This is a genomic window from Bradyrhizobium sp. NBAIM14 (assembly GCF_020193895.1).
Classification (GTDB): domain Bacteria; phylum Pseudomonadota; class Alphaproteobacteria; order Rhizobiales; family Xanthobacteraceae; genus Bradyrhizobium; species Bradyrhizobium yuanmingense.
In genome coordinates this window covers 112,439-335,029 of record NZ_JADYVQ010000005.1, presented here as the reverse complement: position 1 = coordinate 335,029, position 222,591 = coordinate 112,439, and the positions used below count along the sequence as shown (strand labels likewise).

The 222,591-nt window shown below is 64.4% G+C and carries 231 protein-coding genes, 1 tRNA gene and 3 pseudogenes (2 of these 235 only partly in view); 115 read left to right on the top strand and 120 right to left on the bottom strand.

What is annotated here, in order from left to right; translation table 11 throughout:
* Together I6F28_RS15975 and I6F28_RS15970 are read right to left on the bottom strand one after the other, a co-directional pair.
* A protein-coding gene (locus I6F28_RS15975; RefSeq protein WP_225140296.1) for an ATP-binding protein crosses the window boundary here: on the bottom strand, positions 1-1,151 show its beginning. 1,594 nt of this gene lie to the left of the window's left edge; the window shows 1,151 of its 2,745 coding nt (coding positions 1-1,151); the start codon lies at positions 1,149-1,151; its stop codon lies off the left edge, out of view.
* Between the two features lie 305 nt (positions 1,152-1,456).
* Positions 1,457-2,200, bottom strand: a complete 744-nt coding sequence (locus I6F28_RS15970) for a hypothetical protein (RefSeq protein ID WP_036022789.1) — start codon at positions 2,198-2,200, stop codon at positions 1,457-1,459.
* Positions 2,201-2,445: 245 nt separating this feature from the next.
* Here I6F28_RS15970 and I6F28_RS15965 point away from each other — a divergent pair, with 245 nt between their 5' ends.
* Both I6F28_RS15965 and I6F28_RS15960 read left to right on the top strand, forming a co-directional pair.
* Positions 2,446-3,534: an alpha/beta fold hydrolase gene (locus I6F28_RS15965; protein WP_225140295.1), complete on the top strand. Its 1,089-nt coding sequence runs from the start codon at positions 2,446-2,448 to the stop codon at positions 3,532-3,534.
* A gap of 126 nt (positions 3,535-3,660) precedes the next feature.
* Positions 3,661-4,557, top strand: a complete 897-nt coding sequence (locus tag I6F28_RS15960; protein ID WP_225140294.1) for an alpha/beta fold hydrolase — start codon at positions 3,661-3,663, stop codon at positions 4,555-4,557.
* Between the two features lie 97 nt (positions 4,558-4,654).
* On the opposite strand, the gene I6F28_RS15955 is transcribed toward I6F28_RS15960, so the two are convergent.
* On the bottom strand, positions 4,655-5,359 hold the full coding sequence (locus I6F28_RS15955; protein WP_225140293.1) for a hypothetical protein: 705 nt from the start codon (positions 5,357-5,359) through the stop codon (positions 4,655-4,657).
* Positions 5,360-5,662: 303 nt separating this feature from the next.
* On the opposite strand from I6F28_RS15955, the gene I6F28_RS15950 reads away from it, so the two are divergent.
* The gene (locus I6F28_RS15950; RefSeq protein ID WP_036022783.1) at positions 5,663-6,115 is read left to right on the top strand and encodes a hypothetical protein; all 453 of its coding nucleotides are present in this window, start codon (positions 5,663-5,665) and stop codon (positions 6,113-6,115) included.
* Between the two features lie 102 nt (positions 6,116-6,217).
* Here I6F28_RS15950 and I6F28_RS15945 read toward each other — a convergent pair whose 3' ends face one another.
* The 3 genes from I6F28_RS15945 to I6F28_RS15935 form a co-directional block, all read right to left on the bottom strand.
* Positions 6,218-7,039, bottom strand: coding sequence for a tetratricopeptide repeat protein (locus I6F28_RS15945; RefSeq protein ID WP_225140292.1), 822 nt, complete (start codon positions 7,037-7,039; stop codon positions 6,218-6,220).
* A gap of 69 nt (positions 7,040-7,108) precedes the next feature.
* Positions 7,109-7,810: a GrlR family regulatory protein gene (locus tag I6F28_RS15940; RefSeq protein ID WP_225140362.1), complete on the bottom strand. Its 702-nt coding sequence runs from the start codon at positions 7,808-7,810 to the stop codon at positions 7,109-7,111.
* A gap of 194 nt (positions 7,811-8,004) precedes the next feature.
* Entirely contained in the window at positions 8,005-9,039 is a 1,035-nt protein-coding gene (locus I6F28_RS15935; protein WP_036000382.1) for a glutamine synthetase beta-grasp domain-containing protein, read from the bottom strand.
* Between the two features lie 539 nt (positions 9,040-9,578).
* On the opposite strand from I6F28_RS15935, the gene I6F28_RS15930 reads away from it, so the two are divergent.
* Entirely contained in the window at positions 9,579-9,782 is a 204-nt protein-coding gene (locus I6F28_RS15930) for a DUF2735 domain-containing protein (RefSeq protein ID WP_036022780.1), read from the top strand.
* 110 nt (positions 9,783-9,892) lie between these two features.
* On the opposite strand, the gene I6F28_RS15925 is transcribed toward I6F28_RS15930, so the two are convergent.
* Positions 9,893-10,219, bottom strand: coding sequence for an MliC family protein (locus I6F28_RS15925; protein ID WP_036000389.1), 327 nt, complete (start codon positions 10,217-10,219; stop codon positions 9,893-9,895).
* An 86-nt stretch (positions 10,220-10,305) separates the two neighbouring features.
* Here I6F28_RS15925 and I6F28_RS15920 point away from each other — a divergent pair, with 86 nt between their 5' ends.
* From I6F28_RS15920 to I6F28_RS15905, 4 genes are all read left to right on the top strand, one after another.
* Positions 10,306-11,049, top strand: a complete 744-nt coding sequence (locus I6F28_RS15920; protein ID WP_036000457.1) for a tyrosine-protein phosphatase — start codon at positions 10,306-10,308, stop codon at positions 11,047-11,049.
* 24 nt (positions 11,050-11,073) lie between these two features.
* A complete protein-coding gene (locus tag I6F28_RS15915) occupies positions 11,074-11,754 on the top strand; it encodes an SDR family oxidoreductase (protein WP_036033877.1) in 681 nt (226 codons plus the stop codon).
* Positions 11,755-11,852: 98 nt separating this feature from the next.
* Positions 11,853-12,539 (top strand): DUF2161 domain-containing phosphodiesterase, encoded by a 687-nt coding sequence (locus I6F28_RS15910; RefSeq protein WP_057029000.1) that lies wholly within the window; start codon positions 11,853-11,855, stop codon positions 12,537-12,539.
* 95 nt (positions 12,540-12,634) lie between these two features.
* Positions 12,635-12,934 (top strand): hypothetical protein, encoded by a 300-nt coding sequence (locus I6F28_RS15905; RefSeq protein WP_036000395.1) that lies wholly within the window; start codon positions 12,635-12,637, stop codon positions 12,932-12,934.
* A gap of 80 nt (positions 12,935-13,014) precedes the next feature.
* Here the strand turns inward: I6F28_RS15905 and I6F28_RS15900 are convergent, their stop codons facing one another.
* The 7 genes from I6F28_RS15900 to I6F28_RS15870 form a co-directional block, all read right to left on the bottom strand.
* Positions 13,015-13,620 (bottom strand): GNAT family N-acetyltransferase, encoded by a 606-nt coding sequence (locus tag I6F28_RS15900; protein WP_109143965.1) that lies wholly within the window; start codon positions 13,618-13,620, stop codon positions 13,015-13,017.
* 151 nt (positions 13,621-13,771) lie between these two features.
* Positions 13,772-14,170, bottom strand: a complete 399-nt coding sequence (locus tag I6F28_RS15895; RefSeq protein WP_036000401.1) for a PaaI family thioesterase — start codon at positions 14,168-14,170, stop codon at positions 13,772-13,774.
* 140 nt (positions 14,171-14,310) lie between these two features.
* A complete protein-coding gene (gene kynU, locus I6F28_RS15890; protein ID WP_225133067.1) occupies positions 14,311-15,513 on the bottom strand; it encodes a kynureninase in 1,203 nt (400 codons plus the stop codon).
* 8 nt (positions 15,514-15,521) lie between these two features.
* Positions 15,522-16,361: a tryptophan 2,3-dioxygenase gene (gene kynA / locus I6F28_RS15885; RefSeq protein ID WP_225140291.1), complete on the bottom strand. Its 840-nt coding sequence runs from the start codon at positions 16,359-16,361 to the stop codon at positions 15,522-15,524.
* 32 nt (positions 16,362-16,393) lie between these two features.
* The gene (locus I6F28_RS15880; protein WP_036000407.1) at positions 16,394-17,206 is read right to left on the bottom strand and encodes a hormone-sensitive lipase; all 813 of its coding nucleotides are present in this window, start codon (positions 17,204-17,206) and stop codon (positions 16,394-16,396) included.
* Positions 17,207-17,440: 234 nt separating this feature from the next.
* A complete protein-coding gene (locus I6F28_RS15875) occupies positions 17,441-18,718 on the bottom strand; it encodes an ArgE/DapE family deacylase (RefSeq protein ID WP_036000410.1) in 1,278 nt (425 codons plus the stop codon).
* A gap of 54 nt (positions 18,719-18,772) precedes the next feature.
* Positions 18,773-19,498: a pyridoxamine 5'-phosphate oxidase family protein gene (locus I6F28_RS15870; protein ID WP_225125648.1), complete on the bottom strand. Its 726-nt coding sequence runs from the start codon at positions 19,496-19,498 to the stop codon at positions 18,773-18,775.
* Between the two features lie 74 nt (positions 19,499-19,572).
* Here I6F28_RS15870 and pdxR point away from each other — a divergent pair, with 74 nt between their 5' ends.
* Together pdxR and I6F28_RS15860 are read left to right on the top strand one after the other, a co-directional pair.
* On the top strand, positions 19,573-21,042 hold the full coding sequence (pdxR, locus tag I6F28_RS15865) for a MocR-like pyridoxine biosynthesis transcription factor PdxR (RefSeq protein ID WP_225140290.1): 1,470 nt from the start codon (positions 19,573-19,575) through the stop codon (positions 21,040-21,042).
* Positions 21,043-21,109: 67 nt separating this feature from the next.
* On the top strand, positions 21,110-21,355 hold the full coding sequence (locus I6F28_RS15860; protein ID WP_036022769.1) for a DUF6719 family protein: 246 nt from the start codon (positions 21,110-21,112) through the stop codon (positions 21,353-21,355).
* 10 nt (positions 21,356-21,365) lie between these two features.
* On the opposite strand, the gene I6F28_RS15855 is transcribed toward I6F28_RS15860, so the two are convergent.
* Both I6F28_RS15855 and I6F28_RS15850 read right to left on the bottom strand, forming a co-directional pair.
* Entirely contained in the window at positions 21,366-21,728 is a 363-nt protein-coding gene (locus I6F28_RS15855) for a hypothetical protein (RefSeq protein WP_036000421.1), read from the bottom strand.
* Positions 21,729-21,760: 32 nt separating this feature from the next.
* A complete protein-coding gene (locus I6F28_RS15850; protein ID WP_167361658.1) occupies positions 21,761-21,925 on the bottom strand; it encodes a hypothetical protein in 165 nt (54 codons plus the stop codon).
* Between the two features lie 412 nt (positions 21,926-22,337).
* Between I6F28_RS15850 and I6F28_RS15845 the strand changes: the two genes are divergently transcribed.
* Positions 22,338-22,550 (top strand): hypothetical protein, encoded by a 213-nt coding sequence (locus I6F28_RS15845; protein ID WP_036000463.1) that lies wholly within the window; start codon positions 22,338-22,340, stop codon positions 22,548-22,550.
* A 12-nt stretch (positions 22,551-22,562) separates the two neighbouring features.
* Here I6F28_RS15845 and I6F28_RS15840 read toward each other — a convergent pair whose 3' ends face one another.
* On the bottom strand, positions 22,563-23,111 hold the full coding sequence (locus tag I6F28_RS15840) for a CreA family protein (protein ID WP_036000425.1): 549 nt from the start codon (positions 23,109-23,111) through the stop codon (positions 22,563-22,565).
* Positions 23,112-23,319: 208 nt separating this feature from the next.
* Between I6F28_RS15840 and I6F28_RS15835 the strand changes: the two genes are divergently transcribed.
* From I6F28_RS15835 to I6F28_RS15815, 5 genes are all read left to right on the top strand, one after another.
* On the top strand, positions 23,320-24,843 hold the full coding sequence (locus I6F28_RS15835; RefSeq protein WP_225140289.1) for a L,D-transpeptidase family protein: 1,524 nt from the start codon (positions 23,320-23,322) through the stop codon (positions 24,841-24,843).
* 89 nt (positions 24,844-24,932) lie between these two features.
* Positions 24,933-25,502 carry a glutathione peroxidase gene (locus I6F28_RS15830; protein WP_036022762.1) on the top strand — a complete coding sequence of 190 codons (570 nt, stop codon included), beginning with the start codon at positions 24,933-24,935 and terminating at the stop codon, positions 25,500-25,502.
* A 179-nt stretch (positions 25,503-25,681) separates the two neighbouring features.
* Positions 25,682-26,704 carry a polysaccharide deacetylase family protein gene (locus tag I6F28_RS15825; RefSeq protein ID WP_036000479.1) on the top strand — a complete coding sequence of 341 codons (1,023 nt, stop codon included), beginning with the start codon at positions 25,682-25,684 and terminating at the stop codon, positions 26,702-26,704.
* Positions 26,705-26,711: 7 nt separating this feature from the next.
* The gene (locus I6F28_RS15820; RefSeq protein WP_225140288.1) at positions 26,712-27,263 is read left to right on the top strand and encodes a dihydrofolate reductase family protein; all 552 of its coding nucleotides are present in this window, start codon (positions 26,712-26,714) and stop codon (positions 27,261-27,263) included.
* 298 nt (positions 27,264-27,561) lie between these two features.
* Entirely contained in the window at positions 27,562-28,677 is a 1,116-nt protein-coding gene (locus tag I6F28_RS15815) for a helix-turn-helix domain-containing protein (protein WP_225140287.1), read from the top strand.
* Positions 28,678-28,680: 3 nt separating this feature from the next.
* Here the strand turns inward: I6F28_RS15815 and I6F28_RS15810 are convergent, their stop codons facing one another.
* Positions 28,681-29,133 (bottom strand): DoxX family membrane protein, encoded by a 453-nt coding sequence (locus tag I6F28_RS15810; RefSeq protein WP_036000486.1) that lies wholly within the window; start codon positions 29,131-29,133, stop codon positions 28,681-28,683.
* 352 nt (positions 29,134-29,485) lie between these two features.
* Complete coding sequence (locus I6F28_RS15805; protein ID WP_225140286.1) at positions 29,486-31,795, bottom strand: NADP-dependent malic enzyme; 2,310 nt, start codon at positions 31,793-31,795, stop codon at positions 29,486-29,488.
* 239 nt (positions 31,796-32,034) lie between these two features.
* Between I6F28_RS15805 and I6F28_RS15800 the strand changes: the two genes are divergently transcribed.
* The gene (locus I6F28_RS15800; protein WP_225140285.1) at positions 32,035-33,999 is read left to right on the top strand and encodes an aq_1923 C-terminal domain; all 1,965 of its coding nucleotides are present in this window, start codon (positions 32,035-32,037) and stop codon (positions 33,997-33,999) included.
* Between the two features lie 44 nt (positions 34,000-34,043).
* Here I6F28_RS15800 and I6F28_RS15795 read toward each other — a convergent pair whose 3' ends face one another.
* Positions 34,044-34,199: a hypothetical protein gene (locus tag I6F28_RS15795; protein WP_158284410.1), complete on the bottom strand. Its 156-nt coding sequence runs from the start codon at positions 34,197-34,199 to the stop codon at positions 34,044-34,046.
* 169 nt (positions 34,200-34,368) lie between these two features.
* Complete coding sequence (gene aspS / locus I6F28_RS15790; protein ID WP_225140284.1) at positions 34,369-36,141, bottom strand: aspartate--tRNA ligase; 1,773 nt, start codon at positions 36,139-36,141, stop codon at positions 34,369-34,371.
* A gap of 197 nt (positions 36,142-36,338) precedes the next feature.
* Between aspS and I6F28_RS15785 the strand changes: the two genes are divergently transcribed.
* The gene (locus tag I6F28_RS15785; RefSeq protein WP_225140361.1) at positions 36,339-37,811 is read left to right on the top strand and encodes a protein adenylyltransferase SelO; all 1,473 of its coding nucleotides are present in this window, start codon (positions 36,339-36,341) and stop codon (positions 37,809-37,811) included.
* Between the two features lie 123 nt (positions 37,812-37,934).
* Here I6F28_RS15785 and I6F28_RS15780 read toward each other — a convergent pair whose 3' ends face one another.
* Together I6F28_RS15780 and I6F28_RS15775 are read right to left on the bottom strand one after the other, a co-directional pair.
* On the bottom strand, positions 37,935-38,684 hold the full coding sequence (locus I6F28_RS15780) for a M23 family metallopeptidase (protein WP_225140283.1): 750 nt from the start codon (positions 38,682-38,684) through the stop codon (positions 37,935-37,937).
* A gap of 2 nt (positions 38,685-38,686) precedes the next feature.
* Complete coding sequence (locus I6F28_RS15775; protein ID WP_225140282.1) at positions 38,687-38,941, bottom strand: hypothetical protein; 255 nt, start codon at positions 38,939-38,941, stop codon at positions 38,687-38,689.
* Between the two features lie 253 nt (positions 38,942-39,194).
* On the opposite strand from I6F28_RS15775, the gene I6F28_RS15770 reads away from it, so the two are divergent.
* From I6F28_RS15770 to I6F28_RS15755, 4 genes are read left to right on the top strand one after another with little or no spacing between them, the layout of a single operon-like run.
* Positions 39,195-40,046 carry a phosphodiesterase gene (locus tag I6F28_RS15770; RefSeq protein ID WP_036033944.1) on the top strand — a complete coding sequence of 284 codons (852 nt, stop codon included), beginning with the start codon at positions 39,195-39,197 and terminating at the stop codon, positions 40,044-40,046.
* Between the two features lies 1 nt (position 40,047).
* Complete coding sequence (locus I6F28_RS15765) at positions 40,048-40,998, top strand: carbohydrate ABC transporter permease (protein ID WP_225140281.1); 951 nt, start codon at positions 40,048-40,050, stop codon at positions 40,996-40,998.
* Positions 40,995-41,864 carry a carbohydrate ABC transporter permease gene (locus I6F28_RS15760; protein WP_225140280.1) on the top strand — a complete coding sequence of 290 codons (870 nt, stop codon included), beginning with the start codon at positions 40,995-40,997 and terminating at the stop codon, positions 41,862-41,864. The genes I6F28_RS15765 and I6F28_RS15760 overlap by 4 nt, the downstream gene beginning before the upstream one ends.
* Before the next feature lie 11 nt (positions 41,865-41,875).
* Positions 41,876-43,207, top strand: coding sequence for an ABC transporter substrate-binding protein (locus tag I6F28_RS15755; protein WP_225140279.1), 1,332 nt, complete (start codon positions 41,876-41,878; stop codon positions 43,205-43,207).
* Positions 43,208-43,283: 76 nt separating this feature from the next.
* On the opposite strand, the gene I6F28_RS15750 is transcribed toward I6F28_RS15755, so the two are convergent.
* Complete coding sequence (locus I6F28_RS15750; RefSeq protein WP_225140278.1) at positions 43,284-44,273, bottom strand: zinc-dependent alcohol dehydrogenase family protein; 990 nt, start codon at positions 44,271-44,273, stop codon at positions 43,284-43,286.
* Between the two features lie 103 nt (positions 44,274-44,376).
* On the opposite strand from I6F28_RS15750, the gene I6F28_RS15745 reads away from it, so the two are divergent.
* Positions 44,377-45,276, top strand: coding sequence for a LysR family transcriptional regulator (locus I6F28_RS15745; protein ID WP_036000535.1), 900 nt, complete (start codon positions 44,377-44,379; stop codon positions 45,274-45,276).
* 351 nt (positions 45,277-45,627) lie between these two features.
* The gene (gene rnd / locus I6F28_RS15740) at positions 45,628-46,776 is read left to right on the top strand and encodes a ribonuclease D (protein WP_036000537.1); all 1,149 of its coding nucleotides are present in this window, start codon (positions 45,628-45,630) and stop codon (positions 46,774-46,776) included.
* A gap of 167 nt (positions 46,777-46,943) precedes the next feature.
* Here the strand turns inward: rnd and I6F28_RS15735 are convergent, their stop codons facing one another.
* The 5 genes from I6F28_RS15735 to I6F28_RS15715 all read right to left on the bottom strand — a co-directional run bounded on the left by I6F28_RS15735 (position 46,944) and on the right by I6F28_RS15715 (position 50,537).
* Positions 46,944-48,326, bottom strand: a complete 1,383-nt coding sequence (locus tag I6F28_RS15735; protein ID WP_225140277.1) for an aspartate aminotransferase family protein — start codon at positions 48,324-48,326, stop codon at positions 46,944-46,946.
* Between the two features lie 196 nt (positions 48,327-48,522).
* On the bottom strand, positions 48,523-48,693 hold the full coding sequence (locus I6F28_RS15730; RefSeq protein WP_225133048.1) for a hypothetical protein: 171 nt from the start codon (positions 48,691-48,693) through the stop codon (positions 48,523-48,525).
* A 30-nt stretch (positions 48,694-48,723) separates the two neighbouring features.
* The gene (locus tag I6F28_RS15725) at positions 48,724-49,287 is read right to left on the bottom strand and encodes an isochorismatase family protein (protein WP_225140276.1); all 564 of its coding nucleotides are present in this window, start codon (positions 49,285-49,287) and stop codon (positions 48,724-48,726) included.
* 25 nt (positions 49,288-49,312) lie between these two features.
* The gene (locus I6F28_RS15720) at positions 49,313-49,933 is read right to left on the bottom strand and encodes a GNAT family N-acetyltransferase (protein ID WP_036000546.1); all 621 of its coding nucleotides are present in this window, start codon (positions 49,931-49,933) and stop codon (positions 49,313-49,315) included.
* Positions 49,920-50,537 carry a hypothetical protein gene (locus tag I6F28_RS15715; RefSeq protein ID WP_036000548.1) on the bottom strand — a complete coding sequence of 206 codons (618 nt, stop codon included), beginning with the start codon at positions 50,535-50,537 and terminating at the stop codon, positions 49,920-49,922. The genes I6F28_RS15720 and I6F28_RS15715 overlap by 14 nt, the downstream gene beginning before the upstream one ends.
* Before the next feature lie 68 nt (positions 50,538-50,605).
* Here I6F28_RS15715 and I6F28_RS15710 point away from each other — a divergent pair, with 68 nt between their 5' ends.
* A complete protein-coding gene (locus I6F28_RS15710; protein WP_036000552.1) occupies positions 50,606-51,646 on the top strand; it encodes a LysR family transcriptional regulator in 1,041 nt (346 codons plus the stop codon).
* A gap of 17 nt (positions 51,647-51,663) precedes the next feature.
* On the opposite strand, the gene I6F28_RS15705 is transcribed toward I6F28_RS15710, so the two are convergent.
* A complete protein-coding gene (locus I6F28_RS15705) occupies positions 51,664-52,830 on the bottom strand; it encodes an autotransporter outer membrane beta-barrel domain-containing protein (protein ID WP_036000554.1) in 1,167 nt (388 codons plus the stop codon).
* Between the two features lie 379 nt (positions 52,831-53,209).
* Between I6F28_RS15705 and I6F28_RS15700 the strand changes: the two genes are divergently transcribed.
* Entirely contained in the window at positions 53,210-53,416 is a 207-nt protein-coding gene (locus tag I6F28_RS15700) for a cold-shock protein (RefSeq protein ID WP_027576280.1), read from the top strand.
* A gap of 87 nt (positions 53,417-53,503) precedes the next feature.
* On the opposite strand, the gene purN is transcribed toward I6F28_RS15700, so the two are convergent.
* Entirely contained in the window at positions 53,504-54,157 is a 654-nt protein-coding gene (purN, locus tag I6F28_RS15695) for a phosphoribosylglycinamide formyltransferase (RefSeq protein WP_036000572.1), read from the bottom strand.
* Positions 54,158-54,171: 14 nt separating this feature from the next.
* Positions 54,172-55,245: a phosphoribosylformylglycinamidine cyclo-ligase gene (purM, locus tag I6F28_RS15690; RefSeq protein ID WP_036000563.1), complete on the bottom strand. Its 1,074-nt coding sequence runs from the start codon at positions 55,243-55,245 to the stop codon at positions 54,172-54,174.
* Between the two features lie 156 nt (positions 55,246-55,401).
* On the opposite strand from purM, the gene I6F28_RS15685 reads away from it, so the two are divergent.
* The 4 genes from I6F28_RS15685 to ppx all read left to right on the top strand — a co-directional run bounded on the left by I6F28_RS15685 (position 55,402) and on the right by ppx (position 60,568).
* Complete coding sequence (locus tag I6F28_RS15685; RefSeq protein ID WP_025035876.1) at positions 55,402-55,944, top strand: CDP-alcohol phosphatidyltransferase family protein; 543 nt, start codon at positions 55,402-55,404, stop codon at positions 55,942-55,944.
* A 92-nt stretch (positions 55,945-56,036) separates the two neighbouring features.
* Positions 56,037-56,714, top strand: a complete 678-nt coding sequence (locus tag I6F28_RS15680) for a P-loop NTPase family protein (protein ID WP_036000575.1) — start codon at positions 56,037-56,039, stop codon at positions 56,712-56,714.
* 146 nt (positions 56,715-56,860) lie between these two features.
* Positions 56,861-59,050, top strand: a complete 2,190-nt coding sequence (locus I6F28_RS15675) for an RNA degradosome polyphosphate kinase (protein WP_036000566.1) — start codon at positions 56,861-56,863, stop codon at positions 59,048-59,050.
* Positions 59,051-59,065: 15 nt separating this feature from the next.
* Entirely contained in the window at positions 59,066-60,568 is a 1,503-nt protein-coding gene (ppx, locus tag I6F28_RS15670; RefSeq protein ID WP_225140275.1) for an exopolyphosphatase, read from the top strand.
* A gap of 4 nt (positions 60,569-60,572) precedes the next feature.
* On the opposite strand, the gene I6F28_RS15665 is transcribed toward ppx, so the two are convergent.
* The 4 genes from I6F28_RS15665 to ndk all read right to left on the bottom strand — a co-directional run bounded on the left by I6F28_RS15665 (position 60,573) and on the right by ndk (position 65,821).
* Positions 60,573-61,697 (bottom strand): PepSY-associated TM helix domain-containing protein, encoded by a 1,125-nt coding sequence (locus I6F28_RS15665; RefSeq protein ID WP_036000582.1) that lies wholly within the window; start codon positions 61,695-61,697, stop codon positions 60,573-60,575.
* Between the two features lie 117 nt (positions 61,698-61,814).
* Positions 61,815-64,151, bottom strand: coding sequence for a TonB-dependent receptor (locus I6F28_RS15660; RefSeq protein WP_524536104.1), 2,337 nt, complete (start codon positions 64,149-64,151; stop codon positions 61,815-61,817).
* A gap of 345 nt (positions 64,152-64,496) precedes the next feature.
* Entirely contained in the window at positions 64,497-65,357 is an 861-nt protein-coding gene (locus I6F28_RS15655; RefSeq protein ID WP_225140274.1) for a TerC family protein, read from the bottom strand.
* A gap of 41 nt (positions 65,358-65,398) precedes the next feature.
* Positions 65,399-65,821 (bottom strand): nucleoside-diphosphate kinase, encoded by a 423-nt coding sequence (gene ndk / locus I6F28_RS15650; protein WP_036000620.1) that lies wholly within the window; start codon positions 65,819-65,821, stop codon positions 65,399-65,401.
* A gap of 305 nt (positions 65,822-66,126) precedes the next feature.
* On the opposite strand from ndk, the gene I6F28_RS15645 reads away from it, so the two are divergent.
* The 3 genes from I6F28_RS15645 (at position 66,127) to I6F28_RS15635 (ending at position 68,701) form a co-directional block, all read left to right on the top strand.
* On the top strand, positions 66,127-66,408 hold the full coding sequence (locus I6F28_RS15645) for a sulfur globule protein precursor (RefSeq protein WP_225140273.1): 282 nt from the start codon (positions 66,127-66,129) through the stop codon (positions 66,406-66,408).
* A 213-nt stretch (positions 66,409-66,621) separates the two neighbouring features.
* Entirely contained in the window at positions 66,622-66,795 is a 174-nt protein-coding gene (locus I6F28_RS15640) for a hypothetical protein (protein ID WP_167361656.1), read from the top strand.
* A gap of 46 nt (positions 66,796-66,841) precedes the next feature.
* Positions 66,842-68,701, top strand: coding sequence for an ABC-F family ATP-binding cassette domain-containing protein (locus tag I6F28_RS15635; protein WP_225112272.1), 1,860 nt, complete (start codon positions 66,842-66,844; stop codon positions 68,699-68,701).
* 134 nt (positions 68,702-68,835) lie between these two features.
* On the opposite strand, the gene I6F28_RS15630 is transcribed toward I6F28_RS15635, so the two are convergent.
* On the bottom strand, positions 68,836-69,801 hold the full coding sequence (locus I6F28_RS15630) for a tripartite tricarboxylate transporter substrate-binding protein (protein WP_036000623.1): 966 nt from the start codon (positions 69,799-69,801) through the stop codon (positions 68,836-68,838).
* 412 nt (positions 69,802-70,213) lie between these two features.
* On the opposite strand from I6F28_RS15630, the gene I6F28_RS15625 reads away from it, so the two are divergent.
* The gene (locus I6F28_RS15625; RefSeq protein ID WP_225140272.1) at positions 70,214-71,104 is read left to right on the top strand and encodes a hypothetical protein; all 891 of its coding nucleotides are present in this window, start codon (positions 70,214-70,216) and stop codon (positions 71,102-71,104) included.
* Positions 71,105-71,220: 116 nt separating this feature from the next.
* Here I6F28_RS15625 and I6F28_RS15620 read toward each other — a convergent pair whose 3' ends face one another.
* Positions 71,221-71,691: a MarR family winged helix-turn-helix transcriptional regulator gene (locus I6F28_RS15620; RefSeq protein ID WP_109143994.1), complete on the bottom strand. Its 471-nt coding sequence runs from the start codon at positions 71,689-71,691 to the stop codon at positions 71,221-71,223.
* A gap of 97 nt (positions 71,692-71,788) precedes the next feature.
* Here I6F28_RS15620 and I6F28_RS15615 point away from each other — a divergent pair, with 97 nt between their 5' ends.
* Together I6F28_RS15615 and I6F28_RS15610 are read left to right on the top strand one after the other, a co-directional pair.
* Positions 71,789-72,157 (top strand): antibiotic biosynthesis monooxygenase family protein, encoded by a 369-nt coding sequence (locus I6F28_RS15615; RefSeq protein ID WP_036000602.1) that lies wholly within the window; start codon positions 71,789-71,791, stop codon positions 72,155-72,157.
* A 23-nt stretch (positions 72,158-72,180) separates the two neighbouring features.
* Positions 72,181-72,624: pseudogene (locus I6F28_RS15610) on the top strand (hypothetical protein); the annotation flags it as partial.
* 62 nt (positions 72,625-72,686) lie between these two features.
* Here the strand turns inward: I6F28_RS15610 and I6F28_RS15605 are convergent.
* The 3 genes from I6F28_RS15605 to I6F28_RS15595 form a co-directional block, all read right to left on the bottom strand.
* Positions 72,687-73,169: a hypothetical protein gene (locus tag I6F28_RS15605; protein WP_081494469.1), complete on the bottom strand. Its 483-nt coding sequence runs from the start codon at positions 73,167-73,169 to the stop codon at positions 72,687-72,689.
* 158 nt (positions 73,170-73,327) lie between these two features.
* Complete coding sequence (locus tag I6F28_RS15600) at positions 73,328-73,780, bottom strand: DNA polymerase III subunit chi (protein ID WP_057028976.1); 453 nt, start codon at positions 73,778-73,780, stop codon at positions 73,328-73,330.
* A 6-nt stretch (positions 73,781-73,786) separates the two neighbouring features.
* Complete coding sequence (locus I6F28_RS15595; protein ID WP_225140271.1) at positions 73,787-75,286, bottom strand: leucyl aminopeptidase; 1,500 nt, start codon at positions 75,284-75,286, stop codon at positions 73,787-73,789.
* 338 nt (positions 75,287-75,624) lie between these two features.
* Between I6F28_RS15595 and lptF the strand changes: the two genes are divergently transcribed.
* From lptF to I6F28_RS15550, 9 genes are all read left to right on the top strand, one after another.
* The gene (lptF, locus tag I6F28_RS15590) at positions 75,625-76,791 is read left to right on the top strand and encodes an LPS export ABC transporter permease LptF (protein ID WP_225140270.1); all 1,167 of its coding nucleotides are present in this window, start codon (positions 75,625-75,627) and stop codon (positions 76,789-76,791) included.
* The gene (gene lptG, locus I6F28_RS15585; protein WP_225140269.1) at positions 76,788-77,885 is read left to right on the top strand and encodes an LPS export ABC transporter permease LptG; all 1,098 of its coding nucleotides are present in this window, start codon (positions 76,788-76,790) and stop codon (positions 77,883-77,885) included. The genes lptF and lptG overlap by 4 nt, the downstream gene beginning before the upstream one ends.
* 50 nt (positions 77,886-77,935) lie before the next feature.
* Complete coding sequence (lptD, locus tag I6F28_RS15580) at positions 77,936-80,374, top strand: LPS assembly protein LptD (protein ID WP_524536105.1); 2,439 nt, start codon at positions 77,936-77,938, stop codon at positions 80,372-80,374.
* A gap of 61 nt (positions 80,375-80,435) precedes the next feature.
* Positions 80,436-81,371: a peptidylprolyl isomerase family protein gene (locus tag I6F28_RS15575; protein WP_036000650.1), complete on the top strand. Its 936-nt coding sequence runs from the start codon at positions 80,436-80,438 to the stop codon at positions 81,369-81,371.
* Positions 81,371-82,438, top strand: coding sequence for a 4-hydroxythreonine-4-phosphate dehydrogenase PdxA (gene pdxA, locus I6F28_RS15570; protein ID WP_225140267.1), 1,068 nt, complete (start codon positions 81,371-81,373; stop codon positions 82,436-82,438). Before I6F28_RS15575 ends, pdxA begins: the two co-directional genes overlap by 1 nt.
* The gene (gene rsmA / locus I6F28_RS15565; RefSeq protein WP_225140266.1) at positions 82,438-83,295 is read left to right on the top strand and encodes a 16S rRNA (adenine(1518)-N(6)/adenine(1519)-N(6))-dimethyltransferase RsmA; all 858 of its coding nucleotides are present in this window, start codon (positions 82,438-82,440) and stop codon (positions 83,293-83,295) included. Before pdxA ends, rsmA begins: the two co-directional genes overlap by 1 nt.
* Before the next feature lie 23 nt (positions 83,296-83,318).
* Positions 83,319-84,377: an alcohol dehydrogenase gene (locus I6F28_RS15560; protein ID WP_225140265.1), complete on the top strand. Its 1,059-nt coding sequence runs from the start codon at positions 83,319-83,321 to the stop codon at positions 84,375-84,377.
* Between the two features lie 74 nt (positions 84,378-84,451).
* Positions 84,452-84,688, top strand: a complete 237-nt coding sequence (locus I6F28_RS15555) for a hypothetical protein (protein ID WP_036022716.1) — start codon at positions 84,452-84,454, stop codon at positions 84,686-84,688.
* A gap of 159 nt (positions 84,689-84,847) precedes the next feature.
* Positions 84,848-85,567 carry a Crp/Fnr family transcriptional regulator gene (locus I6F28_RS15550; protein ID WP_225140264.1) on the top strand — a complete coding sequence of 240 codons (720 nt, stop codon included), beginning with the start codon at positions 84,848-84,850 and terminating at the stop codon, positions 85,565-85,567.
* 10 nt (positions 85,568-85,577) lie between these two features.
* Here I6F28_RS15550 and I6F28_RS15545 read toward each other — a convergent pair whose 3' ends face one another.
* On the bottom strand, positions 85,578-86,315 hold the full coding sequence (locus I6F28_RS15545; RefSeq protein ID WP_036000673.1) for a Crp/Fnr family transcriptional regulator: 738 nt from the start codon (positions 86,313-86,315) through the stop codon (positions 85,578-85,580).
* A gap of 155 nt (positions 86,316-86,470) precedes the next feature.
* Between I6F28_RS15545 and I6F28_RS15540 the strand changes: the two genes are divergently transcribed.
* Entirely contained in the window at positions 86,471-86,710 is a 240-nt protein-coding gene (locus I6F28_RS15540) for a hypothetical protein (RefSeq protein WP_036000675.1), read from the top strand.
* 17 nt (positions 86,711-86,727) lie between these two features.
* On the top strand, positions 86,728-87,429 hold the full coding sequence (locus I6F28_RS15535) for a Crp/Fnr family transcriptional regulator (RefSeq protein WP_225140263.1): 702 nt from the start codon (positions 86,728-86,730) through the stop codon (positions 87,427-87,429).
* On the opposite strand, the gene I6F28_RS15530 is transcribed toward I6F28_RS15535, so the two are convergent.
* The 3 genes from I6F28_RS15530 to I6F28_RS15520 form a co-directional block, all read right to left on the bottom strand.
* Positions 87,417-88,028 carry a cupin gene (locus tag I6F28_RS15530; protein WP_225140262.1) on the bottom strand — a complete coding sequence of 204 codons (612 nt, stop codon included), beginning with the start codon at positions 88,026-88,028 and terminating at the stop codon, positions 87,417-87,419. The genes I6F28_RS15535 and I6F28_RS15530 overlap by 13 nt on opposite strands.
* Before the next feature lie 115 nt (positions 88,029-88,143).
* Positions 88,144-88,629 carry an SRPBCC family protein gene (locus I6F28_RS15525; RefSeq protein ID WP_036000685.1) on the bottom strand — a complete coding sequence of 162 codons (486 nt, stop codon included), beginning with the start codon at positions 88,627-88,629 and terminating at the stop codon, positions 88,144-88,146.
* Positions 88,626-88,943 carry an ArsR/SmtB family transcription factor gene (locus tag I6F28_RS15520; RefSeq protein ID WP_036000689.1) on the bottom strand — a complete coding sequence of 106 codons (318 nt, stop codon included), beginning with the start codon at positions 88,941-88,943 and terminating at the stop codon, positions 88,626-88,628. Before I6F28_RS15520 ends, I6F28_RS15525 begins: the two co-directional genes overlap by 4 nt.
* A 268-nt stretch (positions 88,944-89,211) precedes the next feature.
* Here I6F28_RS15520 and I6F28_RS15515 point away from each other — a divergent pair, with 268 nt between their 5' ends.
* Positions 89,212-90,414 (top strand): hypothetical protein, encoded by a 1,203-nt coding sequence (locus I6F28_RS15515; RefSeq protein ID WP_225140261.1) that lies wholly within the window; start codon positions 89,212-89,214, stop codon positions 90,412-90,414.
* Here the strand turns inward: I6F28_RS15515 and gmk are convergent.
* The 9 genes from gmk to I6F28_RS15470 form a co-directional block, all read right to left on the bottom strand.
* Positions 90,347-91,006, bottom strand: coding sequence for a guanylate kinase (gene gmk / locus I6F28_RS15510; protein ID WP_057028965.1), 660 nt, complete (start codon positions 91,004-91,006; stop codon positions 90,347-90,349). The genes I6F28_RS15515 and gmk overlap by 68 nt on opposite strands.
* Positions 91,007-91,009: 3 nt before the next feature.
* Positions 91,010-91,897 (bottom strand): YicC/YloC family endoribonuclease, encoded by an 888-nt coding sequence (locus I6F28_RS15505; RefSeq protein WP_109144007.1) that lies wholly within the window; start codon positions 91,895-91,897, stop codon positions 91,010-91,012.
* 117 nt (positions 91,898-92,014) lie between these two features.
* Positions 92,015-93,298: an endolytic transglycosylase MltG gene (mltG, locus tag I6F28_RS15500; protein ID WP_036000702.1), complete on the bottom strand. Its 1,284-nt coding sequence runs from the start codon at positions 93,296-93,298 to the stop codon at positions 92,015-92,017.
* Positions 93,299-93,425: 127 nt separating this feature from the next.
* Positions 93,426-94,691 (bottom strand): beta-ketoacyl-ACP synthase II, encoded by a 1,266-nt coding sequence (fabF, locus tag I6F28_RS15495; RefSeq protein ID WP_109144009.1) that lies wholly within the window; start codon positions 94,689-94,691, stop codon positions 93,426-93,428.
* 108 nt (positions 94,692-94,799) lie between these two features.
* Positions 94,800-95,039 (bottom strand): acyl carrier protein, encoded by a 240-nt coding sequence (locus I6F28_RS15490; protein ID WP_008551805.1) that lies wholly within the window; start codon positions 95,037-95,039, stop codon positions 94,800-94,802.
* A 312-nt stretch (positions 95,040-95,351) separates the two neighbouring features.
* Complete coding sequence (gene fabG, locus I6F28_RS15485; protein ID WP_025035827.1) at positions 95,352-96,089, bottom strand: 3-oxoacyl-[acyl-carrier-protein] reductase; 738 nt, start codon at positions 96,087-96,089, stop codon at positions 95,352-95,354.
* Positions 96,090-96,101: 12 nt separating this feature from the next.
* Positions 96,102-97,061 (bottom strand): ACP S-malonyltransferase, encoded by a 960-nt coding sequence (gene fabD, locus I6F28_RS15480; protein WP_109144010.1) that lies wholly within the window; start codon positions 97,059-97,061, stop codon positions 96,102-96,104.
* A gap of 188 nt (positions 97,062-97,249) precedes the next feature.
* Positions 97,250-98,275: a fatty acid desaturase family protein gene (locus I6F28_RS15475; protein WP_225112262.1), complete on the bottom strand. Its 1,026-nt coding sequence runs from the start codon at positions 98,273-98,275 to the stop codon at positions 97,250-97,252.
* A gap of 3 nt (positions 98,276-98,278) precedes the next feature.
* Positions 98,279-98,983 carry a TetR/AcrR family transcriptional regulator C-terminal domain-containing protein gene (locus tag I6F28_RS15470; RefSeq protein WP_225112261.1) on the bottom strand — a complete coding sequence of 235 codons (705 nt, stop codon included), beginning with the start codon at positions 98,981-98,983 and terminating at the stop codon, positions 98,279-98,281.
* 336 nt (positions 98,984-99,319) lie between these two features.
* Between I6F28_RS15470 and rpsF the strand changes: the two genes are divergently transcribed.
* The 7 genes from rpsF to I6F28_RS15435 all read left to right on the top strand — a co-directional run bounded on the left by rpsF (position 99,320) and on the right by I6F28_RS15435 (position 109,415).
* Entirely contained in the window at positions 99,320-99,787 is a 468-nt protein-coding gene (gene rpsF / locus I6F28_RS15465; protein WP_025035823.1) for a 30S ribosomal protein S6, read from the top strand.
* A 5-nt stretch (positions 99,788-99,792) separates the two neighbouring features.
* Positions 99,793-100,032: a 30S ribosomal protein S18 gene (rpsR, locus tag I6F28_RS15460; protein ID WP_007592020.1), complete on the top strand. Its 240-nt coding sequence runs from the start codon at positions 99,793-99,795 to the stop codon at positions 100,030-100,032.
* A gap of 864 nt (positions 100,033-100,896) precedes the next feature.
* Positions 100,897-103,932 (top strand): type I restriction endonuclease subunit R, encoded by a 3,036-nt coding sequence (locus tag I6F28_RS15455; protein WP_225140260.1) that lies wholly within the window; start codon positions 100,897-100,899, stop codon positions 103,930-103,932.
* A complete protein-coding gene (locus I6F28_RS15450; protein ID WP_225140259.1) occupies positions 103,929-105,224 on the top strand; it encodes a restriction endonuclease subunit S in 1,296 nt (431 codons plus the stop codon). Before I6F28_RS15455 ends, I6F28_RS15450 begins: the two co-directional genes overlap by 4 nt.
* Before the next feature lie 3 nt (positions 105,225-105,227).
* Positions 105,228-106,361, top strand: coding sequence for an anticodon nuclease (locus tag I6F28_RS15445; RefSeq protein ID WP_225140258.1), 1,134 nt, complete (start codon positions 105,228-105,230; stop codon positions 106,359-106,361).
* 11 nt (positions 106,362-106,372) lie between these two features.
* Positions 106,373-108,001 carry a type I restriction-modification system subunit M gene (locus tag I6F28_RS15440; protein WP_225140257.1) on the top strand — a complete coding sequence of 543 codons (1,629 nt, stop codon included), beginning with the start codon at positions 106,373-106,375 and terminating at the stop codon, positions 107,999-108,001.
* 1,252 nt (positions 108,002-109,253) lie between these two features.
* Positions 109,254-109,415 (top strand): hypothetical protein, encoded by a 162-nt coding sequence (locus tag I6F28_RS15435; RefSeq protein WP_225140256.1) that lies wholly within the window; start codon positions 109,254-109,256, stop codon positions 109,413-109,415.
* Between the two features lie 625 nt (positions 109,416-110,040).
* On the opposite strand, the gene I6F28_RS15430 is transcribed toward I6F28_RS15435, so the two are convergent.
* Complete coding sequence (locus tag I6F28_RS15430; protein ID WP_225140255.1) at positions 110,041-110,295, bottom strand: hypothetical protein; 255 nt, start codon at positions 110,293-110,295, stop codon at positions 110,041-110,043.
* 96 nt (positions 110,296-110,391) lie between these two features.
* Between I6F28_RS15430 and I6F28_RS37485 the strand changes: the two genes are divergently transcribed.
* Together I6F28_RS37485 and I6F28_RS37480 are read left to right on the top strand one after the other, a co-directional pair.
* Entirely contained in the window at positions 110,392-110,514 is a 123-nt protein-coding gene (locus tag I6F28_RS37485; protein ID WP_276573428.1) for a hypothetical protein, read from the top strand.
* 44 nt (positions 110,515-110,558) lie between these two features.
* Positions 110,559-110,684: a hypothetical protein gene (locus tag I6F28_RS37480; RefSeq protein ID WP_276573427.1), complete on the top strand. Its 126-nt coding sequence runs from the start codon at positions 110,559-110,561 to the stop codon at positions 110,682-110,684.
* Between the two features lie 132 nt (positions 110,685-110,816).
* On the opposite strand, the gene I6F28_RS15425 is transcribed toward I6F28_RS37480, so the two are convergent.
* Together I6F28_RS15425 and I6F28_RS15420 are read right to left on the bottom strand one after the other, a co-directional pair.
* Positions 110,817-111,125: a hypothetical protein gene (locus I6F28_RS15425; RefSeq protein ID WP_225140254.1), complete on the bottom strand. Its 309-nt coding sequence runs from the start codon at positions 111,123-111,125 to the stop codon at positions 110,817-110,819.
* Between the two features lie 83 nt (positions 111,126-111,208).
* Complete coding sequence (locus I6F28_RS15420; protein WP_165405717.1) at positions 111,209-111,361, bottom strand: hypothetical protein; 153 nt, start codon at positions 111,359-111,361, stop codon at positions 111,209-111,211.
* 315 nt (positions 111,362-111,676) lie between these two features.
* On the opposite strand from I6F28_RS15420, the gene I6F28_RS15415 reads away from it, so the two are divergent.
* Both I6F28_RS15415 and I6F28_RS15410 read left to right on the top strand, forming a co-directional pair.
* Positions 111,677-111,865 (top strand): hypothetical protein, encoded by a 189-nt coding sequence (locus I6F28_RS15415; RefSeq protein WP_225140253.1) that lies wholly within the window; start codon positions 111,677-111,679, stop codon positions 111,863-111,865.
* A 76-nt stretch (positions 111,866-111,941) separates the two neighbouring features.
* A complete protein-coding gene (locus tag I6F28_RS15410) occupies positions 111,942-113,105 on the top strand; it encodes a helix-turn-helix domain-containing protein (protein ID WP_225140252.1) in 1,164 nt (387 codons plus the stop codon).
* 173 nt (positions 113,106-113,278) lie between these two features.
* On the opposite strand, the gene I6F28_RS15405 is transcribed toward I6F28_RS15410, so the two are convergent.
* Positions 113,279-113,506: a hypothetical protein gene (locus I6F28_RS15405; RefSeq protein ID WP_225140251.1), complete on the bottom strand. Its 228-nt coding sequence runs from the start codon at positions 113,504-113,506 to the stop codon at positions 113,279-113,281.
* A gap of 259 nt (positions 113,507-113,765) precedes the next feature.
* On the opposite strand from I6F28_RS15405, the gene I6F28_RS15400 reads away from it, so the two are divergent.
* The 3 genes from I6F28_RS15400 (at position 113,766) to I6F28_RS15390 (ending at position 114,914) form a co-directional block, all read left to right on the top strand.
* Entirely contained in the window at positions 113,766-113,951 is a 186-nt protein-coding gene (locus I6F28_RS15400; protein ID WP_225140250.1) for a hypothetical protein, read from the top strand.
* Positions 113,952-114,305 carry a hypothetical protein gene (locus I6F28_RS15395; protein ID WP_225140249.1) on the top strand — a complete coding sequence of 118 codons (354 nt, stop codon included), beginning with the start codon at positions 113,952-113,954 and terminating at the stop codon, positions 114,303-114,305.
* 342 nt (positions 114,306-114,647) lie between these two features.
* Positions 114,648-114,914, top strand: coding sequence for a hypothetical protein (locus I6F28_RS15390; protein WP_225140248.1), 267 nt, complete (start codon positions 114,648-114,650; stop codon positions 114,912-114,914).
* Positions 114,915-114,918: 4 nt separating this feature from the next.
* Here I6F28_RS15390 and I6F28_RS15385 read toward each other — a convergent pair whose 3' ends face one another.
* Positions 114,919-115,545 (bottom strand): recombinase family protein, encoded by a 627-nt coding sequence (locus I6F28_RS15385; protein ID WP_225140247.1) that lies wholly within the window; start codon positions 115,543-115,545, stop codon positions 114,919-114,921.
* Positions 115,546-115,774: 229 nt separating this feature from the next.
* The gene (locus I6F28_RS15380; RefSeq protein ID WP_225140246.1) at positions 115,775-115,921 is read right to left on the bottom strand and encodes a hypothetical protein; all 147 of its coding nucleotides are present in this window, start codon (positions 115,919-115,921) and stop codon (positions 115,775-115,777) included.
* A gap of 318 nt (positions 115,922-116,239) precedes the next feature.
* Between I6F28_RS15380 and I6F28_RS15375 the strand changes: the two genes are divergently transcribed.
* The 7 genes from I6F28_RS15375 (at position 116,240) to rplI (ending at position 124,097) form a co-directional block, all read left to right on the top strand.
* Positions 116,240-119,710 (top strand): phage tail tape measure protein, encoded by a 3,471-nt coding sequence (locus I6F28_RS15375; RefSeq protein WP_225140245.1) that lies wholly within the window; start codon positions 116,240-116,242, stop codon positions 119,708-119,710.
* A 219-nt stretch (positions 119,711-119,929) separates the two neighbouring features.
* A complete protein-coding gene (locus I6F28_RS15370; RefSeq protein WP_225140244.1) occupies positions 119,930-120,154 on the top strand; it encodes a hypothetical protein in 225 nt (74 codons plus the stop codon).
* Entirely contained in the window at positions 120,154-120,594 is a 441-nt protein-coding gene (locus I6F28_RS15365; RefSeq protein WP_225140243.1) for a helix-turn-helix domain-containing protein, read from the top strand. Before I6F28_RS15370 ends, I6F28_RS15365 begins: the two co-directional genes overlap by 1 nt.
* An 86-nt stretch (positions 120,595-120,680) precedes the next feature.
* Positions 120,681-120,857: a ribbon-helix-helix domain-containing protein gene (locus I6F28_RS15360; RefSeq protein WP_225140242.1), complete on the top strand. Its 177-nt coding sequence runs from the start codon at positions 120,681-120,683 to the stop codon at positions 120,855-120,857.
* Between the two features lie 225 nt (positions 120,858-121,082).
* A complete protein-coding gene (locus I6F28_RS15355) occupies positions 121,083-122,270 on the top strand; it encodes a site-specific integrase (RefSeq protein ID WP_225140241.1) in 1,188 nt (395 codons plus the stop codon).
* Between the two features lie 198 nt (positions 122,271-122,468).
* A complete protein-coding gene (locus tag I6F28_RS15350; RefSeq protein ID WP_225112260.1) occupies positions 122,469-123,446 on the top strand; it encodes a DUF2232 domain-containing protein in 978 nt (325 codons plus the stop codon).
* A 51-nt stretch (positions 123,447-123,497) separates the two neighbouring features.
* Positions 123,498-124,097, top strand: a complete 600-nt coding sequence (gene rplI, locus I6F28_RS15345) for a 50S ribosomal protein L9 (protein WP_036000730.1) — start codon at positions 123,498-123,500, stop codon at positions 124,095-124,097.
* A 75-nt stretch (positions 124,098-124,172) separates the two neighbouring features.
* Here the strand turns inward: rplI and I6F28_RS15340 are convergent, their stop codons facing one another.
* The 3 genes from I6F28_RS15340 to I6F28_RS15330 form a co-directional block, all read right to left on the bottom strand.
* Complete coding sequence (locus I6F28_RS15340) at positions 124,173-124,640, bottom strand: PaaI family thioesterase (protein WP_036000734.1); 468 nt, start codon at positions 124,638-124,640, stop codon at positions 124,173-124,175.
* 11 nt (positions 124,641-124,651) lie between these two features.
* Entirely contained in the window at positions 124,652-125,248 is a 597-nt protein-coding gene (locus I6F28_RS15335; protein ID WP_036000737.1) for a TetR/AcrR family transcriptional regulator, read from the bottom strand.
* 111 nt (positions 125,249-125,359) lie between these two features.
* On the bottom strand, positions 125,360-126,208 hold the full coding sequence (locus tag I6F28_RS15330) for a hypothetical protein (protein ID WP_225140240.1): 849 nt from the start codon (positions 126,206-126,208) through the stop codon (positions 125,360-125,362).
* A 275-nt stretch (positions 126,209-126,483) separates the two neighbouring features.
* Here I6F28_RS15330 and I6F28_RS15325 point away from each other — a divergent pair, with 275 nt between their 5' ends.
* Positions 126,484-127,734, top strand: coding sequence for a cyclopropane fatty acid synthase (locus I6F28_RS15325; protein ID WP_036022698.1), 1,251 nt, complete (start codon positions 126,484-126,486; stop codon positions 127,732-127,734).
* A 9-nt stretch (positions 127,735-127,743) separates the two neighbouring features.
* Here I6F28_RS15325 and I6F28_RS15320 read toward each other — a convergent pair whose 3' ends face one another.
* A complete protein-coding gene (locus I6F28_RS15320; RefSeq protein ID WP_036000858.1) occupies positions 127,744-127,950 on the bottom strand; it encodes a hypothetical protein in 207 nt (68 codons plus the stop codon).
* Positions 127,951-128,501: 551 nt separating this feature from the next.
* Here I6F28_RS15320 and I6F28_RS15315 point away from each other — a divergent pair.
* Together I6F28_RS15315 and alr are read left to right on the top strand one after the other, a co-directional pair.
* Positions 128,502-130,007 (top strand): replicative DNA helicase, encoded by a 1,506-nt coding sequence (locus I6F28_RS15315; protein ID WP_036000744.1) that lies wholly within the window; start codon positions 128,502-128,504, stop codon positions 130,005-130,007.
* A gap of 54 nt (positions 130,008-130,061) precedes the next feature.
* Entirely contained in the window at positions 130,062-131,339 is a 1,278-nt protein-coding gene (alr, locus tag I6F28_RS15310; protein ID WP_225140359.1) for an alanine racemase, read from the top strand.
* Positions 131,340-131,350: 11 nt separating this feature from the next.
* Here the strand turns inward: alr and I6F28_RS15305 are convergent, their stop codons facing one another.
* Positions 131,351-131,566, bottom strand: a complete 216-nt coding sequence (locus tag I6F28_RS15305) for a hypothetical protein (RefSeq protein ID WP_036034055.1) — start codon at positions 131,564-131,566, stop codon at positions 131,351-131,353.
* 39 nt (positions 131,567-131,605) lie between these two features.
* On the opposite strand from I6F28_RS15305, the gene I6F28_RS15300 reads away from it, so the two are divergent.
* On the top strand, positions 131,606-132,376 hold the full coding sequence (locus I6F28_RS15300; protein ID WP_036000754.1) for an exodeoxyribonuclease III: 771 nt from the start codon (positions 131,606-131,608) through the stop codon (positions 132,374-132,376).
* 158 nt (positions 132,377-132,534) lie between these two features.
* On the opposite strand, the gene I6F28_RS15295 is transcribed toward I6F28_RS15300, so the two are convergent.
* Positions 132,535-133,311: a potassium channel family protein gene (locus I6F28_RS15295; protein ID WP_036000861.1), complete on the bottom strand. Its 777-nt coding sequence runs from the start codon at positions 133,309-133,311 to the stop codon at positions 132,535-132,537.
* 138 nt (positions 133,312-133,449) lie between these two features.
* Here I6F28_RS15295 and I6F28_RS15290 point away from each other — a divergent pair, with 138 nt between their 5' ends.
* From I6F28_RS15290 to I6F28_RS15245, 10 genes and pseudogenes are all read left to right on the top strand, one after another.
* Positions 133,450-133,650, top strand: coding sequence for a hypothetical protein (locus I6F28_RS15290; protein ID WP_225140239.1), 201 nt, complete (start codon positions 133,450-133,452; stop codon positions 133,648-133,650).
* A gap of 167 nt (positions 133,651-133,817) precedes the next feature.
* Entirely contained in the window at positions 133,818-134,558 is a 741-nt protein-coding gene (locus I6F28_RS15285; protein WP_036000760.1) for a FadR/GntR family transcriptional regulator, read from the top strand.
* 48 nt (positions 134,559-134,606) lie between these two features.
* Positions 134,607-135,512 (top strand): annotated as a pseudogene (locus I6F28_RS15280) (NAD(P)-dependent oxidoreductase); the annotation flags it as partial.
* 10 nt (positions 135,513-135,522) lie between these two features.
* Entirely contained in the window at positions 135,523-136,206 is a 684-nt protein-coding gene (locus I6F28_RS15275; RefSeq protein ID WP_036034066.1) for an amino acid ABC transporter permease, read from the top strand.
* A 7-nt stretch (positions 136,207-136,213) separates the two neighbouring features.
* Positions 136,214-136,882, top strand: coding sequence for an amino acid ABC transporter permease (locus I6F28_RS15270; RefSeq protein ID WP_036034095.1), 669 nt, complete (start codon positions 136,214-136,216; stop codon positions 136,880-136,882).
* Position 136,883: 1 nt separating this feature from the next.
* The gene (locus I6F28_RS15265; protein ID WP_036000768.1) at positions 136,884-137,642 is read left to right on the top strand and encodes an amino acid ABC transporter ATP-binding protein; all 759 of its coding nucleotides are present in this window, start codon (positions 136,884-136,886) and stop codon (positions 137,640-137,642) included.
* A 21-nt stretch (positions 137,643-137,663) separates the two neighbouring features.
* Positions 137,664-138,458 carry a transporter substrate-binding domain-containing protein gene (locus I6F28_RS15260; RefSeq protein ID WP_225140237.1) on the top strand — a complete coding sequence of 265 codons (795 nt, stop codon included), beginning with the start codon at positions 137,664-137,666 and terminating at the stop codon, positions 138,456-138,458.
* A 72-nt stretch (positions 138,459-138,530) separates the two neighbouring features.
* On the top strand, positions 138,531-138,977 hold the full coding sequence (gene rpiB, locus I6F28_RS15255; protein WP_036022692.1) for a ribose 5-phosphate isomerase B: 447 nt from the start codon (positions 138,531-138,533) through the stop codon (positions 138,975-138,977).
* Positions 138,978-138,989: 12 nt separating this feature from the next.
* Positions 138,990-139,907, top strand: a complete 918-nt coding sequence (locus I6F28_RS15250) for a ribokinase (protein WP_225112251.1) — start codon at positions 138,990-138,992, stop codon at positions 139,905-139,907.
* Positions 139,908-139,964: 57 nt separating this feature from the next.
* Complete coding sequence (locus I6F28_RS15245) at positions 139,965-140,690, top strand: sulfite exporter TauE/SafE family protein (protein ID WP_109144015.1); 726 nt, start codon at positions 139,965-139,967, stop codon at positions 140,688-140,690.
* Between the two features lie 12 nt (positions 140,691-140,702).
* On the opposite strand, the gene I6F28_RS15240 is transcribed toward I6F28_RS15245, so the two are convergent.
* Together I6F28_RS15240 and I6F28_RS15235 are read right to left on the bottom strand one after the other, a co-directional pair.
* Positions 140,703-142,754, bottom strand: coding sequence for a putative bifunctional diguanylate cyclase/phosphodiesterase (locus I6F28_RS15240; RefSeq protein WP_524536103.1), 2,052 nt, complete (start codon positions 142,752-142,754; stop codon positions 140,703-140,705).
* A gap of 17 nt (positions 142,755-142,771) precedes the next feature.
* Positions 142,772-143,884 (bottom strand): ABC transporter substrate-binding protein, encoded by a 1,113-nt coding sequence (locus I6F28_RS15235; RefSeq protein WP_036000788.1) that lies wholly within the window; start codon positions 143,882-143,884, stop codon positions 142,772-142,774.
* Between the two features lie 226 nt (positions 143,885-144,110).
* Between I6F28_RS15235 and radA the strand changes: the two genes are divergently transcribed.
* The 6 genes from radA (at position 144,111) to I6F28_RS15205 (ending at position 150,371) form a co-directional block, all read left to right on the top strand.
* Positions 144,111-145,556, top strand: a complete 1,446-nt coding sequence (gene radA / locus I6F28_RS15230) for a DNA repair protein RadA (protein WP_128262018.1) — start codon at positions 144,111-144,113, stop codon at positions 145,554-145,556.
* 167 nt (positions 145,557-145,723) lie between these two features.
* On the top strand, positions 145,724-146,353 hold the full coding sequence (locus I6F28_RS15225) for a CvpA family protein (protein WP_036000794.1): 630 nt from the start codon (positions 145,724-145,726) through the stop codon (positions 146,351-146,353).
* Between the two features lie 29 nt (positions 146,354-146,382).
* Entirely contained in the window at positions 146,383-147,906 is a 1,524-nt protein-coding gene (gene purF / locus I6F28_RS15220; RefSeq protein ID WP_225112248.1) for an amidophosphoribosyltransferase, read from the top strand.
* 15 nt (positions 147,907-147,921) lie between these two features.
* Entirely contained in the window at positions 147,922-148,065 is a 144-nt protein-coding gene (locus I6F28_RS15215) for a hypothetical protein (RefSeq protein ID WP_225140235.1), read from the top strand.
* A gap of 66 nt (positions 148,066-148,131) precedes the next feature.
* A complete protein-coding gene (locus I6F28_RS15210) occupies positions 148,132-148,872 on the top strand; it encodes an SDR family NAD(P)-dependent oxidoreductase (RefSeq protein ID WP_225140234.1) in 741 nt (246 codons plus the stop codon).
* 275 nt (positions 148,873-149,147) lie between these two features.
* Positions 149,148-150,371, top strand: a complete 1,224-nt coding sequence (locus tag I6F28_RS15205) for an ABC transporter substrate-binding protein (RefSeq protein WP_036000868.1) — start codon at positions 149,148-149,150, stop codon at positions 150,369-150,371.
* A gap of 139 nt (positions 150,372-150,510) precedes the next feature.
* On the opposite strand, the pseudogene I6F28_RS15200 reads toward I6F28_RS15205, so the two are convergent.
* The 9 genes and pseudogenes from I6F28_RS15200 to I6F28_RS15160 all read right to left on the bottom strand — a co-directional run bounded on the left by I6F28_RS15200 (position 150,511) and on the right by I6F28_RS15160 (position 160,306).
* Positions 150,511-151,765, bottom strand: a pseudogene (locus tag I6F28_RS15200) (TCR/Tet family MFS transporter).
* Entirely contained in the window at positions 151,762-153,144 is a 1,383-nt protein-coding gene (gene der, locus I6F28_RS15195; protein WP_225140233.1) for a ribosome biogenesis GTPase Der, read from the bottom strand. Before der ends, I6F28_RS15200 begins: the two are co-directional and overlap by 4 nt.
* A 125-nt stretch (positions 153,145-153,269) precedes the next feature.
* Positions 153,270-153,833, bottom strand: a complete 564-nt coding sequence (locus I6F28_RS15190) for a hypothetical protein (RefSeq protein ID WP_225140232.1) — start codon at positions 153,831-153,833, stop codon at positions 153,270-153,272.
* A 31-nt stretch (positions 153,834-153,864) separates the two neighbouring features.
* Positions 153,865-154,518, bottom strand: coding sequence for a tetratricopeptide repeat protein (locus I6F28_RS15185; RefSeq protein ID WP_036022675.1), 654 nt, complete (start codon positions 154,516-154,518; stop codon positions 153,865-153,867).
* 165 nt (positions 154,519-154,683) lie between these two features.
* A complete protein-coding gene (locus tag I6F28_RS15180; protein ID WP_036022673.1) occupies positions 154,684-156,276 on the bottom strand; it encodes a class I adenylate-forming enzyme family protein in 1,593 nt (530 codons plus the stop codon).
* 72 nt (positions 156,277-156,348) lie between these two features.
* A complete protein-coding gene (locus I6F28_RS15175; RefSeq protein ID WP_036022669.1) occupies positions 156,349-156,933 on the bottom strand; it encodes an NnrU family protein in 585 nt (194 codons plus the stop codon).
* Positions 156,934-157,003: 70 nt separating this feature from the next.
* Positions 157,004-157,582 (bottom strand): UCP034077 family protein, encoded by a 579-nt coding sequence (locus I6F28_RS15170; protein WP_036022667.1) that lies wholly within the window; start codon positions 157,580-157,582, stop codon positions 157,004-157,006.
* Between the two features lie 76 nt (positions 157,583-157,658).
* A complete protein-coding gene (locus I6F28_RS15165) occupies positions 157,659-158,636 on the bottom strand; it encodes an ABC transporter substrate-binding protein (RefSeq protein ID WP_036022665.1) in 978 nt (325 codons plus the stop codon).
* A gap of 47 nt (positions 158,637-158,683) precedes the next feature.
* Positions 158,684-160,306, bottom strand: coding sequence for a peptide chain release factor 3 (locus I6F28_RS15160; protein ID WP_036022662.1), 1,623 nt, complete (start codon positions 160,304-160,306; stop codon positions 158,684-158,686).
* Positions 160,307-160,464: 158 nt separating this feature from the next.
* Here I6F28_RS15160 and sugE point away from each other — a divergent pair, with 158 nt between their 5' ends.
* Positions 160,465-160,779, top strand: a complete 315-nt coding sequence (gene sugE, locus I6F28_RS15155) for a quaternary ammonium compound efflux SMR transporter SugE (protein WP_036022660.1) — start codon at positions 160,465-160,467, stop codon at positions 160,777-160,779.
* Here the strand turns inward: sugE and I6F28_RS15150 are convergent.
* The 7 genes from I6F28_RS15150 to I6F28_RS15120 form a co-directional block, all read right to left on the bottom strand.
* Positions 160,772-161,776 carry an inorganic phosphate transporter gene (locus I6F28_RS15150; protein WP_036022657.1) on the bottom strand — a complete coding sequence of 335 codons (1,005 nt, stop codon included), beginning with the start codon at positions 161,774-161,776 and terminating at the stop codon, positions 160,772-160,774. The genes sugE and I6F28_RS15150 overlap by 8 nt on opposite strands.
* A 12-nt stretch (positions 161,777-161,788) precedes the next feature.
* Positions 161,789-162,433, bottom strand: a complete 645-nt coding sequence (locus I6F28_RS15145) for a DUF47 domain-containing protein (protein ID WP_036000836.1) — start codon at positions 162,431-162,433, stop codon at positions 161,789-161,791.
* A 157-nt stretch (positions 162,434-162,590) separates the two neighbouring features.
* A complete protein-coding gene (locus I6F28_RS15140; RefSeq protein WP_036022655.1) occupies positions 162,591-163,559 on the bottom strand; it encodes a branched-chain amino acid ABC transporter permease in 969 nt (322 codons plus the stop codon).
* Between the two features lies 1 nt (position 163,560).
* Positions 163,561-164,424 carry a branched-chain amino acid ABC transporter permease gene (locus I6F28_RS15135; RefSeq protein ID WP_036022653.1) on the bottom strand — a complete coding sequence of 288 codons (864 nt, stop codon included), beginning with the start codon at positions 164,422-164,424 and terminating at the stop codon, positions 163,561-163,563.
* Between the two features lie 75 nt (positions 164,425-164,499).
* On the bottom strand, positions 164,500-165,720 hold the full coding sequence (locus I6F28_RS15130; protein WP_036000846.1) for an ABC transporter substrate-binding protein: 1,221 nt from the start codon (positions 165,718-165,720) through the stop codon (positions 164,500-164,502).
* A 56-nt stretch (positions 165,721-165,776) separates the two neighbouring features.
* The gene (locus tag I6F28_RS15125) at positions 165,777-166,523 is read right to left on the bottom strand and encodes an ABC transporter ATP-binding protein (RefSeq protein ID WP_036022650.1); all 747 of its coding nucleotides are present in this window, start codon (positions 166,521-166,523) and stop codon (positions 165,777-165,779) included.
* Positions 166,516-167,271, bottom strand: coding sequence for an ABC transporter ATP-binding protein (locus tag I6F28_RS15120; RefSeq protein ID WP_018317619.1), 756 nt, complete (start codon positions 167,269-167,271; stop codon positions 166,516-166,518). Before I6F28_RS15120 ends, I6F28_RS15125 begins: the two co-directional genes overlap by 8 nt.
* A 340-nt stretch (positions 167,272-167,611) precedes the next feature.
* On the opposite strand from I6F28_RS15120, the gene I6F28_RS15115 reads away from it, so the two are divergent.
* Positions 167,612-168,259, top strand: a complete 648-nt coding sequence (locus tag I6F28_RS15115) for a hypothetical protein (protein WP_167361655.1) — start codon at positions 167,612-167,614, stop codon at positions 168,257-168,259.
* Between the two features lie 3 nt (positions 168,260-168,262).
* Here I6F28_RS15115 and I6F28_RS15110 read toward each other — a convergent pair whose 3' ends face one another.
* Complete coding sequence (locus I6F28_RS15110) at positions 168,263-168,622, bottom strand: ArsC family reductase (RefSeq protein ID WP_036022641.1); 360 nt, start codon at positions 168,620-168,622, stop codon at positions 168,263-168,265.
* Positions 168,623-168,727: 105 nt separating this feature from the next.
* On the opposite strand from I6F28_RS15110, the gene I6F28_RS15105 reads away from it, so the two are divergent.
* A complete protein-coding gene (locus I6F28_RS15105) occupies positions 168,728-169,099 on the top strand; it encodes a tRNA-binding protein (protein ID WP_074447872.1) in 372 nt (123 codons plus the stop codon).
* Between the two features lie 13 nt (positions 169,100-169,112).
* On the opposite strand, the gene I6F28_RS15100 is transcribed toward I6F28_RS15105, so the two are convergent.
* Both I6F28_RS15100 and I6F28_RS15095 read right to left on the bottom strand, forming a co-directional pair.
* Complete coding sequence (locus tag I6F28_RS15100; RefSeq protein ID WP_036022638.1) at positions 169,113-169,844, bottom strand: glutathione S-transferase N-terminal domain-containing protein; 732 nt, start codon at positions 169,842-169,844, stop codon at positions 169,113-169,115.
* A gap of 86 nt (positions 169,845-169,930) precedes the next feature.
* Positions 169,931-170,095, bottom strand: a complete 165-nt coding sequence (locus tag I6F28_RS15095; protein WP_167361654.1) for a hypothetical protein — start codon at positions 170,093-170,095, stop codon at positions 169,931-169,933.
* A 166-nt stretch (positions 170,096-170,261) separates the two neighbouring features.
* On the opposite strand from I6F28_RS15095, the gene I6F28_RS15090 reads away from it, so the two are divergent.
* Positions 170,262-170,474 carry a hypothetical protein gene (locus I6F28_RS15090; protein ID WP_128262035.1) on the top strand — a complete coding sequence of 71 codons (213 nt, stop codon included), beginning with the start codon at positions 170,262-170,264 and terminating at the stop codon, positions 170,472-170,474.
* A 6-nt stretch (positions 170,475-170,480) separates the two neighbouring features.
* On the opposite strand, the gene I6F28_RS15085 is transcribed toward I6F28_RS15090, so the two are convergent.
* Positions 170,481-171,152 carry a DUF429 domain-containing protein gene (locus tag I6F28_RS15085; protein WP_225140231.1) on the bottom strand — a complete coding sequence of 224 codons (672 nt, stop codon included), beginning with the start codon at positions 171,150-171,152 and terminating at the stop codon, positions 170,481-170,483.
* Positions 171,153-172,093: 941 nt separating this feature from the next.
* Here I6F28_RS15085 and I6F28_RS15080 point away from each other — a divergent pair.
* The 3 genes from I6F28_RS15080 to I6F28_RS15070 all read left to right on the top strand — a co-directional run bounded on the left by I6F28_RS15080 (position 172,094) and on the right by I6F28_RS15070 (position 175,124).
* A tRNA-Arg gene (locus I6F28_RS15080) sits at positions 172,094-172,249 on the top strand.
* 98 nt (positions 172,250-172,347) lie between these two features.
* Positions 172,348-173,673, top strand: coding sequence for a TROVE domain-containing protein (locus I6F28_RS15075; RefSeq protein WP_225140230.1), 1,326 nt, complete (start codon positions 172,348-172,350; stop codon positions 173,671-173,673).
* A 110-nt stretch (positions 173,674-173,783) separates the two neighbouring features.
* Positions 173,784-175,124 (top strand): RtcB family protein, encoded by a 1,341-nt coding sequence (locus tag I6F28_RS15070; RefSeq protein WP_036022627.1) that lies wholly within the window; start codon positions 173,784-173,786, stop codon positions 175,122-175,124.
* Between the two features lie 74 nt (positions 175,125-175,198).
* On the opposite strand, the gene I6F28_RS15065 is transcribed toward I6F28_RS15070, so the two are convergent.
* From I6F28_RS15065 to I6F28_RS15040, 6 genes are all read right to left on the bottom strand, one after another.
* Positions 175,199-175,720, bottom strand: a complete 522-nt coding sequence (locus I6F28_RS15065) for an RNA polymerase sigma factor (protein WP_036034160.1) — start codon at positions 175,718-175,720, stop codon at positions 175,199-175,201.
* Positions 175,717-175,926 carry a YgaP family membrane protein gene (locus I6F28_RS15060; protein ID WP_036022623.1) on the bottom strand — a complete coding sequence of 70 codons (210 nt, stop codon included), beginning with the start codon at positions 175,924-175,926 and terminating at the stop codon, positions 175,717-175,719. The genes I6F28_RS15065 and I6F28_RS15060 overlap by 4 nt, the downstream gene beginning before the upstream one ends.
* A gap of 95 nt (positions 175,927-176,021) precedes the next feature.
* Positions 176,022-177,206, bottom strand: a complete 1,185-nt coding sequence (locus tag I6F28_RS15055) for a serine hydrolase domain-containing protein (RefSeq protein WP_225140229.1) — start codon at positions 177,204-177,206, stop codon at positions 176,022-176,024.
* A 72-nt stretch (positions 177,207-177,278) separates the two neighbouring features.
* Complete coding sequence (locus tag I6F28_RS15050; protein ID WP_225132997.1) at positions 177,279-177,971, bottom strand: GNAT family N-acetyltransferase; 693 nt, start codon at positions 177,969-177,971, stop codon at positions 177,279-177,281.
* 4 nt (positions 177,972-177,975) lie between these two features.
* Positions 177,976-178,323, bottom strand: a complete 348-nt coding sequence (locus tag I6F28_RS15045; RefSeq protein WP_225140228.1) for a Lin0512 family protein — start codon at positions 178,321-178,323, stop codon at positions 177,976-177,978.
* Between the two features lie 213 nt (positions 178,324-178,536).
* The gene (locus I6F28_RS15040) at positions 178,537-180,192 is read right to left on the bottom strand and encodes an acetolactate synthase large subunit (RefSeq protein ID WP_225140227.1); all 1,656 of its coding nucleotides are present in this window, start codon (positions 180,190-180,192) and stop codon (positions 178,537-178,539) included.
* Positions 180,193-180,354: 162 nt separating this feature from the next.
* Between I6F28_RS15040 and I6F28_RS15035 the strand changes: the two genes are divergently transcribed.
* Complete coding sequence (locus I6F28_RS15035) at positions 180,355-181,227, top strand: bifunctional helix-turn-helix transcriptional regulator/GNAT family N-acetyltransferase (protein WP_225140226.1); 873 nt, start codon at positions 180,355-180,357, stop codon at positions 181,225-181,227.
* Between the two features lie 55 nt (positions 181,228-181,282).
* Positions 181,283-181,669 carry an ester cyclase gene (locus tag I6F28_RS15030; protein WP_109144036.1) on the top strand — a complete coding sequence of 129 codons (387 nt, stop codon included), beginning with the start codon at positions 181,283-181,285 and terminating at the stop codon, positions 181,667-181,669.
* 21 nt (positions 181,670-181,690) lie between these two features.
* Here I6F28_RS15030 and I6F28_RS15025 read toward each other — a convergent pair whose 3' ends face one another.
* Both I6F28_RS15025 and I6F28_RS15020 read right to left on the bottom strand, forming a co-directional pair.
* Positions 181,691-182,911, bottom strand: coding sequence for an MFS transporter (locus tag I6F28_RS15025; RefSeq protein ID WP_225140225.1), 1,221 nt, complete (start codon positions 182,909-182,911; stop codon positions 181,691-181,693).
* Positions 182,912-182,979: 68 nt separating this feature from the next.
* Positions 182,980-183,255, bottom strand: coding sequence for a hypothetical protein (locus I6F28_RS15020; RefSeq protein ID WP_225140224.1), 276 nt, complete (start codon positions 183,253-183,255; stop codon positions 182,980-182,982).
* Between I6F28_RS15020 and I6F28_RS15015 the strand changes: the two genes are divergently transcribed.
* Positions 183,254-183,709 (top strand): cupin domain-containing protein, encoded by a 456-nt coding sequence (locus I6F28_RS15015; protein ID WP_225140223.1) that lies wholly within the window; start codon positions 183,254-183,256, stop codon positions 183,707-183,709. The genes I6F28_RS15020 and I6F28_RS15015 overlap by 2 nt on opposite strands.
* Positions 183,710-183,722: 13 nt before the next feature.
* Here the strand turns inward: I6F28_RS15015 and I6F28_RS15010 are convergent, their stop codons facing one another.
* Both I6F28_RS15010 and I6F28_RS15005 read right to left on the bottom strand, forming a co-directional pair.
* Positions 183,723-184,298 carry a DUF308 domain-containing protein gene (locus I6F28_RS15010; RefSeq protein WP_225140222.1) on the bottom strand — a complete coding sequence of 192 codons (576 nt, stop codon included), beginning with the start codon at positions 184,296-184,298 and terminating at the stop codon, positions 183,723-183,725.
* Between the two features lie 76 nt (positions 184,299-184,374).
* Positions 184,375-184,959, bottom strand: a complete 585-nt coding sequence (locus tag I6F28_RS15005; protein ID WP_225140221.1) for a TetR/AcrR family transcriptional regulator — start codon at positions 184,957-184,959, stop codon at positions 184,375-184,377.
* A gap of 80 nt (positions 184,960-185,039) precedes the next feature.
* Here I6F28_RS15005 and I6F28_RS15000 point away from each other — a divergent pair, with 80 nt between their 5' ends.
* The gene (locus I6F28_RS15000) at positions 185,040-185,540 is read left to right on the top strand and encodes a peptide deformylase (protein ID WP_225140220.1); all 501 of its coding nucleotides are present in this window, start codon (positions 185,040-185,042) and stop codon (positions 185,538-185,540) included.
* 163 nt (positions 185,541-185,703) lie between these two features.
* Here the strand turns inward: I6F28_RS15000 and I6F28_RS14995 are convergent, their stop codons facing one another.
* The gene (locus tag I6F28_RS14995) at positions 185,704-186,066 is read right to left on the bottom strand and encodes an ArsR/SmtB family transcription factor (protein ID WP_057028929.1); all 363 of its coding nucleotides are present in this window, start codon (positions 186,064-186,066) and stop codon (positions 185,704-185,706) included.
* Positions 186,066-186,728, bottom strand: coding sequence for an SRPBCC family protein (locus I6F28_RS14990; protein ID WP_036000961.1), 663 nt, complete (start codon positions 186,726-186,728; stop codon positions 186,066-186,068). Before I6F28_RS14990 ends, I6F28_RS14995 begins: the two co-directional genes overlap by 1 nt.
* A 173-nt stretch (positions 186,729-186,901) precedes the next feature.
* On the opposite strand from I6F28_RS14990, the gene I6F28_RS14985 reads away from it, so the two are divergent.
* On the top strand, positions 186,902-187,252 hold the full coding sequence (locus I6F28_RS14985) for a EutQ-related cupin domain-containing protein (RefSeq protein WP_036022587.1): 351 nt from the start codon (positions 186,902-186,904) through the stop codon (positions 187,250-187,252).
* A 160-nt stretch (positions 187,253-187,412) separates the two neighbouring features.
* On the opposite strand, the gene I6F28_RS14980 is transcribed toward I6F28_RS14985, so the two are convergent.
* From I6F28_RS14980 to guaA, 6 genes are all read right to left on the bottom strand, one after another.
* Positions 187,413-188,669 (bottom strand): serine hydrolase domain-containing protein, encoded by a 1,257-nt coding sequence (locus I6F28_RS14980; RefSeq protein WP_225140219.1) that lies wholly within the window; start codon positions 188,667-188,669, stop codon positions 187,413-187,415.
* Positions 188,670-188,855: 186 nt separating this feature from the next.
* Positions 188,856-188,975, bottom strand: a complete 120-nt coding sequence (locus tag I6F28_RS14975; RefSeq protein WP_225140218.1) for a DUF2474 family protein — start codon at positions 188,973-188,975, stop codon at positions 188,856-188,858.
* A complete protein-coding gene (gene cydB, locus I6F28_RS14970) occupies positions 188,975-189,985 on the bottom strand; it encodes a cytochrome d ubiquinol oxidase subunit II (RefSeq protein WP_225140217.1) in 1,011 nt (336 codons plus the stop codon). Before cydB ends, I6F28_RS14975 begins: the two co-directional genes overlap by 1 nt.
* Positions 189,982-191,427: a cytochrome ubiquinol oxidase subunit I gene (locus I6F28_RS14965; RefSeq protein ID WP_225112227.1), complete on the bottom strand. Its 1,446-nt coding sequence runs from the start codon at positions 191,425-191,427 to the stop codon at positions 189,982-189,984. Before I6F28_RS14965 ends, cydB begins: the two co-directional genes overlap by 4 nt.
* 297 nt (positions 191,428-191,724) lie before the next feature.
* A complete protein-coding gene (locus tag I6F28_RS14960; RefSeq protein ID WP_225140216.1) occupies positions 191,725-192,162 on the bottom strand; it encodes a DUF6841 family protein in 438 nt (145 codons plus the stop codon).
* Positions 192,163-192,367: 205 nt separating this feature from the next.
* Positions 192,368-193,966, bottom strand: coding sequence for a glutamine-hydrolyzing GMP synthase (gene guaA / locus I6F28_RS14955; RefSeq protein WP_225140215.1), 1,599 nt, complete (start codon positions 193,964-193,966; stop codon positions 192,368-192,370).
* A gap of 253 nt (positions 193,967-194,219) precedes the next feature.
* Here guaA and I6F28_RS14950 point away from each other — a divergent pair, with 253 nt between their 5' ends.
* Both I6F28_RS14950 and I6F28_RS14945 read left to right on the top strand, forming a co-directional pair.
* Entirely contained in the window at positions 194,220-194,552 is a 333-nt protein-coding gene (locus tag I6F28_RS14950; protein ID WP_225140214.1) for a DHCW motif cupin fold protein, read from the top strand.
* 263 nt (positions 194,553-194,815) lie between these two features.
* A complete protein-coding gene (locus I6F28_RS14945) occupies positions 194,816-195,025 on the top strand; it encodes a cold-shock protein (RefSeq protein WP_008141931.1) in 210 nt (69 codons plus the stop codon).
* Positions 195,026-195,230: 205 nt separating this feature from the next.
* Here the strand turns inward: I6F28_RS14945 and I6F28_RS14940 are convergent, their stop codons facing one another.
* Positions 195,231-196,532 (bottom strand): RsmB/NOP family class I SAM-dependent RNA methyltransferase, encoded by a 1,302-nt coding sequence (locus I6F28_RS14940; protein WP_225140213.1) that lies wholly within the window; start codon positions 196,530-196,532, stop codon positions 195,231-195,233.
* A gap of 28 nt (positions 196,533-196,560) precedes the next feature.
* Positions 196,561-196,983 (bottom strand): MAPEG family protein, encoded by a 423-nt coding sequence (locus tag I6F28_RS14935; RefSeq protein WP_036000992.1) that lies wholly within the window; start codon positions 196,981-196,983, stop codon positions 196,561-196,563.
* A gap of 153 nt (positions 196,984-197,136) precedes the next feature.
* Between I6F28_RS14935 and I6F28_RS14930 the strand changes: the two genes are divergently transcribed.
* The 3 genes from I6F28_RS14930 to I6F28_RS14920 all read left to right on the top strand — a co-directional run bounded on the left by I6F28_RS14930 (position 197,137) and on the right by I6F28_RS14920 (position 199,396).
* On the top strand, positions 197,137-197,751 hold the full coding sequence (locus I6F28_RS14930) for an acriflavin resistance protein (protein ID WP_225140212.1): 615 nt from the start codon (positions 197,137-197,139) through the stop codon (positions 197,749-197,751).
* Between the two features lie 69 nt (positions 197,752-197,820).
* Positions 197,821-198,663: a metallophosphoesterase family protein gene (locus I6F28_RS14925; protein ID WP_225140211.1), complete on the top strand. Its 843-nt coding sequence runs from the start codon at positions 197,821-197,823 to the stop codon at positions 198,661-198,663.
* A gap of 202 nt (positions 198,664-198,865) precedes the next feature.
* Positions 198,866-199,396: a DUF992 domain-containing protein gene (locus tag I6F28_RS14920; RefSeq protein ID WP_050995857.1), complete on the top strand. Its 531-nt coding sequence runs from the start codon at positions 198,866-198,868 to the stop codon at positions 199,394-199,396.
* A gap of 18 nt (positions 199,397-199,414) precedes the next feature.
* On the opposite strand, the gene I6F28_RS14915 is transcribed toward I6F28_RS14920, so the two are convergent.
* Positions 199,415-200,356 carry an alpha/beta fold hydrolase gene (locus I6F28_RS14915; RefSeq protein WP_036022562.1) on the bottom strand — a complete coding sequence of 314 codons (942 nt, stop codon included), beginning with the start codon at positions 200,354-200,356 and terminating at the stop codon, positions 199,415-199,417.
* Between the two features lie 230 nt (positions 200,357-200,586).
* On the opposite strand from I6F28_RS14915, the gene I6F28_RS14910 reads away from it, so the two are divergent.
* A complete protein-coding gene (locus I6F28_RS14910; RefSeq protein WP_036001015.1) occupies positions 200,587-201,183 on the top strand; it encodes a phasin family protein in 597 nt (198 codons plus the stop codon).
* Positions 201,184-201,357: 174 nt separating this feature from the next.
* On the opposite strand, the gene I6F28_RS14905 is transcribed toward I6F28_RS14910, so the two are convergent.
* From I6F28_RS14905 to I6F28_RS14895, 3 genes are all read right to left on the bottom strand, one after another.
* Entirely contained in the window at positions 201,358-201,651 is a 294-nt protein-coding gene (locus tag I6F28_RS14905) for a hypothetical protein (protein WP_225140210.1), read from the bottom strand.
* A 257-nt stretch (positions 201,652-201,908) separates the two neighbouring features.
* Positions 201,909-202,931: an NADPH-dependent curcumin/dihydrocurcumin reductase gene (curA, locus tag I6F28_RS14900; protein ID WP_225140209.1), complete on the bottom strand. Its 1,023-nt coding sequence runs from the start codon at positions 202,929-202,931 to the stop codon at positions 201,909-201,911.
* Positions 202,932-203,118: 187 nt separating this feature from the next.
* Complete coding sequence (locus I6F28_RS14895; RefSeq protein ID WP_225140208.1) at positions 203,119-204,684, bottom strand: winged helix-turn-helix domain-containing protein; 1,566 nt, start codon at positions 204,682-204,684, stop codon at positions 203,119-203,121.
* A gap of 195 nt (positions 204,685-204,879) precedes the next feature.
* Here I6F28_RS14895 and I6F28_RS14890 point away from each other — a divergent pair, with 195 nt between their 5' ends.
* Genes I6F28_RS14890 through I6F28_RS14880 form a run of 3 tightly spaced genes read left to right on the top strand, consistent with a single transcriptional unit; the run spans position 204,880 to position 207,163 of the window.
* Positions 204,880-205,650 carry an SDR family oxidoreductase gene (locus I6F28_RS14890; protein WP_225140207.1) on the top strand — a complete coding sequence of 257 codons (771 nt, stop codon included), beginning with the start codon at positions 204,880-204,882 and terminating at the stop codon, positions 205,648-205,650.
* The gene (locus I6F28_RS14885) at positions 205,647-206,468 is read left to right on the top strand and encodes an alpha/beta fold hydrolase (RefSeq protein ID WP_225140206.1); all 822 of its coding nucleotides are present in this window, start codon (positions 205,647-205,649) and stop codon (positions 206,466-206,468) included. Before I6F28_RS14890 ends, I6F28_RS14885 begins: the two co-directional genes overlap by 4 nt.
* A 47-nt stretch (positions 206,469-206,515) precedes the next feature.
* On the top strand, positions 206,516-207,163 hold the full coding sequence (locus I6F28_RS14880; protein ID WP_225140205.1) for an HD domain-containing protein: 648 nt from the start codon (positions 206,516-206,518) through the stop codon (positions 207,161-207,163).
* Positions 207,164-207,292: 129 nt separating this feature from the next.
* Here the strand turns inward: I6F28_RS14880 and guaB are convergent, their stop codons facing one another.
* Complete coding sequence (gene guaB, locus I6F28_RS14875; RefSeq protein ID WP_225140204.1) at positions 207,293-208,786, bottom strand: IMP dehydrogenase; 1,494 nt, start codon at positions 208,784-208,786, stop codon at positions 207,293-207,295.
* Between the two features lie 453 nt (positions 208,787-209,239).
* Between guaB and I6F28_RS14870 the strand changes: the two genes are divergently transcribed.
* Positions 209,240-210,730 carry an MDR family MFS transporter gene (locus I6F28_RS14870; RefSeq protein ID WP_225140203.1) on the top strand — a complete coding sequence of 497 codons (1,491 nt, stop codon included), beginning with the start codon at positions 209,240-209,242 and terminating at the stop codon, positions 210,728-210,730.
* A gap of 105 nt (positions 210,731-210,835) precedes the next feature.
* Here I6F28_RS14870 and I6F28_RS14865 read toward each other — a convergent pair whose 3' ends face one another.
* Both I6F28_RS14865 and I6F28_RS14860 read right to left on the bottom strand, forming a co-directional pair.
* Complete coding sequence (locus I6F28_RS14865) at positions 210,836-211,522, bottom strand: RlmE family RNA methyltransferase (RefSeq protein WP_036022539.1); 687 nt, start codon at positions 211,520-211,522, stop codon at positions 210,836-210,838.
* Between the two features lie 2 nt (positions 211,523-211,524).
* Positions 211,525-212,598 (bottom strand): Ppx/GppA phosphatase family protein, encoded by a 1,074-nt coding sequence (locus I6F28_RS14860; RefSeq protein WP_036001035.1) that lies wholly within the window; start codon positions 212,596-212,598, stop codon positions 211,525-211,527.
* A 210-nt stretch (positions 212,599-212,808) separates the two neighbouring features.
* On the opposite strand from I6F28_RS14860, the gene I6F28_RS14855 reads away from it, so the two are divergent.
* On the top strand, positions 212,809-215,181 hold the full coding sequence (locus tag I6F28_RS14855; protein WP_225140202.1) for a xanthine dehydrogenase family protein molybdopterin-binding subunit: 2,373 nt from the start codon (positions 212,809-212,811) through the stop codon (positions 215,179-215,181).
* Positions 215,182-215,351: 170 nt separating this feature from the next.
* Here I6F28_RS14855 and I6F28_RS14850 read toward each other — a convergent pair whose 3' ends face one another.
* Positions 215,352-216,152, bottom strand: a complete 801-nt coding sequence (locus tag I6F28_RS14850) for a hypothetical protein (protein WP_225140201.1) — start codon at positions 216,150-216,152, stop codon at positions 215,352-215,354.
* 106 nt (positions 216,153-216,258) lie between these two features.
* Here I6F28_RS14850 and I6F28_RS14845 point away from each other — a divergent pair, with 106 nt between their 5' ends.
* From I6F28_RS14845 to I6F28_RS14835, 3 genes are read left to right on the top strand one after another with little or no spacing between them, the layout of a single operon-like run.
* Positions 216,259-216,750 carry a YaiI/YqxD family protein gene (locus tag I6F28_RS14845; protein ID WP_225140200.1) on the top strand — a complete coding sequence of 164 codons (492 nt, stop codon included), beginning with the start codon at positions 216,259-216,261 and terminating at the stop codon, positions 216,748-216,750.
* Positions 216,751-216,752: 2 nt separating this feature from the next.
* Positions 216,753-218,564, top strand: coding sequence for an ABC-F family ATP-binding cassette domain-containing protein (locus I6F28_RS14840; protein ID WP_225140199.1), 1,812 nt, complete (start codon positions 216,753-216,755; stop codon positions 218,562-218,564).
* A 3-nt stretch (positions 218,565-218,567) separates the two neighbouring features.
* The gene (locus tag I6F28_RS14835) at positions 218,568-219,647 is read left to right on the top strand and encodes a D-TA family PLP-dependent enzyme (RefSeq protein ID WP_225140198.1); all 1,080 of its coding nucleotides are present in this window, start codon (positions 218,568-218,570) and stop codon (positions 219,645-219,647) included.
* Between the two features lie 115 nt (positions 219,648-219,762).
* Here the strand turns inward: I6F28_RS14835 and I6F28_RS14830 are convergent, their stop codons facing one another.
* The 4 genes from I6F28_RS14830 to I6F28_RS14815 all read right to left on the bottom strand — a co-directional run.
* Entirely contained in the window at positions 219,763-220,980 is a 1,218-nt protein-coding gene (locus I6F28_RS14830) for a BaiN/RdsA family NAD(P)/FAD-dependent oxidoreductase (RefSeq protein ID WP_225140358.1), read from the bottom strand.
* On the bottom strand, positions 220,977-221,894 hold the full coding sequence (locus I6F28_RS14825; protein ID WP_225140197.1) for an SDR family NAD(P)-dependent oxidoreductase: 918 nt from the start codon (positions 221,892-221,894) through the stop codon (positions 220,977-220,979). Before I6F28_RS14825 ends, I6F28_RS14830 begins: the two co-directional genes overlap by 4 nt.
* A gap of 118 nt (positions 221,895-222,012) precedes the next feature.
* Entirely contained in the window at positions 222,013-222,492 is a 480-nt protein-coding gene (locus I6F28_RS14820) for a MaoC family dehydratase (protein ID WP_036001055.1), read from the bottom strand.
* Positions 222,493-222,591, bottom strand: partial view of an AMP-binding protein gene (locus tag I6F28_RS14815; RefSeq protein ID WP_225140196.1) — the final stretch only. 1,620 nt of this gene lie beyond the right edge of the window; only the last 99 of its 1,719 coding nucleotides appear in the window; its start codon lies off the right edge, out of view; the stop codon is at positions 222,493-222,495.

Sequence of the window (222,591 nt, the reverse complement as noted above, 5' to 3'; positions counted from 1 at the left end):
AACGCCCCGGCGAACACGGCAAGCCGCCGAAGCGCCAGCCGTTCGGCGTCGGTGATGAGATTGTAGCTCCAGTCCAGCATTGCGCTCAGCGTCTGGTGGCGCGGCGGTGCCGTACGACGCCCCCGCCATTCCAGTTTCAGCCGACCGTCCAGCAGCGCATCGATCTCGCGCAGGCCGTGCGCGCCGAGGCGAACGGCCGCGAGCTCGATGGCGAGCGCGATGCCGTCGAGTTTCTCGCAGATGCCGGCGAGGAGCCGCATATTGTCGGGACTCATCTCCACGCTGTATCCGGCCGCCGTCGCTCGTTCCGTAAAGAGCCGGACCGCCGGATAGGCCAGCATCTCCTCCGATGTGAGCGCCTGGTCCGCGGGGGGGGTTGCGAGCGGCGGCAACTCGACGATCTGCTCTCCCTGAACCAGCAAGGATTCTCGGCTGGTGGCAAGAATGCTGGTGCCAGGCGCCTGCAGATAGATGGCTTCGGCGAGCCGTGCGGCATGTTCGATGACGTGCTCGCAGCTGTCGAGAATGAGCACGACGCGCCGGCCGCCCAGGAATTGCACGATACTTGAGGTCGGGTCCGCGGTTTGCACGACCAGATTGAGCGCCGAAGCGACGGTGCTTGGAACAAGCTCGCCTTCCTTCAGGGGCCCAAGATCGACGAAGCGCACTTCCTGCGCGCGGCCCGACAATGCGTGGGCAACCGCAAGCGCAACCGTCGTCTTCCCGATGCCGCCAGGTCCCCGCAGCGTAATGAACTGCTCGGCGAGTAATCGCTCCGAGAGGCGCTGAACCACATCTTCCCGTCCGATCGTGCGGGTCAGCAGCAGCGGAAACGACGGTTCGCCCGAGACCATTGCCGCCGGCTTCGGGGCATCCTGCGCCGGCTGGCGCTGTTCGATGGTCGCAACGAAGCAGTATCCCCGATTGGGTACGTTGGTGATGAAGCGCGCACCGTCCTTGCCGTCGCCGAGCACCCTTCGGATCTCTGCGATGTGGACGCGGAGACTGGCCTCGTCCACCGTCAGGTTCGGCCAGGCGTGCGCCAACAACTCGTCCTTGTGAATAATGTCTCCCGCACGACCAACCAGCAGGCACAGAATGTCGAGCGCGCGGCTACCGATCTTGACGGGACCCTGATCTTTTTCGAGCAATCGGGATTTTTCGTAAAGACAAAACCGGCCGAATCTTACGCCCAGGGAATCAGGCTCGCTCGCGCGAGATGGCTGTGCGCCTCTGTGCTTTGCTGGGAGGCTGGAAGGCATCGCCCGCTACTTCGACAATCGTCGCGATGCAATCCGCGGCGCGCGCGTTGCTTCGTTGCCGTTTATTTCGCGCATTTCACAACTATTCCGGGAAAATTAGCAGTACTGCGGTCGAGGCCAATGAGGAAGCATGTCGCGGGCGGAGCTTCAAATCAATACACAGTTAGGTCATGGGAGATGCGCCCAATATAGGGTCACGATCCGGCATTCGACTCGGCCGGGCTGAAACGAACCACAGATAGATCTATGCCGACCATCAGATCTTCCGGGATCGGCTTCAAATCACGGTCGCGCAGATAGGCGCGCTGCCTGGTCGGAATCGTGATGCCGTCGATCACGACCGGCTCGGAGAAGTATTGGGCGGCAGGAAAATTGCCGGCGATCTGCACGTGATAGTCGTGGCGCCTGATCAGCATGTCGGGTCCGAAATAGAAGTCCTGCTCGAGGCTGTGGCTGGCTAGCCTCTCCGGAAACACGGCCCGCAATCCGCGCCAGATTTCCGCGCCTTCGCGCCATGGTTCGATCTCGCGCAGCGTGAAGCCGCGCATCGTGAGCAGGAATGGCACGGTCAGGCAAGTCCAGAGCGCGTAGCCGCCGAAATAGGCCCGGTGCAGTAGATCCCAGGCGGTACGCATGTCGTGGCCATCGAACGATGCGCGCGGGTTCCTGCGCTCGGCGATTGTCCTGCTGCCGCCGGACAGGATCGCGACGCGGTCGGGGGTGAAGTCACTCCGTTGTCCAGGTTTGCCGATATCGTCGACAGACGCCCATTGCCGGTGCAGATCGACATGCACCGTCCTTGGAAGGCCACTCTGGTGCACGCATTTCAGGTCCCAGAGTTCGCCCGTGATGACGAACGATGCGCTGAGACGGCCGTGCGCCCGCCAGCGGCTTTCGCCACCATGAGCTTCGATCGCTTCGGCCAGGAGCGGAATCATGTCTAATTCTCCCCGTTTCAACTAGGCCATGGTGCCGCCGCCTACGCGCGCGGCGCGAGTTCATAGATGTAAAGCGATGTTAATGGCCGCCCGCGGAAGGCTGGACCGGCATGCGAACCGCCGGAATGGCGCCGTTTCGCGCCAAATAACATCAGTTAACGGGCGGAAATCGCCGTGTCGTTGCACAGTGAGCTCGCAACCAAGCTCGACCGAAAGCTGGACGGGCCAACGACAGGAAAATTACCATGTCAGACAAGATCGACGTTCAGCGCCGCAACTTCTTCGGCACCGCCGCGATGACGCTCGCCACGGCTCAATTTGCTCTGGCCGGCACCTCGCAGGCTGGCCTTACCAAGCTGACCGCCGCAGCCGATGCGGATCTCAACCGGACGAAATCGGGCAGCCTACCAGCGATCAAGCCGGGCACGAATACGGCTTTCTCTGCCCTCAAGCAGATCGATGCTGGCCTGCTCAATGTCGGCTATGTGGAGACCGGCCCGACAAATGGACCCGCGGTCCTGCTGCTGCACGGCTGGCCCTATGACATCTACAGCTTCATCGATGTCGCGCCGCTGCTCGCCGGCTCCGGCTATCGCGTGATCATCCCGTATCTTCGCGGCTACGGATCGACGCGGTTTCTCTCCCCGACATCCTTTCGCAACGGTCAGCCTTCGGCGATTGCGCTAGACATGATCGCTTTACTCGATGCGCTTAGGATTGAGAAGGCTGTTGTCGCCGGCTTCGACTGGGGCGCGCGGACCGCCAACATCATGGCGGCGCTGTGGCCGGAACGCTGCAAGGCGATGGTATCTGTGAGCGGGTATCTGATCGGCAGCCAGCAGGCCGGCAAGATGCCGCTGCCGCCGAAAGCGGAATTGCAATGGTGGTACCAGTTCTATTTCGCCACCGAGCGCGGCCAGCTCGGCTATGACAAGTATCGCCGGGAATTCTCCAGGCTGATCTGGCAGCTGGCGTCGCCGAAGTGGAATTTCGACGATGCCACTTTCGAGCGCAGCGCGAGCGCCTTCGACAATCCGGATCATGTCGCGATTGTCATTCACAATTACCGCTGGCGGCAGGCGCTTGCCGATGGCGAGGCTAGATACGAGGACATCGAAGCGAAACTCGCGCAGGGTCCTGCCATCGCCGTGCCTACAATCACCATGGAAGGCGACGCCAACGGCGCGCCGCACCCGGAGCCGGCCGCCTACGCCAAAAAATTCTCTGGCAAGTACGAGCATCGGACCATCTCGGGCGGCATTGGGCACAATCTGCCCCAGGAGGCGCCGCGCGCATTCGCAGAGGCGATCATCGATGTCGATGGCGAAGCCTGATCCCGTCGAGCGAACGAGGAGAATGTGACCATGCGCAAGACAAGTGTTCTGGCGGCACTCGCCCTCATCGCGTTGCTCATGCTGATCCAATTCAGCCCGCCGTTTCTCTATGGTTAGGAGATCGGTATGAGCGTGCGGGCAACAAATCGCGATCTGCGTTCGACACGACAGTCGATCGCCTATCGCAGCATCGAGATCGACGGCCTCGAGATCTTCTACAGGGAGGCAGGGTCGGTCGATGCGCCGACCGTGCTGCTGCTGCACGGCTTTCCATCCTCATCGCGGATGTGGGAGCCGTTGCTGCCGCTCCTTGCCGATCGATATCACCTGATTGCGCCTGATTATCCCGGCTTCGGTCACAGCAGCGCGCCGCCGACATCCGATTTCACCTATACGTTCGACCGGCTCGCGCAGATCATGGACACGTTTGTGACGAAGCTCGGCCTCGCCAAGTATGTCCTGTTCGTTCAGGACTATGGCGGGCCCGTCGGCTTCCGCCTAGCGCTCGCTCATCCCGAACGGGTGCGCAGCATCGTTGTCCAGAACGCGGTGTCGCATGAGCAGGGTTTGAGTTCGCTGTGGGACGCCCGCCGCAGGTACTGGGCCGATCCGGCCGGCGAACTCGATAACCTCAAGGCCAATTTCACCTCGCTGGAGGCAACCCGGCTGCGGCATGTCGGGACCAGCCCGCATCCCGAGCGGTATGATCCGGATAGCTGGACCGACGAGCACGCGTTTCTCTCCCGTCCGGGTCAGGCGGATATTCAGGCGAAATTGTTCCTGGACTATCGCAGCAACGTCGCATCCTATCCGCGCTGGCAGAAATGGCTTCGCGAAGTTCAGCCACCGATGCTAGTGGTCTGGGGAAAGTACGATCCTTCGTTCACCGTGGCGGGGGCAACTGCGTACGTCGACGATGTGCCTGACGCGGAGGTCCACCTGCTTGAAGCAGGTCATTTCGCGTTGGACGAGGCGACCGATAAGGTCGCCGAACTGGTTCGGCGCTTTCTTGCTAATTGCTAGGTGTGGTTGGTTAATGGCGCCTATGGCCCAATGCGGACATCCAGATGCGCGACTTGATTGTCGCCTCCGGAGCAGACGCGACAGAACGATCGGCGCCCTACGCTCTTCGCATCAGCTTGAGCGACGCCGTCAGCCGCAGGCTCCGCTTTCCCGCGAGCGCGATGCCTTCGAGCTCGCCGCTGTCTTCCGTGCAGGTCCCGGAGAAGCCGATGCCGACCTCGAGGCCGCCGAACACCGGGTTCTCGCCTTTCGCCGGCGTGTGCTCCTGGTTCAGCATCTCGCCCTTCCAGCGGCCGTCCGCCGAGGAATAGGCGCCGAGATAGTAGAAGAACGCATCGCCGCCGAGGATGCGCCCGTCGATCAGCAGCATCACGCCGGACAGTCCAGCATCGACGCCGTCGAGAGCGCGCAAGCCCATCCCATAGAGCCCGTTGGCGATGCCGCCCGGTCCGACCGTTCCGCTCGGCGGCAAGCCTTCGTCGTCGAGGCGCGTGAGATTGGCCCAGAACCTGGCGCCGGGCATGGTGTCCGCGCCGCCCTCGAGACGGATCTGGTTGCCGTAGAGCCGGCCACGCGCTCCGATCGAGGCGACGTCGGCGCCCATCAGCGGCTTGTAGCTGGGGTCGAGGTTGTGCCGCTCGGTGATGACCTGGGCGATGATCTCGCCGTCGCGCTCGACATAGGTACCGAGATGCGCGAAGCCAGAATTGCCGCCCAGCATCCTTCCGTCGTGCAGGCACATGATGCTGCAGCCGAACCCATCGTTGACGCCGTATTCAACCTTGTAGAGCCCGTCCAGCAACGTCTTGAACCTGCAAATCGAAAATGAATTGCGGGCTACCTAGCACCGACGCCACAGCGAAGCCATCGGCTTTTGCGCGCATCGCCACCCCGGGGACCTCCGCCCGCCGTGATGCCATTATGCCCCTGTTTTGCCCGACGGGTCAAAACTTCACTTCGTAAAACCCGCAGTCAACGATTTCAGGGACTTGGCTACTGTGCATGGGGTCGTTTTGGAGGTTTGTTTGCCGGCCTCCGAAAAAAGCTCCTCGGCCGACCGGTGCCAGGCTCGAACCTGCCCCCACGGACGCACGACCAATCGCGCATGGACACGCAATCAGCCGAAGACGAGCTCAGCGCGATCATCGCCGGCGCCGCGAAGCAGCCGCTGCTCGATGCCGCCTACGCGCTCTGGCGCCAACGCTACCGTCTGGAGGCCATCGCGGGCCGCCCCACCGCCGAAGAGGTGCGGGTCAATCGCACCTTCTCGCCGGAGGAATTCATCATCCAGTACCGCCATGAACGCGCCCACGCCCATGAAGGGCCGATGTTCGGCTATGTGAAGCGCGCTCATCCGCGCGCCGACGATCAGGCGATCCGGCAAGCCATCATCACGGCGGTCAAATTCGAAGACGCCTACAACAAGCACTTCGACTGGAACGGCGATTTCGAGGATTGCGTGGCGCGCGCGGTGAAACAGGCCGCGCGGAAATATCCGCATTATCTCGAGACCACCTACCGCGATGCCCGCAACGATCTCGCCTACTACATGAAGTGAACTAGAGCATGATCCGGAAAAGTGTGAAGCGGTTTTCCGAAAAGATCATGCTCAAACAATAGGCTAAAGCGCGATGACGATTCATCCTGATCGCATCGCGCTTTAGAAGCACAGCGTGGTGACCAGCCTGCCCTGCTTGTCCTTGATCGCATAGGGACAGCGAATGCGCTCCAGCGCCTTCTTGGCATCCTCGTCGCCGAGCGCGGCGGCGCGCTCGTAGTAGGCCTTTGCGGCGTCCTTGTCCTTCGCACCGCCGCGCCCCTCCTGCGCGAAGGCGCCCATCCGCTCCAGCGCGCCGGGATGGTTTTGCGCCGCCGCCTTCTCGAACAGCGCGCGCGCCGCGACATCGTCCTTTGCGCCGCCATCGCCTTCAGACAACATCAGGCCGAGCTGGTACTGCGCTTCCGCATTGGTCTCGGCGGCTTTGCCGAGCAGCGCACGGGCTTGGGCGGGATCGGCCGGCGCGGCGCCACCTGCGCCACCGAGCGCTGCGAGATTGCTGACGCCGCGCGGGTTGCCGGCCTGCGCCGCCTTCTCGAAAAGCTTACGCGCCTGCGCCTCGTCCTTGGCGACGCCCGAGCCGGTGGCGTAGGTAACACCGAGCTCGACCATGGCCGCACTGGATCCCTTGTCGGCCGCCTTGCGCCAGGCCGCGATCGCCTCCGTGGTCTGCCGGTTCGCCGCGTAAGCGCGCCCGAGCTCGAACATCGCGCGGCGCGAGGCGTTTGCCGCCTGCTTGCAGAACTTGACCGCGGTCGCGATGTCGGCGGAAGCGATCTCCGCGACGCCCTTCACGTCGCCCGGCTTGTCGGGATCGCTGGGATCGGCGGCAAGACGGTCGCACAACACGAGATCGGCTGATTGCGCCTGTGCCGTCAGGGGCGCGGCGAGCGCAAAGAGCATGGCAAGGAGGAAAGTCCGCATGATCGTCACGTTGCGTCTGTGGCCCGGCAAATTCAAGGCTCAAGTCGGTTCGCGTCTGCGATGGGTGGCTCAGGCGCGATGCATCAGCTTGAGCGCTGCGGTCAGGCGCAAGCTCCGCTTGCCGGCCAGCGCGGTTGCCTCCAGCACCGCCTGCTCCGCGTCATAGCTGCCGGAGAAGCCGATGCCGACCTCGTGGCCGCCGAAGATCGGATCGTCCTTGGCCGGCGTGTGCTCCTGGTTGAGGATCTGGCCCTTCCAGCGTCCCTTCGCGGCGGTGTAGCTGCCAAGGTAGTAGAAAGCCGCATCGCCGCCGAGGATGCGGCCCTGGTTGAGCAGCATCACCCCGGTGAGTCCGCCGTCGAGGCCGTCGAGCATGCGCAAATGGATGGAGTAGAGACCGTCGCTGATGCCGTCTTCGCCGACGCCGCCGGCGATCGGCACCTCCTCGTCAGTGATCGGCGTCATCAGCGACTGAAACGGCACGCCCGGCAACTCCTTGAGCTCGCCCTTGAAGCGATAGAGATCGCCGTCGGCCCAGCCCTTCGCGATCAGGGTTGCATCGTCGGTGCCTGCCATGGCGCGGTAGCTCGGATCGGGATTATGGCGGACGGTCTTGATCACGATGTCGACGCCCCTGTCGGTCTTCTCATAGGTGCCGATATGGGCGAAGGCCGAATTGCCGCCGAGCATCTTGCCGTCGCCGGCATGCATCACGCTGCGGCCGACGGTATCGCCGAGCTGAAATCTGACTTTGTAGAAGCCTTCAATCACCAGCCGTGTCCCCGGCCCTGCGCGCATCCGGATGCACTCTATCCCGCTTTCGGCGGCGATGGACAAGTTTCGCGGCGCCCGGGTCGGCAGGCACAGGAACGGTTGTCATCAAAATGCAAAAATCCGCCGGAGCCTTCGCTCCGGCGGATTGAATGCCAACCCGGGCCAGCCCCCCAGCCCGGGCCGGGAGGATCTTAGGCCGCGGCCTTCTTGTCGGTCGGCACGGACGAGATCGTCTTCAGGATCTGCGAAGCGATCTGGTAGGGGTCGCCTTGCGAGTTCGGACGGCGGTCTTCCAGATAGCCCTTGTAGCCGTTGTTGACGAAGGAGTGCGGAACGCGGATCGAAGCGCCGCGGTCGGCAACGCCGTAGCTGAACTTGTTCCACGGCGCAGTCTCGTGCTTGCCGGTCAGACGCTTGTCGTTGTCCGGGCCGTAGACGGCGATGTGGTCCATCAGGTTCTTCTCGAAGGCGGCCATCAGCGCCTCGAAATACTCCTTGCCGCCGACTTCGCGCATATAGGCGGTCGAGAAGTTGGCGTGCATGCCCGAGCCGTTCCAGTCGGTGTCGCCGAGCGGCTTGCAGTGGAATTCGATGTCGATGCCGTACTTCTCGGTGAGGCGCAGCATCAGGTAGCGGGCCATCCACATCTGGTCGGCAGCGGTCTTGGAGCCCTTGCCGAAGATCTGGAATTCCCACTGGCCCTTGGCGACTTCCGCGTTGATGCCTTCATGGTTGATGCCGGCAGCCAAGCACAGGTCGAGATGCTCTTCGACGATCTTGCGGGCGACGTCGCCGACGTTCGAGTAGCCGACGCCGGTGTAGTACGGGCCTTGCGGCGCCGGATAGCCGGCGGTCGGGAAGCCGAGCGGACGGCCGTCCTTGTAGAAGAAGTATTCCTGCTCGAAGCCGAACCAGGCGCCGGAATCGTCCAGGATGGTGGCGCGCTTGTTGGACGGATGCGGGGTCTTGCCATCGGGCATCATGACTTCGCACATCACCAGCACGCCGTTGGTGCGCGCACCGTCCGGAAACACCGCGACCGGCTTCAGCACGCAATCGGAGCTGTGGCCTTCGGCCTGCTGGGTGGAGGAGCCGTCGAAGCCCCAGAGCGGAAGCTGCTCGAGCGTCGGGAACGACGCGAATTCCTTGATCTGAGTTTTGCCGCGCAAGTTCGGAGTCGGCGTATATCCGTCGAGCCAGATGTACTCGAGCTTGTACTTGGTCATTGAGCCTCTCTGTAGATGATGCGAAAGGTTGGGGGCCCGGGAGGGCCCCCGCACGTTTGTACCCGGCCATCATCGGCCAGCCTTTCCCAAGCATTTCGCGTGCCAAAAGGCCGCAGTACGGGCGGTTTTCCACCGCTTCCGGCTCCTCTTCGCCACAGACGGGCCCTCCACGGCACCGTGCGTCATAGCCGCGCACCTTGGCCCGAAGCTGCGCTGCAAAAATCCGGCGGAAAACGCCCGATTTAGAAGCAGCGGACGCCGACCGCGCATTGCCGATGAAACGCGCATCAACGTCCGGTAACTTTCGCAAACTCCCCCACCCCTCCTCAGCAACCTTCGGAATGGCCCACGCGTTGGTCAGCGGTAGCGTGCCTTGGAGGATGCAGAAGGCTTCCTGCCTACAAATTGAGCGGAAACTGATTTCCTTTTCAGCACTTTCCAATCGGGGATGAGCGGCCGATATGGGGATTCCAGTAACCACAATCGAACGAGTCGGGCGCACCATGGAGGCCAAGGCGCTTCGACCAAGGAGAATCGCAATGATGAACAATGGTCTGAGTCACGGATCTGCAAAGATCTACCAATTCCCCGTCGGCGGCCGTGCGGCCCTCGCCGGACGCCGCTATGGCGAGACCCGCCTTCCCGCCGATCAGGCTTCGCTGCCCGCGAACGTCTCGATCTGCAGCGACAGCTGGTATCACCAGGATGCGGTCGACGAAGCCAAGCCCAAATGGGAACGCTGATGCCAGCTGCTGGTCTGACAGTGCCGGGCTTTCGCAAGCGGCAGCGGCAGTTTGAAAAAGGGTCGAAACAACGGCGTTTCGGCCCTTTTTGATTCCAGGCGCGCCCGCGCCTAGATCCCGGGCTTGTCGACCACCGCGCAGGCCGTAACCGGCCGCTTCAGGTGTTTGACCGTAGCGGGCCCGGTCTTGGGAATCCTCAGCGTGACTCCCGCCCCCGAATAGCGCATCCCCGAAACCGCCAGCCGCTTGGCGAGCGTAACCGGCTGGCCATCGATCTGGACGAAGGCCCGCTTGTCGTGGTCATAAAAGCCCAGGATGAACTGCGTACCATCGGCGCAGCGGTAGGTGTGGAAGGTCTGCGCATCGGCCTGCCGCGCGCCGACCATTGCGCCCGCCAGCATGCTGACCGTCAAAACAATGGCCTTGTGCCGGCCCATGATCGCCCCCTGTAATAGACCGCAAGGACGCCAAACGTGCATCCGGTGGAACCATAACCCAAGCTGATCCCATGCAAGACTCCTCCCTGAAGGACTCCCCCGCCCGCCATCTCGCCCTTCAGGGTGCGAGCAATTTCCGCGACCTCGGCGGCTACCCGACCATTGATGGCCGCACCACACGCTGGCGGCACATCTTCCGCTCCAACCATCTCGGCCAGCTCACTGCTGCCGACATCGAGGTCGTCCGCGCGCTTGGCGTGCGCAGCGCGTTCGATTTCCGTGGCCTGGAGGAGCGCGCGGCCGGCATCTGCGTCGTGGACGAGATCACGGTGCATTCGCTGCCGATCGAACCGACCGTCGTGGCCGGGCTGCGCGCCGAGCTCGCGAAGGGCACGCTGACCGCGGCCGTGGCGCTCGAGCTCATGCGCGAGTCCTATCGCAATTATGTGCGCCACAACACGCACAGCTTCCGCGCGCTGTTCGGTCATTTGCTGGAAGATCGCGCGCCGCTCGTGATTCACTGCACCGCCGGCAAGGACCGCACCGGCTTCGCCAGCGCGCTGATCCTGCATGCGCTCGGCGTGGCGGACGAGGTCATCGCCGAGGATTATCTCTTGACCAACCGGCACTACAAGCGCGACCCGTCGAACGTCTTCGATCTGCCCGCCGACGTCCTCGACGCGATCGGCAGCGTCGAGGCCTCGTACCTTGCGGCCGCGTTCGAAGCGGTCGGCAGCGAATATGGCGATCTCGAAACCTATTTGCGCGACGGGCTCAAGCTCGGCACGGCAGAGCGAGACGCGCTGAAGACGCGCTATCTGCAAGCATAGGGCGGCTGTGCCGGGAGAACGATCATGCAAGGCAAGATCTTGATCGTGACGGGCGCACGCGGCGCGCTCGGCCAAGTAGTCGCGGAAACGGCGCTGGTACGCGGCGCGCGCGTGGCTGGCATCGATCACGCGTCTTCGCAAACCGCCGCAAGCGCTGACCACATCGACATCGCGGGCGTTGACCTGTCCGACCCAGCGCAGGCGAAAGCGGCCGTCGATGCGGCGGCAAAGCATTTCGGCCGGCTCGACGCATTGATCAACATCGCCGGCGGGTTCGCCTTCGAGACTGTGTGCGATGGCGACATCGCGACGTGGCAGCGCATGCATAAGCTGAACGTGCTGACCGCGCTCAACGCCTCGCGCGCGGCGCTGCCGCACCTTGCCAAGTCCACGGCCGGCCGCATCGTCAATATCGGCGCCATGGGCGCACTGCAGGCCGGCAACGGGATGGGCCCCTATGCCGCGTCGAAAGCCGGCGTGCATCGCCTGACCGAGGCCCTCGCAAACGAGTGGAAGGGCAAGGTTACCGTCAACGCGGTGCTGCCCTCGATCATCGACACCGCGGCCAACCGCGCCGACATGCCGAAAGCCGACTTTTCCAAATGGGTGACGCCCCAGGAGCTCGCCGAAGTCATCCTGTTCCTCGCCAGCGATGCCGCGAGCGGCGTCACGGGCGCCCTGATCCCGGTCGGTGGCCGGGTGTAGTCGCGTTCCGATCAAAACGTTAGAGGCACCGGCTCCGATTCAATCGGGGCCGAGAACGCTCTAGACTGGCTGCAACTGATTCTCTGATCGGACGTCCCTTGGAAACCGCGCTTTACCTGCCCGTCAAACGCTTCCTCGAAGAGCTCGGCTTCACGGTCAAGGGCGAGATCGGTGGTTGCGATCTCGTCGGCCTCAGCGCGGGCGATCCGCCAGTGGTGGTGATCGGCGAGCTCAAGCTTGCCTTTAATCTCGAGCTGATCCTGCAGGCGGTCGATCGCGCGCCGGCCGGTGACGAGGTCTGGATCGCAGCGAAGATGTCCGCGCGGGGCAAGGGACGCGAGAGCGACGCACGCTATCGCAATCTCTGCCGCCGCCTCGGCTTCGGCATGCTCGGCGTGACCGATCGCGGCCAGGTCGAAGTGCTGGTGAAGCCGCCGACCGCGGCGCCGCGCCGCGAGCCGAAGGTGCGCTCGCGTCTCGTCGCCGAGCATCAGCGCCGCCAGGGCGACCCCGTGCTCGGCGGCAGCACCCGCGCACCGATCATGACGGCCTATCGCCAGCAGGCGCTGGCCTGCGCGTCGGCTCTTGCCGAAGGGCCGAAGCCGGTGCGCGAGCTGCGCGAACGCTGCCCCGATGCCGGCAAGATCTTACTTAACAATGTGTATGGCTGGTTCGAACGCACGGAGCGGGGAATCTACCGGCTCACCGAAGCTGGACACGCCGCCCTGAAACGTTGGCCTCAGCAACGGGTGGAGGTCGGCGCAGGTGCTGCGTCACCGCTGTGACACCAAACCGGTGCATAGCTGAGATGCCGCACCGATTTCATATTGCAATGCAACATTGGCGGCACTAGGTATCCCGGCATCAAGATGAGGCCGTTATGAGCGCAGACTGGAATACCAAATATGGCACGCGGCGCGTCCGCCACGATCCCCCGACCCTGGACGAGGCGATCTTCGCCGCTGTCGGCATCACAGACGACCAGGCGCAGCAGGCCGAGATCGCCGCAGCCTTGATGGGGATGCCGCTCGACGTCGTCCAGGCCGAGGTGAAGAAGCAGGCCCGCTCCAACAGCCGCATCACCGCCACCCGCGTGATCGCCGGCGAACAGGGCGCGCAGCGCTCCGTCGTGGTCGAACGCCGCGTCGTCCGCCGCTTCGGCGCCGGCACGCGCAGCTGAGCATTCCTTTCATCGCACCGAACACGAAAGCGGACCGGCCTGGCCGGTCCGCTTTTTGATTCCTGTCCGCAATTTCCCGGTTATGCGGCGCGATTGCCGTACATGCTCGAGATCAGCTTCCAGCACGTGCTGTTGAAGCTGAGAAGCGCGCGCCCGGCCGTGAACGGCGAGGCCGCGAGATCGGCAAGCTCGGCCTCGGGCGTCTTGGCGAGGTCGATCGTGCCGGTCGATTCACCATGGCGGAAAGCCAGATGGGCCCCGAACTTCCTGGCGAGCGCCCGCATCGCATGATTGTCCGCGCCCGTCGTGATGCGCAGCTGCTTGTAGCCCTTCCAGCGGGCCTCTGCGATCAGGCGGCGGAACAGCACGGTCCCGACGCCCTGGCGGCGCGCGGAGGCTTCCACGCTGAAGGCGACCTCCGGCAAGGAACCGTCCTCCGGCGGGTGCAGCTCGGCCGCGCCGCGCACCACGCCTTCGACGATATAGGCAACGATGACGGTGCCGTCCTCGGCACAGCGGGCGGCGTAGCGCTCGATGAAGCTGTCGTCGAGAAAGCCGTTGAAACGGTCGTGCCGGCTGCCGGCATCAAGCCTCAGCAGGTGATCGCGCAGGAGCGGCAATTCTTCCTGCTGGATCAGGGTCCGCACATAGCCGGGAACGGTACGGACGGCGTCTTCAAGTACCACGTCAGAACTCCTCTTGGTGTTCCCTCGAGGAGGCGTTCGAATCCCTAGGCCTCCTATATTGTGCATCGCACCATGATTTTCAAGACGGAGACCTGCCCAAGTTTCGGGCACCGAAGCGACCAATTCGTTAATAAATCAAAGTCCCATGGTTTCACAGGACCAGCTGGGTCTGGGTCACCACCGCAACCAATTTGCCGTCCTCGGTTTCCAATCTGGTGGTCCAGACCTGGGTCCGCCGACCCCTGTGCACCGGGGTGGCGGTGGCGATGACCGTGGCCCCCTCCTTGGCCCCACCGATGAAATTGGTCTTGCTCTCCAGCGTGGTCGTACCCTTGGCGTCCTCGGGCAGATTGATCACGGTCGCTGCCGCGCCGACGGAATCGGCCAGCGCCATCACGGCCCCGCCGTGGATGGTGTGGTGAAGCGTGCAGAGTTCGGGCCGGACCGTCATCCGCGCCACCACGCGGTCCTTCTCCGCCTCGACAAATTCGACGCCCTTGAGTTCGGCGAACGGCATCTTCATCGCTTTAAGTTTCTCGAGCGGCGTCATCGGATCTCCTCCCAACTTCTTGTTGGCTCAACGTGAATTGCTTCAAGCCGCAAAGCAATGACGTCCGAGGTAATGGCGATGCTGACATCGGCGCGCAGAGCCGGGAAGCGCTGCACTGCGTCCGGGGCACGAGACCACCCTCACGTCACTGCATGCACGACCTGATACTCCGGCCGTCGCCACACCTCCCCTGAAATCACCTCTTCGACGATCTCCGCGGCCCGCACGATCTCGCTCTCGCCGATGTACAGCGGCGTGAGGCCGAAGCGCATGATGTCGGGCGCGCGAAAGTCGCCGACGACACCGCGGGCGATCAGGGCCTGCATCGCGGCGTAGCCGCCGGCGAAGGCGAAGGAGACTTGCGAGCCGCGCCGCTCATGGTCGCGCGGCGTCACGAGCTTGAGTTGCGGACAACGGCGCTCGACTTCACCGATCAGGAGATCGCCCAGCGCCAGCGAACGCGCACGAACCTCGGTAATATCGACCTTGTCCCAGATATCGAGCGAGGCCTCCAACGCCGCCATGGCGAGCACCGGCGGGGTGCCGACGCGCATGCGCTCGACGCCGCCCGCGGACGCATAGGCAAGCTCGAAAGCAAACGGTTTTGCGTGGCCCATCCACCCCGACAGCGCGGCGCGCGCGCCGTCGGCATGGCGCGGTGCGACATAGAGGAAGGCCGGCGCGCCGGGGCCGGCGTTGAGATATTTGTAGGTGCACCCCGCGGCGAAATCGGCGCCGCTCCCGGCGAGATCGACCGGCAGCGCGCCGGCGGAATGGGCGAGATCCCAGACCGTGACGATGCCGAGCGCATGCGCTTTCGCTGTCAACTTCGCCATGTCGTGGCGGCGGCCGGTGCGGTAGTCGACCTCGGTGATGTACAGAACGGCGATCTCCTCAGACAATGCGTCCTCGATCTCCTCCGGTGCTACCAGGCGCAATTGATGGCCCCGTCCGAGCGTCGCGATCAGGCCTTCGGCCATGTATAGGTCAGTCGGGAAGTTACCGGTATCCGACAGGATCACCTTGCGCGAGACGCTCATGTCGAGCGCGGCAGCTAGCGCCTGATAGACCTTGAGCGACAGCGTGTCGCCGACCATGACCGAGCCGGCCTCCGCGCCGATCAACCGCGCGATGCGGTCGCCGACATGGCGCGGCTGCACATACCAGCCTGCACTATTCCAGGCGCGGATCAGCTCGTTGCCCCATTCCTCGGTGATCACGCGGTTGACACGCTCGGCAACGCCCAGCGGCAGCGCACCCAGCGAGTTGCCGTCGAGATAGATCACGCCGTCAGGCAAATGGAACAAGGCTCTGGTATCGTCGTAGACGCGAAGCCGGGTCATGGACATCCCTACAGAATCGTACGCACGCGCCAGAGTTCGGGAAACAGTTCGACCTCGAGCATGCGCTTGAGATAGCTGACGCCGCCAGTGCCGCCGGTGCCACGCTTGAAGCCGATGACGCGCTCGACCGTGGTGACGTGGTTGAAGCGCCAGCGCCGGAAATAGTCCTCGAAATCGACCAGCTTCTCGGCCAGTTCGTAGAGCATCCAGTGGGTTTCCGGCGCCTCGTACACGATACGCCAGGCCTGCAGCACGCCTTCGTTGAAGCTGTGGGTTTCGCGAACGTCGCGCGCCAGCACCGCAGCAGGCATGTTGAGCCCGTTGCGGTCGGCAAGCCGCAGCACCTCGTCATAGAGGCTCGGCGTCGCGAGCTCGGCTTCGAGCAGCTTGATCGTCTCCGCATCGTGCGCGTGCGGCTTCAGCATGGCGTGGTTGCGGTTGCCGAGCAGAAATTCGATCAGCCGGTATTGCCGCGACTGGAAGCCCGAGGATTGTCCGAGTTGCGAGCGGAAGCGGGTATACTCGCTGGGCGTCATCGTGCGCAGCACGTCCCAGGCGCCGTTGAGCTGCTCGAAGATACGCGACATCCGGGCCAGCATCTTCATCGCGGGTTGCACCTCATCCCGTGAGATCGCACGGCGCGCAGCGGCGAGCTCGTGGATGGCGAGCCGCATCCACAGTTCCGTGGTCTGATGCTGGATGATGAACAGCATCTCGTCATGCGCCTCCGACAGCGGATGCTGCGCACCGAGGATCGCGTCCAGCGCGAGATAATCACCGTAGGACATGCGCCGGGTGAAATCGGTCTCGGCGCCTTCGCTTGTGGGATCGTAATCGCTGGACGTCATGGCTGGCCCCTCTCGATCGATCGTCCCTGGCCTCATTCATCGAGGCCGATCAGGCGCGCGGTGATCTGTGACGACGGATCCTTGAGCCCGTCGATCACCGTGAAATGGTTGAGGCCGGGCTCGACGACGAGGTGCGTCGGCACGTCGAAGCCGGTCCAGATGTTCGCCATCAGATCGGACTGGCGGATGAATTCGGGCCGCTCGCTGCCGCCGACCCAGGCCGTCACTGGCGAACGCCCTCGTGGCAGATGCAGCGCCGCGCTTTCCAGCGTCGCCTCCTCCATCGTCATGCGCAGCGTCTCGTTCATCCCCGTCTTCAGGAGCGGACGCAAGTCGTGCAGGCCGCTGATCGAGAGCGTACCGGCGATGCGGTTGTAGACGGCGGACTCGAGCCGGCTGTCGCCGCACAGCATGCGTGTGACGAGATGGCCGCCGGCGGAATGGCCGGCGAGCCGGATCGGCCCCGAGACGAGCGATGCCGCTTTGGCGATCGCGGCGGTGATCTCCGCAGTGATATCGGAGATGCGGGCAGCTGGTGCCAGTGTGTAGCTCGGCAGCGCCACCGTCCAGCCATGGTGCCGCGCACCTTCGGCGAGATCGGTCCAGGTCGATTTGTCGAAGCGCATCCAGTAGCCGCCATGGACGAAGACGACGAGACCCTTGCTGTCGCCGTCAGGCAGGATCAGATCGAGCCTCTGGCGCTCGCCGGCGCCGTAGGCGATGTCGGGGCGAAATTCCTTCAGCCCGGTGCGGTAGGCCGCCGCCCGCTCCGCCCACAGAGCCGGCAGCTTGTCTGAGCCCGGGATGTGGGCCGAATTGGCGTAAGCGTCATCCCAATCGCGCATCGTTGCTCCCGAGGACTAACCGAACGCCAGTCTGCCACCGGTCAGGGCGGCATCCTAGTCTTTCTTTTAAGCTTAAAGGATTGAGGGAGCCGGTGGATTGGGCAGCGACCGCTACGAGGGTACAGGGTGGGCAAAGCGGAGCGTGCCCACCATCTTGGTTCATCCGAGAGAAAGGTGGTGGGCATGGCGCAAGTGCGCCTTTGCCCACCTACCGCAGTGGCGATGGGGAGACCGCTACGCCTTCTCCACGCCGCACCATTCCGCGATGAACAGCGCCATCGCCTTGGTCGCCTTCTTCAATGACTCCAGGTCGACGAACTCGTTGAAGCCGTGCATCTCGCCTCCGCTGGCACCAAAACACAGACTCGGGATGCCGTGGTTGAGGCCGTAGAAGCGCGTGTCAGTCAGCGCCGTGAAGACGAGGTCCTCTGGCGTACCGCCATAGACCCTGTTGAAGGCCTTCCCGAACGCAGCCTCGGGCTCCGCGGCGTTGGTCAGCTCATAGCCTTCCGACAGGAAGCCGGACCATTCGACCTGCGGCGGATTGTTGGCGAGGAAGCGGTGGTTGCGCGAAGCGGCGGCGACGCAAGCCATGATCTCCTTCTGGTGATCGGCGATCGACCAGCCCGGCAACACCGCAATCCGGCAGTCGACATCGCACCAGGCCGGCACGCTCGAGGCCCAGTCGCCGCCCTTGATGATGCCGGCGTTGAAGTTGACGGGATGGTCGAGCGTCTTGAAGTGACGGTCGGCCTTGGCCCGCTCGTTCCATTCGATCTCGAGCTTTTGCAGCGCCTGGATCAGGTGATATGCCGCCATGATCGCGTTCGCGCCGGAGCCTGCGAAGGCAACGTGGGTCGGATGCCCCTTCACGCGGAGGCGGAACCAGATCACGCCGACCTGGGAGCGCACCATCTTGCCGCCGGTCGGCTCCGGAATGAAGCAGGCGTCCGCGCGATAGCCGCGTTGCAGCGTCGAGAGTGCGCCGACACCGGTGCTCTCCTCCTCGATGACCGATTGGAAATGGATCCGCGCCGTCGGCCTGAAGCCCGCGGCCTTGATCGCGTCCAGCGCATAGAGCGCACCGATCGTCCCGGACTTCATGTCGCAGGCACCGCGGCCGAACATCTTGCCGTCCTTGATGACCGGCGCGAATGGCGGCGTTTCCCACAATTCCAGCGGACCGGCCGGCACCACATCGCAGTGCCCTTGCAGGATCAGCGACTTGCCGCCATTGGTTCTCGGACGGTAAGTTCCCACCACGGATCGCGCCTTCGAGAAGTCGTGCTCGATCGGACCGAAGCCGCGCAGATCCTTCAAATCCTCGACGTCGATATGCCAGTCGTCGACCTCGTAGCCACGTTCGCGCAGGAGATCGCCGATCATGTCCTGGCATGGTCCCTCCGCCCCGCGGGTCGAAGGGATCGCGACGAAATCGCGGGTGGTTGCGAGCTGAGCCTCGAAGCCGCTGTCGACGGCGTCAAGAATCCTCTGCTGCGTTTCGGCATTCATTCGGGCGACTCCAGACATTCCAATGGTCCCAGGGAGCGCGCAAACTAGCCGATTTCAGCCGTTCGGGTACTCCAGAAAATATGCATCCCGCAATGCATCTTCGAGCAGCCGGCCTTCGGAATAGCCGTTCAGAGTCGCAGGCCGGCTGACACCATCGAGCAGGCGCGGGCACGGTTCGGGGGCGCCGAGCACGGTGCGGACCGGAATGCGCTCCGCATAGATCGGCAGCGCATAGTCCTCGTCATCGTCGGCGACGCCCTTGGCGCGGATCTTGGCCGAGGCTTCCTCGATTTCCATTGCGATGAAGGACGTCGCCTTGATTTCCTGCGTGGTGCTCTGTCGCAGGCCGGCGGTGCGATCCGGGAAGAAGCGATCGACCATCGCGATCACCGCCCGCTCCTTCTCATCGGGGTCGGTGACGAGATAGGCTATGCCGAACGCCATCACGGCGCGGTAGTCGGCGGAATGGTTGAAGCCGCAGCGTGCCAGCACGAGGCTGTCGAGATGGGCGACCGTCAGGCAGACGCGCTCGCCCTTGCTCTGGTTGCGCAGCATGCGGCTGGCGCTCGATCCGTGCCAGTAGAGCCTGGTGCCCTCGCGCCAGAAGAAGGTCGGCGTGCAATAAGGCTGGCCGTCGATTGCGTAGGAGACGTGGCACAGCATCGAGGAATCCAGGATGCGGTGAACCGTGTCGTGATCATAGAAGCCACGGTCGTGCCGGCGCTTCACCTGGTTGCGTGCCGATGTCGGATAGGAATTCGAGGTCTCGGTCTGGCTCACGGCCGCTCCTGCTCGGATGGAAGAAATCCGGAGCAGTTGTAGCGGCGCATTTGGTCTGCGATAGTTCCAATTCCATGCGAAAAATTCCGACCAATTCGTCGTCCCGAACCACGCCCGAGCTTCCGCTCGACCTCAGCGGCCCTCACGTCACGGCCGGCGCTTCCGCCGCGCACCGGCTCTATCAGGCGCTGTGCGAGATGATCGTCTCCGGCCTGGTCAGGCCGGGCGAGCCGCTGCCGCCGTCGCGGACGCTGGCCAGGCAGACCGGATTCCGCCGCAACGCCGTCGTCACCGCCTATGAGCGCCTGATCGCCGACGGCTTTGCCGACGCGACGGTCGGCTCCGGAACGTTCGTCGCGGCACGTATCCCCAAGCGCGCCGCCGAGCCGAACAAGCCGAAGGTCGTTCTCGAAGCTCCAAAGCAGGGCGCGTTTGCGCTTGGCTGCACCCATATCGACGAACGCGCCGTGCAGCGTTTTCGCGCTTTCGTCGGCCGCCGCATGCGCGCATTCGGAACTGAGCACCTGCATTACGGCGACCCTCGCGGCAGCCGCGAGCTGCGCGTTGCGATCGCCGACCATCTGTTGTCGGCGCGGGGGCTGCGTTGCGATCCCGACCAGATCATGCTGACCTCAGGCACGCTGCACGCGCTGCGCATCGTGCTGAGCGCGATCCTGAAATCCAGCGACCATGTCTGGTGCGAGGATCCGGGCTATCCCGCCGCGCGAAAAACCATCGCCCATTGCGGTTATCGCGCCGTGCCCGTCCCGGTGGACGAGCACGGGATGCGCGTCGCCAAAGGCCGCATCGCGGCGCCGTCCGCGCGCGCGGCCTACGTTACGCCGTCGCACCAGTTTCCGCTTGGCGTGCAGATGTCGATGCCGCGACGGCTCGAGCTTCTGGACTGGGCCAAACAGGCCGGCGCATTCGTGCTCGAGGACGATTACGACAGCGAGTTCCGTTATGACGGCGCGCCGCTGATGTCGCTCGCCGGCATCGATCGGCTCCAGCGCGTGATCTATCTCGGCACCTTTGCCAAGACGCTGTTTCCGGGCCTGCGCATCGGCTATTGCGCGCTGCCCGAACGCCTGATCGCGGACGTGACGACGGCGCGGGCGGCGCTCGACCGCTTTCCCGGCACGCTGATGGAGGGCGCGGTGGCGGACATGCTCAATTCCGGCGCCTTCGCCGCGAATCTGAAGCGCGTGCGGAAACTCTATCGCGAGGCGCGCGACGTGCTCGCCGAGAGGCTGGAAGTCGCATCCGGTGGCGCGCTTTCGGTGCCGGTGCCCTCACAAGGCCTGCATCTTGTCGCCCGGTTCGATCCTGCCGTCGATCCGGCGGTGGCGGCGCTGGCCAAGCAGGCGGCCGGCGCCGAAGGCTGGCTATTGGCCGACACCTATTCGCGCGGGCGTCCCCTGCCCGGCTTCGTGCTGGGATTTTCCGGACATCCCGTGCCGCAGCTCGTGGCGTCCGCGGAACGTCTCGCGAGGGAATCGCGCGCAGCCTTGGCCGCAAAAGGAAAACCGGCCCGCCGGGCCTGACGAAGCTTCACTATCAGAATCGCCCGCCGCTCCCTAGATTGCGGCATCGATTCCGGGACCTCACATCATGCTGCTGCGCCACGCGACCTGCCTCTCGCTGCTGATCTCCATCGCGCTTGTCTCGACGGCACGCGCTGCCACAGTCGGACGTGAGCAGGACATCGGCGATCTGAAGCTCGGCCAGCGCGTGCTCGTGGATGACGGAACCTGCCCCGCCGGTCAGCTCAGGGAAGTGCGCGGCGCGAAGATGACCGACAAGGGAGTCTCGCGCACGAGTTCCTGCGTGCCCCGGCACGGACCGAAAACGAAGTAAGGATCCAGGACTATTTCGCCGGATCGAACATGCACTGCAGGGTCGGTTTGGCGATCTTGGTGAAGGTCGGGCCGATCTCGCTGTGCTTGGAGGCCGGTACCCAATCTGTCTCGATGGTGGGCACGCCGGTCTCGCTGATGCCGCGCAGCAGCGCTTCGCGCAGATCGCGATCCTCGACGGCCGCGGCGGCGTGATCGTGCAGGCAGCCGCAGACCGCTTCCGGATGCTGCCAGCGCCCGAGCATGTGCGGCGCACACTGGCGCACGAATTCGCCACGCGGATCGGGTAGCCTGGAAGGTGAGCGGACCTGCGCCTGAACGGAGCTGATCGTCAGAAGGGACACGAACGCTGCGGCGCAGAGACGAAGCAACATGATAGTTTTGCCGGCTGTTTCGTTGTGTGCAGTCAGAAGCGCGCGGCGACCATGATCGGCTGAGCGGCCGGAACCGCAACGGGCGAGCCGCTGTACTGGAAGGTACCGACACCGGGGAGATTGCCGTCGGGCGCACCCGCCAACGAGGAGCCGGCGAGCACGAAACCGAAAGCAAGGATGAAGCTGAGCGCGCGCATGATCTGTGTCCCAATTCGATTGCCGGCGGTGCGCCGTCGTCGTTATCAGCCTGATAACCATGGGCGGTTTCGCGCGTGATGCGCGAAAAACTGAAAATGGTTTCGTCTTCGTGAGAATTGTTTCGTCCCGGCCACGGCGACGAAACAATTCTCGGAAAATGCCAGTTATTTCAGATAGGTCTGGCGGCAGGCCAAAGTCGCCTGCCAAGTTCCGGCGCCGGCACGGACGTGCACCCCGCCCAGGCGTTGTCACGCGGCCGCCGCGCACGCTTCACATGCATTTTACGTTTTTCTGCTGAAAGGGCGGCAAAAGAAGGCTGGATCCTGTCGAACCGGAATTGGTTCAGCAACGACCCAAGCCATCGAAACCGAGACGCCCGGATCATCGGGCGCATTCACGTGAGGGATGGCCATGATGGCGGGAAATCGCGCAACGCCGCGCGATGAAAATCCACCGACGGAGCGCGCAGATCAACCGATCATTCGCGGCAGCACCGGCGCAATGGCGCTGCAATCGAGCCGCGGCCTCGAGGCGGCGCCGCAGACGTTCGTGCGACTGACCGGATCGCGCCTTGCGACGCCGCGCGATCGCCGCCGGGTGAACGCGAGCGCGTTGCAGGAGTGAACGCGGAGCGCCTCATTGCGTGAAGAACTCGCCGCACTTCTGGACGTTTGCGTCCGCCGGTCCCCACGGCATGATCGGCACGGTCGAGGTCGAGTTCTTGGGCGAGCCTTCGATCAGCTTGTCTGAATAGACCATGTAGACCAGCACGTTGCGCTTGGCGTCGCAGCCGCGCACGATCTGCATCTTCTTGAAGAACAGCGACCGGCGCTGGCGGAACATGTCGTCGCCCTGCTCCATTTTGTGCTTGAACTTGACTGGGCCGACCTGGCGGCAGGCCAGCGAGATGTCCGAGACCTCCTCGGCAAGGCCGAGCCAGCCTTTGAAGCCGCCCTTCTCCGGCACCGTGAAATGACAGGCGACGCCTTCGACTTCGGGATCGTCGAGACCATAGGTCGCGAGCTTGTCGTTCGGGCTCATCCATTTGAACACGGTAGAGCGGCGGAAGATCAGATCAGGTTCGTCGGCCGCAGATGCCGAGGCCATTGGCGCGGTCAGAGCCAGGAGGAATAAAGCGAGGCCTTTCAGACGGATGCTCGAAAGACCGGGGAAACGAGATGACATGAAGTTCTCCGCTAACAAGTCCCCGCAATGTAGGAACGCAAGCGGCGGTCAGGAAGGCGGCAGAGGAGCGGACCCGGCCGCCGTTTACCGCTCCGTGAGGCTTTTTTGCTACGCCTTGGACAAAAGTAGCTGATGGCAGAACCGCGCTGCTGGTGAACGCGTATCCCCTTTGCGAGACTAACGTCTGATTTGGATAATGGATTCGAGGATGAACAGCGTGAACGGGTGGGGTTCGCCTGCCAAGCCGGCACGGCTGTGGCAGGTCGCCATGTTGACGGCGGCGGGTGCGATCGGCGCAACCAGCGAAGCAAACGCAGCATTTTATTACTGGACGGACTATTCCGACCGGCCCTACTACGCCCGGCCGAACCGGCTTCCCGAAATACCGCGCCAGAAGCCGCAAAAGCGCGGCGCCGCAAGCAAGAAGGACGTCGTTGTCGAGAAGGAAGCCGGCACCAAGCCGCAAGGGCCACTCGTCATTGTCGTCTCGATCGACCGGCAGAAGATGACGGTCTACGACAAAGCCGGCGTGTTCGCGGAATCACCGGTGTCGACGGGCATGAAGGGCCACTCGACGCCGATGGGCGTGTTCAGCATCATCCAGAAGCACAAATTCCACCGCTCCAACCTCTATAGCGGCGCGCCGATGCCGTACATGCAGCGGATCACCTGGTCCGGCGTCGCGATGCATGCTGGCGCGCTGCCGGGCTATCCGGCCTCGCATGGCTGCATCCGCATGCCCATGGCGTTCGCGATGAAGATGTGGAACTGGACCAGGATGGGCGCGCGCGTGATCGTGGCGCCCGGCCAGGTGTCGCCGCAAAGCTTCTCCCATCCCGTGCTCGCCTCCATGCGCGTGCCGCCGCAGCCCGCCGCGAGCCTCGCGCCGCAGACCAATGTCGCTGACAAGGCCGATAAGGGCACGACCGAAGCCAAGCCGGTCGAGACCAAGACGGCCAGCGCCGACAGCGTGGTCGAGCTGCGCACCTCGGTCGGCCACACCGTGTTGTCGGACGTGACCACCGGCCATGCGGCTGCGCGCGAGGAAGCCGCGGCGACGTCCGACGAGGTCAAGACGGCCGAAGCGGCCAAGCCTGCGTCCGAAGACACCGCCAAGCCGGCGACCGAGAACAAGCCTGCCGACAAGGTCGACCCGGTCAAAACGGAAGCCGCGAAGGCACCCGATGCGCCGGCGCTCGCCACCGCACCCGATGCAAAGAAGGACGAGGGCCGCCTCACCGATCCTGCGCCGGCGGCAAAGCCGGACACACCCAAGCGGGCCGGCCAGATTGCCGTCTTCATCAGCCGCAAGGATTCCAAGCTCTATGTGCGGCAGAATTTTGCGCCGCTGTTCGAGGTGCCTGTCACGATCGCCGCGAGCGACCGGCCGCTCGGCACGCATGTCTTCACCGCCGAGCTCGACAAGGCCGATGCCAACACGCTGCACTGGTCGGTGGTGTCGCTGCCCGTGTCCGCCCGTTCCGTGGCGCGCGAGGACGACAACCGCGTGGCGCGCCGCCAGCGCGGTGCCGCCGTGATCCCCGTCGCCGCAAAACCGGTGGTGACGCCGGACAGCCCAGCCGAAGCCCTCAACCGCATCTCGGTCCCCACTGAGACCATGGCGAAAATCAACGAGATGCTGACGTCAGGCGGCTCGATCATCGTCTCCGACCAGGGCATCAACCAGGGCGAGACCGGCGAAGGTACCGACTTCATCGTCCGCCTGTACTAGCTCTCTCGCAGGACCGATAACGCGGTGTTGACGCGCGAGGCCGCAGTGGCGGAGTAATCTGCCCTCGGATCATCTCGGGGGACGCCGTCATGATGAATCGCAGAACCGTGCTGAGCGTCACGCTTGCGGGCGCGTTCGCGCCTGTCACGCGCGCCCTCGCCGATGGCGCCATGAGCCGGATCTCGGCCTACGCCTTCTCCTTCCCCGCATTGTCAGGCGACGACATCCGCCTCGCCACGTTCACCGGCAAACCGCTGCTGGTGGTGAACACGGCCTCGCTCTGTGGCTACACGCCGCAATATGCCGGCCTGCAGGAAATCTGGAACGAGTTTCGCGGGCGCGGGCTCACCGTGATCGGCGTGCCGTCCAACGATTTCGGCGGCCAGGAGCCCGGTGGCAGCAGCGAGATCACGCAGACCGCACACCACCAATATGGCGTTACCTTCCCGATTACGGCCAAGGCTGCGGTGGTCGGTGCGCGGGCGCATCCCTTCTACAAATGGGCCGCGGAAGCCCGACCGAAGGAAGTTCCGCGCTGGAACTTCCACAAATACCTGATCGGCCGCGACGGCTATATCGCCGAGGTATTTCCATCCGCCGTCGAGCCGGCCGACACGCGGATCAAGACCGCCATTGCAAGGGCCCTGGCCGACACTTGACTCACGTGCACGACTCAAGTGCACGCCATCCGGCTGGGCACAATTGCGACGCGGCATCAAACAGCCGTTGCAATGGCGATGGCCCACCATCTAGGCTAGGATTGTTTTGGGCAGGACGGTTTTTGCCGCAGGCGAAAAGCCACGGCGGAACAACGGGATCAATCTCGAGGGACATCACCATGCGCGTGGCGGCAGGACTGATTTTAGCAGGTGCGATGTCGGTGGCGCTCTCCGGCGCCGCATGGTCGCAGACGCCGGCCGCGAAGCCCGCGGCCGCACCGCAAGCCGCGCCGGCGGCAACACCAGCGGCTGCAACATCCCCTGCAGCTCCAGCGCCCGCAGCAGCGGCTGCGGCGCCAGCGGGCTTCGTCAATCCGCCCCCGCCGAAACAGCCGCCGCAGCCGGCCCGCGCGGCCTGCAACACGCCGGGCGCCCTCGGCGTCGCCCGCACGGTCGAGATCGACACCACGGGCGGTCCCGGCTTCGGCTTCGAACACTTCAAGGAGCTCGACTTCCTGCGTGACAAGGAGGTCGTGCTGACCTTCGACGACGGCCCCTGGCCGCGCAACACGCCCGCGGTGCTGAAGGCGCTCGCGGACGAATGCACCACCGGAATCTTCTTCATCATCGGCAAGCACGCGACCTACGAGCCGGAGGTCCTCAAGCAGGTCTACGCAGCCGGCCACACCGTCGGCGCCCACACTTGGTCGCACGCCAACCTCAACAACAAGAAGCTCAACGAAGCGCAGCGCAAGGACGAGATCGAGAAGGGCTTTGCGGCGGTGAAGTGGGCGCTCGGCGGCATCTCGCCCGCGCCGTTCTTCCGCTTCCCGGCGCTGCAGCATCCGCCCGAGATGGTCACCTATCTCGGCAACCGCAATGTCGCGAGCTTCTCCTGCGACATCGACTCGTTCGACTTCAAGGCTTCCAAGCCCGAGAAGATCGTCGAGACCGTGATGAAGAAGCTCGACACCAAGGGCAAGGGCATCATCCTGATGCACGACTTCCAGAAGCACACCGCGGAGGCCCTGCCCGAGCTGCTCAAGCGGCTGAAGGCGGGCGGCTACAAGGTGGTAGCGATGCGCGCCAAGTTCCCGGCCTCGACGCTGCCGGAATACGACCAGGAGCTGCTCAAGGATCTCAAGCTGCCGACGGTGAGCCAGCGCCCGGTCAATTCGGTGGTGACCACCGTTTCCGAATAGTAGGCCATTGTCTTTCCGCTTCGAAGGCTACGTCATCGTCTCCGCGGACGGCATGCTCGCCGATCCGTCGCACATCATGCCTGAGACGTTGAAATTCGAAGGTGACAAGCGGTTCTTCGAGCAGGCGCTCGATCGCGCCGCGCTGATCGTGCACGGCCGCAACTCGCACGAGCAGCAGCCGAATTCGGCCAGCCGCAAGCGGCTGATCCTGACCCGCAAGACCAGGGACCTCACCGTCGATCCGGAGATGCCGAACGCGACGCTGTGGAATCCTGAGCATGCGAGCTTCGAGGAGGCCTGCGCCTTCGCCGACGTCGCCTCCGGCATGGTCGCCGTCATCGGCGGACCGGTCGTGTTCGACCTGTTCATGGATCGCTACGACACGTTCTGGCTGTCGGAGGCTCCGCATGTGCGGCTGCCCGGCGGCGAGGGCTGCTTCGTCGGCGTACCCCAGCGGACGCCTCACGAGGTGCTGGCTGCGCGCGGGATGAGGCCGGGTGCGCCCTACCTCCTCGACGCGGCGCATGAGGTGACCGTGACCCCGTGGCGGCGGGGGTAGCCTGCCGGCAGTGGCGGCGCTTACGCCGGCTCCGACTCCAACTGGAAAAACAACCCCATGCACAGTACCGGCAACATCATACCGCTCCACATATTGCTGGTGTGCCGTTCTAAAATTGGTCCCGCCGCCGGCCAGCGCAAAGCCGGCTAGCATATTTGCCGAGACCCGAAAATCGGCCCCGACGGCGGTCGTGGCGCTATAGCCAACGTCCGAGGCGCGGCGTCAATACGGGCCAACGGCTGCGACACACCGCATCAATAGACTGAGACAAAAGAGCAAAAACTAACCCACGGCCAGAATGAGCGACGACTGCACGACGACTAGTCCGACGGACGCTTCCGGATTGAATGACGATGTCGCCCCCATATCGTCCCTGCTGCCGGCATTCGGCTTCAGCGCCGATCAGATGGAGACGGAGGCGAACATCGCAGCGTGGCGGGAAGCCGTCGCCACGCTGTTCGAGGTGGACGAGCTCGCCGCCGGCGAACCGGGCCCGTTTCGCGCCGACCTCAGCTCCTACTCCATGGGACCGGTGCTGATCGGGCTGAGCCGTGCCAGCGGCCAGCGTTTCCGCCGGACGGCCGAAACGATCGCGCGCAGCGGCGTCGACCACATCATCCTCCAGCTCTATCTGAAGGGCGGCTATGACGGCGTTGCCAGCACACGGCCGATGCGCGTACGCGCCGGCGACATCTGCCTGTTCGATCTCGCCCAGGCGCTGGAGACCAAGGCGACGGCGTTCGAGAATGTCACGCTGGTCGTGCCGCGCCCGATGTTCGCCGCCCATCTCTTGCGGGTCGATGATTTGCATGGCCTGGTGCTGCCGGGCAGCAGCGTGATCGCGCGATTGCTGGCGGGGCATCTCACCGCCCTGTTCGAATTTGCCCCGCGCATGAGCCTCGACGAATGCCAATCCGTGGTCGAGGGCACGGTGTCGCTGCTGGCCGCGTGCCTTCGCAACGAAATCGAACGGGGCGAGGCCGATGCCGACCATGGTGTCGCGGCAAGCCCGTCCTTGATGCGGATCCGCCAATATATCGAGGCTGGCCTTGCCAGCGAGGATCTGTCGGCCAATTCGATCGCCGCCCATTTCGGCCTGTCCCGGGCCTCGCTGTACCGGCTGTTCGCCCCGGTCGGCGGCATCGCCGACTACATCCGCAGCCGCCGGCTGCACCGCGCCTTCTTCGACCTCGCCAATTCGGGCGCGCGGGGCCCCCGGATCAGCGAGGTGGCACGGCGCTGGCAGCTCGGCACCGACGCGCATTTCACGCGCTCGTTCAAGGCCGCCTACGGCATCACGCCCCGCGCCGCACGGGAGGCCGCCCTGCTCGGCCGACAGCGCGGCAGCGATGGAGCGAGCAGCGCGACGATTTCCCGCTGGATGCGCGAGATCGCGCCGCCGAGAGCGGAGTGACCGCTAGACGTCGCCGTAGGCCGCCTCGGCCGGACGCGTGGTGCGGCCATAGCCGATGATCATGCAGAGCGCGCCGATGATCGAGAGGTTCTTGAGCGCGTCGACCAGCATCTTGGCGTTGTCGGGCGCCGCCATGTTCCAGAAATCGTAGAACAGGACGGTCGCGACGGCGACGTAGACGATCAGCAGCATCGCGAAGAAACGCGCGCCGAAATTCAGCGCGATCATCAGCCCTGCAATGATCTCGAGCCCGCCGATCGCGATCGCCAAGAGCTGCGGCGTGGTCATGGCGGTCGCCGTCTCGACCTGCTGGGCATAAGGCGCGACGACATCGGGCACCACGAGCTTGGTTGCGATGACGTCGGCGGTGGCCTGGATGGCAAACAGCTTGGTCGCGCCCGTGTAGATGAACAGCACGGCGAACAGGATTCGCCCGAAAGTCACGAACGCTGGCATGATCGGCCTCTTGGCAAGCTCAGAGCGCAGAACGCTTAAGGAGATTATGGAGAGTCGTGCGCCGGTTTACAAACGGGGAAATGGCGAACTGATAGGAATTCAAAATTGCCGGTCTCTTCCCTTCTCCCCCTTGTGGGAGAAGGTGGCTCGCCGCGAAGGGCGAGACGGATGAGGGGTATCTATCGGCACGGGCAACTCGCGAGATCCCGACTCGCGGAAACGGCCCCCTCATCCGGCGCCACGGCCGAAGCTTCGCTTCGGCGTCGCTAAGAACGGCGGCCGAAGGCCGCCTATGCCACCTTCTCCCACAAGGGGAGAAGGATTGCACCTCCAGCGGCGCGACAGCGGTGCCTTACGTAAACAACGTCGGCTGCTGCCGCGAGGCGCGTTCCTGCGCTTCCACCACGGCCACGGCCGTCATGTTGAGGATGCCGCGTGCCGTCACCGAGGGGGTGAGGATATGCGCGGGGCGCGCCGGGCCGACCAGGATCGGGCCGACGGGCAGCGCGTCCGCCAGCGACTTGATCATCTGATAGGCGACGTTGGCAGTATCCAGGGTCGGCATGATCAGGATGTTGGCCTCGCCCTCCAGCTTGGAATGCGGCAGCACCATCCTTCGCGCAGCTGCGGAGAGCGCGGTGTCGCCCTGCATTTCGCCGTCGGCCTCGATCTCCGGATGCTTGTCCTTCAGAAGCTGGGTCGCCAGCCGCATCTTGCGCGAGGAATCGGTGTCGTAGCTGCCGAAATCCGAATGCGAGACGAAGGCGATCTTCGGCTTGATGTTGAAGCGCTGGACGTGGACCGCGGCGAGCGATGCGATCTCGGCAAGCTCCTCCGCGCTCGGATTGGGGCGAACTTGCGTGTCGGCGATGAAGAAGGCGCCTTTGCTGGTGATCAATAGCGCCAGCGCCGCATAGTCGCTGATTCCAGGCGAGAAGCCGACGATCTCGCGGACGTGGCGCAGATGGCTCATGTAGCGGCCCTCGACGCCGCAGAGCATGGCGTCTGCTTCCCCGCGCGTCACCGCAAGCGCGGCGATCACCGTATTGTTGGTGCGCACCACGGTGCGGGCTGCATCCGGCGTCACGCCGCGGCGACCGGCGACCTCGACATAGGACTGCACGTAGGAGCGGTAGCGCGGATCGTCCTCGGGATTGACGAGGTCGAAATCCTTGCCGGCCCGGATCGAGAGGCCGAAGCGCTTGATGCGCGCCTCCACGACCGACGGACGGCCGACCAGGATCGGCCGCGCCAGCTTTTCCTCCAGCACGACTTGCGTGGCGCGCAGCACGCGCTCGTCCTCGCCTTCGGCATAGATCACGCGCACCGGCTGGGTCTTGGCCTTGGCGAACATCGGCTTCATGACGAGGCCGGAGCGGAAGGCGAAGCGCTCGAGCAGCGCGGTGTATTCGTCGAAATTGGTGATGGGGCGCGTTGCGACGCCCGATTCCATCGCCGCCTTCGCCACGGCCGGCGCGATGCGCAAGATCAACCTGGGATCAAAGGGGCTCGGGATCAGCGAGCCGGGACCGAAGCCCTGCGTCTCGCCGGTGTCGAAACCCTGCGCGACGGCATCCGACGGCGCCTCGCGCGCGAGCTGCGCGATCGCCTCGACGGCGGCCTGCTTCATCTCCTCGTTGATCGCGGTGGCGCCGACGTCGAGCGCCCCACGGAAGATGAAGGGAAAGCAGAGGACATTGTTGACCTGGTTCGGGTAGTCGGAACGGCCGGTGCAGATCATGGCGTCGGGGCGCGCCTTGCGCGCCTCTTCCGGCATGATTTCCGGCACGGGATTGGCGAGCGCCATGATCAAAGGCTTGTCGGCCATCGCCTTGGCCATCTCCGGCTTGAGCACGCCCGGCGCCGAGAGCCCGATGAAGATGTCGGCGCCGCCGATCACGTCGGCGAGCGTGCGCTTGTCGGTCTTCTGCGCATAGACCGCCTTCCAGCGGTCCATCGAGGTGTTGCGGCCCTCGTGCACGAGGCCGTCGATGTCGCAGACCCAGATGTTCTTGCGCTGCGCGCCCATTGAGACCAGGAGATTGAGTGTCGCGATCGCCGCGGCCCCTGCCCCCGACGCGACGATCTTGACCTCGGACAGCTTCTTGCCGTTCAGCCTCAAACCATTGGTGATGGCGGCGGCGACGATGATCGCAGTGCCGTGCTGGTCGTCGTGGAAGACCGGAATCTTCATGCGCTCCTTCAAGCGCGCTTCGATCTCGAAGCATTCCGGTCCGCGGATGTCCTCCAGATTGATGCCGCCGAAGGTCGGCTCCAGCGCGGCCACGGTCTCGACCACACGGTCGATGGTGTCGGCGGCGATCTCGATGTCGAACACGTCGATGCCGGCGAATTTCTTGAACAGGACCGCCTTGCCTTCCATCACCGGCTTGGAGGCCAGCGGACCGATATTGCCGAGGCCGAGCACCGCGGTGCCGTTGGAGACCACGGCAACCAGATTGGCGCGCGTGGTGAGCGTGGCCGCCTCGGCCGGGTTCTTGGCGATCTCGGTGCAGGCCGCGGCGACGCCTGGCGAATAGGCCAGCGCAAGGTCGCGCTGGTTGGCAAGCGGCTTGCTTGCCTGGATCTCGAGCTTTCCAGGGCGCGGCAGACGGTGGTAGGCGAGCGCCGCCTGGTGGAGATCATCAGAATAGGACGACATGCGGTGTCTCGCCTCGCGTTACCGGCCTCAAAAATGCGATTCGACGGCCCAAGCGGACCGTATTTCCGGGTCATGGAAACGGGATGAAGCACGGCCGAAGGCCCGGTGGCAACATCCGATTGCATCCCCGTCAACAGGGCGCGCCGTCAAATATTTGAAAACATAGCTTTCTCTGGACCGCGCGGCGTTTCGCGAATATGGCAGGTTGCGCGATCCAAAATCGGCAATCGGAGCTGGGAATGAAGCGAATCCTGATCGGCCTCGTCGTGGCAGCGGTGCTCGCCGCGGGCGGATGGTTCGGCTTCAATCTGTATGTGCAGAACCGGGCGACCGCCGAGGTCGAGGCGGTGTTCGCGCAGATCCGCTCGGGTGGGGGCAAGGCGAGCCATGGCAAGATCGGGTTCGAGCTCGCGACCCGGACGCTGACGGTGGAGGACATCAAAGTCGAGCCTGCCCAGGCGCAGCTCGCCACCTTGAAGGTCGCCAAGATCACGGCCGTCGGTGTGCGCCAGCCGGACGAGGCTCGTTTCTCGGCCGACAGCATCGAGGCGTCGGGCGTCGAGGTCGGCTTTACATCCACCGAGCGGATCACCGTGAAGGCGAACTACAAGCTCCCGCAGATCACCGCGCGCAATTTTTCCGGCCCGACCCGCGCAGAGGGCACGCCGGTGACCGGCTCGATTATCGACATGTACCGCTTCATCCTCGCGCAATACGCGAACATCTCGGCGTCGGAGATCGCGGTGCCGACCCTCGAGGTCAACGTCGATGCGGGCGGCAATGCCGGCGGCGGTGATTATGTCTATTCGGGCGTGTCCATCCAGAACGTCAACCGGGGCAAGATCGAAACGGCGAAGATGGACCGCGTCGCCCTTACGGTCGACCTGACCCAGCCGGGCAGGCCCGCGAAGATGACCGGCGAATTGTCCGGCCTGGCCATCTACGAATTCGACCCAACCGCCGTGAGGGCTGCGCTCGATCCGCAAGGATCGAACGACGACAATTTTCACAGGATCTATCGGCGCATCTCGGTCAACTCCTATGTCGTGACGGCGGCTCCCGGCATGCGCATGCAGGTGGACGGGTTCACCTTCGACGACATTGCCATCCGGCCCTCGAAATTCCGGCCGGCCGAGATCATCGCGCTGGTGCCGGCCGACGGCTCGATCCCAACGCCGGCACAGTCGCATGACATGATCGAGAAGGTGGCCGACCTCTTCGACGGCTTCCAGATCGGCAAGGCCGAAATTGGCCGGCAAACGGCCGAGACGCCGCAAGGGACGGGACGGCTCGACGCGGTCAAATACGATCAGGACAGAATAACGCTGCAGGGCCTCGACATCCCGATGCCGCAGGGCCAGTTCAAGATGGACCGCTTCGCGTTGAAGTCCTTCAGCGTGGCAAATCTGATGCGCTGGGCGGCGAGTCTCCAAACGCCGGGACGGCCGCCCTCGCCCGATCAGATGGTCGGCCTATTCCGCGTGCTCCAAGGTGCCGAGATCAAGGGCGTGGTCTCGCCGTACAAGACGACGCGGCAGCTCTTCACCATCGATACGATCAGCCTGAACTGGGGGGAGTTCGTCGGGCCGATCCCGAGCAAGGTCAATCTGGTCGTGAAGATGGTCGCGCCGACCGATCCCGCCAATCCGGCGCTGCAGCCGCTGATCGTGGCAGGCGTGGACAAGCTGGCGATCGATCTGGATCTCGGCGCGGCCTGGACGGAATCGTCGGGCGCGTTCGCGCTCGCCCCCGCTACGCTCGATCTCGGCAACCTCGCCAGGCTGCAGACCCGCGTCGCGCTCGTCAATGTGCCGCGCGGCCTGTTCACGACCGACCCGGCGCAGGCGATGGGTCAGGCAGCGCTGGTCGAAACCGGCGCGCTTGAGGCCTCGCTGCGTGACGGCGGCGTGGTCGATCTCGTCGTGGCGCAGTTCGCACGCATGCAGAATGTCAGCCGCGATGCTGCCCGCAGCGCCATCGTCGCGATGATCAGGGCGCAAGGCGAGAAGATCGCAGGGACCAATAGCGATGCCAGGGGCGCGGTCGACGCGCTCGCCGGATTCGTGGAAGCGCCGGGGCAGACGCTGACCATTAAGCTGACGCCCCGCGCCAAGGTGCCGTTGATGCAATTGATGCAGCTCTCGCAAACCGACCCGCAGAGCGCGCTGGCGCAGTTCAGGATCGAGGCCTCGACGGGGCTGTAGTTCGATCTCCCGGATGCGGCTCGGGAGGGCTTCAACTCGTGTCGTCAGTGAAGTCCCGTCGGTCCGGGGCGACCGGGCATGCAGTCTTTCATCGTTCCCCCCTTCAGGAGGCGGCAGTCCCAGTAAAAGTCGAGCATCATGCCGGCGATAAGCAGCGCAATCACTGCCAAGACTAGGGCGGCGACGCGACTGTTGCTCATTGAGCTCTCCGTCCACGACGCGACCTTAGATCGATGTCACGATTAACGTCAACTTGAACACGACGAAGACGAAAAGAGCAAGTTCACCGGAATTCTTGGGCCCCAGCTCAGCAGCGCATCACTCGCGTGCCGCGCTGCGTCCGGGGCACCAGACTAGAAACCGTCAAATTCACTTCTGCGGCAGGTTGACCCGCACATGCAGCTCGCGGAGCTGTTTTGTGGTGGCTTCCGACGGAGCGCCCATCAGGAGGTCCATGGCCTGCTGGTTCATCGGGAACAGCGAGATCTCGCGCAGATTCGTGGTGCCACAGAGCAGCATCACGATGCGGTCGACGCCGGCGGCCATACCGCCATGCGGCGGCGCGCCGTACTGGAAGGCGCGGTACATGCCGCCGAAGCGGTCGACCACTTCCTGCTCGCCGTAACCTGCAATCTCGAACGCCTTCACCATGGCTTCCGGCACGTGGTTGCGGATGCCGCCCGAGGCGATCTCGTAGCCGTTACAGGTGATGTCGTACTGGAACGCCTTGATCGTCAGCGGATCCTGCGACTTCAGCGCCTCCAGGCCGCCCTGCGGCATCGAGAACGGGTTGTGCGAGAAGTCGACCTTCTTGTCGTCCTCGTTGTACTCGTACATCGGGAAGTCGACGATCCAGGCGAGCTCGAACCGCTCCTTGTCGGTGAGGTTCAAATCCTCGCCGACCTTGTTGCGGGCGAGACCTGAGAACTTCCAGAACTTGTCGGGATCGCCGGCGACGAAGAAGGCGGCATCGCCTTCCTTGACGCCGAGCTGCCCGCGGATCGCGGCGGTGCGCTCGGGCCCGATGTTGTTCGCGAGAGGACCTGCGCCCTCGCCGCCCTCGCGCCACATGATGTAGCCAAGGCCGGGCTGGCCCTCGCCTTGCGCCCACGAGTTCATGCGGTCACAGAAGGCGCGGCTGCCGCCGCCCGGTGCCGGGATCGCCCAGACCTGGTTCTTGGGATCTTCGAGCATGCGCGCGAACACCTTGAAGCCGGAGCCGCGGAAATGCTCGGAGACGTCCTGCATCTCGATGGGATTGCGCAGGTCCGGCTTGTCGCTGCCGTACTTGCGCAACGCCTCGGCGAACGGAATCCGGCGCCAGCCCTTGGTCACCGGCTTCCCCTTGGCAAACTCTTCAAAGACGCCCGTGATCACAGGCTCCATCGCCGCGAAGACGTCTTCCTGCGTCACAAAGCTCATCTCGACGTCGAGCTGGTAGAACTCACCGGGCAGACGGTCGGCGCGCGGGTCCTCGTCGCGGAAGCAGGGCGCGATCTGGAAGTAGCGGTCGAAGCCCGACATCATCAGCAGCTGCTTGTACTGCTGCGGCGCTTGCGGCAGCGCGTAGAACTTGCCGGGATGGATGCGCGACGGGACGAGGAAGTCGCGCGCACCTTCCGGCGAGGACGCGGTCAGGATCGGCGTGTTGAACTCGAAGAAGCCCTGCCCCTCCATGCGCCGGCGCATCGACTTGATGATCTCGACGCGCGTCATGATGTTCTGGTGCAGCTTCTCGCGACGCAGATCCAGGAAGCGATACTTGAGGCGGATGTCTTCGGGATATTCCTGGTCGCCGAACACCGGCAGCGGCAGGTCGCCGGCCGGTCCCAGCACCTCGATCTCGCTGATGTAGACCTCGACCTTGCCGGTCGGCAGGTCGTCATTGTCGGTGCCATCGGGGCGGCGGCGGACCTTGCCGTCCATCTTGACCACGAATTCCGAGCGCAGCTTTTCGGCCAGCGAGAATGCCGGCGAGTCCGGGTCGACCACGCACTGGGTCAGGCCGTAATGGTCGCGCAGGTCGATGAACAGCACGCCGCCATGGTCGCGGACGCGATGGACCCAGCCGGAGAGGCGGATGGTCTCGCCGATGTTGCTCTCGCGGAGCGCGCCGCATGTATGTGACCGGTAGCGATGCATGGTCGTCCCAAAATCAATGTCGGAAGGAAGCGAATCGAACGGCCCGTGATGGCCGGTCCGAAGTTGCGGCAGGGTTTACCCCGGCAGGACGGGGGCGGCAACCAAGGGAACGGCCGGATTTGGACCTCAGATGCCCATTTTTGGCTTATCCGGGGACGAACCTTTGCCGATTGACGTTCCAGCCCTATCTTGAGGTCATGACGGTGCATTTCCCCTTCCAGAACTCCTATTCGGCGCTGCCGGACAACTTCTTCGCTCGCGTCGCGCCGACCCCCGTCGCCGCCCCCCGGCTGATCAAGCTGAACCGGCCGCTGGCGGTCCAGCTCGGGCTTGATCCTGATGTGCTGGAGACCCCTGATGGCGCCGAGATCCTGGCCGGCAAGACGGTTCCCGCCGGAGCTGATCCCATCGCCATGGCCTATGCCGGGCACCAGTTCGGGCATTTCGTGCCGCAGCTCGGCGACGGCCGTGCCATCCTGCTCGGCGAGGTCATCGACAAAGACGGCGTCCGCCGCGACATCCAGCTCAAGGGAAGCGGCCCCACCCCATTCTCCCGCCGCGGCGACGGCCGCGCGGCGCTCGGTCCGGTCTTGCGCGAATACATTGTCAGCGAGGCCATGTACGCGCTGGGCATCCCGACCACGCGCTCGCTCGCCGCGGTCGTTACCGGCGAGCATGTCATCCGCGAGACCGCGCTGCCCGGCGCGGTGCTGACCCGCGTCGCCTCCAGCCACATTCGCGTCGGCACCTTCCAGTTCTTCGCCGTCCGGCGCGACACCGAGGCGATCCGCCGGCTCGCCGACCACGTCATCGCGCGTCACTATCCGGAGCTGCTTCAGGCGGAGCGGCCGTATCACGCGCTGCTCGCCGCCGTGGTCGCGCGCCAGGCCGAGCTGATCGCGCGCTGGCTGCTGGTCGGCTTCATTCACGGCGTGATGAACACCGACAACAGCTCGATCTCGGGCGAGACCATCGATTATGGTCCGTGCGCCTTCATGGATTCCTACAATCCTGCCCAGGTGTTCTCCTCGATCGACGAGATGGGCCGCTACGCCTATGCCAACCAGCCGCGCATCGGCTTGTGGAATCTGACGCGCCTCGCCGAATGCCTGCTGCCACTGTTTTCGGACGAGCAGGAGAAGGCGGTGGCCGAGGCGCAGGACATTCTCGGCGCGTTCTCCGATCAGTTCAGCGCCGCCTATCAGGCCGGCCTGCGGCGGAAGGTCGGCCTGTTCACCGAGCGCGACGGCGACGATGCGCTGATCCAGGACCTGCTGGATGCCATGGCCAAGAACCAGGCCGATTTCACCCTCACCTTCCGCAAGCTGGGCGACGCCGCGGCCGATGAGGGCGCCGACGTGCGCGCGCAGTTCATGGAGCCCGCAGCCTTCGACGAATGGGCCGGCCGCTGGCGCGCGCGCATCGCGCTGGAGCCACAGAGCGCAGCCGAGCGGCAGGCCGCCATGCACGCGGTCAACCCGCTCTTTATCCCGCGCAACCACCGCGTCGAGGCCGTGATCCAGGCCGCGGTGAACGACGAAAATTACGCGCCGTTCGAGGAGCTGGTGAAGGTGCTGGCGAAGCCGTTCGAGGACCAGCCGGAGTATGCAGCCTACGCCGATCCGCCGCTGCCGGATCAGCGCGTGTTGCAGACGTTCTGCGGGACGTAGCCGAAGCGAGATCGAGCCCGCTGCGTAGGGTGGATTAACCGAAGGCGTAATCCACCACTTCTCTCGACGCGCGAAGAGCGAAAAGGTGGATGACGCTTCGCTAATCCACCCTACGCACTCATTCTACTTCGTCGCCTTCTTCACCCCGCCGAACGATGCCACGTCGAACTTCTGGGGATCGACGGTCTCGTAGCGTGACCACTCCATGTCCGGCATCTTGCCGTAGCGTTCGCTCCAGGCCTTGTCCGTCGTCGTGTTGCCGGGAGCGACGGGGCGAAGCTCGAAATGCAGCACCTTGCTCGGGCCGATCTCGCCGATCGTGTCCTTCGCTTTGACGGTCGCTCCCACCCTAAGTGTCTCGCCTTTCGGACCGACCACGCGGCCGAGCTGGACGTAGCGCGTGTAGACGATGCCGCCATTGGGATAGGTGTGCTTGAGCACGACGTATCGGCCGCAGCCGCCGATCCCGGGAAAATCGGCCGGCGCCTGCTCGCCGGTCTCGATCTTGACGATAACGCCGTCCGCCATCGCTGCCACCGGAGCGCCCGGCTTGTCGGCGGTGAAATCGACACCGGGATGCTCGTCGTGGGTCCAGCATCCGCAGGATGTCATCGTCGTGTCCGCCGGCTTGTCGGCACGTGGAAAGCTGCGCGGGGTCAGGAATTCGCTGACCAGCAGTCCCGGCCCGTCGGGCGAGGCGAAGGCGTGGATCGCATAAAGCGAGAGCTTGCCGCCGACCGGCACCTCGTTCGGGAGAAACCCGTAAACCACGTCCTGCATGAAGACCTTGAGCTCGCGCCCCTTGGCGGAGCGCACCGTGATGCAGTTGGTCGCCTGCAGGCTGTCGGCATCCTGCTTGGGCATGCCGCTCATGATCAGAGACGCTTGAGCGCTCCGTTGGCACACGGCTCGCCGTGAGAGGCCAGCGTGACATCGAGCTTCAGCGGCGACATTGGGTAGATGTCCATGCCGGTGGCGGGCCGCCGGCGCGCCAGGAATTCGTCGAGATCGGTCTCCTTGTAGCGGGCGAAGTTGAACTCGGCCGCGGTCGCACGCGGACCGGTGCTCAACACGGCAAGCAGGACGGAGAGAGCAAGCAATCCCAGCTTGCGGAAGACTCGCGGCGGCATTGGGGAAACTCGTGATGCAAATGAGGCTTGGACCCAGCAAACCATGACCGCATCTTCACGGCAAGGTAGCTCCTTCACTGCAGCGCAATCGTGAGGCGCCATCCGCGTCGCATCTGCCCCCGGAGGCGTGTCCACATCTTCAGCAGGCCGCGGGAACCGCTGTCATCAAACTGAAACACACGCGCTCTAACGGGCTGACAGCGCCGTCTTGCCGGAGGCGCAGATCCTCCCACCGTCCCGATTTAGGCGCGCCATGCCCTTCAAATTCATCCACCTCACCGACACGCATCTCGCGAATCCCGGCTCGATGCTCTACGGCCTCGATCCGCGCGCCCGGCTGGATGCGGCGATCGCCGACATCAACAAGCACCAGTCCGACGCTGCGTTTGCGGTCGTGACCGGCGATCTCACCCATTGGGGCGAGCCTGAGTCCTACGCCAACTTCGCCGAGGCGATGACGGCGTTGAAGATTCCCTACATCGCGATGGTCGGCAATCACGACAAGCGCGTCACCTGCCTGGACGCGCTGAAGGCGGCGCCGCGCGATGCCAACGGCTTCGTGCAGGGCACGCGCACCACCGAGCACGGCCTATTCGTCTTCCTCGACACGCTGGACGAGACCAGCCATGCCGGCGAGATGTGCGCAAAGCGCCTCGGCTGGCTGGCGAATACGCTCGCCGCCGCATCCGCCGACCAGGAATTCGTCGTGTTCATGCACCATCCGCCTTTCCCGGTCGGCGTCCACGCCATGGACGAGATCGCGCTGAAGCAGAGCGCCGAATTCGCGGAAGTCATCGCGCCCTATCGCGCGCGGATCCGCCACCTCTTCTTCGGCCATGTGCACCGGCCGATCTTCGGCAGCTACGGCAAGATCCCGTTCTCGACGCTGCGCGGCACCAACCACCAGGTCTGGTTCGAGCTCGACGTCGCGGCCAGCGAGCATCTCGCCAGCCACGAGCCGCCGGCCTATGGCGTCGTGCTGATCGACGACGAGAACCTCGTCGTGCACAGCCACGATTTCCTCGACCAGAGTCTGCGCTTCCCCTTCGAGCCACCGGCGGGAGTGGACGGCCGCGACTACGCGCTCAATTTCCGGGCGCGATGAGATGAGCCTCGCTGAACCCGCGGCTCTCCCGGTCGCGACGTCGGCGGCACCGCGTCTACACGTCCTGAAACGGTTCACGAGCCGCTTCAAGGCCTCGCTGCCGGCCTATCTGCTGCTCCTGCCCTCGCTGGTCTTCCTCGCGCTGTTCACCTATGGCGCGATGGGGCGCGTGCTGATCGATGCGCTCTATCAGCGCGCGACGCCGAAGGCGCCGGTGCGTTTCGTCGGCTTTGAGAACATCAGCGCGGTGCTCGCCGACCCCGCCTTCGCAGGCGCCGTCGTCAACAATTTGATCTACGCCGTCGGCACGGCGGTGCCGAGCATTGCGCTTGCGCTGTTGTTCGCGCTGGCGCTGTCGCGCACCAACGCGGTGACCAGCGCGCTGCGCGCCGCGCTGTTCCTGCCGGTGCTGATCCCGATGGTCGCGGCCTCGGCGCTGTTCCTGTTCATCTTCCTGCCGAATGTCGGCCTGCTCGACTATTACATCGGCCGGCTGCTGCCGGTGCTGCCGAACTGGCTCGGCGATCCCGACATCGCGCTCTATGCGATCATGGTCATCACGATCTGGAAGAATGCCGGCTATTACATGCTGTTCTTCCTCGCCGGCCTCCAGGCCGTGCCCGAGGACGTGATGGAGGCCGCGCATCTCGACGGCGCCGGACCGTATCGGCGGCTGCGCCACATCATCCTGCCGGAGCTCAAGCCCACCTTCCTGTTCGTCACCGTCATCGCCACGCTGAATGCGGTGACGCAGGTCGACCACGTCTTCGTCATGACCCAGGGCGGGCCGTCCAACGCGACCAATCTCGTGCTGTTCTACATCTACCAGCAGGCGGTCGAGCACTACGACATCGGCAAGGCCTCGGCCGCGACGCTGCTGACGCTGGCCGCGCTGATGGCCCTCACCGCGCTGTCCTTCCGCACCATGGCGAACCGCGAGGGCGGGCCATGAAGCTGATCGATACACTGTGGAAGGACGCCCCGCTCGCCACCCGCGGCGAGATCACGCCCAAGCTCGGCTTCGCCCTGACCGTGCTGCTCGCAATGGTCTGGCTGATCCCCTTCCTGTGGATGGTCGTTGCGACGCTGCGGCCGGCCTCCGACGGCATCAACGCCATGGCCGAGCTGATGCCGAGCCTCAAGCCCACGCTCGACAATGTCAGAGACGCCTGGGAGATCGGCGATTTCCCGCGCTACACGCTCAACACCACGATCATCTGCACCGGCATTTTGCTGGTGCAATTCGTCACGATCACGCTGGCGGGCTTTGCCTTCGCGCGCCTGGATTTCGCCGGCAAGACGCCGATCTTCTACCTGTTCCTGATGCAGCTGATGCTGGTGCCGGTGCTGCTGATCGTGCCGAACCTGTCGCTGGTGGCGCAGCTCGGTCTCTACGACACGCTCACCGGGGTGATGATGCCGTTCTTCGCCTCGGCCTTCGGCACCTTCCTGATGCGCCAGGCGTTCGAGGCCATTCCGACCGAGCTGGAAGACGCCGCGCTGATCGATGGCGCCGGTCTGTTCCAGCGCATCCGCCACATCTACGTGCCGCTGTCGATGCCGAGCTTCTCGGCCTTCGCCATCATCTCCGTGACCAGCCACTGGAACGACTTCCTGTGGCCGCTGATGGTGATCAATTCGCCGGACAAGCGCCCGCTCACGATCGGCCTCTCCGTCTTCACCAAGACCGCCGAAGGCACGCAGGCCTGGGGCACCATCGCCGCCGGCACGCTCATGGTGATCGCGCCTCTGCTCGTCGCCTTCCTGATCTTCCAGAAACGCTTCATCAGCTCTTTCGTCACCTCAGGCATCAAATAGGAGACTTTCCGATGCTGTTCTCCCGCAGGCTCATGCTCGGCCTTGCCATGGTAGGTACCATGGCAGGCGTCCTCGCCATTCCGGCCAAGGCCGAAGGTCCGACCGAGGTCGACCTGTTCTTTCCCGTCCCCGTCGACGGCAAGCTCGCCCGCGACATGGGCACCCTGATCAAGGAGTTCAACGAGACTCATCCCAGCGTCAAGGCGACTGCGGTCTACACCGGCTCCTATGACGACACGCTGATCAAGACCCGCGCCGCGATCAAGGCCGGCAAGCCGCCGGCCGCCGTGATCATGTCAGCGAACTTCCTGCTCGACATGCAGATCGAGAACGAGCTCACCAATCTCGATGCGCTGATCAAGGCCGACGGCACCACCAAGGACCAGTTCCTCGGCCAGTTCTTCCCGGCGCTGCACGGCAATGCCGTGATCAACCGCTCGGTCTACGGCGTGCCGTTCCACAATTCGACGCCGCTGCTCTACATCAACGCCGACAAGGCCAAGGAAGCGGGCCTTGATCCGAGCAAGCCGCCGCAGACCTGGGCCGAGCTCACCGACTGGGCCAAGAAGCTGACCAAGCGCGAGGGCGATAAGGTGACCCAATGGGGCATCGCAATCCCCTGCGCCTACGATTACTGCGGCTGGATGATGGAAACGCTCACGATGAGCAATGGCGGCCGCTACTACAACGAGGAGTTCGGCGGCGAGGTCTATTACGACACGCCCTCGATGCTCGGCGCGCTCACCTGGTGGAATGACCTCATTTACAAGCACAAGGTCCACACGCCCGGCGCCACGCCCGGCCCTGCCGTCAGCACCTCCTTCATCTCGGGCAATGCCGCGATGATGATGCTGTCGACAGGCTCGCTCACCTATGTGCGCGACAACGCCAAGTTCCCCTACAAGGTCGCCTTCATCCCGCGCAACGTCCGCAACGCGGTGCCGATCGGCGGCGCCTCGCTGATCATGCCGGCCGGGCTTGAGGCCGACAAGCAGAAGGCCGCCTGGACGCTGATCAAGTGGATGACCTCGCCGGAGAAGAGCGGCTGGTGGAGCCGCGCCACCGGCTATTTCGCGCCGAACATGGCCGCCTACAAGACGCCGGAGATGGTCGAATTCCTGGCCAAGAACCCGGACGCCAAGACCGCCGTCGAGCAGCTCGACGTCGCAAAGCCGTGGTTCGCGACCTACAAGACCGTGCCGGTGCGCAAGAACCTCGAGGACGAGGTGATGCTGGTCCTCAACGGCAAGAAGCAGCCGAAGGAAGCTCTCGCCGCCGCCCAGAAAGCCGCCGACGAGACGCTGAAGCCATACAACGCGGAGACGTCGCTGAAGCTGCCGTAAAATCGGCTGTCCATCGCACGAACAAGCTTCGGCGCCCCGTCATGCGGGGCGCCGAATGCGTTGGGAATGCGCTCGATCAGATCGTCACCACGATCTTGCCGAACTGATCGTTCGACTCCAGAAACCGATGCGCTTCGACGATGTCCTCGAAGCGGAACGTCCTGGCGATGACCGGCTGCAAGGTGCGATCCGACAGCCCGTCGAGAATGAACGCCTTGGCCTGCGCAAGGCGCGCGGGATCGCGGATGATCTCGTGCACGAGGTAGCCGCGCAGCACCAGGCTCTTGGTCAACACGTTGAAGAGCGGAAACGGGGTCGGCTCAGGACTCAATCCACCATATTCGATCAGGATCCCGCCCGGCGACATGGCCGCGGTCAGCGGCTCGAACGCGGGACCACCGACGGCGTCGAAGACGACGCGGACCCCGTTAGATCCGGCGATCGCCTCCAGCCGCGCCCGAATGTCGTCTTCGTCCGAGGCGACGACATGAGGCGCGCCGGCATCGCGCAAGGCCCCAAGCTTGGCCGAGGTCCTGGTCAGCGCGACCGCCGTCGCGCCGACCCGGTTCGCAATCTGAATCGCCGCAATCCCGACGCTGCTGGATGCAGCGGTGATGGCGACGATGTCCCCTCGGCCAAGTCGGGCGATGTCGACCAAAGCGCCGTAGGCCGTCAGATACTGCATCCACACGGCCGCCGCCTTCTTGAAGCCGAGCTCCGGCGGATGTTTCACGATGAGTTCGGCCGGAAACGTCGCGAGCTCGGCATAGGCCGGCCATCGCACCATCGACAGCGGCGGCACGATGCTCACGACATCGCCCGGCACAAAGCTCGTCACATCATCCCCGACCGCATCGACGATGCCGGCCGCCTCCACCCCCAGCCCCGACGGAAATGTCGCGCGCTCGATATAGGTCCCCCTTCGCAACAGGGCCTCGGCGCGATTGAGGCCGAGTGCCTTGACCCGGATCTGCACCTCGCCCGTCGCCGGTGGCGGAACATCGATGGTTTCGATGCGCAGCACGTCGGGACCACCATGGCGATAAAAGCGAACGACGCGGGCCATGGATGCACTCCAAAACAGTTGAACTGAATAGAGCTATGCCGATCCATGCGAAGGGGATAAATCGCCCAAGCAAGCCAACAGTCGAAACCAGGAGTTTTCAATCATGGACCGCCTGACCAGCATGGCCGTGTTCGTCAGGGCCGTCGATCTCGGCTCGTTTGCGGCTGCGGCCGATGCCCTGGAGATGTCGGGGCCGATGGTTGGCAAGCACGTCCGTTTCCTCGAAGAGCGCCTCGGGGCACGGCTCCTCAACCGCACCACGCGGCGCCAGAGCCTGACCGACGCCGGCCAGGCCTACTACGAACGCTGCCGCGCGGTGCTGAGCGAGGCCGAAGCCGCAGATAGCGTCGTTGCCGACCAGCTGTCGGAGCCGCGCGGCAGGCTGCGCGTCACCATGCCGGCCCTGCTGGGACGGCACTGCATTGCGCCGTTGCTGATGAAGCTCGCGCGGAAATATCCGCATCTCGAACTCGACCTCTCGTTCGGCGATCCGATTGCCGACATCGTCGAGGCCGGCTACGATCTGGCAATCCGAACCGGCGATCTCGACGACCAGTCCGGCCTGATCGCACGGCGCATCGCAAGCCAGCGCATGGTGGTATGTGGCGCCCGGTCGTATTTGCGCACGAGCGGCAAACCGAAATCGCTCGACGATCTCGCCGCCCATCAAGCGATCATCTATCGCGGCTCAGGGCGTGTCCGGCCGTGGCTCTTTCCGCAGGAGGGCGCGCCTCCGCGCGAGATCATGCCATCGGGCCGGCTCCGACTTGACGACCTGGAGGCGATTGCCGATGCCGCGGCACAAGGCATGGGTCTCGCCTGGCTACCCTATTGGCTGGTCCGCGAGCGCCTCGACACGGGTGCGCTGGTCAATCTCTTCAGCAGTCAGCCCCAATTCCTCTACGAGTGCCACGCTCTCTGGCCGCGCTCACCCCGGCTGCCGCCGAAGGTGCGCGCTGCCGTGGACATCCTCGCGACCGGCTTGCCGAAGCTGATGGCGTGACCATGGCTGCGCCCAATTAACTTCTCGTCCACCATCCGCCCCGGCCCGCCGCCGGTAACCATCGCAATTAACAGACCCTCAACGCACCCCCGACAAATCTATCAATGTTTCTGGAGATTTCGCCGTGGATCTGTTGGTTTTCGAGTTCCTGGGATTGGCCTTGGTCGCCATGTGCGTGATCGTGGTGGCGCTGCCCTGCGCCCGCAAATCCTCGCACCGGATCCGTTACGAATAGGAATTTCGTCGGAAAGGGACGATTCCGGCCCGATGCAAGGCTCGAATTCGCTTAGAGCCCCTTGACATCACAGCACTTTCGGCGGAACGGCTGATACCAAGTGTCATGGGCCGTTCATGGATTTAATTACCACCACCGCTGACCTCGCGGCTGCCTGCAGCCGGCTGGCCAAGCACCCCGTCATAACAGTCGATACCGAATTCCTGCGCGAGACCACTTACTACCCGCTGCTGTGCGTGGTGCAGATGGCCAGCGCCGAGGAAGCCGTGGTCATCGACACCCTGGCCGAGGGGATCGATCTCAAGCCGTTCTTCGAGCTGATGGGCAACGAGGGCGTGCTCAAGGTGTTTCACGCCGCCCGCCAGGACATTGAGATCATCTGGCACCAGGCGGGCATCATCCCGCACCCGGTGTTCGACACCCAGGTGGCTGCGATGGTGCTCGGTTACGGCGACAGCATCGCCTATGACGCGCTGGTCGAGAAGGTCACCGGCCACCGTCCGGACAAGACCCACCGCTTCACCGACTGGTCGCGCCGGCCGCTGACCAAGGAGCAGATGCATTACGCGGTCTCCGACGTCACCCATCTGCGCGACGTGTTCGCCGCGCTCGACGCCGACCTGAAGAAGCGCCGCCGCAGCGAATGGGTCTCCATCGAGATGGAGGTCCTGACCTCCCCCCGCACCTATGATTTCCATCCCGAGCGCGCCTGGGAGCGCCTGAAGACGCGGGTCCGCAAGCCCAAAGACCTCGCGGTGCTGATGGAGGTCGCGGCCTGGCGCGAACAGGAGGCGCAGAGCCGCGACGTGCCGCGCGGCCGCGTGCTGCGCGACGAAGCCGTCACCGATATCGCGACCCACGCGCCGACCACGCTGGAGAAGCTCGCCCATCTGCGCTCGGTGCCGAAGGGGTTCGAGAAATCCAAATGGGGCGCGGACATCATCGCCGCGGTCGAGCGGGGGCTGGCGCGGGACTTCTCGAAGCTGCCCAAGCTGGAGAAACCGCGCAACAATTCCAACGGCGCCGCCATCGTCGAGCTGTTGAAGGTGCTGTTGCGGATGACCGCCGAGCGCCACGCAGTCGCAAGCAAGGTGATCGCGACCGTCGACGACTTAGAGGAGATCGCGGCGGACGATGAGGCCGACGTGCCCGCCTTGCGCGGTTGGCGCCGCGAGCTGTTCGGCGACGCCGCGCTGAAGCTCAAGCGCGGCGAGCTCGCGCTCGCGATCGAGAAAGGCCGCGTGATCGGGGTGCAGCGGGCGTAGGGGCACGCTGTCGCGCCGATTTCCCGTCATTGCGAGCCAACGGGTCCGCGCGAAGCGCGGCCCGATGACAGGTTCAGGGAAGCAATCCAGAATCCCTCGTCGGAAACAGTCTGGATTGCTTCGTCGCAAGAGCTCCTCGCAATGACGACGGAGAGAGCGACGAAGCCTTACGCCGGCGTCAGCTTCGCCACTTCGCTCTTCATGTCGTTCAGCACGCCGGAGATCGCGTCCACCAGTTCGTCGATCTGGATCTTGGTCGTGATCAGCGGCGGGCAGATCGCGATGGCATCGAGCATGTTGCGCGAGATCACGCCGCGCTCCTGGAGCATGCGGCTGGCGATGCCGCCGACGGCGCCCGGCGTTGCCGCCGCGGTCTTGCGCGCCTTGTCGAGCACGAGCTCGAGCGCGGCGATCATGCCGACGCCGCGGACCTCGCCGACCAGCGGGTGGCTGGCGAGTTCACGCAAGCGGCCCTGCATGTAGCCACCGAGCTCGGCCGCGTGTGCGACGAGGCCGCGCTCCTCGATGATCTTGAGGTTCTCCAGCGCAATCGCCGAGCCGACCGGATGGCCGCCCGCGGTGAAGCCGTGGCCGAGCACGCCGATCTTGTTGCTCTCGTCCGCGATCGGCTCGAACATGCGGTCGTTCAGGATGATCGCCGAGAGCGGGAAATAGCTCGATGTGATCTGCTTGGAGACGACGATCGCATCGGGCTTAATGCCGTAGGTCTCGCAGCCGAACATCTTGCCAGTGCGGCCGAAACCGCAGATCACCTCGTCGGCGACCAGGAGAATGTCGTACTTCTTCAGGACCTTCTGGATCTTGTCCCAATAGGTCGCCGGCGGCACCACGACACCGCCCGCCCCCATCACCGGCTCGCCGAAGAACGCCGCGATCGTATCCGGCCCTTCCTTCTGGATCAGGGCGTCGAGCTCCTCGGCCCGGCGCGTGGCGAAGGCTTCCTCGCTCTCGCCGGGGGCGCCGTCCTTGTAGAAGTGCGGCGAGCCCGTATGCAGGATGTTCGGCAGCGGCAGGTCGAACGAGCGGTGGTTGTTCGGCAGGCCCGTGAGGCTGGCGGATGCGATGGTGACGCCGTGATAGGCACGCAGGCGGCTGATCACCTTCTTGCGCTGCGGTTGGCCGAGCGCGTTGGAGCGATAGGCGATCAGCTTCAACACGGTGTCGTTCGCTTCCGAGCCGGAATTGGTGAAGAACACCTTGCTCATGGGCACCGGCGCGAGCGCGACCAGTTTCTCGGCGAGGTCGATCGAGGGACCGTGCGATTTGGCGGAGAACGTATGGTAGAACGGCAGCGCCTGCATCTGCTTGTGCGCCGCCTCGACCAGTCGCTTCTCGTTGAAGCCGAGCCCGACGCTCCACAGGCCCGCCATGGCTTCGAAATAGCGCTTGCCCGACGCGTCGAAGACGTAAGGCCCCTCGCCGCGCTCGATCACCAGCGGACCGGCCTGCTGATGCGTGCGCGCATTGGTGTAGGGATGGAGCTGATAGGCCACATCCCGGGCCTCTTGCGAATTGGGCAGCATGGACATTTGCGATGATCCCTAAAAGCGTCACGCCGCCGGCGGGCCGGCGTCATCACTCGATGGCGAGTACTTGTCTCAAGTACTTGGCTATTGCCACGACGCAAAACTTGCAATGCCAATTCGTCGGCGGCAAGCGCTCAGCAGCGATGCACAAAGCCGCACATGATAGGACCGCGGATCGCAGAATCGGGCTGGGCAGCTCTCACGCCGCGCCGTCGTCGTCCACTTCGTCGGTGGCGGAAACGGCTTCCCTCACCTCCACCAGCGCCATCGAGAGCAAGTAGACCGTGGTAGGCAGCCCAAGTCTGCGCGCCTTCTCGGCGGCATGCGACAGATCGCTCGCCAGCTCCTTGAGCTCGTCTCCCCGCGACAATTCTCAACCCCATCGACCGGCCGCGGCCGCCTACACCGCAACGGCGCCGCTGGTTCTGATCAGTTCGGCGCTGGACTGGATTGTAGCAAAATTCGCAATGACATCCACTACCGCATGCCGGTAGGCCGCGGCATCGTCCGTGCCCGGCTGCCGGCAAGCCACCGCGTCGGTGATCACATGGTAGCGATGACTGCGGTGAAACCCCTCGACGGCAGTGGCCAGGATGGTCTCGTCCAGGGAAAAGCCGATCAGGATGCAGCGTGTGGTGCGGATAGCGGACATGTGGCCGCCAAACCGCGACGAGCTGTAGGCGGACGGCAGTGGGTGCTCGAACGTCATCTCGCCCGGTTGTGGCCTGGTCTCCGCGATCCAATCGGTCAGCCTGGATGACGGATTGAACCAAGCCGCCTGCGCGATGCGCTTCAGATGCATCACCGGCCATAGATTGCTGCGCCACAGCGTCAGGAGTTCCAGGCAGCGCGCTGTCGTCGCATCGCCCTCGCGGATAACGTGACGGCGGCCGGGGGTCAGGTACTCGACCTGAAGATCCGCACAGACCAGGATCGGCGGATCATCGTGCATTGAAACCAGCATCGAGTTGCGCGCAGCTGCACCTGTTTCAGCGGTCGGCGAGCGCGAGGTCCCGCAGCGGCGAGGTCACCGCCCGCCCGGCCGAGGCATCGAGCACGCCAGGACGGTCCCAATCGCCCTCGGGACGAATAATCACATAGGGATCGCTATCCAGCGTGATGGCGTCCGGGCCCGGCTCGATCTCCAGCAGCATCTCCGTGTAGGAGAAATCCGAGAACGTGATCTTGCGGTTGTGACCGAGCGGCTTGGCACCGAAATGGGCCCAGAAATCGACCAGCCGGTCCTGCGCCTGGCCGTAGATCTTGCGAAAGCCCTTGCGCTTCACATAATCGACACTGGCCTGCACCAGCTTGAACGAGACGCGCGAGCGCCGATATTGGTGACGCACCGCAAGCCGCTCCACCTTGGCGAAATCGCCGAAGAAGCGCACCCGCAGGCAGCCCGCAGGCTCGTTGCCGACGAAGCCGATGAAATGCGCCGCGACCATGTCGTTGCCGTCGAACTCCTCCTCGAACGGACAATCCTGCTCGGCGAGGTAGACCGCCGAGCGGATGGCGGTCACCAGCATGAGATCGCTTGGGTCGCGCGCGAGGCGGATGGTGATAGCGCGGGAACAGGGCTTGGCGACTGGAATCCTAGTACCGTGCATCTGCAAAGCTCCTTGATTGGATGATCGCTCCCGGCATGCGCATCGGCTGTCGATGCCAGGGCCGCTCGTAGCACCAAAGGTCGGGTTGGAAGCTCGGGACGGGCGCAAAGCCTGTCGCCTTCATGATGTCGCGTCCGGCCACCGTTGACGGCTGCGCATAGCAATCCGCATCGCGAAACCTTATCTGCCGCAGATGAGCCGCGGCCTTACCGAGACCGGCGATGCCGCGGCCCGTCGCCGCGATCGCCCAGATGTAGATGGCAGCGACGTCTTCGTCTGCCGATGCGAGATAACGCGTCTCGGGCGCGGTGAGGCAAATCTCGTCGAGCAGCAGCGCGTCATGTCCGCGGTCATTGAGAAACAGGAAGGCCATGCCGCCGACGAGCTTGCCTTTGCGGCTGAATGTCAGGATGCTCTGGGGATCGAAGACGTAATATTTGGCAAGCTCCGCCGTCCCGATCTGCACGCCCGGCACCAGCCGGTGCGCCATCTCCGAAAGCGCTCCAATTTCGGAAAATTGCGCACAGCGGACGTCGACGTCCGGGCTCAGCGGCAAGGCATCGAAATCATGCCTTGCGGCAAACGTGCCCCTTTCCATACTCATGTCGCGCCTCTATCGTTCGAGGCTTTCATGCCCCGCTACGACGAGCTTAGCGGTTGGGGATCAGGAGTATGCAGCAGTTATTGCACCGGGGTGCTGCGATGATGCAGCACCGTGAAGAAGCCCTGGGCGCGTCCTGGGATGATTTGAAGCTGTTTTTAGCGTGCGCAAAATTTAAAAGTTTTCGGAATGCCGCCGAAGAGCTCGGCCTCACCTCCACCACGCTGATGCGCCGCATCGACCGGCTCGAGGAGAGCATTGGGTGCAAGCTGTTCCTGCGCGACCAGAGCGGGCTGACGCTCAGCGATGAAGGCGCCGCGATGATCGCCGACGTCACGCATATGGAGCGTCATGCCTTCAACGTCTTCCGCCGCGCCGCGCGGTCCTCGAACGACACCTCGGGCACCGTTCGCGTCGCGGTGACGGAAGGCCCCGGCAATTTCTGGATCCTGCCGCGGTTGATCGACTTCCAGAAGACGTACCGCAAGATCACGGTCGATCTGCGCTGCGCGATGGAGCAGGCCGACGTCGCGCGGCTCGAATCCGATATCGCGATCCAGCTCGAGCCGCCGACCAATCCCGATCTGATCGTCGCCAAGCTCGGCCGCCTCCACATCTATCCCTTCGTCTCCAAGGAGTATGAAAGCCTCTACGGCGTGCCGGCAACGCTCGCCGAACTGAACAATCACCGCATCATCAAGCAGAGCGCGCCGCAGGTCGACGACGGCGCCTATGCCCGCGTGCTCGGGCTGAAGTCGCTCGAAGGCATCGTCGGGATCAAGACCAATTCGTCGGTGGGCGTGCTCTACGCGGTGGAGCGCGGCGCCGGCATCGGCTTCCTGCCGACGGTATCGATCGCGCTCGGTGCGCCGCTCGTTGCGGTCGATCTCGGCGTCAGCCATCACGCCGATCTCTGGCTCACCTATCACAAGGAGTTCCGCAGCTCCGAGCGGCACAAGATCGTGGTCGACTGGCTGAAGAAGATCTTCGATGCCAGGACCTATCCCTGCTTCCGCGACGAGTTCATCCATCCGAACGCGCTGGTGCCGATGATGACGGCGGCGCGCGAGGGCTTTGGCCTGGCGGGATACGTGGCGACGGCGCCGACTTAACGCAGGCGAGCGTCAGCTCACCATTTGTATTCGAAGCCGAGCGTGCCCTGGTGCGAGGTGAGCTCGTTGCGAAATTTGCCGTCGTAATTGACGTAGAGCCTCGCCACGTTGGTCAGGCTGAGCGAAGCCGAGGCGCCGGCATCCGCGCCGTAACGGCTCTCGCCGATGCCGGGGACGATGACGTTCTGGGCGCCCAGACTGACCTGGATGGATCCGAGGTCCTGGTGGAAATTGTCGACGAACTTGCCGTAGGCCGAGAGGTCCAGGATCTTCTGGTCGATGATGAAATAGCGGCCGACCTCGGCCCCGAGCATGATGCGCGCGCGCGAGAGCGCCGACGAGCCGACGTTGAGCGGATCGAGCCCGCCGGTCTCCTGGAACGCGGCGCTGGTGGCACGCACATATTCCAGCGCGCCCTTGGGCACGATGCGCATCTCGTCCTTGGTCCAGTAATAGCTGATCTCGGTCAGCGCGCCGTCCACGGCGGCGCGATAGCGCGCGGTCGCAAGGCCAAGGCCGGTATCGCGGCTGGAATGGACCTTGCCGAAGCCGTGCACCATGGCAAAGGCCCAGGTCCACGGGCCCTTGTCGATTGAGCCGCTGAAGCCGAGCTGGGTGAGATCGAGGGTTGCGGATTGCAGCGCCAGCGGCACGTCGATGTCGGTGTGGCTGTGGTCGACGGAGAATCCGATGTTGACGCCGGGTGCGAGCCGCGCGCCAAAGCCGGCAACGCCGCCGAAGGTCTTGCGCTTGTCGCCGACGAAGTCGCCTTGCGCTTCGGTGCGGACCGACAGGCCATAGCCCTCGAACCAGGTGCGGTAGCGCGGATCTTCCGCAGCCACCGAGGCGCCGCCGCCGCCCGGATTGGTGCGGAACGCCCGGCTGACGCCGCTCGAGGCCTGATTGCCGAGCCGCTCCAGAAAGCCTGAGCCGAAATTGAGCATGCTGTTGCCGGCTGACTGATTTTGATTGGTCGAGGTCGGCGACGGAATCGGGGTCGGTGACGGCGTGGGTGTCGGCGTGGGCGTCGGGGTCGGCGTGGGCGTGCTTTGCGCGAAGCCGGGCGTTACGGCCGCCATCGTCACGACCAGGGCAAACGCCATCGCGAGCGCAGCCACGATCCGGCGGACGCGGTCCAGCCCGATCGTCTGCCGTGTCCCGAAGAGCTGCGCGGCGCAGCGCATGCGATGAATCCCGAAAGCGAAGTGGCGGGCGCGCAAAAATGCAACACGGTCTGCGGCGCTTGCGGCGATTTGGGCCGAACTGCCACGAGGGGTCAACCGGTTGGCGCATAACGGCCGAGGCTATTGCACCGATTGTGGTTCTGCTGCCACAGGTCGCAAATTGCGCTTGAAGGCACCTGGCTTGCTCTTGAAATCCGCGCGCGGCTTGCTAGCCGGCGAATTTCATGTTGCAATAACGTTCACAATCGGAATTGGCCGTTTGCTGTGCGTTTCGCGACATTGCGCCTCAAGACTCGAACAGACTTCCGGGAGCCCGTTTGTGGCGTGGCACGCGAAAAAGCGGCCGCGTCGTTTTTATATCTAGTGGAGGAGACGAGCGATGCCGCAAAAGGGCACCGTCAAATGGTTCAACCCGACAAAGGGCTATGGGTTCATCAAGCCGAATGGCAGCGACAAGGACGTGTTCGTCCACATCTCCGCCGTCGAGCGTGCGGGACTCTCTACCCTCAACGAGAACCAGGTGGTTGAATTCGACCTCGTGGAGAACCGCGGCAAATCATCCGCGGAGAACCTCAAGGTTTCCTGATGTCTCTCGCGGCATGCGAGCGATCATGACGTTGCCCCCGGCTCTGCCGGGGGATTTTGTTTGTGGCGCCGAAACGGCGACGACTCTTCAGCGCGCCACCGGCGCAACCAGAAAATTCTCCGACGCTGCGCTTCCCGCCGTCCTGCAGACATCGCCCTCGATGCGGACCTTACCGGCCGCGAGCAGCCGCAGCGCCTCGGGATAGATGCGGTGCTCGACTTCGAGGATGCGCTCGGACAGCGTCTCCGCGGTATCGTGGTCGCTGACGGGAACCGCGCCCTGCATCACGATCGGGCCGGCATCGGTCTCGGGAATGACGAAGTGGACCGTCGCGCCGGAGAGCTTGACGCCGGCGCGCAGGGCCTGGCCGTGCGGGTCGAGGCCGGGGAACGATGGCAGCAGCGAGGGATGGATGTTGAGCATCCGCCCGTACCAGGCCTTGGTGAACTCGGCCGTGAACAGGCGCATGAAGCCGCCGAGACAAATCAGCTCGATGCCGTGCTTGTCGAGCGCGGCCTGCAGCACCGTCTCGAAGCCGGCGCGGTCCCTGCCGAACGGCTTGCTTTCGATCACCTCGGTGGTCACGCCGCTCGCTCTGGCACGTTCGAGCCCGGGCGCATCCGCCTTGTTCGAGATGACGAGCGATATCTCCGCCGGGAAATCCGCGGCGGCGGCTGCCCTGATCAGCGCAGCCATGTTGGAGCCGCGCCCGGAAATCAGGATGGCGACGCGGCGCTTCATCACGGCGCCAGTCATTAAAGCGCCATGTCGAGGTGGCCGTTATAGACGACGCGGTGCTCGCCCTCGGCCGGAATCACGGTGCCGAGCTGCGCCACGGTCTCGCCTGCGTCGGTGAAGACTTCGACGACCTTGTCGACCTTGTCGGGCTCGACGATCGCGATCATGCCGATGCCGCAATTGAAGGTGCGCAGCATTTCCAGCTCGGCGATGCCGGCTTGGGCCGCCAGCCATTTGAACACCGGCAGCACCGGCAGGCGTGCCAGGTCGATGCCGACACCGAGATGCTTCGGCAGCACGCGCGGGATGTTGTCGGTGAAGCCGCCGCCGGTGATGTGGGCGAGCCCCTTCACCGCCCCGGTCTCGCGGATCGCGCGCAGGCACGATTTCACGTACAGCCTGGTCGGCGTCAGCAGCGCGCCGCCGAGCGTCATCACCGGCGCGAACGGCGCCTGCGCCTCGAAGCCGAGGCCCGACTGCTCGACGATCTTGCGGACCAGCGAGAAGCCGTTGGAATGCACGCCGGACGAAGCGAGACCGATCACGGCATCGCCCGCGGCGATGTCCTTGCGCGGCAACAACGTACCGCGCTCGGCGGCGCCGACGGCAAAGCCGCCGAGATCGTAGTCGCCGTCCTTGTAGAGGCCGGGCATTTCGGCAGTCTCCCCGCCGATCAAAGCGCAGCCGGATTCGCGGCATCCCTCCGCAACGCCCGCGACGATGGCGGCCGTGGCCTCCGGATCGAGCTTGCCGCAGGCGAAATAGTCCAGGAAAAACAGCGGCTCGGCGCCCTGGACCACGAGGTCGTTGACGCTCATGGCGACGAGGTCGATGCCGATGCCGCCATGCAGGCCGGTCTCGATCGCGATCTTGACCTTGGTGCCGACACCGTCGGTCGCGGCCACGAGGACCGGATCCTTGAAGCCGGCCGCCTTGAGGTCGAACAGGCCGCCGAAGCCGCCGATCTCGGCATCGGCGCCCGGCCGCGCGGTGGCGCGCACCATCGGCTTGATCAGGTCGACCAGGCGGTTGCCCGCGTCGATATCGACGCCTGAATCGGCGTAAGTGAGGCCGTTTTTGCGGTCGGTCATGCCCGATTTCCAGTGGGTTTGCGGCTGGTTACGTTGAATTCCGGGGACGCGCAATGGCTCGCATGGCGCTCCCCGCTATACTATGTAGACATATCAACCGGTTCAGCCTGCAACGGGCCGGATTTGAGGTCAGAACCGGTGCCGGGAAGCGCTTTCGTGAGTATTCCGAATATCATTACCTTGGGCCGCATCATGCTGGTCCCGATCATCGTCTGGGCCATCGTGTCGAGCCAAATGGAGGTGGCGTTCGCCGTCTTCCTGATCGCCGGCATCAGCGATGCCGTGGACGGCTTTTTGGCCAAGCGCTTCAACATGACGAGCGAGCTCGGCGCCCTGCTCGATCCGCTCGCCGACAAGGCGCTGCTGGTCTCGATCTACATGGCGCTCGGCATCTGGGGTGCGATCCCGCGCTGGATCGTGATCCTGGTGGTCTCGCGCGACATCATGATTGTCGCCGCCGTGATCGTGTCCTGGTTGTTCGACCGGCCGGTCGAGATGAAGCCGTCGAAAGTGTCCAAGCTCAACACGGTGGCACAAGTGGCATTCGCAGCTTTGGTGCTGGCGGCGCTTGCCTTCGGCTTCAAGCCCGCGCCTTATGATATCATCCTGATGGGTCTCGTCACGGTCTTCACGCTCTCCTCCGTGTCGCTCTATCTCGTCGAGTGGCTGCGGCACATGAGCACGATCGAGGCCAAATGAGCGAGGAAGCAGCCCAGCAAAAGGCCAAGTCCCGCACCATCAAGTCGAATCTCTACAAGCGGGCCGGCGCGCCGGCATGGAGCAGAGCAAGCGTGGCAGGCCGCGTTCATCCCCGACAATTGGCGTTTGCGCTTCCGCATGCGGAGAGCCTCAGCCGGGACAACTTCCTCGAAGGCCCCGCCAATGCGGCCGGTCTAGGCCTCATCGACGGCTGGCCGGAATGGCCGAACCGGATCATGTGGCTGGCGGGCCCGGAAGGAAGCGGCAAGAGCCATCTCGCCGCGATCTGGGCCGAGGAAGCCGGCGCCCGCTCGACCACCGCCAATGCGCTGACCGCGACGGACGTGCCCGGCGCGCTCGCCACCGGCGCGCTGGTGGTCGAGGATCTCAAGGCTGGGGACTTCGACGAGCGTGCCCTGTTTCACCTGATGAACCTCGCCCGCGAGGACGGCGCCTACGTCCTGTTCACCGGCCGCGAGGCGCCGGCCGCGCTTCCGATCGAGCTTCGCGACCTGCGCTCGCGCCTGCGCGCCGTTCCGGCGGTCACGCTGCTGCCGCCCGACGACCAGCTGTTCCGCGGCCTCATCGTCAAGTTCTGCGCCGACCGCCAGCTCAATGTGGACGAGAGCGTGGTCGGCTACCTCGCGACGCGCCTGGAACGGTCCTCGGCCGCCGCCCGGCGGGCCGTCGAGCTGCTCGACAGCGAAGCCCTGCGGCTCGGCCGTCCCGTCACCCGGGCGCTGGCCGCCGAGCTGCTCCGGGACGCCTGACAGGCTCGCAGGCCTCCCCGAAGTCCGCTTGACGCGGTGCAGGGGCGGAACATCAATGTCATCGAAACGTCATCGCTCTAACACATGCTCCCGCCGATTTTTGCGCTTGAGTCGCAATTGGGGTGAACTGGATGGACCGACTTCTGATGGACTCTGCGCAAGCTGTTGAAACGAAAGAGAAAGCCCCGGAAACCGAGAGCCTTCCGGCGATCGCGTCCAGTCCCGAGCGGTTCATCAACCGCGAGCTGTCCTGGCTGCATTTCAACCGCCGCGTCCTGGAGGAATCGGTCAACCCGAGCCACCCCGTGCTGGAGCGGGTGCGATTCCTGTCGATTTCGGCCAATAACCTCGACGAGTTCTTCATGGTTCGCGTCGCCGGCATCAAGGCCCAAGTCCGCGAGGGCATCGCCGAGCGCAGCCCCGACGGCCTGACGCCGTCCGAGCAGCTGGCGCTGATCAACCGCACCGTCTCCCAGCTCGCCTCCGACCAGCAGGCGATCTGGCGCGACCTGCGCGCCACGTTGGCCGAGGTCGGCATCGTGCTGGTCGACGGCAAGGACGTCACAAAGGCGGAACGAACCTGGATCGAGGACTACTTCCTCCACAACGTGTTCCCTCTCCTGACCCCGCTGGCGATCGATCCGGCCCACCCCTTCCCGTTCATTCCGAGCCTCGGCTTCACCATCGCGCTGCAGCTCACGCGCGCCGCCGACGGCAAGCAGATGAACGCGCTGATCCGCATGCCCGGCAAGATCGACCGCTTCATCCGCCTGCCGGCGGATGGCACGGTGCGCCTGATCTCGCTGGAGCAGGCCACCGCCCTGTTCATCAACCGCCTGTTCCCCGGCTACAATCTGCACGGCCAAGGCGCCTTCCGGATCATCCGCGACTCCGAGCTCGAAATCGAGGAGGAGGCCGAAGATCTCGTCCGCCTGTTCGAGACCGCGCTGAAGCGCCGCCGCCGCGGATCGGTGATCCGGCTCGAGATCGACGCCAAGATGCCGGAGCAGCTGCGCAGCTTCGTGCAGCACGCGCTCTCCGCCGCCGACGACGAGATCTTCCTGGTCGACGGCGTGCAGGCGATGAACGAGCTCTCGCAGCTCACCCGCCTCGACCGGCCCGACCTCGAATTCACCCCTTACGTGCCGCGCCACCCCGAACGCGTGCGCGAGCATGGCGGCGACATCTTCGCCGCGATCCGGCAGAAGGACCTGATCGTCCACCATCCCTACGAGTCGTTCGACGTGGTGGTGCAATTCCTGCAGCAGGCCACGCGCGACCCCGACGTCGTTGCGATCAAGCAGACGCTCTACCGCACCTCCAACAATTCACCGATCGTGCGCGCCCTGGCCGAAGCGGCCGAAGCCGGCAAATCAGTCACCGCGCTGATCGAGCTGAAAGCGCGGTTCGACGAAGAAGCCAACATCCGCTGGGCACGCGATCTCGAACGCGCCGGCGTGCAGGTCGTCTACGGCTTCCTCGAATTGAAGACGCACGCGAAGCTCTCGATGGTGGTGCGCCGCGAGGGCGGCAGCCTGACGACCTACGTCCATACCGGCACCGGCAATTATCACCCGGTCACCGCGCGCATCTACACCGATCTCTCCTACTTCACCTCGGACCCGACGATCGGCCGCGATGCCGCGCGCGTGTTCAATTTCATCACCGGCTATGCCGCGCCGAGCGATCTGGAAAAAATGGCGGTGTCGCCGCTGACCTTGCGCAAGCGCATCATCGAGCACATCCAGGGCGAGACCGCACATGCGCGGCATGGCCGTCCCGGCGCGGTCTGGATGAAGATGAACGCGCTGGTCGATCCCGACATCATCGACGCGCTCTACGAGGCCTCGCAGGCCGGTGTCCAGGTCGAGCTCGTGGTGCGCGGCATCTGCTGCCTCAGGCCCGGCATTCCCGGTCTGTCGGAGAACATCCGCGTCAAGTCGATCATCGGCCGCTTCCTGGAACATGGCCGAATCTACTGCTTCGGCATGGGCCAGGGACTGCCGAGCGCGAAAGCGGCTGTGTATATCTCGTCCGCCGACATGATGCCGCGCAACCTCGACCGCCGCGTCGAGGTGCTGTGTCCGCTGCAAAATCCGACGGTGCATCAGCAGGTTCTCGAACAGATCATGGTCGCGAACCTGAAGGACAATGAGCAGAGCTGGCAGTTGTTGCCGGATGGGTCTTCAACGCGTATGAAGACCGCGAAGGGCGAGGAGCCTTTCAACGTCCACAACTACTTCATGACGAATCCGAGTCTGTCTGGCCGTGGAAAGTCGCTCAAGGAATCCTCGCCGCGTCGTCTCACGCGCCGGAACGAACGTCATCAATCCTGATCGGGGATTTGCGACGTGAAGCGGCCGCGCAAGCGCGGCTCGAGCGTCGCGGTTATCGACATAGGCTCCAACTCGGTCCGCCTCGTCGTCTACGAGGCGCTGGCGCGCAGCCTGATCCCGATCTTCAACGAGAAGACGCTGTGCGGCCTCGGGCGCGAGGTGCAGAGCACGGGCCTGCTCGCGCCCGACGCCATCGACAAGGCGCTGACCTCGCTGAAACGGTTTCGCGCGCTGTGCCGGGTGATGAAGGTCGGACGCGTGTTCGCGATCGCGACCGCCGCATGCCGCGACGCCTCCAACGGCCCCGATTTCATCGCCAGGGCCGAGCGGATCTGCGCGGTGAAGATCGAGATCCTGTCGGGCTCGCGCGAAGCACGACTGTCCGCGCTCGGCGTGATCTCCGGCATCCACCATCCAGACGGCATCGTCGGCGACCTCGGCGGCGGCTCGCTCGAGCTGATCGACGTGCGCAGGAACGCCGTACGCAGCGGCGTGACGCTGCCGCTCGGCGGCCTCGCACTGCAGGACCTCGCCCACAAATCGCTCAAGCGCGCCGACCGCATCGTGCGCGACGAGATCGACGGGGTCCACTTACTCACTGCCGGCCGCGGTCGCACCTTCTATGCCGTCGGCGGCACCTGGCGCGCGCTCGCGCGCATCCACATCATCCAGAGCGGCTATCCGCTTCAGGTGATGCACGGCTATTCCATTCCGGCTGCCGAGGCGCTCGACTTCTCGCGCCGCCTGCGGCGCCTCGCCGCCGCCGACATGCTTGCCGACATCGAGATCGTCGCCGATGCGCGGCGCCCTCTCCTCACCTATGCGGCGCTGGTGCTCGAGCACATCATCCGCGTCGCGAAGCCAAAGAACATCGTGTTCTCCACCTTCGGCGTGCGCGAGGGCCTGCTGCACGAGAAGCTGCCCGAGACCGAACGCAACAAGGACGGGCTGATCTGCGCGGCGGAGGAGCTGAACCAGCTGCTGTCGCGTTCGGCCAGGCACGCGCGCGAGCTGATTGCCTGGACCGACCGCCTGGTGCGCGTCGTCAAGCTGCGCGAGACGGAAGTGGACCGCCGCCTCCGCCACACCGCGTGCCTGCTCTCCGACATCGGCTGGCGCGTGCATCCCGATCATCGCGGCGAGCAGACGCTCAGCCTCGTCGTCAACGGCAATTTCGGCGCGATCACCCACACCGAACGCGCCTTCGTCGGCCTGTCGGTGTTCTATCGCTATGCCGGCCTCAGCGAGGAAAACCAGCCGCCGGTCACCATGCAGGAGCTGCTGACGCCGGCCCAGCTCGAACGCGCGCGCCTCCTGGGCGCTGCGTTCCGCGTCGCGCATCTGATCTCGGCCGCACGTCCCGGCGTCCTGCCAGCCACGCATTTCCGCAGCCAGGGCCGCAAATTGATGCTGGTGTTCGAGCACCGGCTCGGCGACCTCGTCGCCGACCGCGTCGGCAGCCGCTTCCGTCAGCTCGCCCGCCTGGTTGGCCGCGCCGGTTCAATCGTCAGGCGCTGACCTCTCAGCCGGGCCTCATCCTCCCGGGCCGTCTCTTGAGCCACATCATCGCGCCGCTGACGAAGAGGACGAGCGGTGCGAAGCCGGCCGCGAACACCAGCAGGCGTCCTGCGAATCCGAACGACGCGCCATTGTGGAGCCAGAGCTGCTCGGCGAGATAGCGGTCCCCCATCGACATGGTGCCCGGCGTGCGGTCGTGCACCACAGCGCCGCTCCACGGATCGAGCCAGATCGCTCCACGCGACCGCACCGCGGGATCAGCTCCATCAGGACGGAATTGCACCCGCCAGGTGTTGCGCGTTGCGGTCGGCGGATTGAGCATGGCGACCGTCGCACCGGGCTTGACCTCTTGCGCGCGTCGCATGATCGCGTCAGGTGAGAGCACCGGCGTCCCTGCCGGAGGCGGCATTTCGACTCGCGGCGAGCGATCAGGCGTCGGCTGCGACACGAGGCCGACGATGGGCCGCACCAGGTCGGGAAAAACGATGCCGACGCCGGTGATCGAGATCAACAAGAGCACGGACAGCGCCCAAAAGCCTGCCGCACCGTGAAGGTCCAGAACAAATCGAAGCAGCGAGACGTTCTTGCGCACCGAGATCGATCGCCAAAATCGCCCCGGCTTCGGCCACCAAAGGAAGAGACCCGAGACCGCCAAGCCGAGCAGCACGAACCCGGCCACGCCGACCAGTTCCTTGCCCCAGAACTCGTAGAGCAGCAGCGTGAAATGGAGACGGTAAACCTTGAGCGCGAACGCGTTGGCGTAGTCACGCCGCCCGAGCACCTTGCCGTTGGAAGGATCGACCATAGTCGTCCACCGGTTCGGGTAGCTGCCTGGCGTGGTCTCGTGCGAATGGATCACGATCCAGACTGGCCAGGTCCGGTCTGGCGCCAGGATCGTCGCGATCGGCGCGGGATCCGCTGCCGCGGCGGCGTGCATCACCTCCGCTAACGTGACGCTCTGCTCCGGACCGGCGGGCGCATAGAGCGCCGGATTCAGGGCGACATCGATCTCCCGGTAGAAGACGATGAAGCTTCCAGTCAGGCCGATCAGCACCACGACGATGCCGCCGATCAATCCGAACCAACGGTGCGCCCACAGCAGCGCGTGCTGCACGCGTCCGGGCATCATCCTGGATCGGGCGGGCGCCGAGCCGCCTCGACGTGGTGCCCTGATTGTTTGGTCCATTCAGAGCACCCGTCGTCTGCGCCCGATCCAGCTCCGCAGCCGGCCCGAGGAGGCCAAAGCTCAGAAGTCGGTCGACATCGACAAGAGCAGGGTTCGGGGCGAGCCTTGCGCTAGCGCAGAGAAGCTCGCGACGCCAGCCCAGTAGTTGGTGTCGAACACATTCTGGACCAGGGCCCGAACCGTCACTGGCCGGTTGTTGATGCGCGTGGTGTAGCGCGCGCCCAGATCGAGCCTCGTCCAGGCCGGAACAACCTGCGTGTTTGCCCCATTCAGATATTGGTGCCCGGTATAGATGGTGTTGGCGACCAATGTCAGCCCCGGTGCGAACGGGGTGTCCCATTCGGCGGACAGATTGGCCTGCACCTCGGGCACTCCGATCGGCGTCTTGCCGAGATTGGCCAGCGTGTTCGTCTTCGTCAGCTCCGCGTCGATCAACGTCACGCCGCCAAGAACGCGAATGCCCGGTTGCACTTCTCCGAACACCGTGAATTCCACGCCGCGATTGCGCTGCTCCTGATCAGCCCGGAAGACGTCGCCGGCACCCGTCTGCCCCGACGGCTTGGTGATCTCGAACAGGCTGATCGTGGTCGCGAGCGTGCCGAAATCGACCTTGACGCCTGCTTCCTTCTGCTTGCTCAGATACGGCGCAAGGACCTCGCCTTGATTCGCCGCCGTCGTCGGTGCGGTATCGCCCTTGCTGAGCCCTTCGATATAGTTGGCGTAGAGCGAAACGTTGCTCCAGGGCTTGACGACCACGCCGACCATCGGTGTGAACGCCGTCTGGTCATAGGCCGAGCTCACGGCGCCCGTGGTGGTGTTGTAGTTGTTCGACCTAACGCCCTGCTGCCTGACGCCGACCGTCAGCTGAAGCCGCTCCTGGAGAACCGACATGGTGTCCGCCAGCGCAATGCCGGTCAGCTCGGTGTCCGACAGCCGCGGCACGGTCGCGGGAGCCGCAACGAACTGCTGGGGACGGGCGATCGGCGCATAGATGTTGGACGACACCGCCGTGCCGTTCACCGAGCCCCGCGAGATCTCATCCCCGTAGTAGCTCCCCTGCAAGCTCACGGCATGACTGATCGCGCCAGTCTCGATTCGGGCCCGCACGCCGACGTCGGCCACGTTCCTGTCGATGTCGAACTTGAATCGTCCCGGTGTCGACGTGGTGTTGCCAGCCGCGTTCAGGATCGTCGGCGTCCCGAACAGACGGTCGACCTGGGTCCTGCCGCCGCCGACATTGGCGAACACCGTCACTGCGTCAGTCACGTCGTATTCGGCGCGCGCCAGAAGCGAGTTGTCGTGAACCTTGGCAAATTCCCAGGATTGCGTGACGTTGCGCCGTCCGACCGGCGCGGTCGGAACGGCGACGCCGGTTGCGACCAGGAACGGTCTCGTCGGCGCGTCGAACTTTTCCTCCTGATCGATGAAATCGAGCGAGGCCCTGAACTTCTCGCCGCGATAATCGAACGCTGCGGAGCCGACATGCGCCTCGCGGGACTGATTGTCCAACGGCGTATCGCCGTTGTGATAGCTGCCATTGACGCGAATGCCGAATTCGCGGTTCTCGCCGAACCGCCGGCTGACGTCGAGATGCGTGCCGAGCTGGGTGTTTGACGCGTAGTCAGTCGTGACCCGCGTGAGATCGACATCCCCGGCACGCTTCGGAACGATGTTGATGGTGCCGCCGACACTGCTGTTCGGCGCCATCCCGTAGAGCAGCGCGGTCGGGCCTTTGACGATCTCGATGCGCTCGACGTAATCGGTGAACACGCGGTAGTTCGGTGCAACGCCATAGACGCCGTGGAAGGCGATTTCCCCGACATTGCCTTCCCCGATCGGAAAGCCGCGGATGAAGAAGGAATCGAGAATGCCGCCGGTCTGGCCGGTGAAACGGACCGAGGGATCGTTGGTGACGACATCGGCGACGGTGACCGCCTGTTGATCTTCGATCTTCTTCGCCGTGAAGCTCGTGATGTTGAACGGCGTATCCATGAAATCCTTGTTGCCGAGCAAGCCGACCTGGCCTCCACGTGCCACCTGCCCGCCTGCGTAGGTCCGCGGCAGTGCACCGGGCCTCGCAGCCGTCGGGGTGCCTTCCGCCTGCAATTTGGCCCGCTCGTTCGCAGGCGCGCCGCGGCCCGCCCTCCTGACTGGATTGGCTCGTGGACGCGCGCGCGGCTTCGGCGCGTCTGCGGTGACGGTCACCGCCGGCAACGTGCTTCCCCCCGCGGCCTGGGGCGCAGCGCTCTGCGCGCTGCTGGCGTGCAGGACGCCGTCGCTGCACAAGGCAATGGAGACCACGGAAACCGTGAAGGCTCTCGGGCTGGCGCACGTCAGAAGCGTCTTGATGCGAGCGGCAAGAACGGCAACAGGACGAGAAAACACTTTCGACGACATCGCACCTTCCGATTTCATGAACATGAACGTCGGGGCGAGGTGCCGTGGGAACCCTCGTCGAGTCAACGAAAGCACCCTTGAATCTTAGTAGTTTATAATAAGACAAGGTCTAAATCGCGTGAGGGTTGCGAACGACCACTCTCCACGCAACGCCCGCGCGCACGCGCGCGCGACGCGAGCTTTCGCGAAGCGTGATGCGCGCCGGTCATACGAATGCAATGATGGGAGGATTCGGCCGAACCCGTGGCCGGTGATCGCTCGCGTCCTGCCAACGCGGGAAGCGCCTCAGTGATGTGGACGCCTCTCATCGCTGGAGGGGCGGCCGCACCGATCAGCGCTTCAACGTCACTCCGTGGAGGCCTTGGCGTGCCGTTCGGAGGATTCGAGGGCAGCCGCGGTGAGACTGCGCCGGCGCCAGATGGTGCCGACCACCAGCACGACGACGACTCCGATCACAGCACAGAAATACTCGCCGCCGGCCCCGCCATGGCCGAATTGCGGCGGGATGCGCGAGACCCCGAGCATGGCGTCGAGCGAGGCGCCGAACGGCCCCTCGAACAGCGCGTGCAGCCGCGGCGTGACCCCGGGATCGGTCGCCATCACCTCGCCCGCGATCCAGCCGAGCAGCGCCGCACCGGCCCAGACCAGCACCGGGAGCTTTGTGAGCAGTGCCATGATCAGCGCGGCGCCGGCGACGATCAGCGGCACGCTGATGGTAAGGCCGAGGATCAGCAGCGGCACGCTGCCATTGGCCGCGGCAGCGACAGCAATGACGTTATCGAGACTCATGACGATGTCGGCCACCACGACGATCTGGATGGCGTGCCACAGATGCGCGGCAGCGTCGACGTCGTTCTCGTCCTCGTTCTCCGGCACCAGGAGCTTTGCCGCGATCACGATCAGCGCAAGGCCGCCGAGCAGCTTGAGGTACGGCAGCTCCATCAGGGTAGCGACGACGCCGGTGAAGATGATCCGGAGCATCACCGCTGCGCCGGCGCCGAAGATCATGCCCCAGAGCCGATGCCGCGGCGACAGACCGCGGCACGCGAGCGCAATCACCAGCGCGTTGTCGCCGGAGAGCAGGATGTTGATCCAGATGATCTTGCCGACCGCGATCCAGAAAGTCGGTGCGGCCATCTCGTTGCGGAACTGGGTAAAGAAGCTCCCGATCGTAGCGGGATCGAAGATCTGCCAGAGCCAGTCCACAATGAGTCCCTTCGCCCGTCGCCTCTAGTCTGCCGACTGGATCAGCCGACGATCTCGTTACCCGAGAAGAACTGCGCGATCTCGATCGCGGCGGTCTCCGGCGCATCCGAACCGTGCACCGAGTTCTCGCCGATCGACTTGGCGTAGAGCTTGCGCACGGTGCCCTCGGCGGCCTTGGACGGATCGGTCGCGCCCATCACCTCGCGGTACTTGGCGATCGCGCCCTCGCCTTCCAGGACCTGAACCACGACCGGGCCGGAGGTCATGAATTCGACGAGCTCGCCGAAGAAGGGGCGCGCCTTGTGGACGGCATAGAAGGTCTCGGCCTGCTCCTTGGTCATGCGGATGCGCTTCTGCGCGACGATGCGCAGGCCCGCCTTCTCGATCACGGCGTTGACTGCGCCGGTCAGATTACGCTCGGTCGCGTCGGGCTTGATGATCGAGAAAGTGCGTTCGATGGCCATGATCTTGTCCTTGGGGAGAAAGCGGGGGTTCGGGGTTGCGGGGCTTATATCGGCGCCTTTGCCGGACGGCAAGCGACCGCGGAACAGCCTCATAGGCGGTTTCCGCGAGGGGATGGCTCCCGATCCGCTGGATGACGACAATTTCACCCAGATGAACCCAATCTGAAACCGCTGTCAGGATCCGGTTCAGCTTCCCCGGCGTAAGGTTGGGCCCATCGAAACCGAAGCCTGACCTCAGGCGGACCGTTTCGGCGGCCTTTCCATCGGCGCGATAGCCCCGCGCTGGCAGTCTTCAGGAGATAACCATGTTGAGGAAACTTTCGCTTGCCGCTGTCGCCGCAGCCGCGCTGGGAGCTGCGCTGGCGCCGACCTCGGCCTCCGCTCATTGGCAAGGCGGCGGGCATGGCGGTGGCCGGCACCACGGGCACGCGCACCATCACCACGGCCATCACCACGGCCATGGCTGGGGCGGACCGCGCTTCTACGCCGGCGGTCCCGTCTCCTACGGTTATGGCGGCTGCTATGTGCGCCGGCTGGTCCCGACCCCCTGGGGACCCCGCTGGCGGCTGATCAACCGCTGCTACTGAATCCGTCAGCACCTTCCGAAGGCTACCTAAGCCCCCCAGGTACCTTCCAAGAGAAGCCCCGGCGCCCCCCTCGCCGGGGCTTTGCCTTGAGCGTACAAAGCGCCGCTCATACAATTTTTACGAGAATACCCGGCTTTCCCCAAAGCCAGCGAAACCATTTCGCCGGCAATGACTTGGTACCGTGTCTTTACTTCGAGAACACGGAACCTTGCGATGGCTGGGCTTTTTGCCAATGACAGCGAACAGATCGACCGGCGCACCAGCCGCTCGATTTGCGATGCCGTGGGCGAACGGCTGCAGCAGAGCCTCCGGCCCGAGCCGCGCCTTCCGACCCATCTCGAGCAGCTCCTGAACGAGCTGCAGCGGCGCGAACGCGAGACGCACTAACGCAAAAACGAGTTGCGTTCGCCGCGCCTTGCGGTGACAAGGCCGCATGCTCGCCATCACCGACCTCTCCATCCGCCTCGCCGGACGCCTTCTGATCGACCAGAGTTCCGTGCAGATCACGCCCGGATCGCGCGTCGGCCTGGTCGGACGCAACGGCACCGGCAAGTCGACGCTGTTCAAGGTGATCCGCGGCGAGCTCGCGGCCGAGCACGGCTCGGTGACCCTGCCGCCGCGCTGGCGCATCGGCAGCCTCGCGCAGGAAGCGCCGAACGGCCCCGAAAGCCTGATCTCGGTCGTGCTCAAGGCCGACCTCGAGCGCGACGCGCTGCTGAACGAAGCCGAGCACGCCACCGACCCGCACCGCATCGCGGAGATCCAGACCCGCCTCGTCGACATCGACGCCCATTCGGCGCCGAGCCGCGCGGCTGCGATTCTCTCCGGCCTCGGCTTCTCCGCCGCTGATCAGCTCCGCCCCTGCGCCGAGTTCTCCGGTGGCTGGCGCATGCGCGTTGCGCTCGCGGCAACGCTGTTCGCGGCGCCCGACCTGCTGCTGCTCGACGAGCCCACCAATTATCTCGACCTCGAAGGCACGCTATGGCTGGAGGATCACCTTGCGCATTATCCGCGCACGGTGATCGTGATCAGCCACGACCGCGACCTCCTGGAAAGCTCGGTCGACCAGATCCTGCACCTCGAGCGCGGCAAGCTCACGCTCTACAAGGGCAGCTACTCCTCTTTCGAGGAGCAGCGCGCCGCGCGCGAGCTGCTCGACGCCAAGGCGGTCAAGCGCCAGGAGGCCGAGCGCGCTCGCCTGCAGTCCTTCGTCGATCGTTTCAAGGCCAAGGCCTCGAAAGCCCGGCAGGCACAGTCGCGCGTCAAGATGCTGGAGCGGCTGAAGCCGATCACGGCGCTGGTCACCGAGGACGTGCGCGAGATCAGCTTCCCGGCGCCGGAAAAGATTCTGTCGCCGCCGATCATCGCCGTCGACAACGCCTCGGTCGGCTACGACCCGGCGAGCCCGGTGCTGGGCCGCGTCACCTTGCGCATCGACAACGACGACCGCATCGCGCTGCTCGGCGCCAACGGCAACGGCAAGTCGACGCTTGTAAAACTGCTCGCGGGACGGCTCGCGCCGTTCTCGGGCAAGGTGACGCGCGCCGACAAGCTGTCGATCGCCTATTTCGCGCAGCACCAGCTCGACGAGCTCAACGAGGACGCCTCCGCCTACGACCACGTCCGCAAGCTGATGGGCGATGCGCCCGAAGCCAAGGTGCGCGCCCGCGCCGGCGCGATCGGCTTCTCCGGCAAGGCGGCCGACACCAAGGCCGGCAAATTGTCAGGCGGCGAGAAGGCGCGCCTGCTGCTGGGGCTTGCGACTTTCTTCGGCCCCAACATGATCATCCTGGACGAGCCGACCAACCATCTCGACATCGACAGCCGCGGCGCGCTCGCGGAAGCGATCAACGAGTTTCCCGGCGCGGTGATCATGGTCTCGCACGACCGCTATCTGATCGAGGCCTGCGCCGATCGGCTCTGGATCGTCGCCGACCGCACCGTGACCAATTACGACGGCGATCTCGACGAGTATCGCCGCCTGGTGCTGTCCACGCGCAACGCGGAAGCCCCGCGCGAGCGCAGTGCGCCGCCTGAGAAGCCGCAGCGGCCGAAAGCGGACAATCGCGGCTCGCTGAAGAAGCGCATCGCCGAAGCCGAGGCCGAGATCGCCCGCGTCAGCGAGATCATCGCCAAGATCGACACGGCACTCGCTTTGCCCGACATCTTTACGCGCGATCCCAAGCAGGCGGCGCAGCTGTCCAAGGCGCGTGCCAATGCCGCCGACGCGCTGGCACGCGCCGAGGAGCAATGGCTCGAGGCGAGCGCGCAGTTCGACGAGGCGGCGGGCTAACGTCTCCACCGCACTCCAACCAAACGTGCAAAACAACCCCATGCACAGTACCGGCACTATGGCACCGGCAAGCGAGCCTTTGAACAAGCTGCTTTTTGCCCGCTCGGCCTTCAAGCCCGGCGGGACGCAATAGCTCAATCCGCGTATTGCCCGGCGGCCTTGATGATCGGCGCCCAGCGGTCGATCTCGCTGGTCAGCATCGCGCCCAACGCCTCCGGTGTCGCCTTGTCCTGCGGGACCGGCTCGGTGTTGATGTCGTTGAACCGGGCGATCAGCGCGGGATCCTTGAGCGCGGTCTGCAGCGCCGCCGTCAGCTTCTGAACGACCGCCGGCGGCGTGCCCTTGGGCGCATAGATGCCGTGCCAGACACCGAGCTCGAAACCCTTCAGGCCGGCCTCGTCGGCCGTCGGCAGATCGGGCAGGCTCTTCAGCCGCTCCTTGGTGGTGATCGCGTAGGCCTTGACCTGCTTGGCCGTGATCGGCCCGGTCGTGTTCGTCGCCTGGTCGCAGGTGAGATCGATCTGCTTGCCGAGCAGGTCGTTCATGATCGGGCCGTTGCCCTTGTAGGGCACCGTGGTGAGCTGCTTCTGGATCGCGGTCATGAACAGCATGCCGCACAGATGGGAGGCCGCACCCAGGCCGGCGTTGGCGTAGGTCAGCTTGTCGCCCTGCTGCTGGGCGTAGGCGACGAGCTCCTTGAGCGTGTTGGCCGGGAAATCGGGCCGCGCAATGATGGTCATCGGCGCGTTGGTCACGAGCCCGATCGGCGCAAAGGCCGTCTTGGTGTCGTAGCTGAGGTTGCGGTAGAGCGTCGCCGCGGTCGAGATGCCGACGTGATGGATCAGCAGCGTGTAGCCGTCCGGCTGGGCGCGCGCAGCGCGGGTCGTGCCGATGGTGCCGCCGGCACCGGTCGCGTTCTCGACGATGACCTGCTGTCCCAGCGATTTCGCCATGCCGGCCGCGGTCAGGCGCGCGATGGTGTCGGTCGGCCCGCCCGCCGCGAATGGAACCAGCATGGTGATGGGCCGGGTCGGATAGTCCTGGGCGAATGCCGCACCGAGCGGCAAAAGCAGCGCCGATACGAGGGCTATGAACCGCATTAGTTTCCTCCGGATTGTTGTTTGCGCCATCAAAGCGCATTCCGGGGCGCGCGGCCATCACGAAAGCGACGTCAGCAGGAGTGTTGCGATCACGATTATGGTCGGGCCACCAACGCAGACGGATATCTGAGCGACTGCGACCGGGCCCGTGGCAAGCAGCCGGCAATTGATCAGGCGGTGCGCTAATGCGCGACGAGATCCTGAGCTGTCACGCTTTTGGCTGTTCGCTGCGCATGAACTCTCCGGAAAACCGCTTCGCCCTTTTTCCGCATCATGCTTTAAGTTGTCAGTTGTGGGATCACGACAATCTGGTCCACCACTCGACATGCGATTTCAGCGGCATTTGCATCTATTGGCTGCGGCTCTACTTGCGGCGTTCGCTGCGACCATTGCGTTCGTCATCCCATCTTTCATGCAGATCGAAGAGACGATCAATATCGTCGTGATCACGCAAGGCCTGAACCTGACCATGACGACGTTCATGGTCGCAACGGCGCACGCAGTGCTGCTCGGTCTTCCCCTCTATCTTCTCATCAGCCGCAAGCGATCGCACGTCGGGATTGCGGCCTGCGCTCTCGGAGGTTTCGCCGTCGGGGCAATGCCATTCGGAGTCCTAGCATTGATTTCCATGATCGGTGGCGGCACGCCGACAACGATCAATTGGTTCAACGGCGCACCACCCCCGTTTGGTTGGATCGAGTACGTCAGCACCTTAGGACTCCTGGGTTCGTTGGGCCTTGTTGGCGGCCTCACCTTTTGGGCCGCCATACGAATATCCGGGTCTGATGAACGATCATGGCGTGTCGTTTCTGCAGCCGTCCTTCTGACATGCGGCGTCTTCGTCCTGCCGGTCGTCGTAAGAGACAAAAGCTGCCACAATCTCTTCCGGGACAGCCGCACGCCCGTCCGACTACAAGTCCATGCAAATCTAAGGGTGCCGCCCGAAGAATGGAAAAAACTCGAGCAAACCTTCGCCGACTTCGGTCAAGCGCAAGCGCTATCAATTCGGCGCGACGTACACAGCCAGGATGGAAACGTCATATGGCGGAGCGTAAGCCTGTGCAACGATGCCGGAATCAGCATCAGCGTGGACGACGAGCCGTGGCTCGCTCGTATCCATCCTACTCGTGCGGATGAAGGCATGACCCTCAGCATCTATTCTCTAAGGTCGGGTTGGGACTGGAAGCCGCTCACCCGCCATCTGCTCGGCGAGCTCGAGAAAATTTGGCCCGAGAAAACTACATTCAGGGGACTGAGCGGTCAGATCCTGTTGTTCGAAGATGCAATGAAGGGACGGCCGTAGCCGTTACCTTACGTCTGCTTCCTCTTCGGACTTGGCTGCCCTCGGCATCGGCTGCTGGTCCGGATTGCCTTCGATGGAGGACATGCGACCTGCACACGGCCTCGCCATCGCCCACCTCACGTCTGCGCCTCGGCTTCGCTCTCGAGCTTCGTCCGCAGTGCCGCGACGATGCGATGAACCGTTTGCAGATCCTTGACCGCAAGCCCTTCGGAAAGGCTGTTGACCCACGGCATCTGCAAAGCCATGGCGGCGTCGAAAGCGCGCCGCCCCTTGTCGGTGAGGACGACGAGCTGTGCGCGGCGGTGATGCGGATTGGCCTCGAAGGCAACGAGGCCTTCCGCATGGAGGTCGTTGACGATCCGCTGCACGTTCTGGCGGTTGCCGCCGAGATCGCGGGCGAGCCAGGCTACCGGCTGCGGTCGCTCTGCCTGCACGATGGCGCCGAGAATCTGCCAGCGGGCGCTGGTGAGCCCGAGCGGGGCCACCAAACGGTCCCCTGCGGTCAGGAGCAGGCTGTTCAGCCGGAACAAGTCAAGCATGAGGTTCGTCAGGGCATCGCCGGCCGGCGTCCGTTGGGATTTCCGCATCCGTCACCATAGACAGTTATTGACATCATGATGTCAAATTACTAGATTGCATATAGTACCATATTGACATCATAAAACCATCTCGACGGAGTTCGTCATGGCACGCTTACGCCCACTGGACCCTGACTTTCCCATCGAGCGTCAGCTCGGCATCGACACCGGCCCTTTGGTGCTGGTGAATCTGTTCACGCTCGACAAGGCCGACGAACAAAGCTTTCTCCAGGTCTGGCAGGACGATGCCGCCTTCATGAAGCGGCAGCCCGGCTTCATCTCCACCCAACTTCATCGGGCGATCGGCGAAAGCCCCACGTATCTGAACTACGCAGTTTGGCAGACGAATGCCGACTTCCGGGCTGCGTTCACGCACCCCGAGTTCAGGTCGAAGATCTCGGCTTACCCTGCATCCGCGGTCGCCTCCCCGCACCTGTTCCAGAAAGTCGCGGTGCCCGGCATCTGCGTCGCGTAGCTCGCTTCGAAAACGGCAGACCCATGACCAAGATCATCCACCCAGTCGCGGGAGCGGTCGCACTGATCACCATTGCGACTTTCTGGCTTTCCACGGCTCTCACCGAGCTGTTTGCGTCACACGAGACCATAGCCATGGTGAAGACCGCCATACCGTGGGGCTTCCTGCTGCTCATTCCGATGCTTGCGGCGACGGGAGGCTCGGGATTCGTCCTGGCAAAGCAGCGGCGCGCCGGCCTGATCGGTGCGAAGATCAAACGCATGCCGTTCATTGCCGGCAACGGCATCCTGATTCTGATTCCCGCCGCGTTGTTTCTTGCCTCCAAGGCGAAGGCCGCGGAGTTCGACACCACGTTCTACGCCGTGCAGGCTCTCGAGCTGGCCGCCGGAGCAGCGAACATCGTTCTGCTCGGTCTCAACATGCGTGACGGCCTCAAGATGAAGGGCCGTTTCCGCGTTCGCGAGCCTGATCGCTTGAGCACCAAGCCGATCCGCGAAGATTCTTTCACTGCTGCGGAAGTGATCCCCGCCTATGCCTGCTTCTTCTTCCCCTTGGCCGCCCTCGGCACCGGCTGCGGGTCCGGATTGCCTTCGATCGAGGACAGACGTCCGGCGGTGAACGTGTAGATGCCGGCGCGCGGACCAGTGGTCCAAGTGACGACGGCGACGCGGCGGCCGCCAGCGTCGTTGGACAGGTTGACGGTCGAGGGCGCGCCGATGCCGCGCACCACGTCGCATTCGGTGTGGCCGAGCGCGACCGTGCCGCCGATCGGCGCGGGCGTCGTCGAGGCATTGGCATCGGCCGGTCCGGGCGGCGGCGCCATGCCGGGACAGGCGCCGTCGGCGCTGACGAGATCCTCAGCCCGCACCGGCTTGTCGGGGGTCAGCGGCGGCGATTCGATCGAGATGTTCTTGATGAAGAGGCGGCCGGGTTTCTGGAACCATTCGGCATCCTTCGACAGCAAATCGGCCCCGCCCGCGCAGCCCGCGACCAGCGGTGCTACGGCAGCCAACGCAATCAAGAGCGAGCCGGGAAGCTTTTGATGTCGCACGATAAACGAATTCCCCACGTGAAGGACCAGCCCTAAGCGATTGTCCCAACATCCCTTTGCGGCATGAAGGTGGCCGAAGCCAGCATCGCCCGAAAAGTGCAAATTATCATTAATTGCGGCTAACTGCGCTTCTGCCACCGGCCGCGGTCGTCGGCCTGCCAATAGGTGACATCAAATCCCCGCGCCTTGCAATCCGTCCAGGCGGTGCGGGCGAGCGCAAGCGCGTCGGGATCGTCGCCGTTGAACAGCAGCACCATGCGCTCATAGCCCTGCGCGTCCTCCGGCAGCGCGGCGTTGTCGACCAGGAAGCGGACATTGGCCCCGTTGGGATTGCCGCCCTCGATCGCCAGCACGATCGGCTGGTCGGCCACATCGTTCACCCGCCATGTCGCGTGCGGCAGGAATGAATCGTCGCGATAGGTCCACAAGTGCGAGTCGAGCGCATCGGCGCGTTCCTCCGAGGTCGACTGCACCACGACGCGCCAGCCGCGCTCGAGCGATTTCTCGAGAAGCGGCGGCAACACATTCTCCACCGTCATGTTTTGCAGATGGTAAAACAGCACTTCAGTCATGTCGGGTCATTTGCGCTCGTAATGGTCGGCGACCAGGCGGTCCAGCAGGCGAACGCCGTAGCCGCTGCCCCAGCTCTGGTTGATGTCGGTCTTCGGCGCGCCCATGGCGGTGCCGGCGATGTCGAGATGGGCCCAGGGCACGCCGTCGACGAAGCGCTGCAAGAACTGCGCGGCGGTGATCGAGCCGCCATGGCGGCCGCCGGTGTTCTTCATGTCGGCGAACTGGGAATCGATCAGCTTGTCGTATTCCGGGCCGAGCGGCATGCGCCAGACCTTCTCCCCGCTCTCGATGCCTGCCGTGAGCAGCCGGTCGGCCAGTTCGTCGTTGTTGGAGAACATGCCGGCATGCTCGGTGCCGAGCGCCACCATGATGGCGCCGGTCAGCGTCGCAAGGTCCACCATGAATTTCGGTTTCACCTTCTTGGCGACGTACCAAAGCACGTCGGCGAGCACGAGGCGGCCCTCGGCGTCGGTGTTGATGATCTCGATGGTCTGGCCGGACATCGAGGTGACGATGTCGCCCGGCCGCTGCGCGTTGCCGTCGGGCATGTTCTCGACGAGGCCGATGGCGCCGACCGCGTTGACCTTCGCCTTGCGCGCGGCGAGCGCATGCATCAGGCCGACGACGCAGGCCGCGCCGCCCATGTCGCCCTTCATGTCCTCCATGCTGCCGGCCGGCTTGATCGAGATGCCGCCGGTGTCGAAGCAGACGCCCTTGCCGACGAAGGCGATGGGGGCCTCGCCCTTCTTGGCCCCGTCCCAACGCATGATCACGGTGCGGCTCGGCCGCGCCGAGCCCTGGCCGACACCGAGCAGCGCGCCCATGCCGAGCTTCTGCATCGCCTTGACGTCGAGCACCTCGACCTTGACGCCGAGCTTGCGGAGCTGACCCGCTCTGCGGGCGAACTCCTCCGGGAAAAGCACGTTCGGCGGCTCGTTGACGAAGTCGCGTGCGATGATCACACCGTCGACGACATGGCCGGCCGCGGCGAACGCTTTCTTCGCCGCACCGGCATCGCCGACCGCAAGCGAGACGTCGGCGCGCGCGCCGCCCTCCTCACCGTCCTTCTTCTTGGTTTTGTAGCGATCGAACTTGTAAGCGCGTAAGCGCAGGCCCGAGGCGATCGCAACCGCCTGCTCGCTGGTCAGGGCGCCACCCGGCAGCTCCGCCAGGATGGTCATGGCGCTGGTGCCGGCGGGCAGCTTGCTGGCCGCCACCCCGCCGAACTTGAGGAAATCGTTGGCCTTGAGGCCGGTCGCCTTGCCGGCGCCGATCACGATCAGCCGGGTCGCCTTCACCCCCTCCGGCGCCAGAATGTCCAGCGCAGCACCACTCTTGCCCTTGAAGGCGGCCGCAGCCGCCGCGCGCTTCACAATCTCGGCAGCGCCGCCGAGGGCCTTGACCGTCGCCGGACCGAGCTTCAGGCCGTCGTCGCAGAACACGACCAGGATGCCACGAGGGGCGGCAGACAGCGGGACAAAGCCGACCTTGATGGCATCGGACATGGATAACTCCTCCAAAAGATGGGGCTTTTCGTCGTTCGGGCGTTCCAGCCACAACCGCAGCTGAACGGCGATTCACTGAGGCGTCCCCCACTATGGGCCACCCGCCCGGCAGATGCCAAGCTCCGCCGTGGCCCCCACGCCACAACAGCGAAATATTAACCATATGATGAGGGTGCCACGGGGCAGCCATTTTGTTGACGGATCAAAGGGATGGTAGTGAGAGGATGAACTGGCGGAAGAGCTGTTGGCCGACCTTGGGGATCCCCTGATCGGGGATTGGTTGGGCAGCCGGAATTCCGATCGGAATTGGGGCTTGGTGGGAATTCGTGCGGTAGCGCATGGGGTCGATCGATAGGTATATCTTCCGCACGACGCTGGCGTCGTTTGCGTTGGTCCTGGTCAGCCTAACCGGCGTGATCTGGATTACGCAGGCGTTGCGCGGCATCGACCTGATGACGAGCCAGGGTCAGACCATCCTCACCTTCCTCGGCATCACCAGCCTCGTGATCCCGGCCCTGGTCCTGATCATCTCGCCGATCGCGCTGATGATCGCGATCTCGCACACACTGAACAAGCTCGCGACCGATTCCGAGATCATCGTGATGAATGCCGCCGGCTTCTCGCCGATCCGGCTGTTCGTTCCGTTCTTCTATGCCACCTGCGTGGTGGCGCTGCTGGTCGCCTTCATCGCGGCCTATCTCGCCCCAGACGGGATGCGGCGCATCAAGCAGTGGGATGCCGAGATCACCGCGGACGTGCTCACCAACATCCTGCAGCCCGGCCGCTTCGCCCGGCTCGACGAGAACCTCACGATCCGGATTCGCGAACGCCAACCGGGCGGCATCCTCGCCGGCATCTTCATCGACGACCGCCGCGATCCGAACGAGCGCGTCTCGATCGTCGCCGAGCACGGCGAGGTCGTGAAGAACGAGACCGGCTCGTTCCTGGTGCTGGAAACCGGCAATCTCCAGCGCTTCGAGGCGGGCAAGCGCGATCCGGCGCTCGTGGCCTTCGGCCGCTACGGCTTCGACATGTCGAAATTCGCCAAGGGCCGCGACGTCACCCTCGGCATCCGTGAGCGCTATCTCTGGGAGCTGTTCTCGCCATCCGACAACGATCCCGTCTACAAGCAGATTCCAGGGCAGTTCCGCGCGGCCCTGCATGACAGCCTGCTCGCGCCGATGTATCCGTTCGCCTTTGCGGTGCTGACCTTTGCCTTTCTCGGAGCGCCGCGCACCACTCGCCAGAGCCGCAACTTCTCCATCGCCTCCTCGATCGTGGCGGTGTTCGGCCTGCGCATGGCCGGTTTCGCCTGCTCGGTGATGACGGTGAAGTCGCCGGGCGCGGTGCTGGCTCAATATGCGATGGTTTTCGGCGCCATCGGCGTCGGGCTGTGGATGATCATCCGCGGTGTCGTGGTCGAGCCGCCTCCCGGCCTGATGGAGGCCATCAACCGGTCGAACGCACGGATCGCACGGCTGTTCGGACGTCCGGCCACCGCATGAGCATGCTCACCAACACACTGGGGCGCTATTTCGCCGGCCGCTTCGTGGTCGCGGCGCTCGGCGTCTTCGGCGGCATTTTCCTGCTGCTGGTGCTGGTCGACTACATCGAGATGGTGCGCAAGACCTCGGGCCTTGCATCCGCCTCCGCGATCATGGTGGCCGAGACCTCGCTGTTCCGGGTGCCGCAGCTCCTGGAGAAGCTGACGCCGTTCTGCATGCTGATCGGCGCCATGACCTGCTATCTCGCCCTCTCCCGCCGGCTCGAGCTCGTGGTGGCGCGCGCCGCGGGCATCTCCGCCTGGCAGTTCATCGCGCCCGCGCTCGGCAGCGCGCTCCTGATCGGCGTGATCGCCACCGTCGCCTACAATCCGATGTCGGCCAATTTGCGCGAGCTGTCCAAGCGCATGGAGGCCGAGCTGTTCGGCTCCGCACCCGGCGGCGGCATCCAGGACGCCTCCGGCTTCTGGCTCAACCAGATGACCAGCGACGGGCAGACCATCATCAATGCGGCGCGCAGCGAGCAGCAGGGCATCCGGCTGACCGGGCTGACGCTGTTCCGGTTCGACCAGGACCAGCACTTCAAGGAGCGGGTCGAGGCGCGCGAGGCGACGCTGGATGCCGGCCGCTGGCTGTTCAAGGGCGTCCGCCGCTTCTCGCTGGACGGACCGCCGATCGACCAGGCCACCCTGGAGATTCCGACCACGCTGACCGAGGCGCAGGTCCGCAACAGCTTTTCCACCCCCGAGACTGTGTCCTTTTGGCAACTACCGAGCTACATCCGCTCCTCCGAAAGCTCGGGCTTCGCGACAGCGGGATACCGACTCCAGTATCAGAAGCTTCTGGCGCAGCCGTTTTTGCTCGCAGCCATGGTGATGCTCGCGGCCTCCGTGTCGTTGCGCTTCTTCCGGATGGGCGGCGTGCAGAAGATGGTTTTGAGTGGCGTGGGCGCAGGCTTTCTGCTCTACGTTCTGTCGAAAGTAACTGAGGACTTGAGCAAGGCTGAGTTGATGCATCCGATCGCTGCGGCGTGGTTGCCCGTTGTGGTGGGCGGCCTCACCGGCTTTTTGGCCTTGCTCTATCAGGAGGACGGATAGTGACTGCCGTCCGCCGAGGGCACGTGTCTCGTTTGACGCGGCGCACATGGGTGCGCGCGAACGGGCGCGACTTGTCCGTCCGCAGGCTCCTGATTGCCGCCGTCGCGGCTGCCTCGCTCGGCGGCTTGATCGACGCTGCCGCCGTGGCGCCGGCGAAGGCCCAGAGCTTCACCTACAATCCGCTGCCGCCGCGTGCGAAGCCGCCAAAGGCCCCCAACGACAACCAGATGCTGGTTCAGGCCACCGAGGTGAACTACGACTACAACAACTCGCGCGTCTCCGCGGTCGGTAACGTGCAGCTGTTCTACAACGGCACCAGCGTCGAGGCCGACCGGGTCATCTACGACCAGAAGACCAAGCGGCTGCATGCCGAGGGCAACATCCGCATGACGGATGCCGACGGCAAGATCACCTATGCCGAGATCCTGGATCTCTCCGACGATTACCGCGACGGTTTCGTCGATTCGCTGCGCGTGGACACGGCGGACCAGACCCGCATGGCCGCGAGCCGCGCCGACCGCTCCAGCGGCAATTACACGGTGTTCGAGAACGGCGTCTACACGGCCTGCGCGCCGTGTAAGGACGATCCGAAGAAGCCGCCGCTGTGGCAGGTCAAGGGTGCCCGCATCATCCACGACCAGCAGGAGAAGATGCTGTATTTCGAGACGGCACAGATCGAGTTCTTCGGCGTGCCGCTCGCCTACATGCCCTATTTCTCGACGCCCGACCCGACCGTGAAGCGTAAATCCGGCTTCCTGATGCCGGGTTATATTTCCGGCACGGACAGAACGGGCTATGGCGTCGAGGTTCCCTATTACTGGGCGATTGCGCCCGACATGGACGCGACCATCACCCCGCGCTTCTTGTCGCGGCAAGGCGCGCTGGTGCAGGGCGAATTCCGCCAGCGCCTGATCGACGGCGCCTACCAGATCCGTGCCTACGGCATCTACCAGCTCGATCCCGGAGCATTCGCGGGGCTGCCCGGCGACCGCGAGTTCCGCGGCGCCATCGACACCAAGGGTCAGTTCGCCCTCAACGACAAATGGGTCTGGGGCTGGGACGGCGTGCTGATGTCCGACTACTACTTCTTCTCGGACTACCGGCTCTATCAGTACCGCGATCCGCTCGGCTCGTTCCTGTTGCTGCCGACGGAAGCGCTGTCGCAGCTCTATCTGACCGGCGTCGGCAACCGCAGCTTCTTCGATGCGCGCACGATGTACTGGCTGAGCTATTCGGGCAACCAGAGCCAGGTGCCGATCGTCTACCCGGTGATCGACTATTCCAACGTGCTCAACTATCCCGTCTTCGGCGGCGAGGTCAGCTACAAGACCAATTTCGTGAACCTGTCGCGCGACGATGCGGTGTTCGACCCGATCACGACGCTCGCCAACACCAACAGCCTGTGCACCACGGCATCGGCCGATCCGCTGGCGCGGATGCCCTCGCAGTGCCTGCTGCGCGGCTTCCCCGGCACCTACACCCGCCTCACCGCGGAAGCGCAGTGGCGCAAGTCCTTCACCGACCCGTTCGGCCAGATCTGGACGCCGTTCGCGAGTCTGCGTGCCGACGCGATCAGGTCCTCGGTCTCCAACCAGCCCGGCGTGTCGAACTACCTGCCCGTCGGCGACACCGAGGCGTTCCGCCTGATGCCGACCGTGGGCCTGGAGTACCGCTATCCATTCATCAACGTTCAGCCCTGGGGCTCGACCACCCTCGAGCCGATCGCGCAGATCATCATCCGGCCGAACGAGACCTATGCCGGCAGGCTGCCGAACGAGGACGCCCAGAGCCTGGTGTTCGACGCCTCGAACCTGTTCAGCGTCGACAAGTTCTCCGGCTACGACCGCGTCGAGGGCGGCGGCCGCGCCAATGTCGGCGTGCAGTCCACCACGCAGTTCGACAGGGGCGGCGCCGTCAAGGTGCTGTTCGGCCAGTCCTACCACCTCTTCGGCCTGAACTCCTTCACGGTGCAGGATGCCATCAATACCGGCCTGAACTCCGGCCTCGACAAGCCGCGGTCGGATTACGTTGCGAGCGCCAACTACTCGCCGAACAGCACCTACACGTTCAGCGTCCGCTCCCGCATGGACGAGCAGACCTGGAACGTGCAGCGCTTCGAGGCGGAAGGCCGCGCCAACTTCAATCGCTGGTCGGTCAGCGTGTTGTACGGCAATTACGCAGAGCAGCCGGAGCTGGGCTATCTGACCCGCCGCGAGGGCATCCTGACCACGGGCTCGCTGAAGGTTGCGACCAACTGGGTGGTGTCGGGCTCGGCGCGCTGGGACCTCGAGGCCAACAAGATCAACCAATATGTGCTCGGTGCCGGCTATGTCGACGATTGCTTCGTGCTGGCGGCGAATTACGTAACTTCGTATAGCTATTCGGCGGGCACCGCACCGCCCACGCTGAGCCACGCGTTCATGTTCCAAATCGGCCTGCGCACGCTGGCGAACTCATCGACGACCAGCGGTTCCACCGGCCTCCAGTAAATAGTTTGAAGTGCCGGCCGCGTTTGCCCTATCTCAACGCGGCCGACATGCGAGCGACATCATGACGACGCCATTGCCTGTCTTCCGCCTCCTTCTCGCCATCGGTGCCGGGCTGATCTTGGCCGCCCTGCCCTCGCCGTCGCGCGCGCAGAACATCGCCGTGATGGTCAACGGCGATCCCATCACCGATTTCGACATCGAGCAGCGCATCAAGCTCGACCAGCTGTCGACACAGAAGACCCCCAGCCGGCAGGAGGTCATCAACGTGCTGATCGACGACAAGGTCAAGATCAAGGAAGGCAAGAAATACGGTGTCGATCCCAGCGTGTCCGACATCAACCAGTCCTATGACGGCATGGCGCAGCGCATGCGCATCACGCCGGATCAGCTCACCAAGTCGCTCGAATCCAAGGGCGTCCGCCCGGAGACGCTGAAGAGCCGCATGAGGGCCGAGATGGTCTGGGGCAGCCTCGTGCGCGGCCGCTTCAAGGAGAAGCTGCTGGTCGGCGAGCGCGACGTCGCGCAGGCCGTGCAGGCGCAGACCGGCGAAAAGCTTCAGATCGAGGGCACCGAGTACAAGATGCAGCCGATCGTGCTGATCGTGCCGCGCGGCTCGTCGGCGGCGTTCCTGGAAACCCGGAAGAAAGAAGCCGAGTCCTATCGGGCCCGCGTCGGGAGCTGCGAGGAGGCCAATTCGCTGTTCCGCTCGACCCCGAACGCGACCATCCGCGACACCGTCACCAAGACCACCGCGGAGCTGCCGGAGCCGCTGCGCAAGGTGCTCGACGACACCCCGATCGGCCGCCTGACCGCGCCCGAGATGACCAAGAACGGCATCGAGATGGTGGTGCTGTGCTCGCGCAAGCCGACCATGATCGACACGCCGAAGAAGCGTGAGGTCCGCGAGAAGATGTATCAGGAGAAGTACGAGAAGACGCAGAAGGCCTATCTCGACGAGCTGCGCAAGGCGGCGATGATCGAATATCGCAACCGCTGATGGCCAAGCCCTTCTCAGAGCCCTCCACCGAGTCCGCAGCCAAGCCTCTTGCAACCAAGCCCCTTGCAGCCAAGCCCCTTGCCCTCACCCTGGGAGAGCCCGCCGGCATCGGCCCCGACATCACGATCGCGGCCTGGCTCAGGCGGGGCGAGCTGAACCTGCCCGCCTTCTATCTGCTCGGCGACGAGGCCCTGATCGCGCGCCGCGCCAAGGCGCTCGGCGCCGATATCAGGATCGCCGCGGTGGGCCCCAGTGAAGCGGGTTCCGCGTTCACGGACGCCTTGCCCGTGGTCGCGACCGGCGAGCGCGCCACCGCCGAGCCCGGCAAGCCCGATTCATCCAGCGCGCCGGCCGCGCTCGCCTCGATCCGGCAGGCGGTCCTCGACGTGCGCGCGGGCCGTGCCGGCGCCGTCGTCACCAACCCGATCGCCAAGAGCGTGCTCTACCGCGCCGGCTTCCGTCATCCCGGCCATACCGAATTCCTCGCCGAGCTCGCCGCGGAGAACGGCCGCGTGCCGCAGCCGGTGATGATGCTGTGGTCGCCCCAGCTCGCCGTCGTGCCCGTGACCATCCACGTCTCGCTGCGCGATGCGCTGGGCGAGCTCACCAGCGAGCTGATCGTCTCGACCGTCCGCATCGTCGCCACCGAGCTGAAGTCCCGCTTCGGCATCGCAAGGCCGCGCATCGCGGTCTCCGGGCTCAATCCCCATGCCGGCGAGGACGGCTCGCTCGGCCACGAGGAGCAGACCGTCATCGTCCCGGCGCTGAAAGCGCTGCGCAACGACGGCATCGAGGCCAGAGGGCCGCTGCCCGCCGACACCATGTTCCACGAGGCGGCGCGACGGACCTATGATTGCGCGGTCTGCATGTATCACGACCAGGCGCTGATCCCGATCAAGACCGTCGCCTTTGACGACGCCGTCAACGTCACGCTCGGACTGCCCTTCATCCGCACATCGCCCGATCACGGCACCGCCTTCGACATCGCCGGCACGGGCAAGGCCAATCCGGCGAGCCTGATCGCCGCGCTGCGGCTCGCCAGCCGCATGGCGGCTGCGACAAGCTGATGAGCGCGATCGACGACCTCCCGCCGCTGCGCGAGGTCATTCGCCAGCACGCGCTGTCGGCGCGCAAATCGCTCGGCCAGAACTTCCTGCTGGACCTCAATCTCACCGCGCGCATCGCGCGTGCGGCGGCGCCGCTCGAGGATTCCACCATCGTCGAGATCGGCCCCGGCCCGGGCGGGTTGACGCGGGCGCTGCTCGCGCTCGGCGCCCGCCGCGTCATCGCCATCGAGCACGACGAGCGCGCGATCCCCGCCTTGCAGGATATTTCCGCGCGCTACCCGGGCAGACTCGAGATCGTGCATGGCGATGCCATGACCTTCGATCCACGCCCGCTGCTCGCGGGCGAACGCGCCAAGATCGTCGCCAACTTGCCCTACAACATTGCGACCCAGCTTCTCATCAACTGGCTCATTACCGAGCCCTGGCCGCCCTGGTACGAGATGATGGTGCTGATGTTCCAGCGCGAGGTCGGCGAGCGCATCGTCGCGCGCGAGGACGAGGAGGCCTATGGCCGGCTCGGCGTGCTCGCCAATTGGCGCTGCGAGACCAAGATCCTGTTCGACATTGCGCCATCCGCCTTCGTGCCGCCGCCGAAGGTCACCTCCTCGGTCGTGCGCCTCAAGCCGCGCGCAGAGCCGCTTGCCTGCGATCGCAGGATGCTCGAACAGGTCGCCGCCGCCGCCTTCGGCCAGCGCCGGAAAATGCTGCGGCAAAGCTTGAAATCACTGAATGTCGATCCGGCGCGGCTTGCACATGCCGCCGGCGTCGATGCGACGCGGCGCGCCGAGACCATTCCCATCTCCGGCTTTGTTGCCATGGCGCGTGAATTGGCGGATATACGCAGCGAAACCGAGTAACCAAGAATTCCGGAGGAAAGAAAATGGCGTTGATGCGTCGGCAGTCCCTGGTCAAGTTCGATGCGCCGCTGTGCGAGACCATCGTCGAGACGCCCAAGCCGCAGGGCCGTGAGGTCTTGGTCCGCATCGAGCGCTGCGGTCTCTGCCATTCCGATCTCCACATCCAGGACGGCTATGCCGATCTCGGCGGCGGCAAGAAGCTCGACACCACGCGCGGCATGACGCTGCCCTTCACGCTCGGCCACGAGATCGCGGGCGTCGTCGACGAGGTCGGCCCCGACGTTCCGGCCAGCCTCGTCGGCACCAAGAAGGCGGTGTTTCCGTGGATCGGCTGCGGCCAGTGCCGCGACTGCGCCAATGGCGACGAGAACCTTTGTGTGAAGCAACGCTTCCTTGGCGTCTCCATCGACGGCGGCTTCGCCACCCACGTGCTGGTCCCCGACGCCAAATATCTGCTCGACTACGATCCCCTGCCCGTCAACCAGGCCGCCACCCTGATGTGCTCCGGCGTCACCGCCTATGGCGCGCTCAAGCGCCTGGTCGACCGTCCGCGCCAGCGCAATCTGTTGCTGATCGGCCTCGGCGGCGTCGGCATGATGGGCCTGTCGTTCGCGCAGGCGATGTTCAAGCAGCCGATCACGGTCGCCGACCTCTCGCCGGCCGCGCGCGAGACCGCCCTCAAGAACGGTGCGGCGGCGGCCTATGATCCGGCCGAGCCCGACGTGATCAAGCGCATCCTGAAGGAGACCGAGGGCGGCTTCGACGAGATCGTCGATTTCGCCGGCAACGAGAAGTCGATGGCCTTTGCCGTCGCCGTTGCCGCGCGCGGCGGCAAGATCGTGGTCTCCGGCCTGATGGGCGGCCAGTTCACGCTGCCGACGGTGCAATGGGTCTACAAGCGCATGACCATCGAAGGTTTCATGGTCGGCACGCTCGCGGAGGCTCACGAGCTGATGGCGCTCGCCCGCGCCGGCAAGATCAAGCCGACGCCGATGCGCGAGGAGCCGATGGGCGACGTGCAGAAGTGGATCGACGAATTGCGTGCCGGCAAGGTCGTCGGCCGCATCGTCCTGAAGAACTGACCGCGGCGCGGTGGGTCCGATGCAAGTCTCGCCCGCCGCACGGAACGCCTGCGGCCGCGCCGCGTTGGCTGCGCATGTCGATCCGTTGCACCGTCGAAAGCGCATTCTTCATCGCCTGGAGCTGCCTCGAGAAGAGCGGCGAGCTCGGGCCGCCGGACGCGAGCGCGAACTTCCTGCTCGACGCCATCGAGGCCCAGCTTCGAACCGGTGAGCGCCGGCAATTGATGCTCGCCAACCGGGCGATCGACGCTTACCGCGCCGCTGCGGCACAGGGCCGACTGACGGGAGATCGCGAAGCCCGCTGCGGCTGACGATCCTCGCTGCCGTCCAGCCCGCTGAAGCCCGCGACGTCGTGCTCCAGTTTTCGACGCCCAAAAGTCCGTTGTGTGCACTTTGGAACCGTCGGTTCCGCCGCGGAAACGTAGGTTTGCCGCTGGCGCCGATTCCCGGCCCGCCCAAGAGAACGCAATGTGACCGGTCGGCCCCAGAACGATCTGCTCCGGCAGCTCAATCATCAGGATTTCGAACTGCTCGCGCCTCACCTCCAGCCGATCGACGTCGGGGCGAGTCAGGTCCTGCATCACGCCGGCGACGACATTGCCGCGGTGCATTTTCCATACGGTCCCGCGCTGGTGTCGTTCGCCGTGCCGGTCGAGGACGATCGCGAGGTCGAAAGCCTGCTGGTCGGGCGCGAGGGCGCGGTCGGCATCGCCGCCGGCCCCAGCCCTTCGCTCGCCTATTCGCGCATGGTCGTGAAGTTTGGCGGCACCCTGGTGCGGCTGCCGTTGCGCGCGCTCGAGCAGGCGCAGCAGAGATCGGCGACGCTCCAGGAGGCCTTCGCGCGCTATGCCGACTGCCAGTTCGCGCAGCTCTTGCAGACTGCGGCTTGCAACGCTGCGCATTCGATCGAGCAGCGGGCCGCCAAGTGGATCATGTCCGCGCAGGAACATATCGGCGGAGCCGAGATTCCTCTCACCCACGAGCAGCTCGCCGGCATGCTGGGCGTCTCCCGCAGCTATGCCAGCCGCGTCATCCAGATGTTCAAGGCGCGGCGCATCCTCGCGACCCGCCGCGGCGCCATCCTGATCCTCGACGCAGCAGCGCTCGAAGCGAGAGCCTGCTGCTGTAACGATTGGGTGAAGAAGCATTTCCACGAGGTGCGCGGTGGAGCGGCACCCGCGGAGGGTTGATGCCTCCGCCTCACGCATGCGGCGGCGACTGCCGCTTCAGATGCAGATAGGTCGGACTGAAATCGCCGAGCCGCTGCAGCTCGCGCCATTTCAGCACGACCAGCTCGCCATCACGAAGATCCATCGCGCCGCTGCGCCTGAGATCGGCGAGCGTCCGGTTCACCGTCGCGATCGCCATGCCGAGCGTCTCGCCGAGTTGCGTGAGACTGATCGGCATGCGGCAACGATTGCCGCGCACCAGCTGCGCAGCGCGGGCGCGGTAGAACAGCTCGCAAAACAAGTGCGCCATGCGCGTCTGCATCGGCCGGGCGCTGTTGTTGGTGATGGCCTCGCGAAAGATCGCGGCATCGAGCAGCGTCTCGCGCCAGACCGCGAGGGCGAAGGTCGGCCGCCGCCGGAACGCGATGAACAGTTCGCGGTGCGGGATGAACGCCACCGACGCCGGCCCGAGCGCACTGAGCCCGTGATCCATCTGGTCGATGAACAACCCCTGCGCATCCGGAAGATCGCCGGTGAGATGGAACGCCAGATATTGCCGCCGCCCGCTGCCGAGCAGGTGATAGCGGGCAACCATGCCGGAGACGACCAAAGCGGAATGCTCGGGCTCATCGCCTTGACGGATGAAATCCTCATTGGTTGCGAAATCGCGCAGCATGAAGGTCAACGCGCGAATTTCGCCAATATCCTCCTCTGCGAGCGCGGTGTGCTCGCCGAGGTTCCGTATCAGCACGTCGTGAGCCTTTTCCATGGAGCCGCCAAAAATCGCGCCGGTTCTATCAAATGATACGTCCGGCTTGCGTTCAGCGGACTAGAACGCAGATCGGAAGCACAGGTTGCTAACCGGCTTGCGACGCATCGATCGCAGCCACCCCATTCCCCCCATTCGGACCAGCCGGCCTTAACATGAAAAGCACCACTCTCCTGGAGCGCATCCGGCGCCTGTTCGCATCCGATGCCGGCGAGCATCTGGACAGCATCAGCGACGCCTTGCTGAAGGGAACGCTGAGGGAGCCGGTCCGGCCGATGTCGGATCAGGAGCTCGCTCGCGCCATCCGCGAGTTCCGCTCCGTGCCGGTTTCCGACTGGACGCTTGCGAAACTGTCGCGTCGCCTGGCCGAGGCGTCCGTGCCGCGGGACGGCTGAAGCTGCACGCGAGGCCCATGCCACATCCGAAATTCATCGTCCGTCTGCAGACGATCGAAGGCCTGTCCGACAACGAGCGCCGCCAGATCGCGGGCTTGCCGTCCACGCTGCGCCAGGTCGCGGATGGCGAGATCGTGCTGCGCCAAGGCGAGGCCGCGAGCCGCTGCGTCTTCGTCGTCAGCGGCTTCCTCTACCAGTCGCGCATCGTCGGCGATCGCAGCCAGACCCTCGCCTTCCATGTTCCCGGCGACATGCCATGCCTGCACACGCTGCTGGTCTCGCCGATGGACGCGGATCTCGTGGGGCTCGGCCCGACCATCGTCGGCACCGTCGCCCACAGCCAGCTCCGCCAGCTGCTCGACAGCTCGATCCACCTGACCCGCGCCTTCTGGCGCGAGACGCTGATCGACGCGGCCATCTCGCGGCAATGGATCGCCCGCCTCGGCGCGCAGGCGGCGCTGCCCAAGGTCGCGCACCTCATCTGCGAGCTCGCGGCAAGGCTGGAGATCGTCGGCCTCGTCAAGCGCAACTGCTTCCAGATGCCGATGACGCAGCGTCACGTCGCGGACGCCTGCGGACTGTCGATCGTCCACGTCAACCGCACCATCCAGGAGCTGAGGCATCGCGGGTTGATCGCCTGGGACGGCAGCGAGATCGAACTGCTCCAGCCCGACGAGCTGCGCAGACTTGCGGATTTCTCGCCTGATTATCTAAGCTGAGCGGACCGCCACGCGGCGAGCAGCGGTCCGCCGCTCCCCAGCACGGGATCCGTCTTCGGCTTGCGGACCTTGGCGATGCGCTTGACCGCGTCGGGACGCTGGCGTGTGTCGGTGCACTCGTCATAGGTGCCGTCCTGCGGGTAGGCGCCGACGACCATAAAGTCCCGGCTGGATTCGATCAGCCGGTGGCCGGTGCCCGCGGGCAGGACCAGCACGTCCCCGGCTTTCAGTTTCAGGATGCGGCCCTTGATCCCGCCGCACTCGATCCTCGCCGTGCCGCGCGCCACGCCCATCACTTCATGGATCTGCGAATGATAGTGGACGAAGTCGTACACGGTGTCGCGCCACGACCGGCCCCAGCCATGGGTGTCGAACAGCGTGTCGATGACGACCTCGGGCGGAAAGCGCCGACCGTTCAGCTTCACCGCGCCGCGATAGAGCAGCGCCGGGAAGCGCGGATGGTTCGGCACGATGCCGTCATCGCGAAAGTGCATGGCCGTGGGCTTGCGGGCCCGTACCAGCCCCCGCAGCGTCGCCGCATCGGGCTGCTCCTCTACCAGCTTCTTGGCGAAGTTCTTGATCTGATCCTTGACCGGCATGACGTCTCCTCAGCCGCGAAATAACGGCTGCGGAGGTGAGAAGTTTCCGGGCCCGATCGGAGCAAGGCCCGACAGGGCCTCTCCTCGTCATGACGCGGCGTCGGAAGGAAGGGCGTCAACGCTTGGCGGCAATCAGTTCGGCAAACTGCCGCAGATAGAGCGGCCAACCCTGATCGCTGTCAACGCCGCTGCGGACGCCTTCCCAGCCCTCGCCATGCCGATCGAGGTGACGGTGCTCCAGCTCCAAGCGGGTCCGGCTTGGTGTCTCCGCAATGAACCGGACCTCCCATTCACTCGTCTTGGCGGGATCGGTCTCGATTTGCCAGCGCGGGCTGATGTCCCAGCTCAAGAGGACTCGATTGGGTGGTTCGAACGCCAACACGCGCGCCCAGCGGCATTCGCTGCCGTCGATCCCCCGATCATAAATGCTTCCACCCACCCGAGGTTCGAATACGGTCTCTGCGATGGGAACGGCGAGCAGATTGTGCTCGCGCGGCTTGAAGCTGCCGAAGTCTTCGGTGAAGACCTTGAACGCGCGCTCGATCGGCGCCTCGACGACGATGGAATGTTTGACGGGCGCAATCGATACACGTGTGTTCATCTGGATCCCTCCGATGGTTTTTCGACGGCTAGTTTGTAAGCGGCCAACGTGTCGCTCCAGAACCGGTCGAGCCAGGCTCGCATCTGGCCGAGTCCCGCCGGATCGACGTAATAGACGTTGCTGGCGCCCTTCGGCTCTGCACGAACCAAGCGGGATTCGCGCAGCACCTTGAGATGCTGTGAGACGGCCGACTGGGACACGGGCAGCTGTCGCGTGATCTCGGCGACCGTGCGTGGCCGTGCACCGACAAGCTCGAAGATCCGCCTGCGGGTGGGATCGCCGAGTGCGGCCAGTTGTGCGCTGTCCTTAGCCATAGACACTCCCCGCCCCATGCCACGCTTGTTCGACCTGTCATAAGTTACTAATAATGATTAGTACTGACTTATGATCGTGTCAACCGGCTCAGGTCGTGGCGTGGAACTCTGATCGTGACGTTCGGAGAGTCTCATCCGGGGGCGGAACGAACGTCGCGCAGGCCCGATTCAAGCCACATCCTCTCCGGATTTGCGGCTCATTGCCACCCAAGTCTTTGACGAGAAGGGGCTCGTTGAGAGTTGCGTCATGCGTAACCGGGAGACCAGGATGGGCAACCGCGCCGCAAAGTTCATTTCGACCCTCGTCGCCAGCATCCTCGCGGGCGCGCCATTGGCCGCGGTATCGCAGAACGCGCCGACGCCATCGAGCACGGCCGCCGCGGCGCCCGACTGCCTGGCTTCGCCGAAGGATGCCACGCCGCAGGGCCAGCACTGGTACTACCGCCTCGATCGCACGACGAAGCGCAAGTGCTGGTATCTGCGCGCCGCAGGCGGCAAAGCCGCACAGACCGCGCAGGCGACGACCGATACATCCGAGCCGGATGCAGCACCGCCGCAGGCCGTGCAGAACGCGCGCGCGGAATATATCGCGCCGCAGACGAGTGCCGCAGCGGGCACGCCGAACATGGCCGCGCCCGCGCCGGCTGCAGCGAATGCACCCGCGGTCGCGCCGCAGCCGCCGAGCAGCGTCGCCGAAACCAACGCGCAGCAGCCGGCCGTGACCGCGCGCTGGCCCGAGGCCTCCACAGCGTCCACCGCGCCAGCGCATCAGCCGGCGGAAACCACGGTTGCAGCAGCCGCGCAGCCAAACGCGAAGCTGTCAAAATCCCCTGCTCCGCTCCCGCCCGCGGCCGATGGCACGACTGACAAGTCCGGCGGTTCGCTGCAGATGCTGATGCTTGTGATCGGCGGTGCGCTGGCGCTCGCCGGCATCCTCGCCAGCGTCATCTACCGCTTCGCCGGCGGACGCGTCCGCGCCAGGGCCGCCGACCGCCGCGGGCATTGGGACGATTGGGCGCCGCAGGACCATGACGGAAGCCACGCGCCCTGGCGCGATTCACCGCCGGCCGCCGCCCAGCCGCCCCGCCCGATCGACTTCGATGCGGCACGTCCGCAACCGACAAGACAAGTGACGAAACTCGCCGCGATCGGCCGCGAGATCGAGCTGATCGACGCGCGCAGGCAACGTGCCGTCGCTCCGGCCGCAAAACCGGTCGAGTCCAGAAGCGACAAGGTCGAGATCAAGTTGTTCGATCGGGCTGCTGCACCCAAGCTTGCCGCCAACGAAATTGAGGCGGATCGCGATGACGCGCCGGCAGGTCGGGATACCGATGCCGTCGATGTCGACGCGATCACGACTATGCTGGAGCAGCTGGCGAAGGAAGGGCCGCGCCTGTCGCGGCCTAACCTTGAAGCTGACCTTGCAAACTTCGCACGAAGCCTACGAGGCCAATCCGCCGCTCGCGCTTGAGGCGCTCGGCCTTCAGGATCGACTGCACCTCGGCGAAGGCTTCGTCGACCGCGTGGTTGATCACGATGTAGTCGTACTCGGCCCAGTGACTCATCTCGTCGCTGGCGCGGCTCATGCGCTTGCGGATCACCTCGTCGGAATCCTGCGCGCGCGAATGCAGGCGCTTCTCGAGGTCGGCCGCCGAGGGCGGCAGGATGAAGACGCTGACGACGTCGGCGCGCGCCTTCTGCTTCAATTGCTGGGTGCCCTGCCAGTCGATGTCGAACAGCACGTCCTGGCCGGCCGACAACGCCGCATCCACGGGACCGCGCGGCGTACCATAGTTGTTGTCGAACACCGTCGCCCATTCCAGCAGTTCGTCGGCCTTCACCATGGCATCGAACGTCGCCTTGTCGACAAACGTATAGTCCTTGCCGTTGACCTCGCCCGGCCGCATCGCGCGCGTGGTCGCAGACACCGACATTTTCAAGCCCGGCATCCGGTCGATCAGCATGCGCGACAGCGTCGTCTTGCCCGCGCCTGATGGCGAGGACAGCACGAACATCAATCCGCGCCGCTCGACACCGTCAGTTCCGTGACCGCCCGTCGTCATCGATCACTCCAGATTCTGTACCTGCTCGCGGAACTGCTCGACCACGTTCTTCATGGCGAGGCCCGTGTTGGTCAACTCGATGTCGTTCGACTTCGAGCAGCAGGTGTTGACCTCGCGGTGAAACTCCTGCGCCAGGAAATCCAGCTTGCGCCCGATCGGGCCGCCCTTGCCGATCAGCTCGCGCGCCTGCGCGATGTGGGAGGCGATGCGGTCGAGCTCCTCGCGGATGTCGGCCTTGGTCGCGATCAGGATCGCCTCCTGCATCAGGCGGTCGGAGTCGAAACGGTCGGAGGTGTCGAGCAGCGCTGCGATCTGCTCAGCGAGCTTCGCCTTGATCGCCTCCGGCTTGCGGCCGGGCGCGGCCTCCGCTCTCTTCGCCAGCTGCTCGATCTCGTCGACGCGCTGGGTCAGGATCTGCCCAAGCGAAGTGCCCTCGCGCTTGCGCATCGCAACGAGCTCGTCGAGCGCCTTGTCGAAGGCCTCGGCGGCAGCAGTGCGCGCTGCCTTGTCCTCCTCCTCGTCGCCCTCGGGCTCGGCGACCTCGACGACGCCCTTGATGGCGAGCAGGCCGTCGATGCTCGGCGCCACCGCGTCGACCTTCCCCGAGATCAGCGCGGCGGCCTTCAGCACCGCGTTGAGCACGTCCTCGTTGATGCGGACGGTGGCGGCGGCATTGGTGCGCTTGACGGTGAGATTGGCATAGACGGTGCCGCGCGAGAGCAGCTCGCCCGCGCGCTTCTTGGCATGGGCCTCGAGCTCATCAAACCCCTGCGGCAGCCGCACGCGCAAGTCGAAGCCCTTGGCATTGACCGACTTCAACTCCCATTCGAACGTATACGGCCCGCTTGCGCCGTGGCATCTCGCAAAGCCGGTCATGGACGACAGCGCCATCAGTTCAAATTCTCCAGGAACACGGGATTCGCGAGGCTATCAAGCCACGCGAATCTTAAGACTATTTTGCCGGAAAGTGGAATCGGCAATGTCCGCAAGCCGGTCTGCGCGCAAGGCTCAGCGCTGAACCACCGGCGGCGAGCCCTGCACCGCGCCCTGCCGGGCCGGTGGGGGATTGGCTGGAGCAGCCGGGCGCGCTGCCGGCGGCCTCTTCTGCTGATTGGGCCGTGCCGGCGTGGCCGCGGTCGGCGCGTCGGCAGCGCCAGGCGCGGCAACGGCCGGCGGCTGCGCGTCCTCGGGCGGCTCGACCGTGTCGTTCTGGATCTGCTTCTCCATCGCGCGGAGCTTGGCGACGTTCTTCTGGTGCGCGTCGTAGGTTTCGGTAAAGGCATGCCCGCCGGTGCCGTCGGCGACGAAATAGAGGTCGCGGGTGCGGGCCGGGTTGGCGGCAGCTTCGAGCGAGGCGCGGCCCGGATTGGAGATCGGGCCCGGCGGCAGGCCGTCGATCACATAGGTGTTGTAGGGCGAGGGCTGCGTGATCTCGCTGCGTTTGATCGGCCGGCCCAGCGTTCCCTTGCCGCCGACGAGGCCGTAGATGATGGTCGGATCGGACTGCAGCTTGATCCGCTGCTTCAGCCGGTTGACGAACACCGCGGCGACGCGGCTGCGCTCGTCCGCCTTGCCGGTTTCCTTCTCGATGATGGACGCCAGCGTGACCAGCTGCTCCGGCGTCTTGACCGGAATGTCCTGATTGCGGCGCTCCCAGATCTCCGACAGCACACGCTTGTGCGCCTGCTGCATGCGCTGGACCACCTGCTCGCGCGGGGTGCCGCGCGGGAATTTGTAGGTCTCCGGGAGCAGCGTGCCTTCGCGCGGCAGCTCGCGCACGCTGCCGGTGAAGATGTCGTTGTCGGACAGCCGCGCCACGATCTGCTCGGAGGTCAGGCCTTCGGGAATCGTCACGGCGTGCTGCACCACCTTGCCCTCGACGATGGTGCCGATGACGTCGCGCAGCGAGGCGTTCTTCTGGAAGGAATACTCACCCGGCTTGAGGTCCGAGCTCGCCTTCAACGCGGCGACGCTGGCGATGAACACCCAGGGATTGACGTCAGTCACGCCTTCCCGGTTCAGCGTCTCGGCGATGTCGCGCTTGCCCGCACGCTGCGGGATGTTGACGATCTTGTCCTCCTTCAGCGGTCCGGGCGCCTCGAGCACCTGGCGGCCGTAATAATAGACGCCGCCGGCGCCGAGCATGGCGATCAGCAGAAGCGTGATGATGGCGTTGCCGACGACGACGAACGGATTGCGCGCGCGGTCCGACCGCTTGGGCGGCGGCGGAAGTTGCTCGGGCTCGAGCGCGGCCCGCGGACTCCGGGGTGAAATGGGCGGCCTTTCACTCATCGAAACAACCTGAATCCTGCCGGTTCAATAGCGGCCCGACAATCGCTTGCCCTGCCAAAAACGCACGCGCCCACGTCCATGACTATCGCCGAATACGGCAAAACGGTGGATTCGTCTCAAACACAAACTAACTGACTAGGCGCCGGACGATCACCGACGCATTGGTACCGCCAAAACCAAAAGAGTTCGACAACGCGACGTTGACCTCACGCTGCTTCGACTTGTGCGGCACGAGATCGATCGCGGTCTCGACCGACGGATTGTCGAGATTGATCGTCGGCGGCACGACATTATCGCGAATCGCCAGAATCGCGAAAATCGCTTCGATCGCACCGGCCGCGCCGAGCAGATGGCCGGTCGACGACTTGGTCGAGGACATCGCGACCTTGGAGGCGGCGTTGCCGAGCAGACGCTCGACCGCGCCGAGCTCGATCTCGTCGCCGAGCGGCGTCGAGGTCCCGTGCGCGTTGATGTAATCGAGATCGGACGGCGTCAGCCCGGCACGCTTGAGCGCGGCCGACATGCTGCGGAAGCCGCCATCGCCGTCGGGCGACGGCGAGGTGATGTGATAGGCATCACCCGACAGACCATAGCCGATCACCTCGGCATAGATCTTCGCGCCGCGCCGCCTGGCGTGCTCCAGCTCCTCCAGCACGAGGACGCCGGCGCCCTCGCCCATCACGAAGCCGTCGCGGTCCTTATCGTAGGGACGCGAGGCCTTTTCGGGAGTCTCGTTGAAACCGGTCGACAGCGCGCGCGCGGCGTTGAAGCCGGCAATGCCGATGCGGCTGATCGGCGACTCGGCGCCGCCCGCGACCATCACGTCGGCATCGCCCAGCGCGATCAGGCGGGCGGCATCGCCAACCGCATGCGCGCCGGTCGAGCATGCCGTGACCACCGAATGGTTCGGCCCCTTCAGCCCGTGCGCGATCGAGACGTAGCCGGAGGCGAGATTGATCAAGCGGCCGGGAATGAAGAACGGCGACACCCGGCGCGGCCCGCGCTCCTTCAGCAGGATCGCGGTGTCGGCGATGCCGTTGAGGCCGCCGATGCCGGAGCCGATCATGGTGCCGGTCGCGCATTTGTCCTCTTCGGTCTCGGGATGCCAGTTGGCGTCGTCGAGCGCCTGACCGGCCGCGGCCATGCCGAAGATGATGAAGTCGTCGACCTTGCGCTGGTCCTTCGGCTCCATCCACTTGTCCGGATTGAAGCTGTCGTTCGAGCCGTCGCCGCGCACGACCGTGCAGGCGATCTTGGTCTGCAGATCGGAGACATCGAAGCTCTCGATCCTGCGCGCACCGCTTTCGCCGTTGAGGATGCGCTTCCAGGTCGGCTCGACGCCACAGCCGAGTGGCGAGACCATGCCGAGACCCGTGACGACAACCCGCCTCATATCCGAAAACTCCGCATCGAAAGATTCACGGCCAATAACAAGAAACCGGCTGACCGCTGCGAAGCGGCCCGTCCGGTTTCAATGTTGTCCCCGCGAAATTGAAGAGCCTTAGCTCTTCGCGTTCTTCTCGAGAAACTTCGTAGCGTCGCCGACGGTGAGAATCGTTTCCGCAGCGTCGTCCGGAATCTCGCAACCGAATTCCTCTTCGAACGCCATCACCAGCTCGACGGTATCCAGACTGTCGGCGCCGAGGTCGTCGATGAAGCTCGCGTTGTCGACAACCTTCTCGGGTTCAACACCAAGGTGTTCGACCACGATCTTCTTAACCCGCTCGCCAATGTCACTCATTGCTTAACCTCGTGTTGTTCCCTGTAGACCCGACCCCCCGGGACGATACGAGCCGTCGTGGTCGTTTGACTGCCTTCGCTTACGAACTTTGATTTGGCCCATCCTAACCGATGGAGGCCCCGGCGAACGACGGCCAAAGGCTCCGCATCGCCAATATACAGGGTTTCAAAAACCTGCAATGGCGTTCTTTGCCCATCCGTTGGAGGTCCGGTTATCATACTTCAATTGCCTTGACTACAAGCCTCATTTCGCTCCGGAAACGGCCGTTTGCCGCATGCCGCACCGCCGTGACAGGCGACGCGGCACGAGATGTCAGATCATGGCCATGCCGCCGTTGACGTGGATGGTCTGCCCGGTGACGTAGGCTGCTTCGTTCGAGCTCAGATAGACGGCGGCCGCTGCGATGTCCTCGGGCGTCCCCAGGCGGGCGGCCGGAACCTTGGTGAGAATCGTTTCGCGCTGCTTGTCGTTGAGCGCATCGGTCATCGGCGTCTTGATGAAGCCCGGCGCGATGCAGTTCGCGGTCACGCCACGCTTGGCGTATTCGGCCCCTAACGTCTTGATCATGCCGATCAGGCCGGCTTTCGACGCCGTATAATTGCCCTGCCCGGGATTGCCGGTGACGCCGACCACCGAGGTGATGGCGACGATGCGGCCGAAGCGCTTGCGCATCATCAGCTTGGTCGCGGCGCGCGCCAGGCGGAAGGTCGCGGTCAGATTGACGTTGATAACCTCGTCCCAGTCCTCGTCGCGAAGCTGCACGAAGAGATTGTCGCGCGTGATGCCGGCATTGGCGATGAGAATGTCGACCTGGCCCATCGCCGCTTCCGCAGCGGGCACCAGCGCCTCGACCTCATCGGCCTTGGAGAGATTGCAGGGCAGCACGTGGGCGCGCTCGCCGAGCTTGCCGGCAAGCTCGTCCAGCACCTCCTTGCGCGTCCCTGAAATGGCGACGGTGGCGCCCTGCGCGTGCAGCGCCTGCGCGATCGCGCCGCCAATGCCGCCGGTCGCGCCGGTGACGAGCGCCTTTCGGCCAGTCAGATCGAACATTGATGGACTCCTTTAAGCCTGCTTCGCAGCGGCCAATGCATCCTTGGCGGCGGCAATATCGTTCGGGCCGCCGACCGCAATGCCGACGGCACCGTCCGCGATACGCTTGACGAGACCGGTCAGCACCTTGCCGGCGCCGATCTCGAAGAAGCGGGTGACGCCCTGCCCGGCCATGTAAGCCACCGACTCGCGCCAGCGCACCGTGCCGGTGACCTGCTCGACCAGGCGGCGGCGGATCTCGTCGGGATCGGTGATGGCGCTCGCCAGCACGTTCGACACCAGCGGGGCGGCCGGCGCCTTGATCGTGACCTTCGACAGCGCTTCCGCCATGGCATCCGCAGCCGGCTGCATCAACTTGCAATGGAACGGGGCGGACACCGGCAGCAGCATCGCGCGCTTGGCGCCCTTGGCCTTGGCGATCTCGACGGCGCGATCGACCGCAGCCTTGTCGCCGGAGACGACGACCTGGCCGCCGCCATTGTCGTTGGCGGCCTGGCAGACCTGCCCCTGCGCCGCCTCGCCCGCGACCTCCATGGCGGCCTCGTAGTCGAGACCGAGCAGCGCGGCCATCGCGCCGGCGCCGACCGGGACCGCCTTTTGCATTGCGAGACCGCGGGTGCGAAGCAGACGCGCGGTATCCGAAACCGTCAGGCTGCCGGCCGCCGCGAGCGCCGAATATTCACCGAGCGAGTGGCCGGCGACGAAGGCCGCGTCTCGTCCCACGGAAAAACCAGCCTCGGCCTCGAGCACGCGCAAGGTCGCGATAGACACGGCCATCAGCGCCGGCTGGGCGTTCTCGGTGAGTTGGAGAGTTTCGGCCGGACCTTCCCAGATGATGGCCGTCAGCTTCTCCCCGAGCGCGGCATCGACCTCGTCGAATACGGCGCGCGCCACCGGAAAGGCGTCGGCCAGGGCCTTGCCCATGCCGACAGCCTGGGAACCCTGCCCAGGAAATGTGAATGCAGCCGTCATCGGCGCTCCCTGCTGTCAGGCATGATCCCTGTTCTGAACCGGCAGCCGATTTACGCCCGGCCTTAGGCCGTGGTTCCTTGGGCCATGGTTCCGGATCATGCTCCAAAGGGGGCCGTAGACACCGTCCGGGGCCGCACTGTCAAGCCGAGACGGGAACTTGGAGCAGCATTCAACGGGGAATAAGCCCCTCAAAACCCGCCGGCGGTCTGGTTGGCATCGACGTCCGCTCCTGCCCGCGCTCGGCGCGCACTGTTCACCAGTTGCCCCGGCCGATCCTCGCGGTTCGGCTTTGCCGTGGCCAGCCGCAGCACCGAAGCGTAGTTCGGCTGCACTTCCATGCGATCGGCGTACCGGCTCGCACTCAGCAGCCGGTGCACCTTCGGCAGATTGTAGCAGGGCACGTAGAACAACAGATGATGCTCAAGGTGATAGTTCACGTAATACGGCGCGATGAACAGGCGCTCGAGAAAATTGGCATGCGTCGTGCGCGTGTTGCGCAAGGGGTCGCTGCTATCGGGGACGACGGCGTGCTCGGCGATATTGCGGATGCGGGTGATGACCATCATCCACGTCAAGAGCGGCACCAGCCAGAGCAGCGGATAGGCCCACCACACGCCGGCCGCGGCGAGCGCGGCAAACATGATCCCGTTGACCACACATTGCGGGCCGAGCATCTCCCAGAAATGCGCTGCGCGCTGCCGCCATGACCAGTCCTTTGGCCCGAGCGCGTTGAGCAACTGCGCCTTGCGCTGCTGGTAGCCGGTCTGCCCGGTGACGTCGCGGATGAACTTGCGGCGATAGCTCAACTTGGTGATCGGAAACGGCGCCGACAGCACGAGGTCGGGGTCGTCCTCCTGCTGGGTGCGCGCATGGTGCTGAAGGTGATAGCGCCGGTAGCTGCGCGTCTCCGCAAACAGCGGATAGGCGCAGAACCACTGGCTCAGCGTCAGGTTGGTTTTCTCGTCGGCGGACAGGCAACCATGTGCGCCGTCATGCATCAGGATCGCAAGGCCGAGCTGGCGCGAGCCGATGATGGCGACGGCGAAGATATAGGTGAGCGGATTGGGCCACCACGCGACCAGCGCGATGGCTGCAATGATCAGCGTCCAGGCGTGCGCGATCAGCGCAGCGCCTTTCCACGTCGCGCGCTGGCGCACCTCGGCCAATTGATCGTCGGTCAGGAAATCGCGGGCACGCATGCGAAGCGCGGTCATGGCCTAACCCTTTCCATTCGAATTGTCGGATGCCTCGCGCACCTCGACGAGACGCAGGCGGGCGGTGTCTTCAGTGGATTTCGCCTGCTCGCCCAGCACGCGCAGCATCTCGGCGCAGAGCGCCTCGGGCGAGCGGCCCATCGCGTAGCCCTCGAGAATGACGCCGATGGCGACGGCCCAGAACCGCCGCGAGCTTTCGTCGGGCGCGCGCAGCGAGCGCCAGCCGTGCCGCGCGACCTGCCCTGCATAAGCGCGCGTACCCTCGCTGTGCAGGCGCTCGATGGTACGCTCCACCAGTGGCGCGAGATCCTGGCGACGCCGCGTCAGCGTCAGCGCCTCGGCGAAGAAGGCGACCGAATCGCTCGCCGTCACGGTCTCGGCCAGCGCATGGGTGTATTCCCCGGGAGTCCGCGCCTTCAGCGCCGCCTGCTCGGTGGCCCGCGCCAGATACAACAGATCGCGGCAGGCGCATTCGACAAACAGCGCCTCCTTGGTGCGGAAGTAATAGGTGATCTGGCTCGGGAACGCGTCCGCGGCGGCCGCGATGTCGGTAATCGACGTGCCTGACAGCCCCCGCTCCCGAAACAGCGGGCTCGCAGCATCCAGGAGCAGTGACCGCATCTTGCGGCCGGCCGAGCGCGTCGCGCGCGCGGCGTGCTTGGGGTCGCCTGCCGCTTCGAGCGGCGCATCGGCCGACGCTTCTGCCATGGGATCCTCTTCGTCGATTTATTTGTATGTTATACAAACAAACAGATCAAGCCGAATCTTGATATTGGAGGATGGGGTTCTTGTTCCCGTTGGACGGCTTGAAAATGCCCCTCCGCCTTGCAAAGCCGGCCAAAATCCGTATAAGGCGCCCATCCGCAGACCCCGGCCGGGAGCTGAACGGACGGTCTCAGCAAATCATTCGTGATTTTGGTGTGGCAGGGCCAGTCGGCCCGTCGTCCCGTGTTTCCGCCTTCTGAGCTTGATCCCAGAGTCCTTTCCGAAGGCCTCTTAAGGGTTTGACGCCGGGCGATGCGCCAACATGAGGAAAGGACGACCATGCCTCTTTACGAGCATGTTTTTCTCGCGCGTCAGGACGCGAGCCCGCAGCAGGTCGAAGAGCTGACTGCGCAGATGACCGGTATCGTCGAAGGTCTCGGCGGCAAGATCACCAAGACCGAGAATTGGGGCGTGCGCTCCCTCACCTACCGGATGAACAAGAACCGCAAGGCGCACTTCGTGCTGCTCAACATCGACGCGCCGTCCGCGGCGATCGCCGAGATCGAGCGCCAGGAGCGCATCAGCGAGGACGTGATCCGCTATCTCAGCGTCCGCGTCGAGGAGCTCGAGGAAGGCCCGTCCGCGATGATGCGCAAGGCCGACCGTGATCGCGAGCGTGACGATCGCGGCGGTGGCTTCCGCGGCGAGCGCGAAGGCGGCTTCCGTGGCGACCGCGAGGGCGGTTTCCGCGGTGATCGCGGTCCGCGCCGTCCGCGCGATGAAGCTGAAACCACGGATGGGGAGTAAGAATCATGGCTGAAGCTGGTGCACGCCGCCCGTTTTTCCGTCGTCGCAAGAGCTGCCCGTTCACGGGCGCCAATGCTCCGAAGATCGACTACAAGGACTCCAAGCTGCTGATGCGTTACGTCTCCGAGCGCGGCAAGATCGTGCCGAGCCGCATCACCGCGGTGTCCGCGAAGAAGCAGCGTGAGCTCGCCCGCGCCATCAAGCGCGCGCGCTTCCTGGGCCTCCTGCCCTACGTCATTCGCTGATACGACCAATTCGACCGGCGGCGGCTAGCGCCGCCGGTCGCGACTTTTCGAACTCATAAGGCTTCCGGGTCGTCCGGTCGCCGATGGTTGGGGCAAGCGACGCCTCTAACCGCTCGTTTGAGCAACAAGAAATTTCCCTAATAAAATCAATGTACCCGCTGCCGGATGTTCACGGTAGGTATCGGGTTTTTTAGCCCGTTTCTGCTACGAAACCGCTACGGTCGAAGCTATCCGCTCCCTTGGCGGCCCTGACGCTCAGGCTGTCGTGAGATTGTGGGCCACACTTGTGGGCTCCCGGGGTTCTCCACGCTGTTCTGTGCGCCCTCCCCCGCAGGAAGGCACGATCCCGATTAGATCTTCAGGTTGCAGGTTTACCCCGCGCAATTGCCGCGAGCGATTGGGCTGCTACAGTGGCCCATGAAGAGGGACAAGCATGCAGTGTCGATCGATGAGGTATGCCGCCTGCTCATACGGAGCGATGATTCGGCTGTTGAAAGGGTCGAACGCTCCCGCAGCAACGTTGCCTGAGGCGACGCTGCGACGTTGAGCAATGTCCGCAGTTGCACGAAGGATGACCGCGACTGTTGATGACGCCGGACGGCTCGATGATCTGAGAGTTCGTGCAGACGCATTTTTGGTCATGTTATTCGAATGGGGTGCTCTATGGGAATCATCGGGTGGTCGCGGTACTGATTGCGGTGCGATCCATCATTCTGCCAGTCCCGTCGTGCTCAGGCCGTAGCCCATCTCAAGACCCTCCTTCTTGACCAATCACCGCAACCCATCGTCCATGCTCTGGCACTCACATTCCACTCCGGACAATCGGATGCCTCCAAGCAAATCCAAAACAGTTGAGTTGCCGCCATGGCGATGATCGCACCCGAACGCCAGCTTGAAGAGGCGCTCGTCACGAAGCTTCGGGATCTCAAGTACGAATATCGCGACGACATCCGCGATCGAAACGAACTTGAAGCAAACTTCAGGGCGAAGTTCGAGGCCCTGAATCGTGTGGCACTCACTGACGGTGAGTTCCAGCGCCTCCTGGATGAGATCGTTACACCGGACGTGTACCGAGCCGCCCGGTCCCTCCGGAACAGGGAAGCTTTCATCCGCGATGACGGCACACCGCTTAACTACACTCTCGTCAACATCAAGGATTGGTGCAAGAACGCCTTCGAGATCGTCAATCAGCTCCGCATCAATACCGACAACAGCCATCACCGCTACGACGTCATACTCCTGATAAACGGCGTCCCCGTCGTTCAGATCGAGCTAAAGACGCTCGGGATCAGCCCTCGGCGGGCGATGGAGCAGATCGTCGACTACAAGAACGACCCTGGTAACGGATACACGAAGACGCTGCTCTGCTTCGTCCAGCTCTTCATCGTCAGCAACCGCGCTGAGACCTGGTACTTCGCCAACAACAACGCACGGCATTTCGCCTTCGACGCAGACGAGCGGTTCCTTCCAATCTACCAGTTCGCGGCCGAGGACAACGCGAAGATCACTCACCTCGACGACTTTGCTGATCGGTTCCTCGCCAAGTGCACGCTGGGCCAGATGATCAGCAAGTATATGGTCCTCATCGCGAGCGAGCAGAAGCTCCTGATGATGCGCGCGTACCAGATCTACGCCGTCAAGGCCATCGTCGACTGCATCGATCAGAACTGCGGCAATGGATATATCTGGCACACGACCGGCTCGGGCAAGACGCTCACTTCTTTCAAGGCCTCGACACTTCTCAAGACCAACGAAAGCATCCACAAGTGCCTCTTCGTCGTTGACCGCAAGGATCTCGACCGCCAGACGCGTGAGGAGTTCAATCGGTTTCAGGAGAACTGCGTCGAGGAAAACACCAACACCGCGGCGCTCGTCCGGCGCCTAGAGTCCGACGACTATGCGGACAAGGTTATCGTCACCACGATCCAGAAGCTCGGGCTTGCCCTCGACGAGAACAGTAAGCACAACAAGCAGAGCATCGCGCAGGGGCGATCAACGTTCAAGCAGCGGCTCGAGCAGATCCGAGACAAGCGGATGGTCTTCATCTTTGACGAGTGCCATCGGTCGCAGTTCGGCGAGAACCACAAGGCCATTAAGGAGTTCTTCCCGAACTCCCAGCTCTTCGGCTTCACTGGCACTCCGATCTTCGAGGACAACGCCACCATTAAGCAGATCGAGGGAGACGCCGCGACCCTTCGAACCACCAAGGACCTCTTTCAGAAGGAGCTTCACGCCTACACCATCACTCACGCAATCGAGGATCGGAACGTCCTCCGCTTCCACGTCGATTACTACAAGCCCAAGGACGCTCCCGCCCTCACGCCCGGCCAGACGCTCGCGAAGCAGGCGGTCGTCCAGGCCATCCTCGACAAGCACGATGCCGCAACCGGAGGCCGGCGCTTCAACGCACTGCTGGCTACCGCCTCGATCAACGACGCCATCGAGTACTACGAGATCTTCAAAAAACTCCAGGCCGAGCGCCAAAGCGTCGACGCAGAATGCGTCCCTCTCAAGATTGCCGCCGTCTTCTCTCCGCCCGCCGAGGGCAATAAGGACGTACAGCAAATCCAAGAGGACCTCCCCCAGGAAAAGGAGGACAACCGGCACGATCCCGAGGGAAAGAAGGCCGCGCTCAAGGCCATCATCGCCGAGTACAATCGGCAGTATGATACGAACCATGACATCAACAACTTCGACCTCTACTACCAGGACGTCCAGCAGCGCATCAAGGATCAGCAGTTCCCCAACCGCGACTTGGCCCGCAAGGGCCAGGAAAAGATCGACATAACCATCGTCGTTGACATGCTCCTCACCGGCTTCGACGCCAAGTTCCTAAACACCCTCTACGTCGATAAAAACCTCAAGCACCACGGCCTGATCCAGGCCTTCTCCCGCACTAACCGCGTTCTCAACGCTACCAAGCCCTACGGCCACATCCTCGACTTCCGCAACCAGCAGGACAGCGTCGACGCGGCCATCGCTCTCTTCTCCGGTGCGCATGGCGACCGGGCTCGCGAGATCTGGCTGGTCGACAAGGCTCCCGTCGTCATCGGAAATTTCAAGCAGGCGGTCGACGACCTCGGCAAGTTCATGCAGTCGCAGGGCCTCGACGCCACGCCCGATCAAGTGACCAACCTCATGGGCGACGACGCCCGTGCCCAGTTCATCAAGCGGTTCAAGGAAGTCCAACGCCTCCAGACTCAGCTCGACCAGTACACCGACCTCACCGAAGAGCAGCGGGAGCAGATCGAGCAGGCTCTCCCCAATGATGACCTTCGTGCTTTCCGCGGCGTCTATCTTGAAACCGCTCAGCGTCTCAAGGAACAGCAGCGCACCCCCGCTCAGGGTGGCGAGCCGGATAACCCGGAGGTCGACCAGCTCGACTTTGAGTTTGTCCTCTTCGCCTCTGCCGTTATTGACTACGACTACATCATGAAGCTGATCGCCAAGTACTCGGGTCAGGACCCGAGGAAGCTCACGATCAGCCGCGAGCAGCTCATCGGCCTGATCCAGTCCGACGCCAAGTTCCTCGGCGAGCGGGAGGAAATCACCGAGTACGTTCGCTCACTCAAGGAGGGCGAAGGCCTCGACGAGGCAGCCGTCCGCGCCGGTTACGAGCACTTCAAGGCCGTGAAGCAGGTGAAGGAAATCGAACTCCTCGCTCAGGTCCACGGTCTGACGGCCGCGTCGCTCGCGGCCTTCATCGATACCATTCTCCAGCGCATGATCTTCAACGGCGAGCAGCTCACTGACTTAATGGAGCCGCTTGGCCTCGGTTGGCGTGAACGCCGGGAGCGAGAACTCGCGCTCATGAACGACCTTATCCCTCTGCTGAATAAGAGGGCCCACGGCAGAGAAATCTCGGGCCTCAACGCATACGAGCATGGGGCGGCACGATGACTGCCGAAAAGCCATCGCCGCTGGTACCGAAACTGCGGTTTCCGGAGTTTCGAGAGGATCCAACCTGGGTGGCCCCGCAGCTCGGTGAACTGTATGCCTTCAAACGCACCAACAACCTGTCGAGAGACAAGCTAAACTACACAACCGGAACGATTAGGAACATTCACTATGGCGACATTCACACGAAGTTCAAACCTCTGTTCCGGGTGGGTAACGAGCGTGTGCCGTTTGTTAGTCCGGATGCCCTAGCAAATGGATTCGATGATGGCGCACTTTGTGAGGAAGGCGACATCGTCCTTGCCGATGCGTCTGAAGATATCGACGATGTTGGGAAAGCGATCGAAGTTGTTTCACTCGACGGAGAACGAGTCGTCGCCGGGACGCACACCATTCTAGCTACTCGGCGAGGTCGGCTTCCGATCGTTGGCTTCGGCGGTCAGCTATTCCAGTCCCCTGCTGTTCGCGCTGGCATCAAAAAGGAAGCTCAGGGTGCGAAAGTCTACGGCATATCGGCGAACCGCATTTCGGCCGTACTGGTCCCAGTACCACCAACGCCGGCCGAGCAGCAGAAGATCGTCGACTGCCTCGGTTCGCTCGACGACTTGATCGCGGCGGAGGGCCGGAAGCTTGAAGCGCTCCGACTGCACAAAAAAGGGCTGAAACAGCAACTGTTTCCCCAGCACGGAGAAACCGTGCCTCGTCTCCGCTTCCCCGAGTTCCGCAACAAGGGGGAATGGGAGGAGCGCAAAGCGGGAAGTCTGTTCGCAAACCGCGTCAGCAAGGGTGAGGAGGGAATGCCGATCTACTCCGTCACCATGCACGATGGGATGGTGCGACGCGATTCCTTGGATCGAAACTACGACGACATCGAAGAGGCGGCGGGAAACAAGAAGGCGTGCAAGAACGATATTGCCTACAACATGATGCGAATGTGGCAAGGCGCACTAGGGGTCGCTCCCGAAGACTGCTTGGTGAGCCCAGCGTACATCGTCTTGGCGCCCAAGAAGCATGTAGTTTCTCGATTCTTCGAATACCTGTTCAAGCTCCCGGCGTCTATGTTGCTGCTGACGTCTTACTCTCACGGGCTTACCAAGGATCGATTGCGCCTCTACTACGATGATTTCGCGCGCATCCCTCTACGCTGCCCCAGCGAGCCTGAGCAGCAGCGAATCGCTGACTGCCTGTTCTCGCTCGACGCCCGAATTTCCGCACAAACTGAAAGGCTGGACGCACTCTGTTTACATAAGCAGGGTTTGCTGCAGCAGATCTTTCCCTCAATAGAGGGGGAATGAGCAATGAGTGGTACGACAAAGATCTTTCAGTACAAGAATTTGACGTCTCTAGCGCAACGGCTCCGCAGCGACGTTAAAGATCTTCACTGTGTCTTGCTGTACGCGTACAACCGAACAGGGAAGACCCGTTTGTCGATGGAGTTCAAGGATCAAGGGAAGCGCAAAGGCGAAGGGGCCCCAGATACTCTCTACTTCAATGCGTATACCGAGGACCTCTTTGTCTGGCACAACGATCTTGAAGGCGATACGGATCGACACCTGACGATCAACGCGCGCTCCTCGTTCTTTAGCGGCCTCAGAGAACTTGCATTGGATGAGGCCATCGCGGGTTATTTGGCTCGCTACGCCGACTTCGATTTTGATATCGATTACGAGAAGTGGGTCGTGACCTTTCGCAAGGGCGATAACGATCGGATCAAGATTTCCCGAGGCGAGGAGAAAATCTTCATTTGGTGCATATTCATGGCGATCTGCGAGCGGGTCATTGATCGACACCCCTCCTATGGGTGGGTCAAGCACCTGTACATCGATGATCCCATCTCGTCGCTTGACGATAACAATGCCATCGCTCTTGCCTGTGATCTGGCGGCACTTCTCCGCAAAGCCGCGACTCGCCTAGGCGCGAACGGTGATCGAGATCCGCTCAGAACCGTTTTCTCCTCTCACCACGCCTTGTTCTTCAACATCATGTGCAATGAGCTCGGAAGGACGAAGGAAGGCCAAGAGAAAGTAAGTACTAAGCGGTACTTTCTGCACCGACCGGACTCCGAGGGAGCGTTCACGCTGCGAGCCACTGGAGATACGCCGTTCTTTCACCATGTGGCCATTCTCGCTGAGCTTCGAAAGTGTTCGGAGGCAGGAACCCTCTATACGTATCATTTTAATGCCCTCCGCAGCATCTTAGAGAAGACGGCGAGTTTCTTCGGCCACGAAGACCTTAGGGTCTGCTTGGCGGGGCTGGAGGACGAAGCGCTCTACAACCGCGCACTCAACCTGCTTAGCCACGGAAGATACGCCATCACGGAGCCCGTCGAGATGGTGGACGACAACAAAGCGCTGTTTCGCAGAATCCTCGATGATGTTCTTGTCCGTTTCCAATTTGCAGTTCCCGAGCTTGATCCCGAAGCTGCCCCGTAGAGAAGCAACTCATGACTAACCAAGATCAGAAGCAGCTCGGTAAAACGCTCTGGGCCATCGCCGATCAGCTCCGTGGCGCGATGAACGCGGACGACTTTCGCGACTACATGCTCGCGTTTCTGTTTCTCCGCTACCTCTCGGACAACTACCAGCAGGCAGCGAAGAAGGAACTCGGGCGAGACTACCCAGATCCGAACGCGATCGGCAATGGTGGACGGTCATCACTTTCTGTCTGGTACGAGCAGAATCCCGACGATGTGTCGGCGTTCGAGAAGCAGATGCGACTCAAGGCGCACTACATCATCCCTCCCAAGTACCTCTGGGCCAGCATCACGCACATGGCCCGCACTCAGAATGGCGACCTTCTCAAGACGCTTCAGGCCGGCTTCAAGCATATTGAGAACGAATCATTCCAGAGCACGTTCTCGGGGCTTTTCTCGGAAATCAATCTCAGTTCTGATAAGCTCGGGAAGACCTACGAAGATCGAAACGCGAAGCTCTGCAAGATCATCACCGAAATCGCCAAGGGCCTCGCGGAGTTCTCGACGGATAGCGACACCCTCGGCGACGCCTATGAATATCTGATCGGCCAGTTCGCCGCGGGCTCGGGCAAAAAGGCGGGCGAGTTCTACACGCCGCAGCGGATCTCGGACATTCTCTCCGCGATCGTTACGCTCGACAGCCAGGAGCCGAAGACCGGCAAGCGGAATCGCCTCGCCAACGTGATGGACCTCGCCTGCGGCTCGGGCTCACTGTTGCTCAATGTGCGCAAGCGCATGGGGCCGCACGGCATCGGGAAGATCTTCGGGCAAGAGAAGAACATCACCACGTACAACCTGGCGCGGATGAACATGCTGCTGCACGGGGTAAAGGACACGGAGTTCGAGATCTACCACGGTGACACGCTTACGAACGACTGGGACATGCTCCGCGAGACGAACCCGGCGAAGAAGCCGTACTTCGACGCCGTGGTCGCTAACCCGCCGTTTAGCTACCGCTGGGATCCCAACGAGGCGTTGGGCGAAGACGTGCGCTTCAAGAATTACGGACTGGCCCCGAAGTCGGCGGCGGACTTCGCATTCCTGCTGCACGGGTTTCACTACCTCAAAGAAGACGGTGTGATGTCGATCATCCTCCCGCACGGCGTGTTGTTTCGCGGTGGCGCCGAGGCCAAGATCCGCCGCAAGCTCCTTGACGATGGGCACATCGACACCGTCATCGGTCTGCCGGCGAACCTATTCTATTCGACCGGCATCCCGGTCTGCATCCTCGTCTTGAAGAAGTGCAAGAAGCCTGATGATGTCCTGTTCATCAACGCATCTGAACATTTCGAGAAGGGCAAGCGACAGAACTACATTTCCGACGAGCATATCGAGAAGATCATAAAAACCTACCAGTTGCGTCCGAAGATCGTCGAGCGGTACGCCAGACGCGTGGAGATGGACGAGATCGAAGCCAACGACTTCAACCTGAACATCTCGCGCTATGTCAGCACAGCCGAGCAGGAGGTCGCGATCGATCTGTCGGCGACTCATAGAAAGTTGGTCGCGATCGAGAATCAAATTCAAGACTCAACGGCGAAGCACAACGCCTTTTTGAAGGAACTTGGACTATCTCCATTGCCGTCATCAGATGAATGATCGAGAGGGTTTTCGGCGAGACCGCCATTGCGACCTACCAGCCACCTGCCGAGGTGCGCGCTTCGCACCGATGGACTTCCAGCCGCGCGACCTGGTACGGACCGCCCAGCATGCCGACGAATAGCGCGGCGAACGCGTCGCCGTGTCGATAGTCTGGGATTACCCGGACGGGACCGGCCACGACATCAACGTCGGCATCGCAGCGACGACGGGATCAAGCACCGGCACGGCTACACGGACGGCTTCTCCTATGACGACCTGCAGCTGGTGCGGTGATGGATGATTCGATCAGCGCGGAGCGCTCGCTACTCATGCCCCAGCCGATCTGCACCGCCGAACAGCCGGCCCCGAAGGGCGAGCCCATCTTCCCAAGCGCCCGGTACGCGCATATTGCCCGTCCGGATTTGGAGCACCCCGACGTCGAGACGAGCGTCAGCGTGACCAGGGCGGCGTCTTTGCGGAGCCACCGATCGAGGGTGCCTTCCGACCGCTCGAGCACCGACGGTGCAAGCACTGCGGCGGAATCTGTAGATCGGCGCGAAGCCCTCGCTACGCTCGCCGCCGTGGCCGGTCATTGGCAGATTGCGTAGACGTTCACCAATCCGACCTTGGCGGTGGTCCTACAGGCCCACTGATTAGTGCCAGAAGGAAAGTTTGCCGAGAAGCCAACTTTCTCGGAGCTGGTGTAGCATCCGCCTCCAGTGACCACCGTTCCAAAATCGCAGGTTACGAGGCAATACCCGGAGAACCCTCCCGGCGAGTAGCAAGTGTTCTGTTTGATTGTGAATGCCTCAGCGTCCACTGAGAGCGAGCAGATTGCCAAGCACACCATAGCCAGAATTTTGTTTCGCAAGACCAATCCCCCCTTTGTTCTCGACTTCCGTATCGTAGCATATGGAGCGGGACTGCTGGGGCCGCCCGAATATCGACTGGCGCTACCCACGCCCGCCGTCGAGCTTCTCCTGGTCGCGGCGTGCCGGCCAGGACAGGCTGTCGGCGAGGTCGTCGGTATCCCTCAGCCCCGAGACCGGAGAGGGCCACGTTGTCTCGGCATTCCACCTGCCCGGGCATAGCGTCGATAACTGACCAGCCAAAGGCGGCGCGCCGGATGGTATAGCAGGCATGCTTGGGGTCGCAGCTCATGGTGCATTCTACAGCGCGGAGCGCTCGCCGGCCATGCCCGAACTGTTCAGGCATTTGCACGCCGCGGGTCGACCAGTATGCTTCCTCCGCGTTGGGGAATGCTCGGTGGTTGACGTTGATCTTGCTGTGCCTGGTAAGTCAGGCGCGAGCGGCCAAGGGTGTGCTCGTGATCAGGGCCGGCCAGCGTTCCTGCGGCCAGTTCATCGCCGCGGTCGGACAGACGCCGGCCGGGCAGATGCTGATAGTCGAACGCCCAAACGGCAAGCTCTAAGGCGAGCTGATCCGCTGGCACGAATGGATGGAGGGGTCGTCCTCAGGCTACAACCCGGGCTTACAGTCGAGTCTCGACGACCAGATCAGGATCGACTTTTCGTCCATGGACCTGTGGATGCGGAACTGGGTGCAACGCTCATCCAACGAAAACGATCGCCGAGGCCGGGGTTGCTCTCGCGGGCGACCTTGCTCCGCGGCGCTGAAGCACAGATCAGCGCGGAGCGCTCGCCACCCCGGACCCGGATGTGGCAGCTAGGCCACATTTGCTCATTTCGGGCGCTTCTCACGACCCGCTTAAAAAGCGGGCTTCTAGATGTTCGTAACTCTACGGGTGCCTACGCTGTTCGTTGCGTCGTGGAGGCGCCCGGGTGTTTGATGATTGCGGTGAGGCCCGGGCTGATTCGTCAGCGAGGAGCATCACTGAGGGGGCAGGAAGCCGGCCCATTGGCACGGGATAGAACCCGGCCCCTGACCCCTCTGGAGCTACACCCGCAGGTGACGGTTCGGTCCGCACGATCGAGCCGTCACCATCCTGGTGTGTCGAATCAAGGGTAGTCCTACTCAGGAGTTTGTAAAGGGCCACAGGGCAACACTCGACGGTTCATCACGGCGAAGCGCTCGCCCTACAGTGGCCGGCCAAGCTGGTCCCACTCTTCCATCTGGAGATCGCTGATTTCCTCGCGCACCCACCGCTCGACCTCCTCGCGGCTCGGCGCCTCGACATTGATGGCGCAGTCAACCTGCTCGCACATCTCGGCGGCGAACTCCGCGGCTAGTGTCGGCGTGCTCTGGTCCTCAAGCTTCAGGTCATGCTGCTTGATGAACCAGGTCGCGAATTGAATTACGAGCCCCCGCTCCCAGTCATTGGCCAGTTTCAAATGAACCTCCGTCCGCTCGCCCCGCTGACTCAATCTATAGCGCGGAGCGCTCGCCGGCCACGAGGAACGGTAACCAAGGGCCTGCATTGGTTCCTGATGGATGACAGGATCTGGATCGCCGTCATGGTCGCCTCGATGCTGCTTCTGGTCGGCGTGGCCGCGCTGCTGGTGCATCAGCCCGAGCTAATCGACCCCGCGATCGCGGTGAAGAGTCCATAGCGGGAAGCGCTCGCTACCCATAGCGAGGCTTTGCCGACGGCACGATGATGAGCGACACGACTGCGGAGTTGGCCAGGTTGATGAAGGTGGCTGAGGTGATCGTCGCCGAACTGGAGCGGCAGGGCGTGGCCGAGGCGGTCGCCGGGCGGCGACGTGGTGCCCTTCCCTAGCCCACGAGAGTAATCGGCAAACAAACCGGCAATCGGAGGCGCGCGGGGCGCGGGGGACCTGGTTATCTCAGGGCGAAGCCCTTGCCGGCCATGCGGCAAAAAGATCGGCCAATCTCAGGGGCGGGGCCCTCGCTACTTCCTGTTCTGCCTTCGTTGCGGAAGATCTCGCAAACGGTCTCGCGCTTGAACGGCTCGGCCCACGGCGATGCCCTGGGCCGCCCCGTAGGACCAATACTGCGGGTAGTTGGCCTTCAGCTGGTCCTGGACCGGGATGAGGTCGGCGTGATGCACGTCGTAGGTCACCGTGGGGAAGCCCTCGGCGAGGCAGAGGAAGCCGGCGCGCTCAAAGGCCTCCCGCATGTTGCCGGACAGGGTCGCCAGCCGCTCGGGGGTCTCACCCTCGGCCGAGGCGGCGATCGAGGACGAGGAACGCGAGCGCAATCTTCATGGGTGGAAACTGCTGGCGGCAAAGGTCTGGCAATATCAGCGCGGAGCGCTCGCTACAATCGGCCTCCGGCCATGCCTCAATGAGGGACCACAGGCGGCATGAGTGCGGCATACAGCAGCACGAGGATGATCAGCCATCCGAGCTTCGTCTTGAACAGGAAAAGTAAGCTGCCCTTGATCAGGGCCATCACCAAAACCACCGCCAGTATCGCAAGCACCACGTAAAGCATCTCAGCCCCCTCTTCCTCAGCCGTCCATCATCTACGGAGCAACGGCCTGCGGCGCAAATGGCCTTTTAGGCGGTCGGAGCGCGGAATGGGGCCTCACGGTGGGGGTCTTTCGAGGGCCACCCCCTCCATGCAAACGGCCAGGGAAGGCTCAGGAGCGGCCTGCCAGTCCAGGGCATTTGATGGCGCGCCCCAGGGTGGACCGCGGGACGGCTTACAAGCCTAAGGGTGGATCATTTTTTCCTTGCAATCTTATTTTCGACACAATGTTTACGTACTCTATTTGTTCTATTTCTCCCCGCCCTCTGGAGCCCTTCCTTGAACGACAATGCTCGCCCGCAAATCCACCTACGCATTACCGCCGCCGAAGCCCGTCAACTCGACGACGCCCGCGCCTCTCTCCGTCTCAGCCGTAGTGATTTGATCCGGCTCGCCCTCGATGACCTGTATCGCGGTCCGCGCCTCACGGGCCGACCGACCTGCACGTTCTCGGCAGCCGCCGCCTAGCCGCCTAGCACGCAAAGTAAAACCCCGCAGCGCTCGCAACGCTACGGGGTTGGATCAGTAGAACAGCAAGATCAGCATGCCACAGAAGACCGGAAAAAACAACAAACCCGCCAACGACAATACCCGTGTCATCAAGACGCCCGAAGGCGTCGAGATTCAGATCACCGCCGGCCGCAAGCTACAGCAGATCAGGGCATTCGCACGCGACCCCGACATCTCGGACGCGCAATTCCGCGCGCTTGTTTGCATCGTCGATCGTCTGAACGAAGGCAAGGAAGGAACAGACCAGTCCCTTTGGGGCAGCGCCTACCCGTCCCCAGAGACGCTCGCGGCGGACATGGCCAAGGACGAACGCGCAGCCAGGCGCATCGTAAAAGAACTGAGGGACGGTCAGCGCGAGACCCGCTCCAAGAGCGGAGTGAGGAGCTTCGTCCCCTGCAAGGCGGTCCTGAGCGTAGAGAACCGCAAAACCGCGGACGGCCACGACGACTTCAACCTCATCCGGCTCAGGACTTGGGAAGCATTCGCCATTCGCAATCAGAAGGACGTCGATCAGTCAGGGGGCGGTCACCTGTCGAGCGGGGGGCGGTCACCTGTCGAGCAGAGGGCGGTCACCGCCCCCGACTCTTCTCACTTACTCTCCTCACCTAACCTCCTCAGTTCTTTGCACACGCCCTCTCCCGAGGGCGCGGAAAGCTCTAAGGATGTTCAGGGGGGTCGCCCTGCGGGCGCGCCCGCCGGTGACGATCTGAATGCCATCGTCGAGAAGTTGGAAAAGGACCTGCCGGCACACGCTCCGTATGACGATCACAAGCCGGTCGTGCCCGAGCGCTCGCGCCGGGGGGCCATCTATGGACTGAAGGAACTCCTCAGGATCGGTTGGACCGTCCCGGAGATTGAGAGCTATCTTGAAGCCTACAGAGAAGATTTCAGTAACACCTTGAAGCGAGCGTCGAGCAGCTTCCACCCCTGCGGCAAGACCATTGCCAGCCACCTCTGGCACCTCGTCACCCAGTGTGGCCCCGACCGAAACGACGACACCGGAGAACTCCTTCCTGGCTGGAAGATACCGGCCCATCTTCTGGCTGACCCCGAACTCATTGCTGAGGGTAACCAACCGCCCCGGAACGATGAACCCGACCAGCCCACGCCTGCGAACGAGAACGAGGAAGAGAGCAAGCTCCCGCCCGTTCGGTATGGCACACATGGAGGCGAGAGCGATCCCGACGATCCGTTCTGACCAGGCCGGTGATCATCCCCTCACGCGCTGCCTGAGCGCCGCAGAGCCGGGTGCCTTCGATAGAGGGCACACACAAGTGCCCCCGCGTCTGACCTGCCCCTGCGGCCACCCAAAGGGCTCTCTGAGCCTCCAAGGTTCTGGACATACACGACCTGGGGCCGAGCACCAGGGAGTTATGTGTTGTAGGGGCGAACCTCGCCCGGCTGCATGCCTTCGACCTCGGACTTGCTGAGGTTCTGGACCAGGGTCACAATCTTCTCTTCCACCGCCTCTCTGACCGCCGCCGTGGCCTCATCAACGTCGGCAAGGCGTGCGGCAATGTAGCGAGCAAACGGGTCGCCTTTGTGGTTCTCGACCTTGAAGAGCCAGCCGGGCGGTGGGGTGTCAGACAGGTCTGTCATGGGGACAAATATGGGTTGCCGACCCTGAACCCACGCACGCCTTAAAAGATGCATTTCTGCATAACAGCCATGCGCATATTTCGGGCTCAATCTCTTGACAATGGCTACCCCACTGTGGCAGACGTTGTTGCAGGATGCCCGTCAATGACTTAGAATGACAGGGCAGATTGCTGGGGACCGAGAGGTCCCTTCTTCATGTCTACACCCAAGCCCGTTGCTGCCTGACATGGCTGCAGCGGGCTTTTCTTTTGGAGCCCTTATGAAACCCAAGTTCGATGCCTCGGACTTGCTCACCAGTCCGATGACCCACGTCACCATGCTACTTCCCCGGGTTTTGCTTGATCGCATCGACGAAGCCGCCAAGCTCGATGACCCCTCCTGCCCCAATCGCTCAAGCTGGTGCAGGCGCGCCCTGATTGCGGCCCTGCGTCGGGAGGCAGCTTAGATGAGCACCGCGATTGAAGACGCGATTGTCGCGGCGGCGCGAGCTGGAGGCTTCCAGATTAACAGCGCCGTAATGCAAACCGTGGCGATTGATCTGGCGGGCTCATCACTCGACGGCGCCATGATCGCGATCCCGAACAAGGGGACGCTGTCCATCAAGGACTATATCGCAGACCTGCGCACCAGGGCACCGAGCGGGTTCAGCAAGGTGCAGCCTGACAAGGCGGACGCGGAACGCACGATCGGGGAAATGCGCCGCAAGCGCCCCCTGGACGCCGCTTGGCACGCGCGCCGGGCCAGGGCAACCGGCCTGACGAAAGCCTTCATGGACGAGATTTCAAGGAACCGCGCATGACCTATCGACGACTACGAAGTGCGATCTCAACCCGGGTCGCCATTGAGGCCATCCAACCCCAAGCCAGAGAGCTACGGGCACAGCATCTCATTGCTCGCGAGCGAGGTCAGCGTTTGGAGGCTACTCAGGCGGAAGTCGCAGCTGCCACCGAAGCGCATGAACTCGCGGTGGCCAGCGTGCCGGCTGCTGAAGCAGCTCTAGCAGCCGCCAGAGCCCGGCTTGCGGAGGTCGAAGCGGAGATCAGCGCTGTAACGCTGGCAGCCTGACGATCAGGCCACTAGATTGAGCGGGCGAGTAGCGGCCTCACTCCCGGGGGCTCGCCCGTTCTTGGAGGCGCGGTGGATGATCGATGCTCGGACCCTGCTTACGGTGCTCGCGGCTCTCTCCATCGCGTCTCCCGCCCTCGCCGAGTCGCCCTATCCAAAACCGACGCGCGATGGACGGGAGCGTATTCAACGCACCGGCACCTGCCCGACAGGATTCATCGGTAAGGGCGCATTTTGTGAAGCGCTGCACCAGGACACGCCGCACGCCTTCCCGGTGATCGCGGGCAAGGCTTGTCCATCTGGAACATTCCGCAGCGGGGATGCGTGCAAGGCGTTCCGGTGATTGATCAGGCCGCCTTCTGATCCTTCATGCGCTTGACGATCTTCGCGATCGTCGCCCGGCCGCATCCAGTCGCTTTCTGGATATCGCCCCAGGACATTTTGGAGTTCAGCATGCCCTCGATGCCGGCGTTGCGATCCACGTTCTCAGGCCGCCCCTTGAACTTCCCATCGGTCTTGGCCTTGGCAATCCCCTGTGCCTGACGGCGGCGCCTGTCGTCGTAATCCTTCCGTGCGGTCGCGGCCAGGATGTCTAGCACCATGCCGTTCACAGCCGCCAGGACGCGGCCAGTGAAGCTATCCGCGTTAGACCCTATGAACTGGTGCGACGTTGGCAGATCAAGAGCGACGATGCGGACACCCTTAGCATCGATCATTGCTCGAAGCTTCTTCCAATCGGACTCGTCCAGCCGGCTCAACCGATCAACTTGCTCAATCAAGAGCACGTCGCCGTCCTGAGCGTCGGACAGCAGCTTGAACAACTCCGGCCGATCCAGCTTCGTGCCAGACTCGTTCTCGCGATACCAAGCGGCGATTTTGAGTCCGTGATCCTTCGCGAAGGCTTTCAATTGGCCCTCCGCCCGGTTCGCATCCTGATCCAGAGTGCTGGCCCGAAGATATGCACGAACGAACATTGGCAATCCCTTAGTTCCGTTTGAGTGGTTCTCTTATACGAGTTCTGTTTGAGTGGTTCAAGAACTATTTTCCAGAACCTTTGTGCCGGTGCTGCTGGGATATACTCAAAGTGAACCACCTGAGCTTCCGTGAGGCTCTGCCCTCCCCGCGGCCATGGCACCGCGGGGTCGAGGTGTCACGGGAACAGTTGACGACGCTCGGTCGAAGGGTCTCCCCGGCCGCTGGTGCCTAGTTCAGGCGGCGGAGCTTCCTGATGATCGCCCGCAAGTCATCCGCGTACTCTTCGATCATCCGCAACACCTCTTCCGAGGGCCGGGGCTCGGTCTTCGGCAGTGCCTTGGTCTGGAGCGGTGATGGTTGGTGTCCGTCAGCCATGCTTCGTGACCTAGCTCAATGAAGCAGGATGGCAGCGGCAGCGTCACACCCCCACCGGTTGGCATCTTCACCCTCTGGGCACCGAAGGTTTGCCGGCCCTTGCGAGTCCGGGAGGCAGAAGACGTGATTTTTTTAGGCCCATACCCGCCGCCATCGCCCAGCTGATTTTCCGAAATTAGGCCTAAAAGACCATTTTCCTGAGGGGGGATGCCGTCGGAATCAGGCGGCACTCTTTCGATCAGCCGGTCGTGCCGCGTCCCAAAAAGGGCCTTTTATACACCAGCGTCCAGCGTGGTCGCCAACAACCAAGAAAGACAAATGACCGACAACAATCTCGACGTCAGGGCTCGTCTAACCGCCGTCAACGAACTGAGCCCGGTGCTCAGGCGGGTCCTCAACGATATCCAGAAGTTTGAGGGCGTCGCCAAGCGCGTCAACGTTCAGCTGTCCGGCATGGGTCGTGCCGGCATGTCAGCATTCGATGGTTTCAATCGTTCCGCGAAAGCAGCAACAGATCAGCTGCGGGGGATGACCAACCTCGCCCGGTCCGCTGCCCGCGACTACGCGGCTGACTGGAGTCGAGCCAACACCCAGCGCTTGAATGAAGCACGGCGGACCCATGCAGCGCTTGAGCGACTCGAGGTCGGACATCAGCGCCAGCTTGCGCGCCGTGCTGCCCTGGAAAGCAGGGCCGGTGCCTTGGATCGTGGTCGCCCTGGACGTGGCTCACTCCCCCGTGGCACGTCGCCCACGACCGCCCTCATTGCCGGAGGTATTTCGTTCTCTGCCGCTGCATCCGCGTTCAAGCGTCGCATGGAGGTCAATGTTGCGGAGACCAAGGCCCAGCTATTCGGCGGCCTGTCGCCAGCCGAAGTGAAGAAACTCCGGGGCGACTGGTCCGACCAGATCGCGATCAAGTTTGGCGAGTCCGCCTCCGTCGTCATCGACTCGTTCACCGAGAGCCTGAAGCAGGGTTTCGGCCAGGACGCTGCAAAGCGGATCACCGAGGGCGCAATGGAGTCGGCCGCCGCTCTGGAATTAAACATTGCCGATCTGATGAAGTTGGCCGGCAAGACGGCAACCGGCCTCTATGGCAACGTCAAAAACGCCGACCCAGCCAGCGTGGTCAAGATGATGAACTCGGTGGCCGTTGCTGCGGCTGCCACTGCCGCAGACCCCGATGAAGTCATTGAAGCGAACAAGCGGGCGTTGTCCGCCTTGAGCACAACCAAGATGCGGGAGACCGACCTGAGCGCGTTCACCTCGGTCGGCATTTCCGCAGGATTGCAGGCAAATAAGGCAGGTACCGCGCTGAGCTATCTGACCTCGGAAATCGCGAATGCTGGAAACGCCAGAGGGCAGCGCGCGACGGATCTGAACCAGGCCTCGCAAATGCTCGGCTATGGCACCCGGCAACAAATGGCTCAGCGCATGGCGTCCGCACCGACCGAGTTCATGCTCGACATGTTCACCAAGATGCAGAGCATGTCTGAGCAGAACCGGGCGAAGTTCGCGAACCTTGCTGGCATGCGGGAATGGCGTGACGAGCTGGTGCAGATGGCCAAGGCCGCTGACCAAATCCGGGAGACCCTCAAAGAGATCGACCTAAAGGGCGACTCAGTGTCCGCGTTCTCGGCAACGAAACTGAAGTCGTTGCAAAAGCGCTGGGACCGGATCAAGGTCATGTTCAGCCTCGCCTGGGAGCGTTTAGGTTCCGGAATCGAAAACACCTTCGTAGAAATCTCCAACTGGTTTGACAAACACTCGAGTCTGTTCACCTCCGGTCGCATCGCGGAGAAGTCCCGCGAGTTCGTCGAGAAGCTGAAGAAGGCGTTCGGCATCGGCAGCACCGATGAAGCGCTGAGCAAGATCGTCGAGAAGTTATCGAGCATCGACGTAGACCGGATTATCGGTTTCGCCTCCGGCTTCGTCGGAGGTCTGGTCTCGGTCGCGAACTCGATGACCGCCATGCTGAAGAGCGCTGCCAACATCATGGGCAGAGATGGCAATGACGCAGAAGTCCTGGGCAAGCTGTCGGGCCAGATCGTAGGCCTGTCCGTGGCGCTCGGGTTGCTCGCCCCGGTGCTGACCGTGCTCGCTGGCTTCGCGGGCCTCATCAGCCGTATCGCAGGCTCGCTCGGTGGCCGTGCGCTGATCGGCGCTGGTGCTCGCCTCGGACTTGGCCCTGTCCTTGGCCCAGCTGTCGGGCTTGCTCTCGGGAATGAGATCGGCGTTGCCGACTCCGCGATCAAGCGGCCGGGCGAGACCACCACCCAGTGGCGCGAGCGCCAACGGAAGTTGCGGGAACTGCGCAACTACCAGACGCCATCGGATGCTGATCCCCTATTCCAGCCGTCGAGCTACACCGGCTCAACGGACTTCTCGGGCCGGCGCCGGTCCAAGATTGATGACCTTGCAGAGCAGTTGAACAAGTTCGGGGCCAACGTCCAGCGTGCTGCATTTATCAACAGCGCTCCTGGAAGCGGTTTGCAGTATGCGGCTTTGGGAGGGGCCGGCAGGGGTCTCTCCGGCTCAGTACGCAGCGGCGGCGGACTTGGTTCAGGCCTGATCGGAAACGTCCCGGACATGCTAAGGAGCAAGCCCGGGTCTCTCTTCTCGCCCGACGCCAACCTCGGCAGCATCATCCGACGCGACAAGATTCCGTCGTTCGGCGGGACTGGCGGGTCCGGCGAGCTGAGTCGATCTGGCTTCGACAAGGTGTTCCGCGGAACGCCGCTCGCCGGCAAGTATGAGCAGATCGTCGCCGCGGCAAAGGCCAATGGCGTGCCTCCGTCTCTGCTGGCGAGCGTCATGGCCCAGGAAACTGGCCGTGGCAAATTCCTGTCTGGTAACAACCCGGGCGGCATCATGGACCCGGCCACCGGCTGGTCAAAGAAGATGCGGTTCGCCGATCTCGACGCTGGCATTGCAAAGACCGGTTCGGTCCTCGGCAAGAACTACGCCAAGGCTGGGGGCGACCTCAGCAAGTTGGCTGACCGGTATGCTCGGAACGGAGCGGCCAACGACCCGGGCGGGCTCAACAAGAATTGGCTACCCGGAGTCAACAGCTTCATGGGCCAGATGGGCGGCGGCAACGGCGGCGGCTCCGCTGGCACTGGCGACGCTCTCGGATGGGCAAGCAAGTTTAAGGGCATGAACGAGTACACCGACACCAAGATGCTGGCAGCAGCGCTCGGCGGTGATGTTCGTGGCAAGTCCAACGCTTGGTGCGCTCGCTTCGTCAACAAGGCGCTGGAAAGCGCTGGTGGCAAGGGCACGGGCAGCGCGGTCGCCAACAGCTTCCAGCGATGGGGCAGCGCGGTCGATCCCTCGTCCGTGTCTCGCAATGACGTGCTGCTCCAGACCGGTGGCAAGAGTTACATGCAGACAGGCGGCCACGTGGGTCTTGCGACTGGCGAGACTCGGATGAACAACGGACGTGTTCAGGTCAAGATGCTTGCCGGTAACGACAACGACTCGGTGCGCGAGCACTGGATCGATGCCGACAAGAACCTGATGGTCCGCCGCGGCAACTCTGGCGTCGGTGTCAACGTGCCGCAAGGCATCACCTCTCAGGTGCCTCCGGCGAGCGCCATCCAGAACGTTCCCACGCGGTCCTCGGTTACCCCGGGTGTTGGCGCTGGCGACATCCGTTCGAGTGGTGGTCCTGTTGCGATTCACATCAACGGCAACTCGCACGATCCGGAAGCACTGGCAACGCTGGTCCAGCGTCGTATCGACGAGTCCATGAACTGGCGAACCCACGATACGGCCTCCGAGTACACCTGAGCCCGCACAACGATCCCGGACCCCGTATCAGGTCCGGGATTCTACCGGGAAAATGCAAACCAGGGCCTAACCTACTGATTGCATCGCGATATACTGCACGGTGTGCATGAATGCACGCAAATGCAAATATGCAAACAAAAACAATAACTTGATACCGATACAAAAATCAGATCAGGTGGAGCCGGATCAGATCATTTGATCCAACACCAGGGGCTAGAAATGCGCATTACCTACAGAAACTATCTCATCTCCACACACGATGACGGCCGTTATGTCGCGCTCGACCCGAACGAGCCGAAGGCCTTCAAGATGTTCTCTGCGGACCTACGTCGGATTTACAACGCGATCGACGGCCTGTGGTCGGCTCTGGCAGATGCTGCCGCGCCGCCGTCGTGGATGCTCGACCAGGGCGAAGTTGATCTTGATGCAGTCGGTGCTCACTGATGCATCCGACCGAACAGGAAATCTGGAATCTCCTCCGATTGCTCTCGAAGATCGACGATGGAGAGGCCGCAGCCTTCGCCAACGCCGCAGCAGACAATCTACGCAGCCTAGTCGGGACCGGCATCTTCGGTTCTCTGACCGGCCCATCGCAGGCACTCATGGAGGTCATCGCGAACGATCCAGCGATCAAGGAATCAGATCGCGAGGTCGCCAAGGTGCTGCTTGCTGCATGCGATCCCGTGCACGGCTACGCCAACCTATCGAAGCAGCAGATCAGTATCCGAACAAGCTTCAGCGTGACCAAGGTTCGGACCGCGCTGAGGCGGCTCGTCGAGGCCGGGTATTTCATTGCGATTCCCCCGACCAAAAAGGAACAGGACGATGGGGACTCCGCAATCAAGCACCGGCCCAAGTTCGAAGTGGTGAAGGCCGCCAACTAGCTCCTCAAACCAACCGCAAAAAACTCAACCTGACGAAGCCTCGGCACCTGCCGGGGCTTTTTTCTTATGGAGAGAACACAATGGGAATGCCCTACAATCCCGACACCGAACGACCCTATGTCGGATTTCACATGCCGCGCGATCTGCTCGCGGATCTCGACGCCGCGCGGCTGCACATGCGTGTCAGCCGATCCGAATTTCTCCGGCAAGCTGTTCGAGCCCTAGTTCAAAACTTTGCACTCAGGGACATGGCTCATGACTGAGATGGCCAAAGACCTTCCGACATACACGCCGATCAACTCTGATGTGGGCATCATCACCGCGAACACGCCCCTACGATTGGATGTGGCCGCACGACTAGCTTTTCCAGATGGGTCGATGTCAGTATCCGCCCTAAGGAGACTCGTCGTTGCAGGCAAGATCACCCATGAGTTCATATCGGGTAAGTACTTCGTCACCCTGGAAGCAATTGAGGAATTTCGAGCATCATGCCGCGTCGTAGCAAAGGCCCCCGACTTGAACTCCAGACCGGAGCCGGCCGCACCCCAAAGTGGATCATTCGCGATGGCGCCAAAAACGTCAGCACTCGATGCGATGAATGCGACCGCGAACAGGCTGAGGCAAAGCTTGCAGAGTACATCCTCGCCAAGCACGACCCAGCCAAGGCGATCCGGTCAGGTAACCCCAATGAGGTCAAGATAGCCGACATCCTCGCGGTCGAGATGACGCGAATTGCTGCGAAGCCGAACCTGGACGGTCACAGGAAGAAAGAACTCATCGCCGTCTGCCAGAACATGGGCAACTGGTTCGGCCATCGCATCGTCGGTGACCTCAACGGCGAGTTACAGGAGCGTTACGCGGCTGAGCGGACGCGCCACGTCATCAAGATGGTCGAGGGCGTCCGGACGAACGTGGACACCGGAGAGCATGCACCGGTTGCGGCCTATCGTGACCTGAAGTTTCTTGCCGCTGCCATCAACCGGTACTTCAAGCACAAGGTTGGTGGCGTCGTCACCCAGTTCAGCCCGGTCCTGCCCGACGCTCCCGAGTCCCGTGTCCGATGGCTGACGCGATCCGAGGCTGCAAAGCTGCTCTGGGCGGCGTGGCGGGGACGGAAGGAAACGAAGCTGCCAGGTAGCAAGGGGCGCCACACCTCGCGCCACATCGCCCGGTACATCCTGGTCGGCCTCTACACCGGCTCGCGCAACGGTGACATCTGCGGGGCCGCGACCATTCCGACGATCGGGCGCGGCTATGTTGACCTGGAGAAGGGCATCTTCAGGCGCAAGCCCGACGACAAGAAAGAGACCTCCAAGAGGCAGCCCACCGTTCCCATCCCGCCCCGGCTGCTGGCCCATATGCGGCGCTGGCAGCGGTTGGGCATCTCGCAACGGGCCGTCATCGAGTTCAACGGCAAGCCCGTCGTGACGATCCGGGAGGGCTGGGAGAGTGTGGTGGAGCGGGCCGGGCTCGCGACTGAGGACAAGCAGCAAAAGGTCCTCCGCCATACCCTGCGCCACACGGCGATCACCTGGTACCTGGACCAGGGCGTCGATATCGAGAAGGTCAGCCTCTACTGCGGCGTGTCCGTGGCAACCATCCGCAAGACCTACCGCCACGTCATGCCCGGAACCTTCGACGACCTGCTGAACGCCGCCCATCAGATTGGGCGTTGAATATCAGGTCGAGATTGGCTAGAAGGCCGGCAACTGGTTTGCGGCTCCCTCGGGGGCCGCATTCGTTTTGGAGTTGGGCGAGCTGAGGTTTCTGCTACGGTTTCTGCTACAAAGCACAAGCCGATTGCCGTAAATCTCTGATAACACTAGCGATTTCGCTGGTCTCGCTCTAACCGCTCGAAGGGAGCGGGACAGCTGATGATGGCCTTTGGACTGATAGCCCTGATCGCCGGCGCTGCGTCGGCCCTGATGTTCGCCTCGATCATCTCGGGGGCGCTGATCGCGCTTGTCCTGTTCTATCTCGCTCCGCTCCCCCTGATGGTCGCCGCGATCGGCTGGGGCCCGCTTTGCGCGAGCATTGGTGGCATCGCCGCCGCGATCGGCCTCGGCGCCCTGTTCGGCCTGCCCTACTGCATCGCCTTCGCCGTCACCGTCGCGTTGCCGGCGTGGTGGCTCGGCCATCTCGTCCTGCTCGGACGTCAGGTGGGAAGCGCCGCGCCTGCCACCGGCACAGCGCCCTCCGCGGAGCCGGACGTCGAGTGGTACCCGGTCGGCCGCATCCTGCTCTGGATTGCAGGCTTCGCGACGCTGACCACGATGGCCGCGTTGCTCACTCTCGGGACCGACGCGGAGACCATCACCGGCACGTTGCGCCGTGGCCTGACGCGCCTCCTGCGCGCCACCGACCCGCAAACTTCGGGCGAAGCCAGCCAGTTCGTCGACGCGCTGGTGCGCATCGCACCCGCCGCCGCCACGATTGCCGCGACGATGACGCTCACTCTCAACCTCTGGCTCAGCGCCAAGGTGACCGCGACGTCGGGCCGGCTGCGCCGTCCCTGGCCGGACCTCAAGACCACCGAGCTGCCGCAGATGACGCTGGTGGTGCTGTGCATCTCCCTCGCCTTCTGCTTCACCGGGGGGCTGCTTGGCATCGTGGCGCAGATCGCCACCGCCGCGCTGATGATGAGTTATGCGCTGGCCGGTTTCGCCGTATTGCATACGCTGACGCTCGCGCTGAACGGCCGCACGTTCTGGCTCGGCTCGACCTACGCCGCCGTGGTCGTGTTCGGATGGCCCGTGGTCGCGATGGTAATCCTTGGGCTTGCGGATGCCTTGTTTGGCTTGCGCGAACGCTTCCTGCGCAGCCGGCAGCCGCCGCCACTGCCTACACCTTGAGTTCAACCCCGAAACTGAAACCTTCGAGAGCACTTCAAAAGGAGAACGAATATGGAAGTCATTTTGCTGGAACGCGTCAACAAGCTCGGCCAGATGGGCGAAGTCGTGAAGGTTCGCGACGGCTACGCTCGCAATTTCCTGCTCAAGCGCGGCAAGGCGCTGCGCGCCACCGCCGACAACCGGGCCAAGTATGACGGCATGAAGGCCGAGCTCGAAGCGCGCAACCTCGCCTCGAAGGCCGAGGCGTCCAAGGTCGCCGAGAAGATCGAGGGCAAGAACATCATCGTGATCCGCCAGGCCTCGGAAGCCGGCCAGCTGTTCGGCTCGGTCAACGTGCGTGACATCGTGCTCGCGTTCGAAGCCGACGGCGTTTCGCTCGCCCGTCCGCAGATCCAGCTCGACGCGCCGATCAAGACCATCGGCAAGCACTCGATCACCGTTGCCGTTCATCCCGAAGTCGAGGTCGAGATCACCGTCACGGTTGCCCGCAGCCAGGACGAGGCCGAGCGCATCAACCGCGGCGAGGACATCTCGACCCGCAACGAGGATCGCGATGCGGCCGCCGAGGCGATCGCCGCCGCCGGCGAGTTCTTCGATCCGGAAGCCCAGCACGACGAGGTCGCGCCGGCGCCGGCTGCGGAAGAGAAGTAAGCAGCTGAACTCGTCATTCCGGGATGGTCCGAAGGACCAGACCCGGATGACGATCCCGATCAAAGCCCGGCTGCCTCACGCGGCCGGGCTTTTCGTTTTCGCAGCGACGTCCTCGCTCAACATCGCGATCGAGGCCAGCGCGGTGGCCGTATGCTTCTCGACGCCGTCGCTGACGCAGAACACGTCGGCGGCAACCACCGCGACCTGGCGGCCCGGCTTGATCACCCGGGCGCGGCAGATCAGCTTCTCGCCGACCGCGGGCGACAACAGATTGAGCTTGTATTCCGCCGTCAGCGCCGGCTGGCCGCGCGACGTGGCGGCTGCGATCGTGGTGGCGTTGTCGACCAGGAAGGCGGTGACGCCGCCATGGAAGAAGCCGTGCTGCTGTAACAGCTCCGGCCGGCGCTCCACGGCGATGGTGCAGGTGCCGCGCGACAATTCGGAGAGCTCGGCGCCGACCAGGTTCATGAAACCCTGCCGGCCGATATTGGCGTGGATGCGCTCGGCAATCGGCGCAAATTCCGGATCAGCTTCGGCCCGCATGCGATCTCCCCTTATTGCTTGTTGATGCGATCGAACGGCCTCAGCGCACGATTGGCGCAGGCGATCAGCGTGTCCGCCTCGATGCGCGGATCGGTTCGCTCGCGACCCGACAGGAAGGCGCGGCAGAAGATCTGCGCCGGACCGATCAGCTGGCTGACGAACATCACCGGCGTCATCGGCAGAAGTTCGCCGCTTGCCACCAGCGGCGCGCGCCAGCGCTCAATGCCTTCGGCAAGCCGCGCATTCTGCGCCCGCTGGGCGTCGCGCACGTCTTCGCCCCACTCGCTGCGCGAGATCTCGAAGAGGTAGCGCGCCTCGCGCCGGCTGGTGACGACCCAGTCGAGATGCGCCCGGATCAGGCGATCGATGCCCCGCTCGGCGTCGGGGCCGGGATCGAGCGCGGCCAGTATCGCGGCGTGATAGTGCCGCAAGACCTCCAGAAACAACGCACCGGCAAGTTCTTTCTTCGAACCGAAAACGTGGAAGAAGCTGCCGTTGGAAGCCCGCGCGCGGGTGCGGATCGCAGCCACCGTGGCGGCTTCGAAGCCGACGCGGTCGAACACGGCAAGGCCGGCCGCCAACAGATCGTCTCGTACGCTCGCCGTCATAGGCGCCTCCTAGAGCAATACTCTAGAGTACTACTCTAATGACGGTCAAGACGATGCGAAGGCCGCGGATGGGCGCGGCCTTCGCATCGTCGATCGAAAGATCCGGGTGACTTAGCGCGAGATCGGCGGCACCGGCGGACCGGAGGACGCAGGCGGCGCCGGCGGCGGCGGGGCTGCAGCGGTCGCGGGCGGCGCCTGTTCCTGCGGCTTGGCCGCGGGGGCCGGCTCGGCAGGTTTCGGAGCAGCCTCTTCCACCGGCTTGGGCGCGGCCGGCTCAGCGGGCTTGGCGGCGGCTGGAGCGGCCGGCGTCACCTGCGGGACCAGATCGGGCCGCAGCGCCGGCGTCTCGCTGCGCGGCTCGACCTTGGCGCTGTCAGGCTTGACGGGCTCCGGCTTCGGCTCGGTCTTCTTCTCGTCGGTCGCCGGCGCCGCGGCATCGACCTTCGGGGCTTCCTCCGTGCCGGGCTTGGCGCGCCGCTTGCCTTTGCGTGCCTCGGGCGCAGCCTCTCCCTCCGGCTTGGCACCCTCCTCGGCCGGCCGCGCCGCACGCTTCTGGCGCGTACCCTCGGCGGCAGGAGCAGCGCCCTCGCCCTCCGGCCTCGCGGCATCCTGCGCGCGCTGGCGTCGACCCTGTTGTTCAGGCGCGGCGCCGTCCTTCTTGGCGTCCTTGGCCTGATAGCGGGTGTCGGTGGCACCGTTCGAGATCAGATAGGCGGAGAGGACGCCCGCCATATCCGAACTCGTCGTGTAGTGCTGGCGCAGGAATCCCGGCAGCGAGCCGGGCGACACGGACTTCAGCAGCCCGCGCGGGCTCTTGTGGCAGACATTGCAGGTCTGCGAGAACAGCTGCGACGGGGTCTTGCCAGCCTCGAGGTTCGTCGCCTGCGCAAGAACGGAATTAGCCGCACCGAAGCCAATCAGAAGCAACACCGTCGCGAGGCTGAGCGCTCGGCTCGACATTCCCATCATCTCCGTTGAATTTCCGCAAATGCAGCCGGCATCCGGCGCGGCGGCGGTCACCTTTTAACCGATTGAGCCGCGAATGGAAGCAGGTCCGCGCGCAAGGATGTGATTAAGCGGTTTTCGAATATCTACTTTGAACACAGTGCAACTAGCGCAGCCGGAACCGGCTCGCTAGATTTGAATGCAAACGCATAGGAACCGCTGCGGCGCCTGGGCGTCAGTTATAAAGGCCGGGTAGTCGCATCTTTCGGGTTCGCTCGAGAGGATTGCCGATGGACCGTTTGTTGCGTCGATTTCTGTCCCAATTCATCCGCCGCGGGTCGTTGACGGTGACCAGCGCGAGCGGGTCGAAGTTCACCGTCGGCGACGGCTCCGGCGAGCCGGTCGCAGTCCGCTTCGTCACTGCGGACTCCGAGCGGAGGGTCCTCGTCAATCCCGAGCTGGGGCTGGGCGAGGCCTACATGAACGGCGAGTTCGTGGTCGAGCGCGGCACCATAGCTGATGCCCTCGCGATCCTGCTCGATCAACCCGACCCATTGCCGCAGTGGGCAAAGCCGTGGTGGCACCTGCGCTACCTGACGCGGCACCTCAAGCAGTTCAATCCCCGCCCGCGCTCCCGTCAAAACGTCGCTCATCATTACGATCTCGACGGCCGGCTCTATTCGCTGTTTCTCGATGCCGACAAGCAATATAGCTGCGCCTATTTCGAGACGCCCGAGATGTCGCTGGACGACGCGCAGCTTGCCAAGAAGCGGCATATCGCGGCGAAGCTTCTCGTCAGCAATGGCCAGCGCGTGCTCGACATCGGCTCCGGCTGGGGTGGCCTCGGGCTCTATCTCGCCGAGATCGCGAGCGCCGACGTCACCGGCATCACGCTGTCGACCGAGCAGCTGGAGGTCGCCAATGCGCGCGCCGCCGAAAAGGGCCTGACGGGCTCGGCCAGATTCCAGCTCCAGGATTATCGCGACGTCGAAGGTACGTTCGACCGCATCGTCTCCGTCGGCATGTTCGAACATGTCGGGGCGAGGTTCTACGACGCCTACTTCCAGCGCTGCGCCGAGCTGCTGAAGGAAGACGGCGTCATGCTGCTGCATTCGATCGGCCGTTCGCAGGGCCCGGATTCGACCAATCCGTGGATCGCCAAATACATCTTCCCCGGCGGCTACATTCCCGCGCTCTCGGAGGTGCTGCCGGCGATCGAGCGCGCGGGCCTGCTGGTCTGCGACATCGAGATTCTGCGCCTGCACTACGCCGAGACGCTGAAGGCCTGGCGCGAGCGGTTCATGGCGCGGCGCGAGGAAGCCGTGCAGCTCTACGACGAGCGCTTCGCCTTGATGTGGGAATTTTACCTCGCGGCCTGCGAGATGACGTTCCGCAAGCAAGCCATGATGAACTTCCAGATCCAGATCACCCGTCGCCAGGGCGTGGTGCCGATGACCCGCGACTATATCCCGCAGGAAGAAGCCCGGCTGCGGGCCCGGGAGGGCGCGGCCATGCCGAAGCTCAAGCTGGCTGGTGAATAGGTCCGGATCCTAGTGACGCAGGGTCGAAATCCCGGACGTCCGGAAAGACGCCGTTAACGCCAATTGCGCCCGCAATTCCAGCAGGATTTCGGGGGCGACCGGCTGGCGACGTACCTCGGGCCGCTCCGCGTGCTTCATAGCCGCGATCAGCCCCGACAGCCAAAGCCGGCTGCCTGCCTCGCTTCGCCAGTTCTGGTGCTGCCGTTCTGGCTGCATCGCTCGCCTCGTATCCCTCGTTGGCGGGGAATGAGATAATCCCCTGCCCATCCGCCTGTTCCGACATGACACCCGAAAGAATCCGGGGAGATGTGATCTGGTTCACAGAAGTCTGGTCGGGCCTGGCTTAGACCGTCGCCATGAGCAAAGAGACCCAAACCTCATTCGACGTGCAGGACGACCTCCGCACCGATTACGCCCTGATCGTCACCGGCGTTGGGGCGGCTCTGGTTGCGCTGGTCTACCTCCTGCTGGTCTGAAGCCGAGCCGAATCGGTCAGCGTGCGTCATTTTGCGCGCCTCTCGGTAGGTCTGCGCGTCAGCCCCCAGGGTTCACGGGTTTCAGGATTTTTCCGCGGCGCGATCACAGCCCTCTGCGCCGAGCGAGCTCCGCCAAAATCCAGTCAAGCGCGGCCCGTGCTGCGACTGCTAATCATCCACCATTTTAACTGAGCGGTTGATAGCGGTCAGCTTTTGCTTCCGCTTTGACCTGCGGCGGCGCTTTATCCCGGCCCCGCATCCGCCCAAGAAAATTGCTAAGCACGTCCGACCATGGCACTGACTGATTCGAACGTTCTCAAACTCGCGCCCGATGCCGGAACTCCCGCCTATCGGAGCGCACCGCACAATATCGAGGCGGAACAGAGCCTTCTGGGCGCAATCCTGGTCAACAACGACGCCTTCTACCGCGTCTCCGACTTCCTGGAGGCCAAGCACTTCTTCGAGCCGCTGCACCAGACCATCTTCGAGACCGCCGGCAGCCTGATCCGGATGGGCAAGATCGCCACCCCGGTCACGCTGAAGACGTTCCTGCCGGCCGATACCGATGTCGGCGGCATGACCATCGGACAATACCTGGCGCGGCTTGCGGCCGAAGCTACCACCATCATCAACGCCCAGGACTATGGCCGCACCATCTACGATCTGTCGTTGCGCCGCGACCTGATCGGCATCGGCGAGGACATGGTCAACGTCGCCTATGACGCCCCGGTCGACTTCCAACCGCGGGCGCAGATCGAGGATGCCGAGCGAAAGCTGTACGAGCTCGCCGAGTCCGGCCGTTATGACGGAGGCTTCCAGAAATTCTCGCAGGCCCTCACCGTCGCGGTCGATCTCGCGGCCAAGGCATTCCAGCGCGACGGCAAGCTGTCGGGCATTTCGACGGGCCTGCGCGACCTCGACACCAAGATGGGCGGCCTGCAGCATTCCGACCTCATCATCGTCGCGGGACGCCCCGGCATGGGCAAGACGTCGCTGGCGACCAACATCGCCTACAACGTCGCGCAGGCCTACGTGCCGGAGCTTCAGGCCGACGGCACCATGAAGGCCGCCAATGGCGGCGTGATCGGCTTCTTCTCCTGCGAAATGTCGGCCGACCAGCTCGCCACGCGTATCGTGGCCGAGCGCACCGGCATTCCCTCCTCCCACATCCGCCGCGGCGGCATCACGGAGGCCGATTTCGAGAAGATCCGGCAGGTCTCGATCGAGCTGCAGTCGCTGCCGTTCTACGTCGACGCCACCGGCGGCCTGTCGATCGCGCAGCTGATGGCGCGCGCGCGCCGGCTCAAGCGCCAGAAGGGCCTCGATCTCCTGGTGATCGACTACATCCAGCTGCTGTCGGGCTCGGGCAAGCGCGCCAGCGACAGTCGCGTGCAGGAAATCACGGAGATCACGACCAGCCTGAAGGCGCTGGCCAAGGAGCTCAACGTTCCCGTGATCGCGCTGTCGCAGCTCTCGCGTCAGGTGGAATCGCGCGACGACAAGCGGCCGCAGCTGTCGGACTTGCGTGAATCCGGCTCGATCGAGCAGGATGCCGACGTCGTGCTGTTCGTGTTCCGCGAGGAATATTACCTCGCCATGAAGGAGCCGCGCCCCGGCACCGAAGAGCATGCCAAATGGCAGGCCGACATGGAACGCACCGTGGGCCGCGCCGAAGTCATCATCGGCAAGCAGCGCCACGGTCCGACCGGCACCGTCGAGCTGCACTTCGATGCCTCGGTCACGCGCTTCGGCGACCTCGCGCATGACGGCCAGCTGCCGGACCGCAGCGACTACTAGATTGTTCCCCGGGTTGAACGGGGCCGGTCTCTTGCGTAAAACGACGCCATGACAATGGCGTCCGCCCCGAAATCAATCCCGCAATCCGGCCCACTCTCCCCGGAGGCCGACCAGGCTGCCGCGCTCGCCGCCTTCGGCGGCGTGCTGACCGTCGATCTCGATGCGATCATCGCCAATTGGCGCAAGCTCGAGAAGACCGCGGTGCCGGCCGAATGTTCGGCGGTGATCAAGGCCGACGCCTATGGCTGCGGCGCCGAGCAGGTGTCGCGCGCCCTGAGCAAGGCCGGTTGCAAGACCTTCTTCGTCGCCACCATCGAGGAAGCGCGCAAGGTGCGCGCCGCCGTTCCGGAGCCCACGATCTACGTGCTCGGCGGCTATTTCCAGAACACCGGCGAGCACTACGCCAAGATCAATTGCCGTCCGGTGATCGGCGATCTCAACGAGCTCGCCGAATGGGACGTGTTCTGCCGCCGCACCGGCTGGAACGGGGGCGCCGCTGTTCACATCGACACCGGCATGAACCGGCTCGGGCTGACGCTGTCGGAGGCGCAGGCCATCATCCCCCGCATCAACGCCGGCGATCACGGCATCACGCTGGTGATGAGCCATCTGGTCTCGGCCGAGCAGCTCAACAGCCCGATCAATGCCAGACAGCTCGCGACCTTCCGCAGCATCGCCAGTGAGTTCACAGGCGTGCCGGCGGCGCTCGCCAACTCCTCCGGCATCTTCCTCGGCGCGCCCTTCCAGTTCGACCTGGTGCGCCCGGGAGCTGCGCTCTACGGCGTCAACCCGACGCCGGAGGCCGACAATCCCATGCAGCAGGTGGTCGACCTCAAGGCGCGCATCGTGCAGATCCGCAGCATCGAGCGCGGCGAGACCGTCGGCTATGGCGGCACCTGGACCGCGCGGCGGCCGACGAAACTGGCGATCATCGCGGTCGGCTATGCCGACGGCTATTTCCGCGCCGCCAGCTCCAATGACGGCACCCGCGGCGCCGATGTCATCGTGGCGGGCAAGCGCTGCCCTGTCGCGGGCCGCATCTCCATGGACCTGATCGCGATCGACATCACCGATCTGCCGCCGAACGCGGTGCGGCGCGGCCACATGGTGACGCTGCTCGGCGAAGGCATCACCGTCGACGAGCTCGCGCACCATTTCGGCACGATCGGCTATGAGGTGCTGACCAGCCTCGGCCGCCGCTATGCCCGCGTCTACAAGGATGGCAATGTCGAGGAGCCGCTGACGAAGCCGGAGCCCGCCTCGAACGCGGGGCAGCCGCCTTCCCCACCGTCGATCGAACAGCCGTCGGCGTTGCCGCCGCTGCCAAGTTAAACCATCCGCACCTACTTCTTCTTTCTGCTGTCCAGCGCCGTCTTGCAGGTGGCGCTGAGCTGGTCGCGCTTGGCGTTGAGGCAGGCGACGATGCCGCCGCCCGGCGCGATGCCGGCGCAGAATTTGTCGTAGTCCGCCTTGCACGCGCCGCGCGTTTCGGCTGACTGTGCCGTGGCCCCGGAGAACGCGACGATGAAGGCGGTAGCGGCAAAGCTCAGTTTGGACATTGTATCTCCGGGGACGAAAGGCAGAGCCGGTAGCTCTAGATGAAGATCGCGACATTCAACATCAACAACATCAACCGCCGTCTGCCCAATCTGTTGGCATGGCTGCGAATGGCGAGGCCCGATGTCGTCGCGCTCCAGGAGTTGAAGGCAAGTGATGGCGAATTTCCGGCAGCCGCCATCGAAAGGGCCGGCTATGGCGCGGTGTGGCGTGGACAAAAGACCTGGAACGGCGTCGCCATCCTCGCCCGCAATGCCGAGCCCGTGCTGACGCGCGACCGTTTGCCGGGAAAGCCTGCCGATCTCGAAGCGCGCTACATCGAGGCCGCCGTGCGTGGCGTCATCGTCACCAGCATCTATCTGCCCAACGGCAATCCGCAGCCGGGACCGAAATTCGACTACAAGCTCGACTGGTTCGCGCGGCTGCGGCGCCACGCCAACACCTTCATCAAGCAGGACCTGCCGGTGGTGCTCGCCGGCGACTACAATGTTGCGCCCACCGAGATCGACATCTATCCGACGCGCTCATGGGACAAGGATGCGCTGATCCAGCCGAAGAGCCGCGCAGCCTTTGCCGCGCTGGTCGAGCAAGGCTGGTGCGACGCGATCCGCGAGCTGCATCCGGACGAGCGCATCTACACGTTCTGGGACTACAAGCGGAACCGCTGGCCGCGCGATGCGGGCCTGCGGCTCGACCATCTCCTGCTCAGCCCTGCCCTCGCCCCGCGCCTCGCCAAAGCCGGCGTCGACAAGAAGATCCGCGGCGAGGACGGCGCGAGCGATCACGCGCCGGCGTGGGTGGTGTTGCGGTGATCGCGGCCCGACAAAAACCTGAAAAACAACCCCATGCACAGTAGCTGGCCCCAGTCCGCTCAATGACTTACGGGTAAACCGAAATCAAAGTTGATCCGTCGGGCAAAACACTGGCATGATGTCACCATCGAAGGCGTTCACGGGGCGCCGAGGGCTCTTCAGATCGCCCCTTCATCGGGAATGTTGAGGACGGTGCCGCAAGCCTTGCAATGCACCGCGTCGGCATCGTGCCTCTGGAGCCCGCACGTCGGGCATGGAAACCGCACCTTGTGGGGGCTGAGGAGCGCGCGGGCGAGATTGAAGAACAGCGTCACGCCGAAAATCATGATCACGACGGTGATCAGACGACCGAACGTACCCGCCAGCGTGATGTCGCCGAAGCCGGTCGTCGTCAGCGCCGTGACGGTGAAATACAGGGCATCGGCATAGTTCCGGATCTCGTCGTTGCGAAACTTCTGGGTCTCGTAAACGATCCCGGTCATCACGAAGATGAAAACGGCGAGGTTCGTGACGGCGAAGATGACCTCTTCGTTGCGACGAAAGAACGGGGAATCGATGCGCAGCCTCACCAGCATCTGGTAGTCGCGAAGCAGGCCCAGCGTTCGCAGGATCCGGAGAAAACCGCCCGCCTCGCCGGCAAGCGGCGCCAGGAAGGATACGATCGCAACCATGTCTGCCCACGTCGCGAGCTGGGTGAATTTTTGAAACGGATGCCGATCGACCAGGAGCCGGGCGGAGAAGTCGGCCAGCAGAATAACGCCGAACAGGACGTCGAGCGTCTCGACGATGTCACTGGGCGGCAGGAACGAGGTCGCAATAATGAACAGCACCGTCACGATATCGAAGATGAGCAGCGCATAACGGAAGCGCACGCCGTCCGGCGTTGCGCCCTCGTAAAGGAGTCGGACGTTGCTTTTGAGAGACGTGAGGGTCACTGCACCATGATCGCGGTTTGCACGGATGTTGGCAACTCGGAGCGTGTGCCGCAACCGACGACGTCTGTATACCTAGAGTGGCCCTCGCGATTAGGAACCCGGACCGCGACGCGGTGTTCAGCTCTCTTTGGGGGCTGAATGCTCAAACCCGACGATTGTCGCAAGCTTGCGGAGCAATATCGAGCGCGCGCGAATGATGCCACATCGGCGAAGCGCCTCGCCAATGTGCTTCTGAGCGTTTCCAACGCCTATCTCGCTCTGGCGAGCCAACTGGAGCTCCTTGCGTCCGTCGAACATCAGGAGCACGCGAGGAGAGCCGGTCCGAACGTTCAAGGCTGAGCCGTCAGACGAAAGATGCAAAGCGAGCCGACGGCGGCGCCATGAAGCCTCATCATTGCGGTGCCCCGCGATCGAGTTCGCCCCGCTGATCCCTTGGAGCGAAGCCTCTTGACCTCCGCGGCCTGGTAAGCATACTGGTCTGACCACAATCAGACCAAGAGACGGGGATGGAGTTCAAGCGAGCCGCCGACGGCGAAAAGGGGTTCGAGAAGGTGTTTGCCTTCCTGCGCGAGCGCCTGCTTACCGGCTCGCTCAGGCCGGGCGACCGCCTGATTTCGGAGCGCGAGCTCGCCACCCTGCTCGGCGTCAGCCGGCCAATCGTCCGCGAGGCGCTGCGCGCCCTCACCGTCCTCGGGATCGTCGAGATCCGCGACCGCATCGGCACCGTCGTGACGCGGCCAGATGTCTCGGTGCTGAACGACTTCTTCACCTTCGCCCTCGCCCAGCAGGCCGACATGCTCGAGGACGTCATGCAGGCGCGTGTCGCGATCGAATGCCAGGCGATCCGGCTCGCCTGCGAGCGCGCCAACATCGCCGATTTCGAACGGCTGCAGCGCGCGCTGACGAAGATCGGCGAGACCATCGACGAAGCCGATGCCGGCGGCATGGCGGATTTCGACTTCCACCGCGCGATCGTCGTCGCCTCACATTCGGAGACGCTGAGCGTGCTGCACGCCTCCATGGCGGGCCTGTTGACACATTCGCATCGCAGCCGCCGCGAGCTGGTGCAGGCCTTCCCGTCGATGAAGACCTACCTTGTCGACGATCACCGCCGCATCTTCGAAGCCCTCATTGCGCGCGATCCCGAGCGCGCGGATGCGACGCTGCGCAAGCATTTCGCCATCGGCGACGAATACCGCAGACGCGCCGTCGTCGGCGACATCGACAAGACCAGTGCCTCGGGCTGATCGCGCACAGCCCTTCAATCAAGACGCCAATTAAACAAGAAACGGACTGACGACATGGGACGGAACGACAAGGGCAAGGTCGGCTTCATCGGCATCGGCACGATGGGGCGGGAGATGGTGCGCAACCTGCAGGCGGCGGGCCACGCGGTCCGCGTCTTCGATCTGAACGAAGCCGCGCTGGCCGACAGCGTCAAGGAAGGCGCGACGCGTGCCAAAAGCCCTGCCGATGCCGCGCAAGGCACCGATATCGTCATCACCATGCTGCCCGACACGCCGCACGTCGAGGCGACGATCTACGGCGAGCAGGGCCTGCTGAATTCCCCGCCGCCGGGCAAGCTGATCGTCGACATGAGCACGATCTCGCCGGTCGCCGTCCGCCGCATCCATTCGGACCTGCAGAAGACAGGCGTCGGCTTCATCGACGCGCCGGTCTCCGGCGGGCCGGTGGGCGCCAGGAACGCCGCGCTCTCGATCATGGCCGGCGGCGATGCGGACACGTTCGCCAAGGCCGAGCCGTTCTTCCGCGCGATGGGCACGACCATCACCCATGTCGGCGCATCCGGCGCCGGCCAGACCGTCAAGCTCTGCAATCAGCTGATCTGCGGCATCAACATCCAGGCGATCTGCGAGGCGCTCGCGCTCGGCCGCGCTTCGGGCCTCGATCTCAACGTCCTGCGCCGGGTGCTGCTCGGCGGCTCCGCCGCTTCCTGGATGCTGGACAAGCTCGGCCCCGCGATGATCGCCGGCGACGTCTCCGCGGGCTTCCGGATCGATCTGCAGCTCAAAGACCTTCGCCTCGTGCAGGAGCACGCACAGGCCCTGAACGTGCCCCTGCCCGGCACCGCGCTCGTCACCAGCCAATACGTCGATGCGCGCGCCCATGGCGAAGGCAGCAACGGCAACCAGGCGCTGTTCCGCGTCTATGACCGCATGACCAACCAGACCACCGGCTGACCCTGGAACGATGAGCCTCCAACTCGACTTTCCCGCGGTGCTGGAGCGTTGGCCGAGCTTTCTGGCCGGCGCCGTCCTCACGCTTGAGTTGGCATTCTTCGCGACCGTGCTAGGCGCTTTGCTCGGCACGCTCGCGGCGGTCGGACGCGGCACGCACAATTCGCTGATTGCAGGTGCCTGCAAAGTCTATGTCGAGACCATCCGCAACACCCCGCTGCTGGTGCAGATCTTCCTGGTCTATTTCGGCCTCGCCAGCCTCGGCCTGAAATACTCCGCCTTCACGGTGGCGGTGGCGGCGCTGACCATCAATGTCGGCGCCTATACTGCTGAGATCATGCGGGCCGGCTTCGAGGCGATTCCGCGCGGACAGATCGAGGCCGCCGAGGGGCTGGCGCTGTCGCGCTTCCAGATCTACTGGCACATCATCCTGCTGCCGGCGGTCGAGAAGGTCTATCCTGCGCTCACCAGCCAGTTCGTGCTCCTGATGCTGGCCTCCTCGGTCTGCTCGCAGATCTCGGCCGAGGAGCTCACCGCGATCGCCAACTACATCCAGTCGGACACCTATCGCGCGTTCGAGACCTACATCATCGTCGCCGTGCTCTACGTCATCCTGTCGCTGGTGATGCGTGCCGGCTTCTGGGGCCTCGGCCTCCTCCTGTTTCCGCGCCGGCGCAGGCTCGGCACGCCGTTGTGAGATGACCATGGGCGGACATCTCAACATCAATCACCTGATGTTCCTCGGCCAGGGCGCGCTGTGGACCATTGGTCTGTCGCTGATCGCGCTGATCGGCGGCGGCATCGTCGGCTTCGTGATCGCACTGGCACGCATCTCGCCGCTGAAATCGGTGCGGCTCGCCAGTGCGATCTATGTCCAGTTGATCCAGGGCACGCCGCTGCTCGTCATCCTGTTCCTCGGCTATTTCGGTCTTGCCGCGATCGGCCTGAAGGTCTCGCCGCTGGTCGCGGCCGGTGCCTCGCTGACGCTCTACGTCGCGGCCTATCTCGGCGAGATCTGGCGCGGCTGCATCCAGTCTGTGCCGAAGCCGCAATGGGAAGCCGCCGAAGGCCTGGCGCTGAGCCGCACCCAGCGCATGGTCAAGGTGATCCTGCCGCAGGCGATCCGCATCGCGACGCCGCCGACCGTCGGCTTCATGGTGCAGATCATCAAGAACACCTCGCTCGCGTCCGTGGTCGGCTTCGTCGAGCTGATGCGCTCGGGCCAGATCGTCAACAATTCGCTGTTCGAACCGTTCGCCATCTACGCCATCATCGCCGTCACCTACTTCGCCATGTGCTATCCCCTGTCGCTGTTCAGCCAGAGGCTGGAACGGCGGATGGGACGTGGCAGGTCCAACCTCGCGCCAGCCTGACATGCAGCAAAACGCCCCCTCCTCCGAACCGATCGTGTCGCTCCACAACGTGCAGAAGAGCTTTGGCGCGCTCCGCGTGCTCGACGGCGTCTCCTTTGCCGTTGCACGTGGCGAGGTGCTCGCCCTGATCGGCCGCTCCGGCTCCGGCAAGAGCACGGCGCTGCGCTGCATCGACCGCTTCGAGAAGGTCGACGGCGGCCAGATCGTGGTCTGCGGGCATCGCGTCGACCGTCCCGACGTGAACTTGCGTGCGCTACGCCAGGACGTCGGCATCGTGTTCCAGAGCTACAATCTGTTTCCGCACCTCACCATCGAGCAGAACATCACGCTCGCGCCCTGCGCGGTGAAGGGCATGGCGACGTCGCAGGCCAAGGATCTCGCACGAAAAGTTCTGGCGCAGGTCGGGCTGGATGAAAAGCTGCACGCCTATCCCGAGCAGCTCTCGGGCGGCCAGCAGCAGCGCGCCGCAATCGCCCGCTCGCTCGCCATGCAGCCGAAGGTGATGCTGTTCGACGAGGTCACCTCCGCGCTCGATCCCGAACTCACCGGCGAAGTGCTGAAGGTGATCGAACAGCTCGCGGCTGACGGCATGACCATGGTGATGGTTACCCACGAAATGGGCTTCGCCAAGGGCATCGCCGACCGGATCGTGTTCATGCATCGAGGCAAGGTCCACGAGACCGGACCTGCCTCGATCCTGACGTCGCCGACCACGCCCGAACTCACGCAATTCGTGGGGACGGGGAACCTAAAATCATAACAGGGAGAGGAGAACCAAGGGATGACCAACAGAATGGTGCTGGGGACTGCCGCCGCGTTGTGCGGCCTCATCATGATGGCGGCAACGCCCGCGTCGGCCGATCTGCTCGACGACATCATGAAGGCGAAGAAGATCCGCATATCGACCGACCTCGCCATCCCGCCCTCGGGCATGATGGATTCCACCATGAAGCCGACGGGCTCCGATGTCGAAGTGGCGCAGATGCTCGCCAAGGATTGGGGCCTCGAGCTGGAATTCATCCAGACCACCGGTGCGACCCGCATCCCGAACGTCCTGACCGGCAAGGCCGACATCATCATCTCGACCCTGTCGGTGACGGCCGAGCGTGCCAAGGTGATCGACTTCACCAAGCGCTATGCGACGCTGCAATCCGACGTCGGCTGCCTGAAATCGTCGACCGTGAAGGACTGGCCGGACCTGAAGGACAAGCCGATCGGCGTCTCGCGCGGCACCACGCAGGACACGACCTTGTCCAACATGAAGGACAAGGACCTCAAGATCGCACGCTATGACGACGATGCCACCATGGTGACGGCGGCGGTGTCGGGCCAGGTCGACTGCGTCGGCTCGTCCGCGACAATCATCAACCAGATCGGCGTGAAGAATCCCTCGCGCGTGTTCGAGTCCCGGATTCCGCTGGCGACCTTCGACCTCGCGATCGGCCTGAAGAAGGGTGAGCAGCCGCTGATGGACAAGCTCAACGCCTGGATCACCGACAACGTCAAGAACGGCAAGCTCAACGCCATCTACAAGAAATTCCACGGCGTCGATCTGCCGGCGGACATGCGCAGCTGAACCACGGGGAAAGACATCGTGACAGCCGCGCGCGGCTGTCACGATCAATGCAAAGATCAAGAAGGACAAAGAATGCGTCTCGTCATCGGATCCGACCACGCCGGCTGGCCGCTCAAACAGACCGTCATCGACCACATCCGCAAGCTCGGCCACGAGGTCATCGACGTCGGCTCCTATGACGACAAGCCGGTGGATTTCCCCGACATCGCCCGCGCCGTGGCGGCGAAGGTGACGTCGGGCGAAGCCGCGCGCGGCATCATGGTGTGCGGCACCGGCGTTGGCGCCTCGATCGCCGCCAACAAGATGAAGGGCATCCGCGCCGCGGTCTGCCACGACGTCCACTCCGCGCATCAGAGCGTCGAGCATGACGACGTCAACGTCATGTGCATCGGCGCGCAGATCGTCGGCGCCTGGCTCGCTGTCGATCTCGTGTCGTCGTACCTGTCCGCCGAATTCTCCACCGACGAGGATTTCCGCCGCCGCGTCGAGAAGCTGCGCGTCATGGACGAGGAAGGCTGAGGGCTCTCCGCCATGATCCTGGTGTTCGGATCGCTCAACATCGATCTGGTCGCGCAGGTCCCGGTGATTCCAGGTCCCGGCCGAACGGTGCTGGCGCCGTCCTACCGGACGCATTTCGGCGGCAAGGGTGCCAATCAGGCCGTTGCCGCCGCGCGGATCGCCGGGCCTGGACGCGTGAGCATGGCTGGCCGCGTCGGCCGGGACGGATTTGGCGACAGCGCGATCGAGAACCTCAGAGCCAACGGCGTCGACGCCGACCGCGTCATCAGAGCCGACGAGCCGACCGGCTGCGCTTTCATCACCGTCGATCAGGCCGGCGAGAACGCAATCACGGTGGCGAGCGGCGCCAACATGACGGCGCGTGCCGGCGATCTTGCGAGCGAGCTGTTCAATTTGGACACCGTGCTAGTGCTTCAGATGGAGGTGCCCTTTGCGCACGCGCTGGAAGCTGCCCGAAGAACCGCCGCGGCCTCCGGCACCGTCATCTGGAACCTTGCACCCGTTCCGGAGCAGATGACGCGTGAGATGGTCACCGAGCTTCTCGCCGTCACCGACTATCTCCTCGTCAACGAGCACGAGGCGCGCGACGCCGCCACCGCCATCGGCCTGGCGTCCGCCGACTACGAAGCCGCAAGCGCCGGACTCGCGAAGTCCGGCAACCTCACCTGCATTGTCACCGCCGGCGCACAAGGCGCGCTCGCCGTGACGGCGGAAGGCACCCGCCTGCGGGCGCCCGCCCAGCGCATCACGCCGGTGGACACGACCGGCGCCGGCGACACCTTCGTCGGCGCCTTTGCGGCGATGATCAGCGAAGGCGTGTCGCTGCAACGCGCGCTCGAAGTGAGTTGCGAAGCGGCGGCTTTGAAATGCCTCAAGGCCGGCGCCCAGACCGGCATGCCCATGCGCAGCGCGATGGGCTCCCTCGCGTAGGACTGATCGCCCGCATCGCTGCCCGCGGCTAAACTCTCCCGATTCCTGGAGGCTGTTTTGGCCTTTCTCTTCGTCCTCGCCGTCGGCCTCGTCGCCGGCACCATCTCCGGCATCGTCGGCACCGGCTCGTCGATCATGCTGATGCCGGTGCTGGTGTATGCCTATGGGCCGAAGGAGGCCGTGCCGATCATGGCGGTGGCCTCCGTCATGGCGAATTTTTCGCGGATCCTGGCCTGGTGGCGCGAGGTCGATTGGCGGGCCTGCGCGGCCTATTCGGTCACAGGCATCCCGGCGGCGGCGCTCGGCGCGCGGACGCTGCTGGCACTGCCCTCGCATGCCGTCGATCTCACCATCGGCCTCTTCCTGATCGCGATGGTGCCGGTGCGGCACTTTCTGGCGCGGCACGAGCTCAAGGCCAATCTCTGGCATCTCGCCATCGGCGGCGCGCTGATCGGCTATCTCACCGGCATCGTGGTCTCGACCGGGCCGCTCAGCGTGCCGTTGTTCCTGTTCTATGGCCTGTCCAAGGGCGCGTTCCTCGCCACCGAAGCGGCCTCCTCGCTCGGGCTCTATTTCGCGAAGTCGGTGACTTTCGAGCGTTTCGGCGCCCTGACCGGGGAGGTCTTCATCAAGGGTCTGATCGCGGGCGCCTCACTGATGTCGGGCGCCTTCATCGCCAAACGCTTCGTGCTGCATCTGAGGCCGGAAACCTTCCGCCTGCTGATGGACGCGATCATGATCGCGGCGGGGCTCTCGATGCTCTGGACCGCAACGCAGCCATGACCCAGCCGCTACTCAGACGGCGAATTCGGGGGTGATCGATGGGCCGTCAGCGACGACGCGGCTCACCACGGCCGGCTGCCCGTCGAGCCATTGCAGCACGGCCCCGAGCGGCTGCGGCCGCTGATAGAGGAAACCCTGCCCGAGCCTCACGCCCATCTCACGCATGGCCTCGGCCTGCTCGGCGCGCTCGATGCCTTCGGCGACCAGGGTCAGCCCCAGCGTGGCGGCAAGCGATGCGATGACGCCGACGATGGCCTTGTCCTCGGCGCTGTCGGGGATCTCGCTGATGAACGCCTTGTCGATCTTCACCTTGTCGAGCGGAAACCGGCGCAGATGGGCGAGCGAAGAGTAGCCCGTGCCGAAATCGTCGAGCGCGATCGTGGCCCCCAGGCGCCGCAGGCGATGCAGCGTTTCGGAGGCGCTGGCGATGTTGTTGATCAGCGACCCTTCCGTGATCTCGAGCTCGAGCATCGATGCCGCGACACCGAAGCGCGCACAGGTCGCGTGCAGCTCGGCGGCGAGCGAGTGGTCGGCAAGCTCGGACGGCGGCAGATTGATCGCGATGCGCAGCTGCGGCCTGCCCGCAGCGGCCAATTGCTGCAAGGCCCGGCAGGCATCGGTCAGCACGTAGCGGGTCAGCCGCGCATTGTTGCCGCTGCGCTCGATCAGCGGCAGGAATTCGCCGGGGCCGATCACGCCGTGCTCGGGATGGCGCCAGCGGATCAGCGCTTCCAGACCGACGACCTCATGGCTATCGAGATCGACCTGGCTCTGGTACCAGATCTCGAATTGGCCCTCGGCGAAGCCGGTGGGAATTGCGAGCTCGAGATCCCTGCGGCGGCGATAGTCGCGCTGAAGCGCTTCGTCCAGCACGGCGACCGTGCCGGGCGCCTTGCTCTTGGCGTGATAAAGCGCGATGTCGGCGAGCGTCGGCAGATGCGACAGTTCCGGATCGTCGGCGTGGCGCACGGCAAGGCCGATGCTGGCGCGCGGCACCACCTGCTTGTCATGGAGGCGGATCGGCTCGGAAATGGCATCGAGCACGCGTTGAGCGAATGCGTGCGCGGCCTGCTCGTCGCTCACCTCGGGGCGAATGACGACGAACTCGTCGCCGCCGAGCCGGGCGACCCAATCCTCGGCTTCGACCGCGCGACGAAGGCGCTGCGAAATCTGGACCAGGAACGCATCGCCGGCCTCGTGACCGAAGGTGTCGTTGATGCCCTTGAAGTCGTCGAGATCGATGAAGCAGAACGCGACCAGCGTATCCGGCGCGCCTCCATTCTGGCTCGTCACGGCGAGGCGCTCGGTCAGGGAGCGCCGGTTCGGCAGCCCGGTGAGCGGATCGTGCGTCGCCATGTGCCCGAGCCGGTCCAGCGCGCCCGACGTCGTGTGCTGCATGGCGTTGAAAGCGCGCGCGAGCTGCCCGAATTCGTTCGAGGACGTGACATCGGCCGGATAGGCCCGGCCGTCCTGCTTGCTGCGCTGGATCGCCGACATCATGGCCGCGAGCGGCCGGCCGATGAAGATGTTGGCGGAGATGCGCATAGCGATCAGGGTCGCGAACGTTGCGAGCAGCCCGACGACGAGCAGCAGCATCAGGCGGCTGCCCGCATCCGCGTACAGCGTCGCACGCGAATACGCGATGGCGATGCGGCCGGCCTGAACGGCCATATTGCCGTTGCTGTAGTGGATCGGGTGCGAGACTTCGGCGACCGACTGGCCTTGGGGGCGTGCGACCACGCGGGCGATCGCAGCGCCGGTATCGTCATAGACGGCCGCCGCCGCAATGGTCTCGTCGTGCATGATCTCGTTGAGCACGCCCGTGACCTGGTCGTAGCGCATCTTCCAGAGCGGCTCGGCGATCAGCTCGGCCCGGCTCTCGGCGACGCGGGCCATGCGGGCGTCGAGTTGCCTGAGCTGCGACCAGAAGCTCGATGCCTCGACGCCGGCGGAGGCGAGCAATTGCACCAGCAGCAGAACGGGCACGGTGGCCCAGATCATCGCGTGGACGACCGAGCGCAAGCGCGGCGGCGCTGCCTGCTCGTTGCGATCCGGCTCGGTCATCGCCTCATCCTTGCGCATCAGTCGGCAACGCCTTCGGCGACCGGCAGCGACGAGATGAGCGCATCGAGGGAAAAGTCATATTGGCCGCAGCGCCCGGCCTTCGCCCGGAACCGCGCGAAGTCGATCCGGTCGAACGCACGGGTCTTGATGAGGTCGCCGACCGAAGCGAGATTGTCGCGCGTGATCGCCGACGTCTTGACCTCGACGCGGGGCGAGACGGCTGCAAAATCGCAGCCATCGGCATAATCGCGCAGGAGAATGACGGACCAGCCGCCGAGCAGGAAATGCCCGCCATCGGTCAGGAGCATGCGGCCCGCCTTGATCTCGCGCAGCGCATCCTCCGACCAGTTGAGGCCGACCACCTGGATGTTCTCGCCGGGCACGAGGCCGGCGGCGATCGTCGCGCGCAGCGCGCCGAGCGCCATCGGATCGTTTCCGGCCCAGATCCCGGCGGGCCGGATCTGCTTGCGCGCGGCCCAGCTCAGGTAGTTTGCCGTGACCCGCTCGGCCTCGGACTTCGTCCAGTTGGCGAACAGCATGCGGTCCACCACGACGTCGGACGCAGCATCCACCGCGAGCGTGAGGCCGGCGTTGCGGGCGATTGAGGCAGGCGTGGTCTCGTCGCCACCGATGCCGAGAATGTGGATCTTGCCGTCCGCGCTCTGCCATTTCTCGGCACGCGCCGCGGTGATCAGCGCATTGGCCATCCGCGCGCCCGCGGTCTGAAGATCGGTCGTGATGTCGCCGAGCCAGGTCTTGAGCTTTTGCCTGGGCGGTCCAAGGCGCACCGCGTCCTCGCCGATCAGCGTGTTCGAAAGCAGCAGCGTCTTGACGCCCGCGGCTTCGGCCGCCTCGAGGATGGGAACGGCGGCGGACTCCTCGTTCGACAGGATGAGGAAATCGGGCTTGTCGGGACGGGCCACCACGCCGAAGCCGAGCTCCTGCATGGTGCGGTGGTTCCGCTCGCTGGTCAGCACCTCGACATGCGCGTCGAGCTTGCGGCCGGCGGCCTGCATGGTCTGCGCGACCATGTCCCAATAGACCTCGCCGGACTTGCCGGGATTGACGAAGACGATGTTGAGCGGCTTGGCGATGCTACCGCCAACGGACCCGAAGACGCCGCAGGCCATGCCCGCCGCGAGCAATATTTGCAGGAATCTCGTCAATTTCGCCGCCCCCATTGGTTCCGAGATTGGACCCACGTCCGCTAAGAATTGGCAAAATCGCACCGGGCACAGCGGCGCAGGGCTAACGAAAGGTATATCTCCTCTGCCGAATTGAGATATTCGAAGCGCCGGCGATCGGCCTGCCAATCCGTGCTATCAACACATCTGAAACCCGCGACTCGCGCTTCCCATGGCCAAATCCACCCTCTCCTTCGTCTGCCAGAACTGCGGCGCGGCCTATAACCGCTGGCAGGGCAAGTGCGAGTCCTGCGGCGAGTGGAATACGCTCGCGGAAGAAGACACCAGCGGCAGCGTGCCGGTGTCGATCCGCTCCAAGCGCAAAGGAAGGACCTTCGCGCTGGAGAGTCTCGCCGGCAAGAGCCCGGATGCGCCGCGCCTGTCCTCGGGGATGACCGAACTCGACCGCGTCACCGGCGGCGGCTTCGTGCGCGGCTCGGTGCTGCTGGTCGGCGGCGATCCCGGCATCGGCAAGTCGACGCTGCTGACGCAGGCGACCAGCCTGCTCGCGCGCGCCGGCCACCGCGTCGTCTACATCTCCGGCGAAGAGGCGGTCGCCCAGGTGCGCCTGCGCGCCGAGCGGCTCGGGCTGTCGGACGCGCCGGTGCAGCTCGCGGCCGAGACCTCGGTCGAGGACATCGTCTCGACGCTGTCGGAGGGCGCGGTGCCCCGGCTGATCGTGATCGACTCGATCCAGACCATGTGGACCGACACGGTGGAATCGGCGCCCGGCACGGTGACGCAGGTGCGCGCCTCGGCGCAGGCGCTGATCCGCTTCGCCAAGAAGACCGGCGCCGCCATCATCCTGGTCGGCCACGTCACCAAGGACGGCCAGATCGCCGGCCCCCGCGTGGTCGAGCACATGGTCGATGCGGTGATGTCGTTCGAGGGCGAAGGCTCGCAGCAATTCCGCATCCTGCGCGCGGTGAAGAACCGCTTCGGGCCGACCGACGAGATCGGCGTGTTCGAGATGACCGGTCTCGGCCTGCGCGAGGTCACCAACCCCTCCGAGCTGTTCCTGTCGGAGCGCGACCTCGGCACGCCCGGCACCGCGGTCTTTGCCGGCATCGAGGGCACGAGGCCCGTGCTGGTCGAATTGCAGGCACTGGTGGCCCCGACCTCGCTCGGCACCCCGCGCCGGGCCGTGGTCGGCTGGGATCCGAGCCGGCTCTCAATGGTGCTGGCGGTGCTGGAGGCCCACTGCGGGGTCAAGCTGTCCGGCCACGACGTCTATCTGAACGTTGCTGGCGGCCTGCGCATCCACGAGCCGGCGGCGGACCTCGCCGCCGCCGCGGCCCTGGTGTCATCGCTGGTTAATGCACAGTTACCCACCGATGCCGTCTATTTCGGCGAAATCTCGCTGTCGGGCGTGGTGCGCCCGGTGGCGCAGACCCCGGCCCGGCTGAAGGAAGCGGCAAAGCTCGGCTTCCAGCGCGCCGTGCTGCCCGAATCGGCACGGGGCGAAGCGGGCGGCGACGCCGGACTGTCCCTGAACGCGGTGAACAGCCTGACGACACTGGTCGCCGAAATCGCAGCGCGGGGCTCCCGCCGGGGCGAATCCAGCGCACAGCCAGAGAAAAATGCCACACCGGCCAGATTCCGCCGTGGAGAGGGTTAGGTGGAGGTGACGCCGGAGGCCTCCGCCGCTATACAGCCGTCACAAAAGCAGCATGGGATTGCGTGGTTGCGGCCTTGCCGGGAACGCCGTCTGCCCTTCTTTTAGGGCAGCGGCCAAGCACCGATTCGCTAGAGCACCTTTGAAGTACGAGCGGACCAGACCAGCCGATGCCAGTAACCATCCTCGACCTGATCCTGCTCGGTGTGATGCTGATCTCGGGCCTGCTCGCGATGGTTCGCGGCTTCATGCGCGAAATCCTGTCGATCGCGGCCTGGGGTGCCGCGGCGATCGTGACGCTGTATTCGTTCTCGAAGCTGCTGCCGACCGCCAAGACCTATTTCAACAACGACACGGTGGCGAGCGTCGTCGTGGTGGCCGGCGTGTTCATCGGCACCCTGGTCGTGGTCTCCGTCATCACGGTCCGGATCTCCGACATGATCCTGGATTCGCGGATCGGCGCGCTGGATCGGACCCTCGGCTTCCTGTTTGGGCTGGCTCGCGGGCTTTTGATCGTCGTGGTCGCGTTCCTGTTCTTCACCTGGCTGGTGCCGGACAAGCAGCGCCCCGACTGGGTCAGCGGGGCCAAGTCCCGCGTCGTGCTGCAGGGAACCGGCGATTGGCTGATGGCCCTCTTGCCTGACGACCCCGAGAACACCATCTTGAAGAGATTCAAGAAAAACAAACCAGATGATGATCAAGCTGAATCCGAGCAGCAGCCTTCGGGCAGTGGCGACGGGTACAGTAAGTCGGCTCGTGACGGCATGAAAAAGCTGATCGAGAAACCTGCGGCGCGTTGATAGGGCCCCAAAAGAGAGGCGAGAACGAGATGCGACACCCTGACCAGGACGCCCTGCTTGATCTCGATCCAAACGCCGGTCCAGGCCCGGCGGCGCTTGAGCTTCAGGACGATCTGGAAGGCGATACGCTGCGCGAGGAATGCGGCGTCTTCGGCATCTACGGCCACCCTGATGCGGCCGCCATCACCGCGCTCGGCCTTCACGCGCTCCAGCACCGCGGCCAGGAGGCCGCCGGCATCGTCTCCTACGACGGCAGCCGCTTCCACTCCGAACGCCGCCTCGGCCTCGTCGGCGACACCTTCTCCCGCCGCGAGGTGATCGACCGCCTGCCCGGCAATGTCGCGGTCGGGCATGTCCGCTACGCCACGACCGGCGCGACCATCCTGCGCAACGTGCAGCCGCTGTTCGCCGAGCTCAATGCCGGCGGTCTCGCGGTCGCTCACAACGGCAACCTCTCCAACGGCCTGACGTTGCGCCGCGAGCTCGTCAAGAACGGCGCGATGATGCAATCGACCTCCGACACCGAGGTGATCCTGCACCTGGTGGCGCGCTCCAAGCGCGTCCGCTTCATCGAGCGCTACATCGACGCGCTGCGCGAGATCGAGGGCGCCTATGCGCTGGTCTCGCTGACCAACAAGAAGCTGGTCGGCGCCCGCGATCCGCGCGGCATCCGCCCGCTGGTGCTCGGCGAGCTCGACGGCTGCCCGATCCTGACTTCCGAGACCTGTGCGCTCGACATCATCGGCGCGCGCTTCGTGCGCGACATCGAGCCCGGCGAAGTCATCGTGTTCGACGAGAACGGCCAGGACATCCACAAGCCGTTCCCGCCGATGGCGCCGCGCCCCTGCATCTTCGAATACATCTACTTCTCGCGGCCGGATTCCATCGTGCACGGCCGTTCGGTCTACGAGGTGCGCAAGAATTTCGGCGCGCAGCTCGCGCGCGAGAGCCACGTTCCGGTCGACGTCGTCGTGCCGGTGCCGGATTCCGGCGTGCCGGCCGCGGTCGGCTACAGCCAGTATTCCGGCGTGCCGTTCGAGCTCGGCATCATCCGTAACCATTATGTCGGCCGCACCTTCATTCAGCCGACGCAGGCGATCCGCGAATCCGGCGTGCGCATGAAGCACTCGGCCAACCGCGCCGCGATCGAAGGCAAGCGCATCATCCTGATCGACGACTCCCTGGTGCGCGGCACCACCTCCAAGAAGATCGTGCGCATGATGCGCGATGCCGGTGCCAAGGAAGTGCACTTCCGCCTCGCTTCGCCCCCCATCCTCTATCCCGATTATTACGGCATCGACCTGCCCGACCGCGGCGGCCTCCTGGCGGCGACGCATTCGCTGGAGGAGATGCGCGAGCTCATCGGCGCCGACTCGCTCGCCTTCCTGTCGATCGACGGCATGTACCGCGCCATGGGCGAGCCAGGCCGCGACCCCGCTAATCCGAAGTTTGCGGATCACTGCTTCACCGGCGTCTATCCGACCCACCTCACCGACCAGACCCAGACCGAGCCGCAGCCGCGGCAATTGTCGCTGCTGGCCGAGGCGAGCTGACGCAAGGGCGCGCCGATGCAGCTGACCATCGCAATTCTCTGCGGAGTAATGTTGGTCGGCTTTGTTGTGTTCGCCTTCAGACAAGGCATGAAGGTCACCCCCGACGGCTCGGGAAACGGAACCAACAGCGACAATATTCAATCGGGCGGCGGTAGCTAAAGCTTGAGGGCCAAATTCCGTCGTGGCTGGGCTTGTCCCGGCCGTCCACGGCTGTAAAACCCCGCCATGACAAAGCCTCTCGCCAACCGTATCGCTCTCGTCACCGGCGCCTCGCGCGGCATCGGTTTCGCCACGGCAATCGCACTGGCGAAAGCCGGCGCGCATATTGTGGCCACCGCACGCACGCAAGGAGGGCTGGAAGAGCTCGACGACGAGATCCGCAAAGACGGCGGCAGCGCCACCCTGGTGCCGCTCAACCTCACCGATTCCGACGGAATCGCCCGTCTCGGCGCCGGCCTGCACGAACGCTATGGCAAGCTCGACATCCTCGTCGGCAATGCTGGCGTGCTCGGTCCCTCCTCGCCGATCGGCCATATCGAGCTGAAGACCTTCAACGACGTGATCGCGGTGAACGTCTCCGCGAACTTCCAGCTGATCCGCTGCATGGAACCGCTGCTCAGGCAATCCGATGCCGGCCGCGCCGTGTTCATCACCTCGGGCGCCGCCAACAAGGCCACCGCTTACGTCAGCCCCTACGCGGCCTCCAAGGCCGCACTGGAGACGCTGGCACGTGCCTGGGCGCAGGAAACCGCAAACACGAAGCTGCGCGTCAACCTGTTCAATCCGGGCCCGGTGCGCACCCGCATGCGGGCCACCCTGATGCCCGGCGAGGATCCGGCGACGCTCGACACGCCCGAGCAGGTCGCAGAATTCATCGTGCCGCTGTGCGCGCCCGACTGGACCGAGACCGGCAAATTCTACGATTACAAGAGCCGCACCCTGATGAGCTTCCGCGCGCCGGCCTGATTGCCCTCCGACGCCTTGGACGTCATGCCGGCGGTAATGTCCGTACCGCCGAGTTCGATACCGGAAAGCACATTTAGAATTTCAAGCCGACATCGAACGCGCTGAAATAGCGTCTCAACGCATTTTGCCCAAAAGTTAACCGATGGATGACGCTACGACGCAGCGTCATCCGGCTTTAGGTGCATTGCCGTCGGCCATGGGACACGGTAGAGCGTCAATTGGAATAAGGCTCCCGAAGAGAGCCGTCCGCATATTTGACAATGGAGGAAGCCTTTATGACGATGCCCGCACGCCGCGCCGCGGCTCTTCTGGCCTGTGCCGCTTTCGGCTTTGCCACATCCGCCTTCGCGCAAGACAAGACCATCAAGATCGGCGTGCTCAACGACATGTCGAGCCTCTATGCCGACATCGGCGGCCCGAACTCGGTGGCGGCAGTGAAGATGGCGGTCGAGGATTCCGGCCTGAAGGCCAAGGGCTGGACCATCGAGGTGCTCTCCGGCGATCACCAGAACAAGCCCGACATCGGCGTCAACATCGCCCGGCAATGGATCGACGCCGACAAGGTCGACGCCATCGCCGACACGCCGAGCTCCGGCGTCGCGCTCGCGGTGAGCAACCTCGTCAAGGAAAAGAATGCGGTGCTGCTCAATTCGGGTGCGGCCACCGCCGACCTCACCGGCAAGGCCTGCACGCCCAACACCGTGTCCTTCACCTACGACACCTACATGCTCGCCAACGGCACCGGCAAGGCGCTGACCAAGGCGGGCGGCGACAGCTGGTTCTTCCTCACCGCGGATTATGCCTTCGGCCATGCGCTGGAGCGTGATACCGGCGCGGTCGTCACGGCGACCGGCGGCAAGGTGCTCGGCGGCGTCAAGCATCCGCTGAACACGGCCGACTTCTCCTCCTTCCTGCTGCAAGCGCAGTCCTCCAAGGCCAAGATCATCGGCCTTGCCAATGCGGGCGGCGACACCACCAACGCGATCAAGCAGGCCGCCGAGTTCGGCATCGTCCAGGGCGGCCAGAAGCTCGCCGCGCTGCTGCTGTTCATCAACGACGTGCACTCGCTCGGCCTGAAGACCGCGCAGGGCCTGACCTTCACCGAGTCGTTCTACTGGGACCTCAACGACCAGACCCGCGAATGGTCGAAGCGTTTCCAGAAGGTCTCGCCCAAGGGCTCGATGCCCTCGATGACGGTTGCGGGCCTCTACGCCGAGATCCTGCATTACCTGAAGGCGATGGAAGCGCTCGGCAGCAATCCGCGTGACGGCGCCAAGGTCGTCGCCAAGATGAAGGAGCTACCGACCGACGATCCGCTGTTCGGCAAGGGCCCGCTGCGCCAGGACGGCCGCCGCCTCATCCCCGCCTATCTGTTCGAGGTGAAGAAGCCCGAGGAGTCGAAGGGGCCGTGGGACTATTACAAGCTGGTCGCCACCATCGCGCCGGAAGATGCGGCCAAGCCGCTCAAGGACAGCGACTGCCCGCTGGTGAAGAAGTAGGATCGTAGGGTGGGTTAGCATGCGGCTGCGCAAAGCGCAGTCCGCTGGCGTAACCCACCTCTTCCGCCTCCGCGGAAATGAAAGAGGTGGGTTACGCCTCGCGGTTTGCGCTTCGCGCGAACCGCGAGGCTAACCCACCCTACGAGACTGTCCTGGTCGCACCCAGCGACCGCACCGCGATCGCCACGCACACCACCATCAGCACCGCGGCGAACAGGAGCGGGGCGCCGGGCAGATGCAGCGGCGCGCTGGCGCCGATGAAATAGGAAAATGTCAGCGTGAACAGGAACGGGCCGACGAGCTGCGACACGCTCTGCACGCGGGGTTGCGCCCTGCAGCTGGCCCTGCTGATCCGGCGCGACGAGCCGCGTCGTCAGCGCTTGCGAGGCGGCACCAGAGATGCCCCACAGCGCCAGAATGGGAATCCCGAGCCACGATAGCGGTCCGGTCGGCGCAGCGCCGAGGACCACGAATCCGATCGCGCCACAGCAGAGGCCGAGCAGGAGCGCGTTGCGCTCGCCGAGCGCATGCACGATGGGGCCGATCGCAAAGCCCTGCACCACCATGGCGCAGATGCCGACCATGGCGAGCGTCAAGCCCACCGTCTTGGCATCCCAGCCGTAGCGATAGGTCGCGTAGAGCACGAAGGTCGAGGGCAGCACGACATGGGCGACCTGCGCGATGAAGTTGACGATCGACAGCGCGGCCAGCAGCGCGTCGGAGCGCAGCAGATGCAGCGCCCCGAGCGGATTGGCGCTGCGCCAGCGCAGCGGCGCGCGCTTGTCGGGCGCAAGCGACTCCGGCAGCACGAACAGGCCATAGAGCGCGTTGGCGAAGCTCAGGGCCGCCGCGGCCCAAAACGGCAGGCGCGGATCGATGTCGCCGAGCAGGCCGCCGAGCGCTGGCCCCAAAATGAAGCCGGCGCCGAAGGCCGCGCCGATCCGGCCGAAGACCGCCGCACGCCGTTCCGGCGGCGTGATGTCGGCGATATAGGCGAAGGCGGTCGAGATGCTCGCCGAGGTGATGCCGGAGATCACGCGGCCGATGAACAGCCACACAAGCGACGGCGCCAGCGCCATCAAGACGTAATCGGCTGCGAGCCCGAAATTCGACAGCAGCACCACCGGCCGGCGTCCGAAACGATCGGACAGCGCACCAAGCACCGGCGAGAACACGAACTGCATCAAGGCCCAGGCGGTGCCGAACAGGCCGAAGATGCGCGCGGCATGTGCGGTGTCGTTGTCGACGAAGCTTTCGATCAGCTTCGGCAGGACCGGCATGATCACGCCGAGCGCGACCATGTCGAGCAGGATCGTGACAAAGATGAAGGCGACCGCGCCGCGCGGGGCCGGCGCTGCGTCCTGCACCACCGCCTCGCCGGCACCGTCGCTCACGATGGCCGCTTGCGCTTGCGCGCGAAGGGATTGGCCTTCTCGCGCAGCGTGATGCGCACCGGCGTGCCCGGCAGCTCGAAGGTCTCGCGCATGGAATTGGTGAGATAGCGCAAGTAGGATTGCGGCACGGCGTCCGCGCGCGAGCAGAACAGCACGAAGCTCGGCGGCCGGGCCTTGGTCTGCGTGATGTAGTTCAGCTTCAGCCTGCGGCCGGAGACCGCCGGCGGCGGGTTGGCCTGGATCGCCTGCTCGAACCAGCGATTGAGCGCCGAGGTCGGCACGCGCCTGTTCCAGATCGCATAGGCGTCCTGGATCGCCTGCATCAGGCGATCGATGCCCTCGCCCATCAAGCCCGAGACGGCGACGATGGGCACGCCCTTGAGCTGCGGCAGCCAATGATCGGCATCGCGGCGCAGGCCGGAGATCGCGCCGCCGCCCTTGGTCTCCATCAGATCCCATTTGTTGACGGCGAGCACGACCGCCCGTCCCTCGCGCTCGATCAGGTCGGCGATGCGCAGATCCTGCTCCTCGAAGCGGTTCTGCGAATCCATCATCAGCACGACCACCTCGGCAAAGCGCACCGCGCGCAGTGCGTCCGCAACCGAGAGCTTTTCCAGCTTCTCCTCGATGCGCGAGCGCCGGCGCAGGCCCGCGGTGTCGAAGACGCGGAAATCGCGGCCCTTCCAGTTGATCTCGACTGCGATGGAATCGCGCGTGGTGCCGGCCTCGGGGCTGGTCAGCAGCCGCTCCTCGCCGAGCAGATGGTTGATCAGCGTCGACTTGCCGGCATTGGGCCGGCCGACGATCGCGACCCGGATCGGGCGCGTCGCGGCCTCTTCCTCGGAAAGCTCCGCATCATCCTCGTCCTCATCCTCGTCGACGGGTTCGGGCATTAGCCTCGCGAGCGCGTCGTAAAGCTCGCCCATGCCCTCGCCATGCTCGGCCGAGATCTGGATGGGATCGCCGAGGCCGAGCGCAAACGCTTCCATTGCGCCGGCATCGCCGTGCTTGCCCTCGCTCTTGTTGGCGATGAGCAGCACCGGCTTGTCGGCCTTGCGGGCGAAATCGGCGAAGGCGCGATCGGTCGGCGTCAGGCCGATGCGGGCGTCGACCACGAAGAACAGCGCGTCGGCCTGCGCGATCGCGGTCTCGGTCTGCTCCTGCATGCGCGCGGTCAGCGAGCCCTTGGCGCCCTCGTCGAGGCCGGCGGTATCGATGATGGTGAAGCGGAGATCACCGAGCCTGGCCTCGCCTTCGCGGCGGTCGCGGGTGACGCCCGGCAGGTCATCGACCAGCGCGAGCTTCTGCCCAACCAGGCGGTTGAACAGCGTCGACTTGCCGACATTGGGCCGGCCGATGATGGCGATCGTGAAGGACATCGGTCATTCGTGCGCTGCCGGGGCTGCGCCTGTCAATGCAACGGGAAATATTGTTTGAGCATGATCTTTTCGGAAAACCGCTTCACACTTTGCGCTAACGCGGCCCTCCGGGTCCGGATCATGCTCTAGCGCGAGAAGCTGCCGCTCGGCAGCGGTGCCGGGAAGGCGCTCTGCGATTGCTGCTGCGGGGGCTTGGTCGGCTGCGCCTGCTGGGTCGGCTGCGCCTGCTGGGCCGGCTGATCTGGCGGCGGCGCGGTGGTGCGCCTGCGGACGATCTTGTGCTTGGGCGGCGGAGCGGACGTCGCCGGCGCTGCCTCCGGCTGCGCCTCGCCGTCGAACTCGCCAGCGGGTGCTTCGGCTGGCGCAGCGGCCGTGGCGGGCTGCCTGGTCTGCTTTGCCTTGGCCCCCTTCGCCGGCTTGGCCGGCTCCGGCTCGGCAGGCAATGCCGCGACCGCAGGTGCATTGGGATCGGGCTGCTGCTGCTGTGCGCCTTTGTAGAGATCCCTCGGCACGCCCTGCTCGAGCCCCGGCACGCCCTCGGGGAAGACCGGCTTGCGGTCGCCCGGCAGCTTCTTCTTGGTGTCGAGGAAGTCGAGCAGATCGCTCGGATCGAAGCTGGAGCAGCCGCCCAGGGCGCCGGTGAAGGCGATCAGGAAGGCGGCTGCGATCAAGCGTGGCGTGCGGCGCATCTTGGTGTCTCGTTACGTCAGAGAACCGTCGTCAGCTTTTGGCGACGGGTGGCAACAAAGCCTGGAGCGCCTCGGCGCGAGAGCGCAGGCCGGGCGGCGTTTCGCCGTCTCCGTCAATCGCCTCGAGCCATTTGCGGGCTGCAGTCATGTCGTTGTTACGCCAGGCCGACAGCGCCAGCATCTCGCGGGCGGTGTGGCGGAAGGTCGATTTCGGCGCGGCGGAAGCTTCCAGCCGCTGCTGGATGTCGGCATAGCCGGCGCTGTCGAGCAGGAGCCCCGCGGCGCGGATCTTGGCCAGATCCTGCCACTCGCCGCCAATGCTGCGGTCGGCGGCGATGTCGTCATACATCTTCGCGGCCGCCTTGGGATCGCGGCTCGCGGCCTCGGCCGCAGCACGCAGCCGCGCCAGGGTGCGATAGCCGGACGGCGCCTTGGCGGCGAGCTCGGTGAAGGCTTTCTCGGCGTCCTCGTGCTTGCCCTGCTCGGACAGCTCGGCGGCCTTCTCGAAAGCGGCGCCGGCCGCGGCGGCCTTCTGGGCCTCCAGATACCTATAACCCTGCCAGCCACCGGCGCCGGCGACGATCAGCACCATCAGCGCGATGAAGTAGATCGAATACTTGTCCCACAGCTTCTTGAACTGTTCGCGACGTACTTCCTCGTTGACTTCGTCAAATAATTCAGACACTTATGCCAATCCCATGCCCGTCCGGGTGCGCGCGCCAAAGCGTTCGCGTCAGGAATCCCGTCCCCGTGTGGCGGCGAGGTAGCCTAACGATATGGCGGTGGCAAGGCAAAGCGAGCCCGATCAAGGCGTTAACCACCCGGGACATCCCGGATGCCCCTGCCCGGCTCAAGCTCCCAGCAGCTCCCGCAGCTGGCGCTTCAGCACCTTGCCGTTGGCGTTGCGCGGCAGCGGGTCTGCCGTGATCGCCATGGTTTCGGGAACCTTGTAGTCGGACAGGCGCTCGGCGCACCAGGCGCGCAGGTCCGTATCGGTTACCGGCTGTCGCGTCACCACCACGGCGTGGACGCGCTCGCCCAGCACCGGGCAAGGCCTGGCAATGATCGCGCTCTCGACCACGGCGGGATGGCCGGCCAGCACGGATTCGACCTCGGCCGAATAGATCTTCAGGCCGCCGCGATTGATCATGTCCTTCTGCCGGTCGAACACGCGAACGAAGCCTTCCGCATCGACCGAGCCGAGATCACCTGAATGCCAGAATCCGCCCGTAAAGCTTTCGGCGGTGGCCTTCGGGTTATTCCAGTAGCCCTTGATCACGGAGGCGCTCTGGATCCAGAGCTCGCCGATCTCGCCGGGAGGCAGCTCGCGCCCGTCCGGGCCCATCACAGCGATACGCGCGCCGGGACACGGCAGGCCGACGCTGTCGATATGGCGCTCGGTCAGCTCGCCCGGCATGATGGTCGAGGGCGAGGTCGTCTCGGTCGCGCCGTAGCAGTTCATCAGCTTCAGGCCCGGAATCTTCGCCTTGAGCTTCTCGATGGTGGCGACCGGCATCGGCGCGCCGCCGAAACCGCCGATGCGCCAGCTCGAGAGATCATAGCCATCGAAATCGGGCTGGAGCAGGCAGAGATTGTACATCGCCGGCACCATCACCGTGTAGGTGACGCGCTCGCGCGAGGCGAGCTTGAGGTAATCGGCGGCCTTGAACTCGGGCATGATGATCAGCGTCCCGCCGCAGCGGATCATCGTCGTGATGTTGGCGACGACTCCGGTGACATGGCCGAGCGGCACAGCTGCGATCGAGCGATCGGCTTCCGTCAATTGCAGGCAGGATACGAACACCATCGAGGAATGGACGATGTTGCAATGGGCCAGCATCGCGCCCTTCGGCTTGCCCGTGGTGCCGGAGGTGTAGAGGATCATCGCGGTGTCCTCTTCGCTCACCTCGATCGGTGCCGATGCCGGAGCGTTTTCGGCGAGCGAAGAGAAGCTCGACCGCGCGGCATCGTCATCGATGGCAATGCGACGGATCACATCGGGCACGTCCTTTGCGTCGGGCAGTCGCTCGGCGATCGAGGCCTCGTGGATCAGGATCTTCGCGCCGCAATCGGCGAGCACATAGGCGATCTCCGGCTTCTGCTGGCGCGTGCTGAGCAGCACGGTCACCAGCCCCTCATGTGCCGCGGCAAACAGCAGCAGCGGAAACTCGATGCGGTTGCCGAGCAGGATGGCGACGCGATCGCCACGCTGCAATCCGAGCTTACGCAATCCCGCAGCGATCCGTGCCGCCTGCTCCGCTGCCTGCCGCCAGCTCAGACGGACATTGCCGCAGATCAAGGCTTCGCCATCGGCATTGCGGCCGCGCGCCTCCGCGATCATCGCCCAGAGGCTCGATGGCCGATCGCAAAATGCCGGCACCACCCGCTCGCCAAAACGCGACTCGAGCCGCATCGGCGGGATCTGAGATTGCGACCAGTCCATGGGATGCCCTCGGCTTGTTGCTCTCGTTATCTTCCCCGCACGGTCAGGCGAGCCCCGTCTTGCGCCGATCGGCTAGACCCCGATCACGGGCACACCGATCACCACCGGATGGAAGGCGAAGGCCAGGGCCAGATAGGCGACCACGCCCACCGCGACCGCGATCAGATCGTTGGTGGGGCCGCCGACCGGAATCGGCGGGGCACCGGCGTCGGTGCGAGCTTTCAGCGAGATGCGGTCATAGACCGCCCAGGCGAGGAACGAGCCGAACAGGACGATGGAGCCGAGATCGCCATTGGCGAGCAGATGCGCCGCCGCCCACAGCTTGATGCCGGCCAGCATCGGATGCTTCAACGTCGCATAGATGCGGCCACGCATGTAGGACGCCACCACGAGGATGACTGCAGGCAGCATCAAGGCCAACGCGATGTGCTTCATCGCCTTCGGCGGATACCAGACGTCGATCCAGCCGGAGCTGCGGTAGTGGGCATAGCCCCAGATGATCAGCGCCAGCCCCGCGAGTGAGACCGCCGAATAGAGGAGCTTGTAAGTCCCCTCGCCCAGCCTCGCGATCGCCTGCGCGCGGGCCTTCCGTCTGGTTGTGAAAATATGGGATGCAAAAAACAGCACCAGCCCCAGGATCATGACCAGCAGACCCACGACATCCTCCCCGCAAAGCAGCCCCCGCCACTGAAGTATCATCGATCGGCCGATGCTCGCAACTCGCGCGCTATTTGCCGAGCTCCCGATTGTCGACATAACGGATCGCGATGGGCCGCCCGGCCAACGCCCCGCCGAGCCCGCTGGTCAATTTCAGCGGCAGACAGGCCTTCAGCGATGCATTGATGGCGTTCAGATAGGTCGTCCGGGTGTCCGCCGGCACGCCCGCAGTCGCGTATGTGAGGCGCGGCGGGCCGATCAGGCCGCCGGTCTTGTTGAAGCTGAAGCGTACCGACATCTGCATGCCTGCGCGCGCATGGTCCGATGGCGGCGACCAGCAGCTGCGCAGCGCGGCGAAGAGGTCGCCGATCGTGTCGAGATCGTGATCGGGCTTCCGGTATTTGGCGCGGTCGGCCTCGGCAGGCACGCTCTCGATCGTGAGCTGGAGGTTCTGGCCGTAAGGGTAGTCGATCTCGGGAATACAGGGGCCGGGCTCGAGCGGGCTGCAATAGGATGGCGTGCAGGGCTCGCCGTCGAGCACGCTGCAAGGCTCGTGCGCGAACGGAATCGGATTGATCTGGCGTCGCTGCGCGTCGGCGGCGATCGAGGTCATTGCCAGCAAGGCAAGAACAAGAATGCAGCGCCACATGTACCGGGACCGCAATGGCATTTGCAACAGGTGGCGACGGCTATGAAAGCTTCAAGGCTGGCCGCGATGGTTCGCTTCACTCGACAATCTGATCCGCTTGCGCCACCAGCGTGGGCGGTAAATTCAGCCCCAACGCATTGGCTGTCTTGAGATTGAGCAGGAACTGGAATTCATTCGGTTGTTGGACTGGCAAGTCTGCGGGACGGGTTCCTCTCAAGACGCGGTCGACATAATCCGCCGAGCGACCGACGAGCTGCGTGATCGAGACTCCGTAAGACATCAGCCCGCCGTCCGTGACGAAGGACGGGAACGGATACATCGCCGGCAGACGATGCGCGGCCGCCAAGTTCAGAATCAATTGCCGATGAACGAGTGGAAATGCGTCGGGAAAGATCAGCAGCCCGCCGTCTGGCTGCTCTGCAAAGCGGGAGATCGCCTGTTCGAGCTCGGCGGCGTTGTGCGCCGGCGCCGGAACGAGCTGGAGCTGGACTGCCGGAATGGCCGCCTTCACGGACGGCATCAAGATCATGGGCGCCGTTCGCGGATTGAAGATTGCGGCAACCCTCCGTATCGCGGGTGCCGCCTGCTTGAGCAATTGCAGCCACTTGCCCGCCATTTCAGGCTCGAAGGTCGTGAACCCCGTGATATTTCCGCCCGGCTTGCCCAGACTTTGGACGAAACTGGCACCCACGGGATCGGCAACGACCGTGAAGATGATCGGCAAGGTCGGCGCGCGTCGCCTCAGGGCTTCCACAGAGGGAGTGCCGATTGCCAGAAGCACATCCGGCCCCCACTTCACGAGCTCCGCCGCCTGGGCATCGGCGACATTCGGATCGCCGGCCCACCAGCGATACTCGATATGGATGTTGCGCTCCTGTTCCCAACCGAGCTCGCCCAGACGCTGTCTCAGTTTCTGGTAGCCGGCCTGGCTCTCCGGATCGCTCGACCTGCCTCCCGCCAACACACCGATCCGCCGCACATTCCCCTGCGCGGATGTGCTCAGCGGATAGGCCGCCGCGCCTGCAACGAGCATGATGAATTCGCGCCGCCTCATGACCGTCGACCTCGCTGTCCTGCTTCACGGAAAAGGTCTGGGAAACATTACCCCTTCTTCTTGACATCCTTGACGTTGCTGAACTCGATGCCCTCGGCACGCTCCCGGGTGTAGCCGAGGTAGAACTCGTTCCGGGCGAGATAGACGGGATCGCCATCGACATCGTCGGCAATGCTCGAATTGTTCGCGGCGATGAAGCTGTCGAGCTTCTTGCGGTCCTCCGAGGAGACCCAGCGCGCCAGCTGGAACTCGCTGACCTCGAACTCGACCGGCAGCGAATATTCCGCCTCGAGCCGGGCCTTGAGCACGTCGAGCTGCAGCGCGCCGACCACGCCGACCAGCGCCGGGGCGCCGTCGCGGGGGCGGAACACCTGCACCACGCCCTCTTCCGACATCTGCTGCAGCGCTTCCTTCAGCTTCTTCGCCTTCATCGCGTCGGTGAGACGGACACGGCGGACGATTTCCGGCGCGAAGCTCGGCACGCCGACGAAGTTGAAATCCTCGCCCTCGGTCAGCGTATCGCCGATGCGCAGCGTGCCGTGGTTGGGAATGCCGACGACGTCGCCGGCGAAGGCTTCGTCCGCGACCGAGCGGTCCTGCGCGAAGAAGAATTGCGGGCTCGACAGCGGCATGCTCTTGCCGGTGCGCACGAGCTTGGCCTTCATGCCGCGGCTGAGCTTGCCCGAGCACAGGCGCGCAAACGCGATGCGGTCGCGGTGGTTGGGATCCATGTTGGCCTGGATCTTGAACACGAAGGCGCTCATGCGCGGATCGGTGGCCTCGACCTTGCGCTGGTCGCTGTCCTGCGCGCGCGGCTCGGGCGCAAACTTGCCGAGGCCCTCCAGGAGGTCTCCGACGCCGAAATTACGCAGCGCGCTGCCGAAATAGACCGGCGTCAGATGTCCCTCGCGGAACGCGTCCAGCTCGAACGGCTTCGACGCCTCGGTGACGAGCTCGAGCTCGTCCTTCACGGCGGAGACATCGAGATTGGCGTTGAGCTTGGCGAGCTCTTCGATCTCGATCTCGAGCGCCGCGCCGGTCTTGGCGCCACCGCCTTCGAGCAGGCGCACGCCGCCATTGACGACGTCATAGGTGCCGAGGAAGTCGCGGCCGCGGCCGACCGGCCAGGTCATCGGCGTGGTGTCGAGCGCCAGCGTCTTCTCGATCTCGTCGAGCAGCTCGAACACGTCGCGGCTCTCGCGGTCCATCTTGTTGATGAAGGTGATGATCGGGATGTCGCGCAGACGGCACACCTCGAACAGCTTTCGGGTGCGCGCCTCGATACCCTTGGCCGCGTCGATCACCATCACGGCGGAATCGACCGCCGTCAGCGTGCGATAGGTATCTTCCGAAAAGTCCTCGTGGCCCGGCGTGTCCAGCAGGTTGAAGACGAGGCCTTCGAACTCGAAGGTCATCACCGAGGTCACCACCGAGATGCCGCGTTCGCGCTCGATCTTCATCCAGTCCGAACGCGTGTTGCGCCGCTCGCCCTTGGCCTTGACCTGGCCGGCGAGGTTGATGGCGCCGCCGAACAGCAGCAGCTTTTCGGTCAGCGTGGTCTTGCCGGCGTCGGGATGGGAGATGATCGCAAAGGTCCGCCGCCTCGCCACCTCGGCGGCAAGCGGGGAACGGGCCGGCGATTCGGCTGTGGTGGCGGCGATGTCGGACATGGCGGGAGCGTGTGGCAGGGAAAACGGGCCTGATCAAGCCTCATTTGGTGATTGCGAAGGTTTCCGGCCAGCCCCATATCCCCCTTTTGGGAGGACGACCTCCCTGCCCATCAGCACACCAGCCGCGGGGACGACCCTGCCTTGAATGGAGGGTCGTCATGGCCTGGAGCATCCTGTTCGTCGCCGGTCTCCTCGAGATCACCTGGGCCATCGGCCTGAAATACACCGAGGGCTTTAGCAAGCTTGTCCCGTCCGCGGTCACGCTCGCGGCCATGGCCGGCAGCGTCATCCTGCTCGGATTTGCGCTCAAATCCCTGCCCGTCGGAACCGCCTATGCGGTCTGGACCGGCATCGGCGCGGTCGGCACCGCGACGCTCGGCATGGTTCTGTTCGGCGAGCCGGCGACGGCCTTCCGCCTCGCCAGCATCGGCCTGATCGTCGCCGGCATCATCGGACTGAAGCTCGTCACTTGACGAGCTGGACCACCCACCAGGTCAGCGCGGCCACGATGCCTGAGGCCGGGATCGTGATCACCCAGGCATAGACGATGGAGCTTGCGACGTTCCAGCGCACGGCCGAGACGCGGCGGGCGGCGCCGACGCCGACGATGGCGCCGGTGATGGTGTGGGTGGTCGAGACAGGAACCCCGAGGTAGGTCGCCATGAACAGAGTCACCGCGCCCCCGGTCTCGGCGCAAAAGCCCTGCATCGGGGTCAATTTCGTGATGCGCAGGCCCATGGTGCGGACGATGCGCCAGCCGCCCATCAGCGTGCCCAGCGCCATCGCCGCCTGGCACGACAGCACCACCCAGAACGGCACCGAGAACTCGCTGCCGAGATGGCCCTGCGAATAGAGCAACACCGCGATGATGCCCATGGTCTTCTGCGCGTCGTTGCCGCCATGGCCGAGCGAATAGAGCGAAGCGGAGACGAATTGCAGGATGCGGAAGGCGCGGTCGACCGCGAACGGCGTCGAGCGCACCGAGGCCCAGGACACGATCGCAACCAGCGCCATTGCGAGCAGGAAGCCAACCAGCGGCGACAGCACGATCGCCAGCACGGTCTTGGACAGGCCGCTCCACACCGCGGCCGAAATACCGGCCTTGGCCAAGCCGCCGCCGACGAGCCCGCCGATCAGCGCGTGCGACGACGACGATGGAATGCCGAGCGCCCAGGTCACGAGGTTCCAGACGATGGCGCCGACGAGGGCTGCGAAGATCACCTGGGCGTCGACGACCGCAGGATCGATGATGCCGGTGCCGATGGTCTGGGCGACGTGCAGCCCGAACACCAGGAAGGCGATGAAATTGAAGAACGCGGCCCAGAACACCGCGAATTGCGGTCGCAGCACGCGGGTCGAAACGATGGTCGCGATCGAATTGGCGGCGTCGTGCAGGCCGTTCAGGAAATCGAACAGCAGCGCGACGGCGATCAGGCCGACCAGGACGGGAAAAGCCAACGCAGCATCCACGGCGGCCCTGCCCTACACTTGCTCGATGACGATGCTGTTGATCTCGTTGGCGACGTCGTCGAAGCGGTCGGCGACCTTCTCGAGATGGTCGTAAATCTCGACGCCTACGATGAAGTCCATCGCATTGCCGTCGCGATGCTTGAGGAACAGCTCCTTCAGGCCGATGTCGTGGAGATCGTCGACACGGCCCTCGAGCTTGCCGAGCTCCTCGGTGATCGCGGTCAGCATGGCGACGTTCTTGCCGATCTCCTGCATCAGCGGCAGCGCACGGCCGACCAGATTGGCGCATTCGATCAAGAGTCCGCCGATCTCGCGCATCGGCGGCTCGAAACTGCGCACCTCGAACAGCATCACGGCCTTGGCCGTCTGCTGCATCTGGTCGATGGCATCGTCCAGCGACGTGATCAGGTTCTTGATGTCGCCGCGGTCGAACGGGGTGATGAAGGTGCGGCGCACCGCCGTCAGCACCTCGCGGGTGATATTGTCGGCGTCGTTCTCGAACTGGTTGACGCGCTGGCAATAGACCGGCGTCTCCTCGCCCCCGTTGAGCATGCCCTGGAGCGCGACCGCGCCCTGGATCACGGTCTGGGCATGGCGGTCGAACAGGTCGAAGAACCGCTCTTCCCTGGGCAGGAACGCACGAAACCATCGCATCATGGGGACAAACTACCGGTTGGAAAATGGTCAGGCCCGCAAGGGCTGTCACAAAACTGTCATAGACCATTTTCGATCCGCGCGCGTGTCGCCTCACGCCCGCGGAGCCGGATCATCCACCGCTTTCATGCATCAATGAAACTGATGCAATACCAGTTACTTAGAGCGATCGCCGGAAGTAATGCGCGATTTCGCCGACGACGCCGCGGCGGAAGGTGAGCACGCAGACCACGAAGATCGCGCCTTGGATCACCGTCACCCACTGGCCGAAGCCGGCCAGATATTGCTGCATGGCGATGATCACGAAGGCGCCGACCACGGGACCGAAAACGGTGCCGAGCCCGCCGACCAGCGTCATCAGCACGACCTCGCCCGACATCGTCCAGTGCACGTCGGTGAGCGAAGCGTTCTGCGCCACGAACACCTTCAGCGCACCGGCAAGTCCGGCGAGCGTCCCCGACAGCACGAAGGCCAGGAACTTGTATTGGTCGGTGCGGTAGCCGAGCGAGATCGCGCGCTGCTCGTTCTCGCGGATCGATTTCAGCACCTCGCCGAACGGCGAGTTGATGATGCGGAAGATCAGGAGGAAGCCGGCGAGGAAGCCGACCAGCACGACATAGTACAGCACCGTCGGCTTGGACAGATCGAGCACGCCGAACATGCGTCCCTGCGGGATGCCCTGGATGCCGTCCTCACCATGGGTGAACGGGGCCTGGAGATAGATGAAGTACAGGAGCTGCGACAGCGCCAGCGTGATCATCGAGAAATAGATGCCCTGGCGTCGGATCGAGATGTAGCCGGTGACGATCGAGAGCACGAACGCCGCGGCGACGCCGACGAGAATGCCGAGCTCGGGCGGCAGCGCCCAGACCTTCAGCGCATGCGCGCTGCAATAGCCGGCCGTGCCCAGAAACATCGCGTGGCCGAACGACAGCAAGCCGCCATAGCCGACCAGCAGATTGAAGGCGCAGGCGAGCAGCGCAAAGCACAGCGCCTGCATCACGAAGAACGGATAGACGCCCGTGAACGGCACCGCTGCGAGCAGCAGCGCCATCACTGCGAATACAATCATCTCGTCGCGCATTGCGCGCGGGGTCACAGGAAGCGTGTCGTCCGTCAGGGTTGTCATCTCAGGCCGCCCTTCCCGTCAATCCCGTCGGCTTCACCAGCAGCACCAGCACCATCAGCACGAACACGACGGTGTTGGAGGCCTCGGGGTAGAAATACTTGGTCAGGCCCTCGATCACGCCGAGCGCAAAGCCGGTGATGATGGAGCCCATGATCGAGCCCATGCCGCCGATCACCACCACCGCGAACACGACGATGATGAGGTCGGCACCCATCAGCGGCCGCACCTGGTTGATCGGCGCCGAGAGCACGCCGGCAAGCGCGGCAAGGCCGACGCCGAGACCGTAAGTGAGCGTGATCATGCGCGGCACGTTGATGCCGAAGGCACGCACCAGCGTCGGATTTTCAGTGGCGGCGCGCAGGTAGGCGCCGAGCTGCGTCTTCTCGATGAGAAACCAGGTCGCAAGGCACACCGCCAGCGAGAACACGACGACCCAGCCGCGGTAGATCGGCAGGAACATGAAGCCGAGATTCATGCCGCCCCTGAGCTGCTCGGGAATGGCGTAAGGCAGGCCCGAGGAGCCGAAATAGTTCTGGAACACGCCCTGCACGATCAGCGCGATGCCGAAGGTCAGGAGCAGGCCGTAGAGATGATCGAGCCCGGTTAGCCATTGCAGCATGGTCCGTTCCAGGATCATGCCGAAGATGCCGACGATGATCGGCGCCAGCAGCAGCGCCCACCAATAATTGATGCCACCAAGGTTCAACAGGAAATAGGCGACGAAGGCGCCCATCATGTAGAGCGCGCCGTGGGCGAAATTGATGATGTTGAGCATGCCGAAGATGACGGCAAGCCCGAGACTGAGCAGCGCGTAGAACGAGCCGTTGATCAGTCCCACCAGTAGCTGAGCGTAGAGAGCCTGCATCGATCCCGCACCCGGTCCCTTCTATTCCTCAAAGACAGGCCGGCGCCGTTGCGCGCCGGCCCGCATCGTTCACCGTTACTTCTTCACCAGCGGACAGGCGCTTTCCGACAGCGGCCGGAAGGCCAGGTCGCCGGGGGTCGTGCCGATCAGCTTGTAATAGTCCCAGGGGCCCTTGGATTCCTCGGGCTTCTTGACCTCGAACAGATAGGCCGGATGCAGCTTGCGACCGTCCGCACGGATCGTTCCCTTGCCGAACAACGCATCGTCGGTCGGCATCTCCTTCATCTTGGCGACCACCTTGGCCCCGTCATGCGGATTGCCGCCCATCGCCTCCAGCGCCTTGAAGTAGTGCAGCAGGCCCGAATAGACGCCGGCCTGCACCATCGAGGGCATCGCCTTGTTCTTCATCCGCTCGGAAAAGCGTTTGGAGAAGGCGCGCGTGCCGTCGTTCATGTCCCAATAGAAGGTCTCGGTGAAATTCAAGCCCTGCGCCACCTTCAGACCGAGCGAGTGCACGTCGGTGATGAAGAGCAGCAGACCCGCAAGCTTCTGGCCGCCCGAGACGATGCCGAACTCGGACGCCTGCTTGATGGTGTTGGTGGTGTCGCCGCCGGCATTCGCCATGCCGATGATCTTGGCTTTGGAGGCCTGCGCCTGAAGCAGGAAGGACGAGAAGTCAGCGGTATTCAGGGGATGCTTGACGTTGCCGATCACCTTGCCGCCCGACTTCACCACCACCGCGGCGGTGTCGCGCTCGAGGGCATGGCCAAAGGCGTAGTCCGCGGTGAGAAAATACCAGGTGTCGCCGCCCGCCTTCACCAGCGCCTGCCCGGTACTGTTGGCCAGCATATAGGTATCATAGACCCAGTGGACCGTATTCGGCGAGCATTGCGCGTTGGTGAGATCCGACGTCGCCGCACCTGTGTTGATCAGGATGGAATTCTTCTCTTTGACGATATTGTTCACCGCCAGCGCAACGCCGGAGTTCAGGACATCCATGAAGATGTCGACCTTCTCGACGTCGATCCATTGCCGAGCAATCGTGGAGCCGATGTCGGGCTTGTTCTGATGGTCGGCGGAGATCAGGTCGAGCTTCCAGCCCTTGGCAGCGAGCCCGGAATCCTCGATCGCCATCTGTGCGGCGACGGTCGAGCCGGCGCCACCGAGATCGGCATAAAGTCCTGAATTGTCGGTCAGCACGCCGATCTTGATGTTCTTGTCCTGCGCGACCGCGCCGCCTGCCGCGCCGAGCGCCAGGGCCGTCCCGAGCAACATTGCCGAAATGCTGTGCTTCATAATCCGACCTCCCAATATTCCTTTGATAGTTACTCTCGATCGTCCGGCCTGCTCGGCTACACACCGAGATAGGTGTGGAGCTTGTCCATGTTGGCGGCAAGCTCCGAATTGGAAAACCCGTCAATGATCTTGCCGTGCTCGACTACGTAATAGCGGTCGGCGACGGTGGAAGCGAAGCGGAAGTTCTGCTCGACCAGGAGGATCGTGAAGCCCTCCTTCTTGAGCCGCGCAATGGTATGGCCGATCTGCTGGATGATGACGGGTGCAAGACCCTCGGTCGGCTCGTCCAGCATCAGGAAGCTCGCGCCGGTGCGTAGGATGCGCGCGATCGCCAGCATCTGCTGCTCGCCGCCCGACAGCTTGGTGCCCTGGCTGTTCAGCCGCTCCTTCAGGTTCGGGAACAGCTCGAAGATCTGGTCGAGCGGCAAACCGCCTTCGCGGACAACCGGCGGCAGCATCAAATTCTCGCGGACGTCGAGGCTGGAGAATATGCCCCGCTCTTCCGGACAGAAGGCGACGCCCATGCGCGCGATCTTGTCGGAGGTCGCGCGGATGATCTCCTGGTTGTTGAACTTCACCGAGCCGGTGCGCTTGCCGATGATGCCCATGATCGACTTCAGCGTCGTCGTCTTGCCGGCGCCGTTGCGCCCGAGCAGGGTGACGACCTCGCCCGCGTTCACGTCGAAGTTGATCCCGTGCAGGATGTGAGACTCGCCGTACCAGGCTTCCAAGTTGCGGACTTGCAGGATGTTCCCGCCAGTCGCAGCCCTGGCCGGAGCCTCGGCGATCGCTGTATCAGGCATGACCGGCTCCCAGGTAAGCTTCCTTGACGCGCTCGTCCTTGGTGAGCTCGGAGTAGTGGCCTTGCGCGAGCACCTGCCCGCGCGTCAGCACGGTGATGATATCGGAGAGGTTGGCCACGACGCTTAAGTTATGCTCGACCATCAGGATGGTGTATTTCGCGGAGATGCGCTTGATCAGCGCCGCGATCTTGTCGATGTCCTCGTGGCCCATGCCGGCCATCGGCTCGTCGAGCAGCATCATCTCCGGGTCGAGCGCCAGCGTGGTCGCAATCTCAAGTGCACGCTTGCGCCCATAGGGCATCTCGACTGCCGGCGTGTTGGCAAACTCGTTGAGGCCGACATCGTTCAACAGCTCGCGCGCGCGGTCGTTGAAGCGGTTGAGCACCGACTTGGAGCGCCAGAAATCGAACGAAGAGCCATGCTGGCGCTGCAGCGCGACACGGACGTTCTCGAGCGCGGTGAGATGGGGAAACACCGCCGAAATCTGGAACGAACGGACCAGCCCCATGCGGGCCACATCCGCCGGCGCCATCGCGGTGATGTCCTGCCCTTTGTACAGGATTTTCCCGGCCGACGGCTTGAGGAACTTGGTCAGAAGATTGAAGCAGGTCGTCTTGCCGGCCCCGTTCGGGCCGATCAACGCATGAATGCTCCCACGGCGAACCTTGAGCGCAACGTCGCGGACGGCGAAGAAGCCCGCGAACTCCTTGGTCAAGCCTTCCGTTTCGAGAATGAACTCATCGGCCAAACAGTTTTCCCCCTGCCCGCGCGCGGCGCGTGGCTGTCCTTGTTGCTTCGGCTGTCCGGAGGACTTGCAGCCCACCGGGGCGCCGCCTCCGGGCGCGGAATATGCCGGAGGTGACGGGGGTTAGGCAAGGCGGAAAGCTGAGCAGGTCAGGCCTCCGGCCGGGGTACAAATGCTCCCTTAGTCGCAGAGGTCGATGTCGTGCCTGCCCGGCCTTTCCGGTTCGCAAGGCACCGGCCATCAAGCCGTCGTTAACGGTCTTTCGTCTCCCGCGCCAGCCTTCATCGAAAATTTTCCCGCAAGCCCGATCATCCCAGGGTTTTCACGCGCGGAGAATATTGTCTTGGATTTTGCAAGCGCCGCTCCCTCCGTCGTCAAGTCGATCCGCCAGCGTGATCTCCTCAACACGTGGCTGCGACTTTATGCGCGCCAGCAGATCGCTCCCGCGATCTGGGAGTATCAGCCCGCGCGGCTCGAGGAGGAGCTGTCGGATCTCATCTATTATACGGTGGAGCTTTCGACGCCGACGCCGCGTCTGGTCATCCAGAGCGAAGGCACGCGCATCTCGCGCGCCTATGGGCATACCGGCAAGGGCGTTTCGCTCGATGATTACGTCGGGCCGCGGCTCGCACCATACGTGATGCCGATCTATCATGAATGCGTCGCGCGCGGCCTTCCGATCTACAGCGTTGCCGACGTCGACGACGCCTATGGCCGAATCGTCGCGTATGAGCGGCTGCTGCTGCCGTTCCTGACCGACGGCAGGGTCAGCCACGTCATCGCGTCAGTAAAGACCTTCTGCGAGGACGGCGGCTTCGAGATCAAGAATCTGATGCGCGGAAATGACGCGCTGCCGCGCCCGAAGCTGCGGGCCGTGATCGATCGCGAGCTGTTTCATCGCGCCCCCGGCCGCATCGCACCCGCCGATCCGGTCGAGTTCTCGGACCAGCCGGGCCGCGCCATCTCCAACGAGATCATTGAGCTGAACTAGCCGTCAGCGCGCCTTGCCGCCGACCTCCTTGGCATAGATATCCGGCTTGAAGCCGACCAACAGCTTGCCGCCGATTTCGAGCACCGGCCGCTTGATCATCGATGGTTGCGCTAGCATCAAGGCCAGCGCCTTCTTCTCGGTGAGGCCTTCCTTGTCGGAGTCGGGCAGCTTCTTGAAGGTCGTCCCGGCGCGATTGAGCAGGGTCTCCCAACCGACCTTGTCGCTCCACTGCTTCAGCCTGTCCTTCTCGACACCCGCCGCCTTGTAGTCGTGAAACGCGTAAGCCACGCCATGGCCATTGAGCCAGGCGCGGGCCTTCTTCATGGTGTCGCAGTTCTTGATGCCGTAGATGATGGTGGGCAAGACGGTCCTCGCGCATGGCGTAGCGGTGATGTGCGTGGCGTTGTACGAAACTCCGCGTCGCGCGACAATGTCGCGAGACGCGTCACCCCACCGAACGGACATCCCATGCACGTCACCCACGATCCCGCAGCGGCGGCCGCACCGACCATCGACTTCGACACATTCCTCGCGGTCGACGTCCGTGTCGGCACCATCGTCGACGCCAAACCGTTTCCGGAAGCGCGCAAGCCAGCCTGGCGGCTGTGGATCGATTTCGGCCCCGCCATCGGCGTGCGCAAGAGCTCGGCCCAGATCATCGACAACCACCCGCTCGAAAGTCTCGTGGGCCAACAGGTCGCGGCCGTCGTCAATTTCCCACCGCGCCAGATCGGCCCGGTCGTCTCCGAGGTGCTGACGCTCGGCTTCCCCGATGCCGACGGCAAGGTGGTGCTGGTGCAGCCGAGCAAGCCGGTGCCGAACGGCGGACGGCTGTTCTAGCCTCAGGGCCTTGTCAGGGCCTTGCCGGAATGTTCAATCCGCGCTGCACCGCGGGACGCGCGAGGCCGCGTTCGAGCCAGGCGCCGACCGCCTTAAACTGGGCGAATTCGACGAGATCGCCGGCACCATAAAAGCCGATGAGATTGCGCACCCAGCCGAGCATGGAGATGTCTGCAATGGTGTAGTCGTCATCCATGAACCATTGCCGGCCGGCCAGATGCGTATCCATCACGCCGAGCAGGCGCTTGGCTTCGGCGACGTAGCGGTCACGAGGCCGCTTGTCCTCGTAATCCTTGCCGGCGAATTTGTGGAAGAAGCCGACCTGACCGAACATCGGCCCGACGCTGCCCATCTGGAAGTGCAGCCATTGCAGCGTCTGATAACGCCGCGCGGCATCCTGCGGCAGCAGCTTGCCGGTCTTCTCCGCGAGATATTGCAGGATCGCCCCGGACTCGAACAGCGCCAATGGTTTCCTGTCGCGGGGACCGTTGGGATCGAGGATCGCCGGAATCTTACCGTTGGGATTGAGCGAGAGGAATTCGGGCGTCTTCTGGTCGTCCTTGCCGAAGTCGACCAGATGCGCTTCGTAAGGAAGCTCGATCTCCTCCAGCATGATCGAAACCTTGACGCCGTTCGGCGTCGGCAGCGAATAGAGCTGAAGTAATTCCGGATGCTTGGGTGGCCAGCGCCTGGTGATCGGAAAGACTGACAGACGGTCCCAGTTGGGGACAGGAATGGAGGACATATCGGACATCGGGACTCTGGGTGCATGGACTGAGGCGTGCTCAATCTAGGCAAGGTACCGCACCGCGCAAGTCACTTCCGGCTGTGCTAGGGCGGCAGTGTCGCCATCGCCACGAACGGGGGCATTGCTTCATACTGCAGCCTCGACTCGATCTGCAGCCTCGACTCGATGAACCATTGACCCGTGATCAGCAGCAGGGCCGTAAAGGCAACCGCGAGCATCGCGGTCGCCAATTGGCACACGTCGTACATGGTGTTCTATATCCCTCGACAGCCTCTGGCGTAGAACGTCGGCTCAGGCGCCACGTTCCAGACGGCAACCAAATATTGCTACTTTTTCCCGATCCTGCTGCGACGGCATCGCTCTGTTCCGGCGGCTCTCAAAGGGACCAATGGCCCCCTCGCGCGTTGTCGCATAATGAACATCGAGAAACGCGCCCTGCTCGACCACGCCGAACGCTGTCGCCGCGTCGCGAACGATCTCACGCACAGCAAAGCGGCGCAGCGGTTGCGGGCGATGGCCGAGGAGTACGAAGCGAGAGCAACAAGACTGGACGACGAAGACGTCCGCTCGACTCCAAGCCGCAATAGTCGCTGCCGGCTGGAAGGTAAAGGCGAGCGGCAGGGCTGATCGCCTTCAGAAGTTGATCTCCATCCGTAGTCCGCGCGGATCGATCCTGCCGTCACCAACGGATTGCGTGCTGTCGCGCGCTGCGACAGCGCAGGCACAGGCGTCGATGAGATCGTCGCGACCGATCCCGGTGCCGTGGCGAAGCGTGAGCCATCTCTTGACCTCAGTGAAGCCGCGGCCTCTCAAAAGCGCGATACGCTGCTCGCGGCCCCGCGGCGAGGACTTCGGTTCGAGCCGCACGCGTCCTGCCAGATTCCAGAAGATCAATTCCGGATGCGCTTCGCCGATCGTCGCCTGCCGCGCCGGCGTCATGGCTTTGTCGACCTCCCTCATCTTGTCCCTGATATTCCAGAGCTGCGCCGACACGCCCCTGCCCTCGCCTTCGTGCTTCCAGTAATGGCGATTGGCCGCCGCCATGTCGTGGAACGCCCAGAGGTCGCGGCGCGCGCCGAGAAACACGGCTGGGCCGATCAGTTCGCGTGCGCGCAAATCGCAGGCGCGGTAGCCGCTCGCGTTCAGTCCGATCGGCATGTCGATCATCGCGCGGGCGTGCGGGATTGCGAGCAGACGCATCAGGCTTGGCGAATAATCGAAGCCTTGATCGCCGCGCTCGTCAATCCACGCTGCGACCCAGCCGAAGCGAAATCCGTCGAGCCCCAGATAGTTTTTGCAAGTCATGCGTCCGTCAATTTCAGTTTCCTCGCGCGTCTCGCTTGACATCCGCAAGTTGCGGGCGTATGTCCCGCGCCCTCGCAAGCACTTCCGTTTGCGACAGACACCATGAACCGAGCGATGTCGTACCGCTACGAAAGAATTATCCGCATACCGAATAGCCCAAAGCTGTTCGATTGCGCATGCCCGGCTCATGGGAGCGATCTTGCCTGACCGCAAGATCGACAGTCCGCTTCTCACGGACCCTCCCGAGCCTGCCGCTCCGGAGGGTTTTTTGTTGCCCGCCGCGCGGCCCCACCGAACATCCCGGCAATGGCCGGAACGAGAGACCCGGATCTCGGGGCTCGCGCTGGAGAGGCGCGTGCCCAAATGCGCGGGGCCTGCCGGAGGGAACGAGGCGATGAGCCGGACACCGATGGCAGAGCGAACCCAGTGGGTTCGCAATGTGCGGCGCGTCGACAGCGCCGCGATCGAATTTTTCTAACTCGGTTTGCCGTGAGGGATCGCGGCTCAACCGACGCTGGTGGTGAAGATGTCGGATACTTCTCCACACGGCACAGCGGGTATGCCTCCCGCCTTTGACACACGCACCGGGATGCGGCCTCCGAAAAGGCTTGCACGCGGCCCGGCGCAGGATCTATCCGTTGGGGACAGAGACTGTGTTGTTGTCACTGAAAGCCGATATCGCCCGTTCCCCAGCGTACCCATCAATGGCCGATGCGAAAGCACTGGCCTGGCGGTGGTGAAGATGTCTGTTACTTCGTGGTAAAGGCGGGAAAGCGCCGAGCAGGTTCGAACCCTGCGCGCCGAAAGGCGGATCGCCCGCAAGGGCAGCAACAGCATCGATCGTTCCCCGCCAACCCGTCACGATCCGTGGTGAAGATTTCTGTTACTTCGCCTGCAACGCGAGAGGTCGCGGGTTCGAATCCCGCCCGGTGTCCCATGCACCGGTAGCTCAGAGGATAGAGCGCTTTCCGGCGAGCTTCGGCTCGTCGGGTACAGCAATCGCCCGTTCCCGGATCGTGTCCCCTAGCCACCGCCGGTGGTGAGGAGCGCTGTTACTTCGGATCGCAATGTCGAAGGTTCGACTCCTTCCGGACGAAAGTCCGTAGCTCAGCGGTAGAGCATGTGACTTGCCCGCAAGGGCAGTACAGCCTCGCCTGTTCCGTTTCCATCCCCATCAACCCAAGAGGAGGCCATCATGGTCAGGCTCAACAAGATCGTTCGCGCCTTCACGCGGGAGGGCGCACGCGCAATTCGCTTCACGCCCGAGATGGAGCTGAAGCGCGCGCTGATGAACTGCCTCCTGTGGGAGGACCAGTTCTACGAGGATGGCGTCGCCATCGCCGACCGCATCAAGGCCCTCGTGCCCAAGGTCGCGCCCGCGCGCGTCGCGCAGCTTGCGATCGAGGCGCGCGAGGTGATGAAGCTGCGGCACGCACCGCTCCTCGTCATCCGCGAGATGGCGCGGAACGAGAAGCACCGCACCCTCGTTGCCGACACGCTCGCCCAGGTGATCCAGCGTCCCGACGAGATGACGGAGCTGCTCGCGATCTACTGGGCGGATGCGCTGGGGCCGATGCAGCAGCGCAAGCGCCAGCCGGTCTCGGCACAGGTGAAGAAGGGTCTTGCCCGCGCGCTGACCAAGTTCGACGCCTATCAGCTCGCCAAGTGGGACCGCGACGGCGCGGTGCGGATCAGGGACGTTCTGTTCCTGGTGCACGCCAAGCCGAAAGACGCCGATCAGGCGAAGGTGTGGAAGCAGCTCGTCGATGGCGAGCTCGCCTCCCCCGACACCTGGGAGGTTTCGCTCTCGGCCGGCAAGAACAAGCGCGAGACCTTCGAGCGGCTGATCGCCGAGCGAAAGCTCGGCGGCCTGGCGCTACTGCGCAATCTGCGCCTGATGCAGAACGCGCAGGTCCCGCGCGAGACCATCGCAGGCGCGATCGAGGCGATGCGGACGGATCGTATCCTGCCCTATCGCTTCATCACGGCGGCGCGCTATGCGCCGGACTTCGAGCCCGAGCTCGAGGCTGCGATGCTCAAGTCGATCAAGGACCATGTGCGGCTTCCGGGCCGCACCCGGCTCCTGATCGACGTGTCCGGCTCGATGTTCGCAACGCTCTCCGCGCAGTCGGAAATGACGCGCGCGGAGGTGGCGTGTGGCCTTGCCATTCTCGCCCGCGAGATCTGCGACGAGGTCGAGATCTTCACCTTCTCCAACGAGGTCGTGAAGGTCCCTCCCCGCCGCGGTTTCGCGCTGCGGGATGCGATCATCAACTCGCAGCCGCATGGCGGAACCTATCTCGGCAAGGCGGTGACGGAGATCGACTGCAAGGGCGATCGCCTCATCGTCTTCACCGACGAGCAGAGCCACGACCAGGTCCCCGAGCCGAGGGCGCGCGGCACCATGGTCAACGTGGCCTCGTATCAGCACGGCGTCGGTCACGGCGCCTGGACCCGCGTCAACGGCTTCTCCGAGGCCGTGGTCGCGTGGATCGCGGCGTCCGAGACGGCGTTGACCTGATGCGCAACAACAATGGCCCCGGACGCGAGATGCGCCCGGGCCAACGAAATCTCTGAAATGATCCGCCCGCCCCCGTTATGGTGCGCGCGGAATGACAAGGATCTACGACCATGCGACGACCCGATCCCTACATGGAACGCGCCCGCGAGCTCTGCCTCGCCGCCGGTGTCGATCCCGACTCGCGCGTCGGCGAAGGCCGCGGCCAGCCGGCCTGGTGCCTGTACAAGGACGCAGCGCGCAAGGAGCATCTTGCCCGCGAGGCCAATGCGACCGCGAGCTCGATCGCCGCGTTCCGGACGCAGGACGCCCGCTTCCAGAATGCGCCGCTGAAGGTGTTCGGCCCGCATGAGGAGGCGACGATCGCGCAGATGCGCAATTGCATGGCCATCGGCAATGTCGTCTCCGGCGTGATCTGCGCCGACGGCCATCTCGGCTATGCGCAGCCGGTCGGCGGGGTGATCGCCTATGAGAAGCAGATCAGCATCTCCGGCGTCGGCTTCGACATTGGCTGCGGCAACATGGCGGCTCGGCTCGACACGCGCTTCGACGACATCGCGGGGATCGCTCCCACGATCATCCGCGACGTCGCCAAGGTGATCTCGTTCGGCGTCGGACGTGCCAACGCGGAACGGGCCGAGCACGACCTGTTCGACGACGGCGAGGCCTGGCGCGAAAGCGACATGGAGGACTACCGTCAGAAGGCGGTGAAGCAGCTCGGCACGGTCGGATCGGGCAACCACTATGTCGACCTCATGCGCGACGAGGAAGGCTTCGTCTGGATCGGCGTCCACTTCGGCAGCCGCGGTCTCGGGCACACCTCCGCGACGCGCTACCTCAAGGCCGCCGGCGGCAAGGACGGCATGAACGTCCCGCCCGCCGTCGTCGACGAGGACAGCGAGCTCGGCCGCCGCTACATCGCGGCGATGCAGCTCGCCGGGCGCTATGCCTATGCGGGCCGCGAATGGGTCGTCGAGCGCGTCCGCCAGATCATCGGCGGCAGCGTGACCGAGAGCGTGCACAACCACCACAATTATGCCTGGCGTGAGACCCACGACGGCAAGGATTTGTGGGTGGTGCGCAAGGGCGCGACGCCGGCGTTTCCCGGCCAGAAGGGGTTCGTCGGCGGCTCGATGGGTGACGACGCCGTCATCCTCGAAGGCGTCGACAGCCCGGAGGCCAAGGCCTCGCTCTACTCGACCGTGCACGGCGCCGGCCGCCTGTTCGGACGGCGTGAGGCGAAGCGGCGCTTCTCGCGCGAGGAGATGGACCGCTGGCTGAACGAGCGCGGCGTCACCTTGATCGGTGCCGACCTCGACGAGAGCCCGATGGCCTATCGCCGCCTGCCGGACGTGCTGGCCCAGCACGCCGGCACCGTGCGCGTGCTGCACACGCTGCGGCCATTCGCCGTCGCCATGGCCGGCGAAGGCGAGTTCGATCCGTGGAAGGACTAAAGCGAAACCGTGGGCGGGAGGCGACGTCTCCCGCCCACGTCACTCCATTTTCTTTCTTTGAATCCGGTCGCCTCTCATCTCGTCAGATATTCGCGCATTAACGCGCGGGCGCGATGCAGCCGCGCCTTCACGGTCTGCCTGCTCGCGCCGAGCGCGGCGGCAATCTCTTCGATCGTCATCTCCTTGACGTCGCGCATCAGCGCGACATCGCGATAGTGCGGCGGCAGCGCCTCGAACGCCGCGGCGACGTCGAGCCGCAGATCGGCCTCAGGGCGCAACAGCAGTGCGGCCTCCGCCTCGGCGCCATCGACCGCCGGCACAACGCCGGCCCGGCGCGCGAGCCGCAGGCATTCGCGCCGGACCACGCTGAACAGCCAGGCCGACAACGCCAGCAGCGAACGGATCGTGCCGACGTGGCGGAACAGGATCCACAGCGCCTCCTGCGTCGCATCCTCGGCGTCCGCCGAGCTGCGGCAGGTCGCCCGCGCATAGCGACGGATGTCCGGCTGCGTCGTCTCGAGCAGACGCGCAATCGCCTCGGCATCGCCGAGCCGCGCGGCCTCGAACAGGTTTGGCGAGATCGCCGCCGCGCTCACGACACCCCTCCCTTGCCGATGCCCGCTATCGCGCACATCGGACAATAACCGACGAGACCGGTCAGCGCGAAGCCGGCGCCACCGAGCGCGACCAGCCATGCTGTCGCGCCGGCAAGATAAACGAACGCCGCAGCCGCCACCGCAATCCCCAGGACGACCCGCACCACCTGATGCAGTCCGCCGATGTTCTTCCTATAGAATCCCATCACATCCTCCGATATGGGCCGAGACCGATTGCCTCGACCAACAAGAGGACGCGACGGCCAAGAAGGATTCGCGCTGACGGAAGATTTTTTTGCGATCAGGCTCCGACCGCCTGATAGGCCAGGCGCTTGAACTCGAAGAAGAACGGATTCCAGAAGCCCATATAGCGCTGGGCCATCAGCACGCCCGCCGTATTGGCTTCCGGACAGATCCACCAATGGGTCCCGGCCAGGCCGCCCCATTGGAATTCACCGGTCGAGTTCGGGGGATCGAACGGTGTCGGCGCGAAGGTGACGGCGCCGCCGAGGCCAAAGCCCTTGCCGGGAATCGGGCCGAGATTGGCAAAGCGGATGGTCTGGCCTGCGGGCAGCTGGTTCGTCATCATCTGCCGCAGCGTTTCCGGCTTCAGCAACGCATCGGACCCGGGCAGCAGCGCACACACCAGCGCGAGCATGTCTGGCAAGGTCGAGACCAGACCGCCGCCGCCCGAGAGCCGCGGCAGCGGCCGCCGATAGGCTTGCGGGTAAGGCAGATGGTCGGCCCGCGTGAGGCCGGGCTTCATGGGGTCGAGCACGTCGGCGCCGTTGTAGAGCGCGACCAGCCTGCCCTGCTGGGCCTCGGGGATATAAAAGCCGGTGTCGGTCATGCCGAGGGAATCGAAGATGCGCGCCTTCAGGAAGGCGTCGAGCGGCTGGCCCGAGACGACCTCGACCACACGGCCGAGCACGTCGGTCGCCACGGAATATTCCCAGGCCGTGCCAGGGTGATAGGACAGCGGCAGGTCGGCGAGCCTGTCGATCATGTCGCTGAGCGGCGTCAGCGGATTGAGCACGCGCGCCTCGTTGTAACCCTTGAACAGCACCGTGCCGGGATCGAAGATACCGTAGCTGAGACCGGAGGTGTGGGTCAGGAGCTGGCGGATCGTGATCGGACTCTTCGCCGGCTCGACATCGGCAAGGCTCGAAGCGCCCTGCTTCAGCACCTTGCGATTGCCGAGCTGCGGCAGGAATTTTTCGACTGCGTCATCGAGCCCGATGCGGCCTTGCTCGACCAGCAGCATGATCGCGCAGGTGACGAAGATCTTGGTGTTGGAGAACGCCCGGAAGATATGATCGGGCCGCAGCGCAGTGTTGGCCTCTCGGTCGGCAAAGCCCACGCATTGCTGATCGACCACCTCGCGGCCGCGCAGCACGGCCCAGGATACGCCGGGAATGATCTCCTGATCGACGTAGCGCTGCATCGCCGTCCGTACGGCGGAAAAATCAGTCGTTCTGGCGTCCATGTGCTCGCCCCCCGATTTGTGGTTGGAATCGATATAGCGCGATTTCTCAGGATATGAAGCCCACGGTGCAGCTCATCCCTGCTTCATCAGCACGGTGACCTGCAGCCGGCGCCGAATCCGCATGCCCTGCCGCTGGTACAGCGCGATGGCAGACGTATTGCTCGCGAACACGTGCAGGAACGGAATTTCGCCGCGCGCCTCGATCTGGCGCGCGATGGCGGCGAGCAACGCCTGTGCGTAACCGCGACCGCGATGATCGGGATGCACGCAGACCGCCGTCATCTCGGTGAAATTGCCCGGCTTCATCCGCTCGCCGGCCATGGCGACCAGCTCGCCGCGTGCACGGATGCCGAGGAATGTGCCGAGCTCGTGCGTCCGCGCCGCAAACGGCCCGGGCTTGGTCAGCTCGGTCAGCGCCATCATGGCGGGAACGTCAGTCGCGCCGAGGCGGACGATCTCGGCATCGCGCAGCGAAGTGTCGGCGGGCGAGCCGATCAACTGCTCGCCGGGCTCCGCGAGCAGCACCTTGAAGCCGGCGGGAATTTCGACGGGCTCGGGCGTGAACAGCACCGCGACTTGCGAGCCCGACATGAGATCGCCGAGCGCCGCAAAACTTGCCGCGGACATGTCCGCCATATCGGCAAACGGCGTCATGTCCACGGGATAGCGCAGAGCCCGCGGGCCGCCCTCGGCCAGATGCTTCTGGCTCGTCGTCAACGCGCTCCAGATCGGGCGATCCAGCAGCGCCTCATCGCTCGCGGACATCGGCCTAATCCTTGTCGAAGCTGACGATGACGGCGGCATTGGCGATCAGGATGGGATCGTTGGCCACTTCCGTGGCCGAGGGGATCTCCAGCCCGCCCTTGACCGCGGTGACGGTCACGGTGCCGTAAGGCAGCTCCTTGGCGACGGCTTCCTTGTCGACGGTTTCTGGGTTCGGCACGCCGATCGTGACGTCCACGAACATGTCGTTCGCGGTCTTGCCGATCATCCGAAAGAAGCCGAGGCTGGAATGCCTGATGGCATCGGAGACCGCGCGCTTGGCCGCCTTGGTGGCGTCCCTGCCGTGGACGTCGACGCCCATGCCCATCTCGGTGACACAACGAACGCGAGGCATGCTTTATTCCTGTGGCTGGTTGGGTAGTGGAGAGTTTCGACGATCGGCACGCCCAACACAAGTGTGGTTGTCATGTTGAACCGAGACGTGCGCCACAGGCTCCGTCATTGCGAGCGCAGCGAAGCAATCCAGAATCTTTCCGCGGTGACAGTCTGGATTGCTTCGTCGCAAGGGCTCCTCGCAATGACGAACGGTGAGAGCGTCGCACAAAATTCACGCCTTCGCCTTCTCGTGCGCCCGCAACTCGTCGACCAGCACCCGCACGTTCTCCGAATAATCGATCGGGACCACGACCAGATGCACGCCGCCCTCCCTGAAGGCGGCATCGAGCGTCGTGCCGAAGCTGTCGATGCTTTCGATGCGATGACCCTTGGCGCCATAAGCCTTGGCGTATAGTGCAAAATCCGGATTGCCAAACGTCATGCCGTAATCGGCAAAGCGGTCGACGGCCTGCTTCCAGCGGATCATGCCGTAGGCCTTGTCCTCCAGCACCAGCACGACCAGGTTGAGCTTGAGGCGGACCGCCGTCTCTATCTCCTGGCTGTTCATCATGAAGCCGCCGTCGCCGGCAACCGCAAGCACGCGGCGGTCGGGATAGAGCATCGCGGCCATCATCGCCGACGGCAGGCCGGCGCCCATGGTCGCCAGCGCATTGTCGAGCAGCAGCGTGTTGGCGACGCGGGTGCGATAGTTGCGCGCAAACCAGATCTTGTACATGCCGTTGTCGAGGGCGACGATGCCGTTCTCCGGAATCACCTGGCGGATGTCGTGCACGATGCGCTGCGGCGTCGGCGGCCAGCGCGCTTCGATGGCGCGGTCGGCGATGTGCTTCAGTATCTCTTCGCGCAGCGGCAGCAGCGCCGCGGCCTGCGGCAGCTTGCCTTCGAGTCGATCCGCCAGCAGCTCCAGGCTCGGGCCGACGTCCCCTACGACCTCGGCATCGGGGAAATAGACCTGCTCGACGCTCGCCGGCGTGTAGCTGACGTGAATGACCTTTGGCCCTGACGGCCCCATGATGAAGGGCGGTTTCTCGATCGGGTCGTGACCGATCGCAACGATCAGGTCGGCAGCGTCAATGGCATCATGCACATAGTCGCGCTCGGACAAGGCGGCAGTGCCCATGTAGAGATTGGTGCCGCCGGGCACGGTCCCCTTGCCCATCTGCGTCGTGAAGAACGGCATGCCTGTCCGCCGCACGAAGCTTGCGATGCCGTGTGTCGACCGCGGCCGGCTGGTCGCCGCGCCCATCATCACCAGCGGGCGCTTGGCGGCCATGATCATCTCGGCGGCGCGGTCGAGCGCGGCGCGATGGGCGACCGGGATTTCTATCGGATGGACCGGGATCACGGGGACCGCAGGCACCTCGTCCCCGGCAACGTCCTCGGGCAGTTCGAGATGCACCGGCCCGGGCCGCTCCTCCATCGCGACGCGAAAGGCGTCGCGCACCACGGTCGGGATGCTGGAGGCGCTGACGATCTGCCGCGACAGCTTGGTCAGCGGCTTCATGGTCGCCACGACGTCCACGATCTGGAAGCGGGCCTGCCGGCTGCTCATGATCGGCTTCTGGCCGGTGATCAGGATCATCGGCATGGCACCGAGATGCGCATAGGCGGCGCCCGTCGACAGATTGAGAGCACCCGGGCCGAGCGTCGACAGACAAACGCCGGGCTTGCCGGTCAGCCGCCCGTGCGTTGCGGCCATGAAGGCCGCGGCCTGCTCGTGGCGGGTCAGGATCAGCTCGATCCTCGAAGCACGCAGCGATTCGACCAGATCGAGATTCTCTTCGCCGGGGATGCCGAAGATGCGGTCAACACCCTCATTCTCCAACGCCGCGACAAACAGGTCCGATCCCTTCGCTTTGCGTTCCATCCCGCCCAATGCCGCCTCCGCTCGTTGTGAATTCAGACTCCCCGAGCGGCCGCATGGTAACGGCTCCCGACACGGGAACAACTCACAAAGAGGCGCGCAACTGCAACTCGATCAGCTCTCGCACGATTGACAAGCCGCGATATCTGACTAAAGTCAGATATCATGCTCAATCCCGTCTCCCGCGTTCGCCGCTTCAACCGCGCCGTCACCTCTGCGGTCGGAGCACTCGATACGTCGTTTCTCGGGCGCGGCCGGCCGCTGGGTGCCGCGCGCGTGCTCAATGCGATCGGGCACGGGCGATCGGACGTGGCGGAGATCCGCGACTATCTCGGTCTCGATTCCGGGCTGATGAGCCGGCTGCTCCGCAGCCTCGAGGACGAAGGGCTGATCGAGACCGCCGCACGCGAGGACGATGCGCGGCGGCGCATGGCAACGCTCACACGGGCGGGCCGGCGCGAGTTCGCAGCCTACGAGGCGCTGTCCAACGCGCAGGCCGAAGGCCTCCTCGCGCAACATTCGCAACGCGAGGCGTTGCTGGCGGCGATGGACCTGATCGCCTCCGCGCTGACGCGCGAGCGCGTCGCGCTGGAGGAGACGGATCCGCGCTGCGAGCAAGCGCGCTACTGCCTCGGCGAGTACTATGCCGAGCTCGGCCGCCGCTTCAGCCAGGGCTTTGACGTCTCGCTGTCACGCGACCCCGACGCCAAGGACATGCGCCGGCCGCGCGGCACATTCCTCGTTGCGATGTCGGACACGCTGCCGATCGGCTGCGTCGGCTTGAAGGGCACCGATCACGGCTACGCCGAGATCAAGCGGCTGTGGGTCGCGCCCGCCGCGCGCGGGCTGCGGCTCGGCCGCCGCCTGATGGATGCGGCCGAGAGCGCCGCGCGCGAGCTCGGCATCGCACTGCTGCGGCTCGACACCAACAGCGCACTGCCCGAAGCCGGTCAGCTCTATCGCAGCACGGGCTGGCGCGAGATCCCGCGGTTCAACGACGATCCCTATCCGGACCTCTTCTTCGAAAAGCGCCTCTGACGCTGGACCGGTTCGCGGTCCTCGCGCGTTGGTCGAGGCCGTGGGAGCTTCGATAATGATGAGAGACGACCTCGCCGACATCTACCGCGCCTACATCGCTTGCCTGAATCGGCGGGATTGGCCGGCACTCGGACAATTCGTGCATGAGGAGGCCACCCACAACGCGCGGCCCCTTGGGCTTGCGGGCTATCGCGCGATGCTGGAACGGGATGTTCGGGAGATCCCCGATCTGCAGTTCCATATCGAGATGCTGATCTCCGATCCTCCCCGCATCGCCGCCCGATTGAAGTTTGACTGCACACCGGTCGGGACATTCGTTGGTCTTGCGGTCAACGGGCGGCGCGTGTCCTTCTGCGAAAACGTCTTCTACGAATTTCTCGACGGCAAGATCCGGCAGGTCTGGTCGGTGATCGACAAGGCCGCGATCGAGGCGCAGCTCTGACGCCACGCCTCGATCTCGAATTCACGCCGCCGCGGGCGCCACCTCGCCTTGCGGCTTTGCGAAGGGGCGGAACGTCATGGCCATCAGGAAGGCCCCTAAGCCCATCGCCCAGGAGGCGATGTAGAGCCAGGCATAGCTGGAGAAGGCATCGTAGATCAGGCCGCCGGCGAGCGGGCCGGTCGCCATGCCGAGGCTGCCTGCCATCGCCGTGCCGCCGATCACCGTGCCCATCATCTTGAGCGGGAAGTTCTCGCGGATCAGAACGGCATAGAGCGGCATGGTGCCGGCATAGATGAAGCCGAAGATCGCGCCGACCGCATAGAACGTCGTCAGCTGTTGCGCGAAGACATAGGCGAGCGCGCCGAAGGCCTGCAGCAGCAGGCCCGAGACCAGCACGCGCTTGGCGCCGAAGCGGTCGCCCATCAGCCCGAAGGCGATGCGCCCGCCGAGGCCGGCAAATCCCTCGATGCTGTAGATCGTCACCGCTGCGACCAGCGGGATGCCGCAACTCACGGCATAGCTGACGGTGTGGATGATCGGGCCGGAATGCGTCGCGCAGCAGAAGAAGTTGGTGGCGAGCAGGATCAGGAATTGCGGCGAGCGCAACGCCTCGCCCATCGACATCTCGTTTTGTCCGGCGGTTTCGCCGGCGGGCGCGGCCGGACCTTGCGCGAGCGCCGGCGGACGGCGCACCAGGAACGAGACCGGGATCATGATGGCGCCGACCACGAGCGCGATGATCTGCATCGAGGTGCGCCAGTCGTGGCCGGAGACGAGCCAGGCCGCCAGCGGCGACATCGTCATCGGCGCCATGCCCATGCCGGCGGAGACCAGCGACACGGCGAGGCCGCGATTGGTGTCGAACCAGCCCGTGACGGTCGCCATCATCGGCGCGAAGATCGCAGCGCAAGCGGCGCCGACCAGCAGGCCGAACACGATCTGGAACACGAGAAGCGAGGTGGCGTGGCTCGCCGCAAACAGGCTGAGCGTCTGCACGACCGATCCCGTCACCACCACCGGCAGCGGCCCGAACCGGTCGGACAGCGTGCCCCAAGCCATGCTGGTGAAGGCCATGGCCAGAAAGCCGATCGTCATCGCGCTGGAGATGCCGGTCACCGACCAGCCGGTGTCCTTGGTGATCGGCTGCAGGAACACCGGCAGCGAAAACATGCCGCCGATCGCGACGCAGCCAAGCACGCCGCCGGCGGCGACGATCACCCAGCGATAGTTGGACGAAGTCATTTCAGTCTCCCGTCAGGTCTGTCTCGCGTGAAAGACGAATGGGAACTGCGCCCGCCGACAGGCCGACGTCATTTTTGCCGCACGCTTTCGTGAGCGGCCAGCAAAACTCGCAAAACAACCCCATGCACAGTAGCCGGCGCCAGCGGGATCAATGACTTACCTACCAGGAACGACAGCTCAGCGGCTCCCTGTCCTCGCGCGACATCATCACAGATCGGTTTGACACGTCGGGCAAAACAGCCGCAGAATGACAGCATCCCACACATATTGATCTGGTCCGCGATGTTCATCGTGATGATGCTTCGCGCCGCCGGTCTGTTGGTGGATTGCAGGGAGTCCCACATGCCAAAGATCGACGTCGCCACCGTGCCGGCCCGCAAGGGCTCCGGCTATCCGGCGCCTTTCAATGCGCCTTGCGCCGAGCGCATTCGCAAGCGGCTCGGCGATGCCGGAGGCTTGTCGGATTTCGGCGTCAACCTGATGCGCCTGCCGCCGGGCACCTGGTCGAGCCAGCGGCACTGGCATTCGCACGAGGACGAGTTCGTCTACATTCTCGAAGGCGAAGTGACGCTGATCGAGGATGGCGGCGAAACCGTGCTGCACGCCGGCGATTGCGCCGCCTTCCCCAAGGCCAGCGGCAACGGCCATCACATGATCAACAGGTCGAGCGTGACGGCGGTTTATCTCGAGATCGGCTCACGCTCGCCAGCCGACCTCATCACCTGCTCCGACATCGACATGATGAGCCCGGCAGCGGACGGCCGCTTCCTGCACAAGGACGGCACGCCCTATCTGTAAGTGACATTGCGGCTCACAGGCCCGCACTACGGCGCCAGTCGCCGACCGTGAGCCAGACCGCCGAGACCAGGAAGTAGATCGCGCCGACCGCGGCATAGCCCGCGACATTCGCAATCGACGGCACCGCAGGCGTCGCGGCCTGGAAGATGAAGAAGCCGCCCGCCAGGGCCGACTGGCCACCGCTGAGCACCATGGCCCATTGCGCGCCGAGACGCTTCCAGCGCCGCACGGCCGTGCCGACCTGGAGCAGTCCGGACAGGATCGCCCAGGCTCCGAAGATTCCGAGCACCCAGTTCATGCTGACCTGCAAGGCCAGGATGACCGCAATGGTGGTGGCGAGGCTGACCAGCACGTTCAGGCCCTGCGTGCGGTTCTGGTTCAAGCCACCGCTCCAGAGCGCGTCGAGATAATTGGCGGCAGCGTCCCAGGCCGGATAGGCAACGAGCAACGTCGCTGCGATCACTGCCGATGACGGCGCGATCGCGAGGGCCGCAATGACCCAAGCGACGGAAAACGCGGCACGCATGAAGTAGTACTGCTTCAGCCATTGCGCCTGGTCGGCGCCCAAAGCCATCTCGCTGGTTCTCATTTTCTGCTCCTTACCTACTAGTTGGTAGTTTACATACGACGCCGAGCACCGCCCTGCCCGGCCTGTGCCGATCTCGTCAGTGCCTGGTGGAAAGCCGCTCCAGCAGCGGCCGGGTGATTGTCCCGAAGATTTTTGGATCGCCATAGGCCCGCGCCGACAGCATCGCGCCGTGAACGGTTGCCATGAATCCCTCCGCCTCGGCCCGCGCGGTGCCGGAGAGATGGAGCCGGCCTTGCCGCTTGCCGCGCTCCATCACCGAAGCCAGCCACGACGACACGGAGCGGAAATGCGCGCGGACTTCGAGCGCCACTTCCTCGGGCAGAATCGGAAGCTCACTGGCAAGGAGCGCGCAGACGCAGAAGGGAGCCGTCGCATCCTTGATGCACGCCTCCCAATAGGCGATGTAGCTTTTGAGCTGCTCGGCGGGGTCGGCGACATTGCGCTCGAGCGCCGACAGCCCTGCCTGGGCCTCCTCGCGATAGCGCGACACCAGGGTGCGGACCAGATCGATCTTGCTGGCAAAGTGGTGGTGGATGCTCGGCTTGCGGATGCCGACGACATCGGCGATGTCGGCGTAACTGAAGCCGTTGTAGCCGCCCGCGATGATCAGCGTACGGGCGCAGCCAAGAATGTCGTCGGCGGTCGAGGAAGCGGTGCTCATGGCGCTTAGCTACCTTCCAGTAGGTAGGCGGTCAAGCGAGGATGCTTCAATGATCCGTGAGTGAGTGGTAGGAGCCCTGCATGACCATCCGCCCGATCGTGCGCTATCCCGACCGCCGGCTTGCGCTGCCGGCCCGCGCCGTCACCGCGTTCGACGATTCCTTGCGCGAGCTCGCGCAGGATCTGCTCGACACAATGCGCGCCGCGCCCGGCATCGGCATCACCGCGCCGCATATCGGCGTGCCCTTGCGCGTCGTGGTGCTGGAGCTCGACGCGAAGGACGGCCCGCAGACCTACGTCAATCCGGAGATCACATGGGTCTCGCCGGAGATGATCATGCACCGCGAAGGCAGCGTCTCGATGCCGGGGATCAACGACGAGGTGCAGCGACACGCGCGGGTGCGGATCAGCTATCGGGATCTCGACGGCAACATGCACACCGAGGAGTCCGAAGCCCTGCGAGCTGTCTGCCATCAGCACGAGATCGACCAGCTCGACGGCATGTTCTGGATTCAGCGGCTGTCGCGGCTGAAGCGGGAGCGGCTGGTGAAGAAGTTCGAGAAGATGTCGCGGAATTCGTAGGGTGGATTAGCGCAGCGTAATCCACCTGAGTACGACAAAATGAGAGAGATGGTGGATTACGCCGCCCGCTGCGCTTCGCGGCGGCCTGCTAATCCACCCTACGCTACTGCCTGTGTGGGACACCCCGGATTACGCTGCGCTCCATCCAGGCTACGGAGCCCGATTACGCCCTCTTCCCTGTCCGCTTGATGATCGGCGCCTTGCGACGCTCGCGCTTGCCGCGCGCGATCTCGGTGGCGAGCGCGTCCAGCTTCGGCTCCCAGAAAATCCTGAACTGGCCGACCCAGGCATCGACCGCTTGCAGCCCGGCGGCGTCGACCGAATAGAGGCGCCTTTGCGCCTCCGCCCGGACGCTCGCAAAGCCGCTCTCGCGCAGCACCTTGAGGTGCTGCGAGACGGCCGCCTGGGTGATGCCGAACTCGGCCCCGATGACTTCGACGACCTCGCCGGACGCCATCTCCTTGAGGCCGAGCAGCTCGAGGATGCGGCGGCGCACGGGATCGGCGAGGACCTCGAAGGCGTGCATCAGCTTCCGGTGCCGGGATGAACGATGTCGGGCGGCATCTCGCCGCGATAGAATGCGATGGTGCGGTCCGAGCGCTGCTTCGCCTCGTCAGGATCGACCCCGCTTGCGACATGCGCCGCACGCCAATATTCGCCGCTCGTCGTCATGAAGTCCTTGCCCTCGGGCGAGACCATCCACGCCTCCGCCGTTTCATGATCGACCGATGCCCCGGTCGCAAGATATCGCTCAAGTCCCGCAAGCGCGAGGTCCCAACCGATACCGACCGCACCCGGACCGAACTGATTCCAATGATCCTCGATGATCGCGGTGTGCTCAAGCGTCAGGCGCGCCTGGCTCCGCTCGGCTTTCAGGCTGACGTCGATCCAGCTCGTGGCGCCGCCGAATTCCCAGGTCGCGGCGAAATGGGTGGGCGGCGTGCAGGACGTGATGGTGCCGCCGGCATTGCCCTTGACCTGGTAGCGTCCGCCGAGCCGGAGGTCGCCCTCGACCGGCGCAAACCAGCGCGGGATCCGCTCCCTGCTGGTCACGGCGTCCCAGAGATCGTCGACGCTGGTGTCGTAGAGCCGCGTTAGCGTCACCGCGCTAGCCGGCTTGCCGTCTCTCTCCAAGCTCCTCACCGAGCGCGTCACAAGCCCCAAGACCCTGGCGACGTCGATCTGCATTTTCGGTTCTCCCTGTGGTTCATCCGCCGAACAAATATCGATCGCGACTAATATAAGTCAATACTTATATTGCGCGACGTTCCGCTGTGTCAAACCGCCCGCGAGGCGGAACCAAACAACGGCCACGGCGTCTATCCGTGCCCTCCCCCAGCCCCACAAGACGGAATGACCTCATGAAAGTTCGCAAATTCGCCATCGCCGACGCCTCGCTCGAGCGCTCACCGGGACAGGACGGCGATATCTTCGTCGCCAACTTGGTCGACCAGCGCCACGGCGGACCTATCACGATCGGCTTCGGCCGCTACGCGCCGAACCAAAATCTCAAGGAGACGATGAAGGTCGACGATGTCATGATCGTCCTCGAAGGGAAGCTGTCGGTCACGAGCGACGGCAGCACCGTGACCGCGGGGCCCGGCGAGATCGTCCATATGCCGAAGGGCGAGACGGTCACGATCCGCTCGCACGAGCAAGGCGCCGTCACCGCCTATGTCACTTATCCGCATTGGCAGGAGGCGCATGAGTGAGGCACGAGCTGCGACGCACTACCCGCCGGGCATCAGCGCCTTCGCCAGCTCGTAGGGCGGATTAGCCGAAGGCGTAATCCGCCATTGCCGACACGGCGCGGCGAGAGATGGTGGATTACGCCGGCGGACTGCGCTTCGCGCAGCCGCAGGCTAATCCACCCTACGCACCGACCACTAGCGCTTTGGCTAGCGCCATGTAGGCCGGCAGCGTCACGGGATCGTTGGCGGCGTTGCCTGCCATGGGATGCGAGGCGTAGCGTGCGATCACCATTTCGGCCTTGGGATCGATGTAGATGCCCTGGCCGTAGACGCCGCGCGCCATGTAGGCGCCGTGCGCGTTGTGCGTCACCCACCATTGATTGCGGTAGGAGGCGCCCGGCAGCGTGGTGTAGCCGGCCGGCTTGAATTTTTCGGGATCGCCGCCGCGCGCGATGTCTTCGACCACCTGCGACGGCACGATCTGGCGGCCGTTGAAGCGGCCGTGGTTGCGCATGGTCTCGCCAAAGCGAGCGAGATCGCGCAATGTCGTGGAGAGACCGCCGCCGCCGCTCTCGGTGCCTATGCGGTCGACGTGATAATGCGCGTCCTCCTCAGCGCCCATCGGCTGCCAGATCCGCTCGGACAGGAGGTCGGACAGCGTCAGGCCGCTGGCGCGCCTGATGATCCACGCGAGCACGTCGGTGTTGACGGTCTTGTAGGCAAAGGCCTTGCCGTGCTCGCCCTGCTTCTTCTGCGCGATGAGGAAATCGAAGATGGTGGTGGGGCCGTCATAGCCCGGAGGGATCGGCGCCATGCCGTTGGCGCGCCTGAGGCCCCACACGTCCGAGTTCTTGTCGGTGTAGACCTCGGTGTAGGCGAGCCCCGTGGTCATATCCATGACCTCGTGCACACGCGCATCGCCGAACGCGCTTGGCTTCAGCTCCGGAACATAGTCGACGACGGGCGCCTGCGGATCGACCTTGCCCTCAGCGACCAGAATCCCCGCGAGCACGCCGGTGAACGACTTCGTCACCGACATCGCGATATGCGGCTTGTGCGGCTTCAACGCGCCGAAATAGCGCTCATAGATCAGCCTGCCCCGGTGCAGCACGGCGATGCCGTCAGTGTAGGTCTCCTCCAGCATCTTTTCGAACGTCATGGGTCGGCCGTCCATCGTGACCGAGGCAACCCGGCCGATGTCCTGCTCCGCCCGCGGCAACACCGACGCCGGCCCTGCCCCGCGCCAGACGTTCACGGTCGGCACGAGCTGGCGGATGTTGCTCCAGGCCCAGCGCAGCTCGGGGAAGCTGCGGAAGGAGCCGTCCTGGAAGGTAATGAGGCGGTCGGGGGATGGCGGGAAGCCGCGCATATAGCCGAGGGTTTCGGGGTCGGTTTCAGCGGCAGCAGGCTGCTGGCTGGCGGCAGTCGCGACGGACATTAAGCGGGCTCCTTGGAGACGATGCGGATGTCGTATCACGGGAGCAGAGGTCGGGCATCCGACGTTTGTGCCGGGGAGCTACGCACAGTCGGGATGACGTGGCCAAGCATGGCACGCGAGGGGCTCGCAGCGCCGCACTATGCCGAGAGGAGTGGCAGCCTGCCGATCCTGCCCGCTCCGGATTCCTCATCCCGCCTTGAGCAACCACCGGATCGGCAATGCGATCACGAAGAGCGTGGTGACACCTGCAGCCCACAGCGTCACGAACCATAGCAGCTGCTTCCAGGTCCGCGATGCGCGCAGCATCAGTGATACCCCTCGCCGTGCCGCACCTTGCCGCGGAAGATCCAATAGACGTAGCCGGTATAGACAAGGATCACCGGTACCAGCACCGCCGCGCCGACGAGCAGGAACAACTGGCTGCTGGGATGCGTGGCTGCCTGCCAGATCGTAATCGAGGGCGGCACGATCATCGGCCACATGCTAATGCCCAGCCCGGCATAAGAAAGCAGGAAAAAGCCGAGCGCGCACAGGAACGGCATCCCATCCTCGCCCTTCGCGAGCGCGCGGTGAAAGCGCCATGCCAGCAGGGCCAAGAGAACTGGCACAGGCGCTGCGTAAAGCATGTTCGGCAGCGTCAGCCATCGCTCCCGGAACGCAGGGCTTTGGATGACCATCATCAGTGATATGAGGGCGATGAAGCCGAGTGTCGCAAACCCGAGAACGCGTGCGTAGTTGCGGCAGCGTGCCTGAAGCGCGCCGTCGGTCTTCCATATCAGCCAGCACGCGCCGAGCAGGCCGTAGCCGACGACAAGGGCAACACCGGTCAAAACCGAGAAAGGTGTCAGCCAGTCCCACCACCCGCCGGCGTAAGCACGCCCCTCCACGCGGATGCCCTGCACGATGGCACCAAGGCAAACGCCCTGGAGCAATGCGGCCGCAAAGCTGCCCCACGAGAAGGCGCGGTCCCACCATATTTCACCAGCCGACGTCCGCGCTCGAAACCGCATTTCGAAGGCTACTCCGCGGAACACCAGCGCCAGCAGCATCAGAATGAGCGGCATGTACAGCGCAGGAAAAATCGTCGCGTAGGCCAGTGGAAACACGGCGAACAATCCGCCGCCACCGAGGACGAGCCAGGTTTCGTTGCCGTCCCAGACCGGTGCCACCGAGTTGACCATGACATCGCGATCGGGCCTCGCCACCTCGGCCGGAAACAGGATGCCGACGCCGAGGTCGAAGCCGTCCATCACAACGTAGAGCAGCACGGCCGTGGCGATCAGCAGCGCCCAAATCAATGTGAGGTCGATGCTCATGGCCGGATCCCCGCTTGTCGCGGCTCTGCTCTGTGCGTGTCTGACCCTGCTATCAAGGCTGGCGCCGGCGTGATGCCGGCCGTGCGGACCGGCTGGCCTTGTGGCGGTCCGTGCTCGCCGGCTTCAGGGGTCTGGCGGAAGAGGTGAAACAGATAAGCAATCCCCGCGCCGAACACGACAAAGTACACGACAACGAATGCCGCCAGAGACGCGGCCACGGCCGGCGCTGCGATCGGCGCCACGCTATCGGCGGTCCTCAGCAGTCCATAAACCGTGAATGGCTGGCGTCCCGCTTCCGTCACTGTCCATCCAGCTGTCACAGCAATCAGCCCCGACGGCCCCATGGCCACGGCAAAGCGATGCAGCCATGGCGTGTCGTACAGGGCGTCTCGCCAACGCAGAACGAGCGAGGCCATGCCGAGCACGATCATCAGAATCCCCAAGCCGACCATGATGCGGAACGCCCAGAAGACGAGCGGAATGTTGGTCGGCCAGGTGTCTTTCGGGAAAGCCTTGAGCCCCTTGACCTCTCCATCAAGGCTATGCGTGAGATAGAGGCTCGCAAAGCCAGGAATGGCAATTTGGCCGCGCGTCACCCCGGCTTCGGCGTCCGGCATTCCGAACAGGATGGAAGGCGCGCGGCGCTCGGTCTCGAAGTGACCCTCCATGGCGGCGACCTTGGTGGGCTGGTGGTGATACGAATTCACCCCATGCAGATCGCCGATCAGAAGCTGTAGCGGGGCCACGATCGCGGCCATCCACATCGCCATTGAGAACATGATGCGAGCGCGTTCGTTCATCCTGTTCCGCAGCAGGTGCCAGGCGCCCACGGCTCCCACGATCATCGCGGTCGTCAGGTAAGCCGCCGTCACCGTGTGGGCGAAGCGATAAGGGAACGACGGATTGAAGATGATCGCGAGCCAGCTCTCGGGGATGAATTGGCCGTCCGCTCCCATCGCGTGTCCTGCCGGCGTCTGCATCCAGGAATTTGCGGCTAGAATCCAGAAGGCCGAGAGCAAGGTGCCGCCCGCGACGAAACAGGTCGCGACGAAATGCAGGCGCGGGCCAACGCGTCCCAGGCCGAAGAGCATGACTCCAAGGAAGCCGGCCTCGAGAAAGAATGCCGTCAGCACCTCGTAGCCGAGGAGCGGCCCGAGCACCGGGGATGTCTTGTCGGCAAACACCGACCAGTTCGTGCCGAACTGGTATGACATGACCAAGCCCGACACCACGCCCATGGCGAAAGCGACAGCGAAAATCTTAAGCCAATAGCGGTAGGTATCTAGATAGGCGCCCCGGCCCGTCCACAGCCACAGCCCTTCGAGCACCGCAAGATAGCTCGCCAGCCCGATCGTGAAGGCCGGAAACAGGAAGTGCCAGACCACCGTGAAGGCAAACTGGAAGCGCGCAAGATCCAACGCGCTGGGTAATAAGTCGGACATAGCTCCGCCCCCGACATCAAGTGCGGCCCGCAGCTAACGCTTTCAACCTACGCTTGTTCCAACTGCCTCGAACATCCGATGTCGAGGGTTTTAAGCATTCTGCGGGCACTGTCCTTGAAGGCTATCCTCGGCACATTACCATCTCAATATGCCGGAATGTCCTACCCCGCGCACGGCCTGCAACGGACGAGTTGCGGTTGAGTTCGACGCGCAGAGGCCGTTCTGCCGGCTTCGAAGAGCCGGCGCAGAGCTTATTTGATCAATGCAAGTTGCTGACGCGCTGCCGTTGGGCAAGCCTCACAAGAGGCCATTGTCCTTGAGCAGTTGAACTTCATCACCCGTAATCCAGCCGAAAACCTTCAGCAGCCCATCATTCTGCTCAAGCAGATAGGCATTGGTAAAAGGCACGTCGATACGCCTGCCATCTTTCTCGAATTCGCTGCTCCAGCCCACGTGGACAAGGCAATGTGTTTCATCGATCGAATGCATCTCGATCTCGGAGACGGTGACCGCCTTGTTTCCGATCTGACGGTAGCGCTCGTATCCTTTTGAAATCCGCTCGACAAAACTGTGATCGTTGTCCCCTGCCATGACACCCTTTGGTCCTGCAGCGATATATTGGGTGGAAAAAAGCGAACGGAAAAACTCCTCATCAAGAGTACCGTCCAAGCCATCTCTGAAGGCTTGGGCATATCGTTCAAAGAACTGTTCCACTTCGCTTGTCGAGATGGTCATCGCAGCTCCTCCTTCGACCTCGAGAAAGTGTTGCCAGATCCGCCGCAAGCTGATGGTCCGCTACCTATCGATCTTGGCAAAGATGGACAGCGACGCGAGTCTTGCCGGCGCTCGCAAGCACCAGCTTGAAAACGAAGAAGCCCGCATCTCTGCGGGCGTTCCAGGGTTTCACCTTTCTGGTTCCGGGCCGTGCCAACCAACCAGATCACTCCCACTCGATCGTCCCCGGCGGCTTGCTGGTCACATCATATACCACGCGGTTCACGCCCTTCACCTCGTTGATGATCCGCGTCGCGGTCTCCCCTAAGAACTTCATGTCGAACTGGTAGAAGTCCGCGGTCATTCCGTCGGTCGAGGTCACGGCGCGCAGGCCAACGACGTAATCGTAAGTGCGGCCGTCGCCCATGACGCCGACGGTCTTCACGGGAAGCAGCACGGCGAACGCCTGCCAGATTTCGTCGTAGAGGCCGTGCTTGCGGATCTGGTCGATGTAGACGGCGTCGGCTTTGCGCAGGATGTCGAGCTTGTCCCTGGTGATGTCGCCGGGGCAGCGGATGGCAAGGCCCGGGCCCGGGAACGGATGGCGGCCGACGAAGATTTCGGGCAAGCCGAGCTCACGGCCGAGCTTGCGCACCTCGTCCTTGAACAGCTCGCGCAGGGGCTCGACGAGCTTCATGTTCATGCGCTCAGGAAGGCCGCCGACATTGTGGTGCGACTTGATGGTGACGGAAGGTCCGCCGGTGAAGGAGACGCTCTCGATCACATCAGGATAGAGCGTGCCTTGCGCCAGGAAATCGGCGCCGCCGATCTTCTTGGCCTCAGCCTCGAACACCTCGATGAAGAGGCGGCCGATGGTCTTGCGCTTGGCTTCGGGGTCGGTGACGCCCTCGAGCTCGCCGAGGAATTGCTTGGAAGCGTCCACGTGGACGAGCGGGATGTTGTAGTGGTGGCGGAAGAGGTCGACGACCTGCTCGGCCTCGTTGAGGCGCATCAAGCCGTGATCGACGAACACACACGTCAGCTGGTCGCCGATGGCCTCGTGGATCAGGACGGCCGCCACGGCCGAATCGACGCCTCCGGAGAGGCCGCAGATCACCCTGCCCTTGCCGACCTGTGCACGGATTTTTGCGATCTCCTCCTCGCGGAAGGCGCGCATGGTCCAGTCGCCGGTGAGGCCGGCGATCTTGCGCACGAAGTTGCGGATGAGCTTTGCGCCGTCGGGCGTGTGCACCACTTCGGGGTGGAACATCAGGCCGTAATATTTGCGCTTCTCGTCCTGGATGATTGCGAAGGGCGCATTCGGCGAGGTGCCGGCGACGGAGAAGCCCGGCGGCATCCTGGTGATGCGGTCGCCATGGCTCATCCAGACCTGGTTCTTGCTGCCTGACGACCAGACGTCTGCGAACAGCTGGCTCTCGGCCTTCACCTCGACATCGGCGCGGCCGAATTCGCGGTGATGGCCGCCCTCGACCTCGCCCCCTAACTGGGCCGCCATGGTCATCTGGCCGTAGCAGATGCCCATCACCGGCACGCCGGAATCGAAGATGAGTTGCGGGGCGCGGGGTGAGCCGGCTTCATGCACCGACTCGGGGCCGCCGGAGAGGATCACCGCTTTCGGCTTCATCTCCTCGAAGGCGGCTTCCGCCTTGTTGAACGGGACGATCTCGCAATAGACGCCGTCCTCGCGCACGCGACGCGCGATCAGCTGCGTCACCTGGCTGCCGAAGTCGACGATGAGAATCTTGTCGTGCGCCGAGGCCACCGAGGGCGTCGACGCGGAGCGGTCGTTCTGTGCTGCTGTCATGGCCAGCCAATACGCTGGCGGCGCGCGGGCCGCAACCGCGGTGGTGGAGCGCCCACATGCTTCTTTGGGCATGGACACGAGGCGCTTAGGTAAGTAATATTTACCTAATTTGGTCAACGCAAACGTCGTCGCAACGCTAACGAGCGCTCCAAGAAAAAGCGGCCACATCGGGGCGACGACTCGCGCCCGCAATGACGGAGGCAACAGCGTGCGCTAACAAAAGCGGCGCCGGCTCCGAGACAGGATCGCCCCCATGAAACTCCCCACCTCCCCCTTCACCGTCACCGACTGGAGCAAGGTTGAGCCGACCACGCATCCGGGCGAGAGCGGCGAGGCCACATGGCGCACGCTCAACATCGGCGAACTCCGCGTGCGGATGGTGGAGTACTCGCCGGGCTATCTCGCCGATCACTGGTGCGATCGCGGCCACGTGCTCTATGTGCTGAAGGGCGAGCTCGACTCTGAGTTGCGCGACGGGCGCAAATTCAAGCTCACGGCGGGGATGAGCTACCAGGTATCGGACTTAGGCGACGCCGCGCACCGGTCCTCGACGACGACGGGGGCGACGCTCTTCATCGTCGACTGAAGCGCGCCGACGGTTAATTTGCACCGCAAAATAGCAAAGTCGCGCGACGTTTCGGGTCGCGGGTGGTGCCTTGAAGTGGCCCCAAATTCTCGCTATATTGTGATCATCGATACTTGGCCGAACGACTGGGCCGCTTCGCTTCGTTGCTGACGGGCGCGCACGCTTCAGATGAATTCTCCAAACATCGACTCATCAGGGACTATGGGCGCAATGCTGCGTACCGGTCTGCGTGCGTACCTCTCTAACTTAACAAGGAAATTCCCATGGCTATGGGCACCGTGAAGTGGTTCAACACCCAAAAGGGTTATGGTTTCATCCAGCCGGATGACGGCCAGAAGGACGTGTTCGTTCACATCAGCGCCGTCGAGCGCGCTGGCCTCTCCTCCCTCAACGAGGGTCAGAAGGTCTCGTTCGACATCGTCGCCGACCGCCGCAGCGGCAAGTCGTCGGCTGACAATCTCCGCGTCGGCTAACGCCCTCGCACCGTTCTGACCGCGGACATACCGGCAGAACGTTGGAACTCGAAAGCCCCGCGACCGGGATCGGTCTGCGGGGCTTTTGTTTTTGATGTCATTTCGGGGCGCCCGCAGGGCGAACCCGGAATCCATGGACCCGCGGAGACCGCCGCACGATGGATTCCGGGCTCGCGCTACGCGCGCCCCGGAATGACAACGTCGATCAGCCGGTCTTTTTCAGCACCGACACGAAAAACCCATCCGTCCCGGTCCGGCGCGGCGTCATCAGCCAGCCCTCGGCTGACTGCAGCGCAGCCTCGCCAAAGGCTTCCGCCTTGTCCCAGAGCACGCTTGCAGTCTGCTCGGGCGGGACGACCGAGAACTCGCCATGTCGGCCGACGAACGCCCTCACCTGCTCGCCGTTCTCCTCCGCCAGCACCGAGCAGGTGATGTAGGCGATGCGGCCGCCCGGCTTGACCAGCGGAACCGCGCGCTCCAGCACCTCGGCCTGGTCGCGCAGACGGATCTCCAGCGCGCCGGGGCGCATGCGCCATTTGGCATCGGGGTTGCGGCGCCAGGTGCCGGTTCCGGTGCAGGGCGCGTCGATCACGACGAGGTCGGCGGTGCTGCGGATGTCGGCAAGCGAATCGGCCTCGCCCTTGGGCGTGCGGATTTCGGCGTTGTGGACGCCGGCGCGCGACAGCCGCTCATGGATCGGCGCGAGCTGGCGCTTGTCACGGTCGGTTGCGATCAGCCGACCCTTGCCCTGCATCAGGGCGGCCAGCGCCAGCGTCTTGCCGCCGGCGCCGGCGCAGAGATCGATCACCTGCTCGCCGGGTTTTGCCGCGGTGAACTGGGCCGCAAGCTGCGATCCCTCATCCTGCACTTCAATCGCGCCCTTGATGAAATCCTCTTCCGCCTGGATGCCGGGATTGCGCGCATCGGCCGAAAGCTCGATGCGCAGGCCGGTTGCGGACCAGGGCGTCGGTTTTGCATGAAGATGAGAAAGCGCCTTCAGCGCCTTGTCGCGGTTGGATTTTAGCGTGTTGACGCGCAGGTCCAGCGGCGCCCGGCTCGCCATGGCGGCCGCCTCCGCGGCGCGGTCCTCGCCGAACACCTTGGCAAGGTGCGGGTCGAGCCATTCCGGGTAGTCGCCGGCGACGGCGGCAGGTGCGTCCTGGAGGGAGCGCGAGGCGAGCGCAGCCTGCTCGGCCTCGGTCAGCGGCGCCGGCGCAAAGCGGCTGCCGTCGAACAAGGCGCCCATAGTCGCCGTGTCCATGTTGCGCTCGAGGCGGAGCATGCCGATCAGCCGGGCCCGCGCGGTATCGGAATCCATCAGCCAGGCGCTCGAGGCGTAGCGGCGCAGCACATCCCAGACGAGGCCGGCGATGGCCGCGCGGTCGCCGGAACCGGCGAAGCGGTGCGCGGTGCCCCACTCCTTCAGCGCCTTCGCCGCGGGCACGCGGTCCCTCTCGATGGTGTCGATCAGTTCGATGGCTGCGGACAGCCGGGCAGCAGGGGTCATTCGCGTTCTTTCAAGTGGTGCGCAGCGCCTAGATCAGCAGCAAAAGCTTCAGCGCGAAGTAAATCCACATCGCGAGCAGCACCAGCACGCCGGCGAGCCAGACCGTGGAGCGGCGGCCGAGATCGTTGGAGGAAACGAACACGCCGGCATGGGCAAAGCGCGTCACCACGAACACCCAGGACATCAGCACGATGAAGAGATCGGCGCGGCGCAAGGGCAATGCCAGCGCAATCAGGACATAGAACAGCACCGGCAGCTCGAACTGGTTGCGGTAGCAATTGGCGATTTGTGTGGCGCCCTTCGGCCAGTTCGGCTCGCCGAGCGCAATGTCACGGATCTTGGTCTCGCCGGAGACCAAGGTCTTGCGGCGCGCCAGGACCATGCCGATCAGCAGCGCGAAGGTGAGAGCGACCTGCACGAAGACCGGCAGCAGGACCATTTGAACGGACATCGGAACTTTCCCGGGAGGCGAAATGCCGCCGACGTCATTAGCCGCGACTTTTGGCGCTGACAATGAACGACTTGAACCGGCATTCCCGCTTCCCCGACCAACCCCAGATTGTTGAAGCGATTTCGGCCCCTTGGGCCCCGAGGCGAGCCAGCCATGAATTCCTTGTCCAGCTTGTTCAGCGAAGCCGCCGCGGGCCAGCTCGGGATCCTGATGTCGGCGCTGTCGGGGATCGCGGCAGCGCTCGCGGTCGCGCTGGCCATGACGGTCTACTTCCGCCTGAGTTACAGGACCTGGCGCGACGTCATCAGGCATGGCCTGGCGACCTTGGCCGCGCTCGCGCTGTTCGCCTTTGCCGCCTACGACATGCGCCATGCGGCGCTCGCCTATCTCGGCCTCAATCCCTCCAAGCCCGCCATCGAGTTCGAGATCCGCATGCCCCGGGAGATGCTGACGGCGGTGAACGACAGCCAGATCGAGCTGCACACCGACCGCAACCAGACATTGGCGCTGGTGGACGGCGTGCGCGACCTCTCGGACGGCCGGGCCGTGCTGCGCGGCGCAGTGGTGCTCAACCACCGCACGGCCGATCGCGTTCTGGTCGTGAACCTCTCAGGCAAGGGCGTCTTCGAGTTCCGCCTCCGCCTGCCGGCCGAGCCGCATCGCTCCGGCCAGTTCGGCCCCTGGCACCTCGCCGACCGCATCGCTTCCCCGCTCGCCGCTGCCGTCGCCCCGCAGGACGGCTACAGCATCCGCTATCGCGTGCTTTAAACTTTGTTCGCTGCGATCCATGCCCGCCCCGTCATCGTGCCGACGCGCGGCGACCGGTAGGATGATCGCATGTCCGAATTTCGTCTCACGCAGATTTCCGACACCCATCTTGGCCGGCGCTTTCCCGGCCTGATCGCCAACTTCGCGGCGATCAGCGAGCATATCGACGCCGGTAGGCCCGATCTCGTCGTCAACACCGGCGATGTCTCGTTCGACGGGCCGACCAGCCGCGACGACGTCGAATTCGCGAAGAGCCTGCACGACGCGCTGCCCGTCACCTGCCGCTATCTCCCCGGCAATCACGATATCGGGGACAATCCGACCGCGATCGGGCCGGCGCCGAAGCCGCCGGTCAGCGAGACGCACCGCCAGCAGTTCTGCGACATCATCGGCGAAGATCATTGGGCGTTTGACGCCGCGGGCTGGCGCTTCATCGGCCTCAATTCGCTGGTGATGAATTCGGGCCTCGCCTTCGAGGCCGAGCAGCTCGACTGGCTGTCTCAGGAAATCTCGCGCGTGAACGGCAGGCCGGTCGCACTGTTCCTGCACAAGCCGCTGTTCCTCAACCTGCCCGACGACGCCGAGACGCCGGAGACGTCGATCCGCTACGTGCCGCAGCCGGCGCGGGCGCGGCTGATCGAGATGTTCGGCAAGGTCGACCTGCGTCTCATCGCCAGCGGGCACGTGCACCAGCGCCGCGACTTCACCTTCCGCCACACCCGCCACGTCTGGGCGCCGTCAGCGGGCTTCGTCATCAACGATCAGCGCCAGGACCGGATCGCGATCAAGGAAGTCGGCCTGGTCGAATACCGCTTCCAGCCCGACAGTCTCGAGGTCCGCCACATCAGGGCGGCCGGCCAGGTCGATGTCGATATCGAGGAGCTGCTCATCCAGATGGGCGACGGGCACTGATAAAATCGGCTGCGTGCAGTAGGCGCGCTTGATGTCCGCCTGTCACTCAACACCTAGCGCAGAGCCGGACACGCGTGCTCCACATCCCGACCCCGTAAGCGAGGCCTGTCTAGTGGTTCTGGAGCTTCGGCTTGCGACCAACAGGAACATCGCTGGCTCCGCGCGCATTGAAGGACGATCAGACTACGTCGATGGAGGCCCCATGACCAGGACAACGCTGAATGAAGCGAGGCTGACCAATTTGGCCACGGCTTGCGCGGCCTTGGCACTCGTCCTCACGATGGTTCCGGCAACGGCGCAGGAGGCTGGGCGCTCGAGAGTCGGCACACTCACGTGCAACATATCGCCCGGAGTCGGCATGATTGTTGCGGGACAACGGCAGCTGAGCTGCATCTATGCATCGGCACGAGGCAGGGCGCGCGAGGCTTACGAAGGCACCGTCAGCACGCTTGGTCTGGACATAGGAGCCACGTCCGGCGGTCAGCTCGTTTGGACCGTGTTTGCGCCAACGACAGTTCGCCGGGCAGCCTTGGCCGGAACTTATGCGGGCGCGACCGCCGGCGGCACTGTCGGCGCCGGAGTTGGTGCCAACCTCCTGGTGGGCGGCTCGGATCGTACGATTGCCTTGCAGCCGGTGTCCGTCCAGGCGCAGACAGGTGTGAACGTCGCAGCAGGCATATCAAGAATGGAATTGCGGCCGGTTGCTGCGCCTGCACGCGGCAAGGCCCAGTGACGGCCGTCGCTGCCGATCTCAGGAGTTCGTCATTGAGTTGACGACCTCCACGATGGCGGCGGGGTCTGCGTACGTGACCATATGCCCGGCATTTGGAACAAGGTGAAGATCGGACCGAGGCAGTGCTTGATGTAAATCCTGCGCTTGTCTGAATTCGATCACTTGGTCCTCTGTTCCGTGGAATATCTGCACTCGCTCGCCGATGGCTGGATAATAAGCTTGGAATTGTGTTGCAGTTGGAATGAGGAGTGCACTTTCCTCCGCAGCCGCCCTCAACTGTGTGGGTCTGAGCACCAAAGACGCTGGAAATTCATTCCTGAACGTCTGCGGGACAGAACGGGGCGCAAAGATCTTGCGAAGAGCTCCTGGCAGGACGGCCCACGAAACGATCGGCGCGACAGTGTAACTGACCAGGTCGCCCAGGACCGGTATGGCTGGACCTGACATCAGCCACACGTCCAATCGGCCGGTCGGGAAATAGTACCCTGACGCAAGCACAAGACCCTGGGTCGGATAATCCTTTCGCACGGCGAGAGCGATAGCGACCAAGGCGCCCCAAGAATGGCCGAGCACAACCGGATTGCGGATTCCAAGTTGATTGAGCGCCTTCGCCAGCAGAGCGGCTTGAGCTGCCGCGGTCCATATTCGGAGCCGCGGCCGCTGACTATAGCCAAAGCCTGGGCGATCGAAGCACACCACGCGATTGGTGCGGGCAAGAAGATCGACCAGACCGCTGATCGTGAAGTCCTGGATCATGGATCCGTTGCCATGGAGCAGCACGACGCAAGGAGCGGCCGGATCCCCTCGATCGACATAGTGGAGCACTACGCCGTCGCATTCGAGGAACTTGCCGATTGGTGGATTCCTCCACTCGGCCAGTTTGGAGAAGCCGATGTTACCGACGACGAGAAGCGCCAATAACAAGGCAGCGATGAGCAACACGGTTTCAGCGGTGGTCATTACTGACCCTTGATGATCGAGGGTATGAACATGAGACCCGCGGTGCCAAGCAAGTGAACCAATCCATGGAGTAATTGGAAGTTGAAGCGCTCGTTCCTGCGCGCGATCGCGGAGGATTGATTAAAAATCACGTGCCCCGGAACGGTCCAGAAATGCCCACGTTGGCCGCTAAGGATCGCACCTGTGACGGAGAGGATCCGACGTCACCAACAATAACCAAGGAGCAACAGATGGCTAATCCACGCCAGGAGGAAAAGTCTACGCAAAGCCCTGAGGACACAATGCGCCGCGCCGCCGAAAGGACCGCTGAGCAAACCAGACGGATCGGCTTAGCTACCGCTGAGGCCAGCGAGGAGGTGGCCCAAGCCAGCAGTCACCTGCTGCAACAGAATGCCGAGATGTTGCAAAACAGTTGGCGCTTCGGCGTCGACATGGCCACTGTAATGTTGGGCCGGTCTGCTGATCAGCTTGGTCGCACGTTCGGTGTGACGGGCAATGAAACGGAGCAGGCAACAGAACGATCGGTCCGCAACGCTGAAGCAATCATGTACTCTACAACCGCGGTCGTCAAAGGAATGAACGGCGTCTCACGCGAGTACTTCGATTTCGTTCGACAGCAGATCGAGAGGACCATGGACCGTATGAATGAACTCTGGCGCTGCCGAACTCCGCAGGATTTGGCGGCTGTGCAGACCGATCTGATGCGCGATTCGATCAGAAGCGCCCTCGATACCAGCCGCCGGATGGCGGACATGTCTTTGAAGGTGGCTGACGATGCAGGAAACCATATTACTCAGAGTATCGAACGCATGCGGCACGCCGCCTAAAGCGCGACGCGATTAAGATGAATCGTCATCGCGCTTTGGGTTACTGTTTGAGCATGAGCTTTTCGGAAAACCGCTACCCACTTTTCCGAATCATGCTGTAGCGCGCTGTCACAGCCATGGCGCACATGTGCGGCTGAACCTCAGCCGCTCTTGTGTTGCGGCCTCGCGAAAGACTCAAGCCACGCTTTTGAGATCCTGCTGGATCGCGGCGAGCAGCGATTGCAGCGCGGCGCTGTTCACCGGCTTGGCCTCGGTGCTGGCTGGCTCGGCAGCGGGGCGCTGCGCAGCTTTCACGGGACGCTTCGGGAATAGCGGAGGCGCAGGCATTGCGGCCGGGGCGAATTCGCCCTCGTCCTCGGCGTGAACGAACTTGCCATGGATGACGTCGTCGCGACGGCCCATGATGAACATGGTCGCCCAATAGCCGACGGCCAGGAGGATGACGCAGAAAATACCAATCTCTAACATCGCAGCACCTAAAATATGCACGATGATTCAATGCCTTCGTCCGGCCGTCAATGAACAGGCGGTCACACCCGCGGCTTTTGCGGGCAGGTGTGACCATTTGGTGACTCTTTCTTAACTATCCCCACGCGGCGTGTGGCCGCGGGGCCACGTGAGTCCCAGTCCCTGTCACCTAAAGCGCGATGAATGCGCTCGCGCTTTAGGTTGTTGTTTGGGCATGATCTTTCCGGAAAACCGCTTCGCACTTTTCCGGAGCATGCCTAGGCCTTGTCCGGCCCGATCCGGACCAGCTGCTTGCCGAAATTGGCCCCCTTCAGCAGGCCTATGAAGGCGCCGGGGGCGCTTTCCAGGCCCTCGGTGACGAACTCCTTGTACTTGACCTTGCCGTCGCGAACCCAGCCGGACATGTCGCGCAGGAAGTCTCCGTGGCGGGCGGCGAAGTCGGAGACGATGAAGCCGCGGAAGGTCAGCCGCTTGGTCAGCGTCGCGCGCATCAGGCTGGCCGCCCATTTCGGCGGCTTGGCCTCGGTGTCGTTGTAATGGGCGATCAGGCCGCACACCGGCACGCGCGCAAACGGGTTGAGCAGCGGAAACACCGCCTCGAACACGGCACCGCCGACATTCTCGAAATAGACGTCGATGCCATCAGGGCAGGCGTCCTTCAGCTTGGCGGCGAGATCGGGATCGCGGTGATCGATGCAGGCATCGAAGCCGAGCTCCTTCACCACGTAGTCGCACTTGTCCTTGCCGCCGGCGATGCCGACCGCACGGGCGCCCTTGATCTTGGCGATCTGCCCCACTGCCGAGCCGACCGCGCCGGACGCACCGGCAACGACGACAGTCTCGCCCTGTTGCGGCTTGCCGATGTCGAGCAGGCCGGTATAGGCGGTCATGCCGGGCATGCCGAGCACGCCGATCGAGGTCGAGATCGGCCCGAGCTTGGGATCGACCTTGATCAGGCCCTTGCCGCTCGAGATCGCATGAGTCTGCCAGCCCGAGCGGATGCGCACGATGTCGCCGACCGCGAAATCGGGATTGTTGGACGCCGCGACCTCGCTGACCGCCTCGCCCTCCATCACGCCGCCGACCGGCACCGGAGCTGCGTAGGACGGCCCCTCGCTCATGCGCCCGCGCATATAGGGATCGAGCGACAGCCAGATCGTGCGCAGCAGGACTTCGCCCTGCCCTGGCGTCGGAACGGCGAATTCCTCCAAACGGAAATCAGACGGCTTGGGTTCGCCGACGGGACGCGCGGCGAGAACGATGCGTTTGGCTTGGGCCATGGCTTCCTCCTTTTGTCTTTCGATACGGACGGAAGCGGAGGCAGCGAGGCGCGTCAACACAAAAGCGGTGAGCGGTTGGCCCCTCGGAGCCGAGGGCGCGTCAGCGTCGATTCAAGGCCTATCGCCGATCAAGCCTGTTCAGATCCGTTGTCGCCGTTTCCAGCATTTTGTGCCGAGACAGCGTCCTTCATTCGGGTAGCCCGGCCATCCGCATGCCCTCCGAGGCGAGCGCGAAATCCTGCGGGCGGCGGACGAGCAGCCAATCCTCCAAAACGCTGACCCGTAAAGTCGGATCCAGCCTGCGGACGTGGGCCATCGCTTCACGGGCTTCGTCCATCCGCCCGGCTAGCGCGTGGCTCGCCGCCATGAAGGCGGCCACCCGCAGGACGTTCGGCATCTGCCGCGATGCCCGCTGCAGTGACGCCACCGCGTCGTCGAAGCGGCGGCAATACAGATGTCCCATCGCGATCCCGGTCTGCATCTGAAATATCTCGGGGTCGAGCGGGCTGAGCCGCATGGCGCGACTGAAATAGTCGATCGCGCTGTCGTGTTCGCCCATCGAGATTCGTTGATACCCGCCGAGATACCAGATCGTCGACGAATTCGGATTGAGCACCAGCGCGCGGTCTACATGGGCGACGCAGGTGTCCAGATCGCCGCCGAAATGGGGCCATGCGTGGCCGCCACGGCACAATGCAACTGCGTCGTTCTTGTTCAGCGTCACCGCGCGCTGGCACAACCGCGCCGCCTCGGCGCCATCGGCGGCGCGGTCTGCGAGCCAGCGATTCATCTTGCGCCAGTAAAAGCACCACGCCGCCATGCCATAAGCCGCAGCAAAGTCCGGATCGCGATCGATCGCCCCGTAGAACAGCGCTAATGCCCCATCGATTCCGTCGCGGGTCGCGGTGTGGAATTGCGCCAAGCCGCGGAGATAATAGTCGTAGGCATCGAGGCTTTCGGTCGGCTTGCGCTTGGCGCGTTCGATTTCGGCGAGCTCGAGCTGCGGCGCAATCGCGCCGACGACGCTGGCGGTGATCTGGTCCTGCAGCTTGAAGATGTCGTCCATCGCGCTCTCGAACCGCTCAGCCCACAGATGAGCGCCGGTAGAGGCGTCGATCAATTGTCCGGTGATGCGCACGCGGCCAGCGGAGCGGCGCACGCTGCCTTCCAGGACGTAGCGCACGCCCAGTTCGCGGCCGATTTGCTTCACATCGACCGCGCGGCCCTTGTACGTGAAGCTGGAATTGCGGGCGATCACGAACAGCCAGCGGATTCGCGACAGACCGAAGATGATGTCTTCGACGACGCCGTCGGCGAAGTAGTCCTGAGCGGGGTCCCCGCTCAGGTTCAGAAACGGCAGCACAGCGATCGAGGGCCGGTCGGGCAGGTCGAGCGCGGCAACCGGCTTCTCCGCCGACGGCACGATCGCGATGCGCTGATCGGCCGCTACGTGCACCTCGCCGACAAAGCGGAACCCCTTGCGCGGAACGGTTCGAATCAGCCGCTGCCCCTCTCCACTGTCTTCCAGCGCCTTGCGCACAGCGTTGATGTGGCTGGCCAGCGTCGATTCCGAGACGATCCGCCCGCCCCAGACCGTGTCGAACAGATCATTCTTGCTAACGACGTGGTCGCGGTTGCGCACCAGATACAGCAGCAGATCGAAAGCCTGCGGCGTGAGGCTGACAGCCCCGGAGTCCCGCCGCAACTCCCGCCGGTCCTCATCGAGGACATAGGCTTCGAAGGTGAACCGCACCACAAAGACCCTGATTGAAACCCGAGCGGCATCCCGCTCTCGGCGCACGACAGCCGAGGCTGCTGCGCCCTGTTTGGACGAAACTGCAAGCAGATTTCAAGCAAAAACCAAGGGCGCTGCACGTCCATACCAAGGTCTTGGGCCGGATTCCGGCGCATCCTGCCGCATCTGGAGCGAACGAGACGCGAGGGCACAATGAAGATCGTGGTGATCGGCGGCAGCGGCCTGATCGGAAGCAATGTGGTGCGCAGGCTTCAGGCCAAAGGCCACGAGGTGGTCGCGGCCTCGCCCTCCTCCGGCGTCAACACATTGACCCGCGAGGGCCTCGCCGAAGCAGTCGACGGTGCACAAGTCGTAATCGACGTCTCGAATTCGCCCGCCTTCGATGACAAGACCGCGATGGATTTTTTCCGGACCTCGGGCCGCAACCTGCTGGCGGCCGAAACCGCCGCCGAGGTGAAGCATCATCTCGCGCTGTCGGTGGTGGGCACCGACCGACTGCAGACGAGCGGCTATTTCCGCGCAAAGCTTGTGCAAGAGGAGCTCATCCAAGCATCAAGCCTTCCATACACCATCCTGCGCGCGACCCAGTTCTTCGAATTCATCGACGCGATCATCGCAGGCGGCGCCGAGGGCGACGTGATCCGGCTGTCGCCTGCGCATCTCCAGCCCGTCGCTGCCGACGACGTCGCGGCCACACTGACCGAATTGGCGCTTGGTCCGCCTCGCAACCGCATAGTCGAGATCGCTGGTCCCGAAAGGCGCGGCCTCGATGAGTTTGCACAGCAGGTTCTGGCCGCCAGGGGCGACACACGCCGAGTGATCCCCGATATCCGGGCGGACTATTTCGGCCTGCCCCTGAACGATCAGTCGCTGACGCCGGGCGACGAGCCGCAGCTCGGGCGGACCCGGCTCGCCGACTGGCTCCACAACTCTCTCCTCACCCCAAAGGACGCAAAACGATGAGCACGATCACCACTAGGGACGGCACCGAGATCTATTACAAGGACTGGGGCCAAGGCCCCGTCGTGACCTTCTCGCACGGCTGGCCGCTGAATGCAGACGCCTGGGACGGCCAGATGCTGTTCCTTGCCCAGCACGGCTTTCGCGTCGTCGCGCACGACCGGCGCGGGCATGGTCGCTCCAGCCAGGCCTCGGAGCACAACGACATGAACGGCTATGCCGACGATCTCGCCGCGGTGATCGAAGCGCTTGATTTACGGGACGCCACGCTGATCGGCCATTCCACCGGCGGTGGCGAGGTCGCGCGCTATATCGGCCGCCATGGTACCGGTCGCGTCGCCAAGGCGGTGCTGATCGCGGCGGTGCCGCCGATCATGCTGAAGACCGAAGCCAACCCGGAGGGACTTCCGGTCGAGGTGTTCGATGCCATTCGTGCAGGCGTCGCCGGCGACCGGTCGCAATACTACAAGGATCTGGCGATTGCCTTCTACGGCGCAAACCGGCCGGGTGCAAAAGTCTCGCCGGGCACGCTCGACCAGTTCTGGCTGTGGAGCATGCAGGCAGGCGCCAAGAGTGCCTATGAGAGCGTCAAAGCTTTCTCGGAAACTGATTTCACCGAGGACCTGAAGAAGTTCGACGTGCCGACCCTGGTCCTGCACGGCGAAGACGACCAGATCGTGCCGGTCAAGGACTCCGCGCGCAAATCGGCGAAGCTCATCAAAGGCGCCAAGGACGTCTACTACCCGGGAGCCCCCCACGGCCTGACCGCCACCCATCAGGATCAGATCAACGCCGAGCTGCTGAAATTCATCCGGAGCTAGCGATCTCGTTCACCTGAATTGCAGACCTCAACGAGAAAGACAGCAGCATGGACAAACCTGCCCACCGCACCCTCGCGGGCGTCGTCGTTCCCGACGCTCCCATAGTCGATGCCGCAATCGAACATGCGCGGCAGCACTGCGCGCCGTATCTGTTCAACCACGTCGTCCGCTCGTGGCTGTTCGCGGCAAGGCTCGGACAATTGCAGAACGTGGTGCACGATGAGGAGGTGCTCGCGGTCGGCACCCTGCTGCACGACATCACGCTGAATGAAAGCTTCGCCGGACCTCGCCGCTTCGAGGTCGAAGGCGCGGACCTGGCGCGGCACTTTGCCGCCGAGCGCGGCTTCGACCGGCGCCGCGCCCAGCTGATCTGGGACAGCGTCGCGCTGAACTCGACCCCGTCGATCGCTCTCTACAAAGAGAGCGAGGTTGCACTCGCCACAGCTGGCATCTGCTTCGACGTCATCGGGCTGCAATACGACGTCATTCCCGCCGCCGAAGTGTCGCGGATCATCGCCGAATTCCCGCGAATGCAGATCAAGCGGCAATTCCGCCGCTGCTTCTGCCATATCGCAAGCACCAGGCCGGAAACAAGCTACGACAATTTCATCCGAGATTTCGGCGAGCGCTTTGTCGAAGGATACAGCGCGCCTTCGGTGGTTGATCTGGTGGATGCAGCGCCATTCGCCGAGTAGGATTGCATCTCAACCTTACCTGAGCGACCGCGACGACGAGCTTATCCGAAATCCGGTCGCGGGCCGCTCCGGTCGAACCAAGCACGGCAGTATCTTATCGCGCGCAAAACGCGCGCGCGACCGAAGCGCCTAACCCCCGCCCGGATAGTTCGGGCTCTCGCGCGTGATGGTGACGTCGTGGACGTGGCTTTCGCGCAGGCCCGCGCCGGTGATGCGGACGAACTGGGCCTTGTCGTGCAGCTCCTTCATGTCGCGCGCGCCGACATAGCCCATTGCGGCGCGCAAGCCGCCGGCGAGCTGGTGCATGACGTTGCCGACCGGGCCCTTGTAGGGCACCTGGCCCTCGATGCCCTCAGGCACGAGCTTGAGCGTGTCCTTGATGTCCTGCTGGAAGTAGCGGTCGGCCGATCCCCGCGCCATCGCGCCGACCGAGCCCATGCCGCGATAGGCCTTGTAGGAACGGCCCTGCCACAAAAACACTTCGCCGGGCGTCTCGTCGGTGCCGGCGAGCAGCGAACCGACCATGGCAATGTCGGCGCCGGCCGCGAGCGCTTTCGCAAGGTCGCCGGAATATTTGATGCCACCGTCGGCGATGACGGGGATGTCGGCCTTCTTCGCCGCTTCGACCGCATCCATGATCGCGGTGAGCTGGGGCACGCCGACGCCGGCGACGATGCGCGTGGTGCAGATCGAGCCCGGGCCGATGCCGACCTTGATGCAATCCGCGCCCGCATCGATCAGCGCCTGCGCGCCTTCCGTGGTGGCAACGTTGCCGGCGACCACCTGCACCGAATTGGACAGGCGCTTGATGCGGTTCACCGCCTGCAGCACGTGACGGGAATGGCCGTGCGCGGTGTCGACGACGACAAGGTCGACGCCGGCATCGATCAGCCGCTCGGTGCGCTCGAATCCGGTATCGCCGACCGTGGTGGCGGCAGCGACGCGAAGACGCCCCTGCCCGTCCTTGCAGGCGAGCGGATGGGCAACCGCTTTCTCCATGTCCTTCACGGTGATGAGCCCGACGCAGCGATATTGATCGTCGACCACCAGCAGCTTCTCGATGCGGTGCTGGTGCAGCATCCGCCGCGCCTCATCCTGGTTGACATTCTCACGGACCGTGACGAGCCCTTCACGGGTCATCAGCTCGGAGACTTTTTGCCGGCGGTCGGTGGCAAAGCGCACGTCGCGGTTGGTGAGGATGCCGACCAGCTTGCCGGGCGTGTTCTTGCCGGCGCCGGTGACGACCGGAATGCCGGAGATGCCGTGGTCGCTCATCAGCTTGAGCGCGTCGTCGAGCGTGGCGTCGGGGCTGATGGTGAGCGGGTTCACCACCATGCCGGACTCGTAGCGCTTGACCTGCCGCACCTGGGCGGCCTGCCCTTCGGGATCGAAATTGCGGTGGATGACGCCAAGGCCGCCGGCCTGCGCCATGGCGATCGCCATGCGGGCCTCGGTGACGGTGTCCATGGCCGAGGCCATGATCGGGATGTTGAGCGGGATGGCGCGGGTGACGCGGGAGCGAATGTCGACCTCGCCCGGCATGACGTCGGACAGGCCCGGCTTCAACAGCACGTCGTCGAACGTAAAGGCTTCGCGGATGCCCTGAAGTTGCAACGTGGCCATCTGCCAACTCCTTCCTGCGGCCCTGCCGCAAATGCTAATGGATGAGCGCCGCCCTCGGCGTCCCTTGCGGCAACGCCTTGAGAATCGGAGCCCATCGGTGGGGTTGACGCGGGTCGATAGCACGGCCGCGTGACGAATCAAAGCGATTCGGGCCGCTGGCCAGCCATGCACAGGGGTTTTTTGGCCGATTCAGCGGGGTTGGGCTCGGTACGCCGTCCCTCCACCGGTCATTCCGGGGCGCGACGAAGTCGCGAGCCCGGAATCCATCGCGCAGCGGATGCTGCAGTCCGATGGATTCCGCGTTCGCGCCAAGTGGGCGCGCCCCGGAATGACGAAAGACGGTCACACCGTTGTTACGCGGGATTTAGGTACCATGCATGGATCCGCAATGGTCGGCGGCGGACGGCGGTGATAAGCCGCAACTCCACTCCTCCTTCCGATTTCATTGCCCTCATGGTCGACAAGCAACGCGTCATTCCGCTGATCGTGGCCACGGCTCTCTTTATGGAGAACATGGATTCGACCGTGATCGCCACCTCGCTGCCGGCGATCGCAGCCGACATCGGCACCAGCCCGCTGACGCTGAAGCTCGCGATCACCTCCTATCTGCTGTCGCTCGCGGTGTTCATTCCGGCGAGCGGCTGGACCGCCGACCGGTTTGGCGCGCGGATGGTGTTCGCGATCGCCGTCGGCGTGTTCATGGTCGGCTCGGTCGGCTGCGCGCTCTCGACCTCGGTCACCGACTTCGTGTTCGCGCGCATCCTGCAAGGCATGGGCGGCGCCATGATGACGCCGGTCGGGCGCCTCGTGCTGCTGCGTTCGGTCGATAAGAGCGCGCTGGTCAACGCCATGGCTTGGGTGACGGTCCCTGCCCTGATCGGTCCCGTGATCGGCCCGCCGCTCGGCGGCTTCATCACGACCTATGCGTCCTGGCACTGGATCTTCCTGATCAACATCCCGATCGGGCTGCTCGGGATCTTCATGGCGCTGAAGTACATCGACCCGATCAAGAGCGAGGAACGCGAGCCATTCGATCTCTACGGCATGGTGCTCTCTGGGCTGGGGCTCGCAGGCATCGCCTTCGGCCTTTCCGTTGCCGGGCTCAACCTGCTGCCATGGAGCACGGTGGCCGCGCTGGTCGTGGGCGGAGCGATCTCGATGACGCTCTACGTCATCCACGCGCGGCGGACCAGATCGCCGGTGCTGGACTTCTCGCTCCTGAAGCTGCCGACGCTGCGCGCAGCCGTGTTCGGCGGCTTCCTGTTCCGGCTCGGCATCGGCGCGCTGCCGTTCCTGCTGCCGCTCCTGATGCAGATCGGCTTCGGCCTGTCGCCGTTCCATTCCGGCCTCGTCACCTTTGCCTCCTCGCTCGGGGCGATGGGCATGAAGACGCTGGCGGCGCGCATCATCCGCACCTTCGGCTTCCGCAATTTGATGACGGTGAACGCGATCGTCAGCGCGTTCTTCCTCGGCGTCTGCGCGCTGTTCACGGTGACGACGCCGCTGCTCATCATCATGGTGATCCTGGTGGTCGGCGGCTTCTTCCGCTCGCTGCAGTTCACCGCGATCAACACGGTCGCCTATGCCGACGTCGAGACCGCGCAAATGAGCCGCGCCACAACCCTCGTCAGCGTCAACCAGCAGCTCGCGATCTCGGCCGGCGTCGCCGTCGGCGCGGCCTGTGTCGAGACGACGATGTGGTTCAGCCACGTCAGCGAGCTCAACGCCACGGTGTTCGCGCCCGCCTTCGTCGTGGTGGCGCTGACCTCGGCGGCCTCGAGCTGGTTCTTCTGGCAGATGCCCGCGGACGCAGGCCACGAGATTTCGGGGCGCAAGGCGGTGGAGATCGCGAGCCGCAAGGGCGCCGGCAAGGGCGCAGAGAAGGCCGCGGTCAAGGCGGCGTCCGAGGATACGCAGGACGTGCGGGATCAGCGGCTGGGGTAGTCTCCTCCCGTCATTGCGAGCGAAGCGAAGCAATCCAGAATCTCTCCGCAGAAGCACTCTGGATTGCTTCGTCGCAAGAGCTCCTCGCAATGACGGAGTACGTAGCTACGCCGCTCCGCCGCCGCGAAATCCCGTCGCCAGCACGTAGCGTTCGGACGAATCCTGCCGGCTCGCGGCCGGCTTGACGTGACGCACGGTGGCGAAGTCGCGCTTGAGCTGGGCCAGCAGCTCAGCGTCGGCGCCGCTCTGGAACGTTTTCGCCAGGAACGTGCCGCCGGGTTTGAGCACGTCGCAGGCAAAGGCCGCCGCCGTCTCGACCAGGCCGACGATGCGGAGCTGGTCGGTCTTGCGGTGGCCGGTGGTGTTGGCGGCCATGTCGGACATCACGACGTCGGCCTTGCCGCCCAGCATCGCGGTGAGCTTCTCGGGCGCGTCGTTGTCCATGAAGTCGAGCTGCGCGAAATCGACCCCGGGAATCTCCGGCATCTCCAACAGATCGATGGCGACGACCTTGCCCTTGCCTTCCAATGATCCGACGCGCTTTGCTGCGATCTGGCTCCACCCGCCGGGTGCCGCGCCGAGATCGACCACGGCCATGCCGGGCTTCAAGAGCCGGAACTTGTCGTCAATCTCCAAGAGCTTGAACGCGGCGCGCGAGCGATAGCCCGCCGCCTTGGCCTTGGCGACATAGGGATCGTTGAGCTGCCGCTCCAGCCACAGCTTCGACGACAATTTGCGCTTGCCGCCGGTCTTGACCTGAACGTGCAAGCGGCCGGTGGTGTCCTTGGCCATACTCACCAGCTCCTGAGCGCGCCGTCCTCGCGCATCATCTCGACCAGCATGCCCTCGCGCAAGCCGCGGTCGGCGACGCGCAGGCGCGGCAGCGGAAAGGCGCGGCGGATAGCGTCGAGGATGGCGCAGCCCGCCAGGACGAGATCGGCGCGCTCGACGCTGATGCAGCTGTTGGCGGCACGCTCCTCGTAGCTCATGCCGAGCAGCTTGTTGATGGTCGCGGTGATGTCGGCATCGTTCATCCAGATGCTGTCGATGCGGCGGCGGTCATAGCGCGCGAGGTTGAGATGGATGCCGGCCAGCGTCGTCACCGTGCCCGACGTGCCGAGCAGGTGCATGTCGGCGAGATCGCGGCCGTGCTCCTCGGCGAATGGCGCGACGTGGCTTGCGACCTCCTGCTCCATGGCGGCATAGATCTCTGGCGTGACGTCGCGTCCGCCGAACTGCTCAGCGAGCGTGACCACACCATAGGGAATCGACATCCAGGCTTTTATGCGCGGCTCCGGATTGGTGGCGTCGCGCTCGATCCGCACCAGCTCGGTGGAGCCGCCGCCGATGTCGAACAGGATCGCGCCCCGCCCCCTGGGGTCGACCAGCGGCGAGCAACCCAGCACGGCGAGCGCGGCCTCGGTCTCGCGGTCGATCACCTCGAGCTCGATGCCGGTCTCGGCCGCAACGCGGCTGCGGAAACCTTCCGCGTTCGAAGCCGCGCGGCAGGCTTCGGTCGCGATCAGCCGCAGCCGACGCGCCTTCCGCAGATTGATCTTGTCGCGGCAGATGCTGAGCGCGGCGATGGCGCGCTCGATCGCGGCGTCGCTAATGCACCCCGTCGCCGAGACGCCCTCCCCGAGCCGGATGATGCGCGAGAAGGAATCGACCACACGAAAGCCGTCCTGAGTCGGACAGGCGATCAGCAGCCTGCAATTGTTGGTGCCGAGGTCCAGCGCCGCATAGACGCCGGTTCCCGGCGCCTGCGCGCCGACGGCCGGATTGGTGGCCAATGCCACCGCCGCCATCGACCCCTCCAGCTCGCTATGCGGCGCATGGCCGTCGCGGAGCCGCGTGTGGTCATTCATACAAACTGTCTTTCCGCGGCCGGTCGGGCCGGTCTGGAATTGATTATTCGCCTGAAACATTAGCAGCGCGGCAGGCCTGCGCAACAACGCATCACATGGGACCATGTCCAATCGTGCGTTGTCGTGAACGGGGGTGGTGGGTTATTTGAGGGAGTCCGGTGCTCCGCTGCCGCGAAAATGCGCAAATGCCGGCTTTTCAGGTCAATTCCCATGCAAGAACACACCAAATCGTCGACGCTCGAGAACGCTATTGCACTGCAAAAGTATGGCGTCGGGCAACCGGTCCGCCGCAAGGAGGATGACACGCTGGTGCGCGGCAAGGGCCGCTACACCGACGATTTCAACCTGCCGAACCAGGCCCATGCCGTAGTCGTCCGCTCGACCCATGCCCATGGCATCATCCGCAGCATCGGCCTCGATGCCGCCAAGGCCATGCCGGGCGTGCTGGGGGCGTGGTCCGGGAAGGATCTTGATGCCGCCGGCTATGGCCCCTTCACCTGCGGCCTGCCGCTGAAGAGCCGCGACGGCTCGCCCCTGCTCCAGACCAACCGCCAGCCCCTGGCGACCGACAAGGTCCGCTTCGTCGGCGATCCCGTCGCCTTCGTGGTGGCCGAGACGCTGGCTCAGGCGCGCGACGCGGCCGAGGCGGTCGAGCTCGACATCGAGCCGCTGCCGGCGGTGACGGACCCGGAGCAAGCCGCCAAGCCCGGCGCGCCGCAGCTCTATGACCACATTCCTGGTAACGTCGCGCTCGACTACCACTATGGCGACATGGACAAGGTGAACGCCGCCTTCGCCAGCGCCGCTCATGTGACCAAGCTCGACATCGAGAACACCCGCGTTGCCGTGGTCTCGATGGAGCCGCGCGTGGGGCTTGCCTCCTACGACAAGAAGACCGAGCGCTACACGCTTCAGGTGCCGACGCAGGGCGTTGCCGGCAACCGCGCCAACCTCGCCAAGAACCTGAAGGTGCCGAACGAGAAGGTGCGCATTCTCACCGCCAATGTCGGCGGCTCCTTCGGCATGAAGAACATCAACTATCCCGAGTACATGTGCATTCTGTATGCGGCGAAGGCACTGGGACGCCCGGTGAAGTGGCTGGACGAGCGCTCCACCAGCTTCCTCTCCGACAGCCACGGCCGCGCCCAGAAGATCCACGCCGAGCTCGCGCTCGATGCCGAGGGGCAGTTCCTCGCGGCAAAGCTGTCCGGCTACGGCAATCTCGGCGCCTACATCACCGGCGTCGCGCCGGGGCCGCTTTCGCTCAATACCGGCAAGAACTTCTCCAGCGTCTATCGCACGCCGCTGATGGCGGTCGACATCAAGGTGGTGCTCACCAACACCACGCTGATGGGGGCCTATCGCGGCGCCGGCCGGCCCGAGGCGAACTATTACATGGAGCGGCTGATCGACCGCGCCGCCGACGAGATGGGCATCAACCGGCTGACCTTGCGCAAGCGCAACTTCATCAAGCCGAACCAGATCCCGTTCGCGGCGTCGTCCGGCGTCACATATGACAGCGGCGACTTCCAGGCCGTGTTCAACAAGGCGCTCGAAATCTCCGACCACGAGAACTTCGCCAAGCGCAAGAAGGAGAGCAAGAAGGCCGGCAAGCTGCGCGGCATCGCGGTCGGCTCCTATCTCGAAGTCACCGCGCCGCCGAGCCCCGAGCTCGGCAAGATCGTGTTCGATCGTGACGGCACCGTGCAGCTCATCACCGGCACGCTCGATTACGGCCAGGGCCATGCCACGCCGTTCGCGCAGGTGCTGTGCGAGCAGCTCGGCGTCCCCTTCGAGAGCGTCAAGCTCGTGCAGGGTGACAGCGATATCGTCCACACCGGCAACGGCACCGGCGGCTCACGCTCGATCACTGCGACCGGCCAGGCCATCGTGGGGGCCGCAAAACTCGTCATCGAGAAAGGCAAGCGCGCCGCCGCGCACATGCTGGAAGCATCCGAAGCCGACATCGAGTTTGCCGACGGCAGCTTTACGATCGCCGGCACCGATCGCAGCATCGACATCATGGAGCTCGCCAAGCGTCTGCATGACGGCAAGGTGCCGGAGGGCGTGCCTGATAGCCTCGATGTCGACCATACCAGCGAACCGGTCGCCTCGGCGTTCCCGAACGGCTGCCACGTCGCCGAGGTCGAGATCGACCCGGACACCGGTGTGGTGCAGATCGTGCGCTACAGCGCGGTCAACGATTTCGGCACGGTGATCAATCCGATGCTGGTCGCGGGCCAGCTCCATGGCGGCGTGGTCCAGGGCATCGGCCAGGCCCTGATGGAGCACATTCGCTACGACGACAATGGCCAGCCGATCACGGGCTCGCTGATGGACTACGCCCTGCCCCGCGCGGAGGACGTCCCCAACATGACGGTCGGCGACCACCCGGTGCCCGCCACCACCAATCCGCTCGGCAGCAAGGGCTGCGGCGAAGCGGGCTGCGCCGGCAGCCTGTCGACGGTGGTGAACGCGGTGCTCGACGCGCTGTCGGAGTACGGCATCAAGCACATCGACATGCCGCTGACCCCCGAGCGGGTGTGGCGCGCGATCCAGGAGGCGAAGGCCAAGGCGGCGTAAGGGGCACTGTCGTCGCCACAAACTCTACTGTCATCGCCCGGCTTGACCGGGCGATCCAGTACTCCGAGACGGCAGCGATTGACCGAGAAGCTGCGGCGTACTGGATTCCCCGCCTTCGCTGGGAATGACGACGTCCTTGATTGACGGGCGTGGGCTTTCCCAACTGTCCGCTACGCCGCCGCCTGCTCGCGCGGCTGGTAGATCGCGGTGTGCTGGCAATGCGCGAGCGGCGTCGTGCCGTTGGCGACGACCAGCGCGTCGAACTCGACGAAGCGGTGGCCCTTCTTCTCGTAATTCGCAGTGACCTTGGCCCGCGCCGTGATCTCGTCGCCGGCGCGCGCGGCGGACAGCAGCTGCATGCGGCTGCCCACGTGGATCCAGGGACCCAGGATGGTGTTGTCCACCAGGACGCGGTTCATGACGCGCTGGATCAGCCCGGGATGGCCGAGGCTCTCGCGGGCAAAAATCGGATCGGCCTCCCTGACGTCAGTGAGATAGTCGGCCGCATCCTGCCCGGCCCACCGGCGCGGCGTCGTGCCCAGCCATTTGCCCAGCTCGAATGTCGCAGGACTGACAGGCTTGCGCTCGGCGGCGGCGGGGACTTCGACATAGTCGCTCAACGACAATGCCGGCACCGCCGCCGGCAGCGACGCCTTTCCCGTGGCACACAGCTCGGTGCGACTGAACACCTCGATGGTCAGCAGGCCGTTGTGCTCGGTGGCATCGACATCGGCGGTCTCGCCGTCATAGACCGGCTTGATGAAGCGGGCCTCGACCAGCCCGCGCGACAGGAAGTCCCGCCCCCAGCGCGCGATCGGCACGTGCATCATGTAGGCGAAGACGTCGACGCCGGGGACCAGCCCGCCGGAAAAGCCGAAGCGGCGGGCCACATTGTCGTCGTGCATCTTGTTTTCGGATTGTTTGGCGGTGTTGTAGGCCGTGACGCGATAGGTTTCGAGCCGGTTCGGCATGACTGGCCTTTCCCTGTTCTTGTTGTTTCAGGAGCGATCGTAGGGCCTGAGGAACTGGGGTCAATCCCCTCGCCTTTGCGGCCCGAATGCGGTACCACGCGGCGGAATGACCGAGACCCCGACCCGCATCTTTGTCGACGCCGACGCCTGTCCGGTGAAGGACGAAATCTTTCGCGTCGCGATCCGGCACGGCGTGCCCGTGAGCGTGGTCGCCGGCAATTTCATCCGCGTGCCGCAGGACCCTCTGATCGAGCGCATCGCCGCGGGCAGCGGCATGGACGCCGCGGACGACTGGATCGCCGAGCGCGCCAGGCCCGGCGACGTGGTTGTGACCTCGGACATTCCGCTGGCGAGCCGCTGTGTGAAGGCGGGCGCCGACGTGATCGCGCCGAACGGCAAGCCGTTCACCGAAGAATCGATCGGGATGACGCTGGCGGTGCGCAATCTGATGACGGACCTGCGATCGGCCGGCGAAGTCACCGGCGGCCCGCGCTCGTTCTCGCCGCGAGACCGCTCCAGCTTCCTCTCGGCGCTCGACCAGACACTGCGCCGGATCCAGCGCCGCCGCGCAGATCAGGCCGCAACGAGCCAAAGTTAGCCATGGCCCCGCCGCTGATCCAACTCAAAGACATCAGGCTGACCTTCGGCGGCACGCCGCTGCTGTCGGGCGTCGAGCTCAACGTCGCGCCATCCGAACGGGTCTGCCTGATCGGCCGCAACGGCTCCGGCAAATCGACCCTGCTGAAGATCGCGGCCGGCCTGGTCGAGCCTGACGCCGGCACACGCTTCGTGCAGCCCGGCGCAACGGTGCGCTACCTGCCGCAGGAGCCGGATTTCGGCGCGCACAAGAGCACGCTCGCCTATGTCGAGTCCGGGCTCGCGCCGGGGGACGACCAGCACCAGGCGCGCTATCTCCTGGAGCAGCTCGGCCTCACCGGCGAGGAGAACCCGCACAACCTCTCCGGTGGCGAGGCGCGCCGCGCGGCGCTGGCCTTCGTGCTGGCGCCCTCGCCCGACATCCTGCTGCTGGACGAGCCGACCAACCATCTCGATCTCGCCACCATCGAATGGCTGGAGCAGGAGCTCGACTCCAGGCGCAGCGCGCTCGTCATCATCAGCCACGACCGTCGCTTCCTGACCAATCTCTCGCGCTCCACCGCTTGGCTCGATCGCGGCCGGATCAAGCAGATCGATCGCGGCTTTGCCTCGTTCGAGAGCTGGCGCGACGAGGTGCTGGCCGAGGAGGAGCGCGACCAGCACAAGCTCGACCGCAAGATCGTCGACGAGGAGCACTGGCTGCGCCACGGCGTCTCCGGCCGCCGCAAGCGCAACGTCAAGCGGCTCGCCAATCTGCATGCGCTGCGCGACCAGCGCCGCAACTATCGCGGCACAGCCGGCAGCGCCAACCTCGCGGCCAGCGAGGCCGAACAGTCCGGCAAGCTGGTGATCGAGGCCAAGGGCATCAGCAAAGCCTATGGCGAGCGCAAGATCGTCGACAATTTCTCAACGCGCATCCAGCGCGGCGACCGCCTCGGCATCATCGGGCCGAACGGCGCCGGCAAGACCACGTTGGTCAATCTGCTCACCGGCGGCATGCAGCCGGATTCCGGGACGATACGTTTCGGCGCCAACCTGGAGGTCGCGACGCTCGACCAGCATCGCGAAAGCCTCGATCCCAAATCGACGCTGGCGGAGGCCCTGACCGGCGGCCGCGGCGATCAGATCATGGTCGGCGGCAAGCCGAAGCACGTGGTCGGCTACATGAAGGACTTCCTGTTCGCGCAGGAGCAGCGCGGCACGCCGGTGGAGGTGCTCTCCGGCGGCGAGCGCGGCCGGCTGATGCTGGCGCGCGCACTGGCAAAGCCGTCGAACCTGCTGGTGCTGGACGAGCCGACCAACGACCTCGATCTCGAAACCCTCGACGTGCTCGAGGAGATGCTCGGCGATTACGAGGGCACGGTCATCCTGATCAGCCACGACCGCGACTTCCTCGACCGCGTCGTCACCTCCGTGATCGCACCCGAGGGCAACGGCAAGTGGATCGAATATGCCGGCGGCTACAGCGACATGCTGATCCAGCGCGGCGCCGACCTCAAGCGCGAGACGGCCAAGTCGCCGACGGCTGCCGAGAAGAAGGAAGAGCGCGCGGCGGCTCCGGCGTCCGCGCCCAAGCGTAAGCTCAGTTTCAACGAGAAGCACGCGCTGGAGACGCTTCCCAAGAAGATGGAAACGTTGCAGGCGGATATCGCCAGGCTGCAGCGCGTGCTCGACGATCCCAATCTCTACGCCAAGGATCGGAAAAAATTCGACGACACGTCGGCCGCGATCGCCAAGGCGCATGAAGAACTATCGGCCGCCGAAGAGCGCTGGCTCGAACTCGAAATGCTACGTGAAGAGATTGAACAGGCATAACTTATGACAACAACTCTCGCCGCCAAGATCGCCCGCGAATACGGCACGCCCTGCGCCGTCATCGACATGGACAGGGTCGAGCGCAACATCGCGCGGATCCAGAAGGCTTGCGACGACGCCGGGATCGCCAACCGGCCGCACATCAAGACGCACAAGAACCCGACGATCGCCAAGCTTCAGATCGCGGCGGGCGCCAAGGGCATCACCTGCCAGAAGCTCGGCGAAGCCGAGATCATGGCCAATGCCGGCATCGACGACATCCTGATCAGCTACAATCTGCTCGGCGAGGAGAAGATGGCGCGGCTCGGCGCGCTGCAGGCCAAGGCCAACATGACGGTGGCCGCCGACAATCCCACGGTCGTCGCGGGATTGCCCAAGGCGGCTGCGGCGTCAGGCCGCCCGCTCTCCGTCGTGGTCGAATGCGACACCGGGCGCAAGCGCGCGGGTGTCGAGACGCCGGCTGAGGCGATCGCGCTGGCGCGCGAGATCGCCTCGTCCGAGGGGCTCGAATTCGCCGGCTTCATGCTCTACCCGACCGAGACCGGCTGGGCGGACGCGCAAAAGTTCTACGACGAAGCGCTGGCCGGCGTACGCGCGCACGGGCTCGACGCCAAGATCGTCTCGACCGGCGGCACGCCGAACCTCGTCAACATCGGCAAGCTCAAGGGCGGCACCGAACATCGCTTCGGCACCTACATCTACAACGACCGCATGCAAGTCGCCGCAGGCTCGGCGACCTGGGACGATTGCGCCCTGCACATCTATTCGACGGTGGTGAGCCGCGCCGCGCCCGAGCGCGGCATCTTGGACGCCGGCTCGAAGACGCTGACCACGGATACCGGCGGGCTCGAGGGCCACGGCCTGATCCTGGAGCATCCCGAAGCCAGAATCGCCAAATTCGCCGAGGAACACGGCTTCCTCGATCTCTCCCGCAGCAATACCCGGCCCAATGTCGGCGATGTCGTGCGCATCGTGCCGAACCACGTCTGCGTCGTCGTCAACATGATGGACGAGGTGGTGATGGTGCGCGGCGAGGAGATCATCGGCACGCTGCCGGTGGCCGCGCGTGGGAAGCTGCGGTAGGTGTACGCGCGCCGTTGCCACGGCCGTCATTGCGAGGAGCTCTTGCGACGAAGCAATCCAGACTTCCGCGGAGGAGGGATTCTGGATTGCTTCGCTGCGCTCGCAATGACGGGGGTTAGCGTTTGAGCCACTCCAGCGCGCCCCTGCCCGCGGCAGCCCCAGTCGCGAAGGACGCCTGCAAGAGATAGCCGCCGGTCGGCGCCTCCCAATCCAGCATCTCGCCGGCGGCGAACACACCTTGCAATTTGCGCAGCATGAATTGCTCGTCGAGCTCGTCGAACATAATTCCACCCGCGGTCGAGATCGCGCGATCGATCGGCGCCACTCCGGTGAGCTGAACTGGAATGGCATTGATCAGCCCTGCGAGCTCCGCCGGCGAGAACGCGGCCAGCGGCCGGCCGGAGGCGAAGGCTGCCTCCTGCATCAATCCGGTGCCGACCGGCGACAATTGCGCGGCCTTGCGCAGGAAGTTCGCCAGCGATTGCTTGCCACGCACGCCTGACAGCCGCGTGGTCAGCACAGCGGCGTCGAGATCGGGCCGCAACCCGATCATCAGCGTCGCCTGTCCGAGATTCAGCACAGCCTCGCGCAGTTCCGCCGACAACGCGTAGATCGCGCCGCCTTCGATGCCGCTGCGGGTGATCATCGCCTCTCCGCGCACCGTGTGCGCACGAAGCGTCAGCGCCACGCCCTTGAGCGGCTGGCCTTCGAAACGGTCACGGAACACTTTGGACCATGCGACCGTGAAGCCGGAATTGGCCGGCCGCAGCTTCGAGACGGCAATGCCCTTTGCAGCGAGGATGTCGACCCAGCCGGCGTCCGAGCCGAGCCGCGGCCAGCTTGCGCCGCCGAGCGCGAGCAGCGTGGCGTTCGCTTCGATGGCGGAGACGCCTTTCGGCGTCTGAAAGATCAACCGACCCTCGCCGTCCCAGCCGATCCAGCGATGGCGAAAAGCAAAGCGGACACCGGCGGCATCGAGCCGCCGCAGCCAGGCGCGCAGCAAGGGCGAGGCCTTGAACGTTTTCGGAAACACGCGTCCGCTGCTGCCGACGAAGGTCGGCTCGCCCAGCGCCTCGCTCCAGGCACGCAGCGCATCGGGCGAAAATGCCTCGACCGCCGCCTGCAGCTTCGGTGCGGCCTCGCGGTAGCGCGCCATGAATTGCGGCAGCGGTTCGCTGTGAGTGAGGTTGAGTCCGCCGCGGCCGGCCATCAGGAATTTGCGTCCCGCCGACGGCATCGCGTCGTAGACAGTGACGCGGGCGCCGCCTGACGCCAGCACCTCCGCCGCCATCAGCCCGGCGGGACCTGCGCCGATGACGGCGACGTCGGTCAGAGCTTGATCCCCGCCCGCGCCGCGGCCTGGGCGACGTATTTCTGCGTCTGCTCGAACGCGCCCTGCAGCGCCCTGGCCTTCGACATGTCGCTGATCTCGGCGAAATGCGCGGCGATCGCATCCGGCGTCCACTCGCTCTCCGGCAGGTTGATACCTTCGCTCTCCAAAATCTTGATCACCGCAAACGAGCCGGCGCCCGCGCCCATGATGGTGCGGGTCGGTGCATCCTCGCTCAGCATGTACTCGACCGCAGGCGTGATCGCGTTCGGCTTCATCAGCTGCAGCGCCTGCGGCGGCAACAGCTCCTCGGTCATGCGGGTCGCCGCGGTCGGCGAGATGATGTTGACGCGAATGTCGTTCTTGCGGCCCTCCTCGGCGAGCACGTTCATCAAGCCGACCATGCCGGATTTCGCGGCGCCGTAATTGGCCTGGCCGAAATTGCCGTAGAGGCCCGAGGACGACGTCGTCAACACGATGCGGCCGTAATTGCGGTCGCGCATGCCGGCCCAGGCCGCCTTGCAGCAATAAAAGGTGCCGACGAGATGCACGTCGAGCACCTTCTGGAAATCGGCCACCTCCATCTTGCCGAATGACTTGTCGCGCAGGATGCCGGCATTGGCGCACAAGAGATCGACGCTGCCCCACTCCTTGGTAGCGCGCTCGACCATGGCGGTGACCTGCTCGAAATTGGAGACGTCGGCGCCGTCGGCCATCGCGGTGCCGCCGGCCTTGCGGATCTCCTCGACCACGGCCTCGGCCGGCGACAGCGAGCCGCCGGTGCCGTCGCGCGCGCCACCGAAATCGTTGACCACGACCTTGGCGCCGCGGCTCGCCAGCCCCAGCGCATGCGCGCGTCCGAGACCATTGCCCGCGCCGGTGACGATGGCGACGCGTCCGTCGAACCTGATTGGCATAGTGGGTTTCCTAGATGTTAGCCGTCATGGCCGGGTTTGACCCGGCCATCCATCAAAATCGACAGGCTTTTGAGCAGCGATGGGTTGCCGGGTCAAGCCCGGCAAGGACGGCACGGGCCTACTCGAAATAGATCAGGCCGAGCCAGTCGGCGACGAGCGCCGGTTTATCCTCGCCCTCGATCTCGACCGTGACGTTGGTGCGGGACTGGAGCTCGCCTGGCTTGCGGAGCTTGGCTTCCGCCAGCACGAAACGGCCACGCACGCGCTTACCTGAGCGCACCGGCGAGATGAAGCGCAGCCTGTCGAAGCCGTAATTCACGCCCATCGTGGTGCCCGCAATCACGGGCATCACCTCGTAGGACATGATCGACAGCAGCGACATCGTGAGAAAACCATGCGCAATGGTAGTGCCGAACGCGGTTTCCTTCTTCGCGCGTTCCGGATCGACGTGGATGAACTGGTGATCTTCGATCACGTCGGCATAGCTGTCGATGCGGGGCTGATCGATCAGGTGCCACGACGATACGCCGATCTCCTTGCCGATCATGGCCTGATAGGCCTCGAGCGTAACAGGCGGCTTCTTCCAGACTTCGTTCACTTAGGTCTCACTCCGTGTCTTCGCCAGCTCCGGAAAATCCTCCTCACGGAATTCCCGGCCGCGCAAGGGATCGCTGCGATCGTCGTCGCGTTCGAGCCG

Bases quoted from the DNA above. Each gene is read 5' to 3' on its own strand.
- I6F28_RS15970 (WP_036022789.1), bottom strand. From the start codon at position 2,200: ATGATTCCGCTCCTGGCCGAAGCGATCGAAGCTCATGGTGGCGAAAGC.
- I6F28_RS15965 (WP_225140295.1), top strand. From the start codon at position 2,446: ATGTCAGACAAGATCGACGTTCAGCGCCGCAACTTCTTCGGCACCGCC.
- I6F28_RS15960 (WP_225140294.1), top strand. From the start codon at position 3,661: ATGAGCGTGCGGGCAACAAATCGCGATCTGCGTTCGACACGACAGTCG.
- I6F28_RS15950 (WP_036022783.1), top strand. From the start codon at position 5,663: ATGGACACGCAATCAGCCGAAGACGAGCTCAGCGCGATCATCGCCGGC.
- I6F28_RS15945 (WP_225140292.1), bottom strand. From the start codon at position 7,039: ATGCGGACTTTCCTCCTTGCCATGCTCTTTGCGCTCGCCGCGCCCCTG.
- I6F28_RS15935 (WP_036000382.1), bottom strand. From the start codon at position 9,039: ATGACCAAGTACAAGCTCGAGTACATCTGGCTCGACGGATATACGCCG.
- I6F28_RS15930 (WP_036022780.1), top strand. From the start codon at position 9,579: ATGATGAACAATGGTCTGAGTCACGGATCTGCAAAGATCTACCAATTC.
- I6F28_RS15925 (WP_036000389.1), bottom strand. From the start codon at position 10,219: ATGGGCCGGCACAAGGCCATTGTTTTGACGGTCAGCATGCTGGCGGGC.
- I6F28_RS15915 (WP_036033877.1), top strand. From the start codon at position 11,074: ATGCAAGGCAAGATCTTGATCGTGACGGGCGCACGCGGCGCGCTCGGC.
- I6F28_RS15905 (WP_036000395.1), top strand. From the start codon at position 12,635: ATGAGCGCAGACTGGAATACCAAATATGGCACGCGGCGCGTCCGCCAC.
- I6F28_RS15895 (WP_036000401.1), bottom strand. From the start codon at position 14,170: ATGACGCCGCTCGAGAAACTTAAAGCGATGAAGATGCCGTTCGCCGAA.
- kynU (WP_225133067.1), bottom strand. From the start codon at position 15,513: ATGACCCGGCTTCGCGTCTACGACGATACCAGAGCCTTGTTCCATTTG.
- kynA (WP_225140291.1), bottom strand. From the start codon at position 16,361: ATGACGTCCAGCGATTACGATCCCACAAGCGAAGGCGCCGAGACCGAT.
- I6F28_RS15880 (WP_036000407.1), bottom strand. From the start codon at position 17,206: ATGCGCGATTGGGATGACGCTTACGCCAATTCGGCCCACATCCCGGGC.
- I6F28_RS15875 (WP_036000410.1), bottom strand. From the start codon at position 18,718: ATGAATGCCGAAACGCAGCAGAGGATTCTTGACGCCGTCGACAGCGGC.
- pdxR (WP_225140290.1), top strand. From the start codon at position 19,573: ATGCGAAAAATTCCGACCAATTCGTCGTCCCGAACCACGCCCGAGCTT.
- I6F28_RS15860 (WP_036022769.1), top strand. From the start codon at position 21,110: ATGCTGCTGCGCCACGCGACCTGCCTCTCGCTGCTGATCTCCATCGCG.
- I6F28_RS15855 (WP_036000421.1), bottom strand. From the start codon at position 21,728: ATGTTGCTTCGTCTCTGCGCCGCAGCGTTCGTGTCCCTTCTGACGATC.
- I6F28_RS15850 (WP_167361658.1), bottom strand. From the start codon at position 21,925: ATGCGCGCGCTCAGCTTCATCCTTGCTTTCGGTTTCGTGCTCGCCGGC.
- I6F28_RS15845 (WP_036000463.1), top strand. From the start codon at position 22,338: ATGATGGCGGGAAATCGCGCAACGCCGCGCGATGAAAATCCACCGACG.
- I6F28_RS15840 (WP_036000425.1), bottom strand. From the start codon at position 23,111: ATGTCATCTCGTTTCCCCGGTCTTTCGAGCATCCGTCTGAAAGGCCTC.
- I6F28_RS15835 (WP_225140289.1), top strand. From the start codon at position 23,320: ATGAACAGCGTGAACGGGTGGGGTTCGCCTGCCAAGCCGGCACGGCTG.
- I6F28_RS15830 (WP_036022762.1), top strand. From the start codon at position 24,933: ATGATGAATCGCAGAACCGTGCTGAGCGTCACGCTTGCGGGCGCGTTC.
- I6F28_RS15825 (WP_036000479.1), top strand. From the start codon at position 25,682: ATGCGCGTGGCGGCAGGACTGATTTTAGCAGGTGCGATGTCGGTGGCG.
- I6F28_RS15815 (WP_225140287.1), top strand. From the start codon at position 27,562: ATGAGCGACGACTGCACGACGACTAGTCCGACGGACGCTTCCGGATTG.
- I6F28_RS15810 (WP_036000486.1), bottom strand. From the start codon at position 29,133: ATGCCAGCGTTCGTGACTTTCGGGCGAATCCTGTTCGCCGTGCTGTTC.
- I6F28_RS15805 (WP_225140286.1), bottom strand. From the start codon at position 31,795: ATGTCGTCCTATTCTGATGATCTCCACCAGGCGGCGCTCGCCTACCAC.
- I6F28_RS15800 (WP_225140285.1), top strand. From the start codon at position 32,035: ATGAAGCGAATCCTGATCGGCCTCGTCGTGGCAGCGGTGCTCGCCGCG.
- I6F28_RS15795 (WP_158284410.1), bottom strand. From the start codon at position 34,199: ATGAGCAACAGTCGCGTCGCCGCCCTAGTCTTGGCAGTGATTGCGCTG.
- aspS (WP_225140284.1), bottom strand. From the start codon at position 36,141: ATGCATCGCTACCGGTCACATACATGCGGCGCGCTCCGCGAGAGCAAC.
- I6F28_RS15785 (WP_225140361.1), top strand. From the start codon at position 36,339: ATGACGGTGCATTTCCCCTTCCAGAACTCCTATTCGGCGCTGCCGGAC.
- I6F28_RS15780 (WP_225140283.1), bottom strand. From the start codon at position 38,684: ATGAGCGGCATGCCCAAGCAGGATGCCGACAGCCTGCAGGCGACCAAC.
- I6F28_RS15775 (WP_225140282.1), bottom strand. From the start codon at position 38,941: ATGCCGCCGCGAGTCTTCCGCAAGCTGGGATTGCTTGCTCTCTCCGTC.
- I6F28_RS15770 (WP_036033944.1), top strand. From the start codon at position 39,195: ATGCCCTTCAAATTCATCCACCTCACCGACACGCATCTCGCGAATCCC.
- I6F28_RS15765 (WP_225140281.1), top strand. From the start codon at position 40,048: ATGAGCCTCGCTGAACCCGCGGCTCTCCCGGTCGCGACGTCGGCGGCA.
- I6F28_RS15760 (WP_225140280.1), top strand. From the start codon at position 40,995: ATGAAGCTGATCGATACACTGTGGAAGGACGCCCCGCTCGCCACCCGC.
- I6F28_RS15755 (WP_225140279.1), top strand. From the start codon at position 41,876: ATGCTGTTCTCCCGCAGGCTCATGCTCGGCCTTGCCATGGTAGGTACC.
- I6F28_RS15750 (WP_225140278.1), bottom strand. From the start codon at position 44,273: ATGGCCCGCGTCGTTCGCTTTTATCGCCATGGTGGTCCCGACGTGCTG.
- I6F28_RS15745 (WP_036000535.1), top strand. From the start codon at position 44,377: ATGGACCGCCTGACCAGCATGGCCGTGTTCGTCAGGGCCGTCGATCTC.
- rnd (WP_036000537.1), top strand. From the start codon at position 45,628: ATGGATTTAATTACCACCACCGCTGACCTCGCGGCTGCCTGCAGCCGG.
- I6F28_RS15735 (WP_225140277.1), bottom strand. From the start codon at position 48,326: ATGTCCATGCTGCCCAATTCGCAAGAGGCCCGGGATGTGGCCTATCAG.
- I6F28_RS15725 (WP_225140276.1), bottom strand. From the start codon at position 49,287: ATGCTGGTTTCAATGCACGATGATCCGCCGATCCTGGTCTGTGCGGAT.
- I6F28_RS15720 (WP_036000546.1), bottom strand. From the start codon at position 49,933: ATGCACGGTACTAGGATTCCAGTCGCCAAGCCCTGTTCCCGCGCTATC.
- I6F28_RS15715 (WP_036000548.1), bottom strand. From the start codon at position 50,537: ATGAGTATGGAAAGGGGCACGTTTGCCGCAAGGCATGATTTCGATGCC.
- I6F28_RS15710 (WP_036000552.1), top strand. From the start codon at position 50,606: ATGCAGCAGTTATTGCACCGGGGTGCTGCGATGATGCAGCACCGTGAA.
- I6F28_RS15705 (WP_036000554.1), bottom strand. From the start codon at position 52,830: ATGCGCTGCGCCGCGCAGCTCTTCGGGACACGGCAGACGATCGGGCTG.
- I6F28_RS15700 (WP_027576280.1), top strand. From the start codon at position 53,210: ATGCCGCAAAAGGGCACCGTCAAATGGTTCAACCCGACAAAGGGCTAT.
- purN (WP_036000572.1), bottom strand. From the start codon at position 54,157: ATGAAGCGCCGCGTCGCCATCCTGATTTCCGGGCGCGGCTCCAACATG.
- purM (WP_036000563.1), bottom strand. From the start codon at position 55,245: ATGACCGACCGCAAAAACGGCCTCACTTACGCCGATTCAGGCGTCGAT.
- I6F28_RS15675 (WP_036000566.1), top strand. From the start codon at position 56,861: ATGGACTCTGCGCAAGCTGTTGAAACGAAAGAGAAAGCCCCGGAAACC.
- I6F28_RS15665 (WP_036000582.1), bottom strand. From the start codon at position 61,697: ATGATGCCCGGACGCGTGCAGCACGCGCTGCTGTGGGCGCACCGTTGG.
- I6F28_RS15660 (WP_524536104.1), bottom strand. From the start codon at position 64,151: ATGTCGTCGAAAGTGTTTTCTCGTCCTGTTGCCGTTCTTGCCGCTCGC.
- ndk (WP_036000620.1), bottom strand. From the start codon at position 65,821: ATGGCCATCGAACGCACTTTCTCGATCATCAAGCCCGACGCGACCGAG.
- I6F28_RS15645 (WP_225140273.1), top strand. From the start codon at position 66,127: ATGTTGAGGAAACTTTCGCTTGCCGCTGTCGCCGCAGCCGCGCTGGGA.
- I6F28_RS15640 (WP_167361656.1), top strand. From the start codon at position 66,622: ATGGCTGGGCTTTTTGCCAATGACAGCGAACAGATCGACCGGCGCACC.
- I6F28_RS15635 (WP_225112272.1), top strand. From the start codon at position 66,842: ATGCTCGCCATCACCGACCTCTCCATCCGCCTCGCCGGACGCCTTCTG.
- I6F28_RS15630 (WP_036000623.1), bottom strand. From the start codon at position 69,801: ATGCGGTTCATAGCCCTCGTATCGGCGCTGCTTTTGCCGCTCGGTGCG.
- I6F28_RS15625 (WP_225140272.1), top strand. From the start codon at position 70,214: ATGCAGATCGAAGAGACGATCAATATCGTCGTGATCACGCAAGGCCTG.
- I6F28_RS15620 (WP_109143994.1), bottom strand. From the start codon at position 71,691: ATGCGGAAATCCCAACGGACGCCGGCCGGCGATGCCCTGACGAACCTC.
- I6F28_RS15615 (WP_036000602.1), top strand. From the start codon at position 71,789: ATGGCACGCTTACGCCCACTGGACCCTGACTTTCCCATCGAGCGTCAG.
- I6F28_RS15600 (WP_057028976.1), bottom strand. From the start codon at position 73,780: ATGACTGAAGTGCTGTTTTACCATCTGCAAAACATGACGGTGGAGAAT.
- I6F28_RS15595 (WP_225140271.1), bottom strand. From the start codon at position 75,286: ATGTCCGATGCCATCAAGGTCGGCTTTGTCCCGCTGTCTGCCGCCCCT.
- lptF (WP_225140270.1), top strand. From the start codon at position 75,625: ATGGGGTCGATCGATAGGTATATCTTCCGCACGACGCTGGCGTCGTTT.
- lptG (WP_225140269.1), top strand. From the start codon at position 76,788: ATGAGCATGCTCACCAACACACTGGGGCGCTATTTCGCCGGCCGCTTC.
- I6F28_RS15575 (WP_036000650.1), top strand. From the start codon at position 80,436: ATGACGACGCCATTGCCTGTCTTCCGCCTCCTTCTCGCCATCGGTGCC.
- pdxA (WP_225140267.1), top strand. From the start codon at position 81,371: ATGGCCAAGCCCTTCTCAGAGCCCTCCACCGAGTCCGCAGCCAAGCCT.
- rsmA (WP_225140266.1), top strand. From the start codon at position 82,438: ATGAGCGCGATCGACGACCTCCCGCCGCTGCGCGAGGTCATTCGCCAG.
- I6F28_RS15560 (WP_225140265.1), top strand. From the start codon at position 83,319: ATGGCGTTGATGCGTCGGCAGTCCCTGGTCAAGTTCGATGCGCCGCTG.
- I6F28_RS15555 (WP_036022716.1), top strand. From the start codon at position 84,452: ATGTCGATCCGTTGCACCGTCGAAAGCGCATTCTTCATCGCCTGGAGC.
- I6F28_RS15545 (WP_036000673.1), bottom strand. From the start codon at position 86,315: ATGGAAAAGGCTCACGACGTGCTGATACGGAACCTCGGCGAGCACACC.
- I6F28_RS15540 (WP_036000675.1), top strand. From the start codon at position 86,471: ATGAAAAGCACCACTCTCCTGGAGCGCATCCGGCGCCTGTTCGCATCC.
- I6F28_RS15535 (WP_225140263.1), top strand. From the start codon at position 86,728: ATGCCACATCCGAAATTCATCGTCCGTCTGCAGACGATCGAAGGCCTG.
- I6F28_RS15530 (WP_225140262.1), bottom strand. From the start codon at position 88,028: ATGCCGGTCAAGGATCAGATCAAGAACTTCGCCAAGAAGCTGGTAGAG.
- I6F28_RS15525 (WP_036000685.1), bottom strand. From the start codon at position 88,629: ATGAACACACGTGTATCGATTGCGCCCGTCAAACATTCCATCGTCGTC.
- I6F28_RS15520 (WP_036000689.1), bottom strand. From the start codon at position 88,943: ATGGCTAAGGACAGCGCACAACTGGCCGCACTCGGCGATCCCACCCGC.
- I6F28_RS15515 (WP_225140261.1), top strand. From the start codon at position 89,212: ATGGGCAACCGCGCCGCAAAGTTCATTTCGACCCTCGTCGCCAGCATC.
- gmk (WP_057028965.1), bottom strand. From the start codon at position 91,006: ATGACGACGGGCGGTCACGGAACTGACGGTGTCGAGCGGCGCGGATTG.
- I6F28_RS15505 (WP_109144007.1), bottom strand. From the start codon at position 91,897: ATGGCGCTGTCGTCCATGACCGGCTTTGCGAGATGCCACGGCGCAAGC.
- mltG (WP_036000702.1), bottom strand. From the start codon at position 93,298: ATGAGTGAAAGGCCGCCCATTTCACCCCGGAGTCCGCGGGCCGCGCTC.
- fabF (WP_109144009.1), bottom strand. From the start codon at position 94,691: ATGAGGCGGGTTGTCGTCACGGGTCTCGGCATGGTCTCGCCACTCGGC.
- I6F28_RS15490 (WP_008551805.1), bottom strand. From the start codon at position 95,039: ATGAGTGACATTGGCGAGCGGGTTAAGAAGATCGTGGTCGAACACCTT.
- fabG (WP_025035827.1), bottom strand. From the start codon at position 96,089: ATGTTCGATCTGACTGGCCGAAAGGCGCTCGTCACCGGCGCGACCGGC.
- fabD (WP_109144010.1), bottom strand. From the start codon at position 97,061: ATGACGGCTGCATTCACATTTCCTGGGCAGGGTTCCCAGGCTGTCGGC.
- I6F28_RS15475 (WP_225112262.1), bottom strand. From the start codon at position 98,275: ATGACCGCGCTTCGCATGCGTGCCCGCGATTTCCTGACCGACGATCAA.
- I6F28_RS15470 (WP_225112261.1), bottom strand. From the start codon at position 98,983: ATGGCAGAAGCGTCGGCCGATGCGCCGCTCGAAGCGGCAGGCGACCCC.
- rpsF (WP_025035823.1), top strand. From the start codon at position 99,320: ATGCCTCTTTACGAGCATGTTTTTCTCGCGCGTCAGGACGCGAGCCCG.
- rpsR (WP_007592020.1), top strand. From the start codon at position 99,793: ATGGCTGAAGCTGGTGCACGCCGCCCGTTTTTCCGTCGTCGCAAGAGC.
- I6F28_RS15455 (WP_225140260.1), top strand. From the start codon at position 100,897: ATGGCGATGATCGCACCCGAACGCCAGCTTGAAGAGGCGCTCGTCACG.
- I6F28_RS15450 (WP_225140259.1), top strand. From the start codon at position 103,929: ATGACTGCCGAAAAGCCATCGCCGCTGGTACCGAAACTGCGGTTTCCG.
- I6F28_RS15445 (WP_225140258.1), top strand. From the start codon at position 105,228: ATGAGTGGTACGACAAAGATCTTTCAGTACAAGAATTTGACGTCTCTA.
- I6F28_RS15440 (WP_225140257.1), top strand. From the start codon at position 106,373: ATGACTAACCAAGATCAGAAGCAGCTCGGTAAAACGCTCTGGGCCATC.
- I6F28_RS37485 (WP_276573428.1), top strand. From the start codon at position 110,392: ATGGATGACAGGATCTGGATCGCCGTCATGGTCGCCTCGATGCTGCTT.
- I6F28_RS37480 (WP_276573427.1), top strand. From the start codon at position 110,559: ATGATGAGCGACACGACTGCGGAGTTGGCCAGGTTGATGAAGGTGGCT.
- I6F28_RS15420 (WP_165405717.1), bottom strand. From the start codon at position 111,361: ATGCTTTACGTGGTGCTTGCGATACTGGCGGTGGTTTTGGTGATGGCC.
- I6F28_RS15410 (WP_225140252.1), top strand. From the start codon at position 111,942: ATGCCACAGAAGACCGGAAAAAACAACAAACCCGCCAACGACAATACC.
- I6F28_RS15405 (WP_225140251.1), bottom strand. From the start codon at position 113,506: ATGACAGACCTGTCTGACACCCCACCGCCCGGCTGGCTCTTCAAGGTC.
- I6F28_RS15400 (WP_225140250.1), top strand. From the start codon at position 113,766: ATGAAACCCAAGTTCGATGCCTCGGACTTGCTCACCAGTCCGATGACC.
- I6F28_RS15395 (WP_225140249.1), top strand. From the start codon at position 113,952: ATGAGCACCGCGATTGAAGACGCGATTGTCGCGGCGGCGCGAGCTGGA.
- I6F28_RS15390 (WP_225140248.1), top strand. From the start codon at position 114,648: ATGATCGATGCTCGGACCCTGCTTACGGTGCTCGCGGCTCTCTCCATC.
- I6F28_RS15385 (WP_225140247.1), bottom strand. From the start codon at position 115,545: ATGTTCGTTCGTGCATATCTTCGGGCCAGCACTCTGGATCAGGATGCG.
- I6F28_RS15380 (WP_225140246.1), bottom strand. From the start codon at position 115,921: ATGGCTGACGGACACCAACCATCACCGCTCCAGACCAAGGCACTGCCG.
- I6F28_RS15375 (WP_225140245.1), top strand. From the start codon at position 116,240: ATGACCGACAACAATCTCGACGTCAGGGCTCGTCTAACCGCCGTCAAC.
- I6F28_RS15370 (WP_225140244.1), top strand. From the start codon at position 119,930: ATGCGCATTACCTACAGAAACTATCTCATCTCCACACACGATGACGGC.
- I6F28_RS15365 (WP_225140243.1), top strand. From the start codon at position 120,154: ATGCATCCGACCGAACAGGAAATCTGGAATCTCCTCCGATTGCTCTCG.
- I6F28_RS15360 (WP_225140242.1), top strand. From the start codon at position 120,681: ATGCCCTACAATCCCGACACCGAACGACCCTATGTCGGATTTCACATG.
- I6F28_RS15355 (WP_225140241.1), top strand. From the start codon at position 121,083: ATGCCGCGTCGTAGCAAAGGCCCCCGACTTGAACTCCAGACCGGAGCC.
- I6F28_RS15350 (WP_225112260.1), top strand. From the start codon at position 122,469: ATGATGGCCTTTGGACTGATAGCCCTGATCGCCGGCGCTGCGTCGGCC.
- rplI (WP_036000730.1), top strand. From the start codon at position 123,498: ATGGAAGTCATTTTGCTGGAACGCGTCAACAAGCTCGGCCAGATGGGC.
- I6F28_RS15340 (WP_036000734.1), bottom strand. From the start codon at position 124,640: ATGCGGGCCGAAGCTGATCCGGAATTTGCGCCGATTGCCGAGCGCATC.
- I6F28_RS15335 (WP_036000737.1), bottom strand. From the start codon at position 125,248: ATGACGGCGAGCGTACGAGACGATCTGTTGGCGGCCGGCCTTGCCGTG.
- I6F28_RS15330 (WP_225140240.1), bottom strand. From the start codon at position 126,208: ATGTCGAGCCGAGCGCTCAGCCTCGCGACGGTGTTGCTTCTGATTGGC.
- I6F28_RS15325 (WP_036022698.1), top strand. From the start codon at position 126,484: ATGGACCGTTTGTTGCGTCGATTTCTGTCCCAATTCATCCGCCGCGGG.
- I6F28_RS15320 (WP_036000858.1), bottom strand. From the start codon at position 127,950: ATGCAGCCAGAACGGCAGCACCAGAACTGGCGAAGCGAGGCAGGCAGC.
- I6F28_RS15315 (WP_036000744.1), top strand. From the start codon at position 128,502: ATGGCACTGACTGATTCGAACGTTCTCAAACTCGCGCCCGATGCCGGA.
- alr (WP_225140359.1), top strand. From the start codon at position 130,062: ATGGCGTCCGCCCCGAAATCAATCCCGCAATCCGGCCCACTCTCCCCG.
- I6F28_RS15305 (WP_036034055.1), bottom strand. From the start codon at position 131,566: ATGTCCAAACTGAGCTTTGCCGCTACCGCCTTCATCGTCGCGTTCTCC.
- I6F28_RS15300 (WP_036000754.1), top strand. From the start codon at position 131,606: ATGAAGATCGCGACATTCAACATCAACAACATCAACCGCCGTCTGCCC.
- I6F28_RS15290 (WP_225140239.1), top strand. From the start codon at position 133,450: ATGCTCAAACCCGACGATTGTCGCAAGCTTGCGGAGCAATATCGAGCG.
- I6F28_RS15285 (WP_036000760.1), top strand. From the start codon at position 133,818: ATGGAGTTCAAGCGAGCCGCCGACGGCGAAAAGGGGTTCGAGAAGGTG.
- I6F28_RS15275 (WP_036034066.1), top strand. From the start codon at position 135,523: ATGAGCCTCCAACTCGACTTTCCCGCGGTGCTGGAGCGTTGGCCGAGC.
- I6F28_RS15270 (WP_036034095.1), top strand. From the start codon at position 136,214: ATGGGCGGACATCTCAACATCAATCACCTGATGTTCCTCGGCCAGGGC.
- I6F28_RS15265 (WP_036000768.1), top strand. From the start codon at position 136,884: ATGCAGCAAAACGCCCCCTCCTCCGAACCGATCGTGTCGCTCCACAAC.
- I6F28_RS15260 (WP_225140237.1), top strand. From the start codon at position 137,664: ATGACCAACAGAATGGTGCTGGGGACTGCCGCCGCGTTGTGCGGCCTC.
- rpiB (WP_036022692.1), top strand. From the start codon at position 138,531: ATGCGTCTCGTCATCGGATCCGACCACGCCGGCTGGCCGCTCAAACAG.
- I6F28_RS15250 (WP_225112251.1), top strand. From the start codon at position 138,990: ATGATCCTGGTGTTCGGATCGCTCAACATCGATCTGGTCGCGCAGGTC.
- I6F28_RS15240 (WP_524536103.1), bottom strand. From the start codon at position 142,754: ATGACCGAGCCGGATCGCAACGAGCAGGCAGCGCCGCCGCGCTTGCGC.
- I6F28_RS15235 (WP_036000788.1), bottom strand. From the start codon at position 143,884: ATGGCCTGCGGCGTCTTCGGGTCCGTTGGCGGTAGCATCGCCAAGCCG.
- radA (WP_128262018.1), top strand. From the start codon at position 144,111: ATGGCCAAATCCACCCTCTCCTTCGTCTGCCAGAACTGCGGCGCGGCC.
- I6F28_RS15225 (WP_036000794.1), top strand. From the start codon at position 145,724: ATGCCAGTAACCATCCTCGACCTGATCCTGCTCGGTGTGATGCTGATC.
- purF (WP_225112248.1), top strand. From the start codon at position 146,383: ATGCGACACCCTGACCAGGACGCCCTGCTTGATCTCGATCCAAACGCC.
- I6F28_RS15215 (WP_225140235.1), top strand. From the start codon at position 147,922: ATGCAGCTGACCATCGCAATTCTCTGCGGAGTAATGTTGGTCGGCTTT.
- I6F28_RS15210 (WP_225140234.1), top strand. From the start codon at position 148,132: ATGACAAAGCCTCTCGCCAACCGTATCGCTCTCGTCACCGGCGCCTCG.
- I6F28_RS15205 (WP_036000868.1), top strand. From the start codon at position 149,148: ATGACGATGCCCGCACGCCGCGCCGCGGCTCTTCTGGCCTGTGCCGCT.
- der (WP_225140233.1), bottom strand. From the start codon at position 153,144: ATGTCCTTCACGATCGCCATCATCGGCCGGCCCAATGTCGGCAAGTCG.
- I6F28_RS15190 (WP_225140232.1), bottom strand. From the start codon at position 153,833: ATGCGCCGCACGCCACGCTTGATCGCAGCCGCCTTCCTGATCGCCTTC.
- I6F28_RS15180 (WP_036022673.1), bottom strand. From the start codon at position 156,276: ATGGACTGGTCGCAATCTCAGATCCCGCCGATGCGGCTCGAGTCGCGT.
- I6F28_RS15170 (WP_036022667.1), bottom strand. From the start codon at position 157,582: ATGTGGCGCTGCATTCTTGTTCTTGCCTTGCTGGCAATGACCTCGATC.
- I6F28_RS15165 (WP_036022665.1), bottom strand. From the start codon at position 158,636: ATGAGGCGGCGCGAATTCATCATGCTCGTTGCAGGCGCGGCGGCCTAT.
- I6F28_RS15160 (WP_036022662.1), bottom strand. From the start codon at position 160,306: ATGTCCGACATCGCCGCCACCACAGCCGAATCGCCGGCCCGTTCCCCG.
- sugE (WP_036022660.1), top strand. From the start codon at position 160,465: ATGGCCTGGAGCATCCTGTTCGTCGCCGGTCTCCTCGAGATCACCTGG.
- I6F28_RS15145 (WP_036000836.1), bottom strand. From the start codon at position 162,433: ATGATGCGATGGTTTCGTGCGTTCCTGCCCAGGGAAGAGCGGTTCTTC.
- I6F28_RS15140 (WP_036022655.1), bottom strand. From the start codon at position 163,559: ATGACAACCCTGACGGACGACACGCTTCCTGTGACCCCGCGCGCAATG.
- I6F28_RS15135 (WP_036022653.1), bottom strand. From the start codon at position 164,424: ATGCAGGCTCTCTACGCTCAGCTACTGGTGGGACTGATCAACGGCTCG.
- I6F28_RS15130 (WP_036000846.1), bottom strand. From the start codon at position 165,720: ATGAAGCACAGCATTTCGGCAATGTTGCTCGGGACGGCCCTGGCGCTC.
- I6F28_RS15125 (WP_036022650.1), bottom strand. From the start codon at position 166,523: ATGCCTGATACAGCGATCGCCGAGGCTCCGGCCAGGGCTGCGACTGGC.
- I6F28_RS15105 (WP_074447872.1), top strand. From the start codon at position 168,728: ATGCACGTCACCCACGATCCCGCAGCGGCGGCCGCACCGACCATCGAC.
- I6F28_RS15100 (WP_036022638.1), bottom strand. From the start codon at position 169,844: ATGTCCTCCATTCCTGTCCCCAACTGGGACCGTCTGTCAGTCTTTCCG.
- I6F28_RS15095 (WP_167361654.1), bottom strand. From the start codon at position 170,095: ATGTACGACGTGTGCCAATTGGCGACCGCGATGCTCGCGGTTGCCTTT.
- I6F28_RS15090 (WP_128262035.1), top strand. From the start codon at position 170,262: ATGAACATCGAGAAACGCGCCCTGCTCGACCACGCCGAACGCTGTCGC.
- I6F28_RS15085 (WP_225140231.1), bottom strand. From the start codon at position 171,152: ATGACTTGCAAAAACTATCTGGGGCTCGACGGATTTCGCTTCGGCTGG.
- I6F28_RS15075 (WP_225140230.1), top strand. From the start codon at position 172,348: ATGGTCAGGCTCAACAAGATCGTTCGCGCCTTCACGCGGGAGGGCGCA.
- I6F28_RS15070 (WP_036022627.1), top strand. From the start codon at position 173,784: ATGCGACGACCCGATCCCTACATGGAACGCGCCCGCGAGCTCTGCCTC.
- I6F28_RS15060 (WP_036022623.1), bottom strand. From the start codon at position 175,926: ATGGGATTCTATAGGAAGAACATCGGCGGACTGCATCAGGTGGTGCGG.
- I6F28_RS15055 (WP_225140229.1), bottom strand. From the start codon at position 177,206: ATGGACGCCAGAACGACTGATTTTTCCGCCGTACGGACGGCGATGCAG.
- I6F28_RS15050 (WP_225132997.1), bottom strand. From the start codon at position 177,971: ATGTCCGCGAGCGATGAGGCGCTGCTGGATCGCCCGATCTGGAGCGCG.
- I6F28_RS15045 (WP_225140228.1), bottom strand. From the start codon at position 178,323: ATGCCTCGCGTTCGTTGTGTCACCGAGATGGGCATGGGCGTCGACGTC.
- I6F28_RS15040 (WP_225140227.1), bottom strand. From the start codon at position 180,192: ATGGAACGCAAAGCGAAGGGATCGGACCTGTTTGTCGCGGCGTTGGAG.
- I6F28_RS15035 (WP_225140226.1), top strand. From the start codon at position 180,355: ATGCTCAATCCCGTCTCCCGCGTTCGCCGCTTCAACCGCGCCGTCACC.
- I6F28_RS15030 (WP_109144036.1), top strand. From the start codon at position 181,283: ATGATGAGAGACGACCTCGCCGACATCTACCGCGCCTACATCGCTTGC.
- I6F28_RS15025 (WP_225140225.1), bottom strand. From the start codon at position 182,911: ATGACTTCGTCCAACTATCGCTGGGTGATCGTCGCCGCCGGCGGCGTG.
- I6F28_RS15015 (WP_225140223.1), top strand. From the start codon at position 183,254: ATGCCAAAGATCGACGTCGCCACCGTGCCGGCCCGCAAGGGCTCCGGC.
- I6F28_RS15020 (WP_225140224.1), bottom strand. From the start codon at position 183,255: ATGTGGGACTCCCTGCAATCCACCAACAGACCGGCGGCGCGAAGCATC.
- I6F28_RS15010 (WP_225140222.1), bottom strand. From the start codon at position 184,298: ATGAGAACCAGCGAGATGGCTTTGGGCGCCGACCAGGCGCAATGGCTG.
- I6F28_RS15005 (WP_225140221.1), bottom strand. From the start codon at position 184,959: ATGAGCACCGCTTCCTCGACCGCCGACGACATTCTTGGCTGCGCCCGT.
- I6F28_RS15000 (WP_225140220.1), top strand. From the start codon at position 185,040: ATGACCATCCGCCCGATCGTGCGCTATCCCGACCGCCGGCTTGCGCTG.
- I6F28_RS14995 (WP_057028929.1), bottom strand. From the start codon at position 186,066: ATGCACGCCTTCGAGGTCCTCGCCGATCCCGTGCGCCGCCGCATCCTC.
- I6F28_RS14990 (WP_036000961.1), bottom strand. From the start codon at position 186,728: ATGCAGATCGACGTCGCCAGGGTCTTGGGGCTTGTGACGCGCTCGGTG.
- I6F28_RS14985 (WP_036022587.1), top strand. From the start codon at position 186,902: ATGAAAGTTCGCAAATTCGCCATCGCCGACGCCTCGCTCGAGCGCTCA.
- I6F28_RS14980 (WP_225140219.1), bottom strand. From the start codon at position 188,669: ATGTCCGTCGCGACTGCCGCCAGCCAGCAGCCTGCTGCCGCTGAAACC.
- I6F28_RS14975 (WP_225140218.1), bottom strand. From the start codon at position 188,975: ATGCTGCGCGCATCGCGGACCTGGAAGCAGCTGCTATGGTTCGTGACG.
- cydB (WP_225140217.1), bottom strand. From the start codon at position 189,985: ATGAGCATCGACCTCACATTGATTTGGGCGCTGCTGATCGCCACGGCC.
- I6F28_RS14965 (WP_225112227.1), bottom strand. From the start codon at position 191,427: ATGTCCGACTTATTACCCAGCGCGTTGGATCTTGCGCGCTTCCAGTTT.
- I6F28_RS14960 (WP_225140216.1), bottom strand. From the start codon at position 192,162: ATGACCATCTCGACAAGCGAAGTGGAACAGTTCTTTGAACGATATGCC.
- guaA (WP_225140215.1), bottom strand. From the start codon at position 193,966: ATGACAGCAGCACAGAACGACCGCTCCGCGTCGACGCCCTCGGTGGCC.
- I6F28_RS14950 (WP_225140214.1), top strand. From the start codon at position 194,220: ATGAAACTCCCCACCTCCCCCTTCACCGTCACCGACTGGAGCAAGGTT.
- I6F28_RS14945 (WP_008141931.1), top strand. From the start codon at position 194,816: ATGGCTATGGGCACCGTGAAGTGGTTCAACACCCAAAAGGGTTATGGT.
- I6F28_RS14940 (WP_225140213.1), bottom strand. From the start codon at position 196,532: ATGACCCCTGCTGCCCGGCTGTCCGCAGCCATCGAACTGATCGACACC.
- I6F28_RS14935 (WP_036000992.1), bottom strand. From the start codon at position 196,983: ATGTCCGTTCAAATGGTCCTGCTGCCGGTCTTCGTGCAGGTCGCTCTC.
- I6F28_RS14930 (WP_225140212.1), top strand. From the start codon at position 197,137: ATGAATTCCTTGTCCAGCTTGTTCAGCGAAGCCGCCGCGGGCCAGCTC.
- I6F28_RS14925 (WP_225140211.1), top strand. From the start codon at position 197,821: ATGTCCGAATTTCGTCTCACGCAGATTTCCGACACCCATCTTGGCCGG.
- I6F28_RS14920 (WP_050995857.1), top strand. From the start codon at position 198,866: ATGACCAGGACAACGCTGAATGAAGCGAGGCTGACCAATTTGGCCACG.
- I6F28_RS14915 (WP_036022562.1), bottom strand. From the start codon at position 200,356: ATGACCACCGCTGAAACCGTGTTGCTCATCGCTGCCTTGTTATTGGCG.
- I6F28_RS14910 (WP_036001015.1), top strand. From the start codon at position 200,587: ATGGCTAATCCACGCCAGGAGGAAAAGTCTACGCAAAGCCCTGAGGAC.
- I6F28_RS14905 (WP_225140210.1), bottom strand. From the start codon at position 201,651: ATGTTAGAGATTGGTATTTTCTGCGTCATCCTCCTGGCCGTCGGCTAT.
- curA (WP_225140209.1), bottom strand. From the start codon at position 202,931: ATGGCCCAAGCCAAACGCATCGTTCTCGCCGCGCGTCCCGTCGGCGAA.
- I6F28_RS14890 (WP_225140207.1), top strand. From the start codon at position 204,880: ATGAAGATCGTGGTGATCGGCGGCAGCGGCCTGATCGGAAGCAATGTG.
- I6F28_RS14885 (WP_225140206.1), top strand. From the start codon at position 205,647: ATGAGCACGATCACCACTAGGGACGGCACCGAGATCTATTACAAGGAC.
- I6F28_RS14880 (WP_225140205.1), top strand. From the start codon at position 206,516: ATGGACAAACCTGCCCACCGCACCCTCGCGGGCGTCGTCGTTCCCGAC.
- guaB (WP_225140204.1), bottom strand. From the start codon at position 208,786: ATGGCCACGTTGCAACTTCAGGGCATCCGCGAAGCCTTTACGTTCGAC.
- I6F28_RS14870 (WP_225140203.1), top strand. From the start codon at position 209,240: ATGGTCGACAAGCAACGCGTCATTCCGCTGATCGTGGCCACGGCTCTC.
- I6F28_RS14865 (WP_036022539.1), bottom strand. From the start codon at position 211,522: ATGGCCAAGGACACCACCGGCCGCTTGCACGTTCAGGTCAAGACCGGC.
- I6F28_RS14860 (WP_036001035.1), bottom strand. From the start codon at position 212,598: ATGAATGACCACACGCGGCTCCGCGACGGCCATGCGCCGCATAGCGAG.
- I6F28_RS14855 (WP_225140202.1), top strand. From the start codon at position 212,809: ATGCAAGAACACACCAAATCGTCGACGCTCGAGAACGCTATTGCACTG.
- I6F28_RS14850 (WP_225140201.1), bottom strand. From the start codon at position 216,152: ATGCCGAACCGGCTCGAAACCTATCGCGTCACGGCCTACAACACCGCC.
- I6F28_RS14845 (WP_225140200.1), top strand. From the start codon at position 216,259: ATGACCGAGACCCCGACCCGCATCTTTGTCGACGCCGACGCCTGTCCG.
- I6F28_RS14840 (WP_225140199.1), top strand. From the start codon at position 216,753: ATGGCCCCGCCGCTGATCCAACTCAAAGACATCAGGCTGACCTTCGGC.
- I6F28_RS14835 (WP_225140198.1), top strand. From the start codon at position 218,568: ATGACAACAACTCTCGCCGCCAAGATCGCCCGCGAATACGGCACGCCC.
- I6F28_RS14825 (WP_225140197.1), bottom strand. From the start codon at position 221,894: ATGCCAATCAGGTTCGACGGACGCGTCGCCATCGTCACCGGCGCGGGC.